The organism is Neorhizobium sp. LjRoot104, from assembly GCF_964253725.1.
Taxonomy (GTDB): domain Bacteria; phylum Pseudomonadota; class Alphaproteobacteria; order Rhizobiales; family Rhizobiaceae; genus Neorhizobium.
In genome coordinates this window covers 4128110-4353417 of the sequence record NZ_CAXURS020000001.1, presented here as the reverse complement: position 1 = coordinate 4353417, position 225308 = coordinate 4128110, and the positions used below count along the sequence as shown (strand labels likewise).

The following is a 225308-nucleotide window of genomic DNA, read 5'->3' as shown; positions in this document are numbered from 1 at the left end:
AGGTCATGAACGGGGCGGAAAGCGCCATGGCGCAGATCACGGTCTCCTCGGGCAAGATTTCCGAGATCATCGGCGTCATCGAGGATGTCGCGTTCCAGACCAACCTGCTGGCGCTCAACGCGGGGGTGGAAGCTGCGCGTGCAGGCGAAAGCGGCAAGGGGTTCGCGGTCGTCGCAACCGAGGTGCGCTCTCTCGCCCAGTCGACCGCCAACGCTTCCCATGAAGTGAAGGCGCTCATTCAGAAAAGCCAGGCGGAGGTGAAGGCCGGCGCAGAACTGGTGCGCCAGGCGAGCGAGCAATTTTCCCAGATCGTCTCGTCCATCGCATTTGTCTCTTCGCTTTCCAGCCAGATTACCAGCGAGAGCAACAATCAAAGTGCCAACCTTCGGCAATTGTCCAGCGCGATGAAGGATCTCGACGAGCTCAATGCCCATAGCAACCGGCTGGTGGGCGACCTTTCGGCCTCCACCGAGAGGACAAGCCGGGAGATGGAGGCGCTGGCCGAGATCGTCAATCTATTCCGCATCGACCATCGGGGCCAATCCCGCACCAGACCGGATCGGGCCGCCTGAGAAGTTCATCACGGGCGGGGGTCTTCACCGGCAAGCTCCGACGCGGCCGGCAGCTCCCGCGGGACATGAACGCATCCGTCAGCATTCGTTCATTTTCCGCGGCCTACCTTCACGGAAACCGCCAGTCCAGCGGCCAATCTGAAGGAGGAGAAGATGAGAAAGTTCATTGCCGCCTGCATCATCGGGCTTGGATGCCTCACCACCACCGCGGCCCCGACCCTCGCCGACAGTTTCAGCATAACGATCGGCGATCGGGGATATCGGCCGGCCGGACACCCCTATCGGCCCGGGTATCATCGTTACCATCGCCCCCACTACCGGCAATATTCCAGGCATCATTACCGACCGCACTGCAAGGTCCGGCGCGTCGAGTACCGCCATCACGGGCGGTGGGTCACCAAGACTACACGCGTCTGCAGATAAATCGATCCCAACGACCAGACCCCGCCAGACCCCGACATGAGTGGCGGGGTCGAACGTTTCGCGGCAGAGGCTGCGCGTTACTGGGAGATCGAGAAATCGACTTGCTGCCAGCGGCGCAGTTGCGGATCGAAAGCGACCACGAGTTCGAAATCCCTGCGGTCGAGGCCCTGGCCGGTGTCGACGTCGGCATAGCCGGCCATCGAAAACCGGCAATCGGCGACCCAGCGGAAATTTCCCCAGGCGACATCGACAATATCGGGACGCTCTTCGACGAGCTGCCGGGACTTCTCGAACGCGATGCTTCCCGGGCACGTTTCGTCTTCGGTCGGCTCGCCCATGGCCATGAGAAACGCAAGGCCCGCGATCGGCACCACGAAGGCGACGCTCTTTAGGATATTCGCTCCCATCACGGCTCTCCCAAACTTCGAACCCGAAGCAGCCGAACTCAAGAAACAAGGCCCGGCCACCCTGAACAAGGGCCGATTGCGCAACGACAATAACACCATTCCGTCCGGCCCGCCAAGCTTTCCGGAAACGCGGCCCTACGGCCTTAGGACCACCGATTTGGGGTCTTGCCAGTTTCGGCTTTATTTTCATAGGAAATGAACTAGGACGAACAGCGCGGGAATCTGCTGATGGGTATGGCATGAAATTCGGAACGAGCGGTCTTCGCGGCCTTGTGACTGACCTGGAGGGGCGGGCCTCATCGCTCTACACCCAGGCCTTTGGCCGGCATCTCCTGGAAACGGGCGCGGCACAGCCCGGCGATGCCGTCCTCGTCGGCCGCGATTTCCGTCCGTCGAGCCCTGGTATTGCCGCCACCTGCATCGGCGCACTCAGGCGTGCCGGCCTTTCGCCGATCGACTGCGGGGCGGTGCCGACGCCGGCGCTGGCGCTCTACGGCACTCAGATGAATGCCGCTTCGCTGATGATCACCGGCTCGCACATCCCGGCGGATCGCAACGGCATCAAGTTCTACCGACCCGACGGGGAGATCGACAAGCAGGACGAGATGCGGATCACCGCGATCGCTGCCGAACTGGACCGCGGCCAGATCGATACGACACCGGGCGAGGCGCCGGATCGTTCGGCCGAAGCAGAGGCGCTATTCCTCGCCCGCAACGCGGCAATGCTGCCCGCAGGCGCGCTCGCCGGCCTCAAGGTCGGCGTCTACCAGCATTCGACGGTCGCCCGCGATCTTATGGTGCGGGTTCTTGAAGGTTATGGCGCGGACGCCGTGCCGCTCGGCCGCTCCGAGGATTTCATTCCTGTCGATACGGAAGCGGTCTCGGCCGAGACGATCGAGCTTCTCAAGGGCTGGGCGCGCGAACACGGGCTCGATGCGATCGTCTCGGCCGACGGTGACGGCGACCGGCCACTGGTTTCCGACGAGACGGGAGAGCCGCTGCGCGGCGACCTCCTTGGGCTGATCGCGGCGAAGTTCCTGAAAGCGCAAGTCGTCGTGACGCCGGTCACCTCCAATTCCGGCATCGAGGCGGCAGGACGCTTCGAGGTGGTCCGCACCAAGGTCGGATCTCCTTTCGTGATCGCCGGCATGCTCGCTGCACTCGAAACCGGCAAGACGGGCGTCATGGGGTTCGAGGCGAATGGCGGGCTGCTGACCGCCTCGCCTTTCGATACCGGCTCGGGCACGCTCTCACCGCTTCCGACCCGGGACAGTTTTCTGCCGGTGCTGGCGACGCTTGCCCTCGCCGTGCGCGAGAAGAAGCCCCTGTCGCAAATTGCCGCCGGGTTCCGCCTGCCGTTTGCGGCGGCCGACCGGCTGGAGAATTTTCCCGTGGAAACGAGCGCCGCACTGATGGCGCATCTCAGGCAATCCGACGGCAATCTTGCAGCCTTCCTCGCGCCGATTTCGACAGTCGGCGCCAAAAGCGATATCGATGGCCTGCGCGTGACGCTTGAAGATCGGCGCATCGTGCATTTCCGGCCATCGGGCAACGCACCGGAAATGCGCTGTTATGTCGAGGCCGGGACGGAAGACGAGGCGAAGTCCCTGCTGCATGAAGGCCTGGGCCTCATCCGCGCCTGGGCTGCAAAAGTTGAACGATAATTGGACGATAACTGCCGGAGATATTGGAATGAATAGCAAGATCATCCCCGTCATCATGGCCGGCGGCAAGGGAACGCGGCTCTGGCCGCTGTCGCGCGCCAGTGCGCCGAAACAGTTCATCCAGTTCATCGGCGACAAGACGCTGTTCCAGGCAACGCTGTCGCGTGTTTCAGACCAGAAGCTCTATGAGGCTCCGGTCGTCATCACCAACGAGGATTTCCGGTTCCTGGTCGCCGAACAGGCGCGCGAACTCGGCATCAAGCTCTCCGGCATCCTGCTGGAGCCCGTCGCCCGCAACACGGCTCCGGCAGTCGCCGCCGCCGCCGCCTTCGTCGAAAGCCGGTTCGGCGAGGACGCCGTCCTGCAGGTGCTTGCCTCCGATCACGAGATAACCGCCGATGCCGGTTATTTCGATGCGATCCGAATTGCCAAAGAGACCGCCCTTTCCGGCAGGCTCGTCACGTTCGGCATTGCCCCGACGGAGCCCGCCACCGGCTATGGTTATATCGAGATCGGCGAGGCGCTGCCGACCGGCGCCTGCAAGGTCAAGCGTTTCGTCGAGAAGCCCGTCCTGGCCGAGGCCGAGAAAATGCTGTCGGCCGGCGGCTTTGCCTGGAACTCCGGCATCTTCATGTTCAAGGCCGGGCAGGTGTTGAGCGAGCTGAGCAGCTTCGCGCCGGAGGTCGAGGCGGCGGCGCGCGCGGCCCTTGCCAAGGCTTCGAGCGACCTCGACTTCACCCGTCTCGACGCGCAGGAATTTGCCGCAAGCCCGGATATCTCCGTCGATTACGCGCTCATGGAAAAGACCTCCAACGCGGCGGTGGTGCCCTCCTCGTTCACCTGGTCGGATCTCGGAAGCTGGGACGCGGTCTGGAAACTCGGCGCCCGCGACGAGGCCGGCAATGTGGCGTCCGGCAATGCGACGCTGATCAACACCCGGAATTCGCTGGTGATGTCGCGCACCAGCCATCTCGCCGTGCAGGGACTGGATGGCGTCGCCGTCATCGCCAGCGAGGACGCTGTCTATATCGGCCGCCTGGAAGACAGCCAGAATGTCGGCAAGATCGTCAAGCAGCTTGCCGCAACCAAGGCGACCGCGGCGCTGACCGAAACCCATCCGACCTCCTACCGTCCCTGGGGCGGTTATACGTCGGTGCTCAACGGCGATCGTTTCCAGGTGAAGCGACTGTTCGTGACGCCCGGCAAGAAGCTTTCGCTGCAGAAACATCACCACCGCTCGGAGCACTGGATCTGCGTCAAGGGCACGGCGGAAGTGACGATCGGCGAGGAAACCCGGACCGTCAGGGAAAACGAGTCCGTCTATATCCCGCAGGGCGAGGTGCACCGGCTCGCCAATCCCGGCAAGATCATGCTCGAGATGATCGAGGTGCAGACGGGTTCCTATCTCGGCGAGGACGACATCATCCGCATCGTCGACGAGTTCGGCCGCGGCTGAGGCTTACACGGAAATTGACGGCAGCCTGTTTGGTTACTGTCTCTGCAGCTCTGAAACAGGCGGATTATCCGCCGATAGTGGAAAGGGTATCGCATGCGCCCCCGGAATTTCCTCTTGTCTGCATCAGCGCGAAGTGTCGGACCGTTGCTGCACAGACCCTCCCTTCAACGGATAATCTTCAACGCCGTGCGGCTGAACCGCCCCGAGGTGACGGATTGGCTGCAATCCGAGGACCTGTCGTTCATGGCATACTGCATTGCGAGGCGCCGGAAATCGAAGGCGCAGATCTTGCAGGATCTCTGGGTTTGTTATGAGCTCGGGGAAAAGAGCGGCGGCTTCTTCGTCGAGTTCGGCGCCACGAATGGACTTATCAACAGCAACACTTGGCTGCTCGAGAACGAACTCAATTGGCGGGGAATCTTGGCGGAGCCGAATCCCGTCTGGCACGCCGCGCTCGCGAGAAACCGGATGGTCCATATTGAACATCTATGTGTGTCTTCCAGGTCGGAAGAGGTCGTGAGATTCCTGGCAACCGACGGCGTCGATCCCGAGCTCAGCACGATTGCTTCCTTCGCCGATGGCGATCATTTCGCCGACGTCCGCAGGGGCGGAACCGCTCTCGATGTAAGGACTATCTCCCTAAACGATCTGCTCGACAAATATGACGCTCCCCGAGAGATCGACTATATTTCCATCGATACCGAAGGTAGCGAGCTTGATATCCTGTCAGCGTTCGATTTTGCCCGTCGACGCTTCAATCTCATCTCGGTCGAGCAGAATTCCAAGACCGAGAAGGGTATCGGAGACCTATTGCTGCGAAACGGCTACTTTCGCGTTTTTCCACAGTTCTCGCAGTGGGACGGATGGTACGTTTCCTCGGAATTGAGGTCGAGAGCACCCTTCGAGATCGCCGCGCCATCGGTCTGAGACACGAAGAGAGGCAGCAACCCGCATGCCCGTCTCGCCGAGTCGGGGTGCGGCTGAGGCGCTTCAGCGGATGTCGCCTCAGTCGATCTCGTGGCGGTGGTCGAGATACCATTGGACGAAGGCCTTGACGCCCTCTTCAAGCCCGATCTCCGGCTTGCGGCCGGTCAGCGCCACGAGAAGATCGGGACTGGCGAAGGTTCTCGGCACGTCGCCCTTCTGCATCGGCAGCATCTTGCGCCTGGCCGGCTTTCCCATGATCCGTTCGATCGTCTCGACGAAGTCGAGGAGGCCGGAGGGCTGGCCGCCGCCGATATTGACGACGCGGAACGGTGCCTGATGGGAGAGCGTATCGATGCCCGCGACGCGATTGTCCTCGCCCGGATAGACCTTGGACAGGTCGATGATCGAATTCACCAGGTCGTCGATATAGGTGAAGTCGCGGCTCATCTTGCCTTCGCCGTAGATCTCGATCTCGCGATCCTCGATCATCGCCTTGACGAATTTGAAGAGCGCCATGTCCGGCCGGCCCCAAGGGCCGTAGACCGTGAAGAAGCGGAAGGCGGTAATCGGTACCTTGTAGAGATGGGCATAGCTGTGCGCCATCAGTTCCATGGCCTTCTTGCTCGCCGCATAGAAGGTCAAAGGCTCGTCGGCCCGATCGCTTTCGCGGAAAGGAATATCCGGATTGGCGCCGTAGACCGACGACGTCGAAGCGAGCATCAGGTGGCCGACCCCGTAGTTGCGGGCAATCTCCAGGATATTCCAGGAACCGATGAGATTGGAATCGAGATAGGCCTTAGGATTTTCAAGGCTGTAGCGCACGCCTGCCTGGGCGGCGAGGTGGATCAGCACATCCGGCTTGAAGTCCTCGACCGACTTGTCGAGCAGCGACTTGTCTTCCAGCATGCCGATGACCGGGCGGAAGGCAGGGAACTGCGTCAGTCCGGCATTGCGGGCTTCCTTGAGGCGCAGGCTATAGTAGGGCGTCATTCCGTCGAAGCCCAGAACCTCGTGGCCATCCTCCAGCAGGCGTCGCGCCAAATGGAAACCGATGAAGCCTGCCGTTCCGGTGATGAAATAACGCATGTATGACCCGCTGTCGCTCTGGGCGATCCCATAGCGCGGATATCCGGCCCTGTCATCTCAACGGCAGAAGTTATTTGAACCGCGGGATATCACGCCTCCCGTCGGTGGCAGCCCTTCAGTGAAAGAGCCGCAGCCGCGCCGGCGGCACGCCCGGCCGGCCGTTCTTCCGATCCACGGCAAACTGGATGAGGTCCATCGAGGCCTGGTCTGTCAGCGGTTTTGCCATCACGCCGAGAACACCGGAGACGCCCGCGGCCACAAGCCCCGGATTGCCGGTGATCATGATTACCACGATGCCGTATTCCGCCAGCGCCTTGGCGATCTCGGGGCCGGTCTCGCCATCGGCAAGCCGCACGTCCACGAAGGCGATATCCGTGTCACGGGTATAGTTCAGCGCCACCGTCATGTCGGGTGCTATTCCGACGACGTCATGACCGCTTCGATGGATGGCGTCCTCGATATCCATCGCCACCAGCAAACTGTCTTCGACGATCAGGAAACGATATTCCAACATCAGATCCTCCCAGACTGAATGAGGCAAATAGACTCCGATCGCCGCTTGGCAATAGCAGCAGGGCGCCCGATATCGATTTTTTGATCTAGATCCCTCGCGTCAAACCGCAGCATGGACGTCTTTGCCGGAACCGACGCGGCGTGGACATATTGCCGGTCATCCTTTTACGAACGGAACATCACCCTCGTCCTCGAATACCGCTCGCTCAAGATTTCAGACCCTTACGAAAGGTGACTGGTAGACAGGAACCACTCAAAAGCTGGTGGGTTAGCCCTTCGGAAGTTTCAAGAAAAGGAGAAGACCCATGAAGAAGATCATTCTGGCATCCTGCGCCATTCTCGCCGCTTCCTTCGCAACCCAGGCCGGAGCCCAGCAGGGCACCGTCAACGGCGCAGCCGGCGGAGCTATCACCGGCGCCATCGTCGGTGGTCCCGTCGGCGCTGCTGTGGGCGGTGTCGTCGGCGCCGTTGCCGGCACCGCGATCGATCCGCCGCCGCGCGAGGTCGTCACCTATGTACAGGAACAGCCCGCACCGACCACATCCGTCGTGGTCGAACAGCCGATCGCAGTCGGCAAGCCGATCCCGCAGGGCGTCGTCGTAACCCCGGTGCCGAGCAATCCGAAATACGCCTATACGGTGGTCAACAATCAGCGCGTGATCGTCGATCCGCAGACCCACACCGTCGTGCAAGTCATCCAATAAGCGCGTTTAAGCCAATCGATGCAGGCAGGCTCCGCCCACTTCCAGCGGGGCCTGTTCCCGTTCGACACTCCGGTCAGACCAGGACAACCTGATCGACTCGATCTTCCTGCCCGAAAAACTTGAGATAGCGTTCGACTTCGGCGGGATCTCCCGTCGCCTTGCGCGGATTGTCGGAGAGTTTCACCGCCGGACGGCCATTCGCCTCGCTTACCTTGCAGACGATGGAAATCGGCATCAGGCCGGCGATCTCGTGCGGGGCGCAGCCGGCAAAGTCGTTGGTGAGGTTGGTGCCCCAGCCGAAGCTCATGCGCACGCGGCCCTCGAAATGCCGATAGGTATCGATGATCGCATCGACGTCCAGCCCGTCGGAGAAGATCAGCAGCTTTTCCTTCGGGTTGCGGCCCATCTTCTTCCACCAGGCGATGATCTTCTCGCCGCCTTCGATCGGCGGCGCGCTATCGGGGCGGAATCCGGTCCAGTCTGCCACCCAGTCCGGCGCATCGCGCAGGAACGCAGCCGTGCCGAACGCATCCGGCAGGACGATGAGCAGGTTGCCGCCGTAGAGCCGGTTCCAGTCCTTCAGGACCTGGTAGGGGGAGGCTCGCAGCTGCTCGGCGGTCTCGGCGAGGGCCGCGGCCACCATGGGCAGTTCATGCGCATTGGTGCCCACGGCTTCGAGATCGGAGTCCATCGCGAGCAGGACGTTGCTGGTGCCGGTAAACGCCGGGCCGATGCCTTCCTTGAGCGCCTCGACGCACCAGCGCTGCCAGAGGAAGCTGTGGCGGCGGCGCGTACCGAAATCGGAGATGCGCAGGCCCGGCAAGGCCTGCAGCCGTTCGACCTTTTCCCACATCTTGGCCTTGGCCCGCGCATAGAGAACGTCGAGCGTGAAGAAGCCCAGCGAGCGCATCGCCGAGCGGGAGCGCAGTTCGTTGATGATCGCGAGGGCGGGAATTTCCCAGAGTGTCGTTTCCATCCACTTGCCGTGGAAGGTCAGCTCGTACTGGCCGTCGCGCTTCGAAAGCTCGTATTCCGGCAGCTTGTAGGTGGACAGCCAGTTCAGAAATTCCGGCTCGAAGATCTGCTTGCGGCCATAAAATGTATTACCCGCGAGCCAGATCATTTCCTTCTTCGACAGGCCGACCGTGCGGGCGTGGTCGAGCTGCTCGCGAAGCGCGCCCTCGTCGATCTCCTCCGCGAGCTTGACGCTGGTCGTGCGGTTGATCAGCGAGAAGGTGGCGTCCACGTCCGGATAGAGTTTCCAGATCATCTGCAGCATCAGGAGCTTGTAGAAATCCGTATCGATCAGGCTGCGGATGATCGGGTCGAGCTTCCAGGTGTGATTGTAAACCCTGCTGGCGATATCGGTCTTGGTCATGCCTGCCCCTGCCCCGGCCCTTCCGGACCGGCTCCGCCGATTTCGATGCATATGGAGGCAGCGGCTGATCAACCTCCGGGCATTTTTATCGAAAAAAATGCACGGTAAGTCCAGACGCAATTCGGCCGCGAGGGATCGCGGCCGAAAAAATCAGGAAAGATGCATGTCAGTTGCCGGACTGCGAACTGGTTGCCGGCGGCGTGGCGGCCGGCGGGGTAGCGGGATTGGCGGTCGGCGGCGCATCCGGGTTTGCAGGCGTCGTGCTTCCGGCTGGCGGCGTGGCGGTCTGTTCGGGCGGCGGTGCGGTGCTTTGACCGTACCACTCGGCTCCGGCCCAGGCGACCATTGCCAGGATAAGGCCGGCAATCAGGACCTTCAGCACCGGTGCGCCCCGGCTTCCCTGCCGCGCTTCCGTAGCGGTCTCCACCACCGGCGGCGAGCCGATCGGGTTCGGATGACGGGTTTCGGCCTCCTGGGGATCGAAACGAGTGTTCATGATTTCGCTCCTTGTTCGGCCGGAATGCCCGGCCCGTGCACAAGAAACGGTTGGCGGATACGAATGTTCCGACGGGAGGGTCAGTACCCCGCCCGGCGATCCACGACGTGCTGCAGGGGTTCGCCAGCCTCGTAGCGGTCCATCTGGGTCTCCGCGTTGCGGAACAGCGCCCTCACATCGGAGGCAGAAGCAGCGTGCGGCGTGACGATTACGTTGTCCATCGTCCAGAGCGGGCTGTCTGCACCCAGCGGCTCCTTCTCGAAGACATCCAGCGAGGCGCCACCAAGAACGCCGTTGCCGAGCGCAGCAACAAGATCGCTCTCCACCTGACTGCCGCCGCGCCCGGCGTTGATGAAGATCGGTTTGCCCAGGGCCCCGCCCCGGCGAAGCCTTGCAAACAGCGAGGCATTGAAAATACCGCGCGTCTCCGGTGTCAGCGGCAGGAGGCCGACCAGAATATCGGTGCGGGCGAGGAAAGCGTCGAGCTCGCCGCCGTCGAAGGTCTCGACGCCGTCGATGGTCTTCTTGCTGCGCGACCAGCCGATCACATCGAAACCCATGATCTTCAGCTTCCGGACCGCGTCCTGGCCGAGCACGCCGAGCCCCATGACGCCCACGGTCAGGTCCTTCGCTTCCGGTTGGGAGAGCTCCCGCCACCTGCGTTCCCGCTGCTGGCTGAGATAGGCCGGCACCTGCCGCAGATGGCTCAGGGCTTGCAGCACGACCCATTCACTCATCCGCGTCGTCAGGCTTTCGTCGACGAAACGGACGATCGGGATATCCGGCAGACCGGGCATGGTGAGGATATAGTCGACACCGGCGCCGCCGGAGAACAGGACCTCCAGCTTCGGCGCCCGCTCGAACAGGTCCGGGTCCGGCTTCCAGATCACCGCATAGCGGGCCTCGGAAATGTCCAGGCCGGGATCGGAGGCGTGCAGCACGGTGCGGCCGGTGAAGGCGCTCGCGAGCGCGGCATCGATCTCGCGGCGCTCGAATTTAAGATCGACGACGACCGGATGTTTGGCAGGCATGGACTGATGACCTTGATCTAATTCAGGTTTATTGACTGATGGCTTCGATTTCGACGGCTTCGAGATTGAAGGCGGCGGCCATCAGGGCACGGGTATAATCCTCTCTCGGCGCCTGGAAAATCTGGTCTGCGGGACCTTCTTCCACGACCTTGCCGAGCCGCATGACGATGACGTGGTTGGCGAGCGCCTTCACGACCTTAAGATCGTGGCTGATGAAGAGATAGGCGAGATCGTGCTTCTTCTGCAGGTCGCGCAAGAGATCGACGACCTGCGCCTGAACGGTCATGTCGAGCGCCGAGGTCGGCTCGTCGAGCATCACGAAACGCGGTTTCAGCACCATGGCGCGGGCGATCGCGATGCGCTGCCGCTGGCCGCCGGAAAACTCATGCGGATAACGCCAGCGGGTCGCCGGATCGAGGCCGACCTCGCTCAAGGCCCAGGCGACGCGCTCGTCGCGGCCGTCGGCGGAGAGCGACCGCTCATGCACCTTCAGCCCCTCGGCGACGATATCGCCGACCGACATGCGGGGACTCAGCGACCCATAGGGATCCTGGAACACCACCTGAAGACGGTCGCGGAACGGTCGCATTTCCTTGAAGGAGAACTTGTCGATATCCGTTCCGATGAAGGCGATGCGACCCTTGGAGGAGATGAGCCTTGCCAGTGCCAGGCCGAGCGTCGTCTTGCCGGAACCGGATTCGCCGACCACGCCGAGCGTCTCGCCGGCCCGAAGCTCGAGATCGACGCCATCGACCGCCTTCACATGATCGACCACCTTGCGCAGGAAACCCGCCTTGATCGGAAACCAGACACGGATGTCCTTGCCTTCCATCACCACCGGTTTCGAGGGATCGGCCGGCGGCGGCTCGCCGCGCGGCTCGGAGGCGAGCAGATGACGCGTATAGGCGTGCTGCGGGCTGGTGAAGACATCCTCCACCGTGCCGGTCTCGACGATCCTGCCCTTGGTCATGACGCAGACACGATCGGCGAATTTCCGGACGATGCCGAGGTCGTGGGTGATGAACAGCATGGACATGCCGTGCTCGCCCTTGAGCCCGCGCAGAAGATCGAGGATCTGCGCCTGCACGGTGACGTCGAGCGCCGTGGTCGGTTCGTCGGCGATCAGCAGTTTCGGGCGGTTGGCGAGCGCCATGGCGATCATGACACGCTGGCGCTGGCCGCCGGAAAGCTCATGCGGATAGGCTTTCAGCCGCTTTTCCGGCTCGCGTATGCCGACCTGGTTCAGGAGTTCCAGCGTGCGGGTTCGCACGGTCTGACCCGCAATTCCGTGATGAAGCTCAAGGATTTCACCGATCTGCTTTTCGATCGAATGAAGCGGATTAAGCGAGGTCATCGGCTCCTGGAAGATCATCGTGACGTCGTTGCCGCGCACGCGGCGCAGTTCCGGCTCGGACGCCTTCAACATATCGTTGCCGTCGAACAGGATCTGGCCGGAGGGGTGGCTGGCGGAAGGATAGGGCAGCAGCTTTAGGATGGAATTGGCGGTTACCGACTTGCCGGACCCGGATTCCCCGACCAGCGCCATCACCTCGCCGGGATGGATGTCGAAGGAGACCTTGTCGACGGCAATCGAGGTATCGCCCCCCTGGTGGAAGGCGACGGAGAGATCGCGGACGGAAAGAAGCGGCTCTGTCATCGGCCAAGGCTTTCGATGAGGGATTGCAGGGTAGGCCCATCGGGGCGAAGCACCCTGAGTTGATTCGCCTGAACGGCTTGTTCGTTTATCCCCGCGTCTGCCGTGAGGATGTGTGAACACCCTGTCCCGATTGCCGTTGAAAGATGAATAGCGTCCGGCAATTTCAATCCCGGCTTTCGGGAGCGGAGGAATGCCGCCTGCACGAGAACCGAGCGTTCAACCGGGTGCACCTCCAACCATTCGTTGCTCTGAAGTAATGACGCATATGCTTCTATGAATGTGACGTCATTCGTCCTGTAAGGCAGGACGAGAAGCTCGGAAAGGGTCAATTCGCTCGTCACAAAGAGGCGATGTGAGTACTCTTTGCCCACCGCAAAGAGATTTGACAACATTGAGCCTGACGCGTCTTTTTTTTCGAAGGCCAGAATGAAGATATTCGTATCGAGATAGACACGAGCAAAGCTCCCCATTAGTCGTCCCATTCGTCCCGTAGTTCTCGAATGCGAGCTACGGCTTCTTCTGTGGACACGGATGGCCTGTCCTCCGCCCGGATCTTGTCGATCATCTCCAACGTCTCCTCGATCGTGAGTGGCTTCCGCACCGTCATCCCGAGGCTCTTGAAGACGGAATCGGGCTCAATATCCTGGGCATCGGCTACAGCGTCACTTTCGATGACCACCCGCACGGTCGCGTCCCTCTCCAATCCCTCCCGCAGATCCTCGGGAAGGTTGGCGACCGGGTAATGCTCTCTGACGATCTTGTTCATCGCTTCACGCCCGCTGGTATCCCCGACAATCTAACGCATCCATCACGCAATTACGACCCACACTCACCCGAACGTCTTTCTCGGATCAAAGGCATCGCGTACCGCTTCGCCGATGAAGATCAGCAGCGACAGCATGAGGGACATGGTGAAGAAGGCCGTGAAGCCGAGCCATGGCGCCTGCAGGTTGTTCTTTCCCTGCGAAATCATCTCGCCGAGCGAAGGCGAACCAGGCGGCAGGCCGAAGCCCAGGAAATCCAGCGAGGTCAGCGTGGCGATCGAACCCGACAGGATGAAGGGCAGGAAGGTCAGCGTCGCGACCATCGCGTTCGGCAGCAGGTGCCGGGACATGATCGTCCAGTTTCCGACGCCGAGCGCGCGGGCGGCGCGGACATATTCGAAATTGCGGGCCCGCAGGAATTCGGCGCGCACCACGCCGACGAAACCGACCCAGGAGAACAGCAAAAGGATGCCGAGCAGGACGAAGAAGCCCGGCGGCAGGATCGAGGCGATGATCAAGAGGATGTAGAGAACCGGCATGGACGACCAGATCTCGATGAACCGCTGCATCAAGAGATCCGTCCATCCGCCGAAATAACCCTGCACCGCGCCGGCCGTCACACCGATCACCGCCGAGCAGATCGTCAGCACCAGGCCGAACAGGACCGAGATGCGGAAGCCGTAGATCATGCGGGCGGTCACGTCGCGTGCCTGGTCGTCGGTGCCGAGCCAGTTCAGATTGCCGAGGATGCAGTTCGGGTCCTGATCCTTCTGCGGATAGGCGGCGCAGCGATCCGCCTTCTCCATCAGCCAGAAGGGTTCGGTCGGCGCCGAGTGGGGAATGTTGGAATTGACCGTCTGGTAGGAATAGCGGATCGGCGGCCAGATCATCCAGCCGTTCGCTCCGATCTCTTGGCTGATGTAGTCGGAGCGGTAATCGGTCGTCGCCAGGAAGCCGCCGAACTTCTCTTCCGGATAATCGACCAGGACCGGGTAAAGGATCTCGCCCTTGTAGGAGGCGACGATCGGCCGGTCGTTGGCGATGAATTCCGCAAACAGGCTGAGCACGAAAAGGATCATGAACAGCCAGAACGACCAGTAACCACGCCTGTTGGCGCGGAAATTGGCGAGCCGGCGGCGATTGGTCGGCGAGATCCAGGGCCGCTTCTGCGGCGGCGCCGTCTGCACGGAAGTCTTTGCGGCGGTCGCCTCCATCAGACATCCCTCCGCTCGAAATCGATGCGCGGATCGATCCAGGTATAGATCAGGTCGGAAATCAGGCTGACGAACAGGCCCATCAGCGAGAAGATGTAAAGCGTGCCGAAGACGATCGGGTAATCGCGGTTGACGATCGCGAGGTAACCGAGACGCCCCAGCCCATCCAGCGAAAAGATGTTCTCGATCAGCAGCGAACCGGTGAAGAAGGCGGAGATGAAGGCACCCGGAAAGCCGGCGATGACGATCAGCATGGCATTGCGGAAGACATGGCCGTAGAGAACCTGCCGCTCGTTCAGGCCCTTGGCGCGGGCCGTCGTCACATACTGCTTCTTGATCTCGTCGATGAACGAGTTCTTGGTCAGCAGCGTGGTAGTGGCGAAGGCCGACAGCGACATCGCGATCAGCGGCAATGTCAGGTGCCAGAAATAGTCGATGATCTTCTCCCACCAGGAGAGCTCGGAAAAATTATCCGAAACCAGGCCGCGCAAGGGGAACCAGTCGAAGAAGGAGCCGCCGGCGAAAAGCACGATGAGCAGGATGCCGAACAGGAAGCTCGGCACGGCATAACCGATGATGATCACCCCGGATGTCCAGACGTCGAAAGTCGAGCCGTCCTTGACGGCCTTGCGGATGCCCAGGGGAATCGAGATCAGATAGGAGACGATCAGGATCCAGAAGCCGAGCGAGATCGACACCGGCATCTTGTCGATGATCAGATCGAGGACCGAGGTATTGCGGAAGAAGCTCTCGCCGAAGTCAAAGCGGATGTAATTCCACATCATGTCGAGGAACCGCGTCACCGGCGGCTTGTCGAAACCGAACTGCTTCTCGAGCTTGGCGATGAATTCCGGATCGAGCCCCTGGGCGCCGCGATAGCGGCTTTCCTCGCCGCCGCCTTGCTGAAGCAGGTCGCCGCCACCGCCGGAAAGCCGGTCGCCGGTGTCCTGGCCCTGGATCTGGGCGATCACCTGCTCGACAGGGCCGCCCGGCGCGAACTGCACGACGAGGAAGGAAATCGCCATGATGCCGACGATCGTCGGTATCATCAGCAGGAGACGGCGGAGAATATAGGCGCCCATCAGAGCCCCCCGCCCGCGGCCACGGGGCTTGCCTCACCGCATATTCCAATGCCGATCAAATGGCTCTTTCCTCTTTTCCGGTGCGAATCATAGGGGCTCATTTGGAACAGGTGCCGGTCGGCGGCGCAAGTCCGCGCTTATTGCGTCATTTCGCGGGATTTCTGGCCGACCAGGTCTCCGGGAAACCGGTGCTGTATTCCGGCAGTCTCTGCGGATGCGTGATGCGGTTCCAATAGGCGATCCTCGCTTCGCCGGAATAGAACATCGGAACGACATAGTGGTTGGCGAGCAGCACGCGGTCCATCGCCTTGATGGCCGCCACCTGATCTTCCCGGCTGGGAGCAAAGGTGATCATGTTGATCAGCTGATCCACCGCCGGATCGGCGATGCCGGCATAGTTGCGTGATCCGGGCCGGTTGACGGAGGCCGATCCCCAATAGTCGCCCTGCTCGTTGCCGGGGTTCATGGTCTGCGCCCATACACCGTACATCATGTCATAGTCGAAGCTGCGGATGCGATTGATGTATTGCGATGCATCGACCGTCCGGAGCCGGGCGTCGATGCCTATTTTCTTGAGGCTCGTCACATAGGGCATCACGGTCCGCTCCTGCGACTGGCTGTTCAGGAGAATTTCGAAACTCAAGGGCTGCCCGGTCTTGGCATTGACCATCCGGTTGCCCTTCAGCTCCCAGCCGGCGTCCTTCAGGAGACTGATGGCCATCCGCAGGTTATCGCGCACCTTGTTCGGGTCGCCACCGACAGGATTGGTGTACGGGGTCGTGAAGACCCGCGCCGGAACCTTGTCCTTCAGGCGGTTGAGAATCTCCAGCTCCTTTCCTTGCGGCAGGCCGGACGAAGCAAGCTCGGTGCCCCAGAAGAAGCTGTCGACCCGCTTCAGGCCACCATAGGCAAGGTTCTTGTTGAGATCCTCGAAGTCGTAGGCATAGTTCAGCGCTTCGCGGACCCGGGCATCCTTGAAGATGTCACGCCGCATGTTCGGCACGAAAGCCTGCATGACGCCGACCGCCTTGAAGGGATTGGTCAGCGCTTCCTTGGTCACCCGCCCGTCCTTCACCGCATCGAAATCATACCGCGTGACCCACCGGCTCGAACTGTTCTCCTGGCGATAATCGATCGTGCCGGCCCGGAAAGCCTCGAATTCCACGTCGGCATCCGAAAAATAGGTGTAGCTGATCGTCCGGAAATTATACTGGCCGAGATTGATCGGCAGGTTCTTGCCCCAATAGTCGTCGCGCAGTTCGTAGCGAATGGTGGAGCCCGGCTGAACGGCGCCAACCTTGTAGGGACCCGACCCGATCGGCGGCTCCAGGGTGGTGCGGGAAATATCGCGCTGGTTGCCCTGCTGGTCCTTGCCTTCCCACCAGTGCTTGGGCAGGATCGGGAAATCACCGACGATCGAGGGCAGTTCGCGATTGTTCTTTTCGTCGAAGCGGAAGGTCACTTCGCGGTCCCCGGTCTTTTCAGCACCCGTGACGTGCCGATAATAGCCGGAATACAGGGCGCTGTGCTCCTTGAGCTTCGTCAGGCTGAAGATCACATCCTCCGGAGTGACCGGCTGGCCGTCCGCCCATTTCGCCTCCTGCCTCAACCGGAACGTCACGGAAGACACGTCGTCGGGATAAGACACGGCCTCGGCTAAAAGGCCATAGGTGCCGAAGACCTCGTCCTCCGACCGCTTCATGAGCGTATCGTAGATCAGGCTGACGCCCGAAGCCACGGCACCGCGGTCGATCACCAGATTGAGATTGTCGAACGTACCTTCATCGCCGAGACGCAGTTCGCCGGCCTTCGGCGCATTCACATCGACATAGGGGAGCTGCCTGAAGTCTTCCGGCAGCTTGAGGTCACCGACCACCGCCATGCCATGCCGCCATTTCGGCTCCTGGGCCGGCACGTTCGACGCTGCGAGAACCGTCGCCAGGACGATCGCGAAACCTACCTTCAGCCGAGCCAGGACCATTCGTTACCTCTTCCGGGTTTCCTTGTTGCGGTGAAGCATAGGACAAAAGGCGACGAAAAACAGGAGTCCGGCGCTCACATCCGTTTTATCCGGCGTTTATCTTCCGGAAATCGGCGGGCTTCCACCATCTCCATTTCACCAAAATCCTGTTTCACGGTAGATTCGAGGCGATCAGGTGATTTGCGGCGGATAGGCATGAGATCGATTTCGGGTAAAATTTTGCGGCTGGCGCTGACCGCTTTCCTTTGCGGCGCCTTCACAGGGCCGGCGGCAGCTCAGGAAGGCACGCCGGCGAAACAGCTCTTCGGTACCGTGAAGCTTCCGAGCAAGGCGGAGGCGGAACCGCTCGGTTTCTATGCGAAGGGCTGCATGTCGGGTGCCGTGGCACTGCCGACCGACGGACCGACCTGGCAGGCGATGCGCCTCTCGCGCAACCGCCGTTGGGGCAATCCCGAAATGATCGCACTGCTCGAACGGTTCTCCGGCGATGCCGCAAGGCTCGGCTGGGGTTCCGGCATCCTGGTCGGCGACATTTCCCAGCCGCGCGGCGGCCCGATGATAACAGGCCATGCCTCACACCAGATCGGCCTCGACGCCGATATCTGGTTCACGCCGAAACCCGCCCAGCCCCTGACCGCGCAGCAACGTGAAAGCCTGCCGTTCACCTCGATGCTCGACAAGAGCAAATTCCTGACCGTCGATCCGAGCCGCTGGACCAGCACCCACGCCAAGGTCGTCATGCAGGCGGCGAGCTATCCGCAGGTGGAGCGGGTCTTCGTCAACCCGGCCATCAAGAAGAAGCTTTGCGAAACCTGGACCGGCGATCGGAACCTGCTCGGCAAGGTACGGCCGATCTACGGCCATGACGAACATTTCCATATCCGCATCCACTGCCCGGCCGGCGCCGCGACCTGCCAGAGCCAGGCGCCGGTCGCCAAGGGCGACGGATGCGACAATTCCCTCGCCTGGTGGTTCAGCAAGGAGCCGTGGGCGCCGCCGCCGAAGCCGGACCCCAACAAGAAGCCGGTCAAGCCCCGCCAGGTCATGCTCTCTGACCTGCCGAAAGCCTGCGCGGCCGTGCTTGCCGCGCCCTCGCGCCCCGAAGACGACGCGACCTTCGGCGGCGGCGCGATCGCCTACACGGCTCAGCCTGCCGCGTCCGCACCGGCAAAGACTATCGAGGCGATCGTCAACGATCCGCCGCCCGCTTCCGATGACCTGCCGATCCCGACGCCGCGGCCGCTGCAATAGTTCCGGATAAGGCCGGCAATCGAAACCCCGGTCTTGCCGCCACCTTTCCAAGAACGAAAGGGCACGCTAGAACGCGTCACAAATCGATTGAATATCGTTCTGGCGAGGATACCCAATCATGTCGGCCAAGCCCTGCATCGCGTTGATCGCGCACGACCAGAAGAAGGACGACATGGCGGATTTCGCCCGCCACCACCAGGTGGCCCTTTCGCGGTTCCGCATCGTCGCCACCGGCACGACGGGCGGCCGGGTTCAAGATGCCTGCCCCGGGCTCGACGTGACGCGGCTGAAGAGCGGCCCGCTCGGCGGCGACCAGCAGATCGGCGCGATGATCGCTACCGGCGAGGTCGACATGCTGGTGTTCTTCATCGATCCCTTGAGCGCGCTTCCGCACGATGTCGACGTCAAGGCGTTGACCCGGCTTGCGACCGTCTACGACATTCCGATGGCGCTCAACCGCGCCACCGCCGAAAAACTCATCGACTTTCAGAAGGACTAAGCTTCCCGATGGCCGATACCATGAAGACCGACAAGCTGCCCTTTCCGATCCTGATCGGCGATATCGGCGGCACCAATGCCCGCTTCTCCATCCTTCTCGACGCCTATGCGGAGCCGAAGCCGTTCCCGAACGTGCGCACCGCCGACTACCCGACCATCGACGATGCGATCCAGAAGATCGTGCTCGACACGAGTTCGGTGCAGCCCCGCTCGGCGATCCTTGCCATCGCGGGGCCGATCGACGGCGACGAGATCGATCTGACCAATTGCGACTGGGTGGTGCGGCCGAAAGGCATGATCGCCGATCTCGGCTTCGAGGACGTGCTTGTGGTCAACGATTTCGAAGCGCAGGCGCTTGCCGTCGCGGCAATGCCTGACGAATACCGCGAGACGCTCGGCGCCGAGAACGAGCCGCATATGGCGTCGCGCGTGGTGCTCGGCCCGGGTACCGGCCTCGGTGTCGCCGGCCTCGTCTATGCCCGGCACATGTGGTTTCCGGTTCCCGGCGAAGGCGGACATGTGGATGTAGGCCCGCGCTCGGAACGGGATTTCGAGATCTTTCCGCACCTGGAGCCGATCGAGGGGCGCATCTCTGCCGAGCAGCTTCTCTGCGGCCGCGGCCTCGTCAACATCTATCGCGCCGTCTGCGCCGCCGACGGCGTCGCCCCCGCATTCGCCGATCCGGCCGAGGTCACCGCCCATGGCCTCAGCGACGAAAACCGGCAGGCGGCCGAAACGCTTACCCTTTTCGTCACCTATCTTGGCCGCCTGGCCGGCGACATGGCGCTGATCTTCATGGCGCGCGGCGGCGTCTATCTCGCCGGCGGCATCTCGCAGAAGATCGTTCCGGCCCTGAAAGGCCCCGAATTCCGCGCCGCCTTCGAGGACAAGGCGCCGCATACGGAGTTGATGGGCACGATCCCCACTTTCGTGGTGACCCATCCGCAGGCGGCGCTCGCCGGGCTCGCAAGTTTTGCCCGCACGCCTTCCGCCTACGGCCTTTCGATGGATGGCCGCCGCTGGCAACGCTAGGTGGGGACCGATATCCTCGTCGCGGGCGAGGCTGTTTTCCTGGAGACGACATGGAAAGAGATGCTTGCGTGGTGCGGAAGCGGCCTTTACGCTCGCCCCGACAATCTGTAACCGCTCAAAAAGATCGACCGACAAAGCAAGGACTGCACCACACATGACCGCAAATGACATGAAACTCGTGGTGGTCGGGGCGGCAGGGCGGATGGGGCAGACCCTGATCCGGATCATTCACGAGACCGACGGCGTGGCGCTGCACGCCGCAATCGGGCGCGAAGGCTCGGCCTTCGTCGGCAAGGACGCAGGCGAACTCGCGGGCGTGGGGACGCTCGGCGTGCCCGTAACCACCGATCCGCTAAAGGCGTTTCTCGACGCCGAAGGCGTGCTCGATTTCACTGCTCCGGCAGCCAGCGTCGCCTTCTCGGTCCTCGCCGCACAGGCGCGCATCGTCCATGTGATCGGTACGACCGGATGCTCGGTCGAGGACGAGGAAAAGTTCAAGGCGGCCGGCCGGCACGCGCGCGTCGTCAAATCCGGCAATATGAGCCTCGGCGTCAACCTGCTCGGCGTGCTCGTAGCGCAGGCGGCAAAGGCTTTGCCCGCCGCAGGCTGGGATATCGAGGTTCTTGAAATGCATCACAAGCACAAGGTCGATGCGCCCTCGGGCACAGCATTGCTGCTCGGCGAAGCGGCGGCGCAGGGCCGCGGCATCGATCTCGCAAGCCAGTCCGTCAGGGTGCGCGACGGCCATACGGGTGCCCGCCCGACCGGCACGATCGGTTTTGCGACGCTGCGCGGCGGGTCGGTCGTCGGCGACCATTCGGTTGTCCTTGCCGGCGAGGGCGAGCTCGTGACACTCTCGCACAGCGCGCGTGACCGCTCGATCTTCGCCCGCGGCGCCGTTGCCGCGGCACTCTGGGCGCGCGACAAGAAGCCCGGCCACTATTCCATGCTCGACGTGCTCGGGCTTTCCTGAAAAATCTCCCCGGAGGAAATCATCTCATGAGCGGAACTCTCGTCCTCGTTCGCCACGGCCAGAGCGACTGGAATCTCAAGAACCTCTTCACCGGCTGGCGCGACCCGGATCTGACGCCGCTCGGCATCCAGGAAGCCGAGGCCGGCGGCGAAGCGCTTGCCGCAACGGGCATCAAGTTCGACATCGCCTTCACCTCGGTGCTGAAGCGCGCCCAGGACACGCTGAAGATCGTCCTCGACAAGGTCGGCCAGCCGGACCTCCAGACGATCCGCGACCAGGCGCTCAACGAGCGCGACTACGGCGATCTTTCCGGTCTCAACAAGGATGATGCGCGCGCCAAATGGGGCGAGGAGCAGGTGCATATCTGGCGCCGTTCCTACGACATTCCGCCGCCGGGCGGCGAAAGCCTGCGCGATACCGGCGCCCGCGTCTGGCCCTATTACATGACGGAAATCCTGCCACGCGTGCTGCGTGGCGAAAAGGTGCTCGTCGCCGCGCACGGCAATTCGCTTCGCTCGCTGGTGATGGTTCTCGACCGGCTCAGCAAGGAGGAGATCCTCAAGCTCAACCTCGCGACCGGCGTGCCGATGGTCTACACGCTCAAGGCGGACTCGACCGTCGCTTCGAAGGACGTTCTCGGAGACATGTCCGGCGCGCACTGAGCGCCGGACACAATCAGGTCCGCTTCTGGGATTTCAGCGAAGCCAGCATTTCCCGGCGGAGGATCGCATTCATGCGAGCCTGATACCCTTTGCCTTGCGACTTGAGCCAGTCCACCACATCGGCATCCACCCGGGCCGTGATCTGCTGTTTCAGGGGGCGATAGAATCGTCCCCTCGCCGCATTGTGCAGTTGTTCGTCGGTCCAGCCTGGAATATCGCTATAATCTATCTGCTCGGCCGGGAGCTCTGACAGAGCCACCAGCTCGGCTTTCTGCTTGTCGCTCAGAGGCGGCAAGCTATCCCCATCCAACTCGTAGCGAACCATATCAGCGGTCTTCTTCATAACGTCGTCTTTCTCTCGGATCGGCTTTTCGAGCGGAAATGATGCGGATCACTTCGTAGGCTTGCCCGTCGCCCTCTTCGTCCTCGTAAATCGTGTGAGCAACGAGCAAAATTGCGAGACCGTCAACAGAGCCCAACGCCTGCCAACGCTGCTCTCCACCTTCGATACGATCCTGCTCGATCAGGACGAAAGGATCGGCGAAAACACGTGCAGCGATCTCGAAACTGACGCCGTGTTTCTTGATATTCGTCGCCGCCTTTGCGCGATCCCATTCGAAACGCATCAGGTTCATTGCAAAAATATAATTATGATTTTGCAATTACGCAAGCGAAGCCCGCGAACTCAATTCTCGATCGTGAACTGCACCATGTCGGCCGGAAACCGGCTGACCGCGTATTGCACCGGCACGCCGTCCGGATCCGTGTTCAGCGCCCGGGCAACGAGGATGATGGCTCCCGGCGACAGCTGCAGGTCGGCGAGATCCGCTCCGTCCGCGTGGGTCGCGGTCACTTCCGTCGAGACGCGCAGATAGTCCGAAAGGCCGAGCATCCGGAATGCAACCGTGATCGAGCCGCTTTTGCTGTAGGCTTCCTCGATGCCGCCGAAACGATCGGCCGGAAACCATGTCGTGGAGCGGGAGACCGGGCGGCGATCCGCTTTCCTCAGCGTTTCCAGCCGGATCACCGTGGCGCCTTCAGGAATGCGTAGCCGGGCCGAGAGATCGGCGGATGCCGGTTCCTGCACTGAGTGAAGCAGCAGGCCTTCCTTTTCCCGCGCCTGGTCGCCGATGCCCTCGCTAAACCGGGTGCGCCGCGTGATCGGGAAGTTCAGCCGCTCCTTGCGCTCGATCAGCGTACCCCGCCCCTGCACGGAACGGACGATGCCTTCCTGAGCTAACGCCGCAAGCGCGCTTCTCACCGTATGACGGTTGACGCCGAACTGTGCGGCGAGGGTGAATTCCGGCGGCACCTTGCCGGTCGCGTCATAATCGCCATTGGCGATCGAGGCGCGAATGCGGTCGGCGATCTGCCGCCATAGCGCCACGCCGTTTTGACGGTGAACGTTTGCCTGCCCCGTATCCATGTCACACGCTTGTTATATCCAGAAGTTAGTAGTACATATAACTTGTATGGTTGTCTATATCAATAGACATTTAGGGGTTTGGCGATGGACCTGGCGAAACAAATCGAGCCGAATGCAGAAATCGCCGCGCGCCGTCGTGCCGCCGGGCTGCTTGCGCGCGCGACGACGAACGAACTGGATGCCGCCTGGCAAAAGCTTCCAGCCAGGCCGGAGGTCAAGCCGGTGCGAGGACCCGAGACCGGACTGGTGATGGTCCGCGGTCGCATCGGAGGCGGCGGCGCACCCTTCAATCTCGGCGAGGCGACGGTGACGCGTGCGACCGTGCTGCTGGCATCCGGCACCGCCGGCCATGCGCAGGCGCTCGGCACCGCGAAGCCGAACGTGCGGCTGGCAGCCATATTCGACGCGCTCTGGCAGGAGGCCGGGACGCGCGATTTCGTGGAGGCTACGTTGCTCGGTCCGATCGAGGCCCGCATCGCAACGGAAGATAAACAGAAGGCGGAGGAGACGGCCGCGACCCGCGTCGATTTCTTCACCATGGTACGGGGGGACGACTGATGAACATCAAGACGCAAGCGCTTTCCGGCGGGTTTAGAGAACCGGTCTTCGAATCCCAGGACGTGTTCCGCATGCTCATGGACAGCATGGCCCGTCCGGGAACGATCCGTGCCGTCGGACCGGATGTCGGCCAGCCGGAGCCGCTTGAGGGCGCGGCCGGAGCGATTGCCGTGACGCTCTGCGACCATGAAACATCCGTATGGCTGAGTGCGGGGCTTTTCAAATCGGCGGTCGGCGAGTGGATCGGCTTCCACACCGGCGCACCGATCACCCGCGAGAAGGCGGAGGCCCGCTTCGCCTTCGTGGAGGCCGGCGCGACGCTCGCCTCATTCGGCCTGTTTTCGGCCGGCACGCAGGAATATCCGGACCGCTCGACGACGCTGGTGATCGAGGTCGCGGCACTTGGCGAAGGCCTGCCGCTGACACTGACGGGTCCCGGCATTCCGCACGCCACGACCGTCATGGTGAAGGGCCTGCCTGAAGTTTTTCCGCGGCTCTGGGCCGACAACCGGGCACTCTTCCCGCGCGGCGTCGATGTCATTTTGACGGCAGGCAAAAACCTGCTGTGCCTGCCGCGGACAGTACGCATCGCGACCCAGTGAACGGTCGACCGACTTTTCAACCTTGGGGCCAAACGACCAAACCTTCCCGCATCTTTGATGGGATGCCGGTAATGGCCAGGAGAATGAACCATGTATGTTGCCGTCAAGGGTGGCGAGGCCGCCATCAACAACGCCCACAGGCTGCTGGCCGACCGGCGCAGGGGTGATCGCTCGCTTCCTTCCGTCACTATCGAGCAGATCGTCGAACAACTGGGCCTCGCCGTCGATCGCGTTATGGCCGAGGCCTCGCTCTATGACCGGGCGCTTGCGGCGCTGGCCGTCCGGCAGGCGCGCGGCGACATGATCGAGGCAATCTTCCTGCTGCGCGCCTATCGCACCACGCTACCGCGCTTCGGCTCTTCCGTCCCGGTCGATACGGCGGCGATGAAGGTCGAGCGGCGCGTTTCGGCGACCTACAAGGACCTGCCGGGCGGCCAGCTTCTCGGGCCGACTTTCGACTACACCCACCGCCTGCTCGATCCTTCGCTGCTCTCCGACGAACCGGTCGACGAGCCGGAGCGCCGCGACACGCCGGAAGAGCACATCATGCGGGTCTCCGACATTCTCGCCCATGAAGGCCTGATCGAACCGGACGGAGAGTTCCCCGAGGACCACCGGGCCGGCGACCTCACCCGCGAGCCGATGGAATTCCCGATGACCCGCGATCTGCGCCTGCAGGCGCTCGCCCGCGGCGACGAAGGTTTCCTCCTGGCGCTCGGGTACTCCACCCAGCGCGGCTACGGACGCAACCATCCGTTCGTCGGCGAAGTCCGCATCGGCGAAGTGGACGTCGAGATCGAAGTCGCCGAGCTGGGTTTTGCCGTCTCGCTCGGCCGCATCAGGGTCACCGAATGCCAGATGGTCAACCAGTTCAAGGGCTCATCCAAGGCGCCGCCCCAGTTCACCCGCGGTTACGGCCTGGTCTTCGGCCAGAGCGAACGCAAGGCGATGTCGATGTCGCTGGTGGATCGCGCGCTTCGGGCCGAGGAACTCGGCGAGGACATTACCGCGCCGGCGCAGGACGAGGAATTCGTGATCTCGCATTCGGACAACGTGCAGGCGACCGGTTTCGTCGAGCATCTGAAGCTGCCGCACTATGTCGATTTCCAGGCCGAGCTTGCGTTGGTGCGCAAGATGCGCGCCGATGTCGAAGCCATCCGGAATGGCGGAAAAGACATGCGGGAGGCGGCGGAATGACCGAAATCGCCGCACAGGATTCAGTCGCCGCCGTCTCCTCCATCGCCGCCATCCGCATCAAGACTGCTGCTGCCCTTTCCCGGGCCGAAGATGCCGCGATAGAGCAGCGCGAGCGCGATAAGGCCGAAGAGCACGATAGTCGAAACCGTCTCGGCACTGAATTCCATGAAATGCCCTCCCAATCGCTCAAAGGTAGCCGTAAATGACGGACCTCGCCACCTACAACTTCGCCTATCTCGACGAGCAGACGAAGCGGATGATCCGCCGCGCGATCCTGAAAGCAATCGCCATCCCCGGTTACCAGGTGCCCTTCGCCTCCCGCGAGATGCCGATGCCCTACGGCTGGGGTACCGGCGGCGTACAGGTGACGGCCGCGATCATCGGCCCTGAAGACGTGCTGAAGGTGATCGACCAGGGCGCCGACGACACGACCAATGCGGTATCGATCCGTGCCTTCTTCCAGAAGGTCGCCAATGTCGCCGTCACCACCCACACCCAGGATGCAACGATCATCCAGACCCGCCACCGCATTCCCGAGCACAAGCTCGCCGAGGGCCAGATCCTCGTCTACCAGGTGCCGATCCCGGAACCACTGCGCTTCCTCGAGCCGCGCGAGACCGAGACCCGCAAGATGCATGCGCTGGAGGAATACGGCCTCATGCATGTGAAGCTCTACGAGGACATCGCCCATAACGGCCGCATCTCGAAGACCTATGCCTATCCGGTCAAGGTCGCGGGCCGCTACGTGATGGACCCGTCGCCGACGCCGAAATTCGACAATCCGAAAATGCACCGCTCGGAAGCGCTGCAGCTGTTCGGCGCCGGCCGCGAGAAACGCATCTACGCCGTGCCGCCCCATACCGACGTCGTCAGCCTCGATTTCGAGGATTACCCGTTCGAGATCCAGACCTTCGACAAGCCCTGCGCGCTCTGCGGCGCCGAGAACGTCTATCTCGACGAGGTGGTGCTCGACGACAAGGGCGGCCGCATGTTCGTGTGCTCCGACACCGACAATTGCGAGGACCGCCGCGAACACGGCCATGCGGGTGCGATGCTGGCGCCGGCCAAGGAAGCTGCGGAATGAACGGAGAGGTCGCATACTCCCCTCTGTCCTGCCGGACATCTCCCCCTCCTCATCTTCCGTCATCCCCGGGCTTGACCCGGGGATCCACACTCTTTTGCCTCGGCGGCTCTCCAAATTTCAACGCAAGGAGCGCGACGGTCCGGATCCTCGGGTCAAGCCCGAGGATGACGGCGAAGGCAGTGGTGTCCGGCAGGACAGAGGGGAATAAACCACACGCACTGATATCCAAGGACATTACGCCATGACCGATACCCCTCTTCTCAAAGTCAGCGGCGTCTCGAAATTCTACGGCAGCCGGATCGGTTGCAAGGACGTCTCCTTCGAGCTCTGGCCGGGCGAAGTGCTCGCCATCGTCGGCGAATCCGGTTCCGGCAAGACGACGTTGCTCAACTGCCTGTCGACCCGGCTGATGCCGACGACCGGCAGCGTCGAATACCGCATGCGCGACGGCAATTTCCGCGACCTCTACCATATGAGCGAGGCCGAGCGGCGTTTCCTGATGCGCACCGACTGGGGCTTCGTGCACCAGAACCCGGCCGACGGGCTGCGCATGACGGTCTCGGCCGGCGCCAATGTCGGCGAACGGCTGATGGCAGTCGGCGACCGGCATTACGGCAAGATCCGCGACACGGCGAGCGACTGGCTGACCCGCGTCGAGATCGGCACCGACCGCATCGACGATCAGCCGCGCGCCTTTTCCGGCGGCATGCGCCAGCGCCTGCAGATCGCCCGCAACCTCGTCACCGGCCCGCGCCTCGTCTTCATGGACGAGCCTACCGGCGGCCTCGACGTCTCGGTCCAGGCCCGCCTGCTCGACCTGGTGCGTGGCCTCGTCAACGATCTCGGCCTGTCGGCGATCGTTGTCACCCACGATCTCGCGGTCGCGCGTTTGCTCTCTCATCGGATGATGGTGATGAAGGACGGGCATGTGATCGAGCACGGGCTGACCGATCGGGTGCTCGACGACCCCCGCGAGCCCTATACGCAGTTGCTCGTCTCATCGATCCTGCAGGTCTGAGGAGAATACCGATGGCTACCCCTCTCGTCGTTTCCGAAGTCTTCAAGAGCTTCACCATGCACCTGCGCGACGGCATCAAGCTGCCGGTCGTCAACGATGTGAACTTTTCCGTCGCGAGCGGCGAATGCGTCGTGCTCGGCGGCCCGTCGGGCATCGGCAAGAGCTCGATCCTCAAGATGCTCTACGGCAACTACGCCGTCGATGCCGGGCAGATCCTCGTCGATCACAAGGACCGGATTGTCGATATCGCCCGCGCCGACCCTCGCACCGTGCTCGACGTGCGCCGCCATACGCTCGGTTATGTCAGCCAGTTCCTGCGCACCGTGCCGCGTGTCTCGGCGCTCGACGTGGTCGCCGAACCGCTCGTCGCCCGCGGCATCGCAGCCCCCGAAGCGCGCGACAAGGCGGCCGGGCTTCTGGCCAAGCTCAATCTCCCGCGGGAGCTCTGGACCCTGCCGCCAGCCACGTTTTCGGGCGGCGAACAGCAGCGCGTCAACATTGCCCGCGGTTTCATCACCAGTCACCGCGTCCTGCTCCTCGACGAGCCCACCGCCTCGCTCGACGCCGTCAACCGGCGGGTCGTCGTGGAGATGATCGCGGACAAGAAGCGGGAGGGCGTCGCCCTTCTCGGCATTTTTCACGACGAGGAGGTGCGCGAGGCGGTGGCCGACCGCATTCTCGACGTCGCCCAGTTTTCCCCGCGAAAGGCGGTCGCAGCATGAGCGTCAAGGTCGGGCTCGAGCCCGCAATCCACGAAACGGCAAATGTCAGCAATTCGACGCTCGGCCCGTATACGGAGGTTTCCGAGCGCTGCCGCATCAGCGAGGCCGAGATCGGCGCCTATTCCTACATCATGCAGGATGGCTCGATCTGGTGCGCGACGATCGGCAAGTTCGTCAACATGGCAGCGTCGGTGCGCATCAACGCCACCAACCACCCGACCTGGCGGGCGACACTGCACCACTTCACTTATCGCGCCGCCAGCTATTGGGACGATGCCGAGGACGAGAAGAGCTTCTTCGAATGGCGGCGCGACAACCGCGTCACCATCGGCCATGACGTGTGGATCGGCCATGGCGCCACCGTGCTGCCGGGCGTCACCGTCGGCAACGGCGCGGTGATCGGCGCCGGGGCGGTCGTGTCGAAGGACGTGGCGCCCTATACGATCGTCGGCGGCGTGCCGGCAAAACTCATCCGCGAGCGCTTCACAAAAGCGGTCGGCGAGGCGATGGACCGGCTTGCCTGGTGGGACTGGGATCACCTGAAACTGAGGGCTGCTCTGGACGATTTCCGGGCGCTTTCGGCTGAAGAATTCGTGTCGCGTCATGCCACGTAACCAAAGCGCGACGGGCGCTTTCGGAATATAACAAAACCGACATAAAACCGACATTCAGACTTCATCAACCATCGCTATCGAGCTCTCAGAAAAAGCTGAACTGGCGAGAGAGCATGAAGTTCGAATTGAGGGACGTCACCCGCCGTTTCGGCGATCGTGTCGCGGTCAGCGCCGTGAACGTCGAGATTCCCCAGGGCCAGATGGTCGGCATCATCGGCCGCTCCGGCGCCGGCAAGTCGACCCTGCTGCGGATGATCAACCGCCTGCAGGAGCCGAGCGCCGGCTCCATCCATTTCAACGGCGCCGAAGTCTCCTCCCTGAAGGGCCGGGCGCTGCGCAACTGGCAGCGCGACTGCGCGATGATCTTTCAGCAGTTCAACCTGGTGCCGCGCCTCGACGTGATGACCAATGTGCTGCTCGGGCGTCTCAACCATCGTTCGACGACGATGAGCCTCCTGAAGATCTTCAGCCGCGACGAGCGCGTCATGGCGATGGCGGCGCTTGAGCGGCTCGGCATCGAGCAGACGGCGCTGCAGCCGGCCGGAACCCTGTCGGGCGGCCAGCAGCAGCGCGTGGCGATCGCCCGCGCTCTGGTGCAGGCGCCGAAGATGATGCTCGCCGACGAGCCGATCGCCTCGCTCGATCCATTGAACGCCAAGATCGTCATGGATGCGCTGCGCGACATCAACGAGCGCGAAGGCATCACGGTGATCACCAACCTGCACACGCTCGATACCGCCCGCAGCTATTGCGAGCGGATCATCGGCATGGCGAGCGGGCGCGTCGTCTTCGACGGCCCGCCGCAGGAGCTCAATGCCAATGCGGTCCGCGAAATCTACGGTTCCGACAGGGACGGCGCCGGGATCGACGAAACCATGACATCGACCAGCCTTGCCTCCACCCGCCGTGGCGAGGCTCCGGCCGCCATCGACATATCCGGCATGACGGCAGAAGCCGCCGCCATGCGCTGACCCGTTTCCGGCCGCCGATGTGATGGCCGGAAGACCGACGCCCTTTCCGGGGTTGACCATCCCATCACCAAAGGAGACTTCCATGTCTGCATTCCGCAAGATCCTGATGGCGACGATCGCCATTGCTGCCGTCGCCGGCCAGGCCCACGCCCAGAGCGCACCGGTTCTGCGCATCGGCCTCGATGGCGGCGAAAACGAAGCCGACCAGGTTCGCCGCACCGAATGCGTCAAGCCCGGCCTGATCGCCGCGACCGGCGCTTCGGATGTCAAGCTGTTCCCCTCGCCGAACTATAACGGCGTCATCCAGGGCCTGCTCGGCGGCACGATCGACCTCGCCGTCATGGGCGCTGCTTCCTACGCCGCGATCTACATCAAGGACCCGAATGCCGTCACCCCGGTCCTGACCACCAAGCAGGCCGACGGTTCGACCGGCTACTACTCGATCATGGTTGCCCGCAAGGATTCGGGCATCAAGACGCTCGCCGATGCCAAGGGCAAGAAGATCGGCTTCGCCGATCCGGACTCGACCTCGGGCTACCTCGTCCCGAACGTCGCCCTGCCGAAGGATGTCGGCATGCCGGTCAAGCAGTATTTCTCCGAAACCGGCTTCGGCGGCGGCCATGAGAACCTCGTTCTCGGCGTTCTCGACAAGAAGTTCGACGTCGGCACCACCTTCGGCTCGGCCGTCGGCGACTGGGCACAGGGCTACTCCTCCGGCAACCTGCACATCATGGTCTCCAAGGGCCTGCTCGACATGGACGACATCGTCCAGGTCTGGAAGTCGCCGCTCATCCCGAACGGCCCGCTGATGGTTTCCAACAAGCTTTCCGACGACATGAAGAAGAAGGTAACCGCCTTCTTCGCCGAGCTGCCGAAGAAGGACAAGGCCTGCTTCGAGAGCTTCACGGGCGGCGGTTACGTCGATTGGGCACCGGTCGACCAGAAGTTCTACCAGACCATCATCGACGCGCGTAAGGCTGTCATCGGCGGCTGATCCAGCGTTCTGACCAATCCGGCGGCGGCATCATGACGATGCCGCCGCTCGTTCAACAAGGATGCCCAGAATGGCGCATATGGCCGAACCCGCCCGGTTCAGCGGGCTGCAGGAAAGCTCCCGCACCATCCTCGACCATTACCAGAGCCAGGTGCGGACGCGGCGGATCTATACCGCCGTCTCGATCGTCGTTTTCCTGATCGTGCTCGGCGCGTCGCTGGATTTCGCCAACGAAGCCAATTCCGGCAAGTTCTTCGAACGCCTTCCCTACTTTTTCGACTTCCTGAAAAGCTTCGTGCCGAACAGCCCGCTGGAGATTTTTCGCGCGATGTTCGACCTGCCGTCGCCCTATGCCGACGGATCGATCAAGTTCGACTACACCAGCGACCGCGTCTGGATCACCGACAGCTTCTACATTCCGAATTTCTTCTACCAGTTGGCGATCACCATCAATATCGCCATCGTTTCGACCATCCTCGGCGCCACGGGCGCCTTCCTTCTGTGCTTCTTCGCCTCCACCAATCTCGTCGGCGCCGGTCTCACGCGCTGGGTGGTACGGCGCATCATGGAAATCCTGCGCGCGTTTCCGGAAATCGTCGTCGCAGGCCTTTTGGCCGCGATCCTGTCGATCGGTCCGATCGCCGCGATCATCGCCGTGTCGGTCCACACCATCGGGGCGCTCGGAAAGCTGTTCTTCGAAGTGGTCGAGAATGCCGACATGAAGCCGGACGAGGGCCTGCGGGCCGCAGGCGCCAGCTGGCTGGAGCGCGTCCGCTTCGCGATCCTGCCGCAGGTCCTGCCGAATTTCGTTTCCTACACGCTGCTGCGCACCGAGATCAACGTGCGCGCCTCGACCATTATCGGCGCCGTCGGCGGCGGCGGCATCGGGGAAGTGTTCAGCCTGTCGATCGGCCGCGACCATGCCGCCAAGACCTATGCGATCATCATCCTTCTGCTGGTCACCGTCATCTGCGTCGACCAGTTCTCGGCCTGGCTGCGCCGCCGACTGATCGGCAAGCAATCGTTCGAATTCGGCCGGGGAGCTGCCTGATGTCCAATCTCGCCGTCAATGCCGCCGATCGCGAACGCCTGCTCGCCGCCTATCCGGAAGTTTTTCACCGCAGTTTCATGCAGCGCTGGGGCCTGGCGGTCGCCGCCGTCGCGGTCACCGTCTATCTCGCCTTCTGCTTTTCCTTCTTCAACGTCATTCCGACCTTCGTCAACGGCAACTGGGACCGCGCGGCGATCTATATCCAGGACTGGTATTCCTGGCGCGCCCAACCGCGCCTGCGCTTCCAGAACGGCCAGGTCGTGCCGCAATGGACGAGCCGCCGGCAATATCCCGAGGGGGCGGCGATCGACTGGCTGAAGCCGACTTCAAACGGCGGCTACACGGTGCTCTTCGGCGGAGAAGACCGGCTTGAGGTAACCCCGAGCCAGGTCGACGTCTATATCGACGGCAAACTCTACCCCGTGGCGATCAAAGGGGACCGGGCCATCCTGCCGGCCGGTGCGCCGGCGCGGATGGTGCAGGACGACAACAAGGTCAATATCCGGTTCGGCTTTGCCGGCCAGGCGGAAATCCGCAACAGCCAGGTCTATGTGCAGCGGCGTTTCCTCGGCTGGGCGAATTTCTTCTTCGATACGCAATCGCCGTTCTGGGGCCGCAGCGTCACCAGCGTCGCCGGACTGATGCTCTTCGGCGAGCGGATCGACCCGACCCAGTCCAATGCCTCGCTGGCGCTCGACAATTTCTTGAACAATAGCAGCTGGCAGCATGGCGACATTCTCTCCAAGCTGATGCAGACGCTGGTCATGGCCTTCGTCGGCACGCTGTTCGCCACCCTCATCGCCTTTCCGCTCGCCTTTGTCGCTGCCCGCAACATCACCACCAGCCGGCCGGTCAACTGGGGCATGAAGCGCTTTTTCGACTTCCTGCGCTCCATCGACATGCTGATCTGGGCTTTGTTCTTCACCCGCGCCTTCGGACCGGGGCCACTGCCCGGCATTGCCGCGATTTTCTTCACGGATACCGGTGCGCTCGGCAAGGTCTATTCGGAAGCGCTGGAGAATGTCGATGACAAGCAGCGCGAGGGCGTCAAGTCGGTGGGTGCGGCGCCGGTCATCGTGCAGCGCTATGGCGTCGTGCCGCAGGTCCTGCCGATCTTCATCTCGCAATCGCTGTACTTCTGGGAGTCCAACACCCGTTCGGCAACCGTGATCGGTGCTGTCGGCGCGGGCGGCATCGGCCTCAAGCTGCTCGAATCCATGAAGACCAATGCCGACTGGGACAAGGTCGCCTACATGGTCCTGCTGATCCTGCTGGTGGTCTTCGTGTTCGACAACCTCTCCAACGCGCTGCGTTCCCGCGTGATGGGCAAAAAGGCTCACTGACAGGCCGGATTATCATCATTCTGTCATGGAAATCTTTTAGCCGGGGGTCCTGTTTCGCAGGCCGGCGGGCAGCTAAAGTCGGCCGGCCTTCTCCTGATTCCGGATACCCGTCTTGCGCTACGCTCTCTATTTTTCGCCCGCCGAAAACCATCCGCTGACGAAGGCCGCAGCCCGTTGGCTCGGCCGTGACGCATTTACGGCCGAGCCGTTTCCGACGCCCGATGTCGAAGGCCTGTCCCGCGACACCGTCCACGAACTGACCGCCGATCCGCGCCGCTACGCCTTTCACGCCACGCTCAAGGCGCCGTTCGAACTGCATCCCGACCGGACGGAAGCCCAGCTGATCCATGCCGCCGAACGGTTTGCGGAAGAGACACCGGTCTTCGATATCCCGAACGTCATTGTCGGCCAGCTCGGGCGGTTCTTCGCTCTCGTCCCCGATACGATCTACCCAGAGCTCCAGCATTATGCCGGCCGCGTCGTCGAGGAGTTCGAACATTTTCGCGCGCCGCTGTCGGAGGCCGATATCGCGCGGCGTAAACCTGATATGCTAAGCTCCGCCCAGCGCGCCAATCTCGATCGCTGGGGTTATCCTTATGTCATGGACGAGTTCCGTTTTCACATGACGTTGACGGGGCAGGTCCCCACGGAACAGGCGCCCGTCATGCGCCGCGAGCTGGACCGCCGTTTCGCCGATTTCGCCAACGCGCCGCTGACGATCGATGGTCTCGCCATATTCGTCGAACCCGAGCGCGGCGCACCCTTCATCGCCCATAGCTGGCTTCCGCTGGCCTCCGCCTTCGAAAACAGAAAGACCGCATCATGACCGCCGAACTCGTGCTCACCAATGCCCGCATCGTGCTCGAGGACAGCGTGATCTCCGGTTCCGTCCAGATCCGGAACGGCAAGATCACCGATATCTCAGAAGGCAATGTCCATACCGGCGAGGATTTCGAGGGCGACTATCTGATTCCCGGCCTGGTCGAGCTTCACACCGACCATCTGGAGCAGCATTACTCGCCGCGTCCGGGCGTGCGCTGGAACACCACGGCGGCGATCCAGGCCCACGATGCGCAGATTGCCACGTCCGGCATCACCACCGTCTTCGACTGCCTGCGCATGGGTGCCGACGAGGATGGCGGCTTTGCGCATGGCGAAATGCGGGCCATGGCGGATGCGATCGCCGCCGCCGGCGCCTATGGCCGCCTGCGCTCCGAGCATTTCCTGCACCTGCGCTGCGAAGTCTCCGCCGACAATTGCATGGAGCATTTCGTCGATTTCGAGAACGACCCGCATGTCCGGCTCGTCTCGCTGATGGATCACGCGCCGGGCCAGCGTCAATTCCAGACGATGGATCAGTACACGCTCTACTATCAGAAGAAGCGCGGGCTCAGCGACGAGGCGTTCGCGGCCTTCGTGGCCAAACGCCAGGAAGAATCGGCACGCAACGCGACACCGCACCGCGCGGCGATCTCGAAGGTCTGCGCCGAGCGCGGCATCACGGTCGCCAGCCATGACGACGCGACGCTCTCGCATGTGGACGAGGCGATCCACAACGGTGTGCGGCTGGCGGAATTCCCGACCAGCTTCGATGCCGCCAAGGCCTCGCACGGAGCGGGCATGAGCGTGCTGATGGGGGCGCCGAACATCGTTCGCGGCAAGTCGCATTCCGGCAATATCGCCGCCCGCGATCTCGCCGAACGCGGCGTGCTCGACGTCCTCTCTTCCGACTACGTGCCGCTCAGCCTGCTGCATGCGCCGTTCGTGCTTGCCGCGGAGGTGGAGAGCATCTCGCTGCCGACGGCGCTCGCCATGGTCACCTCGACGCCTGCCCGCACCGTCAGCCTCGACGACCGCGGCCGGATCGCGGTCGGCCTTCGCGCCGATATCGTCCGCGTCCACCACGAAGAGGGGGTTCCCGTCTCGCGCGCCGTCTGGCGGGAAGGCCGGCGGGTCGCCTGATGGATGCCAGGCCGACAGCAACGGAACAGCAGCAGAGCGGCTGCCTGGTCGCGATCGTCGGCCCGAGCGGGGCCGGCAAGGACACGCTGATGGCCTATGCCGCCCGGCATTTCGAGGGGCGCGACGACGTCGTCTTCGCACGGCGGATTATCACCCGCGATGCCGCGGCCGGCGGCGAGGATCACGATGGTGTTTCCGAAGCGGAATTCGCGGCACTGGAAAAGGAGGGCCGTTTTGCGGTCTCCTGGGGTGCTCATGGCCTGCGATACGGCATCCCCGCCGAGACGAAAGAGGCCGTGGCTCAAGGCCGGCTGGTCATCGCCAACGGCTCGCGTTCCGCGCTTGCCCGGTTCAAGGATGCCTATCCGTCGCTGGTGGTCATCAACATCACCGCCAGCCTGGACGTGCTCGCGGCCCGGCTTGAAGCACGCGGACGGGAAACGCGCGAAGAGATACTTCGACGTCTCGAACGCAGCTCGCTTGCCGTGACCGGCGACTACCATGTGGTGACGATCGACAATAGCGGATCGCTCGAAGAGGCCGGCAGGGCCCTGGTCGAGGCCCTCGGCGGCTGCTTTACGAGCCATCAGATTAGTCAGCGAAAAAACGTTTGATCGTTCTTTAAAGTCCCTGATCCGGCTCTATGTGGCTTTCCTTATATGAAAAGGAAAAATCATGGGCCAGAACAAGCCGCGCGAGGGACAACGTACCGATGGGGCAGCTGCCATCGACCTGGAAGCGCGCGTCGTTGTTCTGGAAATCGTCTCCATGACGGCCTTGGCGCTTGCCATGGACACATCCGAGAACGCGGATGTCGAACATGCCCGCGGGATCAGCAGCCTCGTCCTTGAAGCCGTGCACCAGCGTTGTCACGAGATGAACATGCCCGAAGACGCGCGGCTCACCGCCTGCACCTATGCCGACGAGCTGCTTTCAACCGCACTTCTGTCTCTCTATCCGCGGGAACACTGAGCCTCAGGCTCAGTGCGCTTCGTCCCAATTGCCGGCGGCGCGGGCATCGACCTTCAGCGGCACCCGCATCGAGATCGCCGGCATGGCCGCCTGCTCCATGGTCGAGACGATCACCGGCAAGGTCTTGTCGATCTCTTCGTCCTCGACCTCGAAGATCAGTTCATCGTGCACCTGCAGCAGCATGCGCGCCTTTCCGTTCAGCCCGGCCGTTTCCAGTGCCGGCTCCATCTTCGCCATCGCGCGGCGGATGATATCGGCGGCCGAACCCTGGATCGGCGCATTGATCGACGCACGTTCGTTGAAAGCGCGCACCGAAGGGTTGGAGGACTTGATCTCCGGATAATGCGCCCGCCGGCCGAAGATCGTTTCGACATAGCCGTTCTCGCGGGCGAAGGTCTTGGTGCTTTCCATGTAATCTCGGATGCCCGGGAAGCGCTCGAAATATTTCTTGATGTAGTCGCCCGCTTCCGAGCGTTCGATCGACAACTGGTTGGCTAGGCCAAAAGCCGAAATGCCGTAGATAATGCCGAAGTTGATAGCCTTGGCACGGCGGCGCACTTCGCTCGGCATTCCTTCCACCGGCACGCCGAACATTTCGGACGCCGTCATCGCGTGGATGTCGATCCCGTCGGCAAAGGCCTGGCGCAGCTGCGGAATGTCGGCGACATGGGCGAGCACGCGCAGTTCGATCTGGCTGTAGTCGGCGGACAGAAGCTTGTGGCCGGGCGTCGAAATGAAGGCGGTGCGGATCTTGCGGCCTTCGGCGGTGCGCACCGGAATGTTCTGCAGGTTCGGTTCGGAAGACGACAGGCGTCCGGTCGTGGTCGAGGCGAGCGAATAGCAGGTGTGCACGCGTTTCGTCTCGGGATGGACGTAACCCGGCAGCGCATCCGTGTAGGTGGATTTCAGCTTGGTGAGCTGGCGCCAGTCGACGATCTTGCGCGGCAGGGGATGACCTTCGGCGGCCAGGTCTTCCAGCACGCTGGCCGAGGTCGACCACTGGCCGGTCTTGGTCTTGGCGCCGCCCGGCAGGCCCATCTTGCCGAACAGGATGTCGCCGAGCTGTTTCGGCGAACCGACGGTGAATTTTTCGCCCGCCAGCTCGTAGATCTCGTCTTCGAAGGCGGCCGCCCGCTGGGCAAGTTCGCCGGAAAGCCTGGAGAGAATCTGGCGGTCGATGGTGATGCCGCGCTCTTCCATGCGAGCCAGTACCGAAACCAGCGGCCGCTCCAGCCGCTCATAGATGCGGGTAAGTCCGGCAGCCGCCAGCTGCGGCTTCAGCACCATCCACAGGCGAAGCGTTACGTCGGCGTCCTCCGCCGCGTAAGCCGTCGCCTTGTCGATATCGACGAAGTCGAACGTCACGCCGGCCTTGCCGCTGCCGGCGACGTCCTTGAAGGTGATCGGCTTGTGGTTCAGCCAGCGCTCAGACAGCGCATCCATGCCATGGCTCGCCTTGCCGGCCTCCAGCACATAGGACATCAGCATCGTATCGTCGTAACCTTCGACGGTGATGCCGTGGCGCCGCATCAGCAGGTAATCGAACTTCATGTTCTGCGCCACTTTCAGGACCGACGGGTCCTCCAGCAGCGGCTTCAGGCGCGCCAGCGCTTCACTGGTCGGGATCTGGTTTTCGGCAAGTCCGCCGCCGAGCAGATCGCCGACGCCGGTCTTGTGGATGAGAGGCACGTAGGCAGCGCGGACTTCGAGGCCGGACGGGTTGGCGATATTGTCGGCAAGCGCCAGCGAAAACCCGACCAGCTCCGCCTGCATCGGATCGAGCGAGGTGGTTTCCGTATCGAAGGCGACGAGACCGGTTTGCTGCGCCGCCCGGATCCAGTCGTCCAGCACCGTCAGGTCGCGGATGGTCACGTAGCAGCTCGGATCGAGCTTGGCCTTGGCAAAGGCTTCGATGCGGGTCTGTGCGAGCGCGGCCGGCGTTGCCGCCTCCATGCCCTTGGCGACCGGCGCCTTGGCCGGATTGGCGGGCGCTTCCGCCGCTGCCTCGCCGGTATCGGCCGCTGCCGCACCGCCGGCATCGAGGTCCGGGCCGCGGGCGGCCTGACCCCATTCGACAGTCACGACGGCGGGTTCAACGGCATCGGCATCGCAGTTGCAGGCTGCCGCGACGCGGCGCGTCAGCGTGCCGAATTCCATGGTCTTCAGGAAACCGACCAGTTTCGGGCCGTCCTGCGGCTCCAGCACCAGCGCGTCGAGATCGAGGTCCAGAGGCACGTCGAGCCGAAGCGAGACGAGCCGGCGCGAAAGCCGCGCCAGATCGGCATTGGCGACAATGTTCTCGCGGCGCTTCACCTGCTTGATTTCGCCGGCGCGGGCAAGAAGCGTGTCGAGATCGCCGAATTCCTCGAGAAGCTGGGCCGCCGTCTTTGGGCCGATGCCCGGAATGCCCGGCACGTTGTCGACCGAATCGCCGACCATGGCCTGCAGGTCGATCATCTTTTCCGGCGGCACGCCCCATTTCTCGATGACGTCGGGAATGCCGATCTGCTTGTCCTTCATGCTGTCGTACATGTGGACATTAGGCGTCACGAGCTGCATCAGGTCCTTGTCGGAAGATACGATCGTGACATCGGCGCCGGTCGCTTCCGCCTGGCGGGCATAGGTCGCGATGATGTCGTCGGCCTCGAAACCTTCCGTCTCGATGCAGGGCAGGTTGAAGGCGCGGGTCGCCTGGCGGATTAGGCCGAATTGCGGGATCAGCTCTTCCGGCGGCGCCGAGCGGTTCGCCTTGTAGGCGTCGTAGAGTTCCTTGCGGAAGGTTTTGGCCGAATAGTCGAAGATGACGGCGAAATGGCTGGGCGTCACGCCGACCGAGGTGTCGCGCGCATCGGTCAAGAGCTTCCACAGCATGTTGCAGAAGCCGGAGACGGCGCCGACCGGCAGGCCGTCGGATTTGCGGGTGAGCGGCGGCAACGCGTGGAAGGCGCGGAAAATGAAGCCGGAACCGTCGACAAGGAAAAGATGATCGCCTTTTTTCATGGCGCAAGGAATAGCGTGGGGCATTTGATCCGTCCACGAAAACTTCGCCGCCGCGCGGCCTCCCGCGCCTCACCGGAACGTTACCGATTTGTAATATCCCCTTCTCTTGAAAAGCCCGGTTGGGGCCCACATTTCCTAATCACCGGCGATTGATCACGCCGCAGTCTGGCAGCCGGCATGTCCCCCGCCGAACCAGACCGGACAAAGGCCTATCCCCCTCTCCGGGCCTTTGTCCTTCCATCAGAACCGCCACGGCTGTCCCCTCCCTGCCGTGGCGGTTTTTTATTGCTCTTTCGCAGGAAAGACTTGTCATTTCCCCCATATTCGCACAGGCTTGGCGAAAGCATGGCGTGCGATATATCTGGCAGATACCGCTCGCAAACCGGGCTCGTTCAGGGAGGGATGAAGACCAGGCCATGGGATTCGACCGCTCGCATTCGGCGACATACCTGGCGGGTCAACTCGCCAAAGGCTTTGCGCGCTCCTTGCAGAAGCGAGCCATGGTGCTTGGCTTTTCCCCCGGCCAGTTTCCCGTCCTGCTCGAACTCTGGCAGGAAGACGGTCTCACGCAGAAACAGCTCCTCGACAAGCTGGAAGTCGAACAGGCGACGCTCGCCAATACGCTTGCCCGCATGGAGCGCGACGGCCTTATCCAGCGCACTCCTCACCCGAACGACCGCCGGGCACAGATCATCACGCTGACCTCGCTCGGCCGCGAGCTGGAAGCCCAGGCCGTCGAAGCGGCATCCGAAGCGGACGCCGCACTTTTTTCAGGCTTCCGCCGCTTCGAGCGCGAACTGATGATCGAATACATGCGGATGATCGTCGAAAACGCCCGCAAGATCTGAAGCCAACGGCCTCCGCGTCTTTGCCATTGTCTCCGCCGTCCCGGACTTGCTAACAAGGTCGGGCATTCGAAACGACGGGCCGCTTTTGCCTCCTGGCCTCGAGGTCCGCATTTCAAAGACAGGATTTCCCATGACCGATCTTTCCTCCGTCCTCGACCGCGCCGACCAGAACCTGCCCGCCAGCCTCGATCGCCTGTTCGGCCTCGTCCGTATCAAGTCGATCTCCACCGACCCGGCCTTCAAGCCGGATTGCCGCAAGGCAGCCGAGTGGCTGGTGGCCGAACTGAAGGATCTCGGCTTCGACGCGTCGGTTCGCGATACGGCCGGCCATCCCATGGTCGTCGGCCATCATCCGGGCGCCAGCACCGACGCGCCGCATGTGCTGTTCTACGGCCACTACGACGTCCAGCCGATCGATCCGATCGAACTCTGGGAGGATGATCCCTTCGATCCCAAGGTCAAGGAACTCGGTGCGGGTCGCAAGGTGATAACGGGCCGCGGCGTCGCGGACGACAAGGGTCAGCTGATGACCTTCGTCGAAGCCTGCAGGGCCTACAAGGATGTGCATGGCTCGCTGCCCGTGCGCGTCACCATCCTCTTCGAAGGCGAGGAAGAATCCGGCTCTCCGTCGCTCACGCCGTTTCTCGATGCCAATGCCGCCGAACTGAAGGCCGATTACGCGCTCGTCTGCGATACGGGCATGTGGGACGCGGATACCCCGGCGATCACCGCGTCGCTGCGCGGCCTGGTCGGCGAGGAAGTCATCGTCACCGCCGCCAATCGCGACCTTCATTCCGGCATGTACGGCGGCGCTGCGGCAAACCCGATCCAGATCCTGTCGAAAATCCTCGCCGGCCTGCATGACGATACCGGCCGCGTGACGCTCGAAGGCTTTTATGATGGCGTCGAGGAGACACCGTCCAACATCAAGGCGGCCTGGGAAAGCCTGGCTGTCGGACGCGACGATTTCCTTGGGGAAGTGGGCTTGTCGGAATTGGCCGGCGAAAAGGGCCGTTCGCTGCTCGAACTGCTCTGGGCGCGGCCGACCTGCGAATTCAACGGCATCAGCGGCGGTTACGAGGGCCAGGGCTTCAAGACCGTCATCACCTCGAAGGCCTCGGCCAAAGTGTCCTGCCGTCTCGTCGGAGGCCAGGATCCGGAGAAGATCCGCGAGAGTTTTCGCGCCTATGTGCGCTCGAAGATCCCTGCCGATTGCTCGGTCGAATTCCTGAAGCATGGTGGTTCGCCGGCGATCCAGCTCGGTTATGATTCACCGGTGCTCACCAAGGCGAAGACGGCGCTTTCCGAGGAGTGGCCGAAGCCGGCTCTGGTCGTCGGCGTCGGTGGCTCGATCCCGATCGTCGGCGATTTCCAGAAGACCCTCGGCATGGAATCGCTGCTCGTCGGTTTCGGCCTCAGCGACGACCGCATCCACTCGCCGAATGAAAAATACGACCTGCGTTCGTTCCACAAGGGTATCCGCTCGTGGGCGCGCATCATCGCGGCGCTGGCTGGCTGACCTCTCGCCTGAACCTGAAGGCCTGAAACGAAAAGGGCCTGACGCGTTTCGGCATCAGGCCCCTAAAAACAAAAAGGCCGGGGCAAGCCCGACCTTTCCACTCCCATTCATTGGCGCCAGTACATCCGTGGTCACTCTCAATGGGACAAGCATTTCCGACGCGGCCGCCTCCGACCTTTTCAGATCACTGCGGCTCTAGCGGTCATCGTCCCTCGGTTGAGTAAACATTCCGTTAACGCGGATATGAAAACTGCCTCAGGACGGCACGGTCGCCCGTATTTGCCGTAACGCACATGCTCGCTCAGGCTTGTGCAGCCCCGAACATGCGGTGCGTCGGAAACGCTATTGATCCCTAGATGGGAGCTGCAGTTTCCGTTTACAAGGGGTTAATTTAGAATCGCTCTAAACGGAAGACCCTTCGTTCAAAAAGCAGAAAGGCCGGACGAGCCGGCCTTTCGCGAGTTCGACACTGAAATCTTCAGCAGATCATGCGCCCTGGAGGCGGTCTGCGGAAACCTTGCCAGAACGCTTGTCGCTGACGAGTTCGTAAGAGATCTTCTGACCGTCTTTGAGCTGGCCGAGACCGGCGCGCTCAACAGCAGAGATGTGAACGAAAACGTCCTGCGAACCGTCGTCAGGCTGAATGAAGCCGTAGCCCTTGGTTGCGTTGAACCACTTTACAGTACCGGTAGCCATAACGATGCCTTTCCCTTGCAAATATGACCGACTATTCCACGCTAGGTGCTTGGAACGTTGAAGTTTCGTATTTGAAGAGAGATCGTCGCAAACGCCGCGAGGCGCATAGTGCTGGCTATCAAACAAATATCGATGGCGAACCAGATAATGGCTTCGCTCAAAAAGGTCAAGATCGGGAAAATCAGGGCTCGCCCGGAGAGGCAAAATTACCAGCGATTTCAATGGGCGCAAAACAGAAAACCCGGCGCGGGAGGAGGTGCGCCGGGCTTCCGAAACTGACCAACAACTGGGAGGAGGAGGTGTTGTCGGTCCCATCGGGGGCGCTGGGAGGAGGAGTGCGCCCTTCGATGAGTAGAAGATACAGTAGCGACGCTTAAAAAACAGTCACGATATCGCAGTGCAGCATTGCAATTTCCGCATGGCTTCTCTGTCCTCTTGCGGCCGGCACCGTCCTGCGCCAGTTTGAGGGCATGAGCCTCGAATCCGTCCGCGCCTTCTTCGCCGCCTACGCCTCCGATATCCACGTGATCATTACCGAGGAAAGCTCGGCGACCGTGCCGCTTGCCGCCGCCGCCCACGGCGTCGCGCCCGAGCAGATTGCCAAGACGATCTGCGTGCGCGCCGGCGACATTATACTACTTGTGGTGATGTCGGGAACCAGTCGCCTCGACAACCGCAAATTCCGCGATCACTTCGGCGCCAAGCCGCGCATGCTCGGCGGCGACGAAGTGGCCGATATCACCGGCCACCCGATCGGCGGCGTATGCCCGTTCGGGCTGCCGTCACCGCTGCCGATCTATTGCGATGTGTCGCTTCGGAAATTCGGGGAAGTCGTGCCTGCGGCCGGCGCCATCAATGCCGCCGTGCGCATCAGCCCCGACCGCATGGCGGACCTGACCGCAGCGACCTGGGTCGATGTCGGCCAGGATCCGCTCCAGACGGGCGCGCCGCAGGCCTAGAAGCGGCCGCTTAGATAGCGGTCGTACCAGGCATTTTTGCTTTCCGCCGAAGCGGTCGCCACCACGTAGCCGATGGCGAAGCCGATTGCGCCGATCAGGGTGAACAGCGTCGTGGTGGCTGCGGGATGCTCGCGGATGGTGCCGGCCACCGAGCTCGCTTCGCTCTGTACGTAATGCGCGGCGCTACCGGCGCGCTCGGCGACCTTGCCATAGGCAGCGCCGGTCTTTTCGGAGAGCATCTCGCGTAGGCTGGAGATCTCGGAGCGAAGCGTCGCAATCTCGGCATTGACGTTTTCGCTGGGTTGGTGATCGAAAGAGGGCGTATCCGACTTCATGGGGGTATTCAGGTTTCTGACGGGCTCTGCCATTACGGCCTCCTTGGGTTGATCAAGAGACCGTTCAACTGTCGAGGGACTGATAGGTTCCTCGTTTAAGGCAGAAGCTATCGGCTTTTCGCCAGCGCTTCGGCGAGCGCCGAGAGCTTTTGCTTGTCGTCCGAGCCTTTTTGAAGGGAGTTCACCAGGATCAGCGCGAGCGCCTCCGCATCGGGGCTCGCCTTGTCGATCTGGTGTTCGGCGCAAGCCTGGTCAAAGACCTGCTGCAGCAAGCTGAGCTGGTCGGGATTGACAGGATTTCGAACCATCTGCGTAGGCATATAACCCTCCCGATCATACGGTGCCCGACCGGCGGACCATTCCCCTCGCCCTGCTCAGCAACGACGGCCGGTGAAAATTGCCAGCGGTCTTCTATCGCGACAGACTTGCGCCGGCCTTGTCGGCGCGTGAGGAACAAAAAGGTCTACCAGCTACAGGAGGGGGATTTTGAGCCTTGGCTAATAAATTGACAATAACAACAATAGACGGGTGTAATATAAGGGTGGACCCGTACGGATTACTACCTATACGGGTCCATCGAGTGTCCGCAGGCCGGGCATGCCTGGCGATTGCTAGGCCATGCCGGCCGGATCGCCAATCGGCAGCAGGGCGGGATCGAGCGTCGGATCCTGCGGGTTCTTGCTGTCGCCGGTATCCTGCGCCGGCGTCAATGGCGGTTTTTCCTGGGTGCGATCGGGCACGCCGTCCGTCCGCGTCGGCCCGCGCGGCGTTTCCGAGCTTGGAACCGGGATGGGGTCTCGATTGGGCATGATGGTCTCCTTTCCTGTCAGAGACCCAACGGCTGTGGCCCGCCTCGGTTCCGAGGAAAGGCTGATCAGCCGAAGCTCATCGGCGCCTAACGATACCAGCGACGGTCGCGGGAGGCGGACGACACGCCGAGCATGTAACCTATCGCCAGGCCGAGCAGGCCGACGACCGCGACCGCCGAACCGGTAGCGGCCGGATGATCGACGGCGTGGGCGGCGACCATGCCCGCCTCATCCTTGACATGATGAATGGCAGACTTCGTGCGGGCGGCAACGCCCGTCTCTTCGGTGACATCGCCGGTAAAGCCGGCGGCGAGAGGTTTTTTGGCCATGGGAGGTCTCCTTTTCGGGAATAACACCCAAGCGGAACGCGAGGTTCCGTCTCCAGCGTCCCATCTGAAGGGCCAGACCTTTATGCGAAGGGGAGTGAGAATGTCGGAAGGGGAAAGAAAACCCGCGCCGACATCGCCGGCGCGGGCAAAATGACTATTCGGTGACTTTAGCCTGTCCTTCGGACTGCTTCAGCACGACGGCTTCCTCGCGCGGGTCCATTTTCGGAGCCGCTATGCTTGCCGTGGTGACTTCCCTGTCCACCTTGGCGGAAGCCGTGACGTTGTGGCCGGCGCATTCCGCAAGAGCCGCGGTGGACGACAGGCCGAGCACGGCTGCGATGATGAGAACTGTCTTCATGCCATTCTCCTTTCGCTGTGGTTGCGGAACAAAGGTAACCCGCAACGCAATGAACCCGAAATCACGAATTCGCGTTTCAGGCTGCCATCATATTATCTGTTTTGCTTCGCTCGGAGCGATCACATCAGTTTTGAAAGGGTCTCGCGACTGACGAAAATATCCGTCTTGCCGGCTTCATAAGCGGGATGGCTGAATTCCAGCATCCCCCTTTCAGGTATTTCCAGCGCCTGCTTGACAGTGACCAGCCCGACCGGAACACGCTGGTCGCCATTGCGGACGACTGCCTCGACGATTTTCTGCATATCCTCCCCTCCTCCAAGGTAGAATCCGTCGAAACGCGGATCTTGCCTTCTTGTTCCACCAGGAATCGGATTTTTTTAAGGTCGGATACGATATCGCGCAGCTTTTGTGACATCGGCCAACGCCCGGCATTGCAGGGCGTTGCGGCATTTCAATGAAGGTCCAGCGGCAGCTGAATGCCTTTGGGAATATTCGGGCGTCGCTGGCTGGCGATCTGGATCTTCTGGAACGTCTCGCGCCGACGCTGCGCTTCAGCCTCGCGCAGAGCCTTCGATGCCGCCACCGCAGCCATGGCACGTTCGATCACCTGTTCGGTTCTGCTCATCAGCACCCTCCAAATGTTCTCTATTTGTTCTCATAAATAGAAACGGAAGTCAACCGGTTCAAGAAGTATCGGCCGATAAACCATTCCTTTACGCCTCCTTAAATCGCCGCATTTAGAGTCCAGCCAAGGTTTGGGCGATCAGACATTCAGTAACAGCCTGTTTTGACAGGCGCGTAACGGGGGTATGCCGGCTCACCATGGCAGCCAGAGGCAGATCAGACAAACGCGTTGAACCATCCTTCGAAGGTTCGCGGCCGAGCGACGATTTCCGCCTCGACGCGGACGAACGGGTCGTGGGCAACGGCCGGCCCGGCAGACGTCCATCGAGAGGCGAAAGCGAGGATCGCGACGAGCGGCCGGAACGCGCCCGTGCCTCCCGCAACAGGAAGCCTCCCCAGCGCCGCCAGGGCGGCGGGTTCTTCGCCCCGCTCAGGCGGCTGATCTACTGGTGTTTCGTGCTCGGCATCTGGGGCGGCATCGCCGTCGGCGGGCTGCTGCTCTATTACGGCGCAAAAATGCCGGCCGCCAGTACCTGGTCGATCCCTGACCGCCCTCCGAACATGAAGATTACCGCGGTCGATGGCTCGGTCGTCGCCAATCGCGGCTCGACCGGCGGCGAGGCCCTGGCGCTCGAGGAAATGTCGCCCTACCTGCCGCAGGCGGTCATCGCCATCGAGGACCGGCGTTTCTATTCGCATTTCGGCGTCGATCCGTTCGGCCTGGCACGCGCGCTGGTCAACAACCTGACCGGCCAGCCGATCCAGGGCGGTTCGACGATCACCCAGCAGCTCGCCAAGAACCTGTTCCTGTCGCCCGACCGCACCTTCGAGCGCAAGATCCAGGAAGTTCTGTTGTCCTTCTGGCTGGAGCACAAGTTCACCAAGGACCAGATTCTCGCCATGTATCTGAACCGGGTGTTCTTCGGCTCGAACGCCTATGGCGTGGAGGCCGCCTCCCGGCGCTATTTCAACAAGTCCGCCCGCGACGTGAACCTCGGCGAGGCGGCGACGCTCGCCGGCCTGCTCAAGGCTCCGTCCCGGCTGTCGCCGGCCCGCGATCCGAAGGCGGCGGAAGCCCGCGCCCAGGTCGTGCTCGGCACGATGCGCGAGGAAGGTTACGTCACCGACAGCGACCTTAAGACCGCCATGTCGCAGCCGCCGACCAAGGCCAAGAGCTACTGGACGGGCGCCCAGCACTACGCCGCCGACATGGTCGTCGACGAGGTGAAGAGCCTGATCGGCGAGCCGAAAGTCGATGTGACCGTCGAAACGACGCTCGACATGCGGCTTGAAGCCGCCGCTGAAAAATCGCTGAACGACGTTCTGAAAAAAGAGGGCGGCAAACTCAACGCCTCGCAGGCGGCCCTCGTCTCGGTCGATGCGACCGGCGCGATCCGGGCGCTGGTCGGCGGCCGCGACTATGCGACGAGCCAGTTCAACCGCGCCGTCAAGGCGAAGCGCCAGCCGGGCTCGGCCTTCAAACCCTTCGTTTATGCCGCGGCCCTCGAAGCCGGCGCCCGGCCGGACTCGATCGTCAACGACGCACCGGTCAAGATCGGCAACTGGTCGCCGGAAAATTTCGACGAGAAATACCGCGGGCCTGTGACCTTGGCCTCGGCCTTCGCGCAGTCGCTCAATACGATCGCGGCGCAGCTCGTCATGCAGGTCGGCCCCGAAAAGGTGGTGAGCCTCGCCCACCGGCTCGGCATCGATTCCGATATCCAGGCGAATGCCTCGATCGCGCTCGGCACCTCGGAAGTCTCGCTGGTCGAGCTCACCTCGGCCTATGCGTCCTTCATGAACGGCGGCTACAAGGCGACGCCGCATATCGTCAGGCGCATCACCGACCCGGATGGCAAGGTGCTCTACGAGGCCGATTACGCCAATCCGCCGCGCGTCTTGAGCGAACCGGTGGCCGCGACCATGAACGGCATGATGAACCGCGTCATCAACGAGGGCACCGGCAAGGCCGCGAGGATCGACGGCTGGCAGGCGGCCGGCAAGTCGGGCACCACCCAGTCGTTCCGCGATGCGCTGTTTGTCGGTTACACCAGCATCATGACCACCGGCATCTGGTTCGGCAACGACGACGGCGCCTTCATGAAAAAGGTGACCGGCGGCGGACTTCCGGCAAAAGCCTGGAAGGAATACATGACGGCGGCGATGAAGGGTTATACGCCGACGCCGCTGTTCGGCACCGGCCGCGGCCTCGATCTGCCGCCTGCCGCGCCTCAGCCGGATTCACCGTCGACGACCATCGGCGACATCATTTCCGGCATCCTGCCGGGCAGCCGCCGTGCGCCGGAGGAGCTTCCGGCGGATTATCCGCCGGCGCCGCGCCCGCCCGCCCAGGACTCCGCCTCCATCGAACGGGAGCCTGCCCGCGCGCGGCCCGTCTACGGTGACAATCAGGGCTACGACAACCGGCCGGTCTATGGCGATCGCGGCCGCCGTGGTGACGTGATACCGCCCGGCGACGTCCCGGTGCGCGACTATCGCCAATATCGCGGCCCTTACGATTCGCCCGCTCCCGTGCCGCCGGGAGCGATCGGCGGCGGCCCCGTTCCGCCCGGCGACGTCGGCGTTGCAGGCTCCAGAGGCCAGCCCAGGCAGACCACGCTTTTCGACCTGATCATGGGGCAGTGAAGCGTATTCACAGTATTGCTCGGCAAACTGTTCTTTTTGCTAGGATCCGGGCGATTTCTCGCCTTGCAGTCCTAAAAACCCGTCCTTATATACGCCGCATGACCGCAGCCGATGCTGCGAAACCATCCCAGTCGAGGAATCGTCAGTGGAATGCCTTAAAGGGGTTCCGACGGTTCGCTTAAAGGAGAGAGAAGAAATGGCAAAAGTAATTGGCATCGACCTCGGAACCACCAACTCCTGCGTCGCCATCATGGACGGCAAAGATGCGAAGGTGATCGAGAACGCCGAAGGCGCGCGTACCACGCCCTCCATGGTCGCATTTTCCGATGACGGCGAACGCCTCGTCGGCCAGCCGGCCAAGCGCCAGGCAGTCACCAACCCGACCAATACCCTCTTCGCCGTGAAGCGCCTGATCGGCCGCCGCTACGAAGATCCGACGGTAGAAAAAGACAAAGGCCTTGTCCCCTTCGATATCGTCAAGGGCGACAATGGCGATGCCTGGGTCAAGGCCCAGGGCAAGAACTATTCCCCCGCACAGGTTTCCGCGATGATCCTTCAGAAGATGAAGGAAACCGCTGAATCCTACCTCGGTGAAAAGGTCGAAAAGGCCGTCATCACCGTTCCGGCCTACTTCAACGACGCGCAGCGCCAGGCAACCAAGGATGCCGGCCGCATTGCAGGTCTCGAAGTTCTCCGCATCATCAACGAGCCGACCGCAGCCGCCCTCGCCTACGGCCTCGACAAGAAGGACGGCAAGACGATCGCCGTCTACGACCTTGGCGGCGGCACGTTCGATATCTCGGTGCTGGAAATCGGCGACGGCGTCTTCGAAGTGAAGTCCACCAACGGCGACACCTTCCTCGGTGGTGAAGACTTCGACATGCGTCTCGTCGAATATCTTGCCAACGAGTTCAAGAAGGACCAGGGCATCGACCTGAAGAACGACAAGCTCGCCCTGCAGCGCCTCAAGGAAGCTGCCGAAAAGGCCAAGATCGAACTGTCGTCCTCGCAGCAGACCGAAATCAACCTGCCGTTCATCACGGCCGACGCTTCCGGTCCGAAGCACCTGACGCTGAAGCTGACCCGCGCGAAGTTCGAAAGCCTGGTCGACGATCTCGTCCAGCGCACCATCGCTCCGTGCAAGGCAGCCCTCAAGGACGCCGGCGTTACCGCGGCGGAAATCGATGAAGTGGTTCTCGTCGGCGGCATGAGCCGCATGCCGAAGGTCCAGGAAGTCGTCAAGCAGCTGTTCGGCAAGGAGCCGCACAAGGGCGTCAACCCGGATGAAGTGGTCGCTCTCGGCGCCGCCATCCAGGCCGGCGTTCTGCAGGGCGACGTCAAGGACGTCCTGCTTCTCGACGTGACCCCGCTGTCGCTCGGCATCGAGACGCTCGGTGGCGTGTTCACCCGCCTGATCGACCGCAACACGACGATCCCGACCAAGAAGAGCCAGACCTTCTCGACCGCCGAAGACAACCAGCAGGCCGTGACGATCCGCGTATCGCAGGGCGAGCGCGAAATGGCGGCCGACAACAAGCTGCTCGGCCAGTTCGACCTCGTCGGCCTGCCGCCGTCGCCGCGCGGCATGCCGCAGATCGAAGTCACCTTCGACATCGACGCCAACGGCATCGTCCAGGTTTCGGCCAAGGACAAGGGCACCGGTAAGGAACAGCAGATCCGCATCCAGGCTTCCGGCGGTCTCTCCGACGCAGAGATCGAGAAGATGGTCAAGGACGCCGAGGCCAATGCCGAAGCCGACAAGAAGCGCCGTGCCGGCGTCGAAGCCAAGAACCAGGCCGAAAGCCTCGTTCACTCGACCGAAAAGTCGGTGAAGGAATATGGCGACAAGGTTTCCGAGACCGACCGCAAGGCCATCGAGGACGCGATCGCTTCGCTGAAGACCGCCATCGAAGCCTCCGAGCCGGATGCCGATGACATCCAGGCGAAGACGCAGACCCTGATGGAAGTGTCGATGAAGCTTGGTCAGGCCATCTACGAGGCCCAGCAGGCAGAAGGCGGCGAAGGCTCCGAGGGCGGCAAGGACGATATCGTCGATGCCGACTACGAAGAAGTCAAGGACGACAAGAAGTCCGCCTAATCCGCCGGTTGCCTGATGGCCAGACCTCGACCATAGTTGACTAGAGTATCCGGCTGCCTTCGTGCAGCCGGAATCCTTTCCGGAGCCGGTTACCTCCATGGCAAAAGCAGACTTTTACGAAACGCTGGGTGTCGGCAAGACAGCTGACGAGAAGGAGCTGAAAAGCGCCTTCCGCAAGCTCGCGATGAAATATCATCCCGACAAGAATCCGGGCGACGCAGAAGCCGAAAAGAAGTTCAAGGAGCTCGGCGAAGCCTACGAGACCTTGAAGGATCCCCAGAAGCGCGCGGCCTACGATCGCTTCGGCCATGCCGCCTTCGAGCAGGGCGGAATGGGCGGAGGCGGCGGTTTCTCGGGCGCGGGCGCCGGCGGCTTCTCCGACATCTTCGAAGACATTTTTGGCGAGATGATGGGCGGCGGACGTGCCCGCCGTTCGTCCGGCGGTCGCGAACGCGGCGCCGACCTTCGCTACAATATGGAAATCACGCTGGAAGAGGCGTTTGCCGGCAAGACGGCGCAGATAAGGGTTCCGACCTCGATCACCTGCGACCTCTGTTCCGGTTCGGGCGCCAAGCCGGGCACACAGCCGAAGACCTGCGGCACCTGCCAGGGTTCGGGCCGTGTGCGCGCATCCCAGGGTTTCTTCTCGGTCGAGCGCACCTGCCCGACCTGCCACGGTCGCGGCCAGACGATCACCGATCCCTGCTCCAAGTGCCACGGCCAGGGCCGCGTCACCGAAGAGCGGTCGCTGTCGGTCAACATCCCGGCCGGCATCGAGGACGGCACCCGCATCCGCCTGCAGGGCGAGGGCGAGGCCGGCACGCGCGGCGGACCTGCGGGAGACCTCTACATCTTCCTGTCGGTGAAACCGCACCAGTTCTTCCAGCGCGACGGTGCCGACCTTTATTGCGCCGTGCCGATCTCCATGACGACGGCCGCCCTCGGCGGCACGTTCGACGTGGCGACGCTCGACGGAACCAAGTCCCGCGTGACCGTGCCGGAAGGCACCCAGCCGGGCAAGCAGTTCCGCCTGAAGGGCAAGGGCATGCCCGTATTGCGGTCCAGCCAGACGGGCGACCTCTACATCCAGATCCAGATCGAGACGCCGCAGAAGCTCACCAAGCGGCAGCGCGAACTGCTGCAGGAATTCGAGGAACTGTCCTCGAAGGAGAACAATCCGGAATCGACGGGCTTCTTCGCCCGGATGAAGGAATTCTTCGATAGCTGAGGTCTAGTGCCGTCCTCACCGCCGTCATGCTCGGGCCTGTCCGGGGCATCTGCAACGGTTCGGTGTGTGAGGCAAACCGGGCAGATCCTCGGGACAAGCCCGAGGAAGACGTTGAACAAGACGCACGCTTTCCACCCCATTGAAGCCGCCCGCAGCAGATCGTTGCAGGCGGCTTTTCCGTTGGACGCTTAGAACGCGTCGCGGACGCCGCTGCGCGGGTCGTTCACCCTATGCGGCTCATAGATGCCGGCCCGCGCCCTCCGCCTCCAGGGGCGGGCGATTTCTCCCGGATTGTGCACGACATCGACGATCGCAAGCGAAGGCGTCGCATCCGCCGGGCATTGCGCCGCCCATTCGCCGCTCGGCGCGGCAATCCCGGACGGCGGCATGAAACCGGGATAGGCGAGGACCGAAAAACTCACCCAGTAGCGGTTGGCCGCCGCGTGTCCCAGCACCTCGGCTGCGAAGGCCGGCGTTGCGCCGGTGGTCGAGAAAAGCATGCAATCGACGTCGAGCTGTTCGTATTCCCGGAATATCTCCGGAAAGTGTGTCTCCATGCCGAGCGAGCAGCCGAAGCGGACGCCATCGACCTCGAAGGTCACCGGGGTCGAGCCCGGCGTGTACATGAACGAGATCTTGGTGTTCGACAGCAGGCGCTCGTCGTAGCGCGTCACCAGTTCTCCCCGGTCGGAGATGACATAGAGACTGTTATGCGGCCGATGCGGTTCAGTGAGCCGGTGCACGGAACCGATCACCGCAAACAGCCCGAGCTCGCGGGCCAGCGCCCGCGTGGCATCCAGTTCCTCGCGCAGCACCGTCCATTCGAACCGGGTCCAGTCGGACGGCCCGACCGGATCCGGGCCGGTCGAAGACATGATGCGCTTGTTGGGAGAGCAGGTCGCACCTTCGGGGAAGTGGATCACCCTCACGCTCGCCTTTTGCGCCTCACGCATCAGGCGTCGCATCTCCTCCCCGCTTGCCCGAAGTTCGGATGCGTTGCGGGGATCGACATAGGGTGTGGTCTGGGCCACCGTCAGGCGCACCGACCTGGCCTGCGGCCCTGGATCGCCCGGGGCATTCTCGCGGATGTGGCTGAGGGCTGCGGTATAGGATTCGCCTGTCTTTGCGGCACGGGCACGGACACGGCGCTTGAAATTTCCGTTCTGGGTCATCTTGAGCCTTTCACGTCGCGGACGCAGTTCCCCAGCAACCACATCCGAAACGGTCGGACCAAGATAACGACCCGAGACTGAAGTCCCTTTGCCTCCGTTTCAGGACCATGCTGGGGAAGGTCCGGGGAGGTTCGGCGTAGGCCACGCAGGCGCCAAGATGCCGAGCCGATCTTGATTCGTCAACTCGGCTTGAAGCGGTCCATTTGAGGCCAGCGACTGGATCGACGCGCTGGCGAGGATCATCGCGAACAGAAGGAGGCAGGCGTCGGCGACGCGGCGCACGACGATCGGCGCGCAACGCAATTCCGCCCCCCAGGCGGGCACGATCGAGAGGGTTATTTTCCAGTTCACGAGCCGCTTGCTCGAGTTCTGAAATACCGGACACAGGGGCTCGGTTTTCACGAACGGCGCCCTAAATAGCAGCGCCGGCCGTATCCGGTCCCGCCGGGACCTGAGCCCCCCGTGAGGAACCTCATGACCGGAAACAAGCGCCATTGGCTTCGCAAGGACGACGCCCAATCGACCAAGGCGAGCTTTCCGGAGCTTTTCTTCGATCTCGTCTTCGTCTTCGCACTGATCCAGCTCTCCGAGACGCTCGCCTCCGATTTCAGCTTCGGCATCGCCGCCGAGGCAATCCTCTTCATCTTCGCGCTCTGGTGGGTGTGGATCCACACAACCTGGGTCACCAATCTCCTCGATACCGAAGTCGCGCCGGTCAGGCTGCTGCTCTTCGCGCTGATGTTCTGCGGCATCGTACTGGCCATCGCATTGCCGAAAGCCTTCACGGACATGGGCCTCGTCTTCGCACTCGCCTATTCCGCGATGCAGCTGATCCGCTCGGTGTTTGCGCTCCATGCGTTCCGGGGAACCGATGCCGCCACCTTCATGACCTTCTTGCGGATCACCGTCTGGCTGGCCGTTTCAAGTGCGCTGTGGATCGCCGGAGGGCTTGCCGAGCCGCAGCTGCGGGCGACCCTTTGGATCGCGGCCCTCGCTATCGAATATGCCGGGCCGGCGATGCGCTACTGGGTGCCGTCGATCGGCGCGTCGCCGCCCGAAACGCTCGACATCAGCGGCGAGCATCTGGCCGAACGCTGCGCGCTGTTCGTCATCATTGCGCTCGGCGAGACAATCCTGACGACCGGCAAGAACGCCTCCAGCCATATGGATAATGCCGGCATGCCGCTGGTGCTCTGCTGCGCATTTCTCTCCACCATCGTGATGTGGTGGATCTATTTCCATGACGGCCAGGAAAAGGCCGCCGACAAGGCGGAGGAGACGGCCGAGCCCCAGGCGACCGCCCAGCATCTCTTCACCTATGGACATCTGCCGATCGTCGCCGGCATCATCCTCACCGCGGTCGGCGAGGATTTCAGCCTCTCGCATCCGCAGGAGAAAGGCTCCCACGCCCACGCGCTGGCGCTGCTCGGCGGACCAATCCTGTTCCTTGCCGGGACGGCCTGGATGAAGACGATCTCGTCGCGCTTCATGCCCTATTCGCATGCCGCGGGGGTCGTCCTCCTCGCCGCCTGCTTCCTGCTGGTACCCTTCATCGCCAGTTTCGCGATGCAGATCCTCGCGACCGCGATCCTGCTTTTCGTCGCCGTCTGGGAGTATGTCGCGCTCAGGCGGCGCATGCCCCGTGCCGCCTGAGCGGCAGCCGGACGATCAATAATGCGGCGGCCTGGTGACCGCCGGCGCTTCCAGCGAGGATTCCTCCAGCGACAGGAACCGCTCGGTCAGCCGGTCGAGCTTTGCACGCGTCTGTTCCATCACCTTCCACTGCTCGGCGAGCTGGTCGGACAATTCCTCGATCATCTTTGTCTGGTGGGCAGCAAGCTCCTCGAGCTTGATCAGTCTTTCCTCGTCACTCACCTGTCGTTTCCTTCGCTGCTTTCTTGGCGGCCTTTGCAGCGCGCACCGCGTCGGGCATGCCGTCATGGGGGCCGAGCGGCCTTTCCGGCACCTCCTCCCACCAGTCGCTGCGCGTCTCGCGCCATTCGAGGTGTTTGGGATAGTAGAGGCGGTTCTCCTGCTTGTTCGCCTCGCCGACCACGAGCAGGCGAACCTGCGCGTCCGTGTTGTTGATGAACGTATGGGCCAGCCCGGTGCCTGCGGGAAATCCGACGGAATCGCCGGGTTTCAGCCGGTGGAGTTCGCCGTCCAGCCAGACGTCCGGCGTGCCCTCGATCACATGGACGAACTCTTCCTCGTCGCTCTCGGCGTGTGGAAAGGACGTGCGGCGGCCGGGCGGCAGGCGCTCGTGATGGATACCGAGCCGGGTCAGGCCGAAATGCCGGCCGAACGCTGCGCCGATCGACATCAGTTCATCGTCGCCGCGATAGGTACGCGTATCGGGCCTTTCGATTTCGCTCCAGTGGGCAATGCAGGAAGGTCGGTTCGGGTCGGTCATGTGCTGCTCCTCCGAAAGCGGAACAACACTAGCCGACCGGAACCGACCGGTCCATGTTTCAGGCAGAAGATCAGGCGCGCAGGCGCGGGCGCTCGGTGCGGGTTTCGCGCACAGCCCTTGTCTTGAAGCGGCCGAGCAGCGACGCCAGCCGGCCGCTGATGCCGACAAGGCTCCCGGTCGAGGCGTTGGTCTCTTCCATCAGCGCGGCATTCTGCTGGGTGATCTGGTCCATGCTGCGGATCGCCGAATTGATCTCCTCGATGCCGGAAGCCTGTTCCTGGGCCGAACGTGCGATCGAACTGATATGGTCGTCGATCGATTTCACGCGGTCGCCGATACCGACCAGCGCCTGTCCCGTCTTGTTGACGAGATCGACACCGCGGTGGACGTCCGTCGAAGACTGGTCGATCAATTCCTTGATCTCCTTGGCGGCTGCCGCGGACCGCTGCGCCAGTTCGCGGACTTCCTGTGCGACGACGGCAAAGCCCTTGCCCTGTTCGCCGGCGCGGGCTGCTTCCACGCCCGCGTTCAGCGCCAGCAGGTTGGTCTGGAAGGCGATCTCGTCGATCGCCCCGATGATCTGGGTCATCTTCTGCGAGGACTGCTCTATGTCACCCATGGCGGCAATCGCTTCCTCGACCACCTTGCCGGAGCGGACCGTCTCCGAGGCGGATTCGCGCGCAATCACCTGCACTTCGCGGGTCCGCTTGGCGGCCTGGCCGGAAATCGTGGTAATCTCTTCGAGGGCTGCGGCCGTCTGTTCGAGCGCGGAGGCCTGTTGTTCGGTGCGCCTGGCCATGTTTTCGGTAGCCGACGAAATGCCGCCCGCTTCGGCGCGCACCTGCTCCACCGAGGTGCTGATCTCGCGCATCGCCGCGTCGAGTTCTGAAATCGAGGAGTTGTAGTTCTGCTGCAGCCTGGCGAAGCTCGGCGCCAGTTCCTGCCACAGTTCGGATGTCAGGTCGCCGCCGGCAAGGCTGGTCAGCGCCGCTTCGAGCGCCGCAAGCGCTGCGTCCTGCTCGACCTTGGCCTTTTCCTGCCCGGCTTCGGCCCGCCTGCGCTCGTCGCTCAGGGCCTGAAGATAGACCGAGATGGCGTAGTCCATGTCCAGCAGGGCGGCCTTGACGACGGAGGAGAGATGTTCGGACAGCACCTTCGCCTTCTTCTCCTGGAAGAACCCGGTCATCTCCCGGCTGACGACAGCACGGATGATACCGTCGAGAATCAGCGCGTAACCGCCGATATACCAGCGCGGTTCGAGGCCGAGCCGGGCATGGGTGCGGCCGATGGTGGAAACCGCCTCGACATATTCGGCATCGTATTTGCCGGAGGCGATACCATCCCAATGCGAGGACTGGCGGCTCTTGGCCTGGGCGATATGGCCATCGCTGGAGAAGAACTTCGCCGTCTGCGGGTTGGCCTTGACCTTGCTATAGAAGGCATCAAGCGCGCCGCCGATCGCATCCTTGATTGTCGGCCGAATTTCGGACAGAGACCGGCGCTGCTCCTGGCCGAGGCCGATGAATTCAAGGCGTTCGGCGAGATCGGCCTGGTGGTTCTGGTCTTTCATGGGGGTCTCCGGAGTTAAAAGAATCAACACGGCCGGATGCGAAATGCGATGCGTGTATAGTCATTTCTAGGAGGGAAGCTTTAACGTTCTGTTAGCCATAGCCCCTAGGTTTTGAGTAATTATAAATTAGAGCCATATTGAAAACACCTGTTCCAATGGAAAGGCCTCGCAGGGTATCTGCAGCCGCCGCTGGGCCTGCACCCACCGACACATGCAACGGCTTGAGACGGATAAGCGCCAGCGCGCGTTCGGCTCGCCGCCTGGCCCCGAGGGAAGGCAGGCTGGGAAGAGCTTGCCATCCAGGCTTCGAGCGCTTAGCTCCTGTTTCACGAAACCTCAAGATTCCCGATGGCGCAGAAGACTTCCCTTTCCCGACTGAAGCTGACCGATTTCCGCAATTATGCGGAAGCGGCGCTGCCGCTCGACGGGCGACATGTGGTGCTGACCGGCGAGAACGGCGCGGGCAAGACCAATCTGCTTGAAGCGGTCTCCTTCCTGTCGCCCGGCCGTGGCCTGCGCCGCGCCGTGCTGTCCGATGTCACCCGCGTCGGCGCCGCCGGCGGGTTCACGATCTTTGCGGATGTCGATGGCATGGACGGCGAGGTCTCGATCGGCACCGGCATCGAGCCGGGCGAAAGCGAAAGCGTCACCCGCAAGCTCAGGATCAACGGCACGCCGGCGAAATCGACCGAGGAGCTCACCGACCACCTGAGCGTCCTGTGGCTGACGCCGGCGATGGACGGGCTGTTCACTGGCGGATCTTCCGACCGCCGCCGTTTCCTCGATCGGCTCGTCCTGTCGCTCGATCCTGCCCACGGCCGCCGGGCGAGCGATTTCGAGCGCGCCATGAGGAGCCGCAACCGGCTGCTGTCGGAAGGCCGCTTCGATCCGTCCTGGCTGTCGGCCATTGAGGCGCAGATGGCGGGCCTCGGCATCGCCATGGCCGCCGCACGGCAAGAAATGCTCGGTCTGCTGCGGAGGCTGTCGGCCAATTCCGGCGAGACGCCGTTCCCGACGCCGGTGCTGACGCTCGAAGGCTTCATGGATGGCGCGATGGACCGTCCGGCGGCCGATCTCGAGGAAGACTATCTCGGCATGCTGCGCAATGGCCGCGGCCGCGATGCGGCCGCCGGCCGAACGCTTGACGGCCCGCATCGCTCCGACCTTCTGGTGCGCCATCGCGAGAAGGACATGGAGGCCGAGCGATGCTCGACCGGCGAACAGAAGGCGCTGCTGATCGGCCTCGTGCTTGCCCATGCACGGCTGACCGCCGACATGACCGGCTACGCGCCGATCCTGCTGCTCGACGAGATCGCCGCGCATCTCGACGAAGGCCGGCGGGCCGCTCTCTTCGATCTCGTCCACGGCCTCGGCGGCCAGTCCTTCATGACCGGCACCGACCGGAGCATGTTTTCGGCGCTGGCCGACCGGGCGCAGTTCTTTACTGTCGCGCATGGCGGTATCGGCGATTGAAATCCATCTTACGCGGCTCGGTGGCCGGTGATATGGTGACACCATGGAAAGCCTGACCCCGGAAAAACTGAGCCAAGACGAGATCGAGCGTTACCGCCGCCATATCCTGCTGCCGGAAATCGGCGGCGCGGGGCAGCAGAAGATGAAGAATGCCCGCGTACTGGTGATCGGCGCCGGCGGGCTCGGCGCGCCGATCCTCGAATACCTGGCGGCGGCCGGCATCGGCACGCTCGGGATCATCGACGACGACCTAGTGTCCCTTTCCAACCTGCAGCGGCAGGTCATCCACGATACCGGCACGATCGGCGAACTGAAGACGCGAAGCGCCCGCGAAGCGATTGCCCGCCTCAACCCGCATGTCCGGGTCGTCGATTTCGAGGAGCGCTTTTCGGCCGAATGGGCAGCGCGGAAGCTTGCCCTGTTCGACCTGCTGATCGACGGTTCCGACAATTTCGATACGCGCTATGCAGCCGCCGATGCCGCGGAACTCACCCGGATACCGCTGGTGACCGGCGCGGTCGGCCGGTTCGACGGGTCGGTGACGGTGATGAAACCTTATGAGGCGGGGCCGGACGGCGTTCTCAACCCCGGCTACCGCGATCTCTTTCCGGAAAAACCGCCGGTGGGATTGATCCCGTCCTGTGCCGAGACCGGTGTCGTCGGCGCGCTCACCGGCGTCGTCGGCACGCTGATGGCAATGGAGGCGATCAAGCTCGTGACCGGCATCGGCGAACCGCTGGTCGGGCGGCTGATGCTCTACGATTCGCTGTCGGCCCGTTTCGACACGATCAAATACAAGCGCCGCACGGCCAAGGCCGCCGCCGAGTGAGTGAGCGAGCAGCGATCGAGATTACCCGGATCGGAGAGGATTTCAGGCGCTGGGATGAACTTCTGGCCCTCATCCTTTCGTCCTTTGCCTATATGGACGGAGTCATCGATCCGCCCTCTTCCGCGCATCGGCTGACGCTCGCTTCGCTTGCCCGGAAGGCCCGCGACGAGACCGCGTTTGCGGCGATCGAAGGCGGCAGGCTCGTCGGCTGCGTCTTCTGCAAGCCGGAGCCGGGCTTCCTCTATATCGGCAAGCTTGCCATCGCCCCGGCCAGCCAGGGCAAGGGCATCGGCCGCCGGCTGTTGACGATCGCGGAAGAGATTGCGAGGGAAAGCGGCCTCCCGGCACTGCGGCTCGAAACCCGCATTGAGCTCACCGGCAATCACGCGACCTTCGCGAGATGGGGCTTCGCCAGGACGGCGGAAAACGCCCATCCGGGCTTCACCCGCACCACGTCGATCGAGATGCAGAAGCGCCTCGATTGATCAGTTGCGGCCCGGCAGGACCCGGTTCGGCGGACGGTGGCCGTCAAAGAAGGTGCGGATGTTGATGATCACCTTCTCGCCCATGTCGATCCGCCCCTCGATCGTCGCCGAGCCCATGTGCGGCAGCAGCACGACGCGGCCCTGGTGGGCGAGCTTGACGAGTTTCGGGTTCACCACCGGCTCGTTCTGGTAGACGTCCAGCCCGGCGCCGGCGATCTTGTTGTCGCGCAGAAGCTGGATCATCGCCGCCTCGTCGATGATGTCGCCGCGGGCGGTGTTGACGATGATCGAAGTCGGCTGCATCAGCGCCAGGCGCCGCGCCGAGAGAAGATGGAAGGTCGCCGGGGTCGAGGGACAATTGACCGAGACGATATCGACGCGGGCCAGCATCTGGTCGAGGCTGTCCCAATAGGTCGCCTCCAGCTCCTCTTCCGTCGCCGGGCTGACGCGCTTGCGGTTGTGGTAGTGGATCGACAGGCCGAAGGCCTTGGCACGGTGGGCGACGGCGGTGCCGATGCGGCCCATGCCGACGATGCCGATGCGCTTGCCCCAGATCCGCCGGCCAAGCATCCAGGTGGGGCTCCAGCCGCTCCACTCACCCGGCTTGTCGGTCAGGATGCGCGACCCTTCCGCGAGCCGCCGGTTGACGGCGAGGATCAGCGCCACCGTCATGTCGGCCGTGTCCTCGGTCAGCACGTTCGGCGTGTTGGTAACGGTGATGCCCTTCTTGGCAGCGGCATCGACATCGATATGATCGAAGCCGTTGGAGAAGCTGGCGATCAGCTTCAGCTGCGGGCCTGCCTCCTCGATCAACGCCTCGTCGATGCGGTCGGTCACGGTCGGCACCAGCACGTCGGCCGACTTCATCGCCGCCGCCAGCTCTTCGCGCGAACGGGGTGTGTCGTCGATGTTGAGTTCGGCCTCGAACAGCTCGCGCATGCGGGTTTCCACCGCATCCGGCAGCTTACGGGTGATATAGACCTTGGGTTTCTTCTTCGCCGTCATGAAACTCTCTGCCTGACGCCTTGAAGCACGAAACCCGAACGTATTCGGGTTTCGTGCTTCAAGCTTTGTTCAACGCATGCCGCCATCCCGAAACCGCTACCCGCTTTCGGGCGACCTGCTTTAGGAGGTCCTTAACCAAGTCGCGCGATATTCAGTTCATCCAGGGCGTTTTCTACCAGACCCGTCAGCGAAGACAAACAAAACCTCGCGAGGTTCCCGAAAGCCCGAGATCGCTCAGCCGGAACCAAACACATGCGTCGCGTCATTCTTTCCTCCTTCATCGCTCTTTCCTTCGGCCTTGTCGCCTGCCTGTCCGCATCCGCCCCGAGTTACGCTCAGGGTGCGGCCAAAGGTCCGAGCGGCCTGCCGCTGCCGCGTTTCGTCAGCCTCAAGTCGAGGAAGGTCAACATCCGCATCGGACCGAGCACGGATTATGCGGTCTCCTGGATGTACATGAAGTCCGGCACGCCGATGGAAATCATCCAGGAATACGAAAACTGGCGGCGGGTTCGCGATGCCGAGGGCACCGAGGGCTGGGTCAACCAGGCCCTGCTCTCCGGTGACCGGACCGCGGTCGCCGCCCCATGGATGCGCGGCAAGGGCAAGGACATCTACGTCAACATGCGCCGCGACCCGCAGGCGACGGCGGCCATCCTTGCCAAGCTGGAGCCGGGCGTCGTGCTGCAGATCAAGGAATGCAACGGCGACTGGTGCCGCGCCGAAACCAATGGCGCCGAGGGCTGGATCGCCCAGGCCGAAATCTGGGGCGCCTATCCCGGCGAGGCCTTTAAATAGGCCTTCCCTGCCCGACCTCAAATGAGGCCTTGCTTCCTCGCAGCTTCAGTGAGCGACGCCATCGGGCGCGGGCCGATCTGCTGGATGGTGATCGCGGCCGCAAGGCAGCCGAGCTTGCCGCAATCCTCGAGCGACCGGTCATTCGTGTAACCGAACAGGAAACCGGCTGCGAACAGATCGCCGGCGCCGGTGGTATCGACCAGTTCCCTGATCGGATAGGCATCGATCTTCACGCGCTCGTCGCCGCGAACGATGATCGCGCCTTCCTCGCTGAGCGTCACAGCCGCCAGCTTGCAATCCTGCGAGATCTTCGTGAGCGCCAGTTCGAAATCCTCGGTCTCGTAGAGCGACAGCGCTTCCTGTTTGTTGGCGAAGACGATATCGACCGTGCCGGAACGCATCAGGTCGAGGAATTCGACCCGGTAACGGCCGACGCAGAAGGGGTCGGACAGCGTCATCGATACCTCGCGGCCATGCTCGTGGGCGATGCGGGCCGATTCGCGGATCGCTTCCTTGGCGCGCGGCGGATCCCAGAGGTAACCTTCGAAATAGGTGACCCGGGCTTCCGCAACGACGTCTTCGTCGACATGCTCCGGCCCGAGATCGACGCAGGCGCCGAGATAGGTGTTCATCGAGCGCTCGCCATCCGGCGTCACGAAGATCATCGAACGGGCGGTCGGCGGATGGACGCCTTCCGGTCTGGTCTGGTAGTGGACGCCCTGGGCGCGGATATCGTGCTGGAAGATCTTGCCGAGCTGGTCTTCCGCAACCTTGCCGAAATAGGCGGCCTTGCCGCCAAAACCGGCAATGCCGGCTGCGGTGTTGCCGGCCGAGCCGCCGGACGCTTCCACCGCGGGACCCATTTTCGAATAGAGGAGTTCGGCGCGCTCGGCATCGATCAGGTTCATCGCGCCCTTGGTGATCGCATTGTCGCTCAGGAAATCGTCGTCGCAGCGGGCGAGAATATCCACGATGGCATTGCCGATGGTGAGCACGTCGAACTTGGGCATCCGGTCTTGATCCTCTTGGGAAACAGTTTGTCGCGAAAACCGGTATTCGGGTTTTCATCCGATTGGAAGGGAAAATAACCGCAATGCCGGTTATCGGGGCCGTTTTGCTCCGTCACTCTGTTGTCACGATCACAGGTTATAGAATGAGCGATCCGGTTGTGTTGCCGACCACGGATGAACTGGCGGCCGACCACCGGATGTCCTGGACGAGACCAGGAGGGAAAGCGGGGATTGCCCCGCTTTTTTGTTGGGCGCCTGTTTGCCGGCATCTTCGCCACGCCTCCCTTCCAAACAGCTCCTCTGCACGAAACGCATTTGTCGCAAGCCGCGACATGCGTTAGACGCATAAAAACGTTTCCACAGAAAGCCCGCCCCTTGTCCTCCGTCTTCCTGAATGTCGTGCCGCTCTTCATCCTGATCCTGATCGGCTGGATGACGGCGAAGACCGGGATATTAAAAGAAGAGACCGGCGACGCGCTCGGCGAATTCGTCTTCAAGATCGCCGTGCCGATGCTGATCTTCCGGACGCTGGCGGATGCGCATTTCGAGGGAGCCTCGCCGTTCCGGCTGTGGACCGCCTATTTCCTCGGGGTCGCCATGACCTGGGCGATCGGTCATCTCCTCACCACCCGCGTTTTCGGCCGGGATGCGAAGATCGGCGTGGTCGCCGGCATGTCCGGCTCCTTCGCCAACAACGTCTTCATCGGCCTGCCGCTGGTCGCCCATGTGGTCGGCAAGGATGGGCTGGTGGCGATCTCCATCCTGCTTGCCATCCACCTGCCGTTGATGATGGTGGCCGGCACGATCCTGATGGAGGGCGCAGCCGCCAAGGTCGACGGCGGCGAAAAGCGCGGCATCGCGGCGGTCCTCAGGCAGGTGGGTTCCAACCTTGCCCGCAATCCCCTGGTGATCGCGCTTGTCATCGGCGTCGCCTTCAACTTCCTCGGCCTGCATCTCCCGTCGGCGATCGCCATCGTCGTCGATCAGATTTCCGCCGCGGCGAGCCCGGTCGCGCTGATCTCGATCGGCATGGCGCTGACGCGATATCCGATCCGGGGCGATATCGGCCTTTCGGGGGCCGCTGCGGTGCTGAAGCTGCTGGTACTGCCGGCGCTGGTTTTCCTGATGAGCACTCTGTTTGCCCTGCCGAAGGACTGGACCGCGGCGCTGGTGCTGACCGCTTCGGTGCCGACCGGCATCAACGCCTGGCTGATCGCCCAGCGCTTCCGCTCCGGCCACAGCCTTGCGGCCTCGGTGATCAGCATGACCACCGCATTCGGTGTCCTCACCGTCGGCTTCTGGGCATGGCTGCTCGGCTGAGCTCACCCAACCTCGATCGCGAATGCCCAAAACAGAAATGCCCGACTGACGCCGGGCATTTCGTTTGAAAGTTCCTGGAATTGCCGATCAGTTGGTGGCGGGCGCCGGTGCGGCCGCGTTCGGGTCCGGAAGCGGAACCGGCGAATCAGCCAGCGTGCGCAGGTAGGCAATCAGGTTGGCGCGCTCGCCGTCGTTCTTGAGGCCCGCGAAGCCCATCGCCGTACCCTTCACGAAAGCCTTTGGGGCGGTCAGGAAGTGGTTGAGGTTGTCGAAGGTCCAGTGCTCGGCGCCGGCCTTGGAAAACTCCTTCATGCCCGCAGAATAGGAGAAGCCTTCATGTCCCGCGACCGGACGGTCGACGATGCCCCAGAGATCGGGGCCGACCTTGTTCGGTCCGCCCTTCTCCCCGGAATGACAGCTCTGACACTTCTTGAATGCGGTTTCGCCGGCCTTGGCGTCGGCCTTTGCCAGAAGCTGGGCGATCGGAACGGCGGCGGCAGCGGGGGCAGCGGCTTCACCGGCTGCGGGCTCTTCGGCGGCAACGATGGCAAAACCTGCCTTCTCGGGTACCTCCGAATGGAAAATGCCTTCCGAGGCAATGGACACCGACATCATGACGAAGACCGTAGCAAGCAGGGCGCCTGCCGCCATGTTGACATAGGAATTCATCCGCATCCGCTCCTTCGCAACCGCCTGTCACGAGGCGGGCCATCTTGAAATTGGGCGGAACCTATGTCTTTTGCATTGCTGTTGCAACACGATAATCGTTCCGCGCGTGAGACTTTTTGACACTGTTCGCACGGGATTAGAAGGGTCTTTCCATGAAGAATTCGGCTTTTGACCGGACGCTGGTGCTGATCCCGGCACGAATGGCCTCGACGCGCCTTCCCGGCAAACCTCTGGCTGATATCTGCGGCCTGCCGATGATCGTGCAGGTAGCAAAGCGGGCCGAAGAAGCGCAGGTCGGGCGAATCATCGTCGCCGTCGATCACCAGGACGTTCACGATGCGGTGGCCGCCGCGGGCTTCGATGTGGTGATGACGCGGCAGGACCATCAATCCGGTTCCGACCGCATTTTCGAGGCCGTCCAGAAGGCCGACCCGGACGCGAGAATGGATTTCGTGATCAACGTTCAGGGCGACCTGCCGACGATCGAGCCGGACGCGGTGCGCGCCTCGCTCAAGCCGCTCGACAACCCCTCGACCGACATTGCCACGCTGACCGTCGAGATCACCGACGAACATGAGAAGACCAATCCCAACGTGGTGAAGGTCGTCGGCTCGCCGCTCTCCAACTCCCGGCTGAAGGCCCTCTATTTTACCCGCGCCACCGCGCCCTACGGCAATGGGCCGCTCTATCACCATATCGGCCTCTATGCCTATCGCCGCGCGGCGCTCGAAAAATTCGTGTCGCTCGGGCCGTCGGTGCTCGAAAGGCGCGAATCGCTCGAACAGCTGCGGGCGCTCGAAGCCGGCATGCGCATCGATGCCGAGATCGTTGACTCGGTTCCGTTAGGCGTCGATACTCCCGCCGACCTTGAAAAGGCCCGCGCGATCCTGTCTGGCCGCCTGGCCTCCTCGTAACGGATAACCCCATGAACGCACTCACCAATCGCATCGCCTTCCAGGGCGATTTCGGCGCCAATTCCGACATGGCCTGCCGCGACATGTTCCCGACCATGGAACCGCTGCCCTGCCCGACCTTCGAGGACGCGTTCCAGGCGCTCGAAAACGGCGATGCGGACCTGGCGATGATCCCGATCGAGAACACCATCGCCGGTCGCGTCGCCGACATCCATCACCTCCTGCCGGAATCGCGGCTGCATATCATCGGCGAATATTTCATGCCGATCCGCTTCCAGCTGATGGTGCTGCCCGGCGTGACTCGCGAAGAGATCCGCACCGTCCACAGCCATATCCACGCGCTCGGACAGTGCCGCAAGATCATCCGCTCGAACGGCTGGAAGGCGGTCGTCGCGGGCGACACGGCCGGCTCCGCCAAGATGGTGGCCGAAAAGGGCGACCGGACGATGGCGGCTCTCGCGCCGCGGCTTGCGGCCGATCTTTACGGTCTCGAGATCCTGGCCGAGAATGTCGAGGACCGCGACGACAACGTCACCCGCTTCGTGGTGCTTTCCCGCGATGAAAAATGGGTGCAGCGGAACAATGCCGACGAGGTGCTGGTCACCACCTTCGTGTTCAACGTCCGCAACATTCCGGCGGCGCTCTACAAGGCGATGGGCGGTTTCGCGACCAACGGCATCAACATGACCAAGCTCGAAAGCTACCAGCTCGGCGGCAAGTTCGTGGCGACGCAGTTCTACGCGGATATCGAAGGCCACCCGGACGACGCGCCGGTGCGCCGGGCGCTGGAGGAGCTGCGGTTCTTCTCCGAGAAGGTCAGGGTTCTGGGCACCTATAAGGGCCACCCGATGCGCGGGGCGCTGCAGAAGGGGTGAGAGGCGACGGCCTTTAGCCGGCAAAACGCTCCGGCGGAGCGTTTCGAGCCTCGAACGCGCTGAGCAACGGCGACGTGCCGGGAGTGCACCATGCAGGAGGAGATGCAATCGACTCGGAAGCTCACGGCTGGGCATAATAACCCCTTGGTGTTTTCGCGGTTTTCAGTTCGGCCGGGACACGTCGTGTGCCTCGTATAAATTAGTTTAGGTGACACGCGACGTGCCCCGTTCGGTGTGTTTATCCGCGCAACTCCGGTTCCTCTGCGGCGGCATGGGCTTACGTCCTTGCGGATGCCATACCGGGTTGTGTGCGACACACGCACGCCCCGCCTTGAGGCGAGAGGGAGACCATTTTCTGCGCAGCCCCTGACGGCCCACCTGCATGACGGCAGATCGCCAGGGCACCGGTCCCGCCTCGCCGGTCATGCGGGCCGGTGTAGCCGAAACGGGACGGGTGGATTGTAGGCACGGGGTTGAGGGGCGGGGATGAAATTCTGGGCAAGACATTGAAATTGCGATCCACAGAGCTTGGATCTTGCCCCTCACCCTAACCCTCTCCCCGTTTTACGGGGAGAGGGGACTTGCCCTGCACAAGGTCGAGATCGCGGAAAGGCAGTGCGGCTTGGTCCTTCTCCCCGTCTCGACGGGGAGAAGGTGCCGGCAGGCGGATGAGGGGCATTTACTGGTTCACGCGCTTACGCCGCGCTCATCGCATAGACCCGCAACCGGTGCCCGTCCGGATCGGTGACGACGAAGGTGTAGCCGAAATCCATTTCCACCGGTGTCTGCAGCACGCGCAGGCCGCGAGCCGTCCAGTCGGCATAGGTCTTGTCCACGCCGGCAGCATGATCAAGTTTGAAGCAGACCTCCGAGCCGCCGGGCCCGCCCTTCACCGAAGGTTCAGCGGTGTGGCGCGACCACAGGCCGAACTTGATGCCGGTTTTCAGCACGAAGAGCACGAAGGTCGGGGATTTTTCCACGGGTTCGGTGCCGAAAAGGGCCTGGTAGAAATCCGCGCTGACGAGCGGGTTGTCGACGAAGAGGATGGTGAAATCGGGGTGGATCATGTCAGTTCTCCTTGTGACGCAATTCCCTTCGCGAGAATTGCTCTTGGTTGGGACTGACCGGAAATATCGGATGCTACTGTCAGATAATGGCAGCAGCATTCATGGCTGAGGCGGAATTCCCTCGGCCTGCCGCCACTCCTTGAGCAGGACTGGCCGGCGGCGCGGATAGCGCCTTTCCGTCGAAACCGCTGACGCAATGCGGTCGGTGCGGAAATGGCGGAAGTCCTGCCGCAGTTCGCACCAGGCGATCACGACCCGGACGCTGTCGAAGAAGCCGAGCGCGAACGGCCAGACGTTCCGACGGGTCAACGCCCCCTTTTCGTCTTGGTAGGCGAGTTCGAGAACATGTTCGGCGCGGATCGCCCTGCGGATGAGAGCGAGATCGGCCACGCCCTCGCTTCGCCGCGGCGTGCCGACAAGCAGCGTCGAATTATCGAGTTCCTGCCTGAGGTCCGGCGGCAGCACGGCGGCGATCTTGGCGAGCGCATCGACGGCGCCGGCGGCAAGCCGCGGATCGGCGGTCTTCGCCACCCAGCGCGAGCCGAGCACCAGCGCCTCGATCTCTTCTTCCGAAAACATCATCGGCGGCAGCATGAAGCCGGGCCTCAGCACGTAGCCGAGACCCGCCTCGCCTTCGATGAAGGCGCCCTGAGCCTGCAGGCTGGCGATATCGCGGTAGAGGGTGCGCAGGCTGACGCCGGTTTCGGCGGCGAGTTTGGCGCCGCTGACCGGCTGTCGGTAACGCCGGAGCGTCTGGAGAAGCGCCAGAAGACGCTCGGAGCGGGCAACGGTCATGAGGTTGTGCCCCCTGTCTTTGTCATTCGGCGGCCTGAGGCATTGCGGCTCTGCCTCGGGTCATTGCGTCGAGTTTGCCTGACCGCCCGGCCCTCCGCTTGCGCTCCGGGCGTTCCTCACTGCAATCGATTCACTGGATCGATTGCTCAAGCTTCGCTTGACCGTTCGTCACCCCACTCGATCCAGTCGCGGAGCAGGCGGTGGGCGATCGCGCCCTTGACCGGGGCGAAAAGCGGGGCGTCCGGGCCGGCATCGAGCATGGCGGCAGCCTCGGCCCGCCCGAACCAGCGGACATCGGCCATTTCCTGCGGATCGATCCTGATCTCGGTGGATTTCGCCTCGGCGTAACAGCCGATCATCAGCGAATGCGGCATCGGCCAGGGCTGCGAGGCGTGGTAGCGCACCCGCCCGGTCTCGATGCCGGATTCCTCGAAGGTTTCGCGGCGCACCGCATCCTCGATCGTCTCGCCCGGCTCCACGAAGCCGGCGAGGCAGGAATACATGCCCTCCTGGAAATGATGGCTGCGGCCGAGCAGGCAGCGGTCGCGCTCGGTATCGATGGTGAGCATGATCACCACGGGGTCGGTGCGCGGAAAGGTCATGTGCTGGCACTGGGTGCAGACCCGCTTGTAACCGCCGATCCTGGTGTCGGTCGGCGAGCCGCATTTGCCGCAGAACCTGTTGGCGGCATTCCAGTTGAGCAGTGCAACCGCCTGGGCGATCTCGCCCTGCAGTTCGCCTTCGATCAGCTGGTCGCGGAAAAGCGCCCGGGCTTCCGTCGGCTTGTAGTGGCCTGCCAGTTCCTCGGCCGGGATCAGCACCGGGACGGCGATACGCGGCTCGCCGGTCTCGTGATAGCCGAGCAGTACGGCATTGTCGAAATCCGGCTTCAGTTCTGCAAGCTCATAGGGCGAAAACAGCGGATCGAGGATCTGACTGTCATGCTTGAGGATGACCCGGCTGCCGGTGAAGGCGAGGATATGGGCGCCTTCCACCGCAAGCGCCTTTTCGACGCAGTCGTCCTCTCTGTATTCGGCCCGGCGATCCAGCTTGTTGCCGGAAAAAGCCGTCAGCGTGCTCGGTTCGGGATGGGGTGCGTCGGTGTCGAAAAGGGTTACGGTCATGAAAGGGCTTCAACCAGTTTGTTGAGGAAATCTTGCTTCTGCGATTCGCCGTAAGGCTGCGCCTGGCCGAATCCCCAGATGGGGCCGGGCCAGTTCGCGTCGCCCTCGAACCTTGCAATGACATGGACATGCAGCTGGCGGACGATATTGCCGAGCGCGCCGACATTGATCTTGGTGGCGCCGGTCACGGTCTTCAGGGCGCCGGCCACCCTGTTGACCTCGGTGGAGAGCAGCGCCTGTTCTGCCGGCGAAAGGTCGAAAATCTCGGTCATGCCGGGACGCTCAGGCACCATGACCAGCCAGGGCCAGCGGCTGTCGTTCTGGATGCGGAGCTGGCAGAGGGTGAGCTCCGTCACAAGATCGGAATCGCGGGCAATCCTGCCGTCCAGTTCGAATTCGCTCAAACTTTCCTCCCTTGTTTTTCTGTTCGATAGCAGTTTTTTACAGGGTTGGCTTGCATTTGGAAGCGTTATTGACGATATGGGATGCGGGAGGTTGGTGGTGGACGAGCCACTCGCCAACCGGGTCAGGTCCGGAAGGAAGCAGCCCTAACGAGCCAGGCACGGGTCGCCGTGCCAGCCTCCCACCCTTTTACTTGTACTACCATCTTGGTCAGCTTCCGGCCCGGTCAAGACCGTGCTCAGGATTGGCCCGCGCAGGCTGGCAGGACTGAATGAGCGATACCGGGCCTACATCTTCAAGCACTTCCGCCGCCAACCCCGCCACAGGCAGCGGATACCGGGTGCTCGCCCGCAAATACCGCCCCAAGGATTTTTCCGACCTGATGGTCGGCCAGGAGCCGATGGTCAGAACGCTGACCAACGCGTTCGAGACCGGCCGCATCGCCCAGGCCTATATGCTGACCGGGGTTCGCGGGGTCGGCAAGACGACGACCGCCCGCATCCTCGCCCGCGCGCTGAACTACAAGACTTCAGACATCGACAAGCCGACCATCGACCTCAGGATCCCCGGCGAACATTGCCAGGCGATCATGGAGGGCCGGCATGTCGACGTGATCGAGATGGACGCCGCCTCGCATACCGGCATCGACGATATCAGAGAGATCATCGAGCAGGTGCGCTACCGCCCGGTCTCGGCGCGCTACAAGGTCTATATCATCGACGAAGTGCACATGCTCTCGACGCAGGCCTTCAACGGCCTGTTGAAGACGCTCGAAGAGCCGCCGGAACATGTGAAATTCATCTTCGCGACGACCGAAATCCGCAAGGTTCCGATCACCGTGCTGTCGCGCTGCCAGCGCTTCGACCTGCGCCGCATCAGCGCCGCCGACCTGGTCGGCCTGTTCACGACGATCCTCGAGAAGGAAGGCATTCCGGCCGAGCCGGAGGCGCTTGCGATGGTCGCGCGTGCGGCGGAAGGTTCGGCCCGCGATGGCCTGTCGCTGCTCGACCAGGCAATCGCCCATGGCGGCGGCAGCGTCGTTGCCGAGACAGTGCGCGGCATGCTGGGACTGGCCGACCGCGCCCGCATCGTCGATCTTTTCGAACATATCCTGCGCGGCGACGTGACGGCGGCGCTTTCGGAATTCACGGCGCAATACGAGGCCGGTGCCAATCCGGTCGTGGTCTTGACCGACCTTGCCGACTTCACCCATCTGACCACCCGTTTCAAATATATCCCGGATGCCGCCAACGATCCTTCGATCAGCGAAGTGGAACGCGTGCGCGGCCGGGAATTTGCCGAGGGCGTCGCGGTCAGCACGCTGTCGCGCATCTGGCAGATGCTCTTGAAGGGCATTCCGGAAGCGGAAAACTCCTCGCGGCCCGCAGGGGCTGCCGAAATGGTGCTGATCCGGCTGACGCATGCGGCCCATCTTCCCTCACCGGAAGACGCCGCCCGCAGGCTTGCGGATTTTTCCAACGGCGACGGCCAGCGGGCGCCGGCTCCGAACGGCAATGGCGCCGGTGGTGGTGGAAGCCGGCCGGTCTCTGCGCCGCAGTCGCCGGTCAATGCCCGCGGCACCGAGATGGCGGGCGGGCGCCTTCCTTCCGGCGGTCCAACCGCCATGCTGCAGGCCGTGCCGAATACGACGCCGCGGGAAATGCCCGTCGGCCGCGTGGAGGAACAGCCGGCCGAAAAGCCCGTCCCGAAAGTGCCGGTCAATTCGCTCTCGGATATCGCCGATCTCTGCTCCAAGAACCGCGATCCGCGGCTGAAGGCGCTGCTGCGCAATTTCGTGCGGCTGGTGAAGATCGAACCGGGCCGGCTGGAGATCAATCTTTCCGGCGACGCGCCGAAGACGATTGCCGGCGACCTGAAGGCGCGGCTGGAGGAATGGACCGGGATCACCTGGTGGGTGACGCTCAGCAACGAGGCCGGGGAGCCGACGCTGGTCGAATCCGAAAAGAGCGTCCGGGAAGCGCAGTTCACCGACGCCCGCGCCGATCCCGACGTGGCGGCGATCCTCGCGCAGTTCCCGGGCGCCAGGATCACCGACGTGCGCATCCGCGCGGCGGAAGAGGATGAGACCGAGGACCTGCCGGCTCCGGCGACCGCGGAATCCGAAGAGGGCGACATCCTGCCCGGCGACGACATCGAGCTATAAGAGAAGAGGACAGTCGAGATGCGCGACATCATGGGCATGATGGGCAAGGTCAAGGAAATGCAGGCCAAGATGGAGCAGATGCAGGCGGAAATCGCCGCTCTCGACGTCGAAGGCACATCCGGCGGCGGGCTGGTGACCGTGCGGCTCAACGGCAAGGGCGACATGCTGGCCTTGAAGATCGATCCGTCGCTGTTCAAGGAAGACGATGTCGAGATCCTCGAGGACCTGATCGTCGCCGCCCACAAGGCCGCCAAGGAGCGCGCCGAGGCGATCGCCGCCGAAAAGACCAAGGAACTGACCGCCGGCCTGCCGATCCCGCCCGGTTTCAAGATGCCGTTCTGATCATCGCCTGATGGAATAGGGAGGTTCCGATGACGCTGACATCGCTTCTGGTTTTCGCGGCGGCACTTTTCGTCGCCGCAGGTTCGCCTGGTCCCAGCATAGCCGCGCTCGTGGCGCGCGTTCTGTCCAAGGGTTATCGCGACGTATTGCCGTTTCTCGCGGCGATGTGGGTCGGCGAGGCCGTGTGGCTTTCGTTTGCGGTCGCGGGTCTTGCCGCCATTGCCGAGAGCTTTCATGTCGTCTTCGTGGCAATCAAGTGGACTGGCGTCGCCTATCTCCTCTATCTCGCATGGAAGATGTGGTTCACCGAACCTGCCGGCTCCGGCGAAGACCTTCCGGAAAATCGCTCGGTGCTGAGAATGTTTTTCGCCGGCCTCACCGTGACGCTCGGCAATCCCAAGATCATGATGTTCTATGTGGCGCTGCTGCCGTCGATCATCGATCTCGGCGGCGTGATGCTGACCGGCTGGCTGGAACTGGTCGCCGCGATGTTCGTGGTTCTCGTTGTCGTCGACCTTGCCTGGGTGCTGCTTGCCGCCAAGGCCCGCCAGTTCCTGAAGAGCCCCCGGGCCGTGAGGATCGCCAACCGGGTTTCGGCCGGCGCGATGGCAAGTGCCGCGGCGGCGATCGCGACGCGCTAGTTCTCGAATACCGGCCTCCAGCGGCGGCCGATGGGCGCGGCCAGGAAGCGGGCTCTCTCAGAGTCCGACAGACGTTTGCCGACAGCCGCCAGCATTTCGGCGATCGTCACCCGCTCGCCGGCATAGGGTTCGTGGCGTACGGGATCGCCGGGCGAGACCATGCCGGGCTGGATGACCCGGCAATAGATGCCGGGGCGACCGCCGTTCTTATAGGTCTTCACGAATGTCGGGTCGCCCATCTTCACCGCAAACGTATTGCAGGGGGAGCGGGCGCAGCTCGCTTCGAGAACGACTTCGCCGACGTAAAAACGGTCGCCGGCAGCGACTTCGCGGTTATCGAGGCCTTCGACGATCAGGTTCTCGCCGAACGTGCCGGGCGCTAGATCGCGGCCAAGCTTGGCCGCCCACCAGTCCAACGTCAGCGACCCTTCGAGCAGGATCGCCTGGTCCTCGCCGCCGTGGTGTTTCGTGTTGCAGACCGCATCGCCGACGAGGCCGAGCCTGTCGATCATGACGGCGGCGTTGACGGCAGACTTGTAGATGCCGGTCTTGAAACTCTTGCCCGGCAGCTTTTCCTTATGCCCGAGGCAGATGGCGAGAAGTTTCATGAGCGGTCCTTCGGCGATTCCGTTTTTGGAGCATATGGGCTAAAGGGAGAAAATGGCAAAGCGAGTCACCGGCCCCGAAATCGAAAAACTCATCCAGCTTCTGGCAAAGGTCCCGGGGCTCGGGCCGCGCTCGGCGCGCCGGGCGGCGCTGCACCTGATCAAGAAGAAGGAACAGCTGCTCGGTCCGCTTTCGAGCGCCATGGGCGAGGCCTATGACAAGGTGAAGATCTGCTCGCGCTGCGGCAATGTCGATACGGTCGATCCCTGCACCGTGTGCACCGATATCCGCCGCGACCAGACGATGCTGATCGTCGTCGAGGACGTCTCCGACCTCTGGGCGCTGGAACGGGCGGGCGCGATGAACACCGCCTATCACGTGCTCGGCGGCACGCTTTCGCCGCTCGATGGCGTCGGCCCGGACGACCTCAACATCCGCGGGCTGATCGACCGGGTGAACGAGGGCGTCATCCGCGAGATCATCATCGCGGTCAACGCGACGGTCGAGGGGCAGACGACGGCGCATTACATTACCGACCAGCTGTCGGGCATCGACGTGAAGATCACCCGGCTGGCGCATGGGGTGCCGGTGGGTGGGGAACTCGATTATCTCGACGAAGGGACGCTGACGGCGGCGCTTCGGGCGCGGACGGTGATTTAGCGTTTGAAGAGGACAACGATGAGCAAGCTCGCCCCCCTCTGGCCTGCCGGCGATCTCCCCCTCAAGGGGGGAGATCGGCAAGAGGCACGCTCCCCGCTCCCTCTTATGCGACTGAGACATGCGTCGGCCTCCGTCAGGCGACGCCTGCTAAACCTCTTCATATCGCTTGCCGGGATTTGGGCAGGGAGCCCACCTCATCCGATCTCCCCCCTTGAGGGGGAGATGTCCGGCAGGACAGAGGGGGGTGCCGCAGGACGAGCGGTCGCATTGGTTTTCGCTGCAATCACGGCCCTCCTCCCCCTCCCCGCCCTCGCCCAGAACCGGCCGGATGTCGAAAAGCAGTTCCAGCGATGGATCGCCGGCGATCTGGGTCCTGCCGCCAGGAAGGCCGGGATTTCGGAGAAGACGCTGAGAGCGGCTTTCCAGGGCGTGACGCTCAACTGGGACCTGCCGGACCTCGTCCCGCCGGGGACTGCCCCGCCGAAGCAGCAGGACCAGAGCCAGGCGGAGTTTTCCTCGCCGGGCGCCTATTTTTCCGAAAAGCGGCTGCAGGGACTGGCCGCCACCGGACGCGGGCTGGCGGACAGCTATTCGGCGACGCTGAAGAAAATCGAGGCGGCCTATGGCGTGCCGGGCGAGATCGTCGTCGCCATCTGGGGCCGGGAATCCGGGTTCGGCAGGGCGCGGATGCCCTATTCCGCCGTCCAGGTTCTGGCGACGAAGGCCTTCATGTCGACACGCAGGGAGATGTTCCGCGAGGAGCTGATCGCGGCGCTGAAGATGATCGAACGGGGCGATGTCGATGCCGCGACGATGAAGGGTTCATGGGCCGGTGCGCTCGGGCAGCCGCAATTCATGCCGTCGAGCTACCTGAAATATGCGGTCGACTTCGATGGCGACGGTCGTCCCGACATCTGGAATTCGGTGCCGGACGCGCTCGCCTCGATCGCCCACTACCTGCAGAAGGAAGGCTGGCAACGCGGCCGCGACTGGGGGTTCGAGGTGACGATCCCCGCAAAGGTCTCCTGCGCGCAGGAGGGCCCCGATCTCGCCAAGCCGATCTCGGCCTGGGCGGCGGCCGGCATAACCCGCATTTCCGGCAAGGCCTTTCCCGCGGCCGATCTCAAGGCGGATGGCATGATGCTGGTGCCGGCGGGGCGCAGCGGGCCGGAATTCGTGGTGACGCCGAATTTCTACGTGATCAAGGAATACAATAATTCCGATCTCTATGCGCTGTTCATCGGCAATCTCGCCGACCGGATCGCCTCCGGTGCGGGTCCGTTCCAGGCACCCTGGGGCGATGTCGGCAAGATGCTGCGCTCCGACGTTCTCGCCATGCAAAAGGCACTGGTCGCCAAAGGCTACGATGTCGGCAATGTCGATGGCCTGCCGGGCTACAAGACCCGCCGATCGCTCGGCGACTGGCAGGCGAAGAACGGGCTTGCGCCGACCTGTTTTCCCGATCCGTCGCTGAAAGGCAAGATCAGGTAGTCAGAGGCTGCGTTTCAGCCCCTCGTGGCTGGCGATGAAGCCGAGCTTCTCATAGAAACGGATGGCGTCCGGCCGCGCCTTGTCGGAGGTGAGCTGCACCAGTTGGCAGCCGCGCTCGGCGGCCTTTTGCACCGCCCATTCGATGCACTGCGAACCCAACCCGGTGCCGCGTTCGCGGGCTGCGACCCGCACGCTCTCGATCTGGCCGCGCCACATGCCGGCGCGCGACAGGCCGGGGATGAAGGAAAGCTGCAGGCAGCCGAGGACCTTGCCTTCTCCGTCTACGGCGACCGCCAGAAGCTGGTTTCCATCGGCCTCGATCGCCGCAAAGGCCTGCTCGTAGCGTGGATCGACGGGATCGGAGACGACTTCGCGAGATTGGCCCAGCATATCGTCCGCGAGCAGGTCGATGATGGCGGGAAGATCTGAACGACGGGCTTTTCGGAAGGAAATCATTGGCGTCAGTGGTGCAGGTCGGGGGGCGACTTGTGGAAAATGTCGTCGCTCGGCGGGATCGCCTGGCGCTCGATCATCCGGTGGACGCGCGGGCCTTCCTCGCCGCGATGAAGCGCGCGGATCGCATCCCAGGCCTCGGCATCGGCCTGGGTGCGGCGCTGGTTGTGACGCACGTAATCCGCCCAGGTCGCGGTGTGGTAGGTCTCCGTCCAGATTTCCGGATGTTCCAGATCGCGCATCAGCGCCCATTGCCGCGCGCCGTCACGGATACGGATGCGGCGTCGCTGCGACATCAGCGCCAGGAATTCCGGGACATCCTCGTCGGCGATAATGTAATCGACCATATTGACGATCGGTCCGCTGCGGGGCTGCAGGTCGAGGCTCAGCATCGGCACGTTGAAACGGTTGAGCGGGTCGAGATTGGCGTCGCTGAACTGAGGCAGCGGCAGGCGCATGCCGATCACGGCGCCAAGCAGCATGACAAGGCTCGACAATGTCAGCGCGATCGAGACCCCGAACGTGTCGGACAGGATGCCCCACACCCAGCTTCCGCCGGCGATGCCGCCGAAAGTCGCCGTCTGGTAGAAGGAAAGCGCCCGGGCGACGACCCAGCGCGGCGTCGAAAGCTGCACCGTCGTGTTGAACAGCGACAGAGCCAGCACCCAGCAGGCGCCGGGCACGAGGAGGACGATCGCGGTCAGCAGCGTGCTTGAACTCAGGCCGATGATCGCCGCACTGGCTGCGAAACCCAGAAAGGACAGGCGGACGATCGACTCGCTCGACAGCTTTTCGCGCAGCCGCGAATTGCCCATGGCCCCGGCGATGGCGCCGACCCCGAAGGCACCGAGCATGATGCCGTAGGTCAACGGGCCGCCGGAGACCAGGTCTCGCGCGACGATCGGCAGAAGCGCCAGGACGGCGCTCGCCGAAAGGCCGAAGACAAGGCCGCGGAACAGCACGTTGAGAATGTTCGGCGACATGACGACGTAGCCGAGCCCGGCCGACAGCGCCCGCAGAAGCGTCTCGCGCGGCAGCGCATTGTCGCGGCCTTCCGGCTTCCAGCGGATCAATGCATAGATCAGCGCGAAATAGCTCATGGAATTGGCAGCGAACGCTGCGGCCGCGCCCGCTGCCGCGACGATCGCCCCACCGATCGCGGGGCCGACGCTGCGGGTAATGTTGAAGCCGACGCTGTTGATCGTCACCGCAGCCGGCAGCACCTCGCGGGGCACCATGTCGCCGACCGAGGCCTGCCAGGCAGGATTGTTGAGCGCCACGCCGCAGCCGAGCAGAAAGGTGAATGTCAGAAGCAGCCAGGGCGTCAGGAGATCGAGATAAGCAAATAGCGTCAGGGTGAGCGAGACGGCGAGCATGAAGAACTGCGCCGTCAGCATCAGGGTCCGGCGGTTGACATTGTCGGCAAGCGCGCCCGCGATCAGCGAAAAAAGCATGATCGGCAGCGCGGTGGAGGCCTGGACCAGCGCCACCATGTCCTCGGAATCGGTGATCGAGGTCATCATCCACGCCGCGCCGACCGCCTGGATCAGGCTGCCGAAATTGGAAGCGAGGCTGGCAATCCAGATGGTTCTGAAGGTTTGGTGCCTGAAGGGAGCCAGGGTCGATATCCGATCGGGCACTTTGTCCTCGTTCTTTCGTGCGTCGTTCCGAACGGTTATAGACCCGGCGGAAGCAAATTCCAGCCGTACCACCCCCAGATTATGCGACTCTTGCAATCGGGGGGCCGAAAGCGTATATGCACCCCATATTCTTGATCGTCCGATGAAGAGTGGGCCCCACCGGACCCGCTCTTTTTTGTTAGGCGATCACTGTAACCCAGACATTGGGCCCAGCCATGGGGCAATGATTGCCGGAGAGCTTATGCCGCAAACCGAACACGAGCCGCGGCTCATCATCGAGACCGGGCTTGACCTCAGGGTCGCCGAAATCATCGAGCCCGTCCTGACCGCCATGGACTATCGCCTGGTGCGCGTGCGGATGCTGAACCAGAACGGCGCGACGCTGCAGATCATGGCCGAGCGCAACGACGGGACCATGGATGTCGAGGGCTGCGAAGCCGTATCCGTGGCGATTTCGCCGGTCCTGGATGTAGAAGATCCCATCGATCGGGAGTATCATCTGGAAGTGTCCTCGCCGGGCATCGACCGCCCGATGGTGCGCAAGTCGGATTTCACCCGCTGGCTGAACCATCTGGTCAAATGCGAAACGTCGATCATGATCGACAATCGCAAGCGGTTCCGCGGCAGGATTACCGAAAGCGATGCGGACGGTTTCACGATCGAGCGGGATCAGGTCGCCTATGGCGAGGAACCACGGGTGACGATCCCGTTTTCGGCGCTGGCCGAGGCAAAGCTCATTCTGACCGACGATCTGATCCGCGACGCGCTTCGGGCCGACAAGCTCGCCAAGGCACAGGCCGCCAACCAGAACGGCGAAGAAGACGAAGAATAACCGAACCAACCCGGTGCCGAGAAGCACCCCCTCGCAAGCATGCGAATGACGGAGACCAACGACAATGGCAGTGAGCGCAAACCGGCTTGAACTTCTGCAGATAGCGGATGCTGTAGCCCGCGAAAAGGTCATCGACCGCGAGATCGTGCTGGCTGCGATGGCCGACGCCATCCAGAAGGCTGCCCGCTCCCGCTACGGCTCGGAAACCAATATCCGCGCCGACATCAATTCCAAGACCGGCGAGATCCGGCTCCAGCGCCTGCTGGAAGTCGTCGAGCACGCCGAAGACTACGGTACGCAGATCCCGTTGGCTCTCGCGCTCGACCGCAACGTCGATGCCAAGATCGGCGACTTCATCGCCGATCCGCTGCCGCCGATGGATTTCGGCCGTATCGCCGCGCAGTCTGCCAAGCAGGTGATCGTGCAGAAGGTGCGTGAAGCCGAGCGCGACCGCCAGTTCGACGAGTTCAAGGACCGCGTCGGCGAAATCATCAACGGCACCGTCAAGCGCGTCGAATACGGCAACGTCATCGTCGATCTCGGCCGCGGCGAAGGCATCATCCGCCGCGATGAAATGATCCCGCGCGAAAACATGCGCTATGGCGACCGCGTCCGTGCATACGTATATGACGTCCGTCGCGAACAGCGCGGCCCGCAGATCTTCCTGTCGCGCACCCATCCGCAGTTCATGGTGAAGCTGTTCACCATGGAAGTGCCGGAAATCTACGACGGCATCATCCAGATCAAGTCGGTCGCCCGCGACCCGGGCTCGCGCGCCAAGATCGCCGTGATCTCGAACGACTCGTCGATCGATCCGGTCGGCGCCTGCGTCGGTATGCGCGGTTCCCGCGTCCAGGCCGTCGTCGGCGAACTGCAGGGCGAAAAGATCGACATCATTCCGTGGTCCCAGGATCCGGCGTCGTTCATCGTGAACGCGCTGCAGCCGGCCGAAGTCGCCAAGGTGGTTCTCGACGAGGATGCGGAGCGGATCGAAGTCGTGGTTCCGGACGAGCAGCTGTCGCTCGCCATCGGCCGCCGCGGCCAGAACGTCCGCCTCGCCTCGCAGCTGACCGGCTGGGACATCGACATCATGACGGAAGCCGAAGAGTCGGAGCGCCGCCAGAAGGAATTCAACGAGCGCACCAACCTCTTCATGGACGCGCTCGACGTCGACGAAATGGTCGGCCAGGTGCTCGCTTCGGAAGGCTTTGCGCAGGTCGAGGAACTCGCCTACGTCGATCTCGACGAAATCTCCTCGATCGACGGTTTCGACGAAGACACCGCGACCGAAATCCAGACCCGCGCCCGCGAATACCTGGAGCGGATCGAAGCCGAGATGGACGCCAAGCGCAAGGAGCTCGGCGTCGAGGACGAACTGCGCCAGATCGACGGCCTGAACGGCCAGATGCTCGTCGCGCTCGGCGAGGACGGCATCAAGACGATCGAGGACTTTGCCGGCTGCGCCGCCGACGACCTGGTCGGCTGGAGCGAACGCAAGGACGGCGTCACCAAGAAGTTCGAAGGCCTGTTCTCGAAGTTCGACGTTTCCCGCGTCGAGGCTGAGAACATGATCGTCCAGGCCCGCCTCGCCGCAGGCTGGATCACCGAGGAAGATCTCGCAAAGGGCGCCGAGCCGGAAGCTGAGGCGGAGGAGGCAGACGCCGTAGAGCAGGAATGATCCCGCTCGCGAACGAGCCGGACCATAACGATGACGGACCTGTCGATGATGACCTGGGCGAGATCGTCGTGAACGACCGTACGTGCATCGTCACCCGCGAGGCGGGATCGCCGGAAACGCTGATCCGCTTCGTGGCTGGTCCGAACGGCGCGGTCGTGCCCGACCTGAAACGCCAGCTCCCGGGGCGGGGCTGCTGGATCAAGGCTGAACGGTCGCTTGTCGATCGGGCAGTCCAGAAAAAGCTTTTCGCCCGGGCCCTCAAGGCCGAGGCGAAGGCGGATGCCGATCTCGGAGCGCTGGTCGATCGCCTGCTCGCCGCCGATCTCGTCGGCATGATGAACATGGCGCGCAAGGCGAGCCAGTTCGTTACCGGCGCCACGAAGGTGGACGCCGCCGTGCGCTCGGGCGCTGCACTCGCAGTGTTCCACGCGGCCGATGCGGCCGCCGATGGAGTGCGGAAAATAGACCAGGCCCGCAAGGCCTGGAAGCTCGGTTCGAATACCGGGGAAGACATTCCGTCCTTTTCGCTGTTCACGAGCGCGGAATTGGACGAAGTGATGGGCCAGAATGCTTTTATCCATGCTTGCGCGCTTGCGGGGCAGGCGGGTGAGGGTGTAGTGAAGCGCGCAAACCTACTTGAACAGTACCGCGTGGGCGGTCTGTCCCAGACAAAAGGTGTCGCTGACATGCCGAAACAATGACGCGGTCACCGGCTTTAGCCGGACGCACATCGATATGTACGGATTAAACGACGGGTTCTGATGGCTTCCATCCGTTCCTGTCCGAAGGAACAGGAACGGAATGACCGACAACAAAGACGATAAGACACTCGGCGTAAAGAAGACCCTTACACTGAAGCCATCTGGGATGAGCCAGGGTACCGTCCGGCAGGACATGGGTCGCGGCCGCACCAAGGCCGTCGTCGTCGAGACAGTGAAGCGGCGGCCGACCCGGCCGCTCGACGAGAAGCCGGCAATCACCCCCGCAGCCCCGGCGCCCGCGCCGCGGGTGGTCGAGGCTGTCGCACAGCCGGCCGCTCCCCAGCGCCCGCCGCAGCCGCAGCCCCAGCCGCAAGCGGCCGCTCCCGCGGCACGCGTCCACCAGCCGGGTTCGCAGAACCAGCGGCCGCAACAGCCGCAGAACAGCCAGCGCCCGGCGCAATCCAATCGTCCGCAGCAGTCCGGCCAGCCGCAGCGCCCGCAATCCAGCCAGCCGCAGCGTCCGCAGCAGCGTCAGGGCGGGGCCGTGTTGCACGACCTCTCCGCCGGCGAAATGGAAGCCCGTCGCCGCGCCTTGATGGAAGCGCAGGCGCGCGAGGTCATCGAGGCCAAGCAGCGCGCTGAAGACGAGATTCGCCGCCAGGCCGAGGAAGAACGCCGCAAGATCGAGGAAGCCGCCGAGGCTGCCCGCCGCGCCGCCGAACCCAAGGTCGAGCCGGTCGAGGTCCCCGCGCCGGCCGAGGCTCCTGCACCCGCGGTTGCCGAAAAGCCGGTCGAACGCGCCGCTGGTGCCGCTGCGACCCGTCCGGGCGAGGCACGTCCCCAGGCTCCGCGGCCTGCAGCTCCCGGCGCCGCGCCTGCGGCACTGCCGGTTGCCGGCCGCCGCAAGGGTGCCGACGAGGAAGACGAGGATCGCGGCCCGCCGCGTGGCGCACCCGGCCGTGGCCGAGTGCCCGTCGCTGCTCCCGCCAAGGTTCCGGCTCGCCCGAAGACCGAGGACGAACGCCGCCGCGGCAAGCTGACGGTGACCACGGTCAGCACCGACGAGGACGGCAACGCCCGTGGCCGTTCGATGGCCGCGACCCGCCGCCGGCAGGAGAAGTTCCGCCGCAGCCAGATGCAGGAAACGCGCGAAAAGGTCATGCGCGAAGTCATCCTGCCGGAAACCATCACCATTCAGGAACTGTCGCAGCGCATGTCCGAACGCGCCGTCGACGTCATCAAGTACCTGATGAAGGAAGGCCAGATGATGAAGCCGGGCGACGTCATCGACGCCGACCTCGCCGAGATCATTGCCGGAGAATTCGGCCATACCGTCAAGCGCGTTTCGGAATCCGACGTCGAAGAAGGCATCTTCAACAAGACCGACGATGCCGGCGAAATGGTGTCGCGCCCGCCGGTCGTCACCATCATGGGTCACGTCGACCACGGCAAGACCTCGCTGCTCGACGCCATCCGCCATGCCAACGTTGTTTCCGGCGAAGCCGGCGGCATCACCCAGCATATCGGCGCCTATCAGGTGGAACAGAACGGCCAGAAGATCACCTTCATCGACACGCCCGGCCACGCCGCCTTCACGGCGATGCGTGCCCGCGGTGCGCAGGCGACGGATATCGCGATCCTGGTGGTCGCGGCAGACGACAGCGTGATGCCGCAGACGATCGAGTCCATCAACCACGCCAAGGCGGCCGGTGTTCCGATCATCGTGGCGATCAACAAGATCGACAAGCACGAAGCCAAGCCGGACAAGGTCCGCCAGCAGCTTCTGCAGCACGAGGTCTTCGTTGAATCGCTCGGCGGTGAAGTGCTCGACGTCGAGGTTTCTGCCAAGAACAAGACGAACCTCGACAAGCTGCTCGAAGCCGTGCTGCTGCAGGCCGAAATCCTCGACCTGAAGGCCGACCCGAGCCGTACGGCGGAAGGTACCGTCATCGAAGCCCAGCTCGACCGCGGCCGCGGTGCGGTTGCGACCGTCCTGGTCCAGAAGGGTACGCTGAAGCCGGGCCAGATCATCGTTGCCGGCGATCAGTGGGGCCGCGTTCGCGCGCTCGTCACCGACAAGGGCGACCACGTCAAGGAAGCCGGACCGGCGACCCCGGTCGAAGTGCTCGGCCTTTCCGGCACGCCGGCTGCGGGCGACAAGTTCGCGGTCGTCGAAAACGAAAGCCGCGCTCGCGAGATTTCCGAATATCGCCAGCGTCTTGCCCGCGACAAGGCGGCTGCCCGCCAGTCCGGCCAGCGCGGTTCGCTCGAACAGATGATGAGCAAGCTGCAGGATACCGGCTTCAAGGAATTCCCGCTGGTCATCAAGGGTGACGTGCAGGGCTCGATCGAAGCGATCATCGCATCGCTCGACAAGCTCGGCACCGACGAGGTCCGTGCCCGCATCGTTCACTCGGGCGCCGGCGCCATCACCGAATCGGATATCTCGCTTGCCGAGGCTTCCAACGCGGCGATCATCGGCTTCAACGTGCGCGCCAACGCCCAGGCCCGTGCGGCCGCCGAGCGCTCCGGCATCGAGATCCGCTACTACAACATCATCTACGATCTGGTGGATGACGTGAAGTCGGCGATGTCCGGTCTTCTTTCGCCAGAAAGACGCGAAACCTTCATCGGCAATGCCGAGATCCTGGAAGTGTTCAACATTACCAAGGTCGGCAAGGTCGCGGGTTGCCGCGTCGTCGAAGGCAAGGTCGAGCGCGGAGCGGGCGTCCGCCTTATCCGCGACAACGTCGTTGTCCACGAAGGCAAGCTCAAGACGCTCAAGCGCTTCAAGGACGAAGTCGGCGAAGTGCCGATGGGTCAGGAGTGCGGCATGGCCTTCGAGAACTACGAAGACATGCGCGTCGGCGATACGATCGAATGCTTCCGCGTGGAGCATATCACGCGTACGCTGTGATCTCTGGCCAACAGCCCGAACAATTACAGGAGCCGTCCGTGACCTTCACGGGCGGCTCCTGACATTTCGAGTATCCGGTTTCTCGTGAGGAGCTGGCGGCGGGGACTGGGGGCCTGACCCTGACAAAAATTTTCAGCTTCTAACGGAGAGCTCGCGACGGTAAGCATCTACCCTTATCCGCATTTTCCAGTTCCGGAGGAGGACACCATGCCGATTTCATTCGACCTGACGGGCAAGACGGCGATCGTCACCGGCGCCAATACGGGCCTCGGCCAGGCAATATCCGTGGCGCTGGCGCAGGCCGGCGCGGACGTGGCGCTGGTCGGCCGCTCCTCGATGGCAGAGACTGAAAGAGCGGTCAGCGCGGCAGGCGGACGCAGCCTGTCGATCCAGGCGGACCTTTCGACGCTCGAACCGGTCGATCGGATCATCAGCGAAACGGTCGCATGGACCGGGCGTGCCGATATCCTCGTCAACAATGCCGGGATCATCCGCCGGGCCGACGCGATCGATTTCAGCGAGGCCGATTGGGACGCGGTGATGGACGTCAACCTGAAGACCGTGTTCTTCCTCTCCCAGGCGTTTGCACGCCGGCTGATCACCGAGGGCAAGGGCGGCAAGATCGTCAACATTGCCTCGCTGCTCTCCTTCCAGGGCGGTATCCGCATCCCTTCCTATACCGCCTCGAAGAGCGGTCTTGCCGGCCTGACCCGGCTGCTCGCCTGCGAGTGGGCGGCCAAGGGCATCAACGTCAATGCCATTGCGCCCGGCTATTTCTCGACCAACAATACCGAGGCGCTGCGCGACGATCCCGATCGCAGCGCGGCGATCCTGAGCCGTATTCCCGCCGGGCACTGGGGCCAGCCGGAAGAACTCGGCGGAGCCGCCGTATTCCTCGCCTCGCCGGCATCCGACTACGTGCATGGTGTCGTTCTACCGGTCGATGGCGGCTGGCTGGCGCGTTAGGCGCGTCCGCTCGCCCGGTTTTCCAAGGCAACGGACGCTCATTGCACGCGTGAACGGGGCAAATGCCCCCGACACGCGTGAATTTGATCGGCAGCTGGCAGATTTATTAGTTGCCAATTCTACTCATGTTTATTATCCGGTAGCTGCAACATCGCGAACCCGGCGGCAGTGGCCGGCGGCGTTCCGGTGTCCCGTTTCCGTCATTGCCGACGAGCGCTTCAGCGCTGTCCGCCATGCCGAATAGTCCGGAGTAATGCCTGCCATGACCGCTGCCCTGAAGCCCGCTTTTCCGATGCGCCAGCCAATCAGGAGCCGGCTCCCGCTCGTTCTCGCGGCCTTGGCACTGACGGCTTCGACGGTGATGGCGCAGGTGCAGGCACCGGATGCGTCGACGCAAGCACCGCCCGCGCCGCAGGCGGCCTCGCCTTCCGGTGCGCACCCGGCCCCCGCTCCCGCCGCGCAGACGGCGCCGACAACTTCCCGCACGGCGCCGAACGAGCCCGCAGCTTCACCAGCTACTGTGCCAGCCGCCGCTGCGCCCGGCGCAGAGCCGAACAACTCCGCCGCCCCGCCGCCGGAAGCTTCCGCTCCGCAACCCGCCGCTCCGGCGGAAGTGCCGGCGAGCAACAGTGCGCAGCCCGCGCCTGCCAGCCCGACCCAGGCACCGGCACCATCACCGGCACCGGCACCGGCGGCGCGCCAGCCGATCGACATGTTCACGCAATTCCTGGAGCCCGGGCAGCGTTCGGACCTGCCGCACAACCTTTCCCCCTGGGGCATGTTCATGGCGGCGGACTGGGTCGTCAAAAGCGTGATGATCGGGCTTGCGTTTGCCTCGCTGGTGACCTGGACGGTATGGCTCGCCAAGACGCTGGAGCTCGCGGGCGCCCGCAGCCGCGCCGCACGGACGCTGAAGGTCATCCGCGCCTCCCGCACGCTTTCGGACGCCGTCGGCGTCGCCGGAGGCCGCGGTGGCCCCGCCGCGCTGATGCTGCGGTCGGCGGCGGAAGAAATGCAGCTCTCCGAAGCCGCCCTCGACCATGCCCATGGCGACGGCGTGAAGGAACGGGTCGGCTCGGCGCTTTCCCGCATCGAGGCCTATGCCGGCCGGCGCATGTCGCGCGGCACCGGGGTGCTGGCGACGATCGGCTCCACCGCGCCTTTCGTCGGCCTGTTCGGCACGGTCTGGGGCATCATGAACGCCTTCATCGGCATTTCCGAATCGCAGACCACCAACCTTGCCGTCGTCGCTCCCGGCATCGCGGAAGCGTTGCTTGCGACCGCGATCGGCCTCGTCGCGGCCATTCCGGCGGTCGTCATCTACAACGTCTTCGCGCGTTCGATCACCGGCTACCGGCAGCTGCTGGCGGATGCCGCAGCCGGTGTGGAGCGACTGGTGAGCCGCGACCTCGATTTCCGCAAGGTTCCTCCCGGCGGCCGCAAGGCGCCGGTGTCGCTGGTGGCGGGAGGCTGACATGGCCGGCGGTATCCGCGAACAGCACGGCGACGAGCTTTCCGAAAACCACGAGATCAACGTGACGCCGTTCATCGACGTCATGCTGGTGCTTTTGATCATCTTCATGGTCGCGGCGCCGCTGGCGACCGTCGATATCAACGTCGATCTTCCCGCCTCGACCGCCAAGCCCGCGGAGCGGCCGGACGAGCCGCTCTACCTGACGGTCAAGGAAGACCTGAGCCTCAATATCGGCAATGACGCCGTGGCGCGCGAGCAGCTGGCGGCAACCCTCGACCGTGTTACCGAGGGCAAGAAGGACACCCGCGTGTTCCTGCGGGCCGACAAGGCGGTCGACTACGGCCAGTTCATGGAGGTCATGAACCTGCTGCGCGATTCCGGCTACCTCAAGATCGCGCTTGTCGGGCTTGAAACGCTGCCGGCGCCGGCCGCCCCAGCTGCGACGACGCCTGCCGGAAATGCTCCTGCGGCCGCACCCGCCCTACCGGCAGCCGGAGGCAATCCATGAGCCTCGTCGTCTCGCAGGCAGGTCCGGGCGGACGCGTCGGCGAGCTGGCGCTGTGGGGCGCGGCCGGGCTGCTGATGCTGACGGTGCATTTCGGTGCCGCGGCCTATCTGATGCGCGAACAGCCGGAAGTGCCCGCCGACAACGCGCCTCCGGCGGCGATCATGATCGAGCTGGCACCGGAGCCGGAAGCCGCCAATACCGAGGAAGAGCAGATCTCTCCCGACGTGCAGGAGCAGGAACAGGTGATGAGCGAGCAGGCGGAGCCGATTGAGGAACCGCAGCCGGAGCCGGCTGCCGAACCCGTCGAGCAACCGGTCGAACCGCCGCCGCAGGAAGTCGCGGAGCCGGTCGAGCCCGAACCGGTAGAGCCGCCCGTGGCGGAACCGCCGCCGGAGCCGGAGCCCCAGGTCACCGAAACCATCCCCGAACCGCCGCCGGAACCGATCGAGGAGATCAAGCCGATCGACGAGCAGATGACGGCGGCGCTGGACAATGTCGAAGTGCCGTTGCCGGCGGTGCGGCCCATGCCGCCGCCGGTCGCGGAAAAGCCGCCGGAACAGCCGAAGAAGCCGGAGCCTAAAAAGGAGCCGGTGAAGAAGGTCCAGAAGCCGAAGCAACAACAGCAGCAGGCCCGGCCGGACATGGCCGAAGCGAAGATCCAGACCAAGCAATCGGAGCGGACGGCGGCGAGCCAGAATTCCACGGGCTTCTTCTCGCCGTCGGTCTCACCGGCCAAGTGGAAATCTCGCGTGGGTGTGAAGATCCAGCGATATGCACGCCGTTGCCCCGGAAGCGGTGCCGGTAGTGTAACCGTGCGCTTCTATTTCGACGGTAGCGGCAACGTCACGAGAGCTTCCGTGACACGGTCTTCAGGTGACTCTGCGATCGATGACTACATCGTTTCGGCGGTTCAGCGGGCCTCGCCAATTCCAACGCCGCCGCCGGGAGTGCTAAGTTATCTCGATCAGCCACTGACTTGCCAATGAGGATCGGCTATAGGCGGAATATCCCTATTTGAATTGCCCGGATATTCGCTATGCACATCACTCTCCATGACGCCGAAATGCTCGTTCAGAGCATATTCGAAGCCAACGGAGTTATCCCCGAAACCGCCCGATCCGTCGCCCATGCGCTCGTGCATGCGGAAGCTGCCGGGCAGTACGGCCACGGGCTCCGCCGCGTTCCCGCCTATCTCGGCCAGGCGCGCACCGGCAAGGTGGACGGCAAGGCCAAGGCTGCCGCATCCCGCCGGCGTCCGGCGGTGCTTCTCGTCGATGCGGCACTCGGCTACGCCTACCCGGCGTTCGATATCGCAGTCGCCGAACTACCGGCGATTGCGCGGGAACAGGGCATTGCGCTCGGTGCCGTCCATCGGTCGCATCATGCCGGCGTCATGGCGCTGACCGTTGAGCGGTTCGCCGAGCAGGGTCTCGTGGCGCTGATGTTTGCCAATGCGCCGGCTTCCATGGCCGCCTGGGGCGGCAGGAAGCGGCTGTTCGGCACCAATCCGATCGCGTTCGCGACGCCGGTTGCCGGCGAGGATCCGCTGGTGATCGACCTCGCTCTATCGACCGTCGCGGCTGGCAAGATCATGGCCGCCCGCCAGAGGGGCGAGAGCATTCCCGAAGGCTGGGCCTTCGACGCCGACGGCAAGCCGACGACCGATCCGCACGCGGCTCACAAGGGCCTGATGGCGCCCTCAGGCGGCGCCAAGGGGGCGGCGCTGGCGCTGATGGTGGAAATCCTCTCGGCGGGCCTGACCGGATCGAACTTCTCCTACGAGGCGAGCTCGTTCATGGACGAAAAAGGCCCGCCGCCCTCGGTCGGCCAGACGCTGATCGTCATCGATCCCTCCGCGAGCACCGCTTCGGCCGCCGAACGGATCGCCGAACTCGCCAGCGAGATGGCCTCCGAGGAAGGTGTGCGCCTGCCCGGCCGGCGCGGCCAGAACGCGCGCCGGAAAGCGATCGAGCAGGGGCTCGATGTCGAGGACGAGGTGATTTCGGCGATCAGGGCGCTGGGTTAGGCGCGAAGCGCCGCTGCCGGCGACTGGCGGTAGGCGAGAATGGCCGGCACGGCGGACAAGACCGCCGCTGCACCGAGCAGGATCAGCGCCATGCGCCAATCCTCACCGGTAAAGCCGACCGGCAGGATGATGCCGCTCCTGACGGTAAACGCATCGGCAATCAGCCGGGCGGCGGCAAGGCCGGTGAGGAAGCCGAGGCCGATGCCGACCGCCACCAGCAGGAAAAGCTCGAGCCAGACGATCGTGAAAACCGAAAGACGCGGCGCGCCAAAGGCCCTCAGCGCGCCGATCTGGCGCCGGCGCTGGCCGATATGGGTGACGGTGACGAGAATCAGGGCGGCCGCCACCAGCCCTTGAGAGCCGGCCGCGACGGCGCTCAGAACCATCCTGGCATCGCCGAGCGTCGCATAGAGGCTGGTGAGCACCTCGCCCGGGAAGACCGCAAGCGTATTGCCGTTTCGATATTCCTGGCGGAGCTTGTAGGCATCGGCAATCGTCTTCGGCTTGACGAGGACCGCCGGAAGGCCCGGCGCATCGGCCGTGAAGTTTTCGTCGATCGGCGCGTCGGCGTCGATGGCTCCATGATGATCATGATCCTCGTCGCCATGCTCGTCGTGACCGCCGGCCTCGGCGGCCTCGCCTTCATGCCGATGATCCCCGGCATGCTCGCGCGCCGCTTCCAGCGGCGTGTGGCCATGCTCGTCCGTGGCGGCGGCGGCCTGCGTCACCTGTGGCGCTTCGCCTTCGTGATGTTCTTCTTCCTGGTGACCGTGATCGTGGCCGAGGCCATGGACGTGCCAGACGGCCTGGATCGGCACCAGAATGGCGCGATCCCAGGGCGTTCCAGTCGGCGGCAGTTTGCCGGTCACGTGGTACACGACGCCCGCATGGGTTTCTCCGCCCATCTGCGCCGTGCCGTGCATCGGCTTGATCTCGGCACCCAGCGGCAGCTTCACGGCCGCGCCAACCACCGCCTCGCCCTCCTTCTCGAACATGCGGCCAGCGGCAAAACCGGAAACGGTGCTGTCGATCAGCGCGCGCGTGGTGCCGACCAATGGATAGCCGGCAAAGGAATCACCGAAACCGACAGGCGTCGCCCAGGTAACGCGCGGATCCTTCGAGAGCCTTGCCAGCACCTCGCCCGGCATCAGCGGCAGCGGCGCCGGCTGCAGGAAGACCGACGAGAGCACCAGCTGGGTTTCGCTGCCCGCCGCGCCGATGACCAGGTCGAACTTGTCGGCGGCGCGGGCGCTGCCGAGCCGCAAGGCGCGTTCCTGCAGCGTGACGGTGGCGCCAAGAGCGGTGGCGAGCGCGACCAGAAGCACGACGACGACGGCGCCGGCCCAGAGACGGCGCAGGTCGGCGAGGATGAAACGGATCATGCGGCCACCTCTTCGCGCAGGCTGTCGGCGACGATGCGGCCGGCGCTGAGCGTGATGCGGCGGTCCAGACGATCGATCAGCCGCTGGTCATGGGAGACGACGATCAGCATGCTTTTGGCCTCCGCCGCCATGTCGAGCAGCAGTCGTCCAACCGCCTCGCCCGCCTCGACATCGAGGCTGGCCGTCGGCTCGTCGGCGACGATCACGCCCGGTTTGCGCAGGACGGCGCGGGCAATCGCGACGCGCTGCATCTCGCCGCGCGACATGGTCTCGATCTTCTGGTCCGGGCGGGAAAGGCCGACGCCCTTCAGGAGATCATGAGCACGCGCGGTCAGGGCCGCATCGGCGACCCGCGCCAGCCGTGCCGGCAGAAGCACGTTCTCCACCGCCGAAAGGCCGGGAAAAAGATGAAAGTCCTGCATGACGAGGCCGACATGTTTTGCCCGCCAGCGGTCGCGCGCCGTCTCGGAAAACCGCCCGATATCCTCGCCGCTCCAGACGACCTTTCCGGAGGTGGGGCGTTCGAGCCCGGTGACGACGTTGATGAAGGTGCTCTTGCCGGACCCGGAACCTCCGGTGACGGCAACGCGCTCGCCGGCCGCGATCGCCAGGAAATCGACCAGCAGGACGGGGCTTTCGAGGCCGGGGAAAAATTTGGCCAGAGTGTCGATACGTAGGGAAAGCATGGTCATGCGGCCTGGTAAGCCGCGTTCCGGATCCTCAAAAGGCTGACAAATCCGGTCTCGGGATCCTTCCAGGAGCCGACCTCGAGGGTACCGCGCACTTCGATCGTTTCGTTCACCTGGGTGAATGTCTGCTTGCGGTGGAGATAGATGACGATGATGTTGTCGGGCCAGTCCGCATCGGAGGAGCAGAAGGGGCAAAGCGCCATCGGCACTTCGGTCAGCACGAAGAAGGCGGCTTCGGCCTTCAGCGGCGGCGCCATGAAACCGCGGATCGCCACCGGCTGGCCCGCCAGCTTCTTCACCTTGTCGGAAAATTCGAGGCCCAGGACGCCATACTTGCCATAGAGTTCGTTGAAACCAAGGTCATCGGCAGCGAAGGCGGAACGGGCTGCCGCCAACAGCGGAACGGCGGCGGCCAGGCCGAGCAAGCTGCGCCGGCTGAAACCCCGGGAAAAGCGCTTTTCCATGAAACCTCCTGAAACGGTGTTCCCGGCCGTGTCCCGGCCGGGAACATTGTTTTACCACGGGCGCGGCAGGCGGCCAGACCTTAGTTGGTCTGCTTGCTGCCGAGGGCGAAGGTATCGGCGAGCACCTTGTAGATGTCGCTTTGCTCCATGTAACCCTTGAACCCTTCCGAACCGGGGCCGGACGACTGCAGGACGACGTCGTCGACCGAGTGCACGCCGCTGTCGCCGCTTTTCGGAATATTGCCCTGGACGAAAACCGCGCCGGGGACATTCTTGTACTGTTCGTTGGCGACGTATTCCTTCTTCTCGTTCTGAATGGCCGGAACGAACGGGCCATCCATTTTCGGGCGGAAGGTTTCGTAATGGTCGGGGCCGTTGTTGGCGGCCAGGTACAGGCGGCGCGAGACGTCGATCTTGTCCGGATAGCCGTCGCCGTTTTCGTCCTTGTAGTTCGGGAAGCCGGCTTCCGCATATATGCCGACCTTTTCGCGCATCTCGGTGCCCGGCTTTTCGTCGTCAACCGTACCGATGATCGAAACGCCGTGGGTATGGTCGCCGGTGACGACGATCAGGGTGTCCGGATGGGTCTTCTGGAAGTCCCGGGCAACCGCGACAGCCTGGTCGAACTCGATGGTTTCGATGACGGCGCGATCCCAGTCCAGCGGATGGGACATCTTGTCGATCGAGGAGCCTTCGACCATCAGGAAAAAGCCATCCTGATCCTTGGAGAGGCGATCGAGGGCGACCTTGGTCATGGCGACCAGGCCCGGCTGGTTCGGATATTTGTCGACGGTGCCCTTCTTCAGGAATTCGCGGTCGAGCGTGACGTCCAGATTGCCGGGATGGAAGAGGCCGAGGAGCAGGCCGTTGGCATTGACGTTGGCGGCAAGCTCGTTCTTGTCGGTAGCGACGCTGTAGCCCGCATCCTTGAAGAGCTTGATGAAGTCCTTGTCGTCCTTGCGCTTCGAACCGGCAGCCGCCTGCGGCAGGAAATAGGCGGAACCGCCGCCGAGCACGACTTCCGGCTTCACGTCGAGCAGCATGCCGACGACTTCCGCCTTGTCGTTACGGTTGCGGGTGTGGGCGACGACGGCAGCCGGGGTGGCGTCCTCGATTTCCGACGTGGCGACGATACCGATCGATTTGCCGGTCTGGCGGCGGAGGGCTTCGGCGATCGTTTCGACCCGCGGATCGTCCAACGGGTCCGGCGTACGGTCGGCGTAGACGCCGATCGCGTTCACGGCGGTCTTGTGACCGGTCATGTAGGCGGACATCGTGTTGGCCGAGTCGGTGTTGGTCGCGTTGGTGGCCGAGGTTCCGACAAAAGCCATGCGATCGAGGTCGTCCATCGCGAGGCGGCCGTTTGCCTTGCCTTCGGTCATGCCCTTGGACATGATGCGGGCAGCGGTGCGGTGTGCGACCGACAGTCCGTCGCCGAGCAGGAAGATGACGTTCCTGGCCTTCGGGGCAGCGCCCGTGCCGTAGACGTTCCAGGTGACGGTCCTGGTCTCGGAACCGGCCGAGATCTCGACCTTGTAGTCGCCGGCATTGGCGAGCGTCAGGCCGCGCAGAATGACGGCGGAACCGAGGAGCTTGTCCTTGTTCTTTTCTTCCGCGACGAACTGGACTTCCTTGCCGAGAACGGCCTTGTAGTCCTGACCGTTGACGGTGATCCTGATGTCTTCCGGCTTCACGACCGAATTGAACTCAACCTTGAAGTCGAACGGGGAACCGGCGAGGATCGTGGCGCGATCCAGCGGATATACGGTGGCGGCCTGGGCGGCGCCGGCGAGCACGGTCGAAACGACCAGGGCGGCAAAAATCTTGCGCATAGTAACCTCACGAAAAGTTCAAAGGGAAGGCGAGGTTCGTATATCGGTGTCGCGTGACACACACGTGACGCCAGTCACGGATCGCAACCCGCACGAACTCGGCTGCCATGAGGCGAATAATAGCGCTTTATAAGGGGAATCCTGCTCCAGAAACGGAAAAAGCCTGGCGCGGGAGGAGGGTGCGCCAGGCTTTAAACTTGATCGACAACTGGGAGGAGGAGGATGTTGTCGATCCGTATCGAGCAACACTGGGAGGAGGAGTGCGTCGCTCGATGACCAAAGATATAGGCTAATCGTTTAATCACGCCAACCCACCCTGCTGCAATGCAGCAATGCATTGGGCGCAGAGCTGAGCAAATGCCCCGGACCCATCCGATCGCCCGGCGAGGCTTTTCGGCACCTCCTGCACCGCCCTCCCAAGATCACCGTATCGCTTAGGAAAAACGTGGTTTATAGCGGGTCCGACAGACGGACGGACGGAGACGGACATGGCAGAGATCAGGTATCACGAAGGCGATATTCCGGCAGCGGATGCGGCGCGTTATACGGGGGCGATTGCCATCGATACGGAAACCCTCGGTCTCGTGCCCCGCCGCGATCGGCTGTGCGTCGTGCAGCTTTCGCCGGGCGACGGCTCCGCCGACGTGATCCGCATCGCGGCCGGCCAGAAAGAGGCTCCAAACCTCGTCTCCATGCTTGCCGATCCGATGCGCCAGAAGATCTTCCACTACGGCCGTTTCGATATCGCCGTGCTCTTCCATACGTTCGGCGTGACCACGACGCCGGTGTTCTGCACCAAGATCGCCTCGCGGCTGACCCGCACCTACACGGACCGGCACGGACTGAAAGACAATCTGAAGGAAATGCTCGACGTCGATGTTTCCAAGGCGCAGCAGCAATCCGACTGGGCAGCCGAGGTTCTTTCACCGGCGCAGCTCGAGTATGCGGCCTCCGACGTGCTGCACCTGCATGCGCTGCGCGACAAGCTGAGCTACCGCCTGATGCGCGACAGGCGTGTCGAACTTGCCCAGGCCTGTTTCGAATTCCTGCCGACGCGGGCAAAGCTGGATCTGCTCGGCTGGGAAGAGGCCGATATCTTCGCCCATAGCTGAGATGGTCTGACGGGCAGATGGATCAACGCTATCGCGAGCGCCCGGCGGCACACGAGACCGGGCCTTATCTCGAGCCACTGCGACGTCTCATTCGCGGCGCGCTCGCGCCGCTTCCGTGGTGGCTTTCGGAATTCATCCTGTTCGGCCTGAAACAGGCCTGGGCCTGTCTGTTCGCGGCGATCATGCTGGCGCTGCTGCTCATCACCAAAGCCATCTGGCAAGAGGGCTGGCTGGTCCATCGCTACGATTTTCTGTTTCTCGCCGCCCTGACAATCCAGGTCCTGTTCCTGCGCTTCAAGATGGAGAGCTGGGACGAAGCCCGGGTCATCCTCGTCTACCACGTCACTGGAACTGCGATGGAGATATTCAAGGTCCATATGGGGTCATGGGCCTATCCAGAAACGTCGCTTATTCAGATCGGCGGCGTGCCCTTGTTTTCCGGCTTCATGTACGCCGCCATCGGCTCCTTCATGGCCCGCACGATCCGCATCTTCGACATGCGCTTCAGCCATTATCCGCCAATCTGGCAGACCGGCCTTCTGGCAATCGCAATCTACGCCAATTTCTTCAGCCATCATTTTCTGCCGGACATCCGCTATCTTCTGTTTGCGGCGACCGTGATCGTGTTCCGGCGGGTGAATATCCATTTCACCACCGATCGGACAATTTTGCGCATGCCGCTGGTGCTTGCCGCGTTTCTCTCCTCGGTCTTCCTGTGGCTTGCGGAGAATATCGGAACGCTGACAGGCACCTGGATCTACCCGACACAGGAGACATGGCACGTCGTATCGTTCGGCAAGCTCGGGTCCTGGTATCTGCTTCTCTATGTAAGCTTTGTGCTGGTAACGCTGGTGGTGAAGCCGCGGCCGCCCGAATAAATAAGGCGACATAAGTTCTAGTTGCCGGTAACCTTCCGTTAACCCTTCAAATCTAATTTTGCCCGCGGTGTACCTCTCGACGAGACCGGATTTCGGGCCATGTTGCTTCCTACCCAGCAGACTTATGGGCTTGCCGCGACCAACATGATGCAATCGATGCTCGACGGTATCGAGGAGCAGCGCAGGAAGGACGAGGAACAGCGGACCGGCAAGAAAAGCGACCCGGTTGCCGAAGCCCGTATCAGCGCCAGCGAAGACACCCGGCGCGCCCGCGACAAGATTACCTCCGCCCTTTTCGGCGTCACCAGGACCGACCCCAACGAGCTGAAGATCGAACTCGTCGACCGCCTGGCCGCCAAGCTCGGCATCGATACGGACGAAGCGCGCTCTTCCTACAAACTCGGAAAAGCGCTGGAAGATGCCCTGAAAGAGATGATGCCGGACGAGATCGGCAAACTCGCCGAAGATCTCGGCCTCGATGACATCGGCATCTCGATGGACACGCTGCTGGCGGCGATCAAGAACCCTTACGGCGACGACAACCAGCGACTGATGGACGGCCTCAACCGGAAGGCCAATGGCGGCAAGCTCGACACGGAAGTTGAGCGCGTCGTGCAGCGGCTCGAGGATGTCGCCGATCCGAAGTCGCTCGAAGAATTGAAGCTCGGTCCGCAGGGCTATGATCCGACCCGTGTCGAGGATGCCGAAACACGCGCCGAACGCCAGGCAGACATCAAGGCCGCCGAAGCCGGCAAGAAACTCGAAGACGTCCAGAAGATCCAGGAGGTCATCGAGAAGAAGAACGACAAGGCCAGTGCCGAACCGGCCGCCGATGGCGCGTCCGACGCGGCATCCGCGGACGATACGGCGCTACTGGCCCTGTTTGCCGCCGCCGCCGAACAGGTTGCCAGTTCCGATACCGGCGACCTCGAGCCCGAGGGCAGCTCCACCAGTGACGAATCCTCCGCTTCCGACGCCGTCCTGGCGGGCACCGAAGCGCCGACCAGTGAAATGGCCGCGAAAGCGATAGAGGAGCTTGCGGCCCGGAACTCCGACGAATCCGATGCCGACATCGCGCCGGTACGTGTGGACGAGATCGGCATCTATGAATTGTTGAAGAAGAAGTTGGCTGCGTGATCCTGCAATAACCCCCCGTCCCGCCCTCATCTGCATCGCAATGGATCATTTTCGCTGAACCGTCAGCGAAAGGCGGAGCCCGTTAGCGAGTTGTTAACCTTTTTGCCCCACAGTCACATCTGTGTATCGGCACTGGCGACGCCATGAGGCGTTCCGGTCGCAACGCCGTTCGTTGCGAAAAGACAAGAACCCGTTCGGCCGAGTTGTCCTATCGTCTCTATCAGACATTGGAGCGGACGATGCTGCCCCCGGTTCGTACCAGTTCATTCGTCGATTACCAGACACCGTCGCAACAACCGATGCTGCGCCAGCGGATCGACGTGGCCAATACCGCGGCCAATAGCGGGCTGATCGGTTCCTCGCCGATGTCGGCGGGGCGGCTGGATATCCTTTCGCTTTCGGCGCAGCTCCAGCTCGCACAGGGTTTTTCCATCTTCGCCGAAACCATCGGCAGGCTGATCAAGGTCCCCCGCCGCGAAGGCGAGGCACTGGCGGACTATGCCCAGCGCCTTTCCGAGGCGGTCAAGGCGATGAACCCGGCCGAAAAGGCGGCCCTCGAACGCACGCTCAACCAGCTGGTCAAGGGCATTTCGCTACGCCTGCTCACCGAAATTCTCAACAATCCGGCCGGTCCTGAAGCTGCCCGCGTCGCCATACAGCTGGAGACCGCGCAGCTGCTCGAGCGCGATCTCGTGGCAAAGGCCGTCGTCAGTTCCTATCGGCAGAACGCCGGGGCGGAACAGGGGCAGAGCACTTGGCCGCAGCCGGCGAATGCGGCACCATCCGCAGCCGGCCAGGCGTCCGTGCCTGCGGCAGAGGCCGAGGCCGCGCAGCCCGGCGAGGAAACCGCGATCGGCGGAGCGGTGCTGGAGGAGATTGTCCAGGAAGCCGTTCCGCAGGATGCGGAAGCACCGCCCGCGACGACAGTTTCCGGCGCCGCTCAGGATACTTCCGCGCTTTCCGCGGAGGTCGAGGCTTTGGCGGCCTCCATCGACGAGATTGCATTGCAGGCGAACGCCGAGACCGATGTGGACGCCGCGTCGGCATCCGCGCAGGAAGCGGCCGAACTCGCCGAAAGCGAGACGCCGGAGCTTGCGGCCGTGCGAACCGAAGACGCACCGGAAAGCCCGGCCGCCGCACGCGCGGACGAAAACCGGCAGACCGCGAACGCAGTTCCAGGGGATCGACGCACGGCTCAACCCGTCTTTTATGACGGTCCGGCACTGGCCCGGCTTTCCCAGCGCGGCCTCGAACAACAAGGCGGAGCGCGTGGGCTCGATGCCGAGAAGATGGCCAGCGGCGAAGCGACCGTATGGCTCGCGGAAGTGCTTGCCGAGGCCACCAGCGACCTTCTCGACAGCCTGCCGGTTGCGGCAAGGCAGTTGCCTGAACGGCAGGCATTGCGGGAATTGACCGACAAGGAGCTCATCGGAAAATCCGCCATGCAGGCGAGCGAGGCCGCCGGTGCCGCCGCCGCGAAATCCATGCCGCCGGCCACCGGCGAGGCGGCAGGCACCGGTTCGACGGGCCGCACCGGCAGCTCTTCCGCGAACGCGACCGGTCAGCCCACGGGCGCGACGGAACTCACCGAGCAGCTCGCGCTCCCGATCGCCCTGCCGCACGCGTTTCGCGAGGGCGTTGCCCTGCCCTACGTCGCTTATCCGCCGGAGGAGCGCGAGCGGGACCCGGAGGAGCGCCGGACGAAAGCGATTTCGGAGACCGACGAGGACGGTGAACAGCAGCATTCAGCCGGCGATCAGGCGTTCAGCGAGGAACGTCCGGACGAGGACCACGCCCAGGAAGACGAGAGCAGCGACGCTTCGCAGGAAGGCGCCGAAGATGCGGAGCGGGCGAACGACCTCTACTGGCGCATGGCCGGCTGGACCTGAGCTCCACGTCTCAAAAACCGCCCATGAAAAAACCGCCGGACTTGCATCCGGCGGTTTCTATTCTCAGGGAAGCTTCGATTACTCGTTGCTGCCGCGGTTCTTCAGAGCCGCGCCAAGGATGTCGCCGAGCGAAGCGCCGCTGTCGGACGAACCGAACTGAGCGACGGCTTCCTTCTCTTCCGCGATCTCGAGAGCCTTGATCGACAGCATGACCTTGCGGTCCTTCTTGGAGAAGTTGACGACGCGGGCATCGAAGACCTGGCCGACCGAGAAACGCTCCGGACGCTGATCGTCGCGATCGCGTGCCAGGTCGTTGCGGCGGATGAAGGAGGTGATGTCTTCGTGGTTGACGAGCTTCACTTCCACGCCACCGTCGTTGACGGCGATGACTTCGCACGAAACGACAGCGTTCTTGCGCAGCTCGCCGGAAGCAGCAGCGTCACCGACCGAGTCCTTGCCGAGCTGCTTGATGCCGAGCGAGATGCGCTCCTTTTCGACGTCCACATCGAGAACGACAGCCTTGACGACGTCGCCCTTGTTGAACTCCTCGATGACCTGTTCGCCCGGACGGTTCCAGTCGAGGTCGGAGAGGTGAACCATGCCGTCGACATCGCCTTCGAGGCCGATGAACAGGCCGAATTCGGTCTTGTTCTTGACTTCGCCTTCGACTTCAGTGCCGGCCGGATGCGAGTAGGCAAATGCCTGCCACGGGTTTTCGAGCGTCTGCTTCAGGCCAAGCGAGATACGGCGCTTGGACGGATCGACTTCGAGAACGACCACGTCGACATCCTGCGTCGTGGACAGGATCTTGCCGGGATGGACGTTCTTCTTGGTCCAGGACATTTCGGAAATGTGGATGAGGCCTTCGATGCCCGGCTCCAGCTCGACGAATGCACCGTAGTCGGTGATGTTCGTGACGGTACCGGAAATCTTCTTGCCGACCGGATACTTGGCGGCAATGCCATCCCACGGATCCGACTCGAGCTGCTTCATGCCGAGCGAGATGCGGTGGGTTTCCTGGTTGATGCGGATGATCTGTACCTTGACCTGCTGGCCGATGGACAGGATTTCCGACGGATGGTTCACACGGCGCCATGCCATGTCGGTGACGTGCAGCAGGCCGTCGATGCCGCCGAGGTCAACGAACGCACCGTAATCGGTGATGTTCTTGACGACGCCGTCGACAACCTGGCCTTCTTCGAGGTTCTGAACGATTTCAGAACGCTGCTCGGCGCGGCTTTCTTCGAGAACCGTGCGGCGCGAAACAACGATGTTGCCGCGACGCTTGTCCATCTTGAGGATTTCGAAGGGCTGCGGGTTGTGCATGAGCGGGGTGACGTCGCGGATCGGACGGATGTCGACCTGCGAACGCGGCAGGAAGGCAACGGCGCCGTCGAGATCGACGGTGAAGCCACCCTTGACCTGGTTGAAGATGACGCCTTCGACGCGCTCGCCAGCTTCGAACTTGAGCTCGAGCTTGACCCAGCTCTCTTCGCGGCGAGCCTTCTCGCGCGACAGAACCGCTTCGCCCAGCGCGTTTTCGATACGCTCGACGTAAACTTCGACTTCGTCGCCGACCTTCAGCGAACCGTCCTTGCCCTTGGCGCCGAATTCCTTCAGCGCGATGCGGCCTTCGACCTTGAGGCCGACGTCAACGACGGCCATGTCCTTTTCGATCGCGGTGACGCGACCCTTGGTGACGTAGCCTTCAGCCAGATCGTTGGAAGCGAAGGATTCTTCGAGGAGGGCTGCGAAGTCCTCCCGCGTGGGGTTAGATACTGCCATGAAATCTCCTGAGGGTCCCGATACGGGCCCATACAGCGCCGGTGGTTCGTGTTGCACATGCCCAAAGGTTCAAGTCCGCCTCTCTCATCGGGGTTATCCGTGGGAGGCAATCCGGCGCGGGGACTTGAACTTCGGACTATTCTATATCGATTGTCTCTTCAGGGCGGCGTCGATGATGGTCTTCGCTGCCCGAAACGCGGCCTCTATACTCATTTCCGAGGTATCAAGCAAGTGCGCATCGTCGGCGGGCTTCAGAGGACTGTCGGCCCGGCCCATGTCGCGCTCGTCGCGCTTCTTCACGTCTGCAAAGATCGCGGCATAATCCGCCTCGCCGCCCTTGCCGACGATCTCGTCGTAACGGCGCTTCGCCCTGACATCCGCGGATGCAGTGACATAGAGCTTCACCGGAGCATCGGGACAGACAACCGTGCCGATATCCCGGCCGTCGAGCACTGTCCCCGGCCGCCTCAGGGAAAAGGCACGCTGCGCCTCCACCAGCGCGCGGCGGACCGACGGCATCACGGCGATCTTCGAGGCTGCCTCACCGATCGCATGGGCGGACAATATATCACGATCGAGCCCTGCGAGTTCGACCTCACGCGCCATCTTCCCGGCGACCTGCTCGTCATCGAGAGGCAGGCCGGCATCGAGCAGCGCCTTGGCGGTGGCGCGATAGGTCAGCCCGGTATCGAGATGGTGAAAACCATAGGCTTCGGCGATCAAACGCGACAGCGTACCCTTGCCGGCCGCCGCGGGGCCGTCGATGGCGATCGTAAACGTATTGGTCATCGGCGGTCCGCAGGTTCCTTGCAAAATCGGCGCCGCAGTTCGAAGGCGGCGCGATAGGTCAGATAGATCAATGGCGCCAGCACAATCAAGCCGCTCAGAGGTCCTGAAACATGCCGTCGATGCAATTGGGTAGGGTCCGGTCCCAAGGAGAACAGCCGAACAATATCCCACGTCATCCAGATATCGAAAGCCAGCGCGACGGCGGCGAACAGCGCCAGCAACCATGACGAAAAACGCCTGCAGACAATCTCCGTTGCACGCGCCATCGACCCCATTTCAATATCGACCGACGCTTTCTCGGCAGCTTCGACAATCCTCTCCTTTAAGCGATAGGCCCTAGCGGCCAATATGGCATTGATCGCCATGAGCCCAACAAGGACCGCCAGCCCGCCCGCGGCATCATTGCCGGCGTGCCACCATCGTCCGTTGGCAAAGACCACTAAGATAAACGACGCAGACAGGCTGCAAAAAACGATCATGCGGGCGAGGGAAATAGACGCGTGATCCGCCTTCGAGATCAGCACCGCAGGTGAGCCAGCCGCAGGCTTGAAGATGATACGGCCTGCGCCATCCTCCTGCCAATCCTTGCCACGCCCCGTACCGTCCGTATGAGCGCAGCCGGTCATGCTTCCCGCATCGCTCCATACCGGCGGACGAGATCCGCCATATCGCCTTGGCCTGGCATTTCATCTAGCCCTGCCGCCACGCCTTCCCGATCGCCGACCGGACGGTTCTGGCTGACCTTCCATTTACCTTCGATCCCGGCGATCTCGATTTCGACGCCGACGATGCCCTTCAGCTGGGCGCGGATGAAATCGTCGGGCGCGTCCGTGACGGCCCAAGGCATGGCACGGCTCCCCTCATGCTGGCTGGTGATGGCGTTGATCTGCGACAGCAGCCAGTCGGCGTCCTCGACGATGCGCGCCGGGCCCCTGGCCTGGACGATCGCATAGTTCCAGGTCGGCACGACCTTTCCGGTCTCGCGCTTGGTCTGGTACCAGGAGGGCGTGACGTAGGATTCAGCGCCCTGGAAGACAGCGAGAACCGAAGCGCCATCGCGAATGTCCTTCCACTGGCCGTTGGCGCGCGCCAGATGCAGCCGGAGCGTCCCGTTGACCGAGGCCTCGGCATCCAGATGGAACGGCACCGGATTGGCGAGCAGGCCTGAATCGCCGGATGTCACCAGCAGACCGAGCGGATGGGCGCGGATCAGCGCGTGCTGGGTGCGCAGATCCTCTTCGCGAAAATGCGGCGGCTGGTACATGGTCTCGACCTCTTGTCGCTTCCGCCCGCGGCAGGCGGCGGGGCCTGCCCGTCGTGGTGGAATTTTGCTATCCCGACTAACATAAAGCCTGGGATCGGTCACCGCTTTCGCCCTTATGGGGCCCATGAAAAGTTTGTCTTTGACAACAAAGACCGCAGGCCTTATGGGGACCGGCTTAGATTTTCACCCTATAAAGCCGCGATACAAGCGGCGCGCCGAACTATTCGGCCATCCCATGAGGCTCTGACTGTGGCAAAAGCGGAACTCGGAACCAAGCGAACCGACCCCGATACCGGCAAGAAATTCTACGACCTGAACCGCGATCCGGTCGTTTCTCCCTATTCCGGCAAATCCTGGCCGCTGTCCTTCTTCGAGGAGCACAGCGCCGCCAAGAAGATGGAACAGGCCGAGGAAGAAGACGTCCAGGAAGTCGATACCGAAAATCCGGAAGTCGAACTCGTCTCGCTCGAAGAGGGCGACGAGGCGGCCAGCGGCGACGATATCCCGGATATCGGCGATGACGACGATGTCGATATCGGCGATGACGACGACGATACCTTCCTGGAAGCCGACGAGGATGAAGACGACGACGACATGTCGGGCATCATCGGCGTGACCGGCGACGACGACGAAGTCTGATCGGTAATCCAAGTTAAAGCCCGGCAATTCAATAAAAATTGCCGGGCCATCAAATTTCGGCTTGCACTCTCCGTAAACCGGAAGTAATAAGCCGCCACTCCAGCGGGCCAGCGCTTCACCAGCGCCCCGAGGGAGTTCCCAGGACCGGCAAATACCGGACCACCCTGATGGGGCTATAGCTCAGCTGGGAGAGCGCTTGCATGGCATGCAAGAGGTCAGCGGTTCGATCCCGCTTAGCTCCACCAACCTTTCCTTGATTCAAAATTGTTGTGCATTATCAGCTGGATACAGGCCCCGCTTGCGAGTGCAAGTACCCAAGAAAGTACCCATAAAGAGTTCCCATGGCTGAGGCGCCCTGAACTGTTAACCGTGTTCAGTATACCTTATGATTCGCTTTGGGCACATAGACTGGCAACCGTCTGTTGGTCCCGAAAGCTTGAGCCAGTGCGATGACATCAGGATATGACCCACGGGCGCTAGCCAACCTGATGCTTGATGAGGCCGACAGGCTGAGCATCGGGCTGAGCAACCTTGTCCTCCAAAAGCTTCTCTATTTCGCACACGGCATCTACCTCGTTCGCACAAAGACGCCGTTGGTGTCGGGATATTTCGAAGCGTGGCAATACGGCCCCGTTCATCCCGCTGCGTACAAGGCCTTCAAGAACGCGGGGTCGGCAGCGATCACCTTTCGGGCGGCTGCCCAAGACATTCTAACAGGTAAAGCGAAAGAACTGCCGCTACCTGCCGACCCATTCGTTATAGGACTCGTTCAGCAGGTGCTGAACTCTTACGGCCAAATGTCACCTGGTCGCCTCGTGGACCTGTCGCATGCCAAGGACTCGCCCTGGTGGTACGTGGTGGACCGAGCAAGCACTGAAGTTGCGTTAGGGCTCCGGATACCGGATAATGTGATTCTAGACCGATTCCAGCACCACAAGGTGTCCATCGGGCTGAAGCCGTTATCTGGAGACCCAAGTGACGATACCCCTTTTGCCTGATACTGACCTCGCCCGCATCGCCCCGCTTCCTGCGGAGATGAAGCGCAATGCCTTGTGGCAGATGAAAACCGGCTTCTCCACCTTCTCTTACAAGCCGGTGAGAGCATGCTTTTCGGATATCTTCAATATTCAGCCCGGGATGTTTGCCGCACCTGAGACGCCATTTGAGAAAGTCAAGGATCGCCTTATGCGAGCTTGCAAGCAGGGCGACGAGTTCAGGAACAACGAGCAGATCGCCAAGGCGTTGCACGAGTACGCTAAGGATAGCGGGATTTCCGGCCGCCATCACGATTTCTTCCCGTTGGCCATGGGCATAGGCCGCAAGGTCAGCTTTTGGCTTCCCATGGTGCTCGCCATTGACGAGAAGCCCTTCGCTATCTTCATTGACCCCCGGCGGAGCAGGGGCCTCACCGAGCTGGGCCGCCGCTTCGTGTTTTCTATGATGCACGAGCGTATCCGCGCGGCTGACGCTGACTTCGCCGAGGTGAACCTAGGTATCGTCCGCTTTGTGGACAATGATGAGAACGGCCGCTCTGTCCAAACGTACAGCGATGCCGGCGTAGACCTCTATTCGCTAGACGAATTGGAAATGATGGTCGCGGAGACATACCGCATTTGGCAAGAGGTCCATGAAGAGCGGGTTGCTGAAACAAGGCGCAAAACTTCAAGCGGTGGCAAGGGCTTCATCTGAGACTCTTGAGGCATATTCCCCTCTCCAAGACGGGTGGGCCGCCTTTCTCTCGTGACGCCTAGACTCGGCGAACCTGCGGCCTCACTTCAATGCACCCTACCCGCCCAACCGGCGCGAAGCCGTGCTCACTCTGTTCTTCGAGTTGGCCAATGGTTCGCGTGTGTTCCTACTATGTTCAGCCGTTTGTTCCCAAGCCCAGTGTTTATGCTATTTTTGGTGGAGGGAATGATTCCATCAACCGATGCGAGTCAGGCAACGACGAAGGGCATGGCATGATGCAGGATGTCAAACGCGTTTTTGACGAAAAGCCTGAGTACCTTAAGTCTGAGTTCCTAGACCATATTCGCAGGGACCTCCCACACACCTGGCGGTACATCACCCACGAGAAACCTCCCACGGATGACATTGAGGTTATCCTCCAGGACTTCGTGATCCCGCGAACCGTAACAGGTCTCCACGGTTATGCTCCGTGCCCAATTTGCAGCCCGACCAAACCTAAATACGTGAAAGGTCATCTGCTCTACTCAAAGGAGTCAAAAGCTCTCTATGCGGTCGGGCATTGTTGCGGTCATGGATTCTTTGTGGAGGGCAGTCTGACGCGGGCACTCACGCGAAATACCAACGCAGAGAGGCGGCGGCGGGCCGAAGCCTTTATCGAAGCAAACTGGCGACTTCCCGCCGAACTGGTGGCCTACTGGGCGAAGCTGAAACCCTCTGTTCGCGATCTAGATAAGGTGCTTAAGGCTATTCGCGTCGGCCTGCGTATTGGGGTCTGCCGAGATATACATCGCACTGTCCGTGATGGTGGATACCTTAAAGTTCAAGAGAGAGTGGCGGCCGAGAAGAGCGCCGGAGGCGTCGAGGGGCTAAGGACTGTCGAGCGCACATTCGGCTCGGTCCCCGTCCAGGGTGCGACCATTCTACGGGGCGGAAGCCGGGGACCCATGTCCGTAGAGGCAAATCTCTCTAACCTCACGGCGGCCCTGGCGAACCTCAATTGGACCGCCGAAAACGAGGCGATCCTCTGGCTTTGCGAGCAGGTTGACAGCGATCTGTTCCGCCTTTGCGATTTTCTTGAGGAGGCCCTTGAAGGTATCGACCGGGCAATCTCCGATATCGCCAACCTGATGCTGTTCCTACAGGAAGATAACCTTCAGCTTATCAACGCCTGGTCAGTCGAAGTGCACGGGCGGAGGGGCGCGGTTTCGATCCAGAATGAGGACGGCCAGATCGTCCTTTTACGCGGCGGAAAACGCCATCGTAACTTCAGGCTCCCCGGTAGCTTGCTTAATGTTCCAGCCGATGCGCCCGCTGCTGGCAATCACCCCGCTGCGGGCGCCCTAGGCTCAAACTCCGAGGATAGCTGAAGAGTCACGCATCTGAGAGGTGACCACGTAGCAGCGGCGGCGAGGTTTCCACCCGATACCCCCTTGATGGGGCCTATTGCAAGAGAAAAGGCCCCCGTCGATGCGTATTACTTTTTTCTTTGGTTCTTTAGGAACTCGGCGAGCTCCACTTCTCGCGTCTTAGGAAAGATCCAGCCACCGAGAGAACCATTATACCTTCCTCCCATGTCTTTTAGCTCATCCTTGATGTCTTTCGTGTCACCTTTGACAAGGAAGGACTTTACTTTGCCGTCCTTTTCGTAGTCCTCCATGTAAAGCTGACCTGCTTTAGAAATGGCTTCGATTGACTTTACTCGCTCTCGCACTTCCCGCTGCGACGGCACCGGCGAATTCGAGCCGCTTATCAGCTTCTGGACGTTGATAGATAACTGGTTTAGGAGCTGTTCGCGGAAATCGGTAAGGTTGGTGTAGGAGCCCGTGAGCCCAATCTTCTGCATTCGGGCTTCGAAAGTTTTGAGCGCCTTATACTGGTCAATATCCAGTTTAGTTGGATCGATGCTGCGGGACGAAAAATACAGCATGACCGGCTTATTGTTCCTAATAAACCACTCTATCTCTTCAGCCGTTCCGCTTTCGCTTACCCCGGTGGGCGATCCTAATCGTGTCCAAAAGACCCCGATGGCCATGTCGCATGTTTCGACTACCTCGTTGATCACAGCTTGAGCCCGACTCCCCATGAGCGGCGCAGAATGCGTTTCCCACTTAACCGGAAGCAGCACAGCTCCTGATGACTCGGCATTAAGGTTGTTCCAGCGAGCAATCACGTCGGGTATCGCTTGGCGCTCTTCATCGACATCGCCTGGGCTAGCTATGAGAATTTTATAAACGGTAGCCTTAAATGCCATTCTACTCTCCAAGTCGATCTATCGCGTGAATATCAACGTGGAGGATGAAAGTCGATTCTACAAACCTGATTCCTTCTCCGGTGCGGGCCGCTGCACCCCCACGGCCGGGCTCTAAGTCCCCGGCTAATGTACGGGGTCAGATATCTGAGAGATGACCACGTAGTAGCGGCTGCGAGGCTTTCCCCCCGGTGGGGGTGGATGGGACCCAAATGCAGGCGAGATGGCGTCGGCCGCCGCCCCTGTTCTCGTTCATAAAAATCCGGTGTAGCGGCTACCCAATTCGCGGAACGCCCTATTGGAGGCCGGCATCGGATGCATCATTATGCTTTGAATAGTGGGGGCATTCTACGTGACGACTTGGCTTGATGATCTCATTGCCGTCTATAACGAGCTCGGCGGCGAAGGCTCCTATAAGGAGGTTTATCCTCTCGCCCAGCGGCGGCGACTCGCCCGAGGGGCTTCTTGGACTCCAAAGGCAGAGGCGTCGATCAGACGAACAGTCGAAGACCACGCAAAAAGTTCAAGCAATTTCAGAGGCAAGGAAGTCTTTTATAGCGTGCAAGGACACGGTCGAGGTATTTGGGGCTTGATGCCGACCTTTTTAACATCGGCGACCTCCATCGTCCAAGTCGAGGTCCGTTATCGTGAAGGTATTGAAGGCATCGCCGCTGAGGCAACGTACCTCAGGCGGCTCCGTGATCCGAGCTTGGTTGAGGCTCGAAAACTGCGCGATGATTTCACCTGCCAAGCATGCGGCTTCCGCCTTGATGTTGGCGGAGGGAGATTCATCATTGATGTCCACCACGTGCATCCGCTTGGGAAAGCCTCATCATCTGTACTAACGACAATCGATGACCTGATTTGCCTTTGTCCTACATGCCACCGGATTGCCCACACCGGGAAGCTTGAGCCCTTAGGCTTGAACGAGGTTCGCCTTATATCTCGCCCCAAAACCTTCTCCCGCAGCAAGAGCGACTCGTCTCGCTAGACCACACCCCTGTAAGCCTGCTCAGATGACGTTCAAGTGCGGGAAAAAGGTTCGAACAAATGAAGCGACATCGACCCATCTGCTGACACTGTAGATTGTTCGCTGTCATACAGAAGTGATCGGGTGTGCTCTGCCCAGAACTCGCGCCGAAGAATCCAGTGAGTAAGCCTAGCGGCCCGTTTCGCCACAACCCAGAAGCGTTAAGAATCGAGTCACTTGCAATCTGATTCGGAATGACGATGGCTACCAAGGAGTTCATTTTACAGGGCTTTACTGAGCGGACACACAAGGACGCAGTACGAGAGCTATTCGATATAGACGACATCAAGAGTGTACTGGTTAGCGTTGCCTATATGACCGAGAGCGGCGTCGAGCCGCTTGAAGACCTCTTCACAAAATACGCACCGCTGCTGACGGTGTTTGCGGGCATCCGGAACGAAGTGACTTCATATCAAGGTTTAATGAAGATCCACGGGATCGCGGGCAGCACAGTTTATGCGGTCGATACCGGCTCCCGTACGGTCGTTTTCCATCCCAAGCTCTATTTCGTAAGGGGCGCGAAAAAGGCTGGGCTGGTGATGGGCAGCGCCAACCTGACCTTGGGCGGCCTGAACAACAATATCGAAGCCGGCATGCTGTTCAAGTTCGACCTGAGCAAACCCGAAGACTTGAAGGTGGTCGAGGAAATCGAATCGGAGCTGCTCGCCATCCCCAAGGATTACGTCGAGCACGTGCTGCTGATGGACCATCCGGCGAAGATTGAAGATTTGAAGGTAAACGGCCGCGTAGCGGACGAACTGGCCGTGCCGCCTCCCCACCCGTCCACCTCCTCGGGCGGAAAGAGCGGAAGCGACCCTGTACCTCGCATCAAGCTCAAAACCACACCTATGCACCGCAGGCTACGAGCGGCACGACCTGCTAAACCACCTGTTGCACCCGTTGCTGTGCCTGTTGCCGCCGCTCCGGCACCGGTGGTTGTTGCAACTCCAACCGCAGCAGCTCCCGCAACCGGCGTCAACCTCGACCTCGTGTGGGAATCGAAGCCGCTGACCGAGCGGGACTTGAACATCCCGACCGGCACGAACACGAATAAGACGGGCTCCATTAATCTCGACAAGGGACTGTTGCCGGAAGAGGAAGACCACCGCCCCTACTTCCGCAATAAGGTGTTTGACGCGCTCAACTGGATATACCGCTCACCCACCGTCGATGAGGCTTGGGGTCAATTCCAGCTTGTCCTCAAGGGGGTCAGCCACGGGGTGTTTGATATGGTCGTGCGGCACACAAACTCCACAACATCCCCATCCTACCTCCAGAACAACGCCATGACGCGCCTCAGCTGGGGGCCCATGAGGGATTATGTTGCGGACGCGAGCTTGATCGGCCGGACGCTGGCGCTGTATCGGGACAGGGCTGACCCGACACAGTTCATCATCGAAATCGACTAAGCCTCTTCGGCCAGAGGCTCGCTTGAAGTACGGTGGCGGCGGTCACGAAGGCTCCGCCACCCCTCCAGTACACGGTGCTGGTCATCACGCGACAGCCCGAGGGCACCGAGAATGATACGGCCCTGCCGCTCAAGAACCCTGTGGGTAGAATACGTCCGGATGGACTTATCCAAATCCTGGAGGTCGATTTCAGCACTATCCGACAGCGGAATAAGCAGCTTCTCAATCTCAGACGGAATCAGCTCCAGCACGCCGCCACCGTAATGGCGACCTTCCAACTCAGCGCTCAGGGCGGTCAGTGGGTTGATGAAGGAGCCGACGAGCTTTTCAGCGACAACCTTGCTGGTACGGATGCGGTAGGCGGTATCGGTGGTATAGGCGCCAATGGTGTTGAGGATGAGCCTTGGCGTGTCATGCGAGCGCTTGAGCATGCCGATCTCGGTCGAGTAGACCGAGGGCACCGTGTACCAAGGCTTTCTTATCCGGCATTTGTAGCGGGTGTGAAGGTTTTCCGCCTCGCCCTTTGCAATATAAGTCCTTGCTGTGGCGTGCAGGGCTTCCTCCTGGTCGTTAAACCAAAGGAAATTGGTGGGATTCCCTTTAGCGGAATTCGCGCGGTGCTGTCGTTCGTCGTAAATGACGCCGGGGCAATGCTCACTCCGGCCGAACATCGGATGCGCCCATTTGCCGAGCTTGTAATCCTTTACCGTCTCGTCAGGCACGAGGAAGAACTTATTTGCGCCTGTGACGATGCCGACATCGACCTTCGCGATATCCTTGAAGCGGTAAACCTCATCAAGCTCACCCAGCTGATCGAACAGCGAACGGGTTTCGACGCCTAGAAGCGCGCGTGTCCACTTGCCCTGCACGGTCTTGCCGTTGATGGCCTTGGGAGCCTCGAAAACAGAGGTAGGGTCGAAGTCGATGAACTCGCGCCCCTTGACCGCGTATATACCGAGACCTTCGGCTCTCTCCGCCTCGTTTGCGCGCTTTTCCGCCAGCAGGATAACAGCACCCTGCAGTGTATCGGCAAACCACAGCTCTTCGGGGTCGATAATGACAAGGCGGCGGCATTCACGGCCGAGATACGACCGGAGCGACTGCGCATGGGTGACATGTATGATTTCAGCAGGCACCACCATCGCCAGACGGCCACCGGCGCGCAGCATCGACATTGAGGCGAGGATGAAGGGCACCCAAGCATTGGTATGCTTCGTGAACGGCAATTCCAGTTCACCGAAAATCTGTTCGGACCGGTGCTGGAAGATTTCGGGCAGGTACTGGTAGCGGACGAACGGAGGATTTCCTATGACGGCATCGAATTTGTCGCGGGCGTTTTTTCTGTGTTCGATGGCCCAGCCAAGGAAATCTTCGGCATGGATTTCAGCCTTAATTCCTATGTCGGAGGCGCGGGCCTTGGCTTTTCTAGCCTCATCCTCATCTAGCTCGAATGCTGTGATCTTGGCCTTCTCGAATCCTTCCACGGCAGCAAGCGCGCCAAGGAAAGCGCCGTCGCCGCAGCTCGGCTCAAGGACTCGTTTCGGAGAGATTTCCTTTACCCATCGAGCAATGAACGCAGCAAGGTCCGAGGGCGTGTAGTACCCGCCCCGAAGCTTTTGCGCGCTCTCATTTTCCATAAAATTCATTTTTCACTCGACTCGCCGTGGGAACGTGATCGCTTGCAATAGCGGCGGTTCCTTGTCCGAAACGTACAGGTGCGGCTATACGGGGATGTCTGTCGCTTCCCGTGAAGAGGTCGTTCTATAGGATTCGCGGGAGTCCGGGGTCAACCCGGCCCAGGGGATCGAGAGGAAAATAATTCGGCATGCCGCCCCCTCTGTGTGTATTTAGCGACATCACTGACCACCTTTTGCGCATGTCATTTAACGCATCTTGCCAGTGCAAGCTCGGGCCGGCAAAGGAAATGTATGCTTAAATAAGTTATATCGGAAAAAGACAGGCGGTATTTCTAGATGCTAGCAAATTGATGGCGTCACACAAAAGTTCATTCAACAATTTGGGTTCCAATAAACGCCAATCGCAAACGGTGGGAAACTCAGGTGGGGCTGGAATGGAAATTGAGCCCACAGATCGGTGTTATTGTAATGTGCCTCCATGCTCTCCTCTAGATCCCTAAACTCTATGGCAAACGCTTCGAGGGCAACGGCCGTCGCTATACTAAGATAGCCAAGCTCTCTCCTTTTGCGGCGGCTTCCTTCGGCCCATTCGATGACCTCCCTTGCGACGGCCGCAGTCACTCCAGTGGCAGGTCAGGTGCTATGACCGTGGTGAAAATATCTTTCGAGGTCCGTATCTGCGGGTCCAAGTCGCACCTCCCATTGGCTGGCTGAATGCCAAGCTCTCTCGCACAGCGGGTCTCATTGGGGCAAGCCCTTGTGAGTCTCGCTTTTGGCACCTCCAACGAGTCTCACACAAATTCAATGTTGACTTTTGATACCAATAGTCTCATACACTGCCTCACCATGACCCTAGTGAGACACCTCGGAGGGACGATGACGACTGCAATGATTGGCTACGGCCGTACGTCAACAGCAGACCAGAAGGCGGGCCTTGAAGCTCAGCTCCGTGATTTACAAGCGGCGGGGTGCAACAAAATCTTCAGAGAGGAAATCTCCTCGGTGGCAAACAGTCGGCCGGAATTGGAGCGCGCTCTGGACTACGTTCGCGAGGGAGACGTTCTGGTCGTTACCAAGCTCGACCGCCTCGCCCGCTCAGTGGCCGACCTCATGGCGATCACAGCGCGGCTACGAGACAAAGGCGTCGAGTTGCGGATACTCGCCCTCAATCTGGATACGTCAACGCCAACCGGAAAGCTCATGTTGCATCTCTTGGGGTCGATCGCTGAGTTTGAGCGGGAACTGATGCTGGAGAGGCAGAAGGAAGGAATTGCCAAGGCAAAAGCAGAAGGCAAGTACACAGGCAGGGCACCCACCGCGAGACGGCAAGCCGACAAGGTGCTCGCTTTGAAGCGCGATGGCAAAACACCCGCCCAGATACAGGCCGAGCTTGGTATAAGCCGCGCCAGCTATTTCCGCGTCGTTAAAGACGCTTCAGGTTCGAAGGCGGTTAAGGCTAGCTAGCGGGCCTCGGTGGCCACCGGCTCATTTCGCTTTCGAGGAAGATTTCCCGAGCCTGGTCAATTGTCGGAGGGGCGAATTTAATAGCCATCACCTTCAATTCTGGCATCTGTGAGATCGAGCCGGGTTCAGCCTCCACGAAAACGCGAGCGCTACAGCCCGGGAGCGCGCTCGAATAGGCAAGCATAGAGCAAACTTCGTTGGCTTGCTCAAAGTCGTGCGGACCGATGCCGGAAATGTCGAGCGTCCAGGCATCCTGCGCGATGTTTCTGCGAGAGCCGCCTATCTGCCAAGCACTACGCGGAGAGTCGCCCTTATCTGTTGGCGGAGTGAAAGTTACCTGCTCGATATCGACGTAGAAGTGGGGCGGCAATCCCTTACCGTCTAAGGATGCTGAAATAGAATCCACGTCGCCAGAAAGCTCTGAGTATACGTCGTGGTTGACTCTGCTGACCGATGCCGCCGTGCGCCGAGCCGTTTCCGTCAAGATAGGATAAACGTTCTCCGCCATCCTAGTAGCGATCTTGTCTGCAGCGGCCTTGAAGGTCTGCTCGTCGCCGATGCACTGAGACCTATCCTCCTGACTCAGCACCTCGAACTTAACGTAGTCGGCACAGGCGTGCTTTCGATCCGCCAACTCATCGGCTGAGCACGAAGCTAAAGCCAGTAAGGAAATACGGAATAGGAGCGAAGTTCCGCGGGAAATCAGCGCCGTCTCTCTCATTCGTGATCTCCCTATTGACCGGCTTGCGAGGGTGGGACCGTCTTGAAGGCCCGCGTGTCATGCGCCCAAGGGAAACACTGCGAAGGCTTGAGACCGAACCCAAAGCATGCCGAAAGCTCGCCGGTGGTAGTGTCCATACGAACAACCATCTCGCCATTCGCTGAGCCAACCATTTGATACCTGCCGACTGATCCTAACCGAGTAAGGTTGAGCACTAGGGCTAACGCCACGAACCCTCCAATGCTGCCCAGAGCGACTATCGCGAGTGGGGGTAATCCCGCACGGGGAGGTCCGGTGGTGGCGTCCTCGGCATCAACCTTCGGTGTACTAGTGGTGAGCTTATCAGACATAGGCGTTCCCCTGAGGCCTTGGCCTACGAGCGCCCTCGCAAGCATAGCCTCCATGACCCCATGATCCGGGGTTGGAATCCGAGTCTAGTCGGCCCTAAGCTTTTAGTTCGGTGGAACCTGGACATAACCAAGGCCCCCGGACCAACTTAAGGTCAAGGATGGTTCCCTTCCGGTGGGAGCCATTACCGCTAGACTCAGGGTTCCAGCCCTGGAGCGCCGCGTCTGCGCTCTGCCACTTCTTAGGATATCCCTTGGAGGTTGCCAATATCCCCCGCCGAAAGTGGTGAGGGCTATCCTCTAACCGTATCTGGTCACGCTGCCCTACTCGGATCTCCAAGGGGTGCGGCACCATGGCGGATGGGTGGGTGGCGGTTTGGGTGGGGGTGCTCTGGTGGGGGTGCTCTGGGTGGGCATGCTCTGGGTGGGGGTGCCGAGTCTAGGGGCCTGTGGGTGCGGAGGAAGAGAGGTGTGAGGCCGTGATCGAGGGGATGTCTAGACCATCGGGTGCCAGACCCTAGAGGTGTGGGGGCTTAGGGGGGTGGTATAGTCCTGTCCTCCACAGCTATGGTATGCATAGAGGTGGGTCGACATGGGTGCCTCCTATCTTGGTGTCTGTATAGGTTGAGAGATATAGTTCATAGTTAGGTGCATTGGGGTAGGTGGTGGGGTCATTGATACGAAATTGCTCCACCTGTTACATGACCGAATTCCACTCACTAAGAAATATATTTATAAAATTTCTACTTTATTTAACCTAAGCTAATGACACCGGGCACGAATTGGATTATCTCTGCGGCGCATTGGGTGCCACGAGGCATCCTGAATCTGCCAAAAGGAGAAATGAAATATCCTACCAATCACCTCTAGCCATTGAATGGGCTGTGCCAACGTACAAGCTCTTTCTCTCAGTGGCTGGGCTCAACAAATCTCCGTTTCACGCTGCACAGCATGTTTACGCTTGGCGCCTTTACGGAGTCGGCGGCGAGATGATCGCCTCGAACGACAAAGTACCCCCCGTCCTCTTTGATGGCCCTGCTAATCTTGGCCTTTACAGTGGTTATTCTGAAGCGCATGAGCACGTTCTAACAGGCTCAACCGTGGCGATGTTCGCTCCCCAGGATGAATTACACCATGTGTTCGGAGGGGGGCTGAACAGCCTAAAGCAAAGAGACTTCAGAAAACGCGACAAAAAGCCTTACGTGCATCGTGAGCAGATCAAAGCCGTCTACACGCTCGCCTGTGGAAGCGAGCTGGAGCTTTTTGCCTTCGAGGCGAGTTCAAGCGACGATAGGGAGAAACTCTGGGCGATTGGCGATGCCGCTCGGGAACGGTTGCGCGAAGCGGTCAATCGTGACGCAGATGGCTGAAGGCCTATGCAGGGGGCGTCGCAGCAATGCGGCGCTTCCTCTGGAGATCACCGAAGAGCGACGATGTGCGGTGCTCGGATGTTGCCGGAAAGTTGAGGTGTCGGAAGGGACCGGCCTTTCTTGCTACCACTGTCGGTACCACGTCCAGCACAAATCGCGGCACGGCTCCCACTGGCATCCAACCTACACGGCTTCCGAATTGTTGCCTTACCTGAAGAGTGCGGAACGCTGGATCAAGCAGCAACGAGAGGACCCTGGCTATCGGAGGACCTATTGGGAGCTGGAGCACTTTATGGCTAGCTCGGGGCACGTGGAGCCATCTACGAGGTTGCGGGGCAAATCGGCGAAGGAACGCTCTCGAATCGCCTTTGCGCGCATACGAGCGGCGGAAATCCCCACTCGGCGGCTCATAGCCATCTATCTCGGGGTCACAGCTCTCATTGAGGACGATTTCGGCAGTCATCGCACCCGTGAGTTTCGCATCGTGCAGGCCGCGAAGGCTGTCCATCGGCTCGCTAGCGGTACCCACCGAAAATGGGATGTTTGGGACCTGCAAACAGGGGGCACCCGTCCTGCCGAGCTTCACGCCTATCCTCGCTCTTCAGGGCACGTCCTGAGGAAGATGGGGGAGACGCTGGAAAACGCGTGCGACGAGCTAGCCCGTGCAGCCGTGCCCGAGATAATCGCAATGCGCACCGAGCGTTTCGGGCCGCATCCATCGCATCCGCCTATAGCCAAGGCATCCTGATCAACAACAAAGTCCTCACCGCCGTTTGATCACCTAGCGGGGGTGGGGACGCACATGTTGGAGCATATCTTGCCCCCGAAAAGAGAAGCGGACGAAAAGGCGCTGTTTCATGTCCTGCATTATGATCCGTGGTTGGCCGCTCGTGGCGATGGTTTCGTCGCCTTGGCTGACTATATTTTTGGAAAGCTTCCGCGTCCGATCATCACCGAAGGACGAAAGCCCAGAGCTGACGCGGAGGAGCGCCGTAAACTCTGCTTGAAGACGCTCGCGGCTAACCTTGTAAAGGCTGCGCTTAGTCTCTCTCAGTATGTCGGCCTGGCGGTGCCGCTTGTGAATGAGAAGCTCACCAGATACGACCGGAGAGACTTCAACGCTGATGTCTTGAGGCTGGTGATTGAGGAGGCAAGACAGGCGGGCCTCGTGACAGTCGAGAAGGCTGTCTTCAAGGAACGGCGAACAGTGGTGGCCCCTACGCCCCGTTTCCTAGGGCTCGTTCAAGAGTATGGCGTACTCAGCGCCGATCTCCATCACCTCGAAGGCCGAGAGACAGTCGAACTGTGGGCGGGAAGCAGAAGGAGCGGCCGCAAATCACCAGTCGATTATGAGGATTGCGAGGAGGCACACAAGTTGCGGTCCCAGATGGCAAGGATCAACAAAGCTCTGAACTGCGCCGACATCCGCCTCAACGGCCAGCAAACCGGCCCTATCCAGCTCGTGCGAAAATTCCGCATCGATAAGCCCCAAGATGCTCATGTGTTCGACCGTCATGGAAGACTTTATGGCGGCTTCTGGGAAGATCTTCCAAAGCATCAACGATGGCGGCTCACGATTGATGGGGAGCCCGTCGCTGACCTTGATTTCGTGTCAATGTTCATCCAACTCGCTTACCGCCGCCAGGGGGTCGCGCCGGCCAAAGGCGACTTGTACGCAATTCCAGGCTTGGAGGGGCACCGCAAGACCGTCAAATCGCTGATGGTCTCGCTGTTCTTCCGCGACAAGGTGGCGCGGCGGTTGCCCTCCGGCACCAAGGAGGCGTTGCCCGAGGGATGGAACATGGAGCGTTTTAAGGCCGCTGCAACGGCGCTCCATCCAGCGATTGCCACGCTCTTCGATACCAATGTCGGCTTTGAACTGATGGCGCTCGAAAGCGAAATCCTTGTCGGCACTCTAACCGAGCTGACCACAAGGGGCGTGCCCGCGTTGCCAATGCACGATGGTATCATGGTGGCGGTTAGTCAAAAGGAATTGGCAATCAGAGTCATGAACGATGTTAGCGCCCGGGTGGTGGGCCGACCGCTTGCAGTGGCGGAAAAGCCGCTTGAAATGCCTGCACCAAATAACTCCCCGCTATGGCGCTCTAGGGCTGCCCTATAGTGACAATGGCATTGTATTAGCCCCCATCGCCACCATCACCTCGGAGGCAGGCTGATCAGAGGGCGGCAAAAGATATGTCTCAAAGTGATCAGCTTGAGATCCCCTCCTGTTTCCTTGCAGTATTTCTTGAAGATGCAGATGAAAGATAGGCGATCTACAACACCTACGATCACACAGAGTGATCCCTTGCGTCTTTCGACAAGAGCCCTAAAGTCTGCCTTTTCGCCAATCTTAGGGCGCGGGGGGAGTGATGGGGGCTAGTATTCATAGGGCACTGCTATTGGGATTCAGCTTGCTGACATTCCTCGGAGCACCACATGCTTGCGCCTGCGATCAGCCCATTGTGCACTTAAACTGGAAGTCCTGCGCGGTGGGGCCTTTAAGCGAGACCGGCGGTGAGGCGGACTGGAGGGCAGTTCCTAAGTGGGCCAAGAGCAAAGACCTTAGGCCGTGGTTTATGGATGATCCACGCCTTCTCGCTAATCACGGTCTATGTAACGCAAAGTTCCACCGCGTTGTTCTCTGCGCCCCAGGGTGGGAGGAAAGTGATGATAGGGATGCTTGCTGGTATCTCATCTGCAGCGGCTATCGGGCTTCTCGCACCCTATGACCCACGCCGCGTTGGCTCCTCGTCACCGCCTGCAGTCAAACCTCAGTGTGCCGTCCAAGGCCTCAACCCGGATTATTAAGGCATCAAATTGCTAGACCCTGAGTTCTCCCCCGAAGAAATCCGCGAGATGTTGAAGGGTATTGGGCGCAGCCTTAGCCGACTCCAAGCTGTGAACCTCCACGACAAACTCATGCCCATGACGTATGTACCGGAGGCGGTAGCGGTCTACGAGGCTTTTGACGCGCGCGGCATCCTCCACGCGTTCGGGGTCAATCCCTCAGTGACGAACAAGTTGAAAAACCACGAGGCAAAGCTCAGAGCTCCTGTGATGATTGCAGCGCTGAGCTGGACGCACACATATCTTCGCAGCTTGGAAAAGCGCTCTGAAGGCAACGCGGCACCGCTTGAAGTTGGAAATCCAGATCTTCTGATCCGGGAGATTGCCGATACCCATCCTCCTGAGCCTATCCAGATTTGGACGGAGCAATGGATTTATGTAAGGCGCGGATCACCCGCCAAGGAGATCATCGCGGATGTCTCGGAATGGCTTGAAGAGGCGGTGCTACTGGCGAAGGCAACGAATCTAGACGAAGACCAAGCGGCACTGACCGACATCGAGCGCGCCCAGCTGATCGCCATCTTGGAGACCACTCTTGCCGTACTCAAGTCGCCCATGGTCGAACCGGGCCTCTTGAAGAAGACTGCGCGCGTTGCCCAGGAGGTTGCTCAGAAAGCTGCGAAAAAGAAGGTTGAAGAGGCCCTCGGTATCGGCCTCGATCGGGTTGCTAAAAGAATTTTGGAACTCATCGCGAGCCTAATGTAATATTGAAACGTGGGTGCTGGAGGGGCGGGGGCGATGGTTCCAAGTTTACAGGAAGCTTCTACTGGCGCTAGTTTAGCTGATTGCTGTAGGCACTTTCGACGCCTACGCTTGTGCCTGCGATCAGCCAATTGTGCTCTCCAACCCAAAATCCTGCGCGATGGTGCTCTTGAGCGCAACTGGATGGCATGCCGATTGAAGGCCAGTCCCGACGTCGACCCGAGGCAAAGACCGAAGTGCCGGTTCATGGATGATAGGCCCACAGGAATCTGTGCGCATTTCGCGAGCGCGAGTGGGTTTTCTGCAGGTTGCAAATCAATTAAGTACGAAGAAAGTATGGCAATTTCGTTTATTGCAGGCGGTTTATGGTGGCGATGGAAGTAGACGGGTTCTTATTCGGCCCAAATAATAGTGGGAAGACCTACAAATCACTCAATTACCACCGAAATGCACCCAAACCCGGGAAGAGTCGTTGGAGTGAAGGCTTTAGTCGAGACGAAGAGTACCAACTCTTTTGTGTGTGTGATGCCGAAAACTGGGCATGCGTAGACGGTAACTATTGGGGAACGCGCGATGGCATATTTGCACTTGGCACAACCCAGGAGCGTTTCTCTTTTTTTCCCTTAAATGCCAACCCTCTAGTCCCTTGGCATGGATACCCGATAAAAGGCTCTTCAAGAGACTATCGGGTCCCTGAATCAATAATTGAGTTGTGGCTCAAGGCCGGGAAGATCAACGGCATCATCGCTAAGCGGATAAGGAGCGCAAAGATATGATCACAAAACGATTATCTTTGCCTGGCAATTTCGTAGAGGCCTTTCTGTATTTCGATTTCCTATGGCTCATAAGTCCAGAAGGGGACACCTGGTCCTTCGACATGCTTAAGTTTATAAATTCAAAGTTCTCCGATGCAGGTGTAGCTCACCAATGCGCGATGGCTTTTGCACGAAACGACCAGATTTTAAATCCCTTCTCGGATTTTAATCCAGACTTCATCCCAGACGCAATCGAGGTTACACTGGACGAGGTTGAGCGTTACTCGCGCATATTTGATACCCGCCTGGATTTCCGCTCCATTCTCGACATGCGCTGCTACTATGGACGCGTTTTTGTAGCTACCGACAATAGTATCCGGCAGCTAACCGCGCTGAGCCGTTCTGATCTTGCTCACGTGGCGCTTGGTCGTCGTGCGAATGGCCAGTTGGGTGGTGAGGTTGTTCACGACGCACGATGCGTGCAGTTTCGGTGCCAATATGGAACCATAAGTGCCGCCTGCGCGTACGATGGGGGCTTCTATGCGGCTGGAGCCAGTTCACCGGACCCTTCTTGGCGACCAAAATTCAAGCAATTTGCCAACCATTCGCTCGCAACAGAATTTGTAGCTGACAGGTTAACTAATGTCCCGGAAGCGAATGACGTCGAGTTTTTCAAAACCGACTATCACCGAACTGAGCTAATCGCGGCCCCCGTCGATGAGCAGGCTCAAGGCGAAGATTCCGAACAGTATGAGATTTCAAGTGTCCAAGATTACGATGCAGAAATAAGCGATCGGACAAAAAAAGTTGTCAACGACGACAGGCTACTCGGGAAAGTATCCCGCATCTTTCTTTCAAAGAGCGCACTTTTTGCTGTCGATTCTGACCATGTAATAAGGAGCATTAAGCTTCTCGATGGGCAAAGATTTGTCCAACAGCTGACCCGATCTAGGCCCTTTCCCGCGGCAAGAGGGCCAATCTTGGCGATGACGTCTTCCGCAATTGGGATGGTTGCCGAACTCGACGAAGAGGTCGCTGTACTCGCAGGCGGAAGGTGGCACACGATCTTTAGCGAGGCGGTCTATTCCGTTCGTGGCTATCCGTCATCGAAATGGTACCGAAATCTTACAACTGCTGTTGGAGCAGAGAGGACAGATTTGATTTTCCTAAAGCACTAATTCAACATTGCGTCCGGCCTGCCTAGAGGTACTGGCTTCGAAATTCATACCGGCAGCTCCACCGCTTCAACGCACAGCCGCGCCTGCTCCAGCAACGGCCCTCCAGAGTACACCCCAAAGGTCATGCCCTGCCGCTTGTGCCCGACTACAACAGCTATGGTGCTTTCTGGCTGCCCTGCCTGCTCGGCTTTGGTGATGAACCACCGGCGGAAGCTGTGGAAGTTCACGAGACCCCTGCGTTTGCCCTCGCGTCGATCCTCAACGCCAACCTCGCGGCGATATGCGGTGAATTCGTTGGAGGTCTTAAAAGAGCGCTCGCGCAGGGAAGTGGATTTCTTCACGCCGGGCCACTCTGGGAAAATATCGTCTTCGGGCCCCTTGCCTTCCTTCCTCCGCTCGATGATCTCGACTAGGTCGTGGTGGATAGGGCAGAGCCGCGGCCCAGGCTCTTTCTTCTGAGGTTTGAATACGAACACTCCGTCATCTCGGCAATCTTTCACCTTGAGACACACGATAGCGTCCAAGCGGGCACCCGAGAGGGCGGCAATCCTCATGAGGTCGTCCATTTCGGGCTCAGCGGGACCATTCAGCAAAGTCTTCATTTCGTCATCGGTGAACGGACGCTCCTTCTGATCGGTGGTCTGCTGCGGTTCACGCAATCGACGTCCTTGCCAAATGTTGGACTCGACCTCGTGCCGGTTCTCTAGCCAGGTCCAGTACACCGAGAGGCGGCTTACGTATTTATTGAGTGTTACCGGGGTCAGGTTGGCGGTGAGGTCCGGAAGCTCGTCGCAGAACCGTACGGCCTCCTTCTTGGTCATAGCCTGAAGATAAGGCGGAACACCCGCTTTACTGCACCAATCCTTCAAGAATTTTATCGATCGCCTATCGTCCGCCAATGTGCGGGCCTTAACGTGCGATGCTGCCAGGAACTTTTCGTGATGAAGGTCGATTGGTGTTCTATCCCCACGTGCTACCTGGGAGAAATCCTTCGCCAGGAGTAAGCGCCCGGGGTCGAAAACTTCATGGCCGTTCTCGTCGGTTGCGATGGGGCGACCTGCAAGGGATTCCGCCTGCCAATCGATCTCCTCATCAATCTCATCTCGGAGGGCCGGATCGAAGGCACTCTTGCGCTGCTCAGCTAATCGAGCGGCCTTATGCAATGCCTGTTCGCGGCTTGTTGATTGGGCCGCCGCCAGCGATAGCGATGGGTTTTCCGCGTGCGCAATGGTGGCTTTGAGGTCAGCTATGACATCCCATTTGAGGCGGTTTGCCTCCTTTAGGCTATCGGTCCCCAGTGATCGCTTTAACTTTGTACCGAGTTTCGGGCGCAGTTTTTTCGGGACGTTGACAACAACGCGCCATTGGTTGCCATGAAGCTCCAGAAACATACGATCAGATGAGAGTGCCACAAAGCCCCCGAGTACCCAAGAAAGTACCCATATCTAGTCCCGTGGCGGACTGAATTTCAATAAGAATTTGCCGTTAAAGAGAAATTTCCAGGGCGAGGTTGTCTCCCGCTTAGCTCCACCAAACTTTTTCACTCGATAATTTACCAGGAATTTTAGGTGTTCACTCACCAAATCGCGAGTAGCTCTGACCAGTTCCGACCGGCGTTTCAGACTAAATGCGTTGTTCCAATCAAAGCTCGGTTCACGAATCGACAAAGCACATTTGGTTTGACGTGACTCGCCCTCGATGGGTAATGATGTGTGCTGCAACGTACAGGACATAACTCGCCATGAGAGAAGACGCCCCACCGGTCGGGATCGGCTTTTATTCCGCAAGTGAAGCTGCACGCTTGCTGGATGCGCCCGTGCGCAATATTCGAAGATGGCTTGGTGGATACAATTATCGCCACAAAGGGGAAACCTTCCATGTTGAGCCGCTATGGGCCCCTCAGTTGCCCAGGCACGACGATCACATTGAACTTGGTTTTCGCGATCTAATTGAACTTCGATTTGTTCAAGAATTCATCAAAGCCGGTCTCGGCTTGAAGACAATTCGCCATTGTTTAGACTACGCTAAAGAGTGTGTGAAGGATGAACGTCCCTTCTCAACGCGGCGTTTTCAAACCGATGGTAGAACAATCTTTCTGGAAAGTGCGACCGCATCGGGAGACGAGACGCTTCTCGATCTTAAGCAAAAGCAATATACAATAAAGGCGGTCATAGAACGGACCTTCAAGGACCTCGATATTGAAAACGATGCTGTGAGCCGGTGGCGCCCTTACAAGGGAAAATCGTCAATTATCATCGACCCCTCCCTAGTATTCGGCCAACCCACCACCGCTATATATAACGTGCCTACGATTGCGTTAGCCCAAGCGGTAACAGCGGAGGGGTCCGAGAAAGCCGTTTCGCAGTTATATGAAGTGCCCCTATCAGTCGTCCGTGATGCGGTAGCATTTGAGGAAATGCTGGCGGCGTGAAAGTCCTCTTTGACCACAACCTTTCACCGAGAATTGCGAGAGCTTTTCAAGCGCTGATGGGTACTGACCATGAGATTGTAGCTCTAAGAGACAAATTCGTTGCCAATATAAAGGACGTTGATCTTATATCCGAACTCAGCAGTGAAGGTGGATGGATATTTATTTCGGGCGGCCGCCGCATCACTCGCAATCGAGCCGAAAAGGCCGCTTTTCAATCTTCGAAAATCATCGGCATGTTTCTGTCCTCGGGGTTGTATAAATCCCCAATGATGAAGCAAGCAGAGCGACTTATTGTACTCTGGCCTACGATAGAAACCGTGTCAAAAAATGTTTCTGGTGGCTCAATGTTTGAGTTGCCTATGAAATCAACGAAGCTCTCTCCATTGAGATGAGCCCCGAGCCCCCCGCCAATTCTCGGACGAAGCCTCATTTCAGCAGGTTGATTGGTATCCGTGGACGGCCCGCTTGGGTCCGCCAGACCTTCCAAGACATGGAAAAGCCGGTCGTCATGGACCAATCTGCGGCTGTTCGCCTACCTCTCTATTAAACCGCTGTGCGAGTGGCCGGCCAGCCGGCTGTGGGTGCGTTTGCGAATTGCCCTCTGGCGCTCGACCTTTCGTTCCAGCTCCGGCAGGCTCGTGCAAGCCAGGTTATCGGCGGCGACCTCGTACAGATACTGCTGGCGACGCACGCCGGCCATCTGCTGGATGACCAGTGCGAAGATGCCCGCCAGAACCGCGACGATTGCCAGAACGAACATTACAGCGACCATGAGCGCCTCCTGTCATCGCGATAACGTGCCCAGACGGATAAGGTTCTGCAATTATAGTTCGACGACGTCCACATCGCATCACATCCCTTTGCTGTAGGGGACCTTTACTCAAGCCTTCCTACTGAGGGCCCGGCGGCGGCGGCGGTCGAGCCAGGCGGCGCCCTGGAGGGCTGCCAGGATGATCAACACGCCGATCACCACCCGCACCTCCGGCACTTCGTCAAAGAAGACATAGCCGGTGACGGTCACGAAGACGATCGACAGGTAACCGACGGGGGCGAGCACGCTGGCGTCGGCGATCCGATAGGCGCGCAGGAAACAATATTGCCCGAGCTGGGCAAGGAAACCGATGCCGAGCAGCGGGATCCAGTCGATGGGCAAGACCGGCTGCCAGGTGAAGACGGCGGGCACGGCGGTGATGACCGCGAGGCCGACCGTATAGAAGACCATCATGACGGTGGTGTTCTCGTCCTTCAGCGCCCTTGTCTGGATGATCGCCAGCGAACCGAAGACGACCGAGACCAGCACGACCAGAACCTCGACATCGAAGCTCGATGTGCCGGGCGCCATGACGATCAGCACACCGATGAAGGCGAGGCCGGCGCCGAGCCAGCGGATACGGCTCACCCTCTCGCCGAGCATCGCGACCGCCATCGCCATGGTGATCAGCGGCCGGGAAAAGCCGACCGCATTGACCATGGCGAGCGGCAGCATGGTGATGGCGAGAAAATTGCTGGTCAGCGCCACGGCATTGCAGGAAATGCGAAAAATGTTGCGCCACGGGTGTTTTACGCGGCGCATTTCGGCGCGGTGCCGCCAGATCAGCGGCAGGATGAACAACAGTCCGATCATCGCGCGGATGAAGACGAGCTGGAAGGCGGGATAGGTCGCGCCTTGCGCCTTGACCAGCGCCGTCATGCCGCCGGAGACCAGCGTCATGTCGAGTAGCAGCCAGCCGATGCCGGTGCGGGCGTTCGAGGTCCGTTCACTATCCGACTCGGGAACTGCCTCGGTGCTCACGCCGGCTGCACGAGGTTCGCCATCAGCCGGAAGGCACCGGGAACGAGCTTGTCGAGCTGGTGGTGCAGCACGAGGCTGGTATGGGTATGGCGACCGCGGCCGATGGCGCCGGAGATCAGCGCGCCCTTGAGCGGCTGTTCGTCGGCATCATGCATGGCCAGAAGCGGCTCGTAGGCATCGTCCCAACGGGAGACGAAATAGAGACCGCGTTCCTTGTCCCATCCCTGCCAGTCTTCCGGGCCGATGACATTCGGTCCCTTCAGCAGCGGATGGTCGGGTGCGAGCACGGTGACTTCCGCCCTCGGATCGGTGACGCGCCAGCGCAGCGACGGCGAGCCGATCTCGATGCGGCGGACAGGCGTCCCGTTCGGGTCCCAGCCATCCGTCGGACGGTGATAAAGGGTCACGAGATGACCGCCCTGTTCGACAAAACGGTGCAGGCGCTCGGTCGCAGCGGCCAGGTCCTTGCGGATTCCGAAGGCGAAGATGCCGACGACGATGGTGGTGAAGCGCGACAGATCGCCGGAGAGGGATTGCGCGTCAAGTTCGGTCACGTCGAGGCCCATGCGGGCGAGCCACAGGCCGACGCGATCGGCCCCGCCGCCGACATAACCGATCCGCGCGCCTTCCGGCAGTTTCAGATCGACCGACAGGATTTTCAGGGTAGCGGGGGCACGAAAACTGGTGCGGCCGATATGCCGGTAGGCGATCGGCGTGACCTGGAAGGCCGGATGGCCGTCGACCTGCGGTTCGACCTCGACGAGGCCGGGCCTCGCCGCATCGGTCGGGGAGGCGATCCAGCCGCCATCGGTCTTTTTCATCACCCAGCCGGCGGGCGTCTTGAACGAGACGGGCGCGTTGACGCCGGAGATATCGGCTTTGATCGTCCATTCCGTCTGTTTGGTACCGAGCGGGACGACCAGTGCATCCGGCAGCAGGGTCAGCGACTGGGCGGGCGTGACCGCGAAGGGCTCTTCGAGGTCGAAAGCGGCGGTGGCGATCCGCCCGCCGATCTCGGCCGAAACCTCCACATGCGCATGGCCATTGCCGCCGAGCGCCGACCAGGCAGGCAGGTAGAGGCTCGAGAGCGGCGCGTCCGCCGCCGCGGTCAACGAGAGCACCCCGTCACCGGCAAGCGACTGGACGGAAGGCGAGACACCCGCCGGCAGGACGGAGCGGACACCCACCCAATGGTCCGGCGCGCCTTCACCGAGTTCCACGGTGAGCGTGGCGGCACCACCGGGAGAGATGACGGAGGGATCGGCATGGGCGCGTTCGAAGATCGCAGCCGCCTCGATGATCGCGGCATCGATTTCCCGCTGCTTGCGGGCGATACGATGACCGTGCAGTTCCTGGAAGTGCCCGGTCGCGGTGGCCGCCACGGTATCCAGCCAGCCGGCGGCTTCGGTGAGCGCGCCGAGGATCGCATCGCGATCCGGAAAGGCCGCGACCGCCAGGGAAATGGCGGCGTCGGCTGAACGCAGGGCTTCCGCGACATTGACGGTCAGATCAGGGATATCGGCAAGCAGCGCAAGCGATGCGGGCAGATTCTCCAGAACGGATCGCTCGGCATGCGAGCCCGCGGCGGAAAGCTTCAGATGCAGTTCCCAGGCCCTCTCGGGCCGCCTCGGCCAGTGGCCCATGCCCTGGGAGGCGTGGTAATAACGCGACCACTCGCCGATCCGGTCATAGTCCGCGCCGGTGGCCGGGTCGCGGCCCTCGGCGAGAACCGTCACCGTCGTATCCGGCGGCGGCACCTCGTCGTCATAGGTATCGCCGCCGCCGGACCAGGCCGGCAGGTAATATTTGGCGACCTTCCAGGGCTTCAGGCCTTCGGTGAAGTGTTCAGAATATGCATTGGGGTCGGCGGCAAGCATGATCGCCGTCTCGGCGGCCCGGGTCATGGCGCGGTGGTGGCCGTGCTGGCCGGGCACGTCGAGGAAGGTGGGGATGACGATATCCGGGCGTTCCATGCGGTAGGCGCGCACAAGACGTTCGACGATGCGGGCCTCGCCCCAGCGGGTGAAGGTCGCGTCGCCATCCTTGGAGAAGCCGAAATCGTGGACCGCGTCGGTCGGACCGTGACCAAGCCAGGAGACGTCGCTGTCGATCGCGCGGGCCGCCTCTTCCAGTTCGCGGGAGCGGATAACGCCAAGCGGCCCGAGGCGTTCGGGACCGAGCGCATTCTGGCCGCCTTCGCCGCGCGTCGAGCAGGCGATGATGACCCGCATGCCGAGGCCGAGGCGGAACCAGGCAAGCATGCCGTTCTGCTCGTCGTCCGGGTGGGCGCCGGTATTCATCATGGTGACCATCGACTTCAATCGCGAAAGCTTGCGATGGAGCCTAACGAGCGAGGGGTCGGCCATCTGCCGTTCGATGCGTTCGCGGGCGGTCAGCATGAAAGGTCCTCCAATATGTCAGGCGGAAATATCGGCGAGCGCCGCAAGCGAGGTTTCGAGCTTGGGCGTCACCATGTCGAAAAGCGGAAGGGCGGCAGCGCCGAGTGCCGCGGTCAATTGCCCGGTCTGGCCGCGCAGCACGCGGGGCAGGTCGCGCTGCCTGCGGCTGGCGACCGAGGTCGGCAGGTTGCCCATGCGCGCGACGATGTCTTCGATGATCGCATCCGGCAGCGCTCCGCCGAGGATGACGGTCTGCGGATCGAGGATGTTTTCGAGCATGGCGACCATCGGGCCGAGATAGGTCGCCGCCTCGTCGATCCATTCCTCGACGACCGGATGACGGTCGGCATGGAGCTTTTCGAGATCGGAAAACTCGCTGTTGGAAATACCGACGCAGCTCAGTTTTTCCTTCAGCACATAGGCGGAAACATAACCTTCCAGGCAGCCGAGCTGGCCGCAGGAGGGGCAGGGCCTGCCCTTCGGCACGACGGTGACATGGCCGATCTCGCCGGCATTGCCGAAGGCGCCGCGATAAGGCGCGCCGTCCTGGATGATGCCGAGGCCGATGCCGACGCCGAAATAGATCATGCAGAAATTGGAGATCGCCAGGCCCGCGCCGAACAGCCGCTCACCGACGGCGGCCGCCGTCGCGTCGTTCTCGACGATCACCGCATGACCGCAGGCTTCGCTGAGCGCCTGGGCGGCGTCGAGGCCAGCCCAGCCCGGCAGCGTCGTCGGGCCGACCGAGGTCATGCCGTCGATCTCGAACGGGCCGGGCATGACGACGCCGGTGCCGAGAAGCCTGGTGCCGGCCAGTTCCGTGACCGCTGTCAGCTCCGCCGCGAAGGCCGACAGGATATGCCCGGGCGTGGTATCTTTCAGCGGCGTGATGCGCTTTGCCCTCAAGCCGCCGGAGAGATCGAGCGCCACCGTCACCATGTGGTCGGCGGCGATTTCGACGCCGATGGTGGCGCCGCCTTGCGGGTTGACCGCGAACTGGATGGGCGGCTGGCCGCGGCCGGATTTCAGCCGGCCCATTTCCATCAGCAGCCCCTCGCCCGCCAGTTCATCGACGATATTGGCGACGGCCTGGGGCGTCAGGTGGGTGAGCTTGGCAATATGGGCGCGGCCGAGCGTGCCATGACGGCGCACCACATCCAGTACGACGCGGCGATTGTGCTCGCGGCTCCGTTCAGGGTTCTTGCCGATGGCCACCGGGTGTGTGCCGATCGTGTGTATGGTCATTTCGCCACCTTCGGTTGGCGGAATTCATAACGCCGGGGAACCGTTTCCCGCAATAGAATAATTCAAGTAAATTATCTTATTGACAAACCGCGGCACTCAGGAAAGCGTAAGGAAGGCTGCGGCGGAGGGTGCCGCAGCACGTCTAAGGGAGGATCGCCTCCCGAAACCAATAAGCGCATCGGGCTGCAGGTCGCGTCCGAATGCAGGGAACAATCAGACCCCAAGACCGGAGCACCCGGCGGGGCAAAAGGAGGCTCACATGCGCAAGGCAACTTTGTTCGCCGGTCTCGTCGCCGGTTTCAGCACGTTCGCATTCAATGCCGCGCAGGCGGTGGAAATCGAGTACTGGCAGTATGTCTTCGACACGCGCGTGAAGGCGATGGACCAGCTCATCGGTGAATTCCAGAAGGCCAATCCGGGCATCACGGTCAAGCAGGTCACCTTCCCCTATGCCGATTACCAGACGCGCGTGATCGCCGCCAACATGGCCGGCAATGGTCCCGACGTCATGCAGCTGTTCTACGGCTGGCTCGACAAGTTCGTCGCCGGCGGCCTTCTCGCGCCGCTGCCGAAGGATGCCTTCCCGCATGCCAAGATCGAGAGCGACTTCTTCCCGATCGTCAAGGCGATGAAACGCGGTGACGATTATTACGGCCTGCCGACCGCCGTGCGCTCGCTCGCCCTGTTCTACAACAAGAAGCTCTTCACCGAAGCCGGCCTCGACCCGAACAACCCGCCGAAGACGCTCGACGAATACGTCGCCGCCGCCCAGAAGATCGCCAAGCGCGACGCTTCCGGCAACCTCCTCGTCGAGGGCTCGACGCTCGACATGGGCGGCCAGGACCACCAGTGGTGGCGTGAGGTGCTGATCCGCCAGTTCGGCGGCGTGCCCTATACGGACAACGACCAGAAGGTTGCCTATAACAGCGAAGCCGGCATCAAGGCGCTGAAATTCTACACCAGCCTGCAGCTCGAGAAGAAGATCGGCGCGGCCGGCTTCATGGACGAAGGCCAGGCTGCCTTCCGCGGCGGCAAAGCCGGCATGACCATCGACGGCACCTTCCGCCTCGGCGCCTTCAAGAGCATCAAGGACTTCGAATGGGGCGTGACCGAACTGCCGGCCAATGCGCAGGGCGTGCGGTCCAACTATGCCAGCTATTTCGCCAACGGCATCAGCGCCAAGGCGAAGGGCGAGGAGCTCGAAGCCTCCAAGAAGTTCCTGGCCTATATCACCTCGCCTGCCGCCATGGACATCTGGCTGAAGACCGTCGGCGAGCTGCCGGCGCTCCGCTCCGCAGCGCTGACCGAGACCAACCTCAAGGACCCGATCTACGCACCGTTCCTGAAGGGCCTGGAATACGCTCACACCACGCTGTTCATGGATGAGCAGGCCCAGCGCCAGAACGCCATCGACATGGCAAACCGCGTGCTGCTGCAGGGCCAGTCCGTCGAGGACTCGATCAAACAGGCGGCTGCAGCCGAGCAGGAAATCATCGACGCGGCCAAGCCGTAAGACACGGAGCCGGTCATGGCAGCGATTGAACAGCAGGGGGCGGCGTCCGGCCGCCCCGGCGGATCCCCAGAGACATCCTTTGGCGACCGCTTTTCCATGCGGACGCGGCGCCTCGTCTGGGTCTGGAGTTTCCTTGCCCTGCCGATCCTCTTCTACGCGATCATCCGCTTCTATCCGACGTTCCAGGCCTTCTACCTGTCGTTCACCAACTGGGACCTGCTGCGGCCGGCGAAACTGATCGGGTTCGCCAACTACATCAAGCTCTTCAAGGACCCGCAGTTCTGGAAGGTGTTCAAGAACACGTTCACCTACCTGATCGTCGGCACGCCGATCAGCCTCGTTCTCGCCTTCACGATCGCCTTCTTCCTCGATCGCGTCCGCTTCATGCACAGTTTCATCCGGGCGCTGTATTTCCTGCCGTTCCTGACCACGGCCGCGGCCATGGCCTGGGTCTGGCGCTGGTTCTACCAGCCGCCGCCGATCGGCATCATCAACGATGTGTTCGGCATGCTCGGCATTCCGCAGCAGCCGTTCATCCGCTCCACCGACCAGGCGCTGTTCTCGATCATGGTGACGGCGATCTGGGCGGGCCTCGGCTTCCAGATCATCATCTTCATGGCCGGCCTGCGCGCCATTCCGGGCACGTTCTACGAGGCGGCACGGATCGACGGACTTGGCGAATGGGCGATCCTGCGCAAGATCACCCTGCCGCTCCTGAAACCGACTACCGTCTTTCTCGTGGTGTTCTCGTCGATCGGTTTCCTGCGCATTTTCGACCAGGTCTACAACATGACCACCAACGATCCCGGCGGACCGCTCGGATCGACCAAGCCGCTGGTTCTGATGATCTACCAGACCGCCTTCAACTCCTATGCGATGGGTTATGCCGCAGCGCAGACCGTGGTGCTGTTCACCATCCTGCTGATCGTTTCGCTGCTGCAGCTCTGGATCCTGAGGGAAAAAAAATGAGCGAAGCCACTCGCCTCAGCCATGGCAAGGTCCGGCCCGGCCTGATCGTCACCTGGACGGTGCTGTTCATCGGTGGCCTGATCATGGTCTCGCCGCTTGCCTTCATGTTCTCGACCTCGCTGAAGACGGCCGACCAGATCTACGACCTGCGCCTCATTCCCGCAGCGCCGACGCTTGCGAACTATATTTCGGTGCTCGCCGACGGGCGGTTCCTGCGCTGGTTCTTCAATTCGACGCTGATCGCGGTCGTCGTCACCGTTTCGAACTGCTTCTTCGACAGCCTTGTCGGCTATACGCTTGCCAAATTCGAGTTCCGCGGCCGCTATTTCATCTTCCTCGCGATCCTCTCGACGCTGATGATCCCGACCGAGATGCTGGTGATCCCGTGGTACCTGATGTCGAGCCAGCTTGGCTGGCTGGACAGCTACTGGGGCATCATGTTCCCCGGCATGATGACCGCCTTCGGCACCTTCCTGATGAAGCAGTTCTTCGAGACCGTGCCGAACGATTTTATCGAGGCTGCGCGCGTCGACGGGCTCAACGAATTCCAGATCTGGTGGAAAGTGGCCCTGCCGCTGGTGACGCCGGCGCTTTCGGCGCTCGCGATCTTCACCTTCCTCGGCAACTGGACGGCGTTCTTCTGGCCGCTGATCGTCACCACCAGCAAGGAACTCTATACGCTGCCGGTCGGGCTTTCGAGCTTCGCGGTCGAGCAGTCCATCCAGTGGGAAATGATCATGACAGGGGCGGCGATCGCCACCCTTCCCACGCTTCTCGTCTTCCTCGTCCTGCAGCGCTACATCGTCCGCGGTGTGATGCTGGCAGGCCTGAAAGGATAAAACCATGGCGGACATCAACCCGCGCCTTTCCGACACCAGCAAGTTCCCCGATCCGGTCTACAAGGAAACCGTGCTCAGGCCGCTCTTCGACGGCGCCAAGAGCCATCATGTGGACGGTTTTCGCCGGATCGACCGGGCGCATCTCGTGATGCTGGTCGAAACGGGCATCCTCGACAAAGAGCTGGCGGCCAAGATTGCCAACTCGCTTGTAGCGATCGACACGGAAATCGACCCGTCGAAACTCGTCTATACCGGCGAGGTGGAGGACTTCTTCTTCCTGATCGAGAAGGAGCTGAAGGCCCGTATCGGCGTCGATATCGCCGGGCGCCTGCATACCGCCCGGTCGCGCAACGACATCGACCACACGCTGTTCAAGCTCGGCCTCAAGGACAAGATCGACGCGCTGATGGGCAAGGCCCGTAAGCTGCTCTCCGCGATGATCGATGCCGCCGAGCGCGAGAAGGCGACGCTGATCGTTGCCTATACGCATGGCCAGCCGGCCCAACCGACGACGTTCGGACACTATCTCGCAGCCGCGATCGAAGTGCTGGTCCGCGATATCGAGCGTTTCGCGGAAGCCCGGAAAATCGTCGACCTGTCGCCGATGGGCGCTGCCGCGATCACCACGTCCGGCTTCCCGATCGACCGCGCCCGTGTTGCCGAACTGCTCGGCTTTTCGGCGCCGCTCAGGAATTCCTATTCCTGCATTGCCGCCGTCGATTATACGACCTCGACCTATTCGGCGATCGAGCTGATGTTCCTGCATCTCGGCCGCTTGATCCAGGATTTTCAGTTCTGGACGAGCTTCGAGGTCGGCCAGATCTACGTGCCGAACGCGCTGGTGCAGATCTCCTCGATCATGCCGCAGAAGCGCAATCCGGTGCCGATCGAGCATCTGCGCCACCTCGCCAGCCAGACGATGGGCCGGGCCCGCACCGTGCTCGACGTGATGCACAACACGCCGTTTACCGACATGAACGACAGCGAGGGCGAAACGCAGGGCATGGGCTACGAGGCCTTCGCCTCCGCCTCCCGCGTGCTCGACCTGCTCGCCGCGCTGATCAGCCAGATCAGCATCGATCCGGAACGGGTGGACCAGAATATCCGCCGGTCCTGCATCACCATTACTGAGCTCGCCGACTCGCTGGTGCGCATCGAAGGGCTTTCGTTCCGCGAGGCGCATGAGATCGCCGCAGCGACGGCCAAGAGCGTCGTCGCTTCAAAGGGCGACCTGCCCAATGACGGCTACGAGCCCTTCCTCAAGGCCTTCGAACATTCGGCCGGCCGCAAGCCGTCCGTCGATCTCCAGAAGTTCAGGCAAATCGTCTCGCCCGAACATTTCGTTTCCGTGCGCGCCCGGTTCGGTGGCCCGGCACCTGAGCCGATGCAGGCTGCCATATCAGCCTATCGCGACAAGCTCGCAGCCTTCGACGCCGAAGCGAAAAAGGCTGCCGATCACAAGGCGAAGGCCGCCGCCGAACTGAACCAGAAATTCACCGCCCTGACGGGAGCCCGCTGATGGCGACGATCGAACTGACAAAATTGGTGAAGCGCTACGGCAAGGTCGAGGCGGTCAAGGGTATCGACCTCCAGATTGCCGACGGCGAATTCGTCGTCTTCGTCGGCCCGTCCGGCTGCGGCAAGTCGACGACGCTCAGGATGATTGCGGGACTTGAGGAAATCTCCGGCGGGACGCTGAAGATCGGCTCGGAAGTGGTCAACGAACGCGAGCCGAAGCAGCGCAACATCGCCATGGTGTTCCAGAACTATGCGATCTATCCGCATATGACGGTGCGCCAGAATATCGGTTTCGGCCTTTACACGTCGAAGCTCGACAAGGCCGAGAAGGACAAGCGGATCGAGGCGGCCGGCAAGATCCTCGGCCTCGAAGCGCTGCTCGACCGCCGGCCCGCCGCCCTTTCCGGCGGCCAGCGCCAGCGCGTCGCGATCGGCCGGGCCATGGTGCGCGACCCCTCCGCCTTCCTGTTCGACGAGCCGCTGTCCAACCTCGACGCCCAGCTTCGCGCCCAGATGCGCATCGAGATCAAGCGGCTGCACCAGCGGCTGAAGACCACCACCGTGTATGTCACCCACGACCAGATCGAGGCCATGACCATGGCCGACCGGATCGTGGTGATGAAGGATGGCGTAATCCTGCAGGTCGGCACGCCTTCGGAACTTTACGATGCCCCGGTCGATGTGTTCACCGCCCGCTTCATCGGCAGCCCGTCGATGAACCTCGTGCGCGGCCGTCGGACGGTTTCGGGCGTCGAAATGGCGCCGGCCGGCGATATCCTGATCGGCGTGCGCCCGCATGACCTGATCGCGCACGCGACGGTCTCCGGCAGCGGCGGTTTCACGGTGACCGGAACGGTCTCCGCCGTGGAACCCCTGGGACCGGAAACGCTGGTGCACCTGGATGTGGCCGACACCCCAATCATCGCGACCGTGCGCGAAAAATTCGTGCCGGCGGTCGGAAGTACGCTTACCTGCGAAGCCGCCCCCGGCGACCTCTACCTCTTCGATGCCAGCACAGAGAGATTTCTGGGCCGTTCATGATGACGCATGCAGAGACCAGATCCGCGGTGCTCAGCATCGGACGGATCTATTGCGACCTGATCTTCACGGGTCTCGACCACCTGCCGGTGCTCGGGCGCGAGATCTATGCCAGCGGCATGGAGATCGCGGCCGGCGGCGGCGGCTTCATCGCGGCTGCCCATCTTGCGCATGCCGGCCGCAAGGTGGCGCTGGCCGCCCGGCTCGGCATGGATTCTCTGTCGGCGGGCGTCGAGGAGCAGATCCGGGAGAGCGGCGTCGACCTGCGTTTCATCGAACATGCGCAGGATGCCGGCCCGCAGGTGACGGTCGCGGCCGTGGTCGGCCAGGACCGCGCCTTCCTCACCCGCCGCGCCGGGCCTGCCCTGCCTGCGACGCTCGACGCGGCTCTCGACTGGGACGAAGCGCGCCACCTGCACATCGCCGAATATGCGACACTGCACGAAATCCCGGATCTCGTTTCCCGCGCCAAGGAAAAGGGGCTAACCGTGTCGCTCGATCCGAGCTGGGATGCGACTTTGATCTATGACCGCGGCCTGCTGCAGGCCTGCGAAGGCGTCGATCTGTTCCTGCCCAATCTCGAAGAAGCGGAAGCGATCACCGGCTCGGCCGATCCGGAAGTTGCGATCCGCAAACTATCGCTCGCCTTTCCGCTCGTCCTCTTGAAGGGTGGTGCTGAAGGCGCCTGGCTGATGTCGAACGGCCGGATGCTGCATGCGCCGGCGGAAACCGTGCCGGTGATCGATACGACCGGCGCCGGCGACGCCTGCAATGCCGGCTTCATCGATGCCTGGCTGGACGGGGCGTCCGAAGAGGCCTGCCTGAAGGCGGGCATTCGTTTCGGCAGCCGGGCCGTGCAGGCGGCCGGCGGCGCGAAGCTGCTGGCGAGCAACGATTAAAGCTATTCCAGGGGAAGCGCAGCGGTTTCCCTGGAATGCGAATGAAAAGCCCTCAGACGATGGCGCGGTCGTTGGCCTCGAAGCGGTGCAGGCTCGCCCTGTCCGGCGTCGCGAACACCACGTCATCGGGCGCATAGGCGTGTTCGCCGAACAGGCGCACGGTCAGAAGGCCGGTCGCCTCGGTTTCCAGATAGACGATCGTGTCGGCGCCGAGATGTTCGACATGGATGACCTTGCCCTTCCAGTCGCCGCTTTCGCGCGACAGGGCAATATGTTCGGGGCGGACGCCGATCGTCTTGGCGCCCGACTGGCCGAGCTTTTCGGCCGGGATGAAATTCATCTGCGGCGAGCCGATGAAACCGGCGACGAAGACGTTTGCCGGCTTGTTATAAAGTTCCATCGGCGAGCCGATCTGCTCGATCGCGCCGGCATTCAGCACGACGATCTTGTCGGCAAGCGTCATCGCCTCGACCTGGTCGTGGGTGACGTAGATCATCGTCGCCTTCAGCCGCCGGTGCAGGCCGGCGATCTCCAGGCGGGTCTGGACGCGCAGGGCCGCGTCGAGGTTCGACAGCGGTTCGTCGAAAAGGAAGAGTTTCGGCTCGCGCACGATGGCGCGACCGATCGCGACGCGCTGGCGCTGGCCGCCGGAAAGCTCGGCCGGGCGGCGGGCGAGATAGGGATCGAGCGACAGCATGCTCGAGGCCTTCGTCACACGGGTATCGATTTCCGCCTTTTCGGTGCCCGCCTGCTTCAGGCCAAGACCCATATTGTCCTTGACCGTCAGGTGCGGATAAAGCGCGTAGGACTGGAAGACCATGGCGATGCCGCGCTTGGCGGGCGGGGTCGTCGCCATTTCCTGGCCGTCGATGCGGATCGAGCCGGACGTTGCGTCCTCAAGGCCGGCGATGACGCGCAGCAGCGTGGACTTGCCGCAGCCGGACGGGCCGACGAAGATCACGAACTCGCCGTCCTTGACCTCCAGGTCGATGCCTTTCAGCACTTCATTGTTGCCGAAGGCCTTGCGGATGGATTTCAGTTGAAGCGAACCCAAGGGCGTTTTCCTTACAAACCGGGCTGTCAGAGGCGGACGGGCGCGCCGGTGCGCACGCTTTCGTCCGCCGCGAGGCAGATGCGCAGCGACTGGACGGCGTCGTCCATGTGCCGGGTGAGATCGATATTCTCGCGGATCGCCTTCAGCACATAGGCCTGTTCGAGATCGCAGAGCTTCTGGTGATCCGGCTCGCCGGTCATGGCGAGATCCTCGTCGCGCCGCACGAACCGGCCGTCCGGGCCGGTCTCGGCGGAATGGACGCGGATGACCGAGGTCTTGGTATGCGTGTCGATATCGTCGGATTTCGCCTTGGCGTCCACCAGGATCGAGACCGAGCCTTTGGGCGACATCACGTCCTTCACGAAGAAGGCCATTTCCGACATCATCGGCCCCCAGCCGGCCTCGTACCAGCCGACCGAGCCGTCCTCGAACAGGACCTGCATATGGCCGTAGTTGTACATGTCCGGCGCCACTTCGTCGGTCATCCTGAGGCCCATGCCGCGGACTTCTACGGCTTTCGCATCGGTGATCTGGCACCAGACATCGACGTAGTGCACGCCGCAATCGACGATCGGCGAGGTGGTCTGCATCAGCGCCTTGTGCACATCCCATTTGGCGCCGGAGGACTGCTGGTTGAGGTTCATGCGGAAAACGTAGGGCGGGCCGAGCTTGCGGGCCTCCTCGATCAGCCGCATCCAGGACGGGTGGTGGCGGAGGATGTAACCGATCACCAGCTTGCGGCCGTGTTTCTTCGCCGCCGCGACGACGCGCTCGGCATCGGCGACCGTGGTCGCCAGCGGCTTTTCAACGAAGACGTCGCAGCCGGCCTCGAAGGCCATCACCGCATAGTCAGCATGGGTATCGGAATAGGTGTTGATCGAGCAGAGGTCCGGCTTCGTCTCGTTCAGCGCCTGCTCGAAATCGGTGAAGAGCGGGTAGGCTTCGAGCCCGGCCGGCAGGTCGCGCAACGAGCGGTTGACGAGGCCGGCGATCTCGAAACCCGGGTTGTCGTGATAGGCGAGCGCATGGCTCCTGCCCATGTTGCCGAGGCCGGCGACGAGGACGCGGATGGGGCGGGTGGACGATGTCACTTGACGGCTCCGGATGTGATGCCGCGGATCAGTTGCCGCGAGAAGATGACGTAGAGAACCATGACCGGCAGGATCGCCAGCGACAGGGCCGAGAGCACCGCGTTCCAGTTGGTGACGAACTGGCCGATGAACATCTGGGCGCCCAGGGTCACGGTCTTGGTCCCCTCGCCCGGGGCGAGGATCAGCGGGAACCAGAGGTCGTTCCAGATCGGGATCATGGTGAAGACCGCGACCGTCGCCATGGCGGGGCGCACCAGCGGCAGGACGAGGCGGAAGAAGATCGCATATTCCGACAGCCCGTCGATGCGGCCGGCGCTCTTCAGGTCGTCGGAGACGGTGCGCATGAATTCCGAGAGGATGAAGATCGCCAGCGGCAGGCCTTGGGCGGTATAGACCAGGATCAGCGACGTCAGCGTGTTGACGAGGCCGGCGGCGACCATGCCCTGCAGGATCGCCACGGTGCCCAATCGGATCGGGATCATGATGCCGAGCGCGAGATAAAGGCCCATCAGCGTATTGCCGCGGAAACGGTATTCGGAGAGCGCGAAGGCGGCCATGGCGCCGAACAGCAGGACGAGCGCGATCGAAGCGACTGTCACGATCAGGCTGTTCTGGAAATAACCGACGAAATTGCCCTGGCTCACTACGGTCTGGTACCCGATCAGGCTGAAGGTCGAGGGGGTCGGCAGGGCCATCGGCTGGCTGAAGATCGCGCTGCGGCTCTTGAACGAGTTGACCAGCGTCAGGAAAACCGGAAACAGCGCCACCAGCGTATAGGCGATCAGCGCCAGGTGGATGAAGGCGGCACGGACGGGGGCGGAGCGGGCTTTCGACATGTCTTTCGCTCCTCTCAGAACTGGTAGCGGCGCATGCGCCGCTGGATGACGAAAAGATAAAGCGCGACGCCGGCGAGGATGATCAGGAACATCACCGCGGCGATGGTGGCACCCATGGACCGGTCGCCCATCTGGTTCTGGAACCCGAAGAAGGTGCGGTAGAGCAACGTGCCGAGAATGTCGGTCGAGCCGTTCGGGCCGGCCAGCGCCCCCTGCACCGTGTAGATCAGGTCGAAAGCATTAAAATTGCCGACGAAGGTGAGCACCGAAACGATGCCGATCGAGGGCAGGATGAGCGGCAGCTTGATCTTCCAGAACTGGCTCCAGCCGGTAATGCCGTCGCATTCGGCGGCTTCCAGCACTTCGTCCGGGATGTTGAGGAGCGCCGCATAGATCAGCATCATCGGGATGCCGACATATTGCCAGACGGAGATCAGCGATACGGCGATCAGCGCGGTCTCGGCCTTGCCGAGCCAGGGCGCGAAGGCCCATTTCAGGCCGACCAGATCCATCAGGCTCGGGGCGATGCCCCAGATCGGCGACAGGATGAGCTTCCAGATGAAGCCGACGATGACGAAGGAGAGCAGCGTCGGCACGAAGATCGCCGAGCGGTAGAAGGCGGCGAACCGCAGGCCCGGCAGCGACAGCATCGCGGCGATCGCAATGCCGACCGGGTTCTGCACCAGCATATGGATGATGAAGAAAACGACGTTGTTGCGCAGCGCATTCCAGAAATCGGCGGAAAGCCGCGGATCGCCGAACAGCGTCTTGAAATTGTTGAGGCCGACGAAGGCGAGCTGGCCCTCGACGATGTTGAACAACGACAGCCTGAGCGTCTCGATCAGCGGCAGGATCATCACCGCCGTATAGACGAGGAAGGCCGGCGCCAGGAAAACGGCGATATGCCAGCGGGTCGGGCGTTTCACCGGAACCGTTTCGATATCGGCAATTTCGGTATCGCTCATGGGTCTGGGTTCCGGTGGTTTGCTTTTAGCTGAGTGTGCGAATCGCCCCTCATCCGCCTGCCGGCACCTTCTCCCCGTCCTAACGGGGAGAAGGGAAATGCCGCGCCGTTTCCGTGCTTCAAAGGCATCGTGGGGCAAGTCCCCTCTCCCCGCAAGCGGGGAGAGGGTTAGGGTGAGGGGCAGTCTTCGATCGCCAGAGACGGAGGCTTACTTCGCCGGCTTATACCAGCTGTCGAGGCCCTTCTGGGTCTCGGCGGCGGCCTGTTCCGGGGTTTGCGTGCCGTTGATGACGTTGGCCGAGACGCGCCACATTTCGAGGTCGAGGTTCGGCTGGCCGCGGCCGACGATGGCCGCACTTGGGCGGATCGTCGGCTTGCAGTTCTGGCGCCAGGAGACAAATTCCTGGGCGAGCGTGTCGGTCATCTTCACCGGCGTCGAGTTCAGGCTGAAGAAGCCCGGTGCGGCGTTGGCATAGAGATCGGCGAATTCCGGCGAAGCGACCCAGGAGAGGAATTTCTTGGCGGCTTCGAGGTTCTTGCCCTTGGCGTTGAGGCCGATGCCGATGTCGTTATGGTCGGAAATGTAGCAGGTATCGCCGGCCTTCTTGACCGGCGGCGGGAAGGCGCCCATTTCGAAATCGGCCTGCGCCTTGAACGGAGCGATTTCCCAGGAGCCGGCCGGGTAGATGGCGGCGCGGCCGAGCGTAAAGAGGTTCTGGCTGTCCGGATAGGTCTGGGCTTCGAAACCGTCGCCGAGATAGGGCTTCCACTTGGCGAGCGTCTTGTAGGGCTCGACCCAGGCGGCGTCGGTCAGCTTTTCCTTGCCCGCGATCAGCGCCTTGCGGCCGTCCTCGCCCTTCCAGTAGTTCGGGCCGATATTGTAATAGCCCATGGTCGCCGCTTCCCACTGGTCCTTGGTACCCATGGCGAGCGGGATGTACTTGCCGTCCTTCTTGAATTTTTCGAGGACCGCGAAGAACTCGTCCTCGGTCTTCGGGACCTGGACGCCGACATCGGCGAAGGCCTTCTTGTTGTAGATGAAGCCGTGGATGACCGAGGCCATCGGCACGCAGAACGTGGTCTTGCCGTCGTCGGTGCTCCAGGCGGACTTGCCGACGTCGGAGAAGTTGGAAATGCCGGGCAGGTCGTTCAGCGAGGCGAGCTGGCCCTTCTGGAACATGGCGAGCGACAGGTCGAACGGGCGGCAGGTGATGAGATCGCCGGCGGTGCCGGCTTCGAGCTTGGCGTTGACGGCGGAATTGTATTCCGTCGGCGCCATCGGCGCGAAGGTCACCTTGATGCCCGGGTTCTTGGCTTCGAAGGCCGGGATGATCTTCTGCTGCCAGATCGGCAGGTCGTCATTGCGCCAGCTCTCGATGGTGAGCGTCGCGGTCTGTGCCGACGCTCCGGTAGCGACGAAGCCCGCCGGTGCGAGTATGGTGGTGGCAAAAAGAATGCTTTTCAATATGCGTGTCATGATGTTCTCCCTTTTATATGCGCCTTTCAGGCGCGCTTCATGGAACTCTTGGACGCCTGCAAATCGGCAAGTGCGGCGCGCAGCACATCTTGCGAACGGAAAAGCAAGGCCTTGGCGGCCTCGACATCAGCGGCGCCGGCTGCGAGCAGGACCGCCACTTTAACCGAACCTTCAGCAGTCTCGATCCGGTCACGCGCCTCGTCGAAACCGATGCCGGCGATATCGGCCACCATGCGGGCAGCCCGGGCGCGCAGCTTGCCGTTATCGGCGCGCAGATTGACCATATGGCCGTCGTGCACGTGGCCGAGTTTGACGGCGGTCAGCGTCGACAGCATGTTGAAGGCGATCTTCTGGGCGGTCGCTGCCCCCATGCGGGTGGAGCCGGCGACGACTTCCGGCGGCGTTTCGAGCAGGATCGCCGCATCGGTGCCCTCGAACAGTTTCGCTCCGGTATTGTTGGCCATCGCCACGAGTTTCGCGCCACGGCGTTTCGCGGTCTCGGCGACTGCAACGGTATAGGGGGTTGAACCGCTCGCGGAAACGCAGATGACGCAATCCGCCGCATCGATGATATCGGCGTCGCGTTCACCGAGCGAGGCGTCATCTTCGGGACCGCCCGGCAGATCGGCGATAGCGGAAAGGCCGCCGGCAAACAGGATGGCGATGCGTTCCGGCGGGATACCGTAGGTGCCGGGCAGTTCCATGGCATCGGCCATCGCAACGAGACCGGCGCTGCCGGCACCGGCATAAACCACTTTGCCGCCCGATTTCAGAGCGGCGGCGGCGAGATCGGCAGCCTTGGCGATCGCAGGGATGGCATGGTCGACAACCCTGGCCGCCGCCTGCTGGCCGGACGCGAGAAGCGCAAGGATTTCCGCGGACGCAAGCGTATCCAGCCCCTCCGCTTTCCCATGCCTTGCCTCGGTTGCAGCTCTGCTCATCCGGTTTCTCCCTCTCACCCAAAATGATGCCAAAAAAATACCAATTGTCCAGAAGGAAAATTAACTTTTATGAACGGATCGATAATTTCAGTCGAAATCCTCGAAAATAAAGCAATATTTTCAAATGCATGAAACAGAGTTCCCGGGTTTTTCGAAATCGCGCTTGGTTATTGGTACTTTTTTGGTATTATTTACCTCGGAGGTACCCATGGCGGACTATTTTATCGGAATCGATGGGGGCGGAACAAGTTGCCGTGCAGCCCTGGCTGACGAAAACGGCACCATCCTCGGCCGCGGCAAAAGCGGTGCTTCCAATATCCTGACCGACCCCGACACGGCTCTCAGGCATATCGCCGAGGCCTCCCGCCTTGCCTTTGCCGAAGCCGGGCTTGAACCGGACCTTTCCTCCACCTCCGCCGTGCTCGGGCTTGCCGGCAACAATGTCGGCGATGCGGTGAGTTACGTGCAGGCACGTCTGCCGTTCAGGCAGTCGGATATTGTGTCTGACGGCGTGATCGCGCTGCAGGGCGCAATTGGCGACGATGATGGGGCGATCGGCATCGTCGGCACCGGCACCGTCTATATCGCCCGGCATCAGGGCAGGCTGCATTCGGTCGCCGGCTGGGGTTTCCAGGTCAGCGATCTCGGCAGCGGCGCCCGGCTCGGCCAGCTCGCGCTGCAGGAAAGCCTGCTCGCCTATGACAATATCCACCCGATGACCGGCCTGTCGAAGGCCATTCTGGCGGAGTTCGACGGCAATCCGGAAAAGGTGGTCGATTTCGCCCGGCTGGCGAAACCAGGCGACTTCGGGCGTCATACGCCGAAAGTGTTCGAATATGCGCGGTCGGGCGACGAGGCGGCGATCCGCATCCTCAAGACCGGGGCAACGGGCATCGACGAGGCGCTCGATGTCGTGAATGGTATCACCAGGGGAAAAGGCCGGCTCTGCCTGCTCGGCGGGCTTGCGCCTCTCTATCCCGAATATCTGGCCGACCGGCATCGCGCCCGGTTGTCCGAGCCGCTGGCCGACGCGCTGACCGGCGCGGTGGCGCTTGCCGTCAAGACCTATGGTCCGCGGGCGGAGCTTCGCGCATGAACCAGACACTCGCCGCCATCCTGCCGCTCGACGGCCTGCAATCGGCAGGCACCGGCCCGCTTTATCGAAAATTGCGCCAGAGCCTCGAAGACGCGATCCGCACCGGCAAGCTCGGGCATGGCGATGCCCTGCCGGCCGAGCGCGACCTCGCCGACTATGCCAATGTCAGCCGCGTCACGGTGCGCAAGGCGGTCGACGATCTCGTCAAGGACGGGCTGCTCACCCGCAGGCACGGTTCCGGCACGTTCGTGGTCAAGCCGATGTCGCGCGTCGAGCAGCCGCTGACCCGGCTCACGTCGTTTACCGAGGACATGGCGCGGCGCGGCCTGGTGACGCGATCCGAATGGCTGGAACGCGGGCTGTTCCACCCTTCGCCGGAAGAGATGATGATGCTCGGTCTTGCGCCGGGGGAAAAAGTTGCGCGGCTCGGCCGTCTGCGGCTCGGCAACGACATGCCGCTTGCAATCGAGCGCGCCAGCATTTCCGCCGATTTCCTGCCGGATCCTTCGGCTGTGACCAGTTCGCTTTATGTCGAGCTTGAAAAAAAGGATGCCCGGCCGGTGCGCGCCATACAGCGGATATCGGCCTGCAATATGAAGAACCCGGATGCGGGATTGCTGGCCGTGCCGATCGGCTCCGCCGGGCTTTCGATCGAGCGGGTTTCCTATCTGGCCTCCGGCCGGGTGGTGGAGCTTACCCGCTCGCTCTATCGCGGCGACGCCTATGATTTCGTGGCCGAGCTCTCGCTCGGCGAAAACTGACCTTCGAGGACGATGTTATGCTGACCAATATGACGAACATGCGCAAGGAGATCGACGAGATACCGGAAGCGGCGGCACGCCTGCTCGAAGGCTCGGCGGCCGAGCTTGCCGCGGCCGGCCGCGCGCTGCGCGAAAAAGACCCGGCCTTCCTGATCACCATTGCGCGCGGTTCCTCCGACCATGCGGCGACCTTCATCAAATATGCCGTCGAACTGACCGCCGGACGGCCGGTCGCCTCGCTCGGGCCGTCGCTCGCCTCGATCTACGGCGCCAGGCTGAAACTCGACGGCGCTGCGGCGATTGCCATTTCCCAATCCGGCAAAAGCCCGGATATCGTCGCGATGACCGAGGCCGCGGCCAAGGCCGGCGCCGTCACCGTGGCGCTCACCAATACGCTTCCCTCGCCGATCGCCGGCGCCTCCAACTACGCCATCGATATCAATGCCGGACCGGAACTTGCGGTCGCCGCTACGAAATCCTTCGTGAACTCGATCGTTGCTGGCCTCGCGCTGCTGTCGGAATGGGTCGGCGACGAGGCGCTCAAGGCCGCCGTCCGCGACCTGCCGGCGCATTTCGAAAAGGCGGTCAAGCTCGACTGGAGCGCGCTTGCGAACGAGCTCGGCGACGCGGAATCGCTCTACATGCTCGGCCGCGGCCCGGCGCTGGCGATCGCCAGCGAGGCGGCGCTGAAGTTCAAGGAAACCTCCAACATGCATGCCGAGGCCTATTCGGCGGCGGAAGTGCTGCACGGGCCCGTGGCGCTCGTCGAAAAGCGTTTTCCAGTCGTCACCTTCGCAGCGCGCGACGCGGCTGAAGCCTCGGCCGTCGAGATCGCCGACAGCCTTTCGGCCAAGGGCGCGCTCGCCTTTGCGACATCCGACCAGGTCAAGGCCGCCCGCAAACTGCCTTTCGTGGCGACCGGCCATCCGATCACCGACGCACTGACCCTCATCCTGCCCTTCTACGGTTTCGTCGAAGCCTGGTCTCGCGCCAAGGGGTTCAACCCGGATGCGCCCGTGGCGTTGAAGAAGGTGACGGAAACGTTATGAGCACGCGAAAGGCCATTGTCGGCGCCCGCATTTTCGACGGCAGCCTCTGGCACGAAGATACGGCGCTGATTTTTGCGGGCGGCAAGATCGAGGCGATCCATTCGACCGCCGAACTGCCGGAAAACATCGAGAGGATCGACGCCGGAGGCGGGCTGATCGTACCTGGCTTCATAGACCTGCAGGTGAACGGCGGCGGCGGCGTGCTGCTGAACGAAGAACCGACGGTAGCGGGCCTCAGGCAGATCTGCGCCGCGCACGCCAAGTTCGGCACGACGGCGCTGCTGCCGACGCTGATCACCGATACCTACGAGATCACCTCGAGGACCGTCGAGGCCGGCCGCCAAGCGAAGGCGGAAGGCGTGCCGGGTTTCCTCGGCCTGCATCTCGAAGGCCCGCATCTTTCGGTGGCGCGCAAGGGTGCGCACGATCCGAAGCTGATCCGGCCGATGGAGGAGAAGGACATCGAACTGATGCTCTCCTGCCAAGGCCAGTTCGATGCGATGATGATCACCATCGCGCCGGAGAACGTGACGACGGAGCAAGCCGCGCGGCTCGCAGAGGCTGGCTTCATGGTCAGTCTCGGCCATACCGACACGACCTACGAGACAGCCAAGGCCTATGCCGAGGCAGGCGTTCGCACCGTCACCCATCTCTTCAACGCCATGAGCCCGCTCGGCCATCGCCAGCCGGGCGTCGTCGGCGCGGCACTCGATATCGGTTCGCTCCATGCCGGTATCATCGCCGACGGCATCCATGTCCACCCGGCCGCGATGGGCGTCGCGCTCCGGGCCAAGAACGGGCCTGGCAGGATCTTCATCGTCACCGACGCGATGTCGACGATCGGCACCGACATGAAGAGCTTTACGCTGAACGGCCGCGAGATCCTGCGGCAGGACGGGCGCCTGACGCTTGCCGACGGCACGCTCGCCGGCGCCGATATCGACATGATCTCCTCGGTGCGGTTCGCGCATGAGGTGCTCGGCCTGCCGGTCGAGGAGGCGTTGCGCATGGCATCCACCTATCCGGCGGAAGCGGCCTGGCTTGCCGACCGCAAGGGGGCTCTGAAACCCGGCTTCGATGCGGATTTCGTGATCCTCACCAACGAGCTCGGCATGAAGAGCACCTGGATCGGTGGGGCGAAGGTGCATCAGGAATAACTTTTGGGTTCGGTGTGACCCCTCATCCGCCCTACCGGGCACCTTCTCCCCGTTCTGACGGGGAGAAGGGATATGTGGCAACGCCGGCGCTCCATCCTCCTTCGCCCCGCATGCGGGGAGAAGGTCCCGGCAGGGGGATGAGGGGCAATTGCTCCACATTACAGCGCAAATTTAGCCGGCTATCGGAAACCTTATTTCGACCTTTAGCCCCCTGCCATCGCGCCCATCCCCGAGCGTCATCTCCGCTCCATGCAGGCGGGCGATTTCCTCGACGATCGGCAGGCCGAGGCCGGTGCCGAGTTTGTCGGAGCGGTCGCCGCGATCGAACCGCCTGAGAACGGAGGCCCGTTTTTCCGGGGGGATGCCGGGGCCGTCGTCCTCGACGTCCAGCACCGCGGCGCCGTCTTCAAGCGTGACGCGGACGGTCACCTCGGCGCCGTTTCCGGCATAGAGTAGTGCATTGCCGATCAGGTTCTTCATCAACTCGCCAATCAGCAGCGGCTCGGCGGAGACCATGATTTCCCCCTCCCCCTCGAATCCGAGATCGATGCCGGCATCGGCGGCAAGCGGGACGTTGTCCGCCGTGGCCCCCCGCGCCAGCGCGGTCAGATCGACCCGCTGCATCGAGGCGGAGCGGGTTGCCGCGTCGATCTTCGCCATCAGCAGAAGCTGGGCGAGAATGCGCTCGGCATCCGCCACCGCCTCGTCGGCCTTGCGGGCGGCGTCCTTCACCTCGGCAAGTTCGGTGGCCCGGTCGGCAAGCGCCAGCTGGGTGCGGATGATGGTGAGCGGCGTGCGCAACTGATGGCTGGCATTGCCGGTGAAATGCCTCAGCGCCTCCAGCGCGCTTTCCAACCGGACCATGAAGGAATTGACCGTATCGACAAGGCCCTGCACCTCGTTCGGCACCCGCTCGCTGATCGGGTGAAGATCGTCCGGGCTGCGTTCGGCGATCGCCTCGCTGAAACGGTAGAGCGGCCGGAGCGACAGCGTGACCGCCACCCAGACGATGATCGCCGCGCCGACGATCATGAACAGCAGGCGCAGCGCCGAGCGGATCAGGATCGTCTGCGTCAACTGCTGGCGGGCGATGGTGGTTTCCGCGACAGTGACGGTGAAGGGCACGGAATTGATGCCCGTGGAGGCGGAGCGGGCGAGTGCGGCCACCCGGATCGGCTCGCCGCGGAAGGTGGCATTCTCGAAAGCGGCCGCCTGACCTTCCCTGCGCGGGATCGACGGCAGCGTCTGGTAGCCGGTGATGAATTTTCCGGGCGGCCCATCGACGCGGTAGAAGACCCGGTCCTGGGCCGCCGACGTCAGCATTTCCAGAGCCACATACGGGATATCGACTTCGAGCGAACCGTCCTCGGCGACGATGACCCGCTCGGCGATCGCCAGCGCCGAGCCGGCCAGCACCCGGTCGGACACCTCGTTTGCCGTATCGACCGCCTCGTCCCAGGTGTCGATCATGGCGACGGTGCCGATCACCGCCGTCGAGACGAGAAGCCAGGCGAGCAGCCGGCGGCGCAGGGAATAGGCGGCAATCGGCGGGATGGGCTGGTCGGCGTGAGAGACGGATGTCATGCCGTCGGTGCCGTGGTTTCGAGATAGTAGCCGATGCCGCGAGCCGTCTTCACCGTGAGCCCGTGCGTGGCGAGACGCCGGCGCAGGCGGCTCACATACTGCTCGATCGCATTGGCGGAGAGGTCGTCGTCGAAGCCGGTCAGCGACGCCATGATCGCGTCCTTGGAGACCACCTTGCCGGCGCGCAGGAAGAGCAGTTCCAGCAGCGCCACCTCGCGTGCGGGCAGGTCGAGCGGCACGCCCTGACTGGAAAAGGTCCGCGAGTTGAGGTCGAAGGTGACGCCGCCATAGTTGACGATCGAGCTTCTGAGGCCCGCCTGGCGGCGCAGCAGGACACGGATGCGCGCCTCGAATTCGGAGATATCGAACGGCTTGATCATGTAGTCGTCGGCGCCGAGATCGAGCCCCTTCACCCGCTCCTCCGGCGTGCCGCGGGCGGTGAGGATCATCACCGCCGCCTTGTTCGCCCGTGCCCGCATGGCGCGCAGCACGTCGAGCCCGTCCATTTCCGGCAGGTTCAGGTCGAGGATGACGAGGTCGTAAGTCTCCGCCGCGGCGACGGCCTCGGCGGACGCGCCATCGGCGACCGCATCGACCGCGTAACCGCTGCCGCGCAGGATCGTCGACAGCCCCTCGGCCAGCGCCTGATTGTCCTCGACCAGAAGAATACGCACGAAATCTCCCCGCTTCCGCAGACGATTATAAACGCGGAAGCGGCGATGTCACTGAGGAGCCTTTGCGGTGGTTACTGCGAACGGCCGATATAATCCATCTTGCCGATCGGAACGCCCTTGTGGCGCAGGATCGCGTAGGCGGTCGTCACGTGGAAATAGAAGTTCGGCAGCGCAAAGCCGAGGACATAGCTCTTGCCCGTGAACTTCGTCTCGCCGCTACGGGTCTTCAGGATCACCTCCGCGTCTTCGCGGTCCGCCATCGTAGCCGGATCGACGCTCTGCAGGAAAGCCACGGTCTTTTCGATGCGGGCATGCAGGTCGGCGAAGGTGACTTCTTCGTCGGCCATCGGGATGTTTTCGATCTGGCCGATGCGAACCGGCACGAATTTCGCCGCGTCGCTGGCGCGCTGGATCTGGGAGGTCAGCGGATACATGTCGTGAACCAGGCGGGCTTCCAGCAGTTCCTTGTGGGCGATGCCCTTCTCGTCGGCGAAAGCTTCGCCTTTCTTGAGGATGTCAGTGAGGTTTCCGAAAGCGCGGATGAAGACCGGCACCGTGATATCGTAGAGGGTGAGCGACATGGGGCGAGACCTTTGTTGACGAAGGGGACGCCGGGTCTTCCGGCGTGAAAAGACCGCCCACAGATAATGGCACGGCATCGGAAAACAAGCTGGCGGGAGCTGCATTGAGGCCCCTGTGGCGAGAATGTGACGCGCCTTCCGGTCGGCTTGTCCCAACCGTCGCGGTGGGGCATTGTGGCCCGATGAAAGGGTTGCTTTTCTCATTCCTCTGTCTTGCGCTCTCGCCCGGTCTCGCCGCGGCGGATACGACGCTGTTCAAGGCGCTTTCCGGGCGGGACGACGCGCCGATGCTGACGGTCTATTCCTCGCTGGACGAGCCGCTCGCCAAGCCGATGATCGCCGGCTTCCAGGCGGCCAACCCGGATGTGGCGGTGCGCTACGAGGACATGCTGACGGGCGAGATCTACGACCGGATCGTCCGGGAGACGGATGCCGGCAACAGGACCGCCGACTTTGCCTTTTCTTCCGCAATGGACCTGCAGGTAAAGCTCGCCAACGACGGGTACGCGCAACGCAGCGACCTGCCGATGAGCGGGCAATGGCCGGCCTGGGCCAACTGGCGCAACACCGCCTATGCGCTGACCTTCGAGCCGGCCGTGTTCGTCTATCACAAGCCGAGCTTCAAGGATTCCTCCCCGCCCTCGACCCGCGCGGAACTGGTCGAATTCCTGCAGAAGCGCGGCGACGCGGTCTACGGCCGGATCGGCACCTACGACATCGAACGCTCCGGCGTCGGTTTCCTGTTCATGGCCCGCGACCAGGAACAGTTCGGCGACATCTGGTCGGTGATCCGGGCGATGGGTGCGGCGGGCGTGAAACTCTACTCGACCAGCCAGGCGATCCTGGAACGCGTCGCCGACGGGCGGTTCCTGCTCGGCTACAACATACTCGGCTCCTACGCAGCCGACTGGGCCTCGCGCCATCCGGATGTCGGCATCGTGCTGCCGAAGGACTATACGGTGGTGATGTCGCGCATCGGGCTGGTGCCGAAGGCGGCCGCCGCTGCGGATCTCGGCAAGCGTTATCTGGAATTCTTCATGTCGAAGGAAGGCCAGACGATCATGGCCCGGGAGCTGCAGATCCCGGCCGTCAGCCCGGAAGTTGCCGGCAACAATACCGCGACGACGCTCAGGGAGATGCTCGGCGGACAATTGAAGCCCGTGCCCGTCAGCCTCGGGCTGATGGTCTACCTCGACCAGGTGAAGCGGGCGCGGCTGATTTCCCGCTGGAACGAGGTCCTTCGGCTGCAATAGCCATAAAATTCGGCGGCTGCGGGCCGAAACCCCTTGCCAAATCGTCAGACAGCGAAAAATGTCAGGTACATGTCAGCTTCATATGCTGGCTTAGGGCATTCGGCACCCGTGGAGGCGGGGACCCGATTCACGATGGGAGGACATCGGACCGGCGGCTCCCGTCGGGTCTTTCGCTTCTCCCTGGTTTCGTCAGAATAAACATTTCGCGTCGGATCAAGACGCCAACGGAGGATCGACCCTTGAAACATTTCTTCCTTGCTTCCCTTCTCGCGGGCGCAATCGCACTTCCGGCCGCTGCGGCCGATTACTCGATCATGGCTCCGGCAGCGCCGGGCGGCGGCTGGGACCAGACCGCCCGCACGATGCAGACCGCTTTGCAGACTGAGAAAATCTCCGGCAAGGTGCAGGTCATGAACGTTCCGGGCGCCGGCGGCACGATCGGCATCGCCCAGTTCGCCAGCCAGCAGAAGGGCAATGCAAACGCCCTCATGGTCGGCGGCTACGTCATGGTCGGCGCCATCCTCACCAACAAGTCGCCGGTCACCCTGAAGGACGTCACCCCTATCGCCCGCCTCACCGGTGAGTACGAAGTGATCGTCGTTCCGGCTTCTTCCGACATCAAGTCGGTTGCCGACCTGACGGCCAAGCTGAAGGCAAATCCGGGCGCGGTTTCCTGGGGTGGCGGTTCGGCCGGCGGTACGGACCACATCACGGCCGGTTTGATCGCAAAGGCTGCCGGCGTTGACCCGACCAAGGTCAACTACATTGCGTTTTCCGGCGGCGGCGAAGCACTTGCCGCCATCCTCGGCGGCCAGGTCACGGCCGGCATCTCGTCCTACGGCGAGTTCGAAGGCCAGATCAAGGCCGGCGCACTCCGCCTCCTCGCCATCTCTTCCGACAAGAAGATCGAAGGCATCAACGCCCCGACGCTGAAGGAATCCGGCCTTGACGTCGTGATCCAGAACTGGCGCATGGTCGCCGCAGCTCCAGGCTTGACCCCCGAGCAGAAGAAGGCCGTGACCGCCGATGTCGAAAAGCTCGCCAAGTCCAAGACCTGGCAGGACAACCTGAAGAGCAAGGGCTGGATCGACACCTATCTCTCCGGCCCGGAATTCGAAGCGCAGCTTGCCAAGGATATCGCTGCGACCGAAGCCATCCTGAAGGATATCGGACTGGTCAAATGAGCCTCGACACCAACAAAACGACCACCGAGCAGCGCCGCCCCGATTGGGCGGCGCTTGTTATTGCCGCCATCCTCGTTATTGTCGCTGCCGTCATCTTCCTCGATGTCGACCGGCTGCGGGACATGGGTGGTTATAGCCAAGTCGGTCCCGCCACCGTTCCGAACTGGATCGGCTTCGCGCTGATCGGGCTTGCGATCTGGACCGTCTTCGCCGCATTTCGTCGTGACTTTCCGGCGCGCGAAAAACAGGAGCTCGGGCCTGTCGCGTGGGTCGTCGCCGGCCTCCTGGCGCAGATGATCCTCATTCGCATCGCCGGTTTCTCGATCGCCACGGGCACGCTGTTCGGCCTCGCCGCGGCGGGCTTCGGCGCCCGCAGGCTGTGGATCAGCATTCCAGTCGGCATCGTCGTCTGTCTCGCGATCTGGTGGCTTTTTGCCGGTGTCCTGCAACTTTCGCTTCCGGCAGGTCCGCTGGAACACCTGATCCAGTGACCGGCCCTTGAGAGTAAGATTATGAGCACATTCGAATTCCTTTTGCAGGGGCTCGCGTCGGCAATGGAGCCGATGAACCTCTTTTATGCGCTGATCGGCGTGACGCTCGGCACAATGGTCGGCGTGCTTCCGGGCATCGGTCCGGCAACGACCGTCGCCCTGCTCCTGCCGGTCACCTACCAGCTCGACGCGACCGGCTCGCTGATCATGTTCGCCGGTATCTACTATGGCGGCATGTATGGCGGCTCGACGACGTCGATCCTCTTGAACACGCCGGGCGAAAGCGCCTCGATCGTCACCGCGCTCGAAGGCAACAAGATGGCCCGGGCGGGACGCGGCGGCCCGGCGCTGGCGACGGCGGCGATCGGTTCGTTCGTCGCCGGCCTGATCGCCACCCTGGCGCTTGCCTTCATCGCGCCCTACATCGTCAAGCTGGCGCTGGTCTTCGGTCCGCGCGAATATTTCGCGCTGATGGTTCTCGCCTTCGTCACCGTCTCGTCGGCCTTCGGCAATTCGACGCTGCGCGGCCTCACCTCGCTCTTCATCGGACTTGCCCTCTCGCTCGTCGGCATCGACCAGCTAACCGGCCAGAACCGGCTTTCCTTCGGCGTTCCGGACCTGCTCGACGGTATCGAGGTGACGACGATGGCGGTCGCCATGTTTGCGATCGGCGAGACGCTGTTCATCGCTGCCCAGGGCGCCTCGGCGCCGGACAAGATCGAAGCGATCAGGGGCTCGGTATGGATGACGGCACAGGACTGGGGACGTTCCTGGAAAGCCTGGCTGCGCGGCACCGTGATCGGCTTCCCGATCGGCGCGATGCCGGCCGGCGGCGCCGAAATCGGCACCTTCCTGTCCTATGCGACGGAAAAGAAGCTCAGCAAACATCCGGAAGAATTCGGCAATGGCGCGATCGAGGGCGTCGCCGGCCCGGAAGCTGCCAACAATGCATCCGCCGCCGGCACGCTGGTGCCGCTCCTGACGCTCGGCCTGCCGACCTCGGCGACCGCGGCGATCATGCTTGCCGGCTTCCAGCAATACGGGCTGCAGCCGGGACCGCTGCTGTTTGCGACCAATCCGCAGCTCGTCTGGGGCCTGATCGCCTCGCTTTTGATCGCCAACCTGATGCTGCTGGTGCTCAACCTGCCGCTGGTCGGCCTGTGGGTGAAGCTGCTGACCATTCCCAAGCCCTGGCTCTACGCCGGTATCCTGGTGTTCGCGACGCTCGGCACGATCGGCGCAAACCCCTCGGTGTTCGAACTCGGCATGCTGCTGGTCTTCGGGCTGGTCGCCTACATCATGCGGGTGTTCGACTATCCGATCGCGCCGGTCATCGTCGGCCTGATCCTGGGACCACTGGCGGAACAGCAGCTTCGCCGCGCGCTGGCGATCAGCCAGGGGGACGTGACGACCCTCGTGCAAACGCCGATCGCCGCGGTGCTGCTGGCCCTGGCCGCAACCGCCCTCATCCTGCCGCTCGTCCTGCGCTTCCGCGGGCGCGGCAACGTGCTCTCGCAAATGGCAGCCAGCGAGGATTGATTACAACGCTGCCGCAAAACTCAAAAGCCCGGCTCGGGTCGGGCTTTTTTTATTGGCCGAACACCGACCAGCCGGTTCTGGTGGCCAGCATTTCCAGCGCCAGCGAACCGAGGAGCGAGTTGCCGTTGTGGTTGAGGCCCGGCGACCAGACGGCGACGGAAGCCTTGCCAGGTGCAACCGCCATGATGCCGCCGCCGACGCCGCTCTTGCCGGGCAGGCCGACACGGTAGGCGAAATCCCCCGATCCGTCGTAATGGCCGCAGGTCAGCATCAGCGCGTTGATGCGCCGCGCCCGCTGCTTGGATACCACGGTGTGCCCGGTCAGCGGGTTGCGGCCCGATGCGGCAAGGAAGAGGGCCGACTTGGCGAGCTGGGTGCAGGTCATGGCGAGCGCGCAATGATGGAAATAGACGCCGAGCACATGTTCGACCGGGTGATCGAGCTTGCCGAAAGAGCGCATGAAATTGGCGAGCGCGAAATTGCGGAAACCCGTCGCCTGCTCCGACTTCGCCACTTCCGGGTCGATGGCGATCGAATCGTCATCGGCAAGGTAGCGGACGAAACGGACGATCTCGCCGATCGCCTCGCGCGGCGTATGCCCGGCCAGCACAAGGTCGCTGACCGCGATGGCGCCGGCATTGATGAACGGGTTTCGCGGCTTGCCTTCCTCGTGCTCGAGCTGGACGATCGAATTGAAGGCGGAGCCTGAGGGTTCGCGGCCGACGCGGTTCCAGGTGGTCTCGCCATGCTTGCCGAGCGCCAGCGTCAGGGTGAAGACTTTCGAGACGCTCTGGATCGAGAAGGGTTCGTCGCAATCGCCGACCTTGTGGACCTCGCCATCGACGGTGACGATCGTCATGCCGAACTTCTTCGGGTCGATATGGGCGAGCTGCGGGATGTAGTCGGCCACCTTGCCTTCGCCCAGACGCGGCGTCAGCTTCGCATGGATTTCATCGACGATCGCCTGCAGGTCTGCCATCTCTTAACCCCGAATTGTTGCGCCCGGAGAAGAGCCTTACTATTCGAAGGCGCTGCCGGAAAGATGGTTGCTGGCGGAAGCCTTCACCGCGCCGATCTCCAACCACAGGGAAGCGATCATCGCCGGATCGACATCGGCCATGATATCGCGCAACCAGCCCTCGTGGGCGGCGGCCATGGCGACAAAAAGCTCGGTACCGGCCGGCGTCAGCTTGGCGACGGTGACACGGCGGTCTCCATCCGGCGTGACCCGCTGCACGAAACCGTCCGTCTCCAGCCGCTCCACCAGCCCGGTCACATTGCCGTTCGTCACCATGGTGCGCTTGGAGAGCTCGCCGAGCCGCAAGCCGTCCGCTTCGCGATAGAGCTGCGCCATCAGATCGAACTGCGGAAGCGTCGCGCCGAACTCGGTGCGGAGCCGCCGGCGGATTTCCGTGGTGATCAGCTTGGTGGTGGAAAGCATGCGCAGCCACAGCCGCGTCTCGGGCTTGTTTTTCCCATGTGGGCCATGGGCGATCAGTTCCAGGTCGGCGCTTGCCGCTTCCGCTTCCATGCCTATACCCCGAGATATCGATCCTGCAGTTCCATCGTCAGGTCCGCGGGCCTGCCGCTCCAGGCGCTTCTTCCGTTTTCAAGGATGACACACCGGTCCGCAACCGGCAAAAGCTCCGAAAGTGTCTTATCCACGACGAGGATCGACAAACCTTCGGCCTTCAGCCGCCGGATCGCCTTCCAGATGTCCTGGCGGATCACCGGGGCAAGGCCTTCGGTCGCCTCATCGAGAATCAAGAGGCGCGGATTGGTCATCAGCGCGCGGCCAATCGCCAGCATCTGCTGCTCGCCGCCCGACAGCGACCTTGCCATTTGCGCATGCCGCTCCTCAAGCCGGGGGAACAGCTCGTTGACCCGCTCCAGCGTCCATTGGCCGGGCCGTGCGGCGGCGACCAGATTTTCATGGACCGTGAGGTTCGGGAAACAACGGCGGCCTTCCGGCACGAGGCCGATACCGAGCCTGGCGACATGATGCGGCCGCCTGCCCTTGGTATCGGTGCCGCCGATCTTCACCGCGCCGGCACGTGGCGGATTGAGGTTGCAGATGGCGCGGATGGTGGTCGTCTTGCCCATGCCGTTGCGGCCCATCAGTGCGACGGCTTCGCCTTCCGCGACTGCAAGGTCGACGCCGAAAAGCGCCTGGCTTGCGCCGTAGAATGCTTCGATCCTGGTGACATCCAGCAGCATCAGGCGTGATCTCCGAGATAGGCGGTGCGCACGGTCGGGTCGCGGCGGATCTCCTCCACCGTTCCCGTGGCGATGATCCGGCCGTAGACGAGCACGGAAATCCGGTCGGCGAGCGCGAAGACGGCGTCCATGTCGTGCTCGACCAGCAGGATCGGTGCTTCCTGTCGCAGCGTATCGAGGAAACGGGTCAGCGATTTCGAGCCTTCCGGCCCCATGCCCGCCATAGGTTCGTCGAGCAGGAAGGCCTTTGAGCCGAGCGCCAGCGCCATGGCGATTTCGAGCTGCCGGCGTTCACCATGGGAAAGCTCGGCGGCGGGGACGCGGGCGCGGGCCGTGAGGCCGACACGTTCGAGCATGGCCATGGCGGTGTCGATCAGCGTTTTGTCACGCATCACCGGCTTGAAGAAACGAAAGCTGGAGCCCTGCTTCGCCTGCACCGCCAGCATGACGTTGCGCAGACCGGAAAAATCAGGTGCGATCGAGGAAACCTGGAAAGTGCGGCCGAGACCGAGCCTTGCACGATCGGCCACGCCGAGCGCGCCGATATCCTGGCCGGCAAAACGCACCGTGCCGCTATCCTGCCGCAGCGTGCCGCAGATCTGGTGGATGAGCGTCGATTTGCCGGCGCCGTTCGGGCCGATCAGGGCGTGGATCTCGCCGGGGCGCAGGTCGAGCGTCACCCCGTCGGTCGCCCGCAGCGCGCCAAAATTCTTGACGAGATTAGAGATCTGGAGAACCGGCTCAACCATGTTTGGCCTTTCCGGCGAGCAGGCCCAGAAGCCCGCCGCGCGCGAAGAGCACGACGACCAGCAGGATGAGGCCGAGGAAGAACTGCCAGCGCTCGGTGAGGCCGCCGAGTGCATATTCGAAGATCACGTAGAGTGCCGCACCGGCGAGCGGCCCGAACAGCCGGCCGGTGCCGCCGAGGATGATCAGCACGATCAGTTCGCCCGACATGTGCCAGGAAAGCATGGATGGGCTGACGAAGCGGTTGAGATCCGCAAACAGCGCACCGGCAAGGCCGGTGACCGCCGCCGAGATCGCGAAGCCGGTGAGCCGGATGCGATAGGGCTGGATGCCGACGGTCGCGACACGCACCTCGTTCTGCCGGGCCGCCTGCAGCGCGGTGCCGAACCGCGAGGCGCGGACCAGCGCGAAAAGACCGAGTGCCGCGAGCAGGATCACGTAGCAGATCAGGAAGAAGTTCAGCGGCCGCATCGTGTTGACGCCGGGGAACTGGTTGCGGACGAGGATCGACAACCCGTCCTCGCCGCCATAGGCAGGCCAGGAGACCGCGAAATAATAGACCATCTGCGCGAAGGCGAGGGTGATCATGATGAAATAGACGCCGGAGGTTCGAAGGCTGATCGCGCCGATCGCCAGGCCGACAAGGCCGGAAAGGATCACCGCGACGATCCAGATCACCCACATCTGTTTCGTGCCGGACAGGCCGAATAGCAGCGCGTCGCCGGAAAAGGCGTGTGCCGCGAGGATGCCGGCGACGTATCCGCCGATGCCGAAAAAGGCCGCGTGGCCGAAGGAGACGAGGCCACCGAGGCCGAGCGCCAGGTTGAGCCCGGTCGCGGCGAGCGCGAGGATGGCGATGCGGGTTGCGAGCGTGATGTAGAACGGCTGGCCGAGCGCGTCCGCCGCAAACGGCACGGCAAGCAGCAGCGCCGCCAGGGCGAGGTTGATGAGGGTTTCGCGGTTCAGGATCATCGTCAAACCTTGGGCCTTACGCATGCGCCGCGGGGAAGAGGCCGCGCGGCTTGACCGCGAGAATGACCGCCATGACGATATAGATCAGCATCGAGGCCGCGGCGCCGCCGATCATGCCGGCCTGTGCCGGGGCAACGAACAGCGCCAGCAGCTTCGGCAGCAGGAAACGGCCCATCGTATCGGTGACGCCGACCAGCAATGCGCCGAGAAGCGCGCCCTTGATCGAGCCGATACCGCCGATGACGATGACCACGAAGGCGAGGATCAGCACCGGTTCGCCCATGCCGACCTGCACCGACTGCAGCGCGCCGACCATGGCGCCGGCAAGACCGGCAAGGGCCGCGCCGAGGGCGAAGACGACGGTATAGAGCGTGCGGATATCGACGCCTAACGCACCGATCATCTCGCGGTCGCTTTCGCCGGCGCGGATGCGCATGCCGAGACGGGTCCTTGAGATCAGCAGGTAGAGCCCGAAGGCGACGATCGCGCCGGCAAGGATGATCGCCAGGCGGTAGACCGGGTACTCCGCGCCGCCCGGCAGCGCCACCGCGCCCTGCAGAAGCGGCGGGATATCGAGATAGAGCGGGAAGGAGCCGAAAATCCAGCGCGTGCCTTCCGAAAACATCAGGATCAGCGCGAATGTGGCGAGCACCTGGTCGAGGTGGTCGCGGTCGTAGAGCCTGCGGATGACCACGAGTTCGACGATCGCCCCGGCCGCCGCCGCCGCGGCGAGACTGGCGATCAGGCCGATCCAGAACGAGCCGGTCCAGGCCGCCACGGTGGCGCAGGCGAATGCGCCGACCATGTAGAGCGAGCCGTGAGCAAGGTTGATCAGGCCCATGACGCCGAAGATCAGCGTCAGCCCGGCGGCCATGAGAAACAACATGACGCCGAGCTGCAGGCCGTTGAGCAATTGCTCGAGAGCGAGTGCCAAAGTCACAGGATGACCTTAGATCTTGCAGTCTTTGGCATAGGCATCGCCGTGGTCGGAGAAGATCTTCTCCACCGTCTTGTTGGTGATGACGCCGTTGTTCTTCACCACTTCCGTCAGGTAGATGTCCTGGATCGGATGCTGGTTGGTGTTGAACTTGAATTTTCCGCGCGGCGACTGGATATCCGCCTTCTTCAGTTCGGCGCCGAAGGCATCGGCGTTCTTGACGCTGGCCTTGGAAGCCGCGGCAACGATGAGCTGGGCCGCGTCATAGGCCTGGACGGCATAGATGGACGGCAGGCGGTTATATTCCTTCTGGAAGTCCGCCAGGAACTTCTTGCTTGCGGCGTTGTCGAAATCCGGAGCCCACTGGCCGGAGGCCTTGGCGCCGACCGCGGCGTCACCGATGGCCGGCAGGACGTCCTGGCTGAAGGAGAAGCCCGGGCCCATGACCGGGATCTTTACGCCCGACTGGGCGAACTGCTTCATGAAGGCGATGCCCATGCCGCCGGGCAGGAAGACGAAGATGCCGTCGGCACCGGAGGCGCGCATCTGGGCGATTTCGGCCGCATAGTCGGTCTGGCCGACCTGGGTATAGACCTCGGCGGCGAGCTGGCCCTTGTAATAACGCTTGAAGCCGGTCAGCGAATCCTTGCCGGCCGGATAGTTCGGGGCGAGGATGAACATCTTCTTGTAGCCCTTGTTGGCATATTCGCCCATGGCTTCATGAAGGTTGTCGTTCTGGTAGGCGGCGTTGAAATAGAGCTTGTTGCAGTTGGCGCCGGCAAGTGCTGCAGGCGCCGCATTGGTCGATACGTAGAACTTGCCCTGGGCCACCGCGCTCGGAGCAACCGCCATCAAAAGGTTCGACCAGACGATGCCGGTGAGGATATCGACCTTGTCGCTCTGGATCATCTTGTCGGCGATCTGCACGGCCAGTTCCGGCTTCTGCGCATCGTCCTCGGTGACGACGGTGATGTCCTTGTTGCCGGCATTCTTGATAGCCAGCATGAAACCGTCGCGCGTATCGATGCCGAGGCCGGCGCCGCCGCCCGAAAGCGTGGTGATCATGCCGATCTTCAAGGGCTCGGCGAAAGCCATGCCGGTGGTGCTCATGCTCAGCGCCAAGGTGGCCGCGGCAAGGATTTTCTTCATGTGACGAACTCCCGTTTGTTTTTGTGTCGTTCCCGATGCCTTCGACGGACTTGAACATCCGCCGGGTCTTCTTTGTCTTCCACATTTGCGTGGAAACTTCCACTCTGGATATACGGTGGAATTCAACAGTTATTCACTATGGTTACGCCGGGGGCTTCTGCTTCAGGCGGAAGCGCTGGATCTTGCCGGACTCGGTCTTCGGCAGCGCATCGGTGAAGACGACCGAGCGCGGATATTTGTAAGGGGCGATCACCGCCTTGACGTGATCCTGCAGGATCTTGACGAGCAATTCGCTTGCCTCGAAGCCTTTCGCCAGCACCACATGCGCCTCGACGATCGTGCCCCGCGCCTCGTCCGACGCACCGATGACGGCGCATTCCAGCACGGCATCATGCTTCAGAAGCGCTGCTTCGACTTCCGGGCCGGCGATGTTGTAGCCGGCCGAGACGATCATGTCGTCGGAGCGGGCGGCGAAGTGGAAATAACCGTCCTCGTCCTCGACAAAACTGTCGCCCGTGAGGTTCCAGCCGTCCCTGACATAGTCCTTCTGGCGGTCGTCGGCGAGGTAACGGCAGCCGATCGGTCCCTTGACCGCCAGCTTGCCGATCGTGCCGCGCGGCACTTCGTTCATGTCGTCATCGACAACGATCGCCTCGTAGCCGGTGAGCGGCTTGCCGGTGCTGGCCGGCTTTGAATCGCCGAGCCGGTTGGAGATGAAGATATGCAGCATTTCGGTGGCACCGATGCCATCGAGGATCGGCTTGCCGGTCTTCCTTACCCACTCGTCGAAGACAGGGCCGGGCAGGGTCTCGCCGGCGGACACGGCGATACGCAGTGACGACAGGTCGGCGCCGGCATCCATCGCCGCCAGCATGGCGCGATAGGCGGTCGGCGCGGTGAAGCTGATCGTCGCCTTGTAGGTCTCGATGATCTCGATCATCTTCGGCGGCGTCGCCTGCTCCAGAAGGGTCGCGGCCGCGCCGAAACGCAAAGGGAAGACCGCGAGGCCGCCGAGCCCGAAGGTGAATGCGAGCGGCGGGGAGCCGACGAAAACGTCGTCCGGCGTGACGGAGAGCACTTCCTTGGCATAGGCATCGGCGATGATCAGGATATCGCGGTGGAAATGCATGGTCGCCTTCGGCACGCCGGTGGAGCCGGAGGTGAAGCCGAGCAGGGCGACGTCGTCGCGGCCGGTCTTCACCGATTCGAAGCGCACGGGCTTGTTGAGTGCCGCGCGATCGAGTTCGGCATCATGATTGGCGGTGCCGTCGAAGCCGATGACCTGCTTGAGGAACCGGCTTTCCTTGGCGCAGGCGACAAGTTCGTCCATCAGGCGCGTATCGCAGAGCGCGATCGAAATCTCCGCCTTGTCGATGATCTTGGCGAGCTCACCGGTCCGCAGCATCGGCATGGTATTGACGACGACGGCGCCGGCCTTGGTTGCCGCCAGCCAGCAAGCGACCATGGCCGGATTGTTGGCGGAGCGGATGAGCACCCGGTTGCCGGGCTTCAGGCCGTAATCCTCGGTGAGGGCACGGGCGATGCGGTTCGTCCAGTCGGACAGTTCCTTGTAGGTGCGGCGGCGGCCATTGCCGATCAGGGCTGTGTTGTCGCCGAAACCGCGCTCGACCATGCGGTCGGTGAGCTCGACGCCTGCATTCATCCATTCCGGATAGTCGAAGCCTTCTAGCTTGATCTCCGGCCACTGTTCGAAGGGCGGAAGATTGTCGCGGGCAAACGTATCCTGATGGCCTGACGGTCCCAGCATATTTATGTTCCCAAAGTCATTTTTATCGTTGCGGCTTTTCGCCTTTCATTCAAAAAAGCACTGCTGGATTCAGGTTGCAAGAGAGAAATTTTAAGTTTGTAATAATTTTCCGGGGCGCCGTTTTTGCCGCCTACCGAATTGCCGTTGACAAAGGCATAGTGCAAAAATGCGCCTAAAAAGCACTGAAAAGGGAGAGAAAAGCCAAATGCGCCATAAGATTAGCGACTGGGACAATGCCTATGCGAACGGCATCAATATTCCCCAGGGCGACCGCTGGCCGGCCGCCTGGGTGGAGCCTGCGCGGCTATATCGCGAGACGCTCACCGTTACCGGCAGAGCAAGGCTCGGGCTTGCCTATGGTGACAAGCCGCGCAACCGCTTCGATCTTTTCTTGTCGGAAGGCGCGCCCAAAGGTCTTGTCGTTTTTGTGCATGGCGGTTTCTGGATTGGTCTCGATAACAGCTATTGGTCGCACTACGCCCGCGGCGCCGTGGAGCGTGGCTATGCGGTCGCGATGCCGATGTACACACTGGCGCCGGAAAACCGCATTGCAGAAATCACTGTGGAAATCGGCAGCGCGATCGAAGCCGCGGCGAAGGAGATCGACGGACCGATCCGGCTGATCGGACATTCCGCCGGCGGGCATCTGGTGACGCGGATGATTTCCGCCACCTCGCCACTGCCGGAAGCGGTTCGCAGCCGTATCGCCAACGTCGTCTCGCTTTCCGGCGTGCATGACCTGCGTCCGCTCCTCACCACCAAGATGAACGAGAAGCAGCGGATCGACCGGAACGAAGCCTATCGCGAAAGCCCCGCCCTGCTTGAGCCGTTGCCGGAAGCGCGGGTGACCTGCTGGGTGGGTGCCGGGGAGCGCGCCGAGTTCATCCGCCAGAACGCGCTGCTGGCCAGCATCTGGAAAGGGCTGGGCGCCGAGACGGAAGCCGTCGAGGAGCCGGACAAGCACCATTTCACCATTCTCGACGGCATGGAGGATGCCGGCCACCCGTTGATGGATGCGCTGTTTTCCTAAAGCGAAGCGGCGGCGCGGGCGGCCTGGTCGTAATGGCCGGACAGGGCGCGCAGGCGCGCCGCCATGGCCGACAGGGTTTCGCCCGAAACCTCGGTGGCCAGCACCGATTTGACCAGCAGTTCCTCGCGCACCGCCGCATATCGCCTGCAGGCCCCGGCGCCCGCCTCCGTCACCATGACCAGCTTTTCCTTGCCGCGGCGGCCGGATTTGATCAGCTTCAGGCGTTCGAGCTTCTTCAGCGCGTAGGTCACCACATGCGTATCCTCGATGTTGAGGACCAGCGCGATATCGGCCAGCGTCTTGGCCTTGTTGCGGCTGTTGATATTATGCAGCACGAGGATATCGATCGGCGAGAGGTCCGGCACGCCGGCAGCCGACATGCACCGCACCATCCAGCGGCTGAAGGCGTGGTTCAGCATGATCATGCCGAATTCGATCTCCGACAGCGACGGCAATGCGCCGCTCGCCAGATGGCCAGAGGAAACGATCGGGCCGAATTCATTCTTTTCGGATGACATGATTTTTCCTCCCGGGACGAGTGCGCCGCAGGCGGATGCCTGCGGCGCCCCTCAAATCACATCTTCTTGTAGGCGTCCAGAATGGCGGCACCGTCAGCGCCGGCCTTCTTCGACCAATCCTCGGTCAGCTTGGCGCCGACATCGGCGAGACCCTTCTTGAGATCGGCGCTCGGTTCGAGAACCTTCATGCCGTTCTTCCTGAGGGTTTCCATGTAGGCGGCGGTCTTTTCGGCACCGAGCGCCCAGCCGCGAGTTTCTGCGGCAGCGGCTGCATCGGTGACGGCCTTCTGGACGGCCGGATCGAGCGCCGCAAAGGCTGCCTTGTTGACGAAGATGACGTTCTTCGGGATCCAGGCCTGGGTATCGTAATAGTGGGTCAGCGATTCCCAGATCTTGCTATCGACGCCGGTGGCGCTCGAGGTCATCAGGCCATCGACGACGCCGGTTGCGAGAGCCTGCGGCAGTTCGGCCGCCTGGACCGTGACCGGCTGGGCACCGACGAGATCGGCGATGCGCGAGGTGCCGACGTTGTAGGCGCGCCATTTCAGGCCCTTGAGATCCGCCGTGCTGTTGACGTCCTTCTTCGTGAAGATGCCCTGCGGCGGCCACGGCGTCGCATAGAGGAGCTTGAGACCCTGGGCGTCGAGCGCCTTTTCGATTGCCGGCTTGGAGGCGGCATAGAGCTTCTTCGATGCGTCGAAGCTGGTTGCCAGGAACGGCACGACGTCGATGCCGAAGACCGGGTTTTCATTCTCGTGCAGCGAGATCAGCACTTCGCCGGCCTGGGCCTGGCCGGTCTGGACGGCGCGCTTGATGTCCGGCGCCTTGAAGAGCGAGGCATTGGGATGGACGGTGATCTTCAGCTTGCCGCCGGAGGCCGTCTCCACGTCCTTGGAGAACTGCATGAGGTTCTCGACATGGTAGTTTGCCGGCGGATAGGCCGACGGCAGGACCCAGGCGGTCTGGGCAAAGGCGGTGCCGGAAGCGGCGAGCAGCGCTGCGCCGGCGAGGCCCGAGCGAACAAGTTTGGATATCATTTTCCTCATATCGGTTCCCTTTTTTCTCTCTCTAGTTACCCCGGGAAAGCCATTTTCGGCAGAAACATCACGATATCCGGGAAGATCGTGAGGATGGCGACGGTCGCCAGAAGCAGGAAGAAGAAGGGCAGCGCCGCGCGGGCGACCGTGAGGCTGTCGCGGCCGCTCATCGTCTGCAGCACGAAGAGGTTGAAGCCGACGGGCGGAGTGATCTGCGCCATCTCGACCATCAGCACCAGGAAGATCCCGAACCAGATCAGGTCGAACCCGGCCTGCTGGATCATCGGCAGGACGACCACCGTGGTCAGGACGATCATCGACAGACCGTCGATGGCGCAGCCGAGCAGGACATACATCAGCGTCAGGACCGCAATCAGCGCATAGGGGCTGAGATGAAAGCTGTCCACCCATGCCGCAAGCGCGTTCGGAATGCCGGTATACCCCATGGCAATCGACATGTAGCCGGCACCCGTGAGGATCAGCATGACCATTGCAGTCATCCGCGTTGCGCCCATGACGCTTTCGACGAAGCTCTTCCAGGTCAGCGCCTTTTGCCAGGCTGCAATGACGAGTGCGCCGAGAACGCCCCAGGCGGCGCATTCGGTTGCCGTCGCCCAGCCCAGCATCAACGCCGAAAAGACGGTCAGGATGAGCAGCGCAAGCGGGATGAGGTTCAACGTTTCCCTCAACTTGTTCGCGAACGACGTTTTCGGCGCCCGCGCCGGGCTCTTGTCCGGGTTCATCAGCGACCAGACGATGATCGCCCCCATATAAAGGGCCATCACGATGACAGCCGGAACGAGCCCCGCCATGAACATCTGGATGATCGAGACGTTTGCGGCAACGGCATAGACGATCATCGGGATCGACGGCGGGACCAGAAAACCAAGCGTACCCGCACCGGCGAGAGATCCGAGGCTGATCGTCTCGTCGTAACCGCGCTTCCTGAGTTCCGGCAGGGTGATCTTGGCGACCATCGCCGTGGTTGCCGCGGATGATCCCGAGACGGCTCCGAAAAGCCCGCAGCCGAGAACGTTGACGTGGATCAGCCGGCCCGGAAGCCAGTTGAGCCAGGGCGACAGGCCGCGGAACATCTCGTCCGACAGCCTCGTCCTGTAAAGGATCTCCCCCATCCAGATGAAGAGGGGCAGGGCGGCAAGGCTCCATGACGCGCTGCCGCTCCAGGCGTTGGTCGCCATGGCCGCACCGATCTGGATGCCGGCCGGAGCGAACTGCATGGCAATGAAGCCGCAGATGAGCAGGGTGACACCAATCCAGACCCCTCCCCCGAGGAGAAGCAGCATGGCGCCAAGGATTAAGCCGGATATCTCGACCAGATATGTGGTATCCATGATCAGACCCCACTTTCCATGACGCGTTCGATGATCTCTTCCTTGGTGGTCGGAGCCGGTTTTTCGTATCGTGGCGCGCCTCCGAACAGGAGATGCAGGAGTTCATCCACGAAGGCGATCTCCAGGACGACCAGTCCAATGGACATGCCGATCTGGGGGATCCACAAGGGCACGGCGATCACGCCCTGCGAGACGTCATTAAATTTCCAGGACGTCCAGGTCATGTCCACGGCATACCAGGCAAAATAACCGACCGCCAAAGTGCCGATCGCCGTGCAGCAGATTTCGATGATACTGCGCGTGCGGCCACCGATCCTGTCGATCAGCAGTCCCATGCGAATAAGTTCCGCGGAGCGGAACGTATGGGCAAGCGCCAGAAACGCGGTCGCGGCCATGCACCAGGCGGTGAAATCGTCGCCGGCTGGGATGTCGATGCCGAGCGGGCGCCCCGCCGACAGGGACAGCATGATCACGAATATCCCGACAAGAAAGGCCCCGCCCAGGTAACCGGCGGCAAGATACAGGCCATCGAGACCCCGCCGGACGGGCTCTGGAAAGACACTGTGACGCGGATCAATGGAGGACATGGATCGTCCTCCCGTGAAAGGATCGGCAAAGCGACATGATCGGCTCCCCTCGGTTGCCGGTTGTTGGGATGGATGCTCTTTGCGGCATTCTTACCCGTTATAGAGCAGGATGCTTCAAAAGGCATTTTCTTGTCAACTAATCATTGACGTTTTATCGATGAAATGTTTTCGTTAGGGCAATCGAGTTTCTAAAAAGGTGGGACATGACACAAGCGAAGTGGGATTTCTGGATCGATCGCGGCGGCACGTTCACCGATATCGTCGGCCGGAAGCCGGAGGGCACGCTCGTCGCCCACAAGGTCCTCTCCGAAAATCCGGAGGCCTACCGCGATGCCGCGGTGCAGGGCATCCGCGAGCTTCTCGGTGTCCCGGCCGGCGCCGCCATCCCCGCCGATGCGATCGGCGCGGTGAAGATGGGCACGACCGTCGCCACCAACGCGCTGCTGGAGCGCAAGGGTGAGCGCACGCTGCTTGTCACCACCCGCGGCTTCCGCGATGCGCTGGCAATCGGCTACCAGGCGCGCGCCGACATCTTCGCCAAGAAGATCATCAAGCCGGAACTGCTCTACAAACAGGTGGTCGAGGTGGACGAACGCGTCCGCGCCGACGGTACGATCGAGGCGGTACCGGATGCAGGGACGATCCGAGGCCAGCTGCAGGAACAGTATGATGCCGGCTTCCGTGCCGTCGCCGTCGTGTTCATGCATGCCTATCGTTACCCGGCTCACGAACAACTGGTGGCCGGGATTGCCCGCGAGATCGGCTTCACGCAGGTTTCCGTCAGCCATGAGGTTTCGCCGCTGATCAAGCTGGTCGGGCGCGGCGATACGACCGTCGTCGATGCCTATCTCTCGCCGATCCTGCGGCGCTATGTGGAGCAGGTTGCCGGCGAACTCGGCACCGGCCTCGACGCGGCCGACAAGGATGGCGCGCAACTGATGTTCATGCAGTCTTCCGGCGGGCTGACCGCGGCGCGGCTGTTCCAGGGCAAGGATGCGATCCTGTCCGGTCCCGCCGGCGGCGTGGTCGGCGCGGTCGAGACCTCGCGGCTTGCGGGTTTCGACCGGATGATCGGCTTCGACATGGGCGGCACGTCCACCGACGTGTCACATTATGACGGGGAACTGGAACGCTCCTTCGAAACCGAGGTCGCCGGCGTGCGCATGCGGGCGCCGATGATGTCGATCCACACGGTGGCCGCCGGCGGCGGCTCGATCCTGCATTTCGAGAACGGCCGTTTCAGCGTCGGCCCGGATTCGGCCGGTGCCAATCCCGGTCCGAAGGCCTATCGCCGCGGCGGGCCGCTGACGGTTACCGACGCCAATGTCATGCTCGGCAAGCTGTCGCCAAAGCTTTTCCCGGCGATCTTCGGCCCCAACCGCGACCAGCCGCTCGATGCGGATGCCGTGCGCGCCGCCTTCGAGGACATGGCCAGGGTGATCGGCGACGGCCGTTCGCCGGAAGAAGTGGCCGACGGGTTCCTGGCGATCGCCGTCGAGAACATGGCGAATGCGGTCAAGAAGATCAGCGTCCAGCGCGGCTACGACGTCACGCACTATGTGCTGACCTGCTTCGGCGGTGCCGGTGGCCAGCATGCCTGCCTGACGGCCGATGCGCTCGGCATCTCGACCGTGATGATCCACCCGTTTTCGGGCATCCTTTCGGCCTATGGCATGGGTCTTGCGGATATCCGCGCCACCCGCCAGCGCACGGTATCGCACGAGCTCGCGGCGGCGCTGGAAATGCTCGGCGTCATCCGCGACGAGCTGACGACCAGCGTGCTGGAGGAAATGTCGTCGCAGGGCGTCGCCGGATCGGAAACCGAGGTGCTTCACCGCGCTCATCTCCGCTACCAGGGCACGGATACGACCTTGCCCGTAACTCTCGCCGATGCGGCGGAGATGACACTCGCCTTCGAGACGGCCCACAAGAAGCAGTTCGGCTTCATCTTCGAAAACCGCGAGATCATTTTCGAGGCCTATGAGGTCGAGGCGATCGGCGGCGGCGCCGATTCCGACGAACCGGCATTCGAGACGGACGACCGGGCGCCGACCGTGGCCGAACAGACGAAATTTTTCTCCGGCGGGGCATGGCGCGAAGCGCCGGTCTACCGCCGCGCCGACATCCGTCCCGGCGCCAGAGCCAGCGGCCCGTGCCTGATCGTCGAGCCGCACCAGACCATTGTCGTCGAGGATGGCTGGGCTTTCGAGATCACCAAACTGAATCACGTGGTGCTGAAGCGCGTCGCGGAGCTTTCCCGCGCTAAACCGATCGGCACCCAGGCCGACCCGGTCCTGCTCGAAGTGTTCAACAACCTGTTCATGTCGATCGCCGAGCAGATGGGCGTGACGCTGCAGAACACTTCGTCCTCGGTCAACATCAAGGAGCGGCTGGATTTCTCCTGCGCCGTCTTCGACGCGGACGGCGCGCTGGTGGCGAACGCTCCGCATATGCCGGTGCATCTCGGCTCCATGGACCGCTCGGTCGAAAGCATAATCGCCCAGAACCAGGGCAAGATCCGCCCCGGCGACGTGTTTGCGCTGAACGCGCCCTACAATGGCGGCACGCACCTGCCGGATATCACCGTCGTGACGCCGGTGTTCGACGCGGACGGCAAGAATATCCTCTTCTACGTCGCCTCGCGCGGACACCATGCGGATATCGGCGGCACGGCGCCGGGGTCGATGACGCCGCTGGCAACGACCGTCGATGAAGAGGGCGTGCTGTTCGACAACGTGCTGCTCGTCGATCGCGGCCGGTTCGACGAAGCGGGCATCACCGATCTTCTCTCCAACCACCCCTATCCTGCCCGCAACGTCGCCCAGAACGTCGCCGACCTGCGCGCCCAGATCGCCGCCAACGAAAAGGGCGTGCACGAAATGCGCAAGATGATCGCGCAGTTCGGGCTCGACGTGGTGCGGGCCTATATGGGCCATGTGCAGGACAATGCGGAAGAGAGCGTTCGTCGCGTCATCGAAAAGCTCGGCGATTCGGAATTCTCCTACCCGACCGACCAGGGCAGCGTCATCCAGGTGAAGATCACCGTCGACAAGGCGAAGCGCGAGGCAACCGTCGACTTCACCGGCACCAGTCCGCAGAAAAAGAACAATTTCAACGCACCGGAGCCGGTGACCCGGGCAGCGGTGCTCTATGTCTTCCGCGTCATGGTCGAAAGCTCCATTCCGATGAATGCGGGATGCCTGCGGCCGATCCGGATCATCGTGCCGGAAGGCTCGATGCTGAAGCCACAATATCCGGCGGCGGTCGTCGCCGGCAATGTCGAGACCAGCCAGCATGTGACGAATGCGCTGTTCGGCGCGCTCGGGGCGATGGCGGCAAGCCAGGGGTCGATGAACAACCTCACCTTCGGCAATGCGACCTACCAGTATTACGAGACGCTGTGCTCCGGTTCGCCGGCCGGCGTCTTCAATGACGGAACCGGCTTCGAGGGCACGGATGCGGTGCATGTGCACATGACCAATTCCCGCCTCACCGACCCGGAAATCCTGGAAACGCGTTATCCGGTGCTGCTCGAAGATTTCCACATCCGCGAAAACTCCGGCGGCAGGGGCAAGTTCTCTGCCGGCAATGGGACGAAACGCACCATCCGCTTCCTCGAAAAAATGGATTGCGCCATCCTCTCCTCGCACCGGACGATCCGGCCGCACGGGCTTTCGGGCGGCGAAACGGGCGAGGTCGGAAAGACCACGGTGCGACGCCTGGACGGCACGTTCGAAGAACTCGGCGGCTGTGCCCAGACGGTCATCGAGGCGGGCGAAGCGGTAACCGTTCAGACGCCGACGGCCGGAGGCTATGGCAAAGCGGACTGATCTGCCGTAACCGGAAGGCATGACGAAGCAGATCGCGATCATCGGCGGCGGCCCGGCGGGTCTTATGGCGGCGGAGGTTCTCTCCGCTGCCGGCCATGCCGTGACCGTCTACGAGGCGATGCCGACCTTCGGGCGGAAATTCCTGCTCGCCGGCAAATCCGGGCTGAACATCACCCATTCGGAAGATTTTTCAAAGTTCGCGGCGCGATTCGGAAGCGCCTCCGCTCGGCTGCGCCCCGCCCTCGACGCATTCACGCCGGGCGACGTGCGGACCTGGGCTTCAGGGCTCGGCACGGAAACCTTCGTCGGAACCTCCGGCCGGGTGTTTCCCAAAGTCATGAAGGCCTCGCCGTTGCTGCGCGCCTGGCTGCGCCGACTGGAGACGCAGGGCGTGACGCTCAGGACGCGGCATCGCTGGGTTGGGTTTGCCGGAAACGGCTATCGGTTCGAAACGCCGGAAGGGCCGGTGACCGTCGAACCCGATGCTGCTCTCGTCGCGCTGGGCGGCGCCAGCTGGCCCAGGCTTGGATCGGACGCCGCCTGGGCGCCGTGGCTGAGAGACAAGGGCATTGAAGTCGCCGACCTGCAGCCGGCCAATTGCGGTTTCGATGTCGCCTGGAGCGAGGCGTTTTGCGAGCGTTTCGCCGGCGAACCGCTGAAATCGGTGTCCACGACCTCGGACGCCGGCACATTCCAGGGCGAATTCGTGATCTCGAAACACGGGATCGAAGGCAGCCTCGTTTATGCCCATTCCGCGGCACTTCGGGACCGACTTTTCGCCCAAGGGCAGGCCGCATTGACGGTCGACCTCGCACCGGGCCGCACGCTGGAGCGGCTCGCCCGCGACCTTGCCCGGCAGGATGCCAAAGCGAGTTTCTCCAACCGCGTCCGCAAGGGCGCCGGACTTGAGGGCGTGAAGGCCGCGCTGCTTCGCGAACTCCTTCCGGATGCCAACCGCATGGCATCGGAGGAATTGGCGGAACGGATCAAGGCTTTGCCGATCCCTGTTGTCCGTCCGCGGCCGATCGCGGAAGCGATCTCGTCGGCCGGCGGCATCGCCTGGAGCGATCTTGACGACAACTACATGCTGAAGCCGCTTCCGGGCCTGTTCGCCGCAGGAGAAATGCTGGACTGGGAGGCCCCGACCGGCGGCTACCTGCTGACTGCATGCCTTGCGACGGGCCGGGCCGCGGCACGCGGCATCGAAGCCTGGGTGGACGCGCGATAGGACTCGCTTCGGCGCGCGATTTGCGATTTCTTTTCCACTTGTCCGGCATTGTCCTAGATCAACGCCACCAAGCGTGATTCGCGCAGAAAGTGAGCGGAGGAAAGGCCTCCATGACCAGGGAAAGACGAAGACGCATCATCCGCAGGCGGCGGACCGTGACAGGTCTGGCGCTCGTTGCCGCCATTTCCTTCGTGGCGGGGATGACGGATGCGGTGGGCCTGCTTCTTTCGGGCGATTTCGTCTCCTTCATGACCGGCAACACGACCCGCGCGGCGATTTCCTTCGCCGATGGCGACTACAGCCATGCGATCATCCTCTTCATCGCGCTGTGGGTCTTCATCCTCGGCAACGCGCTCGGCATCGTACTTGCCTACACGGTCTCTGCGCGCCGCACTTTCGTGGTGCTCGCGGGCGTCTCGCTGCTGCTGGCCGCCGCTTCCATCGTTCCGACGACCGGCTATCCGCGGCTGCAATTCTATATGGTCGTGCTTTCGATGGGCATGATCAACGCGACTGTCGAACATATCGAAGGATTGCCGATCGGGCTTACCTATGTGACGGGCGCGCTTTCCCGCTTCGGCCGAGGCATCGGCCGCTGGCTGATCGGCGACCGCAACCCGACCGGCTGGCTGATCCAGACGGTTCCCTGGACCGGAATGGCATGCGGCGCGGTGACGGGCGCTTTTTTGACGAAATACGCGGGCAGTCATGCGCTCTGGATCGTTTCGGTTCTGGCCCTTGCTGTTGCACTGGCGACGGCACTTCTGCCGCGCCCGCTGCACCTGCATTTCCAGCAGCCGATCGTTTCCGCCCGACGCCGCGCCTGATCGTTCCGAAGGACATCGATGTTCCTGCTCTCCAAGCTCTTCTGGGTGTTTGCCCAGCCTCTTTCGTTCGCTTTTCTGCTCTGCGCCCTCGCCGCAGTTCTGGTCTTCGCCGGCTGGCGCCGGCTCGGCGGCCTTTCGGCGTTCCTGACCGCACTGGTTCTGTTCGTGACGCTTTTCACGACGACGGGCACGGTGGCGCTGCAGGTGCTGGAAGATCGCTTTCCGAAGCCCGCGCAGGAGCCACAGCCGGTTACCTGTATGGTCGTGCTCGGCGGCGTGCTCGAAAACGAGGTGACGACCGTGCGTGGCGGCGTCGAGCTCAACCAGGCGGCGGACCGGTTCGTGGAAGCGCTGCGACTGGCCCGCAATCATCCGGAAGCCCGCATCCTGATATCGGGGGGCGACGGTTCGATCAGCGGCAAGTATGAAGGCGAAGCACAGGCTTCGGAACGGTTCTTCTCTGCCTTCGGCATTTCGGCGGATCGGCTGGTGAAGGAGAATGCGTCCCGCACGACCTATGAGAATACGCTGAATACGGCCGAGCTTCTGAAGGCCCAGGGGCTCGAACACTGCCTGCTGATCACCTCCGCCTTCCATATGCCGCGATCGATGGGGCTGTTCCGGGCGGCCGGGATCGAGGTCGCCCCCTGGCCGGTCGATTACCGGACCAGCGGCGTCGTCCACCTGTCGCTGGATTTCACCCAGCCGGCGCTGAATGCGCAGCTGACGACGACCGCCGCGCGGGAATGGATGAGCCTGACCGCCTATTACCTCGCCGGGCGCATCGGTTCGTTCTTTCCGGGATGAGCCTTCTGCGGGGCCGCTCTACTTTTTCGAGAGGATATTGAAATCAAGGCCGCGCACCCTGACGCGCATCTCGCACGGCGCGGCGTCCTTGCGACCGCAGAAGCGGGGATGCATGGTCAATTCGAAGACCATGTTGCCGAAATACTGAACGAAATCGTATTTATAGAGCTGGGCCGTGGCGACCATGACGTAGCCGCCTTCCTTGATCTGGACATAGAAATTGTAGGGGCAGCCTTCGCTGGTGCAGCGCGGACCCTTGACCCCGTCGCAGGTTATTTCGGACTGGTTGGAAACGAGGTCGATCATGCCGTCGTTGTTGATGTCGAAACGCTTCATGAAGGCCGGTCCGAAACCGGCGGTCTTGCACTCCTTGCGGAAGTAGTCCTTCTCGTAGATTTCCGGATCGCTGAAACGCTGCGGCTGCTGAGCGGAGGCAAGTGTCGGCGCAAACACCAGGGCGAGCGCCTGCACGACAATGATCAAGAGCTTTTTCACAGGTCGACCTCTGCAAATTCATCTGTTCACGGCACGCATCGAAGGGTGACGCACGCAACGATCGGCGGTTATGCTAACGGCCTGCACTTGCGCGACGCTGGATCACAAGGTCTGACATGTCACTGCTGATGATCCTCGACTACGCCGGCATCGCGCTTTTTGCCGCGACCGGCGCGCTTGCCGCCTCGCGAAAACAGCTCGACCTTGTCGGCTTCCTGTTCTTCGCGGCGGTCACCGGGCTCGGCGGCGGCACGCTCAGAGACATCATTCTCGGACGGATGCCGGTCTTCTGGGTGCTCGATCCGACCTATATCCTGATCTGCGTGATTGCCGGTGCCTTCGTGTTCTGCACCGCGCATAGGGTGGAATGGCGCTATCGCCTGCTGATCTGGTTCGATGCGGTAGGGCTTGCCGCCTATAGCGTGCTCGGCGCGGCAAAAGGGCTTGCCGCCACGGGATCGCCGACGATCGCAATCGTCACCGGAGCGCTGACTGCCGCCTTCGGCGGCATCCTGCGCGATCTTCTGGCCAACGAACCCTCGGTGCTGCTGAGGCCGGAAATCTATATCACCGCAGCGCTCGCGGGCGCCTGCGGGTTTACCGCGGCAAATGCGCTCGGTCTGCCGCTCTACGCGAGTTCGGGGCTGGGTGCCGCGCTTGCCTTCGGCTTGCGCGGCGGCGCGATCCACTACGGCTGGACATTGCCGCGCTACAGGCCGCGGCCCGGGCGGGAGCAGGACGAGGCCATGCGGGGAAACAAAGGGAAAGAGTAGGCCCGTCAGCTCTTCTTTTCGCGCAGGCGGATGATCACGTCCACATGGGCGATTTCCATGCCTTCCGGCGCCTCCGGCAGGTTGCCGATCTCCAGATTGCTGACCGGAATATCGAGCACCTCGTTGCGGCCCTCGATGAAGAAGTGGTGATGGTCGGAAATGTTGGTGTCGAAATAGGTCCTGGCGCTTTCGACCGCCAGCACGCGGATGAGGCCGGCCTCGGTGAACTGGTGCAGGGTATTGTAAACGGTCGCGAGCGAGACGGGCACGCCGGCGAAAGTGGCTTCCTCGTGCAGTTCCTCGACGGTCAGATGGCGGTCACCCTTGGCGAACAGCAGGTCGGCAAGCGCAACGCGCTGCCGCGTCGGACGCAGGCCGCAATGGCGCAGTCTCGTCTCGATGTCCGTAACGGCTTCTGCCATATTGCCCGTCAGCTCCTGCCGTTTCGCGGCCATATCAGGTATCTTGACTTTTCGATATAACTTTTACGGCGAACACTTTCAATAGTTTCTGGAGGATACCTGCCGCGGGAGGGCCAAAAACGCGCGATTTCCATCACAAGCCTCTGGTTTGCGCCTTTAGCTTCCTATATGCGGACCAGAACAAACGCATGTTCCAGTGGCTCGGCTGCCATCCCCAGGCGGAGCGCAAGTTCATCGTTACGCTTCAATTCCGATCGATCTTGCACTAAAGCTGCTGAAACAAAAGGTCTACGGTTCAACGGGGGGAACGGAAATTTATGGCACCCAGGCAGTCCAGCTTCTCTTACGAAGAACTTCTCTCTTGCGCCCATGGCGAGTTGTTCGGACCCGGCAATGCGCAGCTTCCGCTGCCGCCGATGCTGATGGTCCACCGCATCACCGACATTTCGGAAACGGGCGGAGCCTTCGACAAGGGTTATCTTCGCGCCGAATACGACGTCAGGCCCGACGACTGGTATTTTCCCTGCCATTTCGAAGGCAATCCGATCATGCCGGGCTGCCTTGGCCTTGACGGCATGTGGCAATTGACCGGCTTCTTCCTCGGCTGGCTCGGCGAACCCGGACGGGGCATGGCCTTGTCGACCGGCGAAGTGAAGTTCAAGGGCATGATCCGCCCGGACACCAAGCTGCTCGAGTATGGCATCGACTTCAAGCGCGTCATGCGCGGTCGTCTGGTGCTTGGCACCGCCGACGGCTGGCTCAAGGCGGATGGCGAAACCATTTACCAGGCGACAGACCTTCGTGTAGGCCTGTCGAAGGAAAAGGCCGCCTGATCCTGCTTCGCGGCCAAAGAAGTACAAGCAGAAAAGGTTTTGATGAGATGAGACGGGTAGTTGTAACGGGTCTCGGTATCGTATCCTCGATCGGGAGCGACGCCGCCGAAGTCACCGAATCCTTGCGTCAGGCAAAGTCCGGCATTTCCTTCTCTCCCGATTTCGCCGAGCACGGCTTCAAGTGCCAGGTCTGGGGCAGGCCGACGCTCGATCCGACCGAACTGGTCGATCGCCGCGCCATGCGCTTCCTCAGCCAGGGCGGCGCCTGGAACCATGTCGCCATGAAACAGGCGATCGCGGATTCCGGCCTTGAAGACAAGGATATCGGCGAGAACGAACGCACCGGCATCATCATGGGCTCGGGCGGCCCGTCCACCCGCACGCTGATCGAAGCCGCCGAGATCACCCTCAAGAACAACAGCCCGAAGCGCATCGGCCCGTTCGCGGTGCCGAAGGCGATGTCCTCGACGGCATCGGCAACGCTTGCCACCTGGTTCAAGATCCACGGCGTCAACTATTCCATCTCGTCCGCCTGCTCGACATCGGCGCACTGCATCGGCAATGCGGCGGAGATGATCCAGTGGGGCAAGCAGGACGTGATGTTCGCCGGCGGCCACGAGGACCTCGACTGGACCATGTCGAACCTGTTCGACGCGATGGGCGCGATGTCCACCAAGTACAACAACGATCCCGACAGGGCCTCGCGCGCCTATGACGTCGATCGCGACGGTTTTGTCATCGCCGGCGGCGCAGGCGTGCTGGTTCTCGAAGAACTCGAGCACGCCAAGGCCCGCGGCGCCAAGATCTATGCGGAAATCGTCGGCTACGGCGCGACCTCGGACGGTTACGACATGGTCGCCCCGTCGGGCGAGGGCGCTATCCGCTGCATGCGCCAGGCACTGGCGACCGTGAAGGGCGATGTCGATTACATCAACACCCACGGCACCTCGACGCCGGTCGGCGATTCAAAGGAGATCGGTGCGATCCGCACGGTCTTCGGAGACAAGATCCCGCATATCCAATCGACCAAGTCGCTGACCGGCCACTCGCTCGGCGGTGCCGGCGTGCAGGAATCCATCTACGGTCTTCTGATGATGCAGGAACGCTTCATCGGCGAAAGCGCCCATATCGAAAACCTGGACCCGGAATTCGACGGCGTGCCGATCGTGCGCAAGCGCATCGACGACGCCAAGATCGACACGGTCCTTTCCAATTCCTTCGGGTTCGGCGGCACGAACGCCACGCTCGTCTTCCAGCGCTTCAACGGGTAAATCCATGACAGGAATCATGCAGGGGAAACGCGGCCTGATCATGGGGGTCGCCAATAATCATTCCATTGCCTGGGGGATATCGAAGGCCGTCGCAGCTCAGGGCGCCGAGCTTGCCTTCACCTACCAGGGCGATGCGCTGGGCAAGCGGGTGAAACCGCTCGCCGCCGAGGTCAATTCGGATTTTGTTGTCCCCTGCGATGTCGAGGACATTGCCTCGGTGGACGCTGCTTTCGCGGCGATCAAGGAGCGCTGGGGCAAGCTCGATTTTGTCGTGCACGCCATCGGCTTTTCCGACAAGAACGAGCTGAAGGGCCTCTACGCCGACACGACGCGCGACAATTTCAGCCGTACGATGGTGATCTCCTGCTTTTCCTTCACGGAAATCTCCAAACGGGCGGCGGACCTGATGACCGATGGCGGCGCGATCCTGACGCTCACCTACGGCGGCTCGATGCGGGTGATCCCGAACTACAACGTCATGGGCGTCGCCAAGGCGGCACTGGAAAGCTCGGTGCGTTATCTCGCCGCCGACTACGGCCCGCGCGACATCCGCGTCAACGCGATCTCTGCAGGCCCCGTGCGCACGCTCGCGGGTGCCGGCATTTCCGACGCCCGGGCGATCTATTCCTGGAACCAGAAGAACGCGCCGCTGCGCCGCACCGCGACCATCGAGGATATCGGCGGATCGGCGCTTTACCTGCTCTCGGACCTCTCCCGAGGCGTGACCGGCGAGATCCACTATGTGGACGCCGGCTACAACATCACCTCGCTGCCAAGCCTCGACCGGCTCAGGAATGCGGATTCGGAGTGAATGGGATGCGCATAATAATGCGCATCTTGATCCCTCCTCTCTGCCGTGCTATGTCTGCTGCACAGCAAAGGTGTGTCCGTGGAGCGGAACAGTCACAAGATCATCGCCAGATTGAAACGCGACGGTTACGAACTCGTCTCCATTAAGGGCTCACACCACAAGCTCCGCAAGGGTGCGCAAACCATCATCGTTCCGCATCCGAAGAGAGATCTGCCTGTTGGGACCGCACTCGCGATAGCCAAGCAGGCAGGATGGGTTGAGGTAGACCGATGAAATACTTCATTGCTCTCGTGCATAAAGACGGTGATAGCGCTTTCGGCATCAGCTTCCCCGACCTGCCATCGGTTTTTTCTGCAGCAGATATCGAGGATGACCTAACTGCAAATGCGATCGAAGCGCTTCGGCTCTGGGCGGAAGATGCCGCGCTGCCGGCCCCCTCCTCCTATGAAGAACTGATGTCTCGTAACTCGATCCGCGCGGAACTCGCCAAGGGAGCGTTCTTGGCGCGTATTCCTTTCATCGAGGACGATACGCGGGTCGTGCGCGCCAACGTGACATTCGAAAAAGGCATGCTCGACGCGATCGACGCAGCCGCAAAGGAGCGCGGACTGACGCGTTCAGCCTTCCTGGCCAGCGCTGCTCGCAAGGATATCGAGGCAGCTTAGAGCCGGCTTACTTCTTCGCCCATAGAACCTTAAAGCGCGCATTACGGCAAGTTTCGCCGCTCTCGCGGAAACCTTCGGCCAGCACCGGTTCATAGGTCAGGCCGCGATTGGCGACCAGCATCAGGCGGCCGCCGTTCTTGAGCGCTGCGGCGGCGGTGCGGATCATCGTCCTGCCGAGTTCCGGGTCAGCTGCCTGCGCCTCGTGGAACGGCGGATTCATGATGATGAGATCGTATTTCTCTTTCGGCGGCTCGGCGCCGAGATCCTGCCAGTAGAAGCGGGCATTGAGGTCCGGGCAGTTGCGCGCGATGTTGCGCTTGGCAAATTCCAGCGCCTGATGGTCGGCCTCGAAAAGATCGATGCGGTTCACGCGCTTCGACTTCTCCGCCAGCATCACGGACAGATAACCCCAGCCCGCGCCGAAGTCGGCGGCGTTGCCGTCGAAGTCGGTCGGCAGGCGGCCGGCGAGCAGTTCGGAGCCCGCATCGACGCGATCGTGGGAGAACATGCCGGGTGCGGCCTCGAACCGGGCGTCGATCACCACGGTCGATTTCTTCAACGCCTTGATCGCGGCATCGGCATTGGCGGGCCTGGCGAACCATATCGCGACGCCGTGATACTTCGGGGTGTAGTCGAGTTCGATGCCGAGCTTCAGGAGCGTGTTGCGGAGCGGCTGGATGCCGTCCTCCTTACCGCCGGCGACAATGATGACGCCGCCGGTTCTGACGCGCTCCAGAGCCTCCGCTACGCGGTTCTCGTTCTCGCCGCGATGCTTGCCGCAGAGCACCAGCCCCACGTCATAGCCTTCGCCCTCGGCCTCGGGATAGGCGCCCTCGCGCAAGGTCCGGAACAGCGGCCGGAACGGCTGCACCGCGGTGATCTCGGCTGCAAACCCTTCGGGCAAGGCATTGCCGCCTTCTGCGCCGAGGAAGAGCACACGCTCACCTTCGCCGGGCGCGGGAACTGCGCCGGTGTCGAAGGGGTGGAACAGGGTCTTGAGGGCGTCTCGGCTCATGGTTCGTCTCGTGGTTTCGTCTCGTAACAGCAGATAAACAAAAGGCGCGGAAGAGCTTCCGCGCCTCGATGTCTCGGAAGGAGACAAGCCTTATTCGGCGGCTTCGCCGTCAGCCTTCTTGACTTCCTGGCCGGTGGCCTGGTCGACGACCTTCATCGACAGGCGAACCTTGCCGCGCTCGTCGAAGCCCATCAGCTTGACCCAGACCTTATCGCCTTCCTTGACGACGTCCTGGGTCTTGGCAACACGCTCGGAAGCGAGCTGCGAGATGTGCACGAGGCCGTCGCGGGCGCCGAAGAAGTTGACGAAAGCACCGAAATCGGCGGTCTTGACGACCGTGCCTTCGTAGATGGCGCCGACTTCCGGTTCAGCGACGATCGAGTGGATCCACTTGCGGGCCGCTTCGATTTCCTTGCCGGAAGACGAGGCGATCTTGACGGTACCGTCGTCCTCGATGTTGATCTTGGCGCCGGTCTTTTCGACGATTTCGCGGATGACCTTGCCGCCCGAACCGATGACTTCGCGGATCTTGTCGACCGGGATGTTCATCACCTCGATGCGCGGGGCGAATTCGCCGAGCTGGCCGCGGCTCTCGGTGATGGCGTTCGCCATTTCGCCGAGGATGTGCTTGCGGCCGCCCTGTGCCTGGCTCAGCGCAACCTTCATGATCTCTTCGGTGATACCGGCGATCTTGATGTCCATCTGCAGCGAGGTGATGCCGTCGTTGGTGCCGGCAACCTTGAAGTCCATGTCGCCGAGGTGGTCTTCGTCGCCGAGGATGTCGGAGAGAACGGCGAAACGCTCACCTTCGAGGATCAGGCCCATGGCGATACCGGCAACCGGCTTGGCGAGCGGCACGCCTGCGTCCATCAGAGCCAGCGAGGTGCCGCAGACGGTCGCCATCGAAGACGAGCCGTTGGACTCGGTGATTTCGGAAACGACGCGCAGCGTGTAGGGGAACTGCTCGACCGTCGGCAGCATCGGGCGGATGGCGCGCCATGCGAGCTTGCCATGGCCGATTTCGCGGCGGCCCGGGGAACCCATGCGACCGGTTTCACCGACCGAGTAGGGCGGGAAGTTGTAGTGCAGCAGGAAGCGTTCCTTGTACATGCCGGTCAGGCTGTCGACGTACTGTTCGTCTTCGCCGGTGCCGAGCGTGGCGACAACGATCGCCTGGGTCTCGCCGCGGGTGAAGAGGGCCGAGCCGTGGGTGCGCGGCAGGATGCCGACTTCCGAGACGATCGGGCGGACGGTCTCGAGGTCACGACCGTCGATACGGCTCTTGGTGTCGAGGATGTTCCAGCGAACGATCTTGGCCTGCAGGTGCTTGAAGACGGCGCCGATGACTTCGGCATTGTATTTCGGCTCGACGCCTTCCGGGAAGAAGTGAGCCTTGACCTTCGCCTTGACGGCATCGACGGCGGCGTAGCGGTCGGCCTTCTGGGTGATCTTGTAGCCTTCGCGAAGCTCGGCTTCGAAATGCTGCAGCATTTCGGCTTCGAGTTCGGAATGATCTTCCGGTTCGAATTCGCGGGGTTCCTTGGCGGCGACTTCAGCGAGCTTGATGATCGCGTCGAGGACCGGCTGGAAACCGCGGTGGCCGAACATGACGGCGCCGAGCATGATTTCTTCGTTGAGTTCCTTGGCTTCGGATTCGACCATCAGAACGGCATCGTGCGTACCGGCGACAACGAGGTCGAGAACCGACTCGTCCATCTCGTCGAGATGCGGGTTCAGAACGTATTCGCCGTTGATGTAGCCGACGCGGGCGCCGCCGATCGGGCCCATGAAAGGAATGCCCGAAAGGGTGAGCGCTGCCGAGGTGGCGACCATGGACAGGATGTCCGGGTTGTTCTCGAGGTCATGCTGGATGACGGTGACGACGACCTGAGTGTCGTTCTTGTAGCCCTCCGGGAAAAGCGGGCGGATCGGGCGGTCGATCAGGCGGGAAACGAGGGTTTCGTTTTCGCTCGGACGGCCTTCGCGCTTGAAATAGCCGCCCGGGATCTTGCCGGCAGCGTAGGTCTTTTCCTGGTAGTTGACGGTGAGCGGGAAGAAGTCCTGGCCCGGCTTCGGAGCCTTGGCGGAAACGACGGTCGCCAGAACGACGGTCTCGCCGTAGGTCGCGAGAACCGCGCCGTCAGCCTGGCGGGCGATCTTGCCCGTCTCCAGCTTCAGCGGGCGGCCTGCCCATTCGATTTCGACGGAATGTGTATTGAACATGTCTTGTCCTTCAATGCGGGAGCACACGCATCGCCGATATCGGGCGCAGCGCACAGTCGACCGCAATCAATGTGACACATCATGGGCAAGACAACGGGAGGCTTTTGCGTCATCGGCATCCTCAAAAGGAGCCGCGGCTAAAGCCCCGAGGGCTTTGGCCGAAAGCATCCGGCAATCCTGCCCCATGACAGGTCAACGGTTTGTTTGGCAGATCCGGCCCATCCGGGTCCGCCGGGATTTTTACCGCGCAGATGTCAGGGCACGGTTCCAGCGTTTTCATCGGGCCTATGCCCGAAAAAGGCGTCCGGCGGGCACCGTTGCCAGTCCCGCCGGAAGATTTGTCAGCGGCGAATACCCAGGCTGCCAATCAGCTTGGTGTAGCGGCCTTCGTCCTTCTTCTTGAGATAGTCAAGAAGCGAGCGGCGGCTCGAAACCATCGTCAGCAGGCCACGACGGGAGTGGTTGTCCTTCTTGTGGCCCTTGAAATGTTCGGTCAGGTTGTTGATGCGCTCGGTCAGGATCGCAACCTGGACTTCCGGAGAACCGGTGTCGCCTTCGACAGTTGCATATTCCTTGATCAGCGCAGTCTTACGCTCGGCAGTGATCGACATCGGATGTCCTTTCTTTTGAGAGGAAACAGGGACGCCAAAGGCCGGGATGTCGTCCAGCATTGGCCATGAAAGCAAAATGAACGCCAGAGGCTGCCTTCTTGCTGGCGCTGCCTATAAACTATTCATGCCCGGATTGGAAGAGCGATGTTCTGCTCAGCCGAAGACCCGCTTCGGGCGGAATTCGCCCTGGCCGATCTCGCCGATGGCAATCAGCTTGCCACGTACCGTCGCATAGGCCTCGGCCTCCGCGAGCGGTGCATCACGACCGCGCAGGATCACCGGATTGCCCATCTTCAACCGGTGCGCCTGATCGTCGGTGATCGGCAGATGCGGCAGGCTGGACAGGGCTTCGGCCGTATCGATCAGGAACGCATCGAGCGCTGCCAGGCGCTCTTCGCGGTCCTCGATCTCTTCGAGCGCCACGAGATCGGCCAATGGCACCATCTTTTCCTCGGCAAACGGCGCGACGAAGGTGCGGCGCAGTTCGGAAATATGGCCATAGCAGCCAAGATCGCGGCCGAAATCGCGGGCAAGCGCGCGCACATAGGTGCCCTTGCCGCATTCCACCTCGAAATGCGCCGTGTCCGCGGTGACGCCGAGCAGCGTCAGCCGGAAGATTTCCACTTCACGGGAAGGGATATCGACCGTCTCGCCATCGCGGGCGAGGTCGTATGCCCGTTCGCCGGCAATCTTGATGGCCGAAAACTGCGGCGGGATCTGGCTGATCGTGCCGGTATATTTCGGCAGCAGATCACGGATGGACTGTTCGTCAGGACGCGTGTCGGAGGAAGCCGTGACTTCGCCTTCGAGGTCGTCGGTCGAGCGCTCTTCGCCCCAGCTGACGGCGAATTCATAGATCTTGCGGCCGTCCATGACGTAAGGCACGGTCTTGGTCGCATCGCCGAGCGCGATCGGCAGCATGCCGGAGGCGAGCGGATCAAGCGTGCCGGCGTGTCCGGCCTTCTGGGCGTTGAACAGCCACTTGATCTTGGAGACGGCCTCGGTCGAGCCGAAATCAACCGGCTTGTCGAGGATCAGCCAGCCGGAAACCGGGCGGCCCTTTGGTTTGCGGGGTTTGGACATGCGTTCTCTTGATTATTCTTTGTCTTCACTACCGCCGTCGAGATCCCGCTGGACCTCCGGCGAGCGCAGCAGCTCATCGATCTTCTTGTAGTTGTCGAAGCTGGTATCATCCCGGAAGCGGACTTCCGGCATGTATTTCATCTGCCGGAGCTGGCCGCCGATACGGCCGCGGATGTATTTGGCGTGGCGGTTCAACGCCTCGATGACCGCCGCGTGATCCGGCAGGCCGAGGGGTGTCACGTAGGCAGTGGCGATCTTCAGGTCCGTCGACATGCGAACTTCGGACACCGAGATCACGGTCTTTTCGATCAGGTCGTCGCGCACTTCGCCGCGCTGCAGGACCTGGGTAATGGCGGCGCGGACCTGTTCGCCAACGCGAAGCATGCGCTGCGACGGCGCCGAGGATGTGGGCTTGCTCATTTTGTTTCTCTTCTAGAGCACTTGCGGGGTTCGTCCCGTATTCCAAGCGCTGCGTCAGCAAAGGCGGTCACATGACCCAGGCACGCCCAAAGGTCAAGGCGCCCTGTCGGCTTTATCTTAACAGGGTAAGCCGCCGAATGCAGCATTCAACCGGCTCCGGCTGGGGCCGGGCCGATCAGAACAGGGCGTCGTCGATATCGTCGTCAGACATGGTGGTCGTGACGGCAGCGGCTTCCACCGGCGGCTCGGTGCCGAGCACTGCGGCATGCAGCTCGCGTTCGCTCACCATCGTATAGAGGCGGGCAATGCGGCCGCCGACGTCCGCAAGCGCCTCTTCGAGACCCGGCGCTTCGAAGACGTCCTCATCGAGTTCCATCTCATTGGCGCAGGAGCGCAGCACTTCGCCGAGCTCGGCGTTGAAGTTCAGCCGGGCGAGCGAAATATCCATCTCGCCGACCGCCGTCCTGCTCTGATCGCCAAGCGCCAACATCTGGGCATCCATCCGGTCGCCGACCGCGCGGATGTTTTCAAGCGCGTTTTCGAGACGCTGATCGAGGCTTTGCTCGCTCTCTTCGCCGTTGACGCTGGTCAGCTTGTTGGCCGCGATTTCGAGCGTCTGGAGTTCGATCAGGATCTTTTCGGCCGTCTCGTCGAGCACCGCCGCGAAGTTGCGCAGTTCGGCGGTCACGACGTTGATCGCCCTGCCTTCCTCACCGATCTTGCCGCAACGGAGGTTGGTGTTGAGAGCCATGTAGTGGATGTCGGTGCGCACGACCTTGACGATGCCGATGCCGTCGAGAAGTTCCCGGACGGTATCGCTGGTCGACCGGCTGAGCTCGCCGGCGTGGTGGGCAACCTCCTCGATTTCGCGCACCGCGCCGCGAGCGGCGGCCACGCCGCTCTCGAGCTGGCGGATCGCGTTGTCGTTGTCGCCGCTGTCGGCATCGGTCATCGTCGCACGCAACGCCTCGATCTGCGACAGATCGGACCGGAAGCTTGCGACGATGGCAACGATCTTCGCGGTATCGCGATCGAAGTCGGAGATGGACTGATTGAGCTGCAGCGATACGAGCTTGCGGATGATCAGCGAAAGGCTTTCGCGCTGGTCGCCGGTCAGCCTGGCGGCCGCAGGCGACTCCAGATAATCGGAAAGGATGCGCAGGGCCGACTGGCAATGTTCGATGCGCTGGCGGGTGATATCGCCGACCTGCATGGCCGACAGCGTCGAGGCGAGTTTCGACTGGATGCCGCTTGCGACGGCGCGCACCCTTGCGGCGCGCTCGACCAGCAGCTTGCGGTGCTTGCCGATCTCAGCCGCGCCGTTGGAAAGGCCGACGACGATCTGCGGTACCGTCTGGTCGTAGCTCGCCAGGATCGCCTTTCCCTTGACCATTACCGGCCCAAGACCGTGACCGAGGGTGCTCAGCTTGCCGGCCAGATCGTTGACCTGGCGCGAGCCCTCCTGGATCCTTGCGAGAATTTCCTCCGCGAAGCCGGCGAAATCGGCAATACCGGCACCGGTGATCTTGGCGGTCACGGCGAAGGTGCGCAGATAACGCAGCGTTTCCTGCATCTCTTCGATCTGGGGCCGGACCTTGCGCTCCGCGCAGGCGATTTCCTGGAAGCCGACCTGTCGTCCGGATTCGAGCCTGGTCAGGTCAGACAGCCGCTCGACCGTGCTCTTCAGTTCGGCCATCGTGGCGTTTGCCGTTCCTTCATCCAGCGAACCGGTCAACTGGTCGAGGGAGCCGATCAGCTTGTTCAGCACGTCGAGGATCGACAGGAGCGCCGCCCCACCGTCGAGAAAGCGTTCCTCTATACGCGACCGCGCCGTTTCCATCCGGTCGACGAAGGCGAGAACGCCCGTCGAACTGCTCGCGATGTCGAAAATGGATGCCCTGACAGCCACTTTGCCTCACCTTTCAGGTCCCGCGGGACCTCTGTCTCTGAAGATATCGACGATGACTCGCCTGTATTGTTCCGGGACAGCCCCGCACCAGCAAGTTGCCGATACAGTTTGTCCCGTTCGAGAGATACCTTGAGCGCCCAGGGGTTAATTCTCGCAGAATATTCGTTCTCATTTGCGACTTGTGGTTAATTTTTCCGTCTCTCCGGCGCGGCAAAATACAACCTGTAAGTATTGTTTCGCGAAAAGTCGCCATAGCCGATTAACTCGCCATTAACGATGCAAGTCCAAATTCGGCCAGCTATTTCAGCTCTTTCGGAATTATGTTGAGGTAAGAATGCCTGCTTCCGATGTTAAAGAAGATTGCCTTCGCCTTCCGCAGAACCTGACCGTTCGCGCGATCACCATCGTCCAGCAGGAAATGCTGCAGTTTCTCGACAGAACCGCCTCCGCAACCATCGAACTCGACGATGACTGCCAGGTGGACACCAGCTTCATCCAGCTCATGGAAGCGGCCCGCATCTACGCCGATACAACCGGCAAGCGCATCGCGTTGGCCCGTCCCGCCAGCGGCTCGACGCTCGATGTCCTGAAGCGCAGCGGCTTCCTCGAAGGGATGTCCGCCGAGGACCTGAAATTCTGGCTTCATCAAGGGGGTATTCAATGAGCGCCAGCATCCTAACAGTCGATGATTCCGCCAGCATCCGTCTGACGACGCGCGTCGCGCTCAGCAATGCGGGGTATCAGATCACCGAGGCAGTCGATGGACTGGACGGCATCGCCAAGCTCAAGGCGGGCCAGTTCGACCTGATCGTCACCGATCTCAACATGCCGAACATGGACGGCCTGACGATGATCCGGGAACTGCGCAAGATGCCGGCCCATATGGGCGTTCCGGTCATCTTCCTGACGACGGAGTCCGACAACGACATCAAGCAGGAAGCCAAGGCCGCCGGTGCCACCGGCTGGCTCACCAAGCCATTCGACCCGGAAAGCCTGGTCAAGATCGTCCGGAAGGTACTCGGAAGATGAGCTTTCCCGATCCTATCGCGGTTTTCAGGACAGAAGCGGCCGAGCTTCTGGAACAGATCGAAGCAGGGCTTCTCGACCTGAACGTAAACCTCGGCGACAAGGATCAGGTGGACGCGGTCTTCCGCGGCCTCCACACGTTGAAGGGATCGGGGGCCATGTTCGGCTTCGATGCCCTTGCCGCCTTCACCCATCACTGCGAGACGGCCTTCGACCGCGTCCGCAAGGGCGAGGTTCCGGCAACCCAGGAACTGGTGACCGCGGTTCTCGAAGCCAAGGATCACATGCGTGCCCTGGTCGATACGCCGAATGGCCCCCATGAGGCAACGGGCGAAGCGCTCCTCGCCAATCTGCGGGCCGCCGTCGATGGCGCCAACAATCCGGGCGCGGCCAACCCCAAGGCAGCGGCGGGCCGCAACCATTTCAAGATCCGCTTCAGCCTGCCGCAGAATGCGATGGCAAACGGCACCAATCCGCTGCCGCTTCTCGACGAACTGCGCGAACTCGGTGAGTGCGAGATCGTGGCGAACCGGTCCGCCATCCCATCGCTCGACCTTATCGCCCCGACAGATCTTTATATTTCCTGGGAGGTCGAGCTCCTGACCACCCAGCCGCGTTCGGCGATCGACGACGTGTTCATCTTCGTCATGGACGAGATGCAGCTCGACGTCGTCACGGTGGAGCCTCCGCTCGCCGCCAGCACGCCGGCCAAGGCCGAAGCTCCGGTTGCGGAAGCCCGGCCTGCCGCTGCATCACAGGCCGTTGCAACGGCACCGGCTGCTCCAACTGCTCCGGCCCTCGTCGATGCGAAGCAGAAAAAGACCGCCGAAAACGTCCGCGTGCCCGCCGAAAAGCTCGATGAGCTGATGGACCGGGTCGGAGAGCTCGTGATCGCCCAGTCGCGCCTCAGCCAGCTCGCAGGCGGCAGCGGCGATCTGCAGCTGCGGGCCGTCTCGGAAGACGTGGAACGCCTTTCCGGCGAGCTGCGGGATACGATGATGGTTCTGCGCATGGTGCCGGTCACCCAGCTCTTCGGCCGCTTCCGCAGGCTGGTGCACGATCTGGCGCATGAAACCGGCAAGACGATCGAACTGCTGACCGAGGGCGAGAGCACGGAAGTCGACAAGAGCGTGATCGAGCGCCTTGCCGATCCGCTGGTGCATCTCGTGCGCAACTCCTGCGACCACGGTCTGGAGACGCCCGAGGAACGTCGCGCCGCCGGCAAGCCGGAGGCGGGCCACATCCTGCTTTCCGCCCGCCAGCAGGCCGGCGAAGTCATCATCACCATCAAGGATGACGGCCGCGGCATCAACAAGGAGCGGGTGCGCGCCAAGGCGGAATCCTCCGGTCTGATCGCACCCAATACCAGCCTCACCGATCAGGAGCTCTACCAGCTGATCTTCCAGCCGGGTTTCTCGACGGCCCAGACGGTCACCAACCTTTCCGGCCGCGGCGTCGGCATGGACGTGGTCAAGCGAACGATCGACGCACTGCGCGGCACGATCAACGTCACGAGCCACGTTGGCAAGGGTTCCGAGATTTCGCTCGCCATCCCGCTGACGCTCGCGATCATCGACGGACTGCTCGTGCGGGTCGGCGACGGTCGCTATGTCATTCCGCTTTCGGCGGTCGAGGAATGCCTCGAGCTTCCGATCGAAGAAGACATGCGCTCACGCGGCCGCAGCTTCATCTCGCTGCGAGACAGCCTGGTGCCGTTCCTCAGGCTTCGCGACCTCTTCCGCACCGGCACCAAGCCCGATCCCTTCCAGAAGGTCGTCGTCATCTCGACGGGTTCCGAACGGGTGGGCCTGGTCGTCGACCAGATCATCGGCGACCACCAGACGGTCATCAAGGGAATGTCGAAACTCCACCATGACGTCGCCACCTTCTCGGGTGCGACCATTCTCGGCGACGGAGACGTGGCGCTGATCCTCGACGTCGGCCATCTCGTGGCGGAAGGACAACAACAGGAGGCGCATCTGCGCGCGGCCGGATGAACGAAGCAGTCAGAAAGATCTCCGAAAACCTCTGGGGCGGCCGCGACGAGCTGGAAGTCCTGACATTCGACATCGCCGGCGAGATGTTCGCGCTGGAAGCCGTGAGCGTGCAGGAGATCCTCGATCTCCTCCCCGAGACCATGGTTCCCGGCGCAAAAGCCTTCGTCGGCAGCGTCATCAACTTCCGCGGCAAGGTCATTCCGCTGGCCGATATCCGGCTTGCATTCGGCATGGAAGCGACGAAGCCGACGATCGACAGCCGGATCATCGTCATCGCGATCAACATCGGCGGCGAACCGGTTCTTGCAGGCATCCGCACAGATAAAGTGCATGAGGTCACCACCCTGCTCCGCGCCGCCGGCGAACCGCCGCCGAGCGTGGGCATGCGTTGGCGGCCGGATTTCATCGATTGCCTCGTCAAGCGGGGGGCGGAGTTCATCATCCTCCCCAATCTCCAGGCAATCTTCTCCGCGCAGCACGACCATTCCGCCACCGGGGCTTCCCACGGTTGACCACCCTTTCGATGGATTCAAAAAATGCACGCTTCAATCAAGCTTAAGCTGGCCTCAGCATTCGGTTTCATCATCATAATGCTGCTGGCGACCGCCGCCTACGGCATCCTCAGCCTTGGCAACCTCAACGACACGCTCGAAAATGTGCTGCAGGGGCCGGCCCTGCGCCTGAAACTGGCTCAGAACCTGAACAATGAGCAGCTTCAGCAGATCCGCCAGCAGAAGAACCTGCTCCTGGCGGCAAATCCCGCCGAGATGCAGGGATATATCGCCAAGGGCGACGAAGCTCGCCGCACATTCGATGAGTCGTTGAAATCGGTCGAAGCCCGCGCCACGGAACAGGGCAAAGCCCTCTGGGCCAAGCTTGCCGGCTTCACGGCGGAATTCCGCAAGCAGGACGACCGCATCCGCACCTCGATGCTGGGTGGAGATCCGGCCACGGCGCTGCGTATTTCCTCCAACGAGGCACGCGCGGTTACCAACGAGATCGATGCCTTGCTCAACGACGTGGTCAAGCTTGAAGAAAGCCGCCTCAATGACGCCGACAAGCAGACCGATCTGGATTACGCCCAGACCCGCCTGATCATGATCTCGGTCGCCGGCTTCGCCTTCCTGGTCGCCGTGCTGGCCGCTCTCTGGATCGCCCTTTCGATCAACAAGGGTCTGCGCAATGCGGTGACCGCAGTGCAGGACGTCGCCGACGGTGACCTGACCAAGTTTGCCACGATCACCAGCAAGGACGAGATCGGCGAACTGCTTGGCTACGTCAACACCATGATCGAGCGTCTGCGCGGCGTCGTCGGCGATGCACTTGCGGCATCCGACAACGTCTCGTCGGGCAGCCAGGAACTTTCGGCAAGCTCCGAACAGCTTTCCCAGGGCGCGACCGAACAGGCTTCCTCGGCCGAAGAAGCCTCCGCCTCGATGGAGCAGATGGCAGCCAACATCAAGCAGAACGCCGACAACGCCGCCCAGACGGAAAAGATCGCCCGCCAGTCGTCGCGTGACGCCGAAGCATCCGGCCAGGCCGTCGGCCGCGCCGTCGGTGCCATGCGCACGATCGCCGAGAAGATCTCGATCGTCCAGGAAATCGCCCGCCAGACCGACCTTCTCGCCCTGAACGCGGCGGTGGAAGCCGCCCGCGCCGGCGAACACGGCAAGGGCTTTGCGGTCGTCGCTTCCGAAGTCCGCAAGCTCGCCGAACGCAGCCAGGCAGCCGCTGCCGAAATCAGCGCGCTCTCGGGCGAAACGGTGCAGGTCGCGACCGATGCCGGCGAAATGCTCAACAAGCTGGTGCCGGACATCCAGAAGACCGCCGAACTGGTCTCGGAAATCTCCGCCGCCTGCCGCGAGCAGGATATCGGCGCCAGCCAGATTAACGAAGCGATCCAGCAGCTCGACAAGGTGACCCAGCAGAACGCCGGCGCCTCCGAAGAGATGTCGGCCACCTCGGAAGAACTCGCCTCGCAGGCGGAAGAGCTGCAGGCCTCGATCGCCTTCTTCCGGGTCGATCAGGCAGGCGGCAAGAAGTCGGCCAAGCGGGCTCCGGCCACCGCTGCGGCACAGAAGCCCATGGCCAAGCCGGCCCAGATGCGCCGCCCTGCGGGCCAGCAGTCTCACAAGGCCGATCATTCGGTGCTCAGCCAGCAAGCCCGCGCCAAGGGTTTTGCCCTCGACATGTCGATGGGCGGGCCGGATGCCGACGACGCGAACTTCCGCGAAAGCGCCTGATGAATTGAAGCGACCCCGGATTGACAGGAATCCGGGATCATCTCCCCCATGCAGGGGGGAGACTATCCGGGCAACCGGACCATCGCAGAAGGGTGAATGTTTCGGTCTTCTCGCTTTCAACCGCTTACCGCCCACCCGGGAGGGAAGCACTGACCGATGCACTTTATTGCCTTGAGGGGATAGGGCTATGCGATTTACGATCAAGGCCAAGTTGGTATTGGCTTTCGGCTTTCTTGTCAGCATGCTGGTCGGTACGGCCGGCTATGGGATATATAGTCTTGGCGCCGCCAATGAAGCGATGACCTACGTCACCGAAGTTGCGGCGACGCGACTCGATAAAATCCAACAGATGAACATCCTGTCGCTCAATCGCATCCGCGCGCAGAAGAACATGCTGCTCGCTACCTCGCCGCAGGAGATCGAAAAGTTCTACAGCGACGGCGATAGGCTGGAGCAGCAGTTCATCACGCTGCTGAATGAACTGGCTTCGACCGCATCCGCAGATCAGAAGCCGTTCTGGGATGAAACGCGTGCGCTTGCCGCGACCAACCACGCCGCGAACGAAAAGGTCGATACTGCCGTCAAGCGCGACGATATGCAGGGAGCACTCGCCCTTTCGGCCGGAGAAAGCCGCAAGGCGATCACCGAACTCTCCACGCAACTGGACGAAGCCGTACAAATCAACCGCGACCGGATGCAGAAGGCCAATGATGAGGCGGAAGCCACCTATTGGACCACGCGCAGCCTGATGATCACGATCGCCGTGGTGGCCGTCATCACGGCAGCGGCGACAGCGTTCTGGATCGCCCTCGGCATCGGCAGAGGCCTCACTAAGATCATGGGCGTCGCCAAGGCTGTGTCGATCGGCGATCTCAATCAGAATGTCGAAATCAAGACAAATGACGAGATCAAGGATCTGGTCGATACCATCAACACGATGACAGCCAATCTGCGCAACACGGCGATTATCGCCGACCAGATCTCCAATGGTGATTTGACCGTTTCACCAAAACCGCTCTCCGACAAGGACACGTTGGGGCTTGCGCTTGAAAGCATGGTGGAACGTTTGCGCGGCGTGGTCGGCGACGCTCTTTCGGCAGCGGACAACGTCTCCTCGGGCAGCCAGGAACTTTCGGCAAGCTCCGAACAGCTTTCCCAGGGTGCGACCGAACAGGCCTCCTCGGCCGAGGAAGCTTCCTCTTCGATGGAGCAGATGGCAGCCAACATCAAGCAGAACGCCGACAACGCCGCACAGACCGAGAAGATCGCCCGCCAGTCTTCCCGCGATGCGGAGAACTCCGGCCAGGCCGTCGCCCGCGCCGTCGGCGCCATGCGCACGATCGCCGAGAAGATCTCGATCGTCCAGGAAATCGCCCGCCAGACCGACCTGCTCGCCCTGAACGCGGCGGTAGAAGCCGCCCGCGCCGGCGAACACGGCAAGGGTTTTGCGGTCGTCGCCTCGGAAGTCCGCAAGCTCGCCGAACGGTCCCAGGCCGCTGCTGCTGAAATCAGCGCGCTCTCGGGCGAGACGGTGCAGGTCGCGACGGAAGCGGGCGAGATGCTCAACAAGCTGGTGCCCGACATCCAGAAGACCGCCGAACTGGTGTCGGAAATCTCCGCGGCCTGCCGCGAGCAGGATGTCGGCGCCAGCCAGATCAACGAAGCGATCCAGCAGCTCGACAAGGTGACCCAGCAGAATGCCGGCGCCTCCGAAGAGATGTCTGCCACCTCAGAAGAACTCGCCGCGCAGGCGGAAGAGCTGCAGGCCTCGATCGCCTTCTTCAAGGTGGAACGCACCAATGCGAAGGCCCGGCCTCAGCCAGGCGCCAGGGCCCCGGCAGCAGCAAAGCTCGGCGCAAAACAGCCATCGAAGGCTCCCGCGCCCCGTCCGTCCGGCCATTCCGTCGCAGCCCAGCAGTCACGTGCCAAAGGATTTGCCCTCGATCTGTCGATGGGCGGTCCCGATGGTGATGACGACGATTTCCGGGAAAGCGCTTGAGGCTTTCCCGGCAGATGAGTGGGGCCGCTTCGGCGGCCCGTCATAGCCAAAATAAAGCGTTGGTGCGGACACTGGAGATGCACTGCCACGGGACCATTTCCCAACAGGCTTTTTCCAATCGCATCTGAAATTGAAAACCCTGCCTTTTGAAGGAAGCTGGAGATTTGAAATGCGGTTTACCATCAAACTGAAACTGGCGCTTACTTACGGCCTGATTATCACTTTCCTCATCGGCGTTGCGGGCTTCGGTATCTACAGCCTATCCAATCTCAACGATTCGATCGGCAAACTGATCGAGGGACCGGCGGCACGGCTCGAAACGGCGCAGGACCTCGGCAACCTCCAGCTTCGTCTAACGCGTGCGCAGTTGAACATGGCGAACGCAAGCACGCCCAAGGACTTCGAAACCTATGCCGAGGCCAGTGACAGAAACCAGCTGAACTTCAAGAATACCCTGGATCGGCTCCAGCGCCTCGCCTCGACGGAAGAAGGTCGGCACGCCTGGAGGGAGGTCGATGCGAAATTTCAGCTCATCAGCACGCTTGATGGCCGCATCCGCGAACTCGTCAAGGCCGGCAAGTCGGCTGAAGCCATCGCTCTGATCAGCGGGAATGGCCGCGAAATTATCGATCAGATCGAGGACGCGATCGAGAAGCGCGTTCAAGCCGCGAAGGAGCAGATGAAGGCAATGGATCGGGCGACCGACGAACAGTATGAGAGCACACGGAACTTCGTTGTCGCTCTTTCCTGCTTTGCCGCGGCTGTCGCTGTCGGCGCCGCATTGTGGATCGCCTTCGGCATCAGCCGCGGTCTCGGGAAGATCGCATCCGCCGCCAATGCGGTCGCGCTCGGCGATCTCAATCAGAATGTAGAGATCAAGACGAATGACGAGATCAAAGACCTGATCGACACCGTCAACGTGATGACCAGCAACCTGCGCAATACGGCAACGGTCGCCGAGCGGATCTCGACGGGCGATCTCTCGATCGACATCAAGCCGCTTTCCGACAAGGATACGCTTGGCCTGGCCATGCAAAGCATGGTGACCAACCTGCGCACGACGGCGCATGTCGCCGACCAGATCGCCAATGGCGACCTGACCATTTCGCCGAAACCGCTTTCCGACAAGGATACGCTCGGGCTTGCGCTGCAGAGCATGGTGGAGCGGCTTCGCGGCGTCGTCGGCGATGCACTTGGGGCATCGAACAACGTCTCCTCGGGCAGCCAGGAACTTTCGGCAAGCTCAGAACAGCTTTCCCAGGGTGCGACCGAACAGGCTTCCTCGGCCGAAGAGGCCTCCGCCTCGATGGAGCAGATGGCAGCCAACATCAAGCAGAACGCCGACAACGCCGCCCAGACCGAAAAGATCGCCCGCCAGTCGTCGCGTGACGCCGAAGCGTCCGGCCAGGCCGTCGGCCGTGCGGTCGGCGCCATGCGCACGATCGCCGAGAAGATCTCGATCGTCCAGGAAATCGCCCGCCAGACCGACCTTCTCGCCCTGAACGCGGCGGTGGAAGCCGCCCGTGCCGGCGAACACGGCAAGGGTTTTGCGGTCGTCGCCTCGGAAGTTCGCAAGCTCGCCGAGCGGTCCCAGGCCGCCGCTGCTGAAATCAGCGCGCTCTCGGGCGAAACGGTGCAGGTCGCGACCGACGCCGGCGAAATGCTCAACAAGCTGGTGCCGGACATCCAGAAGACCGCCGAACTGGTGTCGGAAATCTCGGCGGCCTGCCGCGAACAGGATATCGGCGCCAGCCAGATCAACGAAGCGATCCAGCAGCTCGACAAGGTGACCCAACAGAATGCCGGCGCCTCCGAACAGATGTCGGCCACCTCGGAAGAACTTGCCGCGCAGGCGGAAGAACTGCAGGCCTCGATCGCTTTCTTCAAGGTCGATCGGGCCGGATCCAAGCAGCGGAGCCAACCGGTCGCGGCCGCCAAGCCCGCACCGGCCAAATCCAGACCCCAGCCGGCGCCCAAGGCCTATTCGGCCGGCCATTCAGTCACAGCGCAACAGGCCCGCGTGAAAGGTTTTGCCCTCGACCTGTCGATGGGCGGCCCGGACGCGGACGATGACGACTTCAGGGAGACCGCGTAATGGCAGGCATATCCTCCGAATCCCAGTTCGTAACCTTCAGCCTCGGCGACGAGATTTTTGCGGTCCCCGTCGAGGTGGTCCGCGAGATCCTCGACCACGAGGAACCGTTCAAGATCCCGCACGGCCCGGAATATCTCCTCGGCCTGCGCGATGTGCGCGGACAGGGCGTGCCGGTGATCGACCTTCGTCTTCGCCTCGGCATGACGAGAACGCTGAAGACGCCGCACACGCGCATCCTTGTCCTCGACGTACCGGTCGCCGATCGCGTCCTGGTGCTCGGCCTCGTCGCCGACCGGGTCTTCGAAGTGGTGCCGTTCCGCAAGGAACAGATCGAGACGGCGCCGGACATCGGGGTGCGGTGGCGCTCCGACTATATCGCCGGGGTTGTGCGCCGGGAGAGCGGCTTCGTTGTCGTTGTCGACCTTGCAAGGCTGTTTTCGGATTCCGGGCCGGCGCTCGCCGATGTCGGGCCGCAGTCGCAGGTCGCATGACCGAAGCCGCCTGATCGAATGGGTTCTTGTACGGGGGCATGTGCGTGAGTGCAGCAATGAGGAGCCAGCCGCTCGATGACCGGCTGAGCAAGCGCAACTTCGATCTGCTTTCGAAGTACATCTACGACTATAGCGGCATCAAGATGCCGCACAGCAAGTTGACGATGCTCGAAGGACGGCTTCGCCGGCGCCTGCGCGTCACGGCGATGCCGACTTTCGACAGTTATTGCGACTACCTTTTCAAGCATGGCGGTATCGAGGCGGAGGCGATCTTCCTGATCGATGCGGTGACCACCAACAAGACCGACTTCTTCCGCGAGCCGAAGCATTTCGACTACATGGTGCAGACGGCATTGCCGGACATCGTGAAAACCTATGCCGACCGGCGCATCCGCACCTGGAGTTCCGCCTGCTCGACGGGCGCCGAACCCTATACGATGGCCATGGTGCTTTCGGAATTCCTGAGCTCGTCGGTGCCGGAACGGGACTATTTCGTGCTCGCGACCGACCTTTCGACCGACGTCCTGCAGAAGGCCCAGCGCGGCATCTACCAGAGCGATCTGCTCGCACCGGTTCCGGCCGACATGATGAGCAAATATGTCATGCGCTCGTCCGACAACCGGCGGCACGAAATGCGGATTTCGCCGAAACTGCGTTCCCATGTCGGCTTCGCCCGGCTGAACCTGATGGACGAGGCCTACCCCGTCGGCGACATGATGCACATGATCTTCTGCCGCAACGTGCTGATCTATTTCGACAAGCCGACCCAGCAGCATGTGCTGTCCCGCCTTTGCCAGGCACTGCTTCCCGGAGGCTATCTGTTCATCGGTCATTCTGAAACCGTGACCGGCTTCGATCTGCCGATCCGGCAGGTGGCAAATACTGTGTTCAAGCGGGTATGAACCATGAGCGGCAAAATCCGAGTTCTGATCATCGATGACTCCGCCAGCGTCCGCCAGACCCTGACGGCGGTCCTGTCGGCGGATCCGGATATCGAGGTCATAGGGGCGGCCAGCGATCCCTTCATGGCGGCGCGCAAGCTGCGCGAGGAAATCCCCGACGTCATCACGCTCGATGTGGAAATGCCGCAGATGGACGGCATCACCTTTCTGCGCAAGCTGATGTCCCAGCATCCCATCCCGGTGGTGATGTGCTCGTCTCTGACCGAAACCGGCTCGGAGACGCTGATGCAGGCGCTCGAGGCCGGCGCCGTCGATATCATCCTGAAGCCAAAGATCGGCGCGGCCGACCATCTTGCCGAATCCGGCGAGCGGATCCGCACCGCCGTCAAGGGAGCCGCACGCGCCCGCGTCGGCCGGCTGCGCCCGTCCCGCATTTCGGAAGGCACGACCGCCAAGCTGACGGCCGATGCGGTGCTTCCGCCTCCCAGGGCCGGAGCCATGGCGAAGACCACGGAAATGGTCGTCTGCGTCGGCGCCTCGACCGGCGGAACCGAGGCGCTGCGCGAGCTTCTCGAAGCCCTGCCGGCCAATTCGCCGGGCATGGTCATCGTCCAGCACATGCCGGAAAAGTTCACCGCCGCCTTCGCCAAGCGCCTCAACAGCCTGTGCGAAGTCGAGGTCAAGGAAGCTGCCGACGGCGATCCGGTGCTGCGCGGCCATGTGCTGATCGCCCCCGGCGACAAACACATGCTGCTCGAACGGCGCGGCGCGCGCTACGAGGTCTCGATCCGTTCGGGTCCGCTGGTCAGCCGCCATCGGCCTTCGGTCGATGTGCTGTTCCGGTCCGCCGCCCGCTCGGCCGGCGGCAATGCCATGGGCGTGATCATGACCGGCATGGGCGACGACGGCGCCCGCGGCATGAACGAGATGCACCAGGCGGGCGCCTACACGGTGGCCCAGGACGAAGCATCCTCGGTGGTCTTCGGCATGCCCAAGGAAGCCATCGCCCACGGCGGCGTCGACAAGGTCGTGCCGCTCGAACAGGTCGCCCGGGAAATCCTCGCCGCCGATCGTCGGCGGTAAGATCTGGCAACGGATTTTTCACGGCTCGTTAACCATGTTTGGCAAGAATGGGACAACGCATCATGAGGGTGCGGTGAGAGAGCAATTCCACGCTCGTAGCCGGACAGGGACCCACGATGCCAGTCATTACCTTTGCCAACACCAAGGGCGGAGCGGGCAAGACCACCGCCGTACTCCTTCTTGCCACCGAACTCGTTGAGCAAGGCTACCGCGTCACCATCCTCGATGCCGATCCGCAATACTGGATCACCCGCTGGCACATGCTCTCCCCGCGCAACGACAAGCTCAACGTCATCTCCTACGTGACGCAGGCGTCGATCGACCGGCATATTTCCGAGAACCGCCACAAGACCGATTATTTCGTGCTCGACCTGCCGGGCGCGCAGAGCCCGCTGCTTGCCAAGGCGATCGGTCTTTCGGACCACGTGCTGATCCCGATCCAGGGCTGCGCCATGGATGCCCAGGGCGGTGCAAACGTGCTCGAACTGCTGCGTTATCTCGAGGAAAAGGCCAATCTGCGCGTGCCGCATTCGGTGGTGCTGACCCGCGTCAACTCGATGGTCACGACCCGCGCCCTGCTCGCGGTGAAGATGCTGCTGGCGGAACGCAAGGTCGAGGTGCTCGACACGCCGATCATCGAACGCGCCGCCTTCCGCGACATCTTCGATCTCGGCGGCACGCTTTACACGATGGACGAAAACCGTATCAGCAATCTCGACAAGGCCAAGCAGAACGCCCGCCTGTTCGCGCTCGAAATGCTTCGCCGCGTGCCGCTCCACAGGCCGGCCTCGCTGTCGAAGCGCTTCGTGCGCGCCGCCTGATCAGACTTTGCCGTTCAGCACGATCTGCAGCTTGACGTCCGAGGGATGTCCGGCTGCGGCGCGCTCGAAGGCCTTGATCGAATCCCTGAAATCGAAGGTGCCGGTGATCAGCGGCTTCAGGTCCACCTTGCCGGACGCGATCAGTTCCAGCGCCCGGTCGAAGATGTTGGCGTAGCGGAACACCGTCTCAAAGCGAACTTCCTTGGAGATGGCGCTTGAGACGTCCAAAGGCACCGGTTCGACCGGCAGGCCGACCAGCACGAAGGCGCCGCCGGGGCGTACCAGATCGAGCATGCCCGCATAAGCCCTCGGGCTGCCACTCGCCTCGAACACGACATCCGCGCCCCAGCCGCCGGTCGCTTCGGCGATGACCTCGGCAAACGGTCGTTCGGTGATGTTGGCAGGGATGATGCCCGGATACTGGCCGGCGATCTTCAGCTTGTCGGGGCTGAGGTCCGAGATGAAGACGCGGGCGCAGCCGCCGGCAAGCGCCGCCAAAGCCACCATGATGCCGATCGGGCCGGCACCGATCACCGCCGCGACATCGCCAGGCTGGATGCGGGCGCGGCTTGCGGCCTGCATGCCGATCGCGAACGGCTCGACCATGGCACCCTCGGCAAAGGAGACGTTGTCGGGCAGCTTGTAGGTGAACGCGGCGGGGTGGACGACTTCCGGCGTCAACACCCCGTGGATCGGCGGCGTCGCCCAGAAACGGACGTCGGGATCGACGTTGTAGAGACCGAGCTTGGAGGCGCGCGAGGAAAGGTTCGGGACACCGGGTTCCATGCAGACACGGTCGCCGACCTTCAGGCTCCTCACCTCGCTGCCGATTTCGATGACAATGCCGGCCGCTTCGTGGCCGAGCACCATCGGCTCACGCAGAACAAAGGGACCGATCGCGCCGTGGGTGTAATAATGCACGTCGCTGCCGCAGACGCCGACCGTATCGATGGCGATCTTCACGTCGCCAGGACCGACCTCGGTCGGGAGATCGATCTCCCGCAGCGAGAGGACGCCTTTTTTCTCGAGCACCAAAGCCTGCTGCATGCGATGTTTCCTTCCGGTTATCTTCTGACGCTGGCGGAGTTTCGGGGCGAGATCAAGGCGACCGAGGCCGCTCTCAGCCGCGGCCGGCGTAGGGCATGCCGTTTGCCATCACCGTCATGAACAGGACATTGGCCTCCAGAGGCAAACCATCCATGTAAAGCACCGCATCGGCGACGTGTTTCGGGTCCATGACCGGTTCCACGGCGGTGGTCAGATCGGCCTGCAGCGCGCCTTCCTTCATCCGCACCGTCATCGGCGTATCGGCGTTGCCGATATCCACCTGGCCGCAGACGATGTTCATCGCCCGCCCGTCGAGCGCGATCTGGCGCGTCAGGCCGGTGATGGCGTGTTTGGTGGCGGTGTAGGCGGCCTGGTACGGGCGCGGCACATGCGCCGAGATCGAACCGTTGTTGATGATCCGCCCGCCGCCCGGGTTCTGCCGCCGCATCATTCCGAAGGCCGCCCGGGCGCAATAGAAGGCGCCGTTGAGGTTGAGGTCGATGACGGCCCGCCAGGTTTCAAGCGGCAATTCGTCGATCGGAACGGCCGGCGTGCCGCGGCCGGCATTGTTGAACAGAAGATCGAGACGGCCATAGGCCTCTTCCGTCGCCGCAAACAAGGCATCCACGGCGGCCGGATCGGTGACATCCGTCGAAACAACCAGCGATTCGCCGCCGGCCAGTTCCGCCGTACCTCGCAACTCGCTCTCGCGCCGGCCGGCCAGCACGGTCCGATAGCCTGCATTCAAAAGCCCGATGGCGACGGCCCTGCCGACACCCGAGCCCGCGCCGGTTACGATTGCCACTTTCGACATGTCTACTCCTCCCACCTGTGATGGTGGACGTTATAGTCGGCTCTCGGCGCCGCCGTCGAGTGGGATGCCGGTGGGAGAGACCATCACTTGGGAGATTTCTTGGTCACGGTCACCGTGCCGGCATCCGCATCGACCACCACCCAGTCACCGGTCTCGATCACCGAAAGCGGGTCCTGATCGAGTTCCGTGATCGCCGGAACACGGGTAACGACGGCGCCGAGCGCGATCTTGGTGGTCATCCGCGTGAAGATCATCGCCGCCGGCTGGACGCCATTCAATCGCGTCATATGGAAATAGGCCGACCAGCCGGACGAGCCCTTGGCACCGGGAAAGACCAGGATCTTGCCGGCAAACGAGACGCCGCGCATCTCGTGCCGGCGTTCGATCACCGTGCCGGTGCGCTCGTTGATGCCGCCCCAGCCGGAGATCGTCTCGGTGGTGACAAGCGCCTCACCCTCGGCGCGGCCGGCAACCACCTTGCGGCCCCTGAGTTCGATCGTCTCGGGTTTGGATTCCGTCGCAATATCCATCAGACCCTCCCGTTCCACTGGCCGGTCAGGGCCGCATCGACGCAATCGCTGACCGAGCCGAACCAGCCCTGTACGCCGGTGATCGCCGGCAGGTAATGCGCCTGCTTGGCGGAATCCGTTGCGATGACCTTGGTTCCCGCCGGCAGGCGTCGGGAAATGGCGGGACAGGTGTCGCTCATCACGACGCCGCCTGCCTCGCGGATGACGTCGATATAACCGTTGCGCTCGGCGACCTGCTTGATCGCGCGCGGGGTATGCACCCAGAGCTGCACATCGGAATGGATCCTCTTGTTCTCCAGCATATGGGCGATCAGCGCCATCTGGTCGATGGAATTGTGCGGACAGCCGAGCATGATGAAATCGACCTTCTTCTCGGTCGAGCTCTGCAGCTTCTCATAGGTCTCGCGCCGTTCCCTGGCGCCGTAACGGAAGGTGCCCTTGACCTCGCGGCCGCCAAAAGCTTCCTCGATTGAATCCGCTTCCGGGGTGATGCCGGGGATATGGTACATCTCCACCCCACCGGACGAAGCCGCCGCTGCGCCGAAATGCTTGAGCTTGATGAGATCGGGCCGATGGCTGCTGCCCTTCAGCACCGGGATCTCCTCGCCGATCACTTCGCCGATGTAATAACCGAGCAGGCCCCAGTCCATCATGTCGTCGACTTCGATATCGAGCTCGACGAGATGGGTGCCGCGGCGGTTTTCGGTGATGTGGAAACCCCAATAGGGAATGCGGCCGGTGAGCGCGGCCGCGCCCGTGCTCTCCTTGCCCTCGACATTGGTGCGGGCGCCGAGGACCGAGTTGCAGTAGATGACGGCGGAGGATTCCATCCAGGCGCAGTGTTCGCCCTTCACCGGCACATTGCCCACCTGATAGGGGGTGCAGGTGGCGAACATGTTGACGCCGCGCCGCCCCAGGTACTTTTCGTTGGCGCGCTGCATATCGACCAGCGCCTTGTCGACGCCCTGCAGTTCCCAATTGTCGTTGTCGATGCCGGTGATCAGCTGGCAGGTATGCGCCACCATATGCGGCACATCGACCACTTCGTCGCTGTCGAGGTTCAGCTCGGAGTAGACGTGCTCCATGCCCTTTTCGGCAATCGCCTGCACGGAAGGGGTCGAAGCGTTGAAGGCGCCGGCGACATTGTTGGTCTCGACCAGACGCTCGGCGCCGAGCGCCTCGCCGTAACGGACGAGCAGGTCCATGGCGCGCGCCTTGGCGCGGCCGTGTTCGCCGTCATACATGGCCTTTTCGTGATCTGTCAGATTCATCGGACCCTCCTCACGATGCGGCGCGCGTTTCCGCACCCGTCCAGCGATAATGTTTCTTTTCGACGTTATCGGAAACCCTTTCGCGCAATGCCGCGAGATCGATCTGGTGCACGCTGCCGGTGCCGGCAAGGTCAAGCGCGTTGGCGGCGGCCATGCCCATGGCGATGCAGGGGCCCATGACGCGGATGCTCGACAGAGCCGCCGAATCCGCATCGACGCAGCGGCCGGCGGCGGCGACGTTGTCGCATTCGTCCGGCGTCAGGCTGCCGAGCGGGATGTAATGGGCATGCTCTTCATCGAAGGTGATCCAGTGGTGCCCGTCGCCGTGGTCGTGCAACTCGATCGGCCATGCGGTGCGGGCGACCGCGTCGTCGAACCTGGTGCCGGCCCGGATCTCGTCGACGGTCAGGTGATGGCTACCGGCGATCCAGCGGGTCTGGCGGATGCCCGGCAGGCCGAAGGAGCGGATGCGAGCATTGCCGAAACATTCCGGGAATTCCGCTTTCAGGAATTCCACGGCGCGGGCCGCCTGGTCCTTGCCTTCGAGCGCCTTTTTCGAGGCCTCGACCGGATCGAGCGGCGTTTCCACATGGGTCATGTTCATGGCAGCAATGCCGCGGCCGGGAATGGTGAAGCCGAGGCCTTCGCGGCGCAGCAGGCCGTAATTTGCCGCCTTTTCCTTCATCCGGTCGCCGATCTCGTAGCGGGTCGGCTGCCTGGCTTCGTCGATATTCTCCAGCACCACCATCTGGGTGCCGAAGACGCCGCCCTTTTCCGGCTGGCGGCAAGCGAAACCGGCCTGCCAGACGAGCGCGGCATCGCCGCTCGCCTCCACCCAGCCGGTCGCCTCGATCGAGACGCCGCCGTAGCGGGTCATGAAATCGGTCTGGACGACGCGCCGGCCTTCCACATGCACGTCGAGGATCTGCGCGCCGAGCACGACCTCGATACCGGCTTCGAGAATGCTCTGTTCCATCCAGCGGCCGAGGACGACCTCGTCGTAATAAACGACCGTCGTGTTCGGCCCGTGGCGGTAATAGATCGACCGGTCCTGGCTTTCGAGATGGGCGAGCAGCTTGTCGGCGACGCCGTAGGTGAACTGGTAGCCATGCGTACCGTTCGAAAACAGGCCGCAGAAGGTGGCGATGATCGAGTTGACCGCCTGCCCGCCAAGCGCCGCCTGGCCATCGACGATGACGACCCTGCGGCCGAGCCGGGCTGCCTCGAGTGCGGCGGAAATCCCGGCGATGCCGGCGCCGACGACGCAGATATCCGCCTTGAGCTTGCGGAACGGCGCCGACTTCTCGCGCCGGACGATCCGCGTTTCCCTGCTCAGCGTTTCCGCCATCAAAGCCTCCCATTCCGATGCCGCGCCCTCCCGGCGCATTAGGAATTATCGTATCGCAAGCCGCCTCGCCTTGAACCCGGCAAGTGATGCGATCAGCTTTCTTGTTTCGAGAAAGGTTGGGGCTAAGAATCCACGCGGCTTGGCGTTAAGCAGAACGGTAGGCATGGACGCGAAGCCGCGGACGCGTTCGGAGATATTTCAGAACGCCGGAATGACCTGATCCGGCACCCCTTCCGCAAACCGTTTCTGCACGTAGGATACGAATTCCGACACCACGACCTTGTTCATCTTGATCCTCGGCACGGAGGCCTTCACCCAGAGCGGCTCGACCGGAAACTCCGGCATCACCTCTTCGAGCATGCCGCTATCGAGATCCGACTGCGCGAGGAACCTCGGCAGGATTGCCAGCCCCAGCCCCTGACGGGCGGCGGCGAGCAGGACACGGCTGTCATTGGCGGTAAAATTCGAGGTGATTTCGACGTTGAGCGTGCTCGTCTCCATCTGAAAGGTCCAGGTCGTGCCGATCGTGTGAAAGGTGATGCACGCATGGCCGACCAGTTCCGTCGGCATCTTCGGCAGCTTGCGGCTGGCGAGATAACCCCGCGATGCGCAGAGGACGCGCGGATAGGGACAAAGCGGGTGGTCGATCACATAGGCATAGGATTGCGGCAGCGCGCCGACCGCCACGTCGAAACCCTCTTCCAGCGGGTTGACCGAGCGGTCGATCAGCACGATCTCCATCTTCACCCGCGGATTGGCCGCCTGGAAGGCAGCACAGATATCCCCGAAGAACATCGAGGTCAGCGTCGTCGGCGCCTTGATGCGCAACGATCCGGTCAGCCCGAGTTCATGCGTATTGGGCGTCGCCAGCGTCTCCTCGATCTCGCCGACCAGAAGCTGCAGGCGCGGCCTCAGCCGTTCGCCGTCAACCGTCAAGGCCAGCCGGCGTGTCGTGCGCACGAAAAGCTGCGTGTTCAGATGATCTTCCAGCCGCTTGACGCGCTTGGTGATGACCGAGGTCGCGACGCCCAGGTCACGGCCGGCGGCGGAAAAGCTGCCGGCGCGGGCGGTTGCCAGGAAGGCGCCGATGTCGAGAAGTATGTTCACTGTCTTTCTCGTTTCGAGAAAAAATCGGAACCGGCATCACGCGCATATTTTCCGGGGTTTCGCAACTTCCGCCACATGCGCGCAGGTGAACGGCTCAGGTGCAGCGCGCACTATGGAATGCGAACAACGCGGAAAGGCTTTCCACCGCCCTCACCTCGGAGAGGCGCAGCGCCATCCAGGCCGAAACCGCTGCCCAGGCGGCCCGCATATAGCTGTCGGCGCGATAGAGGGCCGCATCGGGATCGGCTTGCAGCGCCGTCATCCGGCCGCTCAAACGCTCGAAGCCGTCGAGGATGGCGAGAACGGTCTCCGAAGCCTGCGGGTGTTCGGCGGAATAGGCATCGATCTCGTCGCGAGCCTTCTGCAGGAAGAGAGCCAGCCCCCTGCCCTCGTCGCGCCAGAGGCGGCGGGTCAGGAAGTCCAGCGCCTGCATGCCGGTCGTGCCCTCGTAGATGGTCATGACGCGGGCGTCGCGCAGATATTGTTCGAGCGGCCAGTCGCGGGTGTAGCCGACGCCGCCGAGCACCTGGATCGCCGCATTCGCCGTCTCGAAGCCCGCCGCCGCGCCAAAATTCTTGATCAGCGGCAGCATCCAGCCGGTAAAATCATCGAGCCCCGATTCCGGCTCCAGCCGGGCGATATCCATGGTCGTAGCAAGTTCGAGAATGGCGGCGCGCAGGATTTCCGTGGAGCTGCGCATTTCATATAGCTGGCGTTGCACATCCGGATGGCTGGAAATCGGCACCGGCGGCTGGTCCGGCCGTCCACCTTGGCGGCGCTCCCTGGCATAATCCTCGGCAATGTCGGCAGCGGCGGACGCGATGCCCAGCCCCTGGCAGCCGGTGAGCAGCCGCATCAGCTCGATCATGGTGAAAAGCTGCGGCAGTCCGCGACCTTCGCGGCCGAGCAGGATGCCTTTGGCATTCTCGAACCGCATGGCGCAGGTCGGCGAGCCGTGCAGGCCCATCTTCTCCTCGATCCGATCGACCGAAACGCCGTTCGGCCCGCCATCGACGAGGTTCGGCACCAGGAACAGGCTGATGCCCCGCGTGCCCGGCTCTCCGTTGGTGCGGGCGAGCAGGCAATGGCCGATGCGATACGCCATGTCGTGGTCGCCGAAGGAGATCCAGATCTTCTGGCCGGTCACGAACCACTCACCGTCGCGTAGTTCGGCCCGGGTGCGAAGCCGGCCGACATCGGAGCCCGCTTCCGGTTCGGAGATGCATATCGTCGCCGCCCATTCGCCGGTGGCGAGTTTCGGCACCCATTCGTTCGCGGTCGCCTCATCGGCAGCTTCCGCCAGGAGATGGGCTGCCGCACGGGTCGAACCCGCCGCCATCATCAGCGCCACGCAGCCGCGCTCGAACAATGGCGAGCAGGCGGCATGCAAGGTCAGCGGCACGGCCTGGCCGCCGAATTTTTCGGCCACGTCCATGCCAAGCCAGCCGGCCTGCGCATACTGCCGGAAGGCATCGGCAAACCCGTCCGGCGTCTTGACCCGTCCACCAATGACCTCGGCGCCGATCCGGTCGCCCACTGCGTTGAGCGGCGCCAGCACGCCCTCGGCAAAACTCGCCGCCTCGCCGAGGATCGCCGCGACCGTCTCGTCGTCGCAATCCTCTCGAAGCTCCTTAAGCCGGTGCCAGCCCGGCGTCAGGGCCAGGATGTCGAGCGTCCGATCTGCCTGATCCGCAAACGACATGGCCGGTTACCGCGGCTGCATGCGCAGCGCGCCGTCGAGCCGGATCACCTCGCCGTTGATATACTGGTTCTCGATCGCGAACCGCACCGCGTCGGCAAATTCCCCCGGATCGCCGAGCCGCGAAGGATAGGGGATGGCGGCGGCAAGGCTGTCCTGCGCTTCCTGCGGCAGCTCGTGAAGCAGCGGCGTCAGGAAGATGCCGGGGGCGACCGTGTTGACGCGGATGCCGAAGCGGGAGAATTCGCGCGCCGCCGGCAAAGCCAACGAAACGATGCCGCCCTTGGAGGCCGCATAGGCCGCCTGGCCGATCTGTCCCTCGAAGGCCGCGACGGAAGCCGTGTTGACGATCACGCCGCGCGCCTTGTCCTCCCGCTCCGGCAGGCCCGTCATGCGATCCGCTGCAAGACGCAGCATGTTGAACGTGCCGATCAGGTTGACGCGGATCACCCGCTCGAAATCGGCAAGCGGCATCGGCCCGTTCTTGCCGACGATACGCCCGGCCGTGCCGATGCCGGCGCAGTTGACCAGGATGCGCAAGCCGTCACCGGCCTTGGCGGCAACGTCGAGCGCCCTTGACGCATCATCCTCGCTGGTCACGTCGCCCGAAAGCGCCACGCCGCCGATCTCGCCCGCGACCTTTTCGGCCGCCGCCTGGTTGCGGTCGAAGACATGCACCACGGCGCCGAGCTTCGCGAGCAGCCGTGCCGTCGCCTCGCCCAGCCCCGATCCGCCGCCGGTGACGACAGCGCTGGTTCCGTCGATCCTCATGCCGCCCGCTCCTTGCTAACCTTGATCACGCCTGGCGCATCCGCATACAGTTCCTCGACGAGATCGCCGCGATGCGCGAGCACGGCGCGCTGGTTGATCGACCCCTTGTCGGTCACCTCGCCCTTTTCGAAACGCAGCGGCAGGGTCATCAGCATCATGCGCATCACCCGCGTCGCCGAACCGCTCGACTGGCGCTGATGTTCCTTCAACCGCTCGGCAATCGCGGCCCTCACCTTCGGATGGGCAACCACCGCCTCGTCGGAAAGATCGGTTTCACCGCCGATCAGTTCGCGCAGGGCCGGCATGAAGGGAACCGCAAGCGCTCCGAGCTCCGCCCGGTTCTCGCCGGTGATAACCGCATCGCGGATCAGCCCGCCGAACTGGTTGACGAGCTGGGCGCGCAGCACGCCGACGGCCACCCAAGTGCCGGTCTGCAGCTTGAAGTTTTCCGCCGTGCGGCCATCGAAATAAAAACCCTGGCGCGGGTCGCCGGGGACGGCGAACTTCACCGCGTCGCCGATACGGTAGAAGCCTTCCTCGTCGAAGGCCTCTCTGGTCAGCTTCTCGTTGCGCCAGTAACCCGGGGTTACGTTCGGGCCCTTGAGGCGCAGTTCATACTTGTCGTCGACCGGCACCAGTTTCATGGTCACGCCCTGGCCGGGAACACCGATATTGCCGGGCTTTTCCTGCGGATCGGTGCAGAAGATCGCGAAGGGTGCGGTCTCGGTGGAGCCGATGCCGGTGCCGAGCGGCACCTGTTCACCGATCGTCATTTCGGAAAGCTCGATCAGCGCGTCCCAGGTATGCTGCGCCATGCCGGCGCCGGCATACATCAGCAGCTTCAGGTCCTTGAAGAAGGTTTTTCGAAGCCCCTCGTCTTGGCGCATCGCCTGGATCAGCATCTCGTAACCGGCCGGCACGTTGAAATACCAGGTCGGCGAGATTTCCTTCAGGTTTGCGATCGTCTGGGCGATCAGCGCCGGGCTCGGCTTGCCGCGATCGATGTAGTAGGTGCCGCCGTTATAGATGGCGATGTTGAACACCTTGTTGCCGCTGGCGGTGTGGTTCCAGGGCGCCCAGTCGACAAGCACCGGCGGCTCGTCGCGGAAATAGGAATAGCAGTCGGTCACCATTTCCTGGTTGGAGCAGAGCATGCGCTGGGTCTGGATCACCGCCTTAGGCGAGCCGGTGGTGCCCGAGGTGAACAGGAATTTCGCCACCGTATCCGGCCCGACCGCATCGAAGGCCCGGTCCACGGCTTCGGTCGGCTCGGTCTTGAGAATATCGTCGAGGAGATAGGTATTGGGCCGGTCTTCCGGCAGATTGCGCATCCCGGCAAAGGGAATATCCGCTCCGAAAGCCGTATCGACGGCCTTGCGGAATGCTCCTGCATCGTCTGCGAAGATCAGGCCGGGGGTGATCTGTTTTGCGATATCGTACAGCTTCGAAAAATCGGAGGAGATCGTCGCATAGGCCGGCGCGATCGCTGCGGACGGGATACCGACATGCTGGGCGCCGAGCGCCATCAGCGCATGTTCGATGGAGTTTTCCGAGAGGATGACCAGCGGGTTTTCGGCCGAAAGCTTCATGTCCAGCAGGAACTGGCCGATGCGCCGCACCTGATCGAGCGCCTCGGCAAAACTCACCCTGCGCCACTCGCCCGCCCCTTCGCGATCGGCCATCCAGCTACGGTCGGGCGCGGTTTCCGCCCAATGGACCAGCCGCTCGTTGATTTTGTCGGGATAGGGGCCGAGCGGATCCTCCCGCCAGACCACGAATTCGCCGTTCGGCCGCTCCTCCCAGCCGACCGAGGGCGACCACAGCTTTACGTCACGCACAGGTTTTCCGCTCATGACTTCTCCTCCCAGACGTCAATGCTCCCTCTCGGGCTCCCAAAATTTGTTTACAAAGAAACAATCTCCCTGTAAACGATCAAAAACTGATGACGGGCTAGGGAGCGTCCGTTGCTGGAGGAGAATGCATAAAATGGCCGATCAGACGGCAACCAGCTTCGTAACCTATGAGCTCAAGGGCAACATCGCCCATATAGGTCTCAACCGACCGGAAAAGCGCAATGCGATCAGCGACCGTTTCGTCGAAACGATCGCCGAGACCGTGGCCCGGGCCGAAAGCGAGGCGAAAGCCGTCGTTCTTTTCGGCCATGGCGACCATTTCTGCGCCGGGCTCGATCTTGCCGAACACGTCAAGAAAACGCCGATCGAAGGCGTGCGCGGTTCGCGCCGCTGGCATGCGGTGTTTGCCGGCATCGAGCACGGCACGATCCCCTGGATTTCCGCCCTGCATGGCGCGGTCGTCGGTGGCGGCCTCGAACTGGCGTCCTCCACCCATATCCGCGTTGCCGACAAGTCCGCATTCTTCGCGCTGCCGGAAGGCCAGCGCGGCATTTTCGTCGGCGGCGGCGGCTCGGTGCGGGCTGCCCGCCTGATGGGCGTCGCCCGGATGACCGACATGATGCTGACCGGCCGCGTCGCTTCGGCGGAAGAGGCCGAGCGCTGGAACCTGGCACAATACGTCGTCGAAAAGGGCATGGCCCGGCAGAAGGCGCACGAGCTTGCGGAAGCCGCCGCCAGCAACGCGGAAATCTCCAACTACGCCGTGCTCAACGCGCTGCCGCGCATCCAGGACATGGCGAAGGAGGACGGGCTTTTCGTCGAATCCTTCATCGCTTCCTTCACCGCCACCAGCCCGGAGGCCGAGGAGCGTCTGCGCGCCTTCCTCGAAAAACGCGCCGCGCGGCTGAAGACGCCGGGTTCGGCGTAAAGGGGGAGCGCCAATGGACATGCCGATCCGCACGGCAGACGGGGTTGAGCTCGACCGGCTCAATTCGGCGCTCGGCTTCCTGATGCGGCTGGCGCAGCTCAAGATCTACGAGCGCTTTTTCGAAGAGGTCGGCGAGCACAATCTGAAACCGGGGGAATTTTCGGTCCTTTGGGTCATTCTGCACAATCCCGGCATTCGCCAGAGCGTGCTCGGTCAGCGGCTGATGATCAAGCGGGCTCACATGACCAAGCTGATCCGGGCGCTGGAGGACCAGAACCTCGTTTCCCGAAAGGTCCCGGATGATGATCGCCGGGCCGTGGAGATTACCCTGACACCGGAAGCGGTCATGAGGGTCAAGCAGGCGAGCCAATGGTTCTTCACCTATGAAGACTCGGTCGGCGCCAATCTTACCGGTGACGAGCGCCAACAACTGACGGCCCTGCTGCGGAAATTCGTAGGCCTGGGCTGAATTTAAGGATCGGGAGGAGCGAACCTTGAACATCGACGAGCTGATCGCCATCGACATCCACACCCATGCGGAAGAACCCTGCTGCGGCCCGCGCGACGATGGTTACGACGACTTCCAGGCCGGGATGGCCAAATATTTCAAGAACCCGGCCGGCCACAAGGGCATGCTGCCGACGGTGAACGAGACCGCCGTCTATTACCGCGAGCGCAAGATCGGCTGCGTGATCTTCCCGGTCGATGCGGAGCGCGAGACCGGTTTCCGCCGCTACAACAACGAAGAAGTGGCGATGATCGCCGCCGAGAACAGCGACATCATGATCCCGTTCGCCTCGATCGACCCCGCCAAGGGCAAGATGGGCGCCCGCGAGGCGCGCCGGCTGGTGCGGGAATTCGGCGTCAAGGGCTTCAAGTTCCACCCGACCATGCAGGCCTTCTATCCGAACGACCGGATGGCCTATCCGCTCTACGAGGCGATTGCCGAAGAGGGCGCGATCACGCTGTTCCATACCGGCCAGACGGGCGTCGGCGCCGGCATGCGCGGCGGCATGAACATGCGGCTTAAATACTCAAACCCGATCTATCTCGACGACGTGGCTGCGGATTTCCCCGACATGCCGATCATCCTGGCGCACCCCTCCTTCCCCTGGCAGGAAGAGGCGCTGTCGGTCGCGACGCACAAGCCGAACGTCTATATCGACATGTCCGGCTGGTCGCCAAAGTACTTTCCGCAGATCCTCGTCCAGTACGCCAATTCGATCCTGAAGCACAAAATGCTGTTCGGCTCGGACTGGCCGGCGATCACCCCGGACCGCTGGATGGCGGACTTTGCGGCGATCTCGATCAAGGACGAGGTGCGGCCGCTGATCCTCAAGGAAAACGCCCGCAAGCTTTTGAAGATCTGACTTTTTCGTCATGCTCGGGCCTGTCCCGAGCATCCGCAAACGTTGAATTCGTAGGTTTGGGCAGATCCTCGGCACAAGGTCGAGGATGACGGCGGAATAGGCATTGCTCTAAGCCGGGACGAAACTCTTCCGCACCACCAGTTCGGGGATGACGCGTTCGTAACCCGGCGACGCATCCGGGTTTTCCAGCCGCCGCTCCAGAAGCTCGACGGCCCGCAACGCCATGGTGATCGGGTCCTGGCGAAACGTGGTGAGGCCGTAGCTCAGCCAGGCTGCTTCCGGCACGTCGTCGAAGCCGATCACCGCCACGTCCTCCGGAATGCGCAGCTTCGCCTCGATGCGGATAAAATCCATGACGCCGAAGGCGATCTGGTCGTTCGCGCAGAAGATGGCGTCCGGGTGTTGGCTGCCGGCAAACAGGTCGCGGGCGGCGGCGATACCGCTGTCGTAATCCGAATCTGGCCCTCCGGCGGACCGGACTTCGGCGCCGAGCGCCCGCGCAGCCGACAGGAAAGCGGTTTCACGCTCGGCGATGCTCGGCGTTCCCGATTGCGAACCGACGACGGCCAGACGGCGCCGGCCGGCAGCAAAAAAGGCATTGGCGGCCTTGCGCGAAGCCTCGGAATTGCCGGCGCGGACGTGATCGGCATCCGGTTCCGAACGGCCGATCACCACCAGCGGCTGGCCGTTGCGCTGGGCAAGCTCGAAGAAACTGGCCGGCGGCGATCCGGACAGGATGATCGTCGCTTCGGCGCGATGGCCGATCAGCATCTTCTGGGCGGCCAGCAATTCCTCTTCCGCCTGACCGGTATTGATGAGGATCGGGATGCTGCCCCGCTGGATAAGCGCCTTGGCGAGCGCCGCCGTCAGATGGGCACGAAAGCCGAGTTCCGGTTTGGTGGCGACGATGCCGACCAGCCGGCTCTGGTTGGCGAGTACGCCACGGGCGAGATCGTTGACGTGGTAACCGAGTTCTTCCGCTGCCCGCAGCACCTTTTCGCGGGTCGCCGGCGCGACGCTGGCCCCTGGCGTGAAGGTGCGGGAGACGGCCGAACGGGAGACGCCGGCAAGCCGGGCGACCTGTTCGGCGCTGACGAAGCGCATCCGTTTTTCGTCCTTCATGCTTTCCTCAATGCCCCACGCGCGACAGGACGTCCGCCTTCAGGAATCGCTCGACGATCAACATGAACACCAGGGAAGGAATGAGGAGCAAGAGGGCGGTGATCGATGCGATCTGATAATTTCCGCCAGCGGCAGTGGTATAGAGCAGCAGCGGCAGCAGGTTGACGTCGGGTGCGCCGACGAAATAGCTGCCGGTGAACTCGTCGAGCGATTCCAGGAACACGAAGATGGCGCTCGCCATCAGGCCGGGGGCTGCAAGCGGCAGCGTCACGTCCATGAAGGTGCGCATCGCGCCGGCGCCTATATTGCGGGCCGCCTGTTCGAGCTCCGCGTCGATCGCCGAAAAGGCGGCCGTCGCAATCCACACCGCATAGACCAGGCCATGCGAGACGTGGACCAGCACGACGCCCGGAATGGTGCCGTTGAGCCTGATCTCGTAGAAGATGCGGGCGATGTTCACATAGACCGTCAGGTTCGGAAAGGCCTGCGGAATGAGGAAGGCGAGCAGGATGAGGCCACGGAACGGCAGTTTCAACCGGGCCAGCGCATAACCGGCCGGGATCGCCAGAGCCAGGGAGACGACGACGGTGAGCAGAGCCACGACCAGCGAGTTGGTCAGCGATTGCATCGCCCCGCCGCGCGGCGCGAACACTTTTGCCCAGGAACTGAAACCGTATTCAAGCGGCAGGCTGTAGGGGAAATACCACTTCTCCGCCACCGTCCAGAGCAGCAGGTTGAAGAGCGGCCCGAAGATGAAGAAGGCCATCAGCCCGAAGATGATGCCGCGCGGCACCCACCAGAGGGAAGCGAGAGGATTGCGGGCGGCGGTCATGCGCGCTCCTTGAGGCTGGCGCGGAGATAGATCCATGCGACGGAGGAGGCGAGCACGAGCGAGATCAGGCCGAGCGCATTGGCGACGCCGTAGTCCCCGTAGGAATTGACCCGGAAGGCGATATCGGCGGTCAGCATGGTCGGCGACTGGGCGTTGATCATCAGCGGCACCGAGAGAACCGACATCATGGTGACGAAGGAGAGGATAAGGCCGACCGTCAGCGTCATCGCCACCTGCGGCACGACGATCTCGACGAGCAGCCGCAGCCGCGAGGCGCCGAGATTGCGGGCCGCCTCGATCGTGTCGCGGTTGATGGAGGCCATGGCGCCGGCGACAAGCAACGCCACGAACGGCGTCTGCTTCCAGACGAAGGCGATGACGATGCCGCGCCAGTCGAGGAAACTCACCGCATCGAGGGGCGTCAGCAGGCCAAGATTGATGAAAGTATTGTTCATCATACCGTTCTTGGACAGAAACGTACGGAGAATCTGGCCGACGACGATGAAGGGAATGAACATCGGCCAACGATAGAGCCAGCGCAGGATGGCGACCGCGACCGGATGTTCGCCGAGCGTCAGGTAACCGCCGATCGCAATCGAGGCGATGCCGATCAGCACGGTAGACAGGCTGACGATCACGACGGTGAAGATGATGTCCTTGGTATAGAGGTCGAATGTCTTGGTGAAATTGCCCCAGCCGAACGCCCCCTCCACCTGGAAGGCGCCGACCGCCGACATGATCAGCGGCAGGATGAAGAGGAAGGCGATCACCGCAAGTGCCGGCAGCACGAGAGCGAGGCCGAGAAGGCGTTTGGACATGGTTCAGGCTCGATGGGGTCTCGTGGGCGGCGGTCTCTTTCGTGACGGCCGATGCGGATGGAATTGCCCCTCACCCTAACCCTCTCCCCGTTCAGACGGGGAGAGGGTACGTGCCCCGCTCCACGCTTGAGAGAAACGGAGACGTTGCAGCCTGCGTCCTTCTCCCCGCGAGCGGGGAGAAGGTGGCGGCAGCCGGATGAGGGGCATTTCCTATGCGATCACAACCTCCGAAGAGGCAACACCGTGTTTACTTCACGGACTTTTCGTAGGCTTCGAGGATCGCGGTGTTGTAGGGCGCGATCGGGAAGGGCTTGCCCTTTGCGGCAAGATCGGCCGGGGAGATGTCGACGAACAGCTTGTTCCAGGTGGCGTCGTCGAGTTCCTTCTTGACGTTGTCGGCGTCGATGCCCGGATACCAGTTGAAGCGCTTGACGATGCCTTCGGCCTGGACCTTCGGGCTTGTGGCGAGAGCGATGAACTTCTCGGCCAGAGCCTTATGGGCTGCCTTTTCCGGCAGGACGTAGTGCATCGGCTGGCCCGGCATGCCCGGAGCGGGCAGAACGAGCTTCATGGTCGGCGGCAGCTGGCCGCTGGCCTGCCAGGAGTAGAACATGTCGACCCAGACCGGGCCCATGGCGATTTCGCCGCGCGACAGGAGGTCGAGCGTGCCGGCATTACCGGGCGTCAGGGTGGCGTTGGTGGTGAAGTCGGCGAGGCTCTTGAAGGCCGCGTCCCACTTCTTGGTTTCTTCTTCCTTGAACGGGCCGTTCATCAGGGTGTTGGCATCGCCGCCGCCGAAGGCGTAGATCCAGCCCATGACGAAGGAAACGCCGGAAGCGCCGCCCTTGATGCCGTTGTAACCGAACTGCTTCGGATGAGCCTTGGCCCAGTCTGCAAGCTCGGCATAGGATTTCGGCGGGTTCGGAACGAGCGCCGGGTTGTAGGCGATCGCGGTCTGGCTGTTGAACATCGGCATGACATAGCCATCGACATTGGCGCCGAGCGCCATCTTGGCGTTGGCGCGGGTGACCAGCTTACCGGTGTCGATATCGCCGCGGTACTTGTCGAGGTAGTTCTTGGTGACCATCGGGCCGACGAACTTCTCATGCACGACGGCGACGTCGAAATCCCAGGCCGGAACGTTGGCAGCCGACTGGGCGTCGAAGCGCTCGAGGATCTTCTGCGAGCCGGCGTCGCCGGGGCCGGTGCCGACGGCGCGGACCGTGTTGCCCGGATAGGTCTTTTCGAAAAGCGGGCCGAGATACTGGTTGATGTAATCGACCATGTTCTGGTCGCCGGCGGTCGCGACCGTCAGCTCTTCGGCATGAACCGGAAGGGCTGCGAAAGCGACGGCGAAGGCTGCGTAGGACATCTTCTTCATGGGTGCTTCTCCGTGAGTTGAAAAGGCAGGGGTATCGAAGGATCAGGCGTGGACTTTCCCGGACGCGGCCCGGGAAATGGATAAGACCGAAGCGGCCTCCGGCGAATTGAACAGGAACAGCGCCTCGGCCGGCACGAATACCGAGACGGGGGTACCCGGCTCAAAAGCCTGGGTCGCATCGGCCATGATCTCGGTCTGCCCGAGCCGCACCACATGGCGCCAATGGCCGCCGGGATAGCTGACGGCGGCGACCTCGCCCCGGAAGGTGATGCCCGGACCGGTCACCGCGATCTCGCCGGCTTCGAAAAGGCGGGCAGCTTCCGGGCGGAAACGGGCTTCGACCGGACCCGAGGCCAGCAAACGGCGGGCGAGCGGCACATTGCCGGCTGCATTGGCGGGGCCGGCGGCGATCGAAAACGCCTCGCCCTCAAGCGTGCCATTCAGGAAAACGACGTTCTCGGCCCCCATGAAGGCGGCGACGAAGGCCGAGGCCGGACGGTTGTAGACATCCTCCGGCGTGCCCTGCTGGGCAATCTTGCCGGCATTGAGGATGACGATCCGGTCGGCCATCACCATCGCCTCCTCGCGATCGTGGGTGACGTGGATCGCGGTGATGCCGAGGCGCTTCTGCAACGCCCGCAGCTCGTGGCGAACCGTCAGGCGGATGCGGGCGTCGAGGTTGGACAGCGGCTCGTCGAGCAGCAGGATTTCCGGATCGATGGCAAGCGCCCGGCCGAGCGCGACGCGCTGGCGCTGGCCGCCCGACAAAGCCTGCGGCTTGCGCGCCTCCAACCCGTCGAGGCCGAGCAGCGACTGCATGGCGGCGACGCGTGCCGCGATCTCGGCGCGTGGAATACCCTTCAGCTTCAGGCCGTAACCGATGTTCTGCGCCACCGTCATATGCGGCCAGAGCGCGTAGGACTGGAAAACCAGCGCCATGCCGCGCTTGTCCGGCGGCAGATAGGTGACGTCGCGATGGCGCACCTTCACCTCACCGGCAGAAGGACCGATGAAACCGGCGAGCAGGCGCAGGAGCGTGGTCTTGCCGCAGCCGGACGAACCGAGCAGCGCCACGAACTCGCCCTTGTCGATCGACAGATCGATATCGGTCAGAACCTGCGTGGCACCATAACGGCTGGCCACCCCGCGCAATTCCAGAAAACCGTCCCGTTCCATCCACCCCCCCCCTTTTGCACAGCCGTGCAACATTGCTGGGGGTTTCTTAGGGCCGGAATTTTACAGGCGGATGACACCGGCGATTTTTTATATCGACGGGATCACGGAGCGTTCCGTTCAGGCCTCGACGGTGAGCGGCGCTTCCAGGCGGGCGAGCGCTTCCTGAAGCTCCGCAGCCCCGGTGGCCACGAAAATGGCGCCGGCCTCGCCAAGGGTTTTCACCCGGCCAGGCCGCGGGTCGGCGGGATCGACAAAGCCGATCGCGGTCATGCCCGCCGCCCGCGCCCCGGTGATGCCGTGGGCACTGTCGTCGATCACCACGCAGTGGGCCGGATCGATAGCGAGCGTTTCGGCGCAGAGATGGAAGAGGTCCGGGGCCGGCTTCGGCCGCGCCACCATATCGGCGCTGAAGATCAAGGGTGCGAAGGCGTTCCAGAGCGGCAGCAGGCCGAGGCTTTTCGACAGCCGGTCCGTCGAGCTGTTGGAGGCGACGCATTTGCGATGCGGCAGCGCCTGGACGAGCTTTTCGATGCCGGGCATCGGCTCGAGCGAGCGGGCGAATTCCGGATAGATATCGAGATGCCAAGCCTCGAAAACCGCGTCCAGATCGGCGATGCCGAGCTCTTCGGTGCAGATGCGGCGGATGGCGGCTGCCGAATTGCCGGTGAAGCGGACCAGAACCTCTTCGGCGGTGATCGCTGCGCCAGCATCCTGCAGCGCCTTGGCAAGCGTGCGGCTGGCGATCGGCTCGCTGTTGATCAGGACGCCGTCACAATCGAAAATCAGGAGATCTATCTGCATGAAAGTCCAACTTGGGTGAGGCATCAAAGCCGATTGACGCCGGCCGCACCGTCGGCGACGGCAAAGCTCTGGAAAACGGCAGCGGCGGAATTTTGCTGCTTGCGGTCGGCGACACCGATGAAATCCACCTCGGCCGACCGTTCGCTGAGGCGCATGATCGCATAACCATGCTTGTCCGAGGCAAACTTGAGATGCGGGTTTTCGGCAAGCGCTGTTGCGAGGCTCGCGGCCGACGGAGCGTCCGAGGTGATCGAGCCGCAGACGAATTCGCTGGCGATGGCTTGCGCCTTCTCGTCGGCGAAGTCGCGCTTCACGTCGGCGGCGTAGAAGGCATGCAGGTCGCCGCCGATGATCAGCGGGTTCTCGACCGCCGAAGTCTGTACCGCTTCCAGCAAGCGGGTGCGGGCGGCGCGATAACCATCCCAGCCGTCGAGGTTATAGCCGGTGGCCGGCCCGGCCTTGGTGTCGCGCTCGGCAAGCAGGGTCTGCTGGGCGATGATGTTCCACTTTGCCCGGCTAGCAGCCAGCGTATTGCCGAGCCATTGTTCCTGCGCGGGGCCAAGCATGGTCCGTTCCGGCCGATCGTCGCCGGCGGAGCCTTCGAGTTCGGGTGAGCGATATTGCCGCGTGTCGAGCAGCGTCACGCCGGCCAGATTGCCGAAACGGTAGTGATCGTAGATGCGCAAAGCATCAAAGCCGGCGGCGAGGCTTGGGCGGACGGGCATGTGCTCGAACCAGGCCTGATAAGCGGCGCGGCGGCGGGCGAGGAATTCGGCCGGTTTCGGTGCATCCGGCGCCCGGTCATTGGCATAGTTGTTGGTGACCTCGTGGTCGTCCCAGACCGCGAGCCAGGGAAACGCGGCGTGCGCCGCTTGCAATTGCGGGTCGGACTTGTAGAGCGCATAGCGGTCGCGGAACTCGTAGAGCATGGACGGTATGCCGGCCTCGTGCTTGCGCACCAGCTGCGCGCCGTAACTGCGCTCGTAGATGTAATCGCCGAGATGGATCACCAGATCGAGGTCGCGGCCTGCCATATCCGCATAGGCGCTGTAGAAACCCTGTTCGTATTGCTGGCAGGAGGCGAAGGCGAGGCGGAGCGTATCGATGCCGTCCGCTGGCGCGGTGCGGGTGCGGCCGACCGGGCTTTCCGCATTGCCGGACCGGAAGCGGTAGAAATACCAGCGGCCGGGCAAAAGGCCCGTGACCTCGACATGCACCGAATGGGCGAATTCCGGCACGGCGCGGAAGAGGCCGGACTGGACCGGCTTTAAAAAGGCCTCGTCCTCAGCGAGCGTCCATTCCACATCGATCGGATCGAGGATGGGTTTCGGCGCCGGGGCGAAGGGATCGGCGGACGAGGCCGCCGACGTGTCCTCCAGGATCAGCCTTGTCCAGAGCACGACGCTATCGGACCTCGGCGCGCCGGACGCGACGCCGAGGGCGAAGGGATCGGTGTCGAAGCTCGCCGCACGCGCAGAACCCAATGGGCGCCAGACCGCAGCCGCCGCCAGTCCGCCCGCCAGAAAACCTCTCCGGTCAATGAGCGGCATCGAACAGTCCTTCGCGTGCCTTGACGGCAAGGTCCGGCCGGTCGGTGGTGATCTGGCGCAGCGGCCGCTTCAGCCAGAAGGACAGGTCTTCAAGCTCGTTCGGCACCCAGACGCCAAGCTTTTCGGCCGGGACGAGCGCGGAGAGCAGTTCCCATTCCTCCAGCAGCAGCGCCTTTTCGATCGCCAGCACGTCGGAGACCTGCAGCATGGCCGCGACGGACTGGCGCAGGCCGAGCGCCTGGACGGATTTATGGTTGAGCGACGAGAGCCGGCGGATATGCGGCGCGACCTGCCCGATCGTCTTCAGCACCTCGCCGCTGAAGCTGGTCAGGAAGGAGTTGTCGGCCACGCCAAAGCGGTCGATCATGGCGGCGGCCTTGGCTTCGAGGCCCTCATAGGGTTTGCCGTCGGCATCGGCCTTCAGCTCCACATGCAGTTCGAGGCCGGTCGGCGCGTAGATTTCAAGCACGTCCTCGAGCGTCGGGATGTGCTCGTCGGTGCCCTTGAGGATCACCGAACGGTATTCGCCGGCGGCAAGATCCACCACCCGGCCGGAGCGCTCGGTGGTGCGGTCCAGCGTCGCGTCATGAATGACGAGGAGTTCGCCGGTGGCGCTCAGGTGGACGTCGAACTCGACCGATTCGACATCCAGATCGAGCAGGTTGCGGAATCCGGTCAGGCTGTTCTCGGCCCAGAGATTGCGGGCGCCGCGATGGCCGACGATGATGGGATGGGTCATTGGAAATACCTCGTTTCTATCTGCTGGAATCAACAAGACCCTTGGTGGACCAGCGTTGCATCAGGAGGATGACGCATCAAGAGGATGACGGGAGCGGCTGCGCCATCGCGATGTTTCGACCCCTGCCAACCGGGGCTTTCGCACGCCCCCCTGTTGTTCGGTTCTGGCCATCTGCATCAGTCTGGGTTAGCCATGACACATATGGGTTATGTTACAGACGTTACCCAATTGTGACATCTGATACATTTGGGGTCGTGGCAATGGAATATCGTGAGCTGATGGTGCGGGCGGCGTGGCTCTATCATGTGGAAAGCCTCACCCAGCAGCAGATCGCCGAGCGGATGAACATCACCCGGCGACGGGTCAACGAGATCCTCTCGGAGGCGCTGGAGGCCGGCGTGGTGCGGATCAGCTTCGATTCCGTGCTGGCCGAAAGCGTCGAACTGGAGGCGAAGCTGCGCAAGCGTTTCGGCCTGCAGGATGCGGTCGTGGTGCCGACGCCGACCGATCCGGCGCTTCTCCATGCGGTGCTCGGGCGCGGGGCGGCCGGCTTTCTCGGCCGGTTGGTCCAGACGCAGAAACCCGCCTCGATCGGGGTCGGCTGGGGCTCGACGCTGCGCGAGACGATCCAGCACATCCCCTCGCTCAACGAGCCGCAGATCAAGGTCCGCTCGATGATGGGCGGCCTGACGCAGGGGTCGGAGATCAACACGTTCGAGATCGTCCGCGGCTTTGCGCAGGTGCTGAACGCCCAGTGCCGCTATTTCGTGGCGCCGATCTATGCCGAGAGCCCGGAATCGCGCGATGCGATCATCTCGCAGGCGGTGTTCCAGAGGACGTTCAGGCAGATCTGCGAGGTGGATGTCGCCTACTTGAGCGTCGGCGACGTGTCTCAGCAATCGCTGCAGGTCCGCTACGGCCTGCCGGAGGGCATGAACGAGCAGATCCTCAGGAAGGCCGGCGCGGTCGGCGACCTGATGGGCCGTTATCTCGACGCGACGGGCAAGGAGATCGACCATCCGCTGAACCGACAGGTTCTCGCCCCGGAGATGGACGACTTCCGGAAAATCGGCTGCCGCATCGTTGCCTCGGGCGGGGCGCACAAGCGCAGGATTCTGCAGGCAGTGGCGCAGAGCGGGCTCGTCAACGTGCTGATCACCGATGCCGACAGCGCCAAGGCGATGCTTTCGGCGAAATAGCCTTCAGATATTGCGCCTCTTGCCCTCGAGCAGGTCGAGTATCCTGTTGGCGGCATCGAGGACATTTGTGCCCGGGCCGAAGACGGCGGCGATGCCGTGGTCCATCAGGTAGTCGTAGTCCTGGCGGGGCACGACGCCGCCGACCACGACGATGACGTTTTCGGCGCCTTTCTGCTTCAGCGCCTCGACCAGCTGCGGGGCAAGCGTCCGGTGGCCGGCGGCAAGCGACGACATGCCGACCACCTGGACCTTTTCCCGGATGGCCAGGTCCGCCGCTTCCTCCGGCGTCTGGAACAGCGGGCCGGCGAGAACCTCGAAGCCGATATCGCCGAACGCCGACGCGATCACCTTGGCGCCGCGGTCGTGGCCGTCCTGGCCGAGCTTGGCGACCATGATCTTCGGCCTGCCAGACTTTTCGGCATAACCGGACAGGCGATCGACGATCGTCCTGTATTCCGGATCGTCCTCGTAGGCAGGTCCGTAGATATCGCTGACCACCTCCGGCACGGCGGAATGGCCGCCGAAGGCCTGGCGCATCGCGTCGGAGATTTCACCGACGGTGGCGCGGGCACGGGCCGCCTCGATCGCCACCTGCAGCAGGTTTCCCTCGCCGGTCTCGGCGGCTTCCTCCAGGACGGCGAGCGCCGCCGCCACGCGCTTCGGATCGCGCTTTCGGCGGACCTCCTCCAGCCGCTTGATCTGGCCTTTGCGGACGGCGGTATTGTCGATCGCGAGAATGTCGATCGGCTCCTCGTTTTCCAGCCGGTATTTGTTGACGCCGACGATGATTTCCTCACCCCGGTCGACGGCGGCCTGGCGGCGGGTGGCGGCCTCCTCGATCAGCCGCTTCGGCAGGCCGTCGGCGACCGCCCTGGTCATGCCGCCCATCGCCTCGACTTCCTCGATCAGCGCCCAGGCCTTTTCCGCAAGCTCGCTGGTCAGGCTCTCGACATAATAGGAGCCGGCGAGCGGATCGACGACCTTCGTCACGCCGGTCTCGTGGGCGAGGATCAGCTGGGTATTGCGGGCGATGCGGGCCGAGAAATCGGTCGGCAGCGCCATCGCCTCGTCGAGCGCGTTGGTGTGCAGCGACTGGGTGCCGCCGAGCACCGCCGACAGCGCTTCATAGGCGGTGCGGATGACGTTGTTATAGGGATCCTGTTCCTGCAGCGACACGCCGGATGTCTGGCAATGGGTGCGCAGCATCAGCGACGACGGCTTTTGCGGCTTGAACTCCTCCATGATCCGCGACCACAGAAGGCGGGCGGCGCGCAGCTTGGCCGCCTCCATGAAGAAGTTCATGCCGATCGCGAAGAAGAAGGACAGCCGGCCGGCGAACTCGTCGACGCTCAAACCCTTGGCGAGTGCGGCCCGGACATATTCGCGGCCGTCGGCCAGCGTGAAGGCGAGCTCCTGGACGAGCGTCGCGCCCGCCTCCTGCATATGGTAGCCGGATATCGAAATCGAATTGAACCTCGGCATTTCCCTGGCCGTATATTCGATGATGTCGGCGACGATCCGCATCGAGGGCTCGGGCGGATAGATATAGGTGTTGCGGACCATGAACTCCTTGAGAATATCGTTCTGGATGGTCCCCGACAGTTCGGCCCGCGAACAGCCCTGTTCCTCGCCGGCGACGATGAACGAGGCGAGGATCGGGATGACCGCGCCGTTCATGGTCATCGACACCGACATCTCTTTCAGCGGGATGCCGTCGAACAGGATCTTCATGTCCTCGACCGAATCGATCGCCACGCCCGCCTTGCCGACATCGCCCTCGACGCGCGGATGGTCGCTGTCGTAACCGCGATGAGTGGCGAGGTCGAAGGCCACCGACAGGCCCTTCTGGCCGCCGGCGAGATTGCGGCGATAGAAGGCGTTCGACGCCTCGGCGGTCGAGAAGCCGGCATATTGGCGGATCGTCCAGGGCCGGCCGGCATACATGGTGGCGCGCGGACCGCGCAGATAAGGCTTCATGCCCGGCAGCGAATCGAGGTGACCGATGCCCTCGAGATCTTCGGCCGTATAAAGCGGCTTGATGTCGATGCCCTCAGGCGTGTGCCAGGTCAGCGTGTCAGGCGAGGCCTTCAGCTCGCGCTCGGCAAGCGCCTGCCAGTCGGCGAGGGTTTTCTCGGCTTTCACGGGCTTTTCGGCCATCACTCGAACTCCATGATCAGCTCGTCGACCGCCAGGCTCTGTCCCTGGCTTGCGGCGACGCGTTTGACGATGCCTTGTCTCTCCGCCTTCAGCACGTTTTCCATCTTCATCGCCTCGACGGTGGCGAGCGTCTGGCCGGCCTCGACGGCGTCTCCGGCTTTCACGGAGACCGAGGTGATGACGCCGGGCATCGGGCAGAGCAGCATTTTCGAGGTGTCCGGCGGCAGCTTTTTCGGCATCAGGCGGGCAAGTTCGGCGACGCGCGGCGAACGGACGCGGGCGGTGACGTCCATGCCGCGCCAACGCAGCCGGATCGCCGAGCCGATAAGGTTGACCTTGATCCCCATCGTCTCGCCGCCGACATGGAAGCGGGCATGGCTCTGCCCCGGCAGCCAGCCGCTGGCGACGGAAAGCTGCGTTCCATCGGCAAAACGGACGGCAAAACGGACGCCGGCGCCGTCAGGCCCGGTTTCCAGCGTGACGGCCTCCTCGAAGCCGGCAAGCGTCGCCACCCAGTCCCTGCCGATCACCCGGCGATGGTTGCCGATCGTACCGGAAATCTGTACCGCCCGCTCCTGCAGGGCCTGATGAACCAGGACGGCGACGGCGGCGAGCTTCTTTGCCGCCGCCGCGTCCGGATGCACGCCGGAAAAACCGTCCGGGAATTCCTCGGCGATAAAGGCCGTGGTGATATTTCCGGAACGGAAACGAGGGTGATCCATGACCGCCGACAGGAAGGGCAGGTTGTGGCCGATACCGTCCACCTCGAAATCGTCGAGCGCCTTGCCCATCGCATCGACAGCCGCCAGCCGGTCGGGCGCCCAGGTGCAGAGCTTTGCGATCATCGGGTCGTAATACATGGAGATCTCGCCGCCTTCGAAGACGCCGGTATCGTTGCGCACCACGGTGCCATCGTCCTGCCGGCCTTCCGCCGGCGGGCGGTAGCGGGTCAGCCGGCCGATCGAGGGCAGGAAGTTGCGGTAGGGATCCTCGGCATAAAGCCGGCTTTCGATCGCCCAGCCGTTGAGCTTCACGTCATCCTGCCCGAAGGACAGCTTTTCGCCTGACGCAACCCGGATCATCTGCTCGACCAGATCGATGCCGGTGACCAGTTCGGTGACCGGGTGCTCGACCTGCAGGCGGGTGTTCATCTCGAGGAAATAGAAATTTCTGGCGCCATCGACGATGAACTCGACCGTGCCGGCCGAGACATAACCGACCGCCTTGGCGAGTGCGACCGCCTGTTCTCCCATGGCTCGCCGGGTTTCCGCGTCGAGGAACGGCGACGGGGCTTCCTCGATGACCTTCTGGTTGCGGCGCTGGATCGAGCATTCGCGCTCGCCGAGATAGAGCGTGGTGCCATGTTGGTCGCCGAGCACCTGGATTTCGATATGGCGCGGCTGGTCGACGAATTTTTCGATGAAGATGCGGTCGTCGCCGAAGGAGTTCTTCGCCTCGTTGCGGGAGGACTGGAAACCCTCGCGGGCCTCGGCGTCGTTCCAGGCGATCCGCATGCCCTTGCCGCCGCCGCCGGCCGACGCCTTGATCATCACAGGATAACCGATCGACGCGGAGATCTTTACCGCCTCTTCCGCATCCTCGATCAGGCCCATATGGCCGGGCACGGTGGAGACGCCGGCCTCTGCCGCGATCTTCTTCGAGGTGATCTTGTCGCCCATCGCCTGGATGGCGTTGACCGGCGGCCCGATGAAGGCGATGCCGGCCTTTTCCAGCGCCTGCGCGAAGGCGGCATTTTCCGACAGGAAGCCGTAACCCGGATGCACCGCATCGGCGCCGGTCGCCCGGATCGCATCGAGGATCCTGTCGATGACGATATAGGACTGGGACGACGGCGCCGGACCGATATGAACGGCCTCGTCCGCCATCTTCACATGCAGCGCCTCCGCATCCGCATCCGAATAAACCGCCACCGTCTTTATGCCCATCTTCCTGGCCGTCCTGATGACCCGGCAGGCGATCTCGCCACGGTTGGCGATGAGGATTTTCTTGAACGCCGGCATCAGACCTCCATCACGTCATCGAAGGATTCGGGGAACGTTCTGCGGGCGACCTTCTCGTCGATCCTGAGAAGCGCGTCGTAGGAGGTCGGGTCGAAATTGTCCTCGGCCGGCACGACCTCGCGGCCGAACAGAAGATTGAGCCGGCCGGCGTCGAGATTGCCCCGCTCGAACGGCTCCGGGCCGAAATGGTGCCAGAGCGCGTGCAGGAAGGCGGCATCCACCTTGTGTTCGATCGTGCCCGGGCGGGCGAGGCGCTGCAGCTTTTTCAGCGGCGTCGCCCCCTTTTCGTTTGCCCGCCGGATCGTGAAATGATGCCCGTGGCCCGGCATGCCGGAAGGGAAACCCCTATGTTTCGTCATGTCGGGCGGTCTGGGCATGCTGGTCTCCTTGCGGTCGTTCTTCAAGCCCTGGCGAGCTTGTCCTGCGTCTTGGTCTCGAAGTCGGAGGCGTCGTGGCGTTCGTGAAGCTGTTCGGACGGATCGCCGTTCACCCGGTTGACCATGCGGCCGCGCTTGACGGCCGGGCGTTCGGCGATCTCGGCCGTCCAGCGCTGGACGTTCCCATAGCTCTGGACGTCGAGGAAGGTGCCGGCATCGCCATAGGCCTTGCCTTGCGCCAGATTGCCGTACCAGGGCCAGATGGCGATATCGGCGATCGAATATTCGGAGCCTGCCATGTACCGGTTTTCGGCGAGATGCCGGTCGAGGACATCGAGCTGACGCTTCACCTCCATCGAGAACCTGTCGATCGCATATTTGATATGGACCGGCGCATAGGCATAGAAATGGCCGAAGCCGCCGCCGAGATAAGGCGCCGAGGCCATCTGCCAGAACAGCCAGTTCATCGTTTCGGTGCGTGCCTTGTGGTCCTTCGGCAGGAAGGCGTCGTCGAACTTGTTCGCGAGATAGAGAAGGATGGAGCCGCTTTCGAAAACGCGGGTCGGCTCGGGCGTCGAACGGTCCAGCAGGGCCGGGATCTTCGAATTCGGATTGACATCGACGAAGCCGGAACCGAACTGGTCGCCGTCGCCGATCTTGATGAGCCAGGCATCGTATTCGGCGCCCTTGTGGCCGGCGGCCAGCAATTCTTCCAGCATGATGCCGATCTTCACGCCGTTCGGCGTCGCCAGCGAATAAAGCTGCAGGGGATGTCTGCCGACCGGCAGCTCCCGCTCATGAGTCGGACCGGCGATCGGCCGGTTGATATTGGCGAACTGTCCGCCATTGCCCTGTTCCCAGGTCCAGATCTTCGGGAGCTCGTAGCCCGCTGGAAAATTCTCGGCGGGGGATTTGTCGGTCATGAAATCGTTCCTTCCATTCAGGTGGCGCGCCCGAGGGTTTTGGCGGGGCGACACCTATATAGAGAGCGGCCAGCCGAATTTCCGCTCGTCACAGCGGGATCGTGTCGTGTTTCTTCCAATGGGTCGTCACCTGCTTGTTGCGGAGCGAGGCGAAGGCGCGGGCGATGCGGCGGCGCGACGAATGGGGCATGATCACCTCGTCGATGAAACCGCGTTCGGCGGCCACGAACGGGTTGGCGAAACGCTCCTCGTATTCCTTCGTCCGCGCCGCGATCTTCTGCGGATCGCCGAGTTCCGAGCGATAGAGGATTTCGGTCGCTCCCTTCGCACCCATGACGGCGATCTCGGCGGTCGGCCAGGCATAATTGACGTCGGCGCCGATATGTTTCGAGGCCATGACGTCATAGGCGCCGCCATAGGCCTTTCGGGTGATCAGCGTCACCATCGGCACCGTCGCCTCCGAATAGGCGAACAGAAGCTTGGCGCCGTGCTTGATGACGCCGCCATATTCCTGCGCCACGCCCGGCAGGAAACCGGGGACGTCCACCAGCGTCAGGATCGGGATCGAGAAGGCGTCGCAGAAGCGCACGAAACGCGCCGCCTTGCGGGATGAGTCGATATCGAGGCAGCCGGCCAGCACCATCGGCTGGTTGGCGACGACGCCGACCGTCTGGCCTTCCAGCCGGAGGAAACCGGTGATGATGTTTCTCGCATAGGCTTCCTGGATCTCGAAGAAGTCGCCCTCGTCGGCAATCGCGAGGATCAGTTCCTTCATGTCGTAAGGTTTGGCGGCGCTATCCGGGATCAGGCTGTCGAGGCGGTTCTCGATGCGGGCCGGGTCGTCGTGGAAAGGTCGGACCGGCGGCTTGTCGCGGTTGTTCAAGGGCAGGAAAT

General features: G+C 62.5%; 218 protein-coding genes, 1 tRNA gene and 1 other RNA gene (2 of these 220 running past the window's edge). 114 read left to right on the top strand and 106 right to left on the bottom strand.

All coding sequences use genetic code 11. The features are described from left to right. Together ACSQ8R_RS21275 and ACSQ8R_RS21270 are read left to right on the top strand one after the other, a co-directional pair. Positions 1–572: the 3' portion of a methyl-accepting chemotaxis protein gene (locus ACSQ8R_RS21275; protein WP_436255203.1), read on the top strand. Its footprint begins 1336 nt before the window's first position; 572 of the gene's 1908 nt are visible here — the last part of the coding sequence; its start codon lies off the left edge, out of view; it ends in the stop codon at positions 570–572. Between the two features lie 153 nt (positions 573–725). After that, positions 726–995 (top strand): hypothetical protein, encoded by a 270-nt coding sequence (locus ACSQ8R_RS21270; RefSeq protein ID WP_436255202.1) that lies wholly within the window; start codon positions 726–728, stop codon positions 993–995. A gap of 77 nt (positions 996–1072) precedes the next feature. Here ACSQ8R_RS21270 and ACSQ8R_RS21265 read toward each other — a convergent pair whose 3' ends face one another. Further along, on the bottom strand, positions 1073–1402 hold the full coding sequence (locus tag ACSQ8R_RS21265; protein WP_436255201.1) for a hypothetical protein: 330 nt from the start codon (positions 1400–1402) through the stop codon (positions 1073–1075). A gap of 239 nt (positions 1403–1641) precedes the next feature. On the opposite strand from ACSQ8R_RS21265, the gene ACSQ8R_RS21260 reads away from it, so the two are divergent. The 3 genes from ACSQ8R_RS21260 to ACSQ8R_RS21250 all read left to right on the top strand — a co-directional run bounded on the left by ACSQ8R_RS21260 (position 1642) and on the right by ACSQ8R_RS21250 (position 5449). Continuing rightward, entirely contained in the window at positions 1642–3066 is a 1425-nt protein-coding gene (locus ACSQ8R_RS21260; RefSeq protein WP_436255200.1) for a phosphomannomutase, read from the top strand. 28 nt (positions 3067–3094) lie between these two features. Further along, positions 3095–4522, top strand: coding sequence for a mannose-1-phosphate guanylyltransferase/mannose-6-phosphate isomerase (locus ACSQ8R_RS21255; RefSeq protein ID WP_436255199.1), 1428 nt, complete (start codon positions 3095–3097; stop codon positions 4520–4522). Positions 4523–4708: 186 nt separating this feature from the next. Beyond that, on the top strand, positions 4709–5449 hold the full coding sequence (locus tag ACSQ8R_RS21250; RefSeq protein ID WP_436255198.1) for an FkbM family methyltransferase: 741 nt from the start codon (positions 4709–4711) through the stop codon (positions 5447–5449). Positions 5450–5527: 78 nt separating this feature from the next. Here the strand turns inward: ACSQ8R_RS21250 and ACSQ8R_RS21245 are convergent, their stop codons facing one another. Both ACSQ8R_RS21245 and ACSQ8R_RS21240 read right to left on the bottom strand, forming a co-directional pair. Then, positions 5528–6535: an NAD-dependent epimerase/dehydratase family protein gene (locus tag ACSQ8R_RS21245; protein WP_436255197.1), complete on the bottom strand. Its 1008-nt coding sequence runs from the start codon at positions 6533–6535 to the stop codon at positions 5528–5530. Between the two features lie 115 nt (positions 6536–6650). Continuing rightward, positions 6651–7049: a response regulator gene (locus ACSQ8R_RS21240; protein ID WP_436255196.1), complete on the bottom strand. Its 399-nt coding sequence runs from the start codon at positions 7047–7049 to the stop codon at positions 6651–6653. 304 nt (positions 7050–7353) lie between these two features. Between ACSQ8R_RS21240 and ACSQ8R_RS21235 the strand changes: the two genes are divergently transcribed. Beyond that, complete coding sequence (locus ACSQ8R_RS21235; protein WP_436255195.1) at positions 7354–7752, top strand: DUF1236 domain-containing protein; 399 nt, start codon at positions 7354–7356, stop codon at positions 7750–7752. A gap of 73 nt (positions 7753–7825) precedes the next feature. On the opposite strand, the gene pncB is transcribed toward ACSQ8R_RS21235, so the two are convergent. The 9 genes from pncB to ACSQ8R_RS21190 all read right to left on the bottom strand — a co-directional run bounded on the left by pncB (position 7826) and on the right by ACSQ8R_RS21190 (position 17355). Further along, positions 7826–9130 (bottom strand): nicotinate phosphoribosyltransferase, encoded by a 1305-nt coding sequence (pncB, locus tag ACSQ8R_RS21230; protein WP_436255194.1) that lies wholly within the window; start codon positions 9128–9130, stop codon positions 7826–7828. 166 nt (positions 9131–9296) lie between these two features. Then, positions 9297–9626, bottom strand: coding sequence for a hypothetical protein (locus ACSQ8R_RS21225; RefSeq protein WP_436255193.1), 330 nt, complete (start codon positions 9624–9626; stop codon positions 9297–9299). Positions 9627–9706: 80 nt separating this feature from the next. Next, the gene (locus ACSQ8R_RS21220) at positions 9707–10657 is read right to left on the bottom strand and encodes a 2-hydroxyacid dehydrogenase (RefSeq protein WP_436255192.1); all 951 of its coding nucleotides are present in this window, start codon (positions 10655–10657) and stop codon (positions 9707–9709) included. 28 nt (positions 10658–10685) lie between these two features. Next, positions 10686–12314, bottom strand: coding sequence for an ABC transporter ATP-binding protein (locus tag ACSQ8R_RS21215; RefSeq protein ID WP_436255191.1), 1629 nt, complete (start codon positions 12312–12314; stop codon positions 10686–10688). Next, a complete protein-coding gene (locus tag ACSQ8R_RS21210) occupies positions 12311–12784 on the bottom strand; it encodes a type II toxin-antitoxin system VapC family toxin (protein WP_436255190.1) in 474 nt (157 codons plus the stop codon). Before ACSQ8R_RS21210 ends, ACSQ8R_RS21215 begins: the two co-directional genes overlap by 4 nt. Beyond that, entirely contained in the window at positions 12784–13080 is a 297-nt protein-coding gene (locus tag ACSQ8R_RS21205; protein ID WP_436255189.1) for a hypothetical protein, read from the bottom strand. The genes ACSQ8R_RS21210 and ACSQ8R_RS21205 overlap by 1 nt, the downstream gene beginning before the upstream one ends. A gap of 63 nt (positions 13081–13143) precedes the next feature. Further along, entirely contained in the window at positions 13144–14292 is a 1149-nt protein-coding gene (locus tag ACSQ8R_RS21200; protein ID WP_436255188.1) for an ABC transporter permease, read from the bottom strand. Beyond that, positions 14292–15374, bottom strand: coding sequence for a microcin C ABC transporter permease YejB (locus ACSQ8R_RS21195; protein ID WP_436255187.1), 1083 nt, complete (start codon positions 15372–15374; stop codon positions 14292–14294). The genes ACSQ8R_RS21200 and ACSQ8R_RS21195 overlap by 1 nt, the downstream gene beginning before the upstream one ends. A 145-nt stretch (positions 15375–15519) precedes the next feature. After that, complete coding sequence (locus ACSQ8R_RS21190) at positions 15520–17355, bottom strand: extracellular solute-binding protein (RefSeq protein ID WP_436255186.1); 1836 nt, start codon at positions 17353–17355, stop codon at positions 15520–15522. A gap of 195 nt (positions 17356–17550) precedes the next feature. Between ACSQ8R_RS21190 and mepA the strand changes: the two genes are divergently transcribed. The 5 genes from mepA to ACSQ8R_RS21165 all read left to right on the top strand — a co-directional run bounded on the left by mepA (position 17551) and on the right by ACSQ8R_RS21165 (position 21771). Continuing rightward, positions 17551–18606, top strand: a complete 1056-nt coding sequence (gene mepA / locus ACSQ8R_RS21185) for a penicillin-insensitive murein endopeptidase (RefSeq protein ID WP_436255185.1) — start codon at positions 17551–17553, stop codon at positions 18604–18606. A gap of 118 nt (positions 18607–18724) precedes the next feature. Then, entirely contained in the window at positions 18725–19105 is a 381-nt protein-coding gene (locus ACSQ8R_RS21180) for a methylglyoxal synthase (RefSeq protein WP_436255184.1), read from the top strand. An 8-nt stretch (positions 19106–19113) separates the two neighbouring features. Further along, complete coding sequence (locus ACSQ8R_RS21175) at positions 19114–20136, top strand: glucokinase (RefSeq protein WP_436255183.1); 1023 nt, start codon at positions 19114–19116, stop codon at positions 20134–20136. Positions 20137–20290: 154 nt separating this feature from the next. Further along, the gene (dapB, locus tag ACSQ8R_RS21170; protein ID WP_436255182.1) at positions 20291–21109 is read left to right on the top strand and encodes a 4-hydroxy-tetrahydrodipicolinate reductase; all 819 of its coding nucleotides are present in this window, start codon (positions 20291–20293) and stop codon (positions 21107–21109) included. 26 nt (positions 21110–21135) lie between these two features. Then, positions 21136–21771, top strand: a complete 636-nt coding sequence (locus tag ACSQ8R_RS21165; protein ID WP_436255181.1) for a 2,3-bisphosphoglycerate-dependent phosphoglycerate mutase — start codon at positions 21136–21138, stop codon at positions 21769–21771. 13 nt (positions 21772–21784) lie between these two features. Here the strand turns inward: ACSQ8R_RS21165 and ACSQ8R_RS21160 are convergent, their stop codons facing one another. The 3 genes from ACSQ8R_RS21160 to phnF are packed head-to-tail and all read right to left on the bottom strand — an operon-like array spanning position 21785 to position 23197. Beyond that, positions 21785–22114 carry a BrnA antitoxin family protein gene (locus tag ACSQ8R_RS21160; protein WP_436255180.1) on the bottom strand — a complete coding sequence of 110 codons (330 nt, stop codon included), beginning with the start codon at positions 22112–22114 and terminating at the stop codon, positions 21785–21787. Continuing rightward, positions 22098–22397, bottom strand: a complete 300-nt coding sequence (locus ACSQ8R_RS21155) for a BrnT family toxin (protein ID WP_436255179.1) — start codon at positions 22395–22397, stop codon at positions 22098–22100. The genes ACSQ8R_RS21160 and ACSQ8R_RS21155 overlap by 17 nt, the downstream gene beginning before the upstream one ends. A 59-nt stretch (positions 22398–22456) precedes the next feature. Further along, positions 22457–23197 (bottom strand): phosphonate metabolism transcriptional regulator PhnF, encoded by a 741-nt coding sequence (gene phnF, locus ACSQ8R_RS21150; RefSeq protein ID WP_436255178.1) that lies wholly within the window; start codon positions 23195–23197, stop codon positions 22457–22459. An 84-nt stretch (positions 23198–23281) separates the two neighbouring features. Between phnF and phnG the strand changes: the two genes are divergently transcribed. The 16 genes from phnG (at position 23282) to ACSQ8R_RS21070 (ending at position 36285) form a co-directional block, all read left to right on the top strand. Then, positions 23282–23755, top strand: a complete 474-nt coding sequence (gene phnG, locus ACSQ8R_RS21145; protein ID WP_436255177.1) for a phosphonate C-P lyase system protein PhnG — start codon at positions 23282–23284, stop codon at positions 23753–23755. After that, positions 23755–24357, top strand: coding sequence for a phosphonate C-P lyase system protein PhnH (gene phnH, locus ACSQ8R_RS21140; protein ID WP_436255176.1), 603 nt, complete (start codon positions 23755–23757; stop codon positions 24355–24357). Before phnG ends, phnH begins: the two co-directional genes overlap by 1 nt. A gap of 90 nt (positions 24358–24447) precedes the next feature. Beyond that, a complete protein-coding gene (locus ACSQ8R_RS21135) occupies positions 24448–25554 on the top strand; it encodes a carbon-phosphorus lyase complex subunit PhnI (protein WP_436255175.1) in 1107 nt (368 codons plus the stop codon). Next, the gene (locus ACSQ8R_RS21130; RefSeq protein ID WP_436255174.1) at positions 25551–25760 is read left to right on the top strand and encodes a hypothetical protein; all 210 of its coding nucleotides are present in this window, start codon (positions 25551–25553) and stop codon (positions 25758–25760) included. The genes ACSQ8R_RS21135 and ACSQ8R_RS21130 overlap by 4 nt, the downstream gene beginning before the upstream one ends. Further along, on the top strand, positions 25757–26638 hold the full coding sequence (locus tag ACSQ8R_RS21125) for an alpha-D-ribose 1-methylphosphonate 5-phosphate C-P-lyase PhnJ (protein ID WP_436255173.1): 882 nt from the start codon (positions 25757–25759) through the stop codon (positions 26636–26638). Before ACSQ8R_RS21130 ends, ACSQ8R_RS21125 begins: the two co-directional genes overlap by 4 nt. Positions 26639–26879: 241 nt before the next feature. Continuing rightward, positions 26880–27656 carry a phosphonate C-P lyase system protein PhnK gene (gene phnK, locus ACSQ8R_RS21120; protein WP_436255172.1) on the top strand — a complete coding sequence of 259 codons (777 nt, stop codon included), beginning with the start codon at positions 26880–26882 and terminating at the stop codon, positions 27654–27656. A gap of 11 nt (positions 27657–27667) precedes the next feature. After that, positions 27668–28378, top strand: a complete 711-nt coding sequence (gene phnL, locus ACSQ8R_RS21115; protein WP_436255171.1) for a phosphonate C-P lyase system protein PhnL — start codon at positions 27668–27670, stop codon at positions 28376–28378. After that, the gene (locus tag ACSQ8R_RS21110) at positions 28375–28992 is read left to right on the top strand and encodes a DapH/DapD/GlmU-related protein (protein ID WP_436255170.1); all 618 of its coding nucleotides are present in this window, start codon (positions 28375–28377) and stop codon (positions 28990–28992) included. The genes phnL and ACSQ8R_RS21110 overlap by 4 nt, the downstream gene beginning before the upstream one ends. A gap of 113 nt (positions 28993–29105) precedes the next feature. Further along, on the top strand, positions 29106–29963 hold the full coding sequence (gene phnC, locus ACSQ8R_RS21105; RefSeq protein ID WP_436255169.1) for a phosphonate ABC transporter ATP-binding protein: 858 nt from the start codon (positions 29106–29108) through the stop codon (positions 29961–29963). Positions 29964–30045: 82 nt separating this feature from the next. Continuing rightward, a complete protein-coding gene (gene phnD / locus ACSQ8R_RS21100) occupies positions 30046–30957 on the top strand; it encodes a phosphonate ABC transporter substrate-binding protein (protein ID WP_210010332.1) in 912 nt (303 codons plus the stop codon). Positions 30958–31036: 79 nt separating this feature from the next. Further along, positions 31037–32008, top strand: coding sequence for a phosphonate ABC transporter, permease protein PhnE (gene phnE, locus ACSQ8R_RS21095; protein WP_436255537.1), 972 nt, complete (start codon positions 31037–31039; stop codon positions 32006–32008). Next, positions 32008–33351, top strand: coding sequence for a phosphonate ABC transporter, permease protein PhnE (gene phnE / locus ACSQ8R_RS21090; protein WP_436255168.1), 1344 nt, complete (start codon positions 32008–32010; stop codon positions 33349–33351). Before phnE (ACSQ8R_RS21095) ends, phnE (ACSQ8R_RS21090) begins: the two co-directional genes overlap by 1 nt. 112 nt (positions 33352–33463) lie before the next feature. Beyond that, positions 33464–34177 (top strand): DUF1045 domain-containing protein, encoded by a 714-nt coding sequence (locus ACSQ8R_RS21085; protein WP_436255167.1) that lies wholly within the window; start codon positions 33464–33466, stop codon positions 34175–34177. After that, positions 34174–35313 (top strand): alpha-D-ribose 1-methylphosphonate 5-triphosphate diphosphatase, encoded by a 1140-nt coding sequence (locus tag ACSQ8R_RS21080; RefSeq protein WP_436255166.1) that lies wholly within the window; start codon positions 34174–34176, stop codon positions 35311–35313. Before ACSQ8R_RS21085 ends, ACSQ8R_RS21080 begins: the two co-directional genes overlap by 4 nt. Then, positions 35313–35927, top strand: a complete 615-nt coding sequence (phnN, locus tag ACSQ8R_RS21075; RefSeq protein ID WP_436255165.1) for a phosphonate metabolism protein/1,5-bisphosphokinase (PRPP-forming) PhnN — start codon at positions 35313–35315, stop codon at positions 35925–35927. The genes ACSQ8R_RS21080 and phnN overlap by 1 nt, the downstream gene beginning before the upstream one ends. A 61-nt stretch (positions 35928–35988) precedes the next feature. Further along, positions 35989–36285, top strand: a complete 297-nt coding sequence (locus ACSQ8R_RS21070; protein ID WP_436255164.1) for a hypothetical protein — start codon at positions 35989–35991, stop codon at positions 36283–36285. A gap of 9 nt (positions 36286–36294) precedes the next feature. Here the strand turns inward: ACSQ8R_RS21070 and polA are convergent, their stop codons facing one another. Further along, positions 36295–39309 (bottom strand): DNA polymerase I, encoded by a 3015-nt coding sequence (gene polA / locus ACSQ8R_RS21065; protein ID WP_436255163.1) that lies wholly within the window; start codon positions 39307–39309, stop codon positions 36295–36297. A gap of 392 nt (positions 39310–39701) precedes the next feature. Between polA and ACSQ8R_RS21060 the strand changes: the two genes are divergently transcribed. Further along, positions 39702–40133 carry a MarR family winged helix-turn-helix transcriptional regulator gene (locus tag ACSQ8R_RS21060; RefSeq protein ID WP_436255162.1) on the top strand — a complete coding sequence of 144 codons (432 nt, stop codon included), beginning with the start codon at positions 39702–39704 and terminating at the stop codon, positions 40131–40133. Positions 40134–40263: 130 nt separating this feature from the next. After that, positions 40264–41652 carry a M20/M25/M40 family metallo-hydrolase gene (locus tag ACSQ8R_RS21055; RefSeq protein WP_436255161.1) on the top strand — a complete coding sequence of 463 codons (1389 nt, stop codon included), beginning with the start codon at positions 40264–40266 and terminating at the stop codon, positions 41650–41652. A gap of 486 nt (positions 41653–42138) precedes the next feature. On the opposite strand, the gene ACSQ8R_RS21050 is transcribed toward ACSQ8R_RS21055, so the two are convergent. Further along, entirely contained in the window at positions 42139–42348 is a 210-nt protein-coding gene (locus ACSQ8R_RS21050; protein ID WP_007754264.1) for a cold-shock protein, read from the bottom strand. A 470-nt stretch (positions 42349–42818) separates the two neighbouring features. Here ACSQ8R_RS21050 and ACSQ8R_RS21045 point away from each other — a divergent pair, with 470 nt between their 5' ends. Next, complete coding sequence (locus tag ACSQ8R_RS21045) at positions 42819–43307, top strand: YbaK/EbsC family protein (protein WP_436255160.1); 489 nt, start codon at positions 42819–42821, stop codon at positions 43305–43307. Here the strand turns inward: ACSQ8R_RS21045 and ACSQ8R_RS21040 are convergent. The 7 genes from ACSQ8R_RS21040 to ACSQ8R_RS21010 form a co-directional block, all read right to left on the bottom strand. Further along, positions 43304–43675 carry a hypothetical protein gene (locus ACSQ8R_RS21040; RefSeq protein ID WP_436255159.1) on the bottom strand — a complete coding sequence of 124 codons (372 nt, stop codon included), beginning with the start codon at positions 43673–43675 and terminating at the stop codon, positions 43304–43306. The two genes, ACSQ8R_RS21045 and ACSQ8R_RS21040, sit on opposite strands and share 4 nt — an antisense overlap. A 74-nt stretch (positions 43676–43749) precedes the next feature. Then, the gene (locus ACSQ8R_RS21035; protein ID WP_172716915.1) at positions 43750–43962 is read right to left on the bottom strand and encodes a hypothetical protein; all 213 of its coding nucleotides are present in this window, start codon (positions 43960–43962) and stop codon (positions 43750–43752) included. 291 nt (positions 43963–44253) lie between these two features. Beyond that, positions 44254–44451: a hypothetical protein gene (locus ACSQ8R_RS21030; RefSeq protein ID WP_436255158.1), complete on the bottom strand. Its 198-nt coding sequence runs from the start codon at positions 44449–44451 to the stop codon at positions 44254–44256. A gap of 86 nt (positions 44452–44537) precedes the next feature. Continuing rightward, positions 44538–44780, bottom strand: a complete 243-nt coding sequence (locus ACSQ8R_RS21025) for a hypothetical protein (RefSeq protein ID WP_436255157.1) — start codon at positions 44778–44780, stop codon at positions 44538–44540. A 154-nt stretch (positions 44781–44934) separates the two neighbouring features. Further along, positions 44935–45138: a hypothetical protein gene (locus tag ACSQ8R_RS21020; RefSeq protein ID WP_436255156.1), complete on the bottom strand. Its 204-nt coding sequence runs from the start codon at positions 45136–45138 to the stop codon at positions 44935–44937. 119 nt (positions 45139–45257) lie between these two features. Then, positions 45258–45440: a hypothetical protein gene (locus ACSQ8R_RS21015; protein WP_436255155.1), complete on the bottom strand. Its 183-nt coding sequence runs from the start codon at positions 45438–45440 to the stop codon at positions 45258–45260. Positions 45441–45589: 149 nt separating this feature from the next. Next, entirely contained in the window at positions 45590–45763 is a 174-nt protein-coding gene (locus ACSQ8R_RS21010) for a hypothetical protein (protein ID WP_345928975.1), read from the bottom strand. 197 nt (positions 45764–45960) lie between these two features. Here ACSQ8R_RS21010 and ACSQ8R_RS21005 point away from each other — a divergent pair, with 197 nt between their 5' ends. The 3 genes from ACSQ8R_RS21005 (at position 45961) to dnaJ (ending at position 51734) form a co-directional block, all read left to right on the top strand. Next, complete coding sequence (locus ACSQ8R_RS21005; RefSeq protein ID WP_436255154.1) at positions 45961–48408, top strand: PBP1A family penicillin-binding protein; 2448 nt, start codon at positions 45961–45963, stop codon at positions 48406–48408. Positions 48409–48604: 196 nt separating this feature from the next. After that, positions 48605–50506 carry a molecular chaperone DnaK gene (gene dnaK, locus ACSQ8R_RS21000; protein ID WP_436255153.1) on the top strand — a complete coding sequence of 634 codons (1902 nt, stop codon included), beginning with the start codon at positions 48605–48607 and terminating at the stop codon, positions 50504–50506. A gap of 97 nt (positions 50507–50603) precedes the next feature. Next, complete coding sequence (dnaJ, locus tag ACSQ8R_RS20995; protein ID WP_436255152.1) at positions 50604–51734, top strand: molecular chaperone DnaJ; 1131 nt, start codon at positions 50604–50606, stop codon at positions 51732–51734. Between the two features lie 188 nt (positions 51735–51922). On the opposite strand, the gene ACSQ8R_RS20990 is transcribed toward dnaJ, so the two are convergent. Together ACSQ8R_RS20990 and ACSQ8R_RS20985 are read right to left on the bottom strand one after the other, a co-directional pair. After that, complete coding sequence (locus tag ACSQ8R_RS20990) at positions 51923–52906, bottom strand: carbon-nitrogen hydrolase family protein (RefSeq protein WP_436255151.1); 984 nt, start codon at positions 52904–52906, stop codon at positions 51923–51925. A gap of 99 nt (positions 52907–53005) precedes the next feature. Further along, positions 53006–53308 carry a hypothetical protein gene (locus ACSQ8R_RS20985; protein WP_436255150.1) on the bottom strand — a complete coding sequence of 101 codons (303 nt, stop codon included), beginning with the start codon at positions 53306–53308 and terminating at the stop codon, positions 53006–53008. A gap of 72 nt (positions 53309–53380) precedes the next feature. Between ACSQ8R_RS20985 and ACSQ8R_RS20980 the strand changes: the two genes are divergently transcribed. Continuing rightward, on the top strand, positions 53381–54559 hold the full coding sequence (locus ACSQ8R_RS20980; RefSeq protein WP_436255149.1) for a low temperature requirement protein A: 1179 nt from the start codon (positions 53381–53383) through the stop codon (positions 54557–54559). 15 nt (positions 54560–54574) lie between these two features. Here ACSQ8R_RS20980 and ACSQ8R_RS20975 read toward each other — a convergent pair whose 3' ends face one another. The 3 genes from ACSQ8R_RS20975 to ACSQ8R_RS20965 all read right to left on the bottom strand — a co-directional run bounded on the left by ACSQ8R_RS20975 (position 54575) and on the right by ACSQ8R_RS20965 (position 56889). Beyond that, positions 54575–54781 carry a SlyX family protein gene (locus ACSQ8R_RS20975; protein ID WP_436255148.1) on the bottom strand — a complete coding sequence of 69 codons (207 nt, stop codon included), beginning with the start codon at positions 54779–54781 and terminating at the stop codon, positions 54575–54577. Then, the gene (locus ACSQ8R_RS20970) at positions 54774–55319 is read right to left on the bottom strand and encodes a cupin domain-containing protein (protein ID WP_436255147.1); all 546 of its coding nucleotides are present in this window, start codon (positions 55317–55319) and stop codon (positions 54774–54776) included. Before ACSQ8R_RS20970 ends, ACSQ8R_RS20975 begins: the two co-directional genes overlap by 8 nt. A gap of 70 nt (positions 55320–55389) precedes the next feature. After that, entirely contained in the window at positions 55390–56889 is a 1500-nt protein-coding gene (locus ACSQ8R_RS20965; RefSeq protein WP_436255146.1) for a globin-coupled sensor protein, read from the bottom strand. Positions 56890–57237: 348 nt separating this feature from the next. On the opposite strand from ACSQ8R_RS20965, the gene recF reads away from it, so the two are divergent. From recF to ACSQ8R_RS20950, 3 genes are read left to right on the top strand one after another with little or no spacing between them, the layout of a single operon-like run. Then, positions 57238–58362: a DNA replication/repair protein RecF gene (gene recF / locus ACSQ8R_RS20960; protein WP_436255145.1), complete on the top strand. Its 1125-nt coding sequence runs from the start codon at positions 57238–57240 to the stop codon at positions 58360–58362. 43 nt (positions 58363–58405) lie between these two features. Next, positions 58406–59191, top strand: coding sequence for a molybdopterin-synthase adenylyltransferase MoeB (locus ACSQ8R_RS20955; RefSeq protein ID WP_436255144.1), 786 nt, complete (start codon positions 58406–58408; stop codon positions 59189–59191). Positions 59192–59205: 14 nt separating this feature from the next. Continuing rightward, positions 59206–59676, top strand: coding sequence for a GNAT family N-acetyltransferase (locus tag ACSQ8R_RS20950; RefSeq protein ID WP_436255536.1), 471 nt, complete (start codon positions 59206–59208; stop codon positions 59674–59676). Here the strand turns inward: ACSQ8R_RS20950 and ACSQ8R_RS20945 are convergent, their stop codons facing one another. After that, on the bottom strand, positions 59677–60681 hold the full coding sequence (locus tag ACSQ8R_RS20945) for a 2-hydroxyacid dehydrogenase (RefSeq protein WP_436255143.1): 1005 nt from the start codon (positions 60679–60681) through the stop codon (positions 59677–59679). A 252-nt stretch (positions 60682–60933) separates the two neighbouring features. Between ACSQ8R_RS20945 and ACSQ8R_RS20940 the strand changes: the two genes are divergently transcribed. Then, positions 60934–61476 carry an SH3 domain-containing protein gene (locus tag ACSQ8R_RS20940; protein ID WP_436255142.1) on the top strand — a complete coding sequence of 181 codons (543 nt, stop codon included), beginning with the start codon at positions 60934–60936 and terminating at the stop codon, positions 61474–61476. A gap of 17 nt (positions 61477–61493) precedes the next feature. On the opposite strand, the gene ACSQ8R_RS20935 is transcribed toward ACSQ8R_RS20940, so the two are convergent. Beyond that, positions 61494–62486, bottom strand: a complete 993-nt coding sequence (locus tag ACSQ8R_RS20935) for an adenosine kinase (protein WP_436255141.1) — start codon at positions 62484–62486, stop codon at positions 61494–61496. A 375-nt stretch (positions 62487–62861) separates the two neighbouring features. Between ACSQ8R_RS20935 and ACSQ8R_RS20930 the strand changes: the two genes are divergently transcribed. Then, positions 62862–63806 (top strand): AEC family transporter, encoded by a 945-nt coding sequence (locus ACSQ8R_RS20930; RefSeq protein ID WP_436255140.1) that lies wholly within the window; start codon positions 62862–62864, stop codon positions 63804–63806. Positions 63807–63893: 87 nt separating this feature from the next. Here the strand turns inward: ACSQ8R_RS20930 and ACSQ8R_RS20925 are convergent, their stop codons facing one another. Continuing rightward, positions 63894–64475 carry a c-type cytochrome gene (locus ACSQ8R_RS20925; protein ID WP_436255139.1) on the bottom strand — a complete coding sequence of 194 codons (582 nt, stop codon included), beginning with the start codon at positions 64473–64475 and terminating at the stop codon, positions 63894–63896. Positions 64476–64627: 152 nt separating this feature from the next. On the opposite strand from ACSQ8R_RS20925, the gene ACSQ8R_RS20920 reads away from it, so the two are divergent. Beyond that, on the top strand, positions 64628–65389 hold the full coding sequence (locus tag ACSQ8R_RS20920) for a 3-deoxy-manno-octulosonate cytidylyltransferase (RefSeq protein ID WP_436255138.1): 762 nt from the start codon (positions 64628–64630) through the stop codon (positions 65387–65389). Positions 65390–65400: 11 nt separating this feature from the next. Then, positions 65401–66264 carry a prephenate dehydratase gene (locus ACSQ8R_RS20915; RefSeq protein ID WP_436255137.1) on the top strand — a complete coding sequence of 288 codons (864 nt, stop codon included), beginning with the start codon at positions 65401–65403 and terminating at the stop codon, positions 66262–66264. A gap of 695 nt (positions 66265–66959) precedes the next feature. Here ACSQ8R_RS20915 and ACSQ8R_RS20910 read toward each other — a convergent pair. From ACSQ8R_RS20910 to ACSQ8R_RS20895, 4 genes are all read right to left on the bottom strand, one after another. Next, positions 66960–67331 carry a VOC family protein gene (locus ACSQ8R_RS20910; RefSeq protein ID WP_436255136.1) on the bottom strand — a complete coding sequence of 124 codons (372 nt, stop codon included), beginning with the start codon at positions 67329–67331 and terminating at the stop codon, positions 66960–66962. A gap of 99 nt (positions 67332–67430) precedes the next feature. Continuing rightward, positions 67431–68126: a helix-turn-helix transcriptional regulator gene (locus ACSQ8R_RS20905; protein ID WP_436255135.1), complete on the bottom strand. Its 696-nt coding sequence runs from the start codon at positions 68124–68126 to the stop codon at positions 67431–67433. Between the two features lie 146 nt (positions 68127–68272). Then, on the bottom strand, positions 68273–69250 hold the full coding sequence (gene nudC, locus ACSQ8R_RS20900) for an NAD(+) diphosphatase (RefSeq protein WP_436255134.1): 978 nt from the start codon (positions 69248–69250) through the stop codon (positions 68273–68275). Continuing rightward, positions 69247–69654, bottom strand: a complete 408-nt coding sequence (locus ACSQ8R_RS20895; protein ID WP_436255133.1) for an HIT domain-containing protein — start codon at positions 69652–69654, stop codon at positions 69247–69249. The genes nudC and ACSQ8R_RS20895 overlap by 4 nt, the downstream gene beginning before the upstream one ends. Before the next feature lie 86 nt (positions 69655–69740). On the opposite strand from ACSQ8R_RS20895, the gene ffs reads away from it, so the two are divergent. The 4 genes from ffs to ACSQ8R_RS20875 all read left to right on the top strand — a co-directional run bounded on the left by ffs (position 69741) and on the right by ACSQ8R_RS20875 (position 72799). Further along, positions 69741–69837: signal recognition particle sRNA small type (gene ffs, locus ACSQ8R_RS20890), an RNA gene on the top strand. Positions 69838–69923: 86 nt separating this feature from the next. Then, on the top strand, positions 69924–71816 hold the full coding sequence (locus tag ACSQ8R_RS20885; protein ID WP_436255132.1) for a DNA polymerase III subunit gamma/tau: 1893 nt from the start codon (positions 69924–69926) through the stop codon (positions 71814–71816). Between the two features lie 18 nt (positions 71817–71834). Beyond that, positions 71835–72158, top strand: a complete 324-nt coding sequence (locus tag ACSQ8R_RS20880; protein WP_436255131.1) for a YbaB/EbfC family nucleoid-associated protein — start codon at positions 71835–71837, stop codon at positions 72156–72158. Positions 72159–72187: 29 nt separating this feature from the next. Then, a complete protein-coding gene (locus ACSQ8R_RS20875) occupies positions 72188–72799 on the top strand; it encodes a LysE family translocator (RefSeq protein ID WP_436255130.1) in 612 nt (203 codons plus the stop codon). On the opposite strand, the gene ACSQ8R_RS20870 is transcribed toward ACSQ8R_RS20875, so the two are convergent. Beyond that, positions 72796–73407, bottom strand: a complete 612-nt coding sequence (locus ACSQ8R_RS20870; RefSeq protein ID WP_436255129.1) for an MOSC domain-containing protein — start codon at positions 73405–73407, stop codon at positions 72796–72798. The genes ACSQ8R_RS20875 and ACSQ8R_RS20870 overlap by 4 nt on opposite strands. 52 nt (positions 73408–73459) lie before the next feature. On the opposite strand from ACSQ8R_RS20870, the gene recR reads away from it, so the two are divergent. Continuing rightward, a complete protein-coding gene (gene recR, locus ACSQ8R_RS20865; RefSeq protein ID WP_436255128.1) occupies positions 73460–74065 on the top strand; it encodes a recombination mediator RecR in 606 nt (201 codons plus the stop codon). 222 nt (positions 74066–74287) lie between these two features. Then, positions 74288–75556: a lytic murein transglycosylase gene (locus ACSQ8R_RS20860; protein ID WP_436255127.1), complete on the top strand. Its 1269-nt coding sequence runs from the start codon at positions 74288–74290 to the stop codon at positions 75554–75556. Here ACSQ8R_RS20860 and ACSQ8R_RS20855 read toward each other — a convergent pair whose 3' ends face one another. Both ACSQ8R_RS20855 and ACSQ8R_RS20850 read right to left on the bottom strand, forming a co-directional pair. After that, the gene (locus tag ACSQ8R_RS20855) at positions 75557–76012 is read right to left on the bottom strand and encodes an N-acetyltransferase family protein (protein WP_436255126.1); all 456 of its coding nucleotides are present in this window, start codon (positions 76010–76012) and stop codon (positions 75557–75559) included. A 5-nt stretch (positions 76013–76017) separates the two neighbouring features. Then, positions 76018–77649 (bottom strand): MFS transporter, encoded by a 1632-nt coding sequence (locus tag ACSQ8R_RS20850; RefSeq protein ID WP_436255125.1) that lies wholly within the window; start codon positions 77647–77649, stop codon positions 76018–76020. Between the two features lie 241 nt (positions 77650–77890). Between ACSQ8R_RS20850 and rimP the strand changes: the two genes are divergently transcribed. From rimP to ACSQ8R_RS20805, 9 genes are all read left to right on the top strand, one after another. After that, on the top strand, positions 77891–78481 hold the full coding sequence (gene rimP / locus ACSQ8R_RS20845; protein ID WP_436255124.1) for a ribosome maturation factor RimP: 591 nt from the start codon (positions 77891–77893) through the stop codon (positions 78479–78481). Positions 78482–78545: 64 nt separating this feature from the next. Beyond that, positions 78546–80159, top strand: a complete 1614-nt coding sequence (gene nusA / locus ACSQ8R_RS20840) for a transcription termination factor NusA (RefSeq protein ID WP_436255123.1) — start codon at positions 78546–78548, stop codon at positions 80157–80159. Further along, positions 80156–80860 (top strand): RNA-binding protein, encoded by a 705-nt coding sequence (locus ACSQ8R_RS20835; RefSeq protein ID WP_436255122.1) that lies wholly within the window; start codon positions 80156–80158, stop codon positions 80858–80860. The genes nusA and ACSQ8R_RS20835 overlap by 4 nt, the downstream gene beginning before the upstream one ends. A gap of 100 nt (positions 80861–80960) precedes the next feature. Next, a complete protein-coding gene (gene infB, locus ACSQ8R_RS20830; protein WP_436255121.1) occupies positions 80961–83777 on the top strand; it encodes a translation initiation factor IF-2 in 2817 nt (938 codons plus the stop codon). A gap of 207 nt (positions 83778–83984) precedes the next feature. Next, positions 83985–84743, top strand: a complete 759-nt coding sequence (kduD, locus tag ACSQ8R_RS20825) for a 2-dehydro-3-deoxy-D-gluconate 5-dehydrogenase KduD (RefSeq protein WP_436255120.1) — start codon at positions 83985–83987, stop codon at positions 84741–84743. A gap of 361 nt (positions 84744–85104) precedes the next feature. Next, positions 85105–86217: a tonB-system energizer ExbB gene (gene exbB, locus ACSQ8R_RS20820; protein ID WP_436255535.1), complete on the top strand. Its 1113-nt coding sequence runs from the start codon at positions 85105–85107 to the stop codon at positions 86215–86217. A gap of 1 nt (position 86218) precedes the next feature. Next, positions 86219–86725 carry a TonB system transport protein ExbD gene (exbD, locus tag ACSQ8R_RS20815; RefSeq protein ID WP_436255119.1) on the top strand — a complete coding sequence of 169 codons (507 nt, stop codon included), beginning with the start codon at positions 86219–86221 and terminating at the stop codon, positions 86723–86725. Then, positions 86722–87711, top strand: a complete 990-nt coding sequence (locus ACSQ8R_RS20810; protein WP_436255118.1) for an energy transducer TonB family protein — start codon at positions 86722–86724, stop codon at positions 87709–87711. Before exbD ends, ACSQ8R_RS20810 begins: the two co-directional genes overlap by 4 nt. Positions 87712–87761: 50 nt before the next feature. Then, entirely contained in the window at positions 87762–88751 is a 990-nt protein-coding gene (locus tag ACSQ8R_RS20805; RefSeq protein WP_436255117.1) for an Ldh family oxidoreductase, read from the top strand. Here the strand turns inward: ACSQ8R_RS20805 and ACSQ8R_RS20800 are convergent. The 4 genes from ACSQ8R_RS20800 to ACSQ8R_RS20785 all read right to left on the bottom strand — a co-directional run bounded on the left by ACSQ8R_RS20800 (position 88748) and on the right by ACSQ8R_RS20785 (position 93118). Beyond that, complete coding sequence (locus tag ACSQ8R_RS20800) at positions 88748–90133, bottom strand: FtsX-like permease family protein (RefSeq protein ID WP_436255116.1); 1386 nt, start codon at positions 90131–90133, stop codon at positions 88748–88750. The two genes, ACSQ8R_RS20805 and ACSQ8R_RS20800, sit on opposite strands and share 4 nt — an antisense overlap. Next, entirely contained in the window at positions 90130–90819 is a 690-nt protein-coding gene (locus ACSQ8R_RS20795) for an ABC transporter ATP-binding protein (RefSeq protein WP_436255534.1), read from the bottom strand. The genes ACSQ8R_RS20800 and ACSQ8R_RS20795 overlap by 4 nt, the downstream gene beginning before the upstream one ends. 2 nt (positions 90820–90821) lie before the next feature. After that, on the bottom strand, positions 90822–91286 hold the full coding sequence (locus ACSQ8R_RS20790) for a hypothetical protein (RefSeq protein WP_436255115.1): 465 nt from the start codon (positions 91284–91286) through the stop codon (positions 90822–90824). Between the two features lie 80 nt (positions 91287–91366). Beyond that, entirely contained in the window at positions 91367–93118 is a 1752-nt protein-coding gene (locus ACSQ8R_RS20785; protein WP_436255114.1) for an alkaline phosphatase, read from the bottom strand. Between the two features lie 488 nt (positions 93119–93606). Between ACSQ8R_RS20785 and ACSQ8R_RS20780 the strand changes: the two genes are divergently transcribed. The 4 genes from ACSQ8R_RS20780 to ACSQ8R_RS20765 all read left to right on the top strand — a co-directional run bounded on the left by ACSQ8R_RS20780 (position 93607) and on the right by ACSQ8R_RS20765 (position 98134). Then, entirely contained in the window at positions 93607–94230 is a 624-nt protein-coding gene (locus tag ACSQ8R_RS20780; protein ID WP_436255113.1) for a ribonuclease D, read from the top strand. Between the two features lie 17 nt (positions 94231–94247). After that, positions 94248–95108, top strand: coding sequence for a DUF817 domain-containing protein (locus ACSQ8R_RS20775; protein ID WP_436255112.1), 861 nt, complete (start codon positions 94248–94250; stop codon positions 95106–95108). Positions 95109–95207: 99 nt separating this feature from the next. Next, on the top strand, positions 95208–96245 hold the full coding sequence (locus tag ACSQ8R_RS20770) for a hypothetical protein (protein ID WP_436255111.1): 1038 nt from the start codon (positions 95208–95210) through the stop codon (positions 96243–96245). A 143-nt stretch (positions 96246–96388) separates the two neighbouring features. Continuing rightward, entirely contained in the window at positions 96389–98134 is a 1746-nt protein-coding gene (locus tag ACSQ8R_RS20765; RefSeq protein ID WP_436255110.1) for a hypothetical protein, read from the top strand. A 78-nt stretch (positions 98135–98212) separates the two neighbouring features. Here the strand turns inward: ACSQ8R_RS20765 and rpsA are convergent, their stop codons facing one another. The 4 genes from rpsA to ACSQ8R_RS20745 all read right to left on the bottom strand — a co-directional run bounded on the left by rpsA (position 98213) and on the right by ACSQ8R_RS20745 (position 101972). Beyond that, a complete protein-coding gene (gene rpsA, locus ACSQ8R_RS20760; protein WP_436255109.1) occupies positions 98213–99919 on the bottom strand; it encodes a 30S ribosomal protein S1 in 1707 nt (568 codons plus the stop codon). Positions 99920–100060: 141 nt separating this feature from the next. Next, positions 100061–100708, bottom strand: coding sequence for a (d)CMP kinase (gene cmk / locus ACSQ8R_RS20755; protein WP_436255108.1), 648 nt, complete (start codon positions 100706–100708; stop codon positions 100061–100063). Beyond that, positions 100705–101334 (bottom strand): hypothetical protein, encoded by a 630-nt coding sequence (locus ACSQ8R_RS20750; protein WP_436255107.1) that lies wholly within the window; start codon positions 101332–101334, stop codon positions 100705–100707. The genes cmk and ACSQ8R_RS20750 overlap by 4 nt, the downstream gene beginning before the upstream one ends. Continuing rightward, positions 101331–101972 (bottom strand): FMN-binding negative transcriptional regulator, encoded by a 642-nt coding sequence (locus tag ACSQ8R_RS20745; RefSeq protein WP_436255106.1) that lies wholly within the window; start codon positions 101970–101972, stop codon positions 101331–101333. Before ACSQ8R_RS20745 ends, ACSQ8R_RS20750 begins: the two co-directional genes overlap by 4 nt. Before the next feature lie 249 nt (positions 101973–102221). Between ACSQ8R_RS20745 and ACSQ8R_RS20740 the strand changes: the two genes are divergently transcribed. From ACSQ8R_RS20740 to ACSQ8R_RS20720, 5 genes are all read left to right on the top strand, one after another. Further along, positions 102222–102611, top strand: a complete 390-nt coding sequence (locus tag ACSQ8R_RS20740) for a TIGR02300 family protein (RefSeq protein WP_037080075.1) — start codon at positions 102222–102224, stop codon at positions 102609–102611. Positions 102612–102780: 169 nt separating this feature from the next. Then, positions 102781–102856, top strand: a tRNA-Ala gene (locus ACSQ8R_RS20735). A 204-nt stretch (positions 102857–103060) separates the two neighbouring features. After that, positions 103061–103609 carry a type VI toxin-antitoxin system SocA family antitoxin gene (gene socA, locus ACSQ8R_RS20730; protein WP_436255105.1) on the top strand — a complete coding sequence of 183 codons (549 nt, stop codon included), beginning with the start codon at positions 103061–103063 and terminating at the stop codon, positions 103607–103609. After that, on the top strand, positions 103587–104300 hold the full coding sequence (gene socB, locus ACSQ8R_RS20725) for a type VI toxin-antitoxin system SocB family DNA replication inhibitor toxin (protein WP_436255104.1): 714 nt from the start codon (positions 103587–103589) through the stop codon (positions 104298–104300). The genes socA and socB overlap by 23 nt, the downstream gene beginning before the upstream one ends. A 272-nt stretch (positions 104301–104572) precedes the next feature. After that, a complete protein-coding gene (locus tag ACSQ8R_RS20720; protein WP_436255103.1) occupies positions 104573–105667 on the top strand; it encodes a hypothetical protein in 1095 nt (364 codons plus the stop codon). Positions 105668–105774: 107 nt separating this feature from the next. On the opposite strand, the gene ACSQ8R_RS20715 is transcribed toward ACSQ8R_RS20720, so the two are convergent. After that, positions 105775–106551: a hypothetical protein gene (locus ACSQ8R_RS20715; RefSeq protein ID WP_436255102.1), complete on the bottom strand. Its 777-nt coding sequence runs from the start codon at positions 106549–106551 to the stop codon at positions 105775–105777. Between the two features lie 349 nt (positions 106552–106900). Between ACSQ8R_RS20715 and ACSQ8R_RS20710 the strand changes: the two genes are divergently transcribed. Together ACSQ8R_RS20710 and ACSQ8R_RS20705 are read left to right on the top strand one after the other, a co-directional pair. Then, a complete protein-coding gene (locus tag ACSQ8R_RS20710) occupies positions 106901–107539 on the top strand; it encodes an HNH endonuclease (protein WP_436255101.1) in 639 nt (212 codons plus the stop codon). A 239-nt stretch (positions 107540–107778) separates the two neighbouring features. Next, complete coding sequence (locus ACSQ8R_RS20705) at positions 107779–108987, top strand: phospholipase D family protein (protein ID WP_436255100.1); 1209 nt, start codon at positions 107779–107781, stop codon at positions 108985–108987. On the opposite strand, the gene ACSQ8R_RS20700 is transcribed toward ACSQ8R_RS20705, so the two are convergent. Then, on the bottom strand, positions 108984–110633 hold the full coding sequence (locus ACSQ8R_RS20700) for an Eco57I restriction-modification methylase domain-containing protein (protein ID WP_436255099.1): 1650 nt from the start codon (positions 110631–110633) through the stop codon (positions 108984–108986). The genes ACSQ8R_RS20705 and ACSQ8R_RS20700 overlap by 4 nt on opposite strands. Positions 110634–111500: 867 nt before the next feature. On the opposite strand from ACSQ8R_RS20700, the gene ACSQ8R_RS20695 reads away from it, so the two are divergent. After that, complete coding sequence (locus tag ACSQ8R_RS20695) at positions 111501–112088, top strand: recombinase family protein (protein ID WP_436255098.1); 588 nt, start codon at positions 111501–111503, stop codon at positions 112086–112088. On the opposite strand, the gene ACSQ8R_RS20690 is transcribed toward ACSQ8R_RS20695, so the two are convergent. Then, the gene (locus ACSQ8R_RS20690; protein ID WP_436255097.1) at positions 112081–112809 is read right to left on the bottom strand and encodes a hypothetical protein; all 729 of its coding nucleotides are present in this window, start codon (positions 112807–112809) and stop codon (positions 112081–112083) included. The genes ACSQ8R_RS20695 and ACSQ8R_RS20690 overlap by 8 nt on opposite strands. Before the next feature lie 1336 nt (positions 112810–114145). Between ACSQ8R_RS20690 and ACSQ8R_RS20685 the strand changes: the two genes are divergently transcribed. The 4 genes from ACSQ8R_RS20685 to ACSQ8R_RS20670 all read left to right on the top strand — a co-directional run bounded on the left by ACSQ8R_RS20685 (position 114146) and on the right by ACSQ8R_RS20670 (position 120011). Next, positions 114146–114526: a hypothetical protein gene (locus ACSQ8R_RS20685; protein ID WP_436255096.1), complete on the top strand. Its 381-nt coding sequence runs from the start codon at positions 114146–114148 to the stop codon at positions 114524–114526. Between the two features lie 802 nt (positions 114527–115328). Further along, a complete protein-coding gene (locus tag ACSQ8R_RS20680; protein ID WP_436255095.1) occupies positions 115329–116648 on the top strand; it encodes a hypothetical protein in 1320 nt (439 codons plus the stop codon). A gap of 737 nt (positions 116649–117385) precedes the next feature. After that, the gene (locus ACSQ8R_RS20675) at positions 117386–118081 is read left to right on the top strand and encodes a hypothetical protein (RefSeq protein WP_436255094.1); all 696 of its coding nucleotides are present in this window, start codon (positions 117386–117388) and stop codon (positions 118079–118081) included. Positions 118082–118850: 769 nt separating this feature from the next. Next, a complete protein-coding gene (locus tag ACSQ8R_RS20670; RefSeq protein WP_436255093.1) occupies positions 118851–120011 on the top strand; it encodes a hypothetical protein in 1161 nt (386 codons plus the stop codon). Positions 120012–120055: 44 nt separating this feature from the next. Here the strand turns inward: ACSQ8R_RS20670 and ACSQ8R_RS20665 are convergent, their stop codons facing one another. Continuing rightward, positions 120056–121423: a DUF6538 domain-containing protein gene (locus tag ACSQ8R_RS20665; RefSeq protein ID WP_436255092.1), complete on the bottom strand. Its 1368-nt coding sequence runs from the start codon at positions 121421–121423 to the stop codon at positions 120056–120058. Positions 121424–121752: 329 nt separating this feature from the next. Between ACSQ8R_RS20665 and ACSQ8R_RS20660 the strand changes: the two genes are divergently transcribed. Further along, the gene (locus tag ACSQ8R_RS20660) at positions 121753–122442 is read left to right on the top strand and encodes a hypothetical protein (RefSeq protein ID WP_436255091.1); all 690 of its coding nucleotides are present in this window, start codon (positions 121753–121755) and stop codon (positions 122440–122442) included. Beyond that, entirely contained in the window at positions 122439–122834 is a 396-nt protein-coding gene (locus ACSQ8R_RS20655; protein ID WP_436255090.1) for a hypothetical protein, read from the top strand. The genes ACSQ8R_RS20660 and ACSQ8R_RS20655 overlap by 4 nt, the downstream gene beginning before the upstream one ends. Positions 122835–122974: 140 nt before the next feature. Here ACSQ8R_RS20655 and ACSQ8R_RS20650 read toward each other — a convergent pair whose 3' ends face one another. The 4 genes from ACSQ8R_RS20650 to ACSQ8R_RS20635 all read right to left on the bottom strand — a co-directional run bounded on the left by ACSQ8R_RS20650 (position 122975) and on the right by ACSQ8R_RS20635 (position 127878). Continuing rightward, positions 122975–123214 (bottom strand): hypothetical protein, encoded by a 240-nt coding sequence (locus tag ACSQ8R_RS20650; protein ID WP_436255089.1) that lies wholly within the window; start codon positions 123212–123214, stop codon positions 122975–122977. 108 nt (positions 123215–123322) lie between these two features. Further along, the gene (locus tag ACSQ8R_RS20645; RefSeq protein WP_436255088.1) at positions 123323–124234 is read right to left on the bottom strand and encodes a DMT family transporter; all 912 of its coding nucleotides are present in this window, start codon (positions 124232–124234) and stop codon (positions 123323–123325) included. After that, positions 124231–126633, bottom strand: coding sequence for a PIG-L family deacetylase (locus ACSQ8R_RS20640; RefSeq protein WP_436255087.1), 2403 nt, complete (start codon positions 126631–126633; stop codon positions 124231–124233). The genes ACSQ8R_RS20645 and ACSQ8R_RS20640 overlap by 4 nt, the downstream gene beginning before the upstream one ends. An 18-nt stretch (positions 126634–126651) precedes the next feature. Beyond that, positions 126652–127878, bottom strand: a complete 1227-nt coding sequence (locus tag ACSQ8R_RS20635) for an ROK family protein (protein ID WP_436255086.1) — start codon at positions 127876–127878, stop codon at positions 126652–126654. A gap of 259 nt (positions 127879–128137) precedes the next feature. Here ACSQ8R_RS20635 and ACSQ8R_RS20630 point away from each other — a divergent pair, with 259 nt between their 5' ends. From ACSQ8R_RS20630 to ACSQ8R_RS20605, 6 genes are read left to right on the top strand one after another with little or no spacing between them, the layout of a single operon-like run. Beyond that, positions 128138–129391: an extracellular solute-binding protein gene (locus tag ACSQ8R_RS20630; RefSeq protein ID WP_436255085.1), complete on the top strand. Its 1254-nt coding sequence runs from the start codon at positions 128138–128140 to the stop codon at positions 129389–129391. Positions 129392–129406: 15 nt separating this feature from the next. Beyond that, on the top strand, positions 129407–130360 hold the full coding sequence (locus ACSQ8R_RS20625; protein ID WP_436255084.1) for a carbohydrate ABC transporter permease: 954 nt from the start codon (positions 129407–129409) through the stop codon (positions 130358–130360). Continuing rightward, positions 130357–131199, top strand: a complete 843-nt coding sequence (locus ACSQ8R_RS20620; RefSeq protein ID WP_436255083.1) for a carbohydrate ABC transporter permease — start codon at positions 130357–130359, stop codon at positions 131197–131199. Before ACSQ8R_RS20625 ends, ACSQ8R_RS20620 begins: the two co-directional genes overlap by 4 nt. Before the next feature lie 4 nt (positions 131200–131203). Then, entirely contained in the window at positions 131204–132718 is a 1515-nt protein-coding gene (argH, locus tag ACSQ8R_RS20615) for an argininosuccinate lyase (RefSeq protein WP_436255082.1), read from the top strand. Next, complete coding sequence (locus ACSQ8R_RS20610; protein ID WP_436255081.1) at positions 132718–133758, top strand: ABC transporter ATP-binding protein; 1041 nt, start codon at positions 132718–132720, stop codon at positions 133756–133758. Before argH ends, ACSQ8R_RS20610 begins: the two co-directional genes overlap by 1 nt. Then, complete coding sequence (locus ACSQ8R_RS20605) at positions 133755–134654, top strand: carbohydrate kinase family protein (protein ID WP_436255080.1); 900 nt, start codon at positions 133755–133757, stop codon at positions 134652–134654. The genes ACSQ8R_RS20610 and ACSQ8R_RS20605 overlap by 4 nt, the downstream gene beginning before the upstream one ends. Positions 134655–134706: 52 nt before the next feature. On the opposite strand, the gene ACSQ8R_RS20600 is transcribed toward ACSQ8R_RS20605, so the two are convergent. From ACSQ8R_RS20600 to ACSQ8R_RS20575, 6 genes are all read right to left on the bottom strand, one after another. Further along, a complete protein-coding gene (locus ACSQ8R_RS20600; RefSeq protein ID WP_436255079.1) occupies positions 134707–135708 on the bottom strand; it encodes an ABC transporter ATP-binding protein in 1002 nt (333 codons plus the stop codon). A 26-nt stretch (positions 135709–135734) separates the two neighbouring features. Further along, entirely contained in the window at positions 135735–136799 is a 1065-nt protein-coding gene (locus tag ACSQ8R_RS20595; RefSeq protein ID WP_436255078.1) for a Gfo/Idh/MocA family protein, read from the bottom strand. After that, positions 136796–137635, bottom strand: coding sequence for a carbohydrate ABC transporter permease (locus ACSQ8R_RS20590; RefSeq protein WP_436255077.1), 840 nt, complete (start codon positions 137633–137635; stop codon positions 136796–136798). The genes ACSQ8R_RS20595 and ACSQ8R_RS20590 overlap by 4 nt, the downstream gene beginning before the upstream one ends. Before the next feature lie 14 nt (positions 137636–137649). Beyond that, positions 137650–138600 carry a carbohydrate ABC transporter permease gene (locus ACSQ8R_RS20585; RefSeq protein ID WP_436255076.1) on the bottom strand — a complete coding sequence of 317 codons (951 nt, stop codon included), beginning with the start codon at positions 138598–138600 and terminating at the stop codon, positions 137650–137652. A gap of 207 nt (positions 138601–138807) precedes the next feature. Then, complete coding sequence (locus ACSQ8R_RS20580; RefSeq protein WP_436255075.1) at positions 138808–140076, bottom strand: ABC transporter substrate-binding protein; 1269 nt, start codon at positions 140074–140076, stop codon at positions 138808–138810. A gap of 26 nt (positions 140077–140102) precedes the next feature. Next, positions 140103–141017, bottom strand: coding sequence for an N-acetylmuramic acid 6-phosphate etherase (locus tag ACSQ8R_RS20575; protein WP_436255074.1), 915 nt, complete (start codon positions 141015–141017; stop codon positions 140103–140105). Between the two features lie 208 nt (positions 141018–141225). Here ACSQ8R_RS20575 and ACSQ8R_RS20570 point away from each other — a divergent pair, with 208 nt between their 5' ends. Genes ACSQ8R_RS20570 through nagA form a run of 4 tightly spaced genes read left to right on the top strand, consistent with a single transcriptional unit; the run spans position 141226 to position 145080 of the window. Further along, positions 141226–142113, top strand: a complete 888-nt coding sequence (locus ACSQ8R_RS20570; protein WP_436255073.1) for a BadF/BadG/BcrA/BcrD ATPase family protein — start codon at positions 141226–141228, stop codon at positions 142111–142113. Then, positions 142110–142874: a GntR family transcriptional regulator gene (locus ACSQ8R_RS20565; RefSeq protein WP_436255072.1), complete on the top strand. Its 765-nt coding sequence runs from the start codon at positions 142110–142112 to the stop codon at positions 142872–142874. Before ACSQ8R_RS20570 ends, ACSQ8R_RS20565 begins: the two co-directional genes overlap by 4 nt. A 17-nt stretch (positions 142875–142891) precedes the next feature. Beyond that, positions 142892–143923, top strand: a complete 1032-nt coding sequence (locus ACSQ8R_RS20560) for an SIS domain-containing protein (protein WP_436255071.1) — start codon at positions 142892–142894, stop codon at positions 143921–143923. Beyond that, positions 143920–145080 (top strand): N-acetylglucosamine-6-phosphate deacetylase, encoded by a 1161-nt coding sequence (gene nagA / locus ACSQ8R_RS20555; RefSeq protein ID WP_436255070.1) that lies wholly within the window; start codon positions 143920–143922, stop codon positions 145078–145080. Before ACSQ8R_RS20560 ends, nagA begins: the two co-directional genes overlap by 4 nt. A gap of 171 nt (positions 145081–145251) precedes the next feature. On the opposite strand, the gene ACSQ8R_RS20550 is transcribed toward nagA, so the two are convergent. From ACSQ8R_RS20550 to ACSQ8R_RS20540, 3 genes are all read right to left on the bottom strand, one after another. Next, positions 145252–146664 carry a sensor histidine kinase gene (locus ACSQ8R_RS20550; RefSeq protein WP_436255069.1) on the bottom strand — a complete coding sequence of 471 codons (1413 nt, stop codon included), beginning with the start codon at positions 146662–146664 and terminating at the stop codon, positions 145252–145254. After that, positions 146661–147338 (bottom strand): response regulator transcription factor, encoded by a 678-nt coding sequence (locus ACSQ8R_RS20545; RefSeq protein WP_436255068.1) that lies wholly within the window; start codon positions 147336–147338, stop codon positions 146661–146663. The genes ACSQ8R_RS20550 and ACSQ8R_RS20545 overlap by 4 nt, the downstream gene beginning before the upstream one ends. Before the next feature lie 71 nt (positions 147339–147409). Beyond that, positions 147410–147919, bottom strand: coding sequence for a DUF1993 domain-containing protein (locus tag ACSQ8R_RS20540; protein WP_436255067.1), 510 nt, complete (start codon positions 147917–147919; stop codon positions 147410–147412). Between the two features lie 182 nt (positions 147920–148101). On the opposite strand from ACSQ8R_RS20540, the gene ACSQ8R_RS20535 reads away from it, so the two are divergent. From ACSQ8R_RS20535 to ACSQ8R_RS20520, 4 genes are all read left to right on the top strand, one after another. Further along, positions 148102–149172, top strand: a complete 1071-nt coding sequence (locus ACSQ8R_RS20535; RefSeq protein WP_436255066.1) for an ABC transporter substrate-binding protein — start codon at positions 148102–148104, stop codon at positions 149170–149172. A 239-nt stretch (positions 149173–149411) separates the two neighbouring features. Continuing rightward, a complete protein-coding gene (locus tag ACSQ8R_RS20530; RefSeq protein WP_436255065.1) occupies positions 149412–150356 on the top strand; it encodes a Bug family tripartite tricarboxylate transporter substrate binding protein in 945 nt (314 codons plus the stop codon). Next, positions 150353–150847, top strand: a complete 495-nt coding sequence (locus tag ACSQ8R_RS20525; RefSeq protein ID WP_436255064.1) for a tripartite tricarboxylate transporter TctB family protein — start codon at positions 150353–150355, stop codon at positions 150845–150847. The genes ACSQ8R_RS20530 and ACSQ8R_RS20525 overlap by 4 nt, the downstream gene beginning before the upstream one ends. Before the next feature lie 21 nt (positions 150848–150868). Continuing rightward, positions 150869–152386 (top strand): tripartite tricarboxylate transporter permease, encoded by a 1518-nt coding sequence (locus tag ACSQ8R_RS20520; RefSeq protein ID WP_436255063.1) that lies wholly within the window; start codon positions 150869–150871, stop codon positions 152384–152386. Between the two features lie 49 nt (positions 152387–152435). Here the strand turns inward: ACSQ8R_RS20520 and ACSQ8R_RS20515 are convergent, their stop codons facing one another. From ACSQ8R_RS20515 to ACSQ8R_RS20480, 8 genes are all read right to left on the bottom strand, one after another. Beyond that, positions 152436–153365, bottom strand: a complete 930-nt coding sequence (locus ACSQ8R_RS20515) for a glutaminase (RefSeq protein ID WP_436255062.1) — start codon at positions 153363–153365, stop codon at positions 152436–152438. A 39-nt stretch (positions 153366–153404) separates the two neighbouring features. Next, positions 153405–153917 carry a MarR family winged helix-turn-helix transcriptional regulator gene (locus ACSQ8R_RS20510; protein WP_436255061.1) on the bottom strand — a complete coding sequence of 171 codons (513 nt, stop codon included), beginning with the start codon at positions 153915–153917 and terminating at the stop codon, positions 153405–153407. 2 nt (positions 153918–153919) lie between these two features. Beyond that, a complete protein-coding gene (locus tag ACSQ8R_RS20505; RefSeq protein WP_436255060.1) occupies positions 153920–154603 on the bottom strand; it encodes an ABC transporter ATP-binding protein in 684 nt (227 codons plus the stop codon). Further along, entirely contained in the window at positions 154603–155352 is a 750-nt protein-coding gene (locus ACSQ8R_RS20500; protein ID WP_436255059.1) for an ABC transporter ATP-binding protein, read from the bottom strand. Before ACSQ8R_RS20500 ends, ACSQ8R_RS20505 begins: the two co-directional genes overlap by 1 nt. Beyond that, complete coding sequence (locus ACSQ8R_RS20495; RefSeq protein ID WP_436255058.1) at positions 155345–156322, bottom strand: branched-chain amino acid ABC transporter permease; 978 nt, start codon at positions 156320–156322, stop codon at positions 155345–155347. Before ACSQ8R_RS20495 ends, ACSQ8R_RS20500 begins: the two co-directional genes overlap by 8 nt. Before the next feature lie 16 nt (positions 156323–156338). After that, positions 156339–157262: a branched-chain amino acid ABC transporter permease gene (locus tag ACSQ8R_RS20490; RefSeq protein ID WP_436255057.1), complete on the bottom strand. Its 924-nt coding sequence runs from the start codon at positions 157260–157262 to the stop codon at positions 156339–156341. A 9-nt stretch (positions 157263–157271) separates the two neighbouring features. Continuing rightward, positions 157272–158408, bottom strand: a complete 1137-nt coding sequence (locus ACSQ8R_RS20485; RefSeq protein WP_436255056.1) for an ABC transporter substrate-binding protein — start codon at positions 158406–158408, stop codon at positions 157272–157274. Positions 158409–158550: 142 nt separating this feature from the next. Further along, positions 158551–160176 (bottom strand): AMP-binding protein, encoded by a 1626-nt coding sequence (locus tag ACSQ8R_RS20480; RefSeq protein WP_436255055.1) that lies wholly within the window; start codon positions 160174–160176, stop codon positions 158551–158553. 205 nt (positions 160177–160381) lie between these two features. Between ACSQ8R_RS20480 and ACSQ8R_RS20475 the strand changes: the two genes are divergently transcribed. Then, the gene (locus tag ACSQ8R_RS20475; RefSeq protein WP_436255054.1) at positions 160382–161206 is read left to right on the top strand and encodes an alpha/beta hydrolase; all 825 of its coding nucleotides are present in this window, start codon (positions 160382–160384) and stop codon (positions 161204–161206) included. Here the strand turns inward: ACSQ8R_RS20475 and ACSQ8R_RS20470 are convergent. The 4 genes from ACSQ8R_RS20470 to ACSQ8R_RS20455 are packed head-to-tail and all read right to left on the bottom strand — an operon-like array spanning position 161203 to position 164700. Beyond that, a complete protein-coding gene (locus ACSQ8R_RS20470; protein WP_436255053.1) occupies positions 161203–161724 on the bottom strand; it encodes a winged helix DNA-binding protein in 522 nt (173 codons plus the stop codon). The genes ACSQ8R_RS20475 and ACSQ8R_RS20470 overlap by 4 nt on opposite strands. A 56-nt stretch (positions 161725–161780) precedes the next feature. Continuing rightward, positions 161781–162761: a TRAP transporter substrate-binding protein gene (locus tag ACSQ8R_RS20465; RefSeq protein ID WP_436255052.1), complete on the bottom strand. Its 981-nt coding sequence runs from the start codon at positions 162759–162761 to the stop codon at positions 161781–161783. Between the two features lie 35 nt (positions 162762–162796). Then, complete coding sequence (locus tag ACSQ8R_RS20460) at positions 162797–164113, bottom strand: TRAP transporter large permease (protein WP_436255051.1); 1317 nt, start codon at positions 164111–164113, stop codon at positions 162797–162799. Between the two features lie 2 nt (positions 164114–164115). Next, on the bottom strand, positions 164116–164700 hold the full coding sequence (locus ACSQ8R_RS20455) for a TRAP transporter small permease (protein WP_436255050.1): 585 nt from the start codon (positions 164698–164700) through the stop codon (positions 164116–164118). Positions 164701–164903: 203 nt separating this feature from the next. Between ACSQ8R_RS20455 and ACSQ8R_RS20450 the strand changes: the two genes are divergently transcribed. From ACSQ8R_RS20450 to ACSQ8R_RS20435, 4 genes are all read left to right on the top strand, one after another. After that, on the top strand, positions 164904–168530 hold the full coding sequence (locus ACSQ8R_RS20450; RefSeq protein WP_436255049.1) for a hydantoinase B/oxoprolinase family protein: 3627 nt from the start codon (positions 164904–164906) through the stop codon (positions 168528–168530). A 19-nt stretch (positions 168531–168549) separates the two neighbouring features. Next, positions 168550–169758: a TIGR03862 family flavoprotein gene (locus ACSQ8R_RS20445; protein WP_436255048.1), complete on the top strand. Its 1209-nt coding sequence runs from the start codon at positions 168550–168552 to the stop codon at positions 169756–169758. A gap of 110 nt (positions 169759–169868) precedes the next feature. Beyond that, positions 169869–170585 (top strand): YoaK family protein, encoded by a 717-nt coding sequence (locus ACSQ8R_RS20440; RefSeq protein WP_436255047.1) that lies wholly within the window; start codon positions 169869–169871, stop codon positions 170583–170585. An 18-nt stretch (positions 170586–170603) separates the two neighbouring features. Beyond that, a complete protein-coding gene (locus ACSQ8R_RS20435) occupies positions 170604–171392 on the top strand; it encodes a YdcF family protein (RefSeq protein ID WP_436255046.1) in 789 nt (262 codons plus the stop codon). 18 nt (positions 171393–171410) lie between these two features. Here the strand turns inward: ACSQ8R_RS20435 and ACSQ8R_RS20430 are convergent, their stop codons facing one another. Continuing rightward, positions 171411–171887 (bottom strand): hypothetical protein, encoded by a 477-nt coding sequence (locus ACSQ8R_RS20430; protein WP_436255045.1) that lies wholly within the window; start codon positions 171885–171887, stop codon positions 171411–171413. A gap of 116 nt (positions 171888–172003) precedes the next feature. Between ACSQ8R_RS20430 and ACSQ8R_RS20425 the strand changes: the two genes are divergently transcribed. Further along, a complete protein-coding gene (locus tag ACSQ8R_RS20425; protein WP_046637907.1) occupies positions 172004–172660 on the top strand; it encodes a trimeric intracellular cation channel family protein in 657 nt (218 codons plus the stop codon). Between the two features lie 5 nt (positions 172661–172665). Here the strand turns inward: ACSQ8R_RS20425 and irrA are convergent, their stop codons facing one another. Then, a complete protein-coding gene (irrA, locus tag ACSQ8R_RS20420; protein ID WP_436255533.1) occupies positions 172666–173082 on the bottom strand; it encodes an iron response transcriptional regulator IrrA in 417 nt (138 codons plus the stop codon). A gap of 317 nt (positions 173083–173399) precedes the next feature. Here irrA and fabA point away from each other — a divergent pair, with 317 nt between their 5' ends. The 5 genes from fabA to ACSQ8R_RS20395 all read left to right on the top strand — a co-directional run bounded on the left by fabA (position 173400) and on the right by ACSQ8R_RS20395 (position 176662). Then, a complete protein-coding gene (gene fabA / locus ACSQ8R_RS20415; protein ID WP_038547719.1) occupies positions 173400–173915 on the top strand; it encodes a 3-hydroxyacyl-[acyl-carrier-protein] dehydratase FabA in 516 nt (171 codons plus the stop codon). A gap of 47 nt (positions 173916–173962) precedes the next feature. Beyond that, positions 173963–175186, top strand: coding sequence for a beta-ketoacyl-ACP synthase I (fabB, locus tag ACSQ8R_RS20410; protein ID WP_436255044.1), 1224 nt, complete (start codon positions 173963–173965; stop codon positions 175184–175186). Positions 175187–175190: 4 nt separating this feature from the next. After that, positions 175191–175997 (top strand): enoyl-ACP reductase FabI, encoded by an 807-nt coding sequence (fabI, locus tag ACSQ8R_RS20405; protein WP_436255043.1) that lies wholly within the window; start codon positions 175191–175193, stop codon positions 175995–175997. Positions 175998–176075: 78 nt separating this feature from the next. Beyond that, positions 176076–176270 (top strand): type II toxin-antitoxin system HicA family toxin, encoded by a 195-nt coding sequence (locus tag ACSQ8R_RS20400; RefSeq protein WP_436255042.1) that lies wholly within the window; start codon positions 176076–176078, stop codon positions 176268–176270. Next, entirely contained in the window at positions 176267–176662 is a 396-nt protein-coding gene (locus tag ACSQ8R_RS20395) for a type II toxin-antitoxin system HicB family antitoxin (RefSeq protein ID WP_436255041.1), read from the top strand. The genes ACSQ8R_RS20400 and ACSQ8R_RS20395 overlap by 4 nt, the downstream gene beginning before the upstream one ends. A gap of 7 nt (positions 176663–176669) precedes the next feature. Here ACSQ8R_RS20395 and ACSQ8R_RS20390 read toward each other — a convergent pair whose 3' ends face one another. From ACSQ8R_RS20390 to ACSQ8R_RS20365, 6 genes are all read right to left on the bottom strand, one after another. Continuing rightward, complete coding sequence (locus tag ACSQ8R_RS20390) at positions 176670–177677, bottom strand: class I SAM-dependent methyltransferase (RefSeq protein ID WP_436255040.1); 1008 nt, start codon at positions 177675–177677, stop codon at positions 176670–176672. Between the two features lie 90 nt (positions 177678–177767). Next, positions 177768–179900, bottom strand: a complete 2133-nt coding sequence (pnp, locus tag ACSQ8R_RS20385) for a polyribonucleotide nucleotidyltransferase (RefSeq protein ID WP_436255039.1) — start codon at positions 179898–179900, stop codon at positions 177768–177770. A gap of 341 nt (positions 179901–180241) precedes the next feature. Beyond that, entirely contained in the window at positions 180242–180511 is a 270-nt protein-coding gene (gene rpsO, locus ACSQ8R_RS20380) for a 30S ribosomal protein S15 (RefSeq protein ID WP_436255038.1), read from the bottom strand. Positions 180512–180664: 153 nt separating this feature from the next. Continuing rightward, on the bottom strand, positions 180665–181594 hold the full coding sequence (gene truB, locus ACSQ8R_RS20375; RefSeq protein WP_436255037.1) for a tRNA pseudouridine(55) synthase TruB: 930 nt from the start codon (positions 181592–181594) through the stop codon (positions 180665–180667). Between the two features lie 12 nt (positions 181595–181606). Beyond that, positions 181607–182014 (bottom strand): 30S ribosome-binding factor RbfA, encoded by a 408-nt coding sequence (rbfA, locus tag ACSQ8R_RS20370; RefSeq protein WP_436255036.1) that lies wholly within the window; start codon positions 182012–182014, stop codon positions 181607–181609. 175 nt (positions 182015–182189) lie between these two features. Next, complete coding sequence (locus ACSQ8R_RS20365; RefSeq protein WP_436255035.1) at positions 182190–183923, bottom strand: chemotaxis protein; 1734 nt, start codon at positions 183921–183923, stop codon at positions 182190–182192. A gap of 334 nt (positions 183924–184257) precedes the next feature. Between ACSQ8R_RS20365 and ACSQ8R_RS20360 the strand changes: the two genes are divergently transcribed. The 11 genes from ACSQ8R_RS20360 (at position 184258) to ACSQ8R_RS20310 (ending at position 196580) form a co-directional block, all read left to right on the top strand. After that, entirely contained in the window at positions 184258–184587 is a 330-nt protein-coding gene (locus tag ACSQ8R_RS20360; RefSeq protein ID WP_436255034.1) for a hypothetical protein, read from the top strand. Then, positions 184584–184952, top strand: coding sequence for a response regulator (locus tag ACSQ8R_RS20355; RefSeq protein ID WP_037080177.1), 369 nt, complete (start codon positions 184584–184586; stop codon positions 184950–184952). Before ACSQ8R_RS20360 ends, ACSQ8R_RS20355 begins: the two co-directional genes overlap by 4 nt. Continuing rightward, the gene (locus tag ACSQ8R_RS20350) at positions 184949–186946 is read left to right on the top strand and encodes a chemotaxis protein CheA (protein WP_436255033.1); all 1998 of its coding nucleotides are present in this window, start codon (positions 184949–184951) and stop codon (positions 186944–186946) included. The genes ACSQ8R_RS20355 and ACSQ8R_RS20350 overlap by 4 nt, the downstream gene beginning before the upstream one ends. Then, entirely contained in the window at positions 186943–187458 is a 516-nt protein-coding gene (locus tag ACSQ8R_RS20345; RefSeq protein ID WP_037080182.1) for a chemotaxis protein CheW, read from the top strand. Before ACSQ8R_RS20350 ends, ACSQ8R_RS20345 begins: the two co-directional genes overlap by 4 nt. 24 nt (positions 187459–187482) lie before the next feature. Further along, positions 187483–189189 (top strand): methyl-accepting chemotaxis protein, encoded by a 1707-nt coding sequence (locus ACSQ8R_RS20340; RefSeq protein WP_436255032.1) that lies wholly within the window; start codon positions 187483–187485, stop codon positions 189187–189189. Positions 189190–189376: 187 nt separating this feature from the next. Then, entirely contained in the window at positions 189377–191188 is a 1812-nt protein-coding gene (locus ACSQ8R_RS20335; RefSeq protein ID WP_436255031.1) for a methyl-accepting chemotaxis protein, read from the top strand. Between the two features lie 169 nt (positions 191189–191357). Continuing rightward, entirely contained in the window at positions 191358–193283 is a 1926-nt protein-coding gene (locus ACSQ8R_RS20330) for a HAMP domain-containing methyl-accepting chemotaxis protein (protein WP_436255030.1), read from the top strand. Beyond that, a complete protein-coding gene (locus ACSQ8R_RS20325; protein WP_436255029.1) occupies positions 193283–193774 on the top strand; it encodes a chemotaxis protein CheW in 492 nt (163 codons plus the stop codon). Before ACSQ8R_RS20330 ends, ACSQ8R_RS20325 begins: the two co-directional genes overlap by 1 nt. A 38-nt stretch (positions 193775–193812) precedes the next feature. Further along, positions 193813–194676, top strand: coding sequence for a CheR family methyltransferase (locus ACSQ8R_RS20320; RefSeq protein ID WP_436255028.1), 864 nt, complete (start codon positions 193813–193815; stop codon positions 194674–194676). A 3-nt stretch (positions 194677–194679) separates the two neighbouring features. Further along, the gene (locus tag ACSQ8R_RS20315) at positions 194680–195759 is read left to right on the top strand and encodes a protein-glutamate methylesterase/protein-glutamine glutaminase (protein ID WP_436255027.1); all 1080 of its coding nucleotides are present in this window, start codon (positions 194680–194682) and stop codon (positions 195757–195759) included. 116 nt (positions 195760–195875) lie between these two features. Next, positions 195876–196580: an AAA family ATPase gene (locus tag ACSQ8R_RS20310; protein ID WP_436255025.1), complete on the top strand. Its 705-nt coding sequence runs from the start codon at positions 195876–195878 to the stop codon at positions 196578–196580. Here the strand turns inward: ACSQ8R_RS20310 and ACSQ8R_RS20305 are convergent, their stop codons facing one another. From ACSQ8R_RS20305 to ACSQ8R_RS20265, 9 genes are all read right to left on the bottom strand, one after another. Then, on the bottom strand, positions 196581–197627 hold the full coding sequence (locus ACSQ8R_RS20305; protein ID WP_436255024.1) for an NAD(P)-dependent alcohol dehydrogenase: 1047 nt from the start codon (positions 197625–197627) through the stop codon (positions 196581–196583). 73 nt (positions 197628–197700) lie between these two features. Further along, a complete protein-coding gene (locus tag ACSQ8R_RS20300) occupies positions 197701–198441 on the bottom strand; it encodes an SDR family oxidoreductase (RefSeq protein WP_436255023.1) in 741 nt (246 codons plus the stop codon). An 83-nt stretch (positions 198442–198524) separates the two neighbouring features. Next, positions 198525–198971, bottom strand: coding sequence for an aconitase X swivel domain-containing protein (locus tag ACSQ8R_RS20295; protein WP_436255022.1), 447 nt, complete (start codon positions 198969–198971; stop codon positions 198525–198527). Beyond that, positions 198971–200242 carry an aconitase X gene (locus tag ACSQ8R_RS20290; protein WP_436255021.1) on the bottom strand — a complete coding sequence of 424 codons (1272 nt, stop codon included), beginning with the start codon at positions 200240–200242 and terminating at the stop codon, positions 198971–198973. The genes ACSQ8R_RS20295 and ACSQ8R_RS20290 overlap by 1 nt, the downstream gene beginning before the upstream one ends. Before the next feature lie 10 nt (positions 200243–200252). Continuing rightward, on the bottom strand, positions 200253–201590 hold the full coding sequence (locus ACSQ8R_RS20285) for an FAD-dependent oxidoreductase (protein ID WP_436255020.1): 1338 nt from the start codon (positions 201588–201590) through the stop codon (positions 200253–200255). Between the two features lie 198 nt (positions 201591–201788). Further along, positions 201789–202697 (bottom strand): LysR family transcriptional regulator, encoded by a 909-nt coding sequence (locus tag ACSQ8R_RS20280; protein ID WP_436255019.1) that lies wholly within the window; start codon positions 202695–202697, stop codon positions 201789–201791. 94 nt (positions 202698–202791) lie between these two features. Continuing rightward, a complete protein-coding gene (locus tag ACSQ8R_RS20275; protein ID WP_436255018.1) occupies positions 202792–204399 on the bottom strand; it encodes an acyl-CoA dehydrogenase family protein in 1608 nt (535 codons plus the stop codon). Between the two features lie 6 nt (positions 204400–204405). After that, on the bottom strand, positions 204406–205167 hold the full coding sequence (locus ACSQ8R_RS20270; protein ID WP_436255017.1) for an SDR family NAD(P)-dependent oxidoreductase: 762 nt from the start codon (positions 205165–205167) through the stop codon (positions 204406–204408). Next, positions 205164–207020 (bottom strand): feruloyl-CoA synthase, encoded by a 1857-nt coding sequence (locus ACSQ8R_RS20265; protein ID WP_436255016.1) that lies wholly within the window; start codon positions 207018–207020, stop codon positions 205164–205166. The genes ACSQ8R_RS20270 and ACSQ8R_RS20265 overlap by 4 nt, the downstream gene beginning before the upstream one ends. Positions 207021–207153: 133 nt before the next feature. Here ACSQ8R_RS20265 and ACSQ8R_RS20260 point away from each other — a divergent pair, with 133 nt between their 5' ends. From ACSQ8R_RS20260 to ACSQ8R_RS20250, 3 genes are read left to right on the top strand one after another with little or no spacing between them, the layout of a single operon-like run. After that, positions 207154–207948, top strand: a complete 795-nt coding sequence (locus ACSQ8R_RS20260) for a crotonase/enoyl-CoA hydratase family protein (RefSeq protein ID WP_436255015.1) — start codon at positions 207154–207156, stop codon at positions 207946–207948. Positions 207949–207961: 13 nt separating this feature from the next. Further along, positions 207962–208417: a MarR family winged helix-turn-helix transcriptional regulator gene (locus ACSQ8R_RS20255; protein ID WP_436255014.1), complete on the top strand. Its 456-nt coding sequence runs from the start codon at positions 207962–207964 to the stop codon at positions 208415–208417. A gap of 25 nt (positions 208418–208442) precedes the next feature. Next, the gene (locus ACSQ8R_RS20250; protein WP_436255013.1) at positions 208443–209318 is read left to right on the top strand and encodes an amidohydrolase family protein; all 876 of its coding nucleotides are present in this window, start codon (positions 208443–208445) and stop codon (positions 209316–209318) included. Positions 209319–209426: 108 nt separating this feature from the next. Here the strand turns inward: ACSQ8R_RS20250 and ACSQ8R_RS20245 are convergent, their stop codons facing one another. From ACSQ8R_RS20245 to ACSQ8R_RS20210, 8 genes are all read right to left on the bottom strand, one after another. After that, positions 209427–210440, bottom strand: a complete 1014-nt coding sequence (locus tag ACSQ8R_RS20245) for a LacI family DNA-binding transcriptional regulator (RefSeq protein WP_436255012.1) — start codon at positions 210438–210440, stop codon at positions 209427–209429. A gap of 7 nt (positions 210441–210447) precedes the next feature. After that, positions 210448–211272 (bottom strand): ABC transporter permease, encoded by an 825-nt coding sequence (locus tag ACSQ8R_RS20240; RefSeq protein WP_436255011.1) that lies wholly within the window; start codon positions 211270–211272, stop codon positions 210448–210450. Beyond that, entirely contained in the window at positions 211269–212090 is an 822-nt protein-coding gene (locus ACSQ8R_RS20235) for an ABC transporter permease (protein ID WP_436255010.1), read from the bottom strand. Before ACSQ8R_RS20235 ends, ACSQ8R_RS20240 begins: the two co-directional genes overlap by 4 nt. 247 nt (positions 212091–212337) lie before the next feature. Beyond that, entirely contained in the window at positions 212338–213471 is a 1134-nt protein-coding gene (locus ACSQ8R_RS20230; protein ID WP_436255009.1) for an ABC transporter substrate-binding protein, read from the bottom strand. A gap of 42 nt (positions 213472–213513) precedes the next feature. Continuing rightward, complete coding sequence (locus tag ACSQ8R_RS20225; protein ID WP_436255008.1) at positions 213514–214647, bottom strand: ABC transporter ATP-binding protein; 1134 nt, start codon at positions 214645–214647, stop codon at positions 213514–213516. Between the two features lie 117 nt (positions 214648–214764). Beyond that, positions 214765–215448, bottom strand: a complete 684-nt coding sequence (locus ACSQ8R_RS20220; protein ID WP_436255007.1) for an HAD family hydrolase — start codon at positions 215446–215448, stop codon at positions 214765–214767. 23 nt (positions 215449–215471) lie between these two features. Beyond that, entirely contained in the window at positions 215472–216998 is a 1527-nt protein-coding gene (locus ACSQ8R_RS20215) for an alkaline phosphatase D family protein (RefSeq protein WP_436255006.1), read from the bottom strand. Then, positions 216985–217737 carry a glycerophosphodiester phosphodiesterase family protein gene (locus ACSQ8R_RS20210; RefSeq protein WP_436255005.1) on the bottom strand — a complete coding sequence of 251 codons (753 nt, stop codon included), beginning with the start codon at positions 217735–217737 and terminating at the stop codon, positions 216985–216987. The genes ACSQ8R_RS20215 and ACSQ8R_RS20210 overlap by 14 nt, the downstream gene beginning before the upstream one ends. 260 nt (positions 217738–217997) lie before the next feature. On the opposite strand from ACSQ8R_RS20210, the gene ACSQ8R_RS20205 reads away from it, so the two are divergent. Continuing rightward, on the top strand, positions 217998–218936 hold the full coding sequence (locus ACSQ8R_RS20205) for a sugar-binding transcriptional regulator (RefSeq protein WP_436255004.1): 939 nt from the start codon (positions 217998–218000) through the stop codon (positions 218934–218936). 3 nt (positions 218937–218939) lie between these two features. On the opposite strand, the gene scpA is transcribed toward ACSQ8R_RS20205, so the two are convergent. From scpA to ACSQ8R_RS20180, 5 genes are all read right to left on the bottom strand, one after another. Beyond that, positions 218940–221078, bottom strand: coding sequence for a methylmalonyl-CoA mutase (gene scpA, locus ACSQ8R_RS20200; RefSeq protein WP_436255532.1), 2139 nt, complete (start codon positions 221076–221078; stop codon positions 218940–218942). Between the two features lie 14 nt (positions 221079–221092). Beyond that, complete coding sequence (locus tag ACSQ8R_RS20195; RefSeq protein ID WP_436255003.1) at positions 221093–223114, bottom strand: acetyl-CoA carboxylase biotin carboxylase subunit; 2022 nt, start codon at positions 223112–223114, stop codon at positions 221093–221095. Next, the gene (locus tag ACSQ8R_RS20190) at positions 223114–223491 is read right to left on the bottom strand and encodes a hypothetical protein (protein ID WP_436255002.1); all 378 of its coding nucleotides are present in this window, start codon (positions 223489–223491) and stop codon (positions 223114–223116) included. Before ACSQ8R_RS20190 ends, ACSQ8R_RS20195 begins: the two co-directional genes overlap by 1 nt. A gap of 23 nt (positions 223492–223514) precedes the next feature. Next, a complete protein-coding gene (gene yghU, locus ACSQ8R_RS20185; RefSeq protein WP_436255001.1) occupies positions 223515–224414 on the bottom strand; it encodes a glutathione-dependent disulfide-bond oxidoreductase in 900 nt (299 codons plus the stop codon). A gap of 88 nt (positions 224415–224502) precedes the next feature. Continuing rightward, positions 224503–225308 carry the 3' portion of an acyl-CoA carboxylase subunit beta gene (locus ACSQ8R_RS20180; protein WP_436255000.1) on the bottom strand. It continues 727 nt past the right edge of the window, so the window shows 806 of its 1533 coding nt (coding positions 728–1533); its start codon lies beyond the right edge, outside the window; its stop codon occupies positions 224503–224505.

Coding starts and splice junctions, on each gene's coding strand:
- ACSQ8R_RS20445 (WP_436255048.1), top strand. CDS start 168,550: ATGACGAAGCAGATCGCGATCATCGGCGGCGGCCCGGCGGGTCTTATG.
- ACSQ8R_RS20455 (WP_436255050.1), bottom strand. CDS start 164,700: ATGTCCTCCATTGATCCGCGTCACAGTGTCTTTCCAGAGCCCGTCCGG.
- ACSQ8R_RS20240 (WP_436255011.1), bottom strand. CDS start 211,272: ATGACCGCCGCCCGCAATCCTCTCGCTTCCCTCTGGTGGGTGCCGCGC.
- ACSQ8R_RS20350 (WP_436255033.1), top strand. CDS start 184,949: ATGAGCTTTCCCGATCCTATCGCGGTTTTCAGGACAGAAGCGGCCGAG.
- ACSQ8R_RS20295 (WP_436255022.1), bottom strand. CDS start 198,971: ATGGATATTGCGACGGAATCCAAACCCGAGACGATCGAACTCAGGGGC.
- ACSQ8R_RS21225 (WP_436255193.1), bottom strand. CDS start 9,626: ATGAACACTCGTTTCGATCCCCAGGAGGCCGAAACCCGTCATCCGAAC.
- irrA (WP_436255533.1), bottom strand. CDS start 173,082: ATGGCAGAAGCCGTTACGGACATCGAGACGAGACTGCGCCATTGCGGC.
- ACSQ8R_RS20635 (WP_436255086.1), bottom strand. CDS start 127,878: ATGACCATACACACGATCGGCACACACCCGGTGGCCATCGGCAAGAAC.
- ACSQ8R_RS20480 (WP_436255055.1), bottom strand. CDS start 160,176: ATGCTGGGACCGTCAGGCCATCAGGATACGTTTGCCCGCGACAATCTT.
- ACSQ8R_RS20215 (WP_436255006.1), bottom strand. CDS start 216,998: ATGCCGCTCATTGACCGGAGAGGTTTTCTGGCGGGCGGACTGGCGGCG.
- ACSQ8R_RS20465 (WP_436255052.1), bottom strand. CDS start 162,761: ATGATATCCAAACTTGTTCGCTCGGGCCTCGCCGGCGCAGCGCTGCTC.
- rpsO (WP_436255038.1), bottom strand. CDS start 180,511: ATGTCGATCACTGCCGAGCGTAAGACTGCGCTGATCAAGGAATATGCA.
- ACSQ8R_RS21030 (WP_436255158.1), bottom strand. CDS start 44,451: ATGCCCAATCGAGACCCCATCCCGGTTCCAAGCTCGGAAACGCCGCGC.
- infB (WP_436255121.1), top strand. CDS start 80,961: ATGACCGACAACAAAGACGATAAGACACTCGGCGTAAAGAAGACCCTT.
- ACSQ8R_RS20255 (WP_436255014.1), top strand. CDS start 207,962: ATGGACATGCCGATCCGCACGGCAGACGGGGTTGAGCTCGACCGGCTC.
- ACSQ8R_RS20325 (WP_436255029.1), top strand. CDS start 193,283: ATGGCAGGCATATCCTCCGAATCCCAGTTCGTAACCTTCAGCCTCGGC.
- ACSQ8R_RS21025 (WP_436255157.1), bottom strand. CDS start 44,780: ATGGCCAAAAAACCTCTCGCCGCCGGCTTTACCGGCGATGTCACCGAA.
- ACSQ8R_RS20355 (WP_037080177.1), top strand. CDS start 184,584: ATGAGCGCCAGCATCCTAACAGTCGATGATTCCGCCAGCATCCGTCTG.
- ACSQ8R_RS20785 (WP_436255114.1), bottom strand. CDS start 93,118: ATGCGCAAGATTTTTGCCGCCCTGGTCGTTTCGACCGTGCTCGCCGGC.
- ACSQ8R_RS21010 (WP_345928975.1), bottom strand. CDS start 45,763: ATGAGCAGAACCGAACAGGTGATCGAACGTGCCATGGCTGCGGTGGCG.
- ACSQ8R_RS20685 (WP_436255096.1), top strand. CDS start 114,146: ATGATCGCCTCGAACGACAAAGTACCCCCCGTCCTCTTTGATGGCCCT.
- ACSQ8R_RS20675 (WP_436255094.1), top strand. CDS start 117,386: ATGTTGAAGGGTATTGGGCGCAGCCTTAGCCGACTCCAAGCTGTGAAC.
- phnD (WP_210010332.1), top strand. CDS start 30,046: ATGTCTGCATTCCGCAAGATCCTGATGGCGACGATCGCCATTGCTGCC.
- ACSQ8R_RS20860 (WP_436255127.1), top strand. CDS start 74,288: ATGTCCGGCAGGACAGAGGGGGGTGCCGCAGGACGAGCGGTCGCATTG.
- ACSQ8R_RS20395 (WP_436255041.1), top strand. CDS start 176,267: ATGAAATACTTCATTGCTCTCGTGCATAAAGACGGTGATAGCGCTTTC.
- ACSQ8R_RS21055 (WP_436255161.1), top strand. CDS start 40,264: ATGACCGATCTTTCCTCCGTCCTCGACCGCGCCGACCAGAACCTGCCC.
- ACSQ8R_RS20345 (WP_037080182.1), top strand. CDS start 186,943: ATGAACGAAGCAGTCAGAAAGATCTCCGAAAACCTCTGGGGCGGCCGC.
- exbD (WP_436255119.1), top strand. CDS start 86,219: ATGGCCGGCGGTATCCGCGAACAGCACGGCGACGAGCTTTCCGAAAAC.
- ACSQ8R_RS21155 (WP_436255179.1), bottom strand. CDS start 22,397: ATGCGTTTCGAATGGGATCGCGCAAAGGCGGCGACGAATATCAAGAAA.
- ACSQ8R_RS20560 (WP_436255071.1), top strand. CDS start 142,892: ATGCTGACCAATATGACGAACATGCGCAAGGAGATCGACGAGATACCG.
- fabA (WP_038547719.1), top strand. CDS start 173,400: ATGGCACCCAGGCAGTCCAGCTTCTCTTACGAAGAACTTCTCTCTTGC.
- ACSQ8R_RS20925 (WP_436255139.1), bottom strand. CDS start 64,475: ATGAATTCCTATGTCAACATGGCGGCAGGCGCCCTGCTTGCTACGGTC.
- ACSQ8R_RS20720 (WP_436255103.1), top strand. CDS start 104,573: ATGATGCAGGATGTCAAACGCGTTTTTGACGAAAAGCCTGAGTACCTT.
- ACSQ8R_RS20640 (WP_436255087.1), bottom strand. CDS start 126,633: ATGCTGACCGCCCGCGAACGCATCGAACGGCAGATGGCCGACCCCTCG.
- ACSQ8R_RS21240 (WP_436255196.1), bottom strand. CDS start 7,049: ATGTTGGAATATCGTTTCCTGATCGTCGAAGACAGTTTGCTGGTGGCG.
- ACSQ8R_RS21015 (WP_436255155.1), bottom strand. CDS start 45,440: ATGCAGAAAATCGTCGAGGCAGTCGTCCGCAATGGCGACCAGCGTGTT.
- dnaK (WP_436255153.1), top strand. CDS start 48,605: ATGGCAAAAGTAATTGGCATCGACCTCGGAACCACCAACTCCTGCGTC.
- truB (WP_436255037.1), bottom strand. CDS start 181,594: ATGTCCAAACCCCGCAAACCAAAGGGCCGCCCGGTTTCCGGCTGGCTG.
- phnE (WP_436255537.1), top strand. CDS start 31,037: ATGGCCGAACCCGCCCGGTTCAGCGGGCTGCAGGAAAGCTCCCGCACC.
- ACSQ8R_RS20870 (WP_436255129.1), bottom strand. CDS start 73,407: ATGAAACTTCTCGCCATCTGCCTCGGGCATAAGGAAAAGCTGCCGGGC.
- ACSQ8R_RS20510 (WP_436255061.1), bottom strand. CDS start 153,917: ATGGAAGCGGAAGCGGCAAGCGCCGACCTGGAACTGATCGCCCATGGC.
- ACSQ8R_RS21260 (WP_436255200.1), top strand. CDS start 1,642: ATGAAATTCGGAACGAGCGGTCTTCGCGGCCTTGTGACTGACCTGGAG.
- ACSQ8R_RS21020 (WP_436255156.1), bottom strand. CDS start 45,138: ATGAAGACAGTTCTCATCATCGCAGCCGTGCTCGGCCTGTCGTCCACC.
- ACSQ8R_RS20190 (WP_436255002.1), bottom strand. CDS start 223,491: ATGCCCAGACCGCCCGACATGACGAAACATAGGGGTTTCCCTTCCGGC.
- ACSQ8R_RS20705 (WP_436255100.1), top strand. CDS start 107,779: ATGGCTACCAAGGAGTTCATTTTACAGGGCTTTACTGAGCGGACACAC.
- ACSQ8R_RS20775 (WP_436255112.1), top strand. CDS start 94,248: ATGGATCAACGCTATCGCGAGCGCCCGGCGGCACACGAGACCGGGCCT.
- ACSQ8R_RS20285 (WP_436255020.1), bottom strand. CDS start 201,590: ATGGCGGAAACGCTGAGCAGGGAAACGCGGATCGTCCGGCGCGAGAAG.
- ACSQ8R_RS21235 (WP_436255195.1), top strand. CDS start 7,354: ATGAAGAAGATCATTCTGGCATCCTGCGCCATTCTCGCCGCTTCCTTC.
- ACSQ8R_RS20515 (WP_436255062.1), bottom strand. CDS start 153,365: ATGGCAGACCTGCAGGCGATCGTCGATGAAATCCATGCGAAGCTGACG.
- phnL (WP_436255171.1), top strand. CDS start 27,668: ATGGCTACCCCTCTCGTCGTTTCCGAAGTCTTCAAGAGCTTCACCATG.
- ACSQ8R_RS20970 (WP_436255147.1), bottom strand. CDS start 55,319: ATGACCGACCCGAACCGACCTTCCTGCATTGCCCACTGGAGCGAAATC.
- ACSQ8R_RS21195 (WP_436255187.1), bottom strand. CDS start 15,374: ATGGGCGCCTATATTCTCCGCCGTCTCCTGCTGATGATACCGACGATC.
- ACSQ8R_RS20475 (WP_436255054.1), top strand. CDS start 160,382: ATGCGCCATAAGATTAGCGACTGGGACAATGCCTATGCGAACGGCATC.
- ACSQ8R_RS21035 (WP_172716915.1), bottom strand. CDS start 43,962: ATGCCTACGCAGATGGTTCGAAATCCTGTCAATCCCGACCAGCTCAGC.
- ACSQ8R_RS20195 (WP_436255003.1), bottom strand. CDS start 223,114: ATGCCGGCGTTCAAGAAAATCCTCATCGCCAACCGTGGCGAGATCGCC.
- ACSQ8R_RS20360 (WP_436255034.1), top strand. CDS start 184,258: ATGCCTGCTTCCGATGTTAAAGAAGATTGCCTTCGCCTTCCGCAGAAC.
- kduD (WP_436255120.1), top strand. CDS start 83,985: ATGCCGATTTCATTCGACCTGACGGGCAAGACGGCGATCGTCACCGGC.
- ACSQ8R_RS20245 (WP_436255012.1), bottom strand. CDS start 210,440: ATGAAGGACGAAAAACGGATGCGCTTCGTCAGCGCCGAACAGGTCGCC.
- ACSQ8R_RS20525 (WP_436255064.1), top strand. CDS start 150,353: ATGAGCCTCGACACCAACAAAACGACCACCGAGCAGCGCCGCCCCGAT.
- ACSQ8R_RS20650 (WP_436255089.1), bottom strand. CDS start 123,214: ATGGTCGCTGTAATGTTCGTTCTGGCAATCGTCGCGGTTCTGGCGGGC.
- ACSQ8R_RS20770 (WP_436255111.1), top strand. CDS start 95,208: ATGTTGCTTCCTACCCAGCAGACTTATGGGCTTGCCGCGACCAACATG.
- phnG (WP_436255177.1), top strand. CDS start 23,282: ATGGACCTGGCGAAACAAATCGAGCCGAATGCAGAAATCGCCGCGCGC.
- nagA (WP_436255070.1), top strand. CDS start 143,920: ATGAGCACGCGAAAGGCCATTGTCGGCGCCCGCATTTTCGACGGCAGC.
- ACSQ8R_RS20905 (WP_436255135.1), bottom strand. CDS start 68,126: ATGACCGTTGCCCGCTCCGAGCGTCTTCTGGCGCTTCTCCAGACGCTC.
- ACSQ8R_RS20880 (WP_436255131.1), top strand. CDS start 71,835: ATGCGCGACATCATGGGCATGATGGGCAAGGTCAAGGAAATGCAGGCC.
- exbB (WP_436255535.1), top strand. CDS start 85,105: ATGGCGCAGGTGCAGGCACCGGATGCGTCGACGCAAGCACCGCCCGCG.
- ACSQ8R_RS20390 (WP_436255040.1), bottom strand. CDS start 177,677: ATGAGCCGAGACGCCCTCAAGACCCTGTTCCACCCCTTCGACACCGGC.
- ACSQ8R_RS20750 (WP_436255107.1), bottom strand. CDS start 101,334: ATGACCGGCTGCGCTCATACGGACGGTACGGGGCGTGGCAAGGATTGG.
- ACSQ8R_RS20630 (WP_436255085.1), top strand. CDS start 128,138: ATGCGCAAGGCAACTTTGTTCGCCGGTCTCGTCGCCGGTTTCAGCACG.
- ACSQ8R_RS20800 (WP_436255116.1), bottom strand. CDS start 90,133: ATGATCCGTTTCATCCTCGCCGACCTGCGCCGTCTCTGGGCCGGCGCC.
- ACSQ8R_RS20435 (WP_436255046.1), top strand. CDS start 170,604: ATGTTCCTGCTCTCCAAGCTCTTCTGGGTGTTTGCCCAGCCTCTTTCG.
- polA (WP_436255163.1), bottom strand. CDS start 39,309: ATGCCCCACGCTATTCCTTGCGCCATGAAAAAAGGCGATCATCTTTTC.
- ACSQ8R_RS20520 (WP_436255063.1), top strand. CDS start 150,869: ATGAGCACATTCGAATTCCTTTTGCAGGGGCTCGCGTCGGCAATGGAG.
- phnE (WP_436255168.1), top strand. CDS start 32,008: ATGTCCAATCTCGCCGTCAATGCCGCCGATCGCGAACGCCTGCTCGCC.
- ACSQ8R_RS21210 (WP_436255190.1), bottom strand. CDS start 12,784: ATGGGGAGCTTTGCTCGTGTCTATCTCGATACGAATATCTTCATTCTG.
- ACSQ8R_RS21135 (WP_436255175.1), top strand. CDS start 24,448: ATGTATGTTGCCGTCAAGGGTGGCGAGGCCGCCATCAACAACGCCCAC.
- fabB (WP_436255044.1), top strand. CDS start 173,963: ATGAGACGGGTAGTTGTAACGGGTCTCGGTATCGTATCCTCGATCGGG.
- ACSQ8R_RS21265 (WP_436255201.1), bottom strand. CDS start 1,402: ATGGGAGCGAATATCCTAAAGAGCGTCGCCTTCGTGGTGCCGATCGCG.
- ACSQ8R_RS21110 (WP_436255170.1), top strand. CDS start 28,375: ATGAGCGTCAAGGTCGGGCTCGAGCCCGCAATCCACGAAACGGCAAAT.
- ACSQ8R_RS20910 (WP_436255136.1), bottom strand. CDS start 67,331: ATGATCCACCCCGATTTCACCATCCTCTTCGTCGACAACCCGCTCGTC.
- cmk (WP_436255108.1), bottom strand. CDS start 100,708: ATGACCAATACGTTTACGATCGCCATCGACGGCCCCGCGGCGGCCGGC.
- nusA (WP_436255123.1), top strand. CDS start 78,546: ATGGCAGTGAGCGCAAACCGGCTTGAACTTCTGCAGATAGCGGATGCT.
- ACSQ8R_RS20230 (WP_436255009.1), bottom strand. CDS start 213,471: ATGAAGAAGATGTCCTACGCAGCCTTCGCCGTCGCTTTCGCAGCCCTT.
- dnaJ (WP_436255152.1), top strand. CDS start 50,604: ATGGCAAAAGCAGACTTTTACGAAACGCTGGGTGTCGGCAAGACAGCT.
- ACSQ8R_RS20810 (WP_436255118.1), top strand. CDS start 86,722: ATGAGCCTCGTCGTCTCGCAGGCAGGTCCGGGCGGACGCGTCGGCGAG.
- ACSQ8R_RS21160 (WP_436255180.1), bottom strand. CDS start 22,114: ATGAAGAAGACCGCTGATATGGTTCGCTACGAGTTGGATGGGGATAGC.
- ACSQ8R_RS20690 (WP_436255097.1), bottom strand. CDS start 112,809: ATGAGAGAGACGGCGCTGATTTCCCGCGGAACTTCGCTCCTATTCCGT.
- ACSQ8R_RS20700 (WP_436255099.1), bottom strand. CDS start 110,633: ATGAATTTTATGGAAAATGAGAGCGCGCAAAAGCTTCGGGGCGGGTAC.
- ACSQ8R_RS21165 (WP_436255181.1), top strand. CDS start 21,136: ATGAGCGGAACTCTCGTCCTCGTTCGCCACGGCCAGAGCGACTGGAAT.
- ACSQ8R_RS20565 (WP_436255072.1), top strand. CDS start 142,110: ATGAACCAGACACTCGCCGCCATCCTGCCGCTCGACGGCCTGCAATCG.
- mepA (WP_436255185.1), top strand. CDS start 17,551: ATGAGATCGATTTCGGGTAAAATTTTGCGGCTGGCGCTGACCGCTTTC.
- ACSQ8R_RS21270 (WP_436255202.1), top strand. CDS start 726: ATGAGAAAGTTCATTGCCGCCTGCATCATCGGGCTTGGATGCCTCACC.
- recF (WP_436255145.1), top strand. CDS start 57,238: ATGGCGCAGAAGACTTCCCTTTCCCGACTGAAGCTGACCGATTTCCGC.
- ACSQ8R_RS20470 (WP_436255053.1), bottom strand. CDS start 161,724: ATGTCATCCGAAAAGAATGAATTCGGCCCGATCGTTTCCTCTGGCCAT.
- fabI (WP_436255043.1), top strand. CDS start 175,191: ATGACAGGAATCATGCAGGGGAAACGCGGCCTGATCATGGGGGTCGCC.
- ACSQ8R_RS20340 (WP_436255032.1), top strand. CDS start 187,483: ATGCACGCTTCAATCAAGCTTAAGCTGGCCTCAGCATTCGGTTTCATC.
- ACSQ8R_RS20660 (WP_436255091.1), top strand. CDS start 121,753: ATGAGAGAAGACGCCCCACCGGTCGGGATCGGCTTTTATTCCGCAAGT.
- ACSQ8R_RS20625 (WP_436255084.1), top strand. CDS start 129,407: ATGGCAGCGATTGAACAGCAGGGGGCGGCGTCCGGCCGCCCCGGCGGA.
- ACSQ8R_RS20260 (WP_436255015.1), top strand. CDS start 207,154: ATGGCCGATCAGACGGCAACCAGCTTCGTAACCTATGAGCTCAAGGGC.
- ACSQ8R_RS20210 (WP_436255005.1), bottom strand. CDS start 217,737: ATGACCCATCCCATCATCGTCGGCCATCGCGGCGCCCGCAATCTCTGG.
- ACSQ8R_RS20965 (WP_436255146.1), bottom strand. CDS start 56,889: ATGAAAGACCAGAACCACCAGGCCGATCTCGCCGAACGCCTTGAATTC.
- phnN (WP_436255165.1), top strand. CDS start 35,313: ATGGATGCCAGGCCGACAGCAACGGAACAGCAGCAGAGCGGCTGCCTG.
- ACSQ8R_RS20505 (WP_436255060.1), bottom strand. CDS start 154,603: ATGCTGCTGGATGTCACCAGGATCGAAGCATTCTACGGCGCAAGCCAG.
- phnC (WP_436255169.1), top strand. CDS start 29,106: ATGAAGTTCGAATTGAGGGACGTCACCCGCCGTTTCGGCGATCGTGTC.
- ACSQ8R_RS20290 (WP_436255021.1), bottom strand. CDS start 200,242: ATGAATCTGACAGATCACGAAAAGGCCATGTATGACGGCGAACACGGC.
- ACSQ8R_RS20235 (WP_436255010.1), bottom strand. CDS start 212,090: ATGTCCAAACGCCTTCTCGGCCTCGCTCTCGTGCTGCCGGCACTTGCG.
- ACSQ8R_RS21200 (WP_436255188.1), bottom strand. CDS start 14,292: ATGGAGGCGACCGCCGCAAAGACTTCCGTGCAGACGGCGCCGCCGCAG.
- ACSQ8R_RS20670 (WP_436255093.1), top strand. CDS start 118,851: ATGATCACAAAACGATTATCTTTGCCTGGCAATTTCGTAGAGGCCTTT.
- ACSQ8R_RS21080 (WP_436255166.1), top strand. CDS start 34,174: ATGACCGCCGAACTCGTGCTCACCAATGCCCGCATCGTGCTCGAGGAC.
- ACSQ8R_RS20315 (WP_436255027.1), top strand. CDS start 194,680: ATGAGCGGCAAAATCCGAGTTCTGATCATCGATGACTCCGCCAGCGTC.
- ACSQ8R_RS20945 (WP_436255143.1), bottom strand. CDS start 60,681: ATGACGGCGAAGAAGAAACCCAAGGTCTATATCACCCGTAAGCTGCCG.
- dapB (WP_436255182.1), top strand. CDS start 20,291: ATGACCGCAAATGACATGAAACTCGTGGTGGTCGGGGCGGCAGGGCGG.
- ACSQ8R_RS20795 (WP_436255534.1), bottom strand. CDS start 90,819: ATGCTTTCCCTACGTATCGACACTCTGGCCAAATTTTTCCCCGGCCTC.
- ACSQ8R_RS21125 (WP_436255173.1), top strand. CDS start 25,757: ATGACGGACCTCGCCACCTACAACTTCGCCTATCTCGACGAGCAGACG.
- phnH (WP_436255176.1), top strand. CDS start 23,755: ATGAACATCAAGACGCAAGCGCTTTCCGGCGGGTTTAGAGAACCGGTC.
- ACSQ8R_RS21220 (WP_436255192.1), bottom strand. CDS start 10,657: ATGCCTGCCAAACATCCGGTCGTCGTCGATCTTAAATTCGAGCGCCGC.
- socA (WP_436255105.1), top strand. CDS start 103,061: ATGACATCAGGATATGACCCACGGGCGCTAGCCAACCTGATGCTTGAT.
- ACSQ8R_RS21180 (WP_436255184.1), top strand. CDS start 18,725: ATGTCGGCCAAGCCCTGCATCGCGTTGATCGCGCACGACCAGAAGAAG.
- ACSQ8R_RS20540 (WP_436255067.1), bottom strand. CDS start 147,919: ATGTCGCTCACCCTCTACGATATCACGGTGCCGGTCTTCATCCGCGCT.
- ACSQ8R_RS20570 (WP_436255073.1), top strand. CDS start 141,226: ATGGCGGACTATTTTATCGGAATCGATGGGGGCGGAACAAGTTGCCGT.
- ACSQ8R_RS20275 (WP_436255018.1), bottom strand. CDS start 204,399: ATGTCGTTTGCGGATCAGGCAGATCGGACGCTCGACATCCTGGCCCTG.
- ACSQ8R_RS20875 (WP_436255130.1), top strand. CDS start 72,188: ATGACGCTGACATCGCTTCTGGTTTTCGCGGCGGCACTTTTCGTCGCC.
- ACSQ8R_RS20580 (WP_436255075.1), bottom strand. CDS start 140,076: ATGACACGCATATTGAAAAGCATTCTTTTTGCCACCACCATACTCGCA.
- ACSQ8R_RS20500 (WP_436255059.1), bottom strand. CDS start 155,352: ATGGTTGAGCCGGTTCTCCAGATCTCTAATCTCGTCAAGAATTTTGGC.
- ACSQ8R_RS20745 (WP_436255106.1), bottom strand. CDS start 101,972: ATGTACCAGCCGCCGCATTTTCGCGAAGAGGATCTGCGCACCCAGCAC.
- argH (WP_436255082.1), top strand. CDS start 131,204: ATGGCGGACATCAACCCGCGCCTTTCCGACACCAGCAAGTTCCCCGAT.
- ACSQ8R_RS20485 (WP_436255056.1), bottom strand. CDS start 158,408: ATGAAGAAAATCCTTGCCGCGGCCACCTTGGCGCTGAGCATGAGCACC.
- ACSQ8R_RS20940 (WP_436255142.1), top strand. CDS start 60,934: ATGCGTCGCGTCATTCTTTCCTCCTTCATCGCTCTTTCCTTCGGCCTT.
- pnp (WP_436255039.1), bottom strand. CDS start 179,900: ATGTTCAATACACATTCCGTCGAAATCGAATGGGCAGGCCGCCCGCTG.
- rbfA (WP_436255036.1), bottom strand. CDS start 182,014: ATGAGCAAGCCCACATCCTCGGCGCCGTCGCAGCGCATGCTTCGCGTT.
- ACSQ8R_RS20450 (WP_436255049.1), top strand. CDS start 164,904: ATGACACAAGCGAAGTGGGATTTCTGGATCGATCGCGGCGGCACGTTC.
- ACSQ8R_RS20495 (WP_436255058.1), bottom strand. CDS start 156,322: ATGATCCTGAACCGCGAAACCCTCATCAACCTCGCCCTGGCGGCGCTG.
- ACSQ8R_RS20585 (WP_436255076.1), bottom strand. CDS start 138,600: ATGAGCGATACCGAAATTGCCGATATCGAAACGGTTCCGGTGAAACGC.
- recR (WP_436255128.1), top strand. CDS start 73,460: ATGGCAAAGCGAGTCACCGGCCCCGAAATCGAAAAACTCATCCAGCTT.
- ACSQ8R_RS20695 (WP_436255098.1), top strand. CDS start 111,501: ATGACGACTGCAATGATTGGCTACGGCCGTACGTCAACAGCAGACCAG.
- yghU (WP_436255001.1), bottom strand. CDS start 224,414: ATGACCGACAAATCCCCCGCCGAGAATTTTCCAGCGGGCTACGAGCTC.
- phnK (WP_436255172.1), top strand. CDS start 26,880: ATGACCGATACCCCTCTTCTCAAAGTCAGCGGCGTCTCGAAATTCTAC.
- ACSQ8R_RS20335 (WP_436255031.1), top strand. CDS start 189,377: ATGCGATTTACGATCAAGGCCAAGTTGGTATTGGCTTTCGGCTTTCTT.
- pncB (WP_436255194.1), bottom strand. CDS start 9,130: ATGACCAAGACCGATATCGCCAGCAGGGTTTACAATCACACCTGGAAG.
- ACSQ8R_RS20935 (WP_436255141.1), bottom strand. CDS start 62,486: ATGCCCAAGTTCGACGTGCTCACCATCGGCAATGCCATCGTGGATATT.
- ACSQ8R_RS21045 (WP_436255160.1), top strand. CDS start 42,819: ATGAGCCTCGAATCCGTCCGCGCCTTCTTCGCCGCCTACGCCTCCGAT.
- ACSQ8R_RS20225 (WP_436255008.1), bottom strand. CDS start 214,647: ATGGAACGGGACGGTTTTCTGGAATTGCGCGGGGTGGCCAGCCGTTAT.
- ACSQ8R_RS20320 (WP_436255028.1), top strand. CDS start 193,813: ATGTGCGTGAGTGCAGCAATGAGGAGCCAGCCGCTCGATGACCGGCTG.
- ACSQ8R_RS20220 (WP_436255007.1), bottom strand. CDS start 215,448: ATGCAGATAGATCTCCTGATTTTCGATTGTGACGGCGTCCTGATCAAC.
- ACSQ8R_RS20440 (WP_436255047.1), top strand. CDS start 169,869: ATGACCAGGGAAAGACGAAGACGCATCATCCGCAGGCGGCGGACCGTG.
- ACSQ8R_RS20780 (WP_436255113.1), top strand. CDS start 93,607: ATGGCAGAGATCAGGTATCACGAAGGCGATATTCCGGCAGCGGATGCG.
- ACSQ8R_RS20460 (WP_436255051.1), bottom strand. CDS start 164,113: ATGGATACCACATATCTGGTCGAGATATCCGGCTTAATCCTTGGCGCC.
- ACSQ8R_RS20535 (WP_436255066.1), top strand. CDS start 148,102: ATGAAAGGGTTGCTTTTCTCATTCCTCTGTCTTGCGCTCTCGCCCGGT.
- ACSQ8R_RS20885 (WP_436255132.1), top strand. CDS start 69,924: ATGAGCGATACCGGGCCTACATCTTCAAGCACTTCCGCCGCCAACCCC.
- ACSQ8R_RS21050 (WP_007754264.1), bottom strand. CDS start 42,348: ATGGCTACCGGTACTGTAAAGTGGTTCAACGCAACCAAGGGCTACGGC.
- nudC (WP_436255134.1), bottom strand. CDS start 69,250: ATGACCGTAACCCTTTTCGACACCGACGCACCCCATCCCGAACCGAGC.
- ACSQ8R_RS20270 (WP_436255017.1), bottom strand. CDS start 205,167: ATGAGGATCGACGGAACCAGCGCTGTCGTCACCGGCGGCGGATCGGGG.
- ACSQ8R_RS20680 (WP_436255095.1), top strand. CDS start 115,329: ATGTTGGAGCATATCTTGCCCCCGAAAAGAGAAGCGGACGAAAAGGCG.
- ACSQ8R_RS20620 (WP_436255083.1), top strand. CDS start 130,357: ATGAGCGAAGCCACTCGCCTCAGCCATGGCAAGGTCCGGCCCGGCCTG.
- rimP (WP_436255124.1), top strand. CDS start 77,891: ATGCCGCAAACCGAACACGAGCCGCGGCTCATCATCGAGACCGGGCTT.
- ACSQ8R_RS20790 (WP_436255115.1), bottom strand. CDS start 91,286: ATGGAAAAGCGCTTTTCCCGGGGTTTCAGCCGGCGCAGCTTGCTCGGC.
- phnF (WP_436255178.1), bottom strand. CDS start 23,197: ATGGATACGGGGCAGGCAAACGTTCACCGTCAAAACGGCGTGGCGCTA.
- ACSQ8R_RS20920 (WP_436255138.1), top strand. CDS start 64,628: ATGAAGAATTCGGCTTTTGACCGGACGCTGGTGCTGATCCCGGCACGA.
- ACSQ8R_RS20915 (WP_436255137.1), top strand. CDS start 65,401: ATGAACGCACTCACCAATCGCATCGCCTTCCAGGGCGATTTCGGCGCC.
- ACSQ8R_RS21190 (WP_436255186.1), bottom strand. CDS start 17,355: ATGGTCCTGGCTCGGCTGAAGGTAGGTTTCGCGATCGTCCTGGCGACG.
- ACSQ8R_RS20550 (WP_436255069.1), bottom strand. CDS start 146,664: ATGACATCCGTCTCTCACGCCGACCAGCCCATCCCGCCGATTGCCGCC.
- ACSQ8R_RS20610 (WP_436255081.1), top strand. CDS start 132,718: ATGGCGACGATCGAACTGACAAAATTGGTGAAGCGCTACGGCAAGGTC.
- ACSQ8R_RS21040 (WP_436255159.1), bottom strand. CDS start 43,675: ATGGCAGAGCCCGTCAGAAACCTGAATACCCCCATGAAGTCGGATACG.
- ACSQ8R_RS21255 (WP_436255199.1), top strand. CDS start 3,095: ATGAATAGCAAGATCATCCCCGTCATCATGGCCGGCGGCAAGGGAACG.
- ACSQ8R_RS20425 (WP_046637907.1), top strand. CDS start 172,004: ATGTCACTGCTGATGATCCTCGACTACGCCGGCATCGCGCTTTTTGCC.
- ACSQ8R_RS20765 (WP_436255110.1), top strand. CDS start 96,389: ATGAGGCGTTCCGGTCGCAACGCCGTTCGTTGCGAAAAGACAAGAACC.
- ACSQ8R_RS20605 (WP_436255080.1), top strand. CDS start 133,755: ATGATGACGCATGCAGAGACCAGATCCGCGGTGCTCAGCATCGGACGG.
- ACSQ8R_RS21205 (WP_436255189.1), bottom strand. CDS start 13,080: ATGAACAAGATCGTCAGAGAGCATTACCCGGTCGCCAACCTTCCCGAG.
- ACSQ8R_RS20805 (WP_436255117.1), top strand. CDS start 87,762: ATGCACATCACTCTCCATGACGCCGAAATGCTCGTTCAGAGCATATTC.
- ACSQ8R_RS21175 (WP_436255183.1), top strand. CDS start 19,114: ATGGCCGATACCATGAAGACCGACAAGCTGCCCTTTCCGATCCTGATC.
- ACSQ8R_RS21070 (WP_436255164.1), top strand. CDS start 35,989: ATGGGCCAGAACAAGCCGCGCGAGGGACAACGTACCGATGGGGCAGCT.
- ACSQ8R_RS20310 (WP_436255025.1), top strand. CDS start 195,876: ATGCCAGTCATTACCTTTGCCAACACCAAGGGCGGAGCGGGCAAGACC.
- ACSQ8R_RS20980 (WP_436255149.1), top strand. CDS start 53,381: ATGACCGGAAACAAGCGCCATTGGCTTCGCAAGGACGACGCCCAATCG.
- ACSQ8R_RS20715 (WP_436255102.1), bottom strand. CDS start 106,551: ATGGCATTTAAGGCTACCGTTTATAAAATTCTCATAGCTAGCCCAGGC.
- ACSQ8R_RS21060 (WP_436255162.1), top strand. CDS start 39,702: ATGGGATTCGACCGCTCGCATTCGGCGACATACCTGGCGGGTCAACTC.
- ACSQ8R_RS21215 (WP_436255191.1), bottom strand. CDS start 12,314: ATGACAGAGCCGCTTCTTTCCGTCCGCGATCTCTCCGTCGCCTTCCAC.
- ACSQ8R_RS20330 (WP_436255030.1), top strand. CDS start 191,358: ATGCGGTTTACCATCAAACTGAAACTGGCGCTTACTTACGGCCTGATT.
- ACSQ8R_RS21005 (WP_436255154.1), top strand. CDS start 45,961: ATGGCAGCCAGAGGCAGATCAGACAAACGCGTTGAACCATCCTTCGAA.
- ACSQ8R_RS20575 (WP_436255074.1), bottom strand. CDS start 141,017: ATGAGCAGAGCTGCAACCGAGGCAAGGCATGGGAAAGCGGAGGGGCTG.
- ACSQ8R_RS20990 (WP_436255151.1), bottom strand. CDS start 52,906: ATGACCCAGAACGGAAATTTCAAGCGCCGTGTCCGTGCCCGTGCCGCA.
- ACSQ8R_RS21245 (WP_436255197.1), bottom strand. CDS start 6,535: ATGCGTTATTTCATCACCGGAACGGCAGGCTTCATCGGTTTCCATTTG.
- ACSQ8R_RS21130 (WP_436255174.1), top strand. CDS start 25,551: ATGACCGAAATCGCCGCACAGGATTCAGTCGCCGCCGTCTCCTCCATC.
- ACSQ8R_RS20265 (WP_436255016.1), bottom strand. CDS start 207,020: ATGAGCGGAAAACCTGTGCGTGACGTAAAGCTGTGGTCGCCCTCGGTC.
- ACSQ8R_RS20955 (WP_436255144.1), top strand. CDS start 58,406: ATGGAAAGCCTGACCCCGGAAAAACTGAGCCAAGACGAGATCGAGCGT.
- ACSQ8R_RS20590 (WP_436255077.1), bottom strand. CDS start 137,635: ATGTCGAAAGCCCGCTCCGCCCCCGTCCGTGCCGCCTTCATCCACCTG.
- ACSQ8R_RS20855 (WP_436255126.1), bottom strand. CDS start 76,012: ATGATTTCCTTCCGAAAAGCCCGTCGTTCAGATCTTCCCGCCATCATC.
- ACSQ8R_RS20300 (WP_436255023.1), bottom strand. CDS start 198,441: ATGTCGAAAGTGGCAATCGTAACCGGCGCGGGCTCGGGTGTCGGCAGG.
- ACSQ8R_RS20205 (WP_436255004.1), top strand. CDS start 217,998: ATGGAATATCGTGAGCTGATGGTGCGGGCGGCGTGGCTCTATCATGTG.
- ACSQ8R_RS20835 (WP_436255122.1), top strand. CDS start 80,156: ATGATCCCGCTCGCGAACGAGCCGGACCATAACGATGACGGACCTGTC.
- ACSQ8R_RS20305 (WP_436255024.1), bottom strand. CDS start 197,627: ATGCAGCAGGCTTTGGTGCTCGAGAAAAAAGGCGTCCTCTCGCTGCGG.
- rpsA (WP_436255109.1), bottom strand. CDS start 99,919: ATGGCAGTATCTAACCCCACGCGGGAGGACTTCGCAGCCCTCCTCGAA.